Origin of the sequence: Mesorhizobium ciceri biovar biserrulae WSM1271, assembly GCF_000185905.1 — a bacterium.
Lineage (GTDB): Bacteria > Pseudomonadota > Alphaproteobacteria > Rhizobiales > Rhizobiaceae > Mesorhizobium > Mesorhizobium ciceri.
On the sequence record NC_014918.1, the window covers coordinates 112660 to 341194 of the forward strand.

General features: G+C 61.0%; 211 protein-coding genes and 10 pseudogenes (1 of these 221 cut by a window edge). 104 read left to right on the top strand and 117 right to left on the bottom strand.

All coding sequences use genetic code 11. The features are described 5' to 3' along the window. Positions 1-282: 282 nt before the first annotated feature. Positions 283-660: a low affinity iron permease family protein gene (locus MESCI_RS30695; protein WP_013525103.1), complete on the bottom strand. Its 378-nt coding sequence runs from the start codon at positions 658-660 to the stop codon at positions 283-285. A 475-nt stretch (positions 661-1135) separates the two neighbouring features. Between MESCI_RS30695 and MESCI_RS30700 the strand changes: the two genes are divergently transcribed. Then, a complete protein-coding gene (locus MESCI_RS30700) occupies positions 1136-1435 on the top strand; it encodes a DUF1236 domain-containing protein (protein ID WP_013525105.1) in 300 nt (99 codons plus the stop codon). Between the two features lie 113 nt (positions 1436-1548). On the opposite strand, the gene MESCI_RS30705 is transcribed toward MESCI_RS30700, so the two are convergent. Further along, positions 1549-1866 carry an ArsR/SmtB family transcription factor gene (locus MESCI_RS30705; RefSeq protein WP_050596224.1) on the bottom strand — a complete coding sequence of 106 codons (318 nt, stop codon included), beginning with the start codon at positions 1864-1866 and terminating at the stop codon, positions 1549-1551. Positions 1867-2265: 399 nt separating this feature from the next. Then, positions 2266-2535: pseudogene (locus MESCI_RS30710) on the bottom strand (amino acid synthesis family protein); the annotation flags it as partial. A gap of 61 nt (positions 2536-2596) precedes the next feature. Here MESCI_RS30710 and MESCI_RS32395 point away from each other — a divergent pair. Continuing rightward, positions 2597-2761, top strand: a complete 165-nt coding sequence (locus tag MESCI_RS32395; protein WP_164752019.1) for a hypothetical protein — start codon at positions 2597-2599, stop codon at positions 2759-2761. 512 nt (positions 2762-3273) lie between these two features. Here the strand turns inward: MESCI_RS32395 and MESCI_RS30715 are convergent. After that, positions 3274-3783: a ferritin-like domain-containing protein gene (locus MESCI_RS30715; RefSeq protein WP_013525107.1), complete on the bottom strand. Its 510-nt coding sequence runs from the start codon at positions 3781-3783 to the stop codon at positions 3274-3276. A gap of 714 nt (positions 3784-4497) precedes the next feature. Here MESCI_RS30715 and MESCI_RS30720 point away from each other — a divergent pair. From MESCI_RS30720 to MESCI_RS30745, 6 genes are all read left to right on the top strand, one after another. Then, positions 4498-4743, top strand: coding sequence for a hypothetical protein (locus MESCI_RS30720; protein ID WP_013525108.1), 246 nt, complete (start codon positions 4498-4500; stop codon positions 4741-4743). Between the two features lie 233 nt (positions 4744-4976). Next, the gene (locus tag MESCI_RS30725; RefSeq protein WP_013525109.1) at positions 4977-6374 is read left to right on the top strand and encodes a cytochrome b6; all 1398 of its coding nucleotides are present in this window, start codon (positions 4977-4979) and stop codon (positions 6372-6374) included. Positions 6375-6432: 58 nt separating this feature from the next. Further along, complete coding sequence (locus MESCI_RS30730) at positions 6433-7035, top strand: DUF4142 domain-containing protein (protein WP_013525110.1); 603 nt, start codon at positions 6433-6435, stop codon at positions 7033-7035. 142 nt (positions 7036-7177) lie between these two features. Further along, positions 7178-7471 carry a DUF768 domain-containing protein gene (locus MESCI_RS30735; RefSeq protein WP_013525111.1) on the top strand — a complete coding sequence of 98 codons (294 nt, stop codon included), beginning with the start codon at positions 7178-7180 and terminating at the stop codon, positions 7469-7471. A gap of 703 nt (positions 7472-8174) precedes the next feature. Beyond that, the gene (locus MESCI_RS30740) at positions 8175-8375 is read left to right on the top strand and encodes a hypothetical protein (RefSeq protein WP_013525113.1); all 201 of its coding nucleotides are present in this window, start codon (positions 8175-8177) and stop codon (positions 8373-8375) included. A gap of 9 nt (positions 8376-8384) precedes the next feature. Further along, positions 8385-8606 carry a hypothetical protein gene (locus tag MESCI_RS30745; protein ID WP_013525114.1) on the top strand — a complete coding sequence of 74 codons (222 nt, stop codon included), beginning with the start codon at positions 8385-8387 and terminating at the stop codon, positions 8604-8606. A gap of 144 nt (positions 8607-8750) precedes the next feature. Here the strand turns inward: MESCI_RS30745 and MESCI_RS30750 are convergent, their stop codons facing one another. The 3 genes from MESCI_RS30750 to MESCI_RS30760 all read right to left on the bottom strand — a co-directional run bounded on the left by MESCI_RS30750 (position 8751) and on the right by MESCI_RS30760 (position 13674). Then, positions 8751-10139 (bottom strand): phospholipase D-like domain-containing protein, encoded by a 1389-nt coding sequence (locus MESCI_RS30750; RefSeq protein ID WP_013525115.1) that lies wholly within the window; start codon positions 10137-10139, stop codon positions 8751-8753. Next, on the bottom strand, positions 10084-10410 hold the full coding sequence (locus MESCI_RS30755) for a low affinity iron permease family protein (RefSeq protein ID WP_013525116.1): 327 nt from the start codon (positions 10408-10410) through the stop codon (positions 10084-10086). Before MESCI_RS30755 ends, MESCI_RS30750 begins: the two co-directional genes overlap by 56 nt. A gap of 111 nt (positions 10411-10521) precedes the next feature. After that, on the bottom strand, positions 10522-13674 hold the full coding sequence (locus tag MESCI_RS30760) for a GAF domain-containing protein (RefSeq protein WP_013525117.1): 3153 nt from the start codon (positions 13672-13674) through the stop codon (positions 10522-10524). Positions 13675-13951: 277 nt separating this feature from the next. Between MESCI_RS30760 and MESCI_RS30765 the strand changes: the two genes are divergently transcribed. The 3 genes from MESCI_RS30765 to MESCI_RS30775 all read left to right on the top strand — a co-directional run bounded on the left by MESCI_RS30765 (position 13952) and on the right by MESCI_RS30775 (position 14981). After that, on the top strand, positions 13952-14200 hold the full coding sequence (locus MESCI_RS30765) for a hypothetical protein (protein WP_013525118.1): 249 nt from the start codon (positions 13952-13954) through the stop codon (positions 14198-14200). Positions 14201-14311: 111 nt separating this feature from the next. Beyond that, positions 14312-14596 carry a DUF6894 family protein gene (locus MESCI_RS30770; RefSeq protein WP_013525119.1) on the top strand — a complete coding sequence of 95 codons (285 nt, stop codon included), beginning with the start codon at positions 14312-14314 and terminating at the stop codon, positions 14594-14596. A gap of 196 nt (positions 14597-14792) precedes the next feature. Then, entirely contained in the window at positions 14793-14981 is a 189-nt protein-coding gene (locus MESCI_RS30775; protein WP_013525120.1) for a hypothetical protein, read from the top strand. A 3-nt stretch (positions 14982-14984) separates the two neighbouring features. Here the strand turns inward: MESCI_RS30775 and MESCI_RS30780 are convergent, their stop codons facing one another. The 3 genes from MESCI_RS30780 to MESCI_RS30790 all read right to left on the bottom strand — a co-directional run bounded on the left by MESCI_RS30780 (position 14985) and on the right by MESCI_RS30790 (position 16440). Then, entirely contained in the window at positions 14985-15224 is a 240-nt protein-coding gene (locus MESCI_RS30780) for a hypothetical protein (RefSeq protein ID WP_032899472.1), read from the bottom strand. A gap of 225 nt (positions 15225-15449) precedes the next feature. Further along, on the bottom strand, positions 15450-15686 hold the full coding sequence (locus tag MESCI_RS30785) for a DUF6894 family protein (RefSeq protein ID WP_013525122.1): 237 nt from the start codon (positions 15684-15686) through the stop codon (positions 15450-15452). 19 nt (positions 15687-15705) lie between these two features. Further along, a complete protein-coding gene (locus tag MESCI_RS30790) occupies positions 15706-16440 on the bottom strand; it encodes a Crp/Fnr family transcriptional regulator (protein WP_013525123.1) in 735 nt (244 codons plus the stop codon). 544 nt (positions 16441-16984) lie between these two features. Between MESCI_RS30790 and MESCI_RS32955 the strand changes: the two genes are divergently transcribed. From MESCI_RS32955 to MESCI_RS30800, 3 genes are all read left to right on the top strand, one after another. Beyond that, positions 16985-17482, top strand: a complete 498-nt coding sequence (locus MESCI_RS32955) for a hypothetical protein (protein WP_013525124.1) — start codon at positions 16985-16987, stop codon at positions 17480-17482. A 473-nt stretch (positions 17483-17955) separates the two neighbouring features. Then, complete coding sequence (locus MESCI_RS32400) at positions 17956-18129, top strand: hypothetical protein (protein WP_013525125.1); 174 nt, start codon at positions 17956-17958, stop codon at positions 18127-18129. Between the two features lie 114 nt (positions 18130-18243). Then, on the top strand, positions 18244-18390 hold the full coding sequence (locus tag MESCI_RS30800; protein ID WP_013525126.1) for a hypothetical protein: 147 nt from the start codon (positions 18244-18246) through the stop codon (positions 18388-18390). A 276-nt stretch (positions 18391-18666) separates the two neighbouring features. On the opposite strand, the gene MESCI_RS30805 is transcribed toward MESCI_RS30800, so the two are convergent. Beyond that, positions 18667-18942 carry a hypothetical protein gene (locus tag MESCI_RS30805; protein ID WP_013525127.1) on the bottom strand — a complete coding sequence of 92 codons (276 nt, stop codon included), beginning with the start codon at positions 18940-18942 and terminating at the stop codon, positions 18667-18669. A gap of 451 nt (positions 18943-19393) precedes the next feature. On the opposite strand from MESCI_RS30805, the gene MESCI_RS30810 reads away from it, so the two are divergent. Then, entirely contained in the window at positions 19394-20560 is a 1167-nt protein-coding gene (locus MESCI_RS30810) for a beta-glucosidase (RefSeq protein WP_013525128.1), read from the top strand. 64 nt (positions 20561-20624) lie between these two features. Here MESCI_RS30810 and glf read toward each other — a convergent pair whose 3' ends face one another. Both glf and MESCI_RS30820 read right to left on the bottom strand, forming a co-directional pair. Further along, entirely contained in the window at positions 20625-21767 is a 1143-nt protein-coding gene (gene glf / locus MESCI_RS30815) for a UDP-galactopyranose mutase (protein WP_013525129.1), read from the bottom strand. Positions 21768-21769: 2 nt separating this feature from the next. Continuing rightward, on the bottom strand, positions 21770-22942 hold the full coding sequence (locus MESCI_RS30820; RefSeq protein ID WP_013525130.1) for a glycosyltransferase: 1173 nt from the start codon (positions 22940-22942) through the stop codon (positions 21770-21772). A gap of 222 nt (positions 22943-23164) precedes the next feature. On the opposite strand from MESCI_RS30820, the gene MESCI_RS30825 reads away from it, so the two are divergent. The 5 genes from MESCI_RS30825 to MESCI_RS30845 all read left to right on the top strand — a co-directional run bounded on the left by MESCI_RS30825 (position 23165) and on the right by MESCI_RS30845 (position 27374). Further along, complete coding sequence (locus tag MESCI_RS30825; RefSeq protein ID WP_013525131.1) at positions 23165-24205, top strand: glycoside hydrolase family protein; 1041 nt, start codon at positions 23165-23167, stop codon at positions 24203-24205. A gap of 171 nt (positions 24206-24376) precedes the next feature. Continuing rightward, positions 24377-25222, top strand: a complete 846-nt coding sequence (locus tag MESCI_RS30830; protein ID WP_013525132.1) for a manganese catalase family protein — start codon at positions 24377-24379, stop codon at positions 25220-25222. Positions 25223-25540: 318 nt separating this feature from the next. Further along, positions 25541-26149: a hypothetical protein gene (locus MESCI_RS30835; protein WP_013525133.1), complete on the top strand. Its 609-nt coding sequence runs from the start codon at positions 25541-25543 to the stop codon at positions 26147-26149. Then, the gene (locus tag MESCI_RS30840) at positions 26146-26538 is read left to right on the top strand and encodes a phage holin family protein (RefSeq protein WP_013525134.1); all 393 of its coding nucleotides are present in this window, start codon (positions 26146-26148) and stop codon (positions 26536-26538) included. The genes MESCI_RS30835 and MESCI_RS30840 overlap by 4 nt, the downstream gene beginning before the upstream one ends. 56 nt (positions 26539-26594) lie before the next feature. Then, on the top strand, positions 26595-27374 hold the full coding sequence (locus MESCI_RS30845) for a hypothetical protein (protein WP_244506994.1): 780 nt from the start codon (positions 26595-26597) through the stop codon (positions 27372-27374). Positions 27375-27448: 74 nt separating this feature from the next. Here MESCI_RS30845 and MESCI_RS30850 read toward each other — a convergent pair whose 3' ends face one another. Genes MESCI_RS30850 through MESCI_RS30895 form a run of 10 tightly spaced genes read right to left on the bottom strand, consistent with a single transcriptional unit; the run spans position 27449 to position 36607 of the window. Continuing rightward, the gene (locus tag MESCI_RS30850; protein WP_013525136.1) at positions 27449-27865 is read right to left on the bottom strand and encodes a c-type cytochrome; all 417 of its coding nucleotides are present in this window, start codon (positions 27863-27865) and stop codon (positions 27449-27451) included. Beyond that, complete coding sequence (locus MESCI_RS30855) at positions 27846-28724, bottom strand: cytochrome c oxidase assembly protein (RefSeq protein WP_013525137.1); 879 nt, start codon at positions 28722-28724, stop codon at positions 27846-27848. Before MESCI_RS30855 ends, MESCI_RS30850 begins: the two co-directional genes overlap by 20 nt. Beyond that, the gene (locus MESCI_RS30860; protein ID WP_013525138.1) at positions 28721-29062 is read right to left on the bottom strand and encodes a hypothetical protein; all 342 of its coding nucleotides are present in this window, start codon (positions 29060-29062) and stop codon (positions 28721-28723) included. Before MESCI_RS30860 ends, MESCI_RS30855 begins: the two co-directional genes overlap by 4 nt. A gap of 1 nt (position 29063) precedes the next feature. Further along, complete coding sequence (locus tag MESCI_RS30865; protein WP_013525139.1) at positions 29064-29669, bottom strand: cytochrome c oxidase subunit 3; 606 nt, start codon at positions 29667-29669, stop codon at positions 29064-29066. Then, positions 29666-31642, bottom strand: a complete 1977-nt coding sequence (gene ctaD / locus MESCI_RS30870) for a cytochrome c oxidase subunit I (protein WP_013525140.1) — start codon at positions 31640-31642, stop codon at positions 29666-29668. Before ctaD ends, MESCI_RS30865 begins: the two co-directional genes overlap by 4 nt. Continuing rightward, entirely contained in the window at positions 31639-32631 is a 993-nt protein-coding gene (gene coxB, locus MESCI_RS30875; RefSeq protein WP_013525141.1) for a cytochrome c oxidase subunit II, read from the bottom strand. Before coxB ends, ctaD begins: the two co-directional genes overlap by 4 nt. Before the next feature lie 14 nt (positions 32632-32645). Continuing rightward, the gene (locus tag MESCI_RS30880) at positions 32646-33179 is read right to left on the bottom strand and encodes a c-type cytochrome (RefSeq protein ID WP_013525142.1); all 534 of its coding nucleotides are present in this window, start codon (positions 33177-33179) and stop codon (positions 32646-32648) included. Further along, positions 33176-34045 (bottom strand): substrate-binding domain-containing protein, encoded by an 870-nt coding sequence (locus tag MESCI_RS30885; RefSeq protein ID WP_013525143.1) that lies wholly within the window; start codon positions 34043-34045, stop codon positions 33176-33178. Before MESCI_RS30885 ends, MESCI_RS30880 begins: the two co-directional genes overlap by 4 nt. After that, positions 34026-35906: a methanol/ethanol family PQQ-dependent dehydrogenase gene (locus MESCI_RS30890; protein WP_013525144.1), complete on the bottom strand. Its 1881-nt coding sequence runs from the start codon at positions 35904-35906 to the stop codon at positions 34026-34028. Before MESCI_RS30890 ends, MESCI_RS30885 begins: the two co-directional genes overlap by 20 nt. Beyond that, positions 35903-36607 (bottom strand): heme-binding protein, encoded by a 705-nt coding sequence (locus MESCI_RS30895; RefSeq protein ID WP_013525145.1) that lies wholly within the window; start codon positions 36605-36607, stop codon positions 35903-35905. Before MESCI_RS30895 ends, MESCI_RS30890 begins: the two co-directional genes overlap by 4 nt. A 356-nt stretch (positions 36608-36963) precedes the next feature. On the opposite strand from MESCI_RS30895, the pseudogene MESCI_RS32960 reads away from it, so the two are divergent. Next, a pseudogene (locus tag MESCI_RS32960) lies at positions 36964-37159 on the top strand (enolase C-terminal domain-like protein); the annotation flags it as partial. 82 nt (positions 37160-37241) lie between these two features. Next, entirely contained in the window at positions 37242-37547 is a 306-nt protein-coding gene (locus MESCI_RS30905; protein WP_013525146.1) for a hypothetical protein, read from the top strand. 606 nt (positions 37548-38153) lie between these two features. Here the strand turns inward: MESCI_RS30905 and MESCI_RS30910 are convergent. The 9 genes from MESCI_RS30910 to MESCI_RS30950 form a co-directional block, all read right to left on the bottom strand. Continuing rightward, positions 38154-38666, bottom strand: coding sequence for a YciE/YciF ferroxidase family protein (locus tag MESCI_RS30910; RefSeq protein WP_013525147.1), 513 nt, complete (start codon positions 38664-38666; stop codon positions 38154-38156). Positions 38667-38994: 328 nt separating this feature from the next. Continuing rightward, the gene (locus MESCI_RS30915) at positions 38995-40467 is read right to left on the bottom strand and encodes a protein adenylyltransferase SelO (protein ID WP_013525148.1); all 1473 of its coding nucleotides are present in this window, start codon (positions 40465-40467) and stop codon (positions 38995-38997) included. A gap of 922 nt (positions 40468-41389) precedes the next feature. After that, on the bottom strand, positions 41390-42766 hold the full coding sequence (locus tag MESCI_RS30920; protein ID WP_013525150.1) for an MmgE/PrpD family protein: 1377 nt from the start codon (positions 42764-42766) through the stop codon (positions 41390-41392). Positions 42767-42792: 26 nt separating this feature from the next. Further along, positions 42793-43605 carry an HpcH/HpaI aldolase/citrate lyase family protein gene (locus MESCI_RS30925; protein WP_013525151.1) on the bottom strand — a complete coding sequence of 271 codons (813 nt, stop codon included), beginning with the start codon at positions 43603-43605 and terminating at the stop codon, positions 42793-42795. Next, on the bottom strand, positions 43599-44441 hold the full coding sequence (locus MESCI_RS30930; RefSeq protein ID WP_013525152.1) for an HTD2 family dehydratase: 843 nt from the start codon (positions 44439-44441) through the stop codon (positions 43599-43601). The genes MESCI_RS30925 and MESCI_RS30930 overlap by 7 nt, the downstream gene beginning before the upstream one ends. An 11-nt stretch (positions 44442-44452) precedes the next feature. After that, a complete protein-coding gene (locus MESCI_RS30935) occupies positions 44453-45583 on the bottom strand; it encodes a CaiB/BaiF CoA transferase family protein (protein ID WP_013525153.1) in 1131 nt (376 codons plus the stop codon). After that, on the bottom strand, positions 45576-46316 hold the full coding sequence (locus MESCI_RS30940) for an NAD(P)H-dependent oxidoreductase (protein WP_013525154.1): 741 nt from the start codon (positions 46314-46316) through the stop codon (positions 45576-45578). The genes MESCI_RS30935 and MESCI_RS30940 overlap by 8 nt, the downstream gene beginning before the upstream one ends. Positions 46317-46327: 11 nt before the next feature. After that, complete coding sequence (locus MESCI_RS30945) at positions 46328-47476, bottom strand: acyl-CoA dehydrogenase family protein (RefSeq protein WP_013525155.1); 1149 nt, start codon at positions 47474-47476, stop codon at positions 46328-46330. A 104-nt stretch (positions 47477-47580) separates the two neighbouring features. After that, a complete protein-coding gene (locus MESCI_RS30950) occupies positions 47581-48516 on the bottom strand; it encodes a LysR family transcriptional regulator (RefSeq protein ID WP_013525156.1) in 936 nt (311 codons plus the stop codon). A gap of 100 nt (positions 48517-48616) precedes the next feature. Here MESCI_RS30950 and MESCI_RS30955 point away from each other — a divergent pair, with 100 nt between their 5' ends. From MESCI_RS30955 to MESCI_RS30975, 5 genes are all read left to right on the top strand, one after another. Continuing rightward, positions 48617-49189 (top strand): thiamine pyrophosphate-binding protein, encoded by a 573-nt coding sequence (locus MESCI_RS30955; RefSeq protein WP_013525157.1) that lies wholly within the window; start codon positions 48617-48619, stop codon positions 49187-49189. Positions 49190-49194: 5 nt separating this feature from the next. After that, positions 49195-49782: a thiamine pyrophosphate-dependent enzyme gene (locus MESCI_RS30960; RefSeq protein WP_013525158.1), complete on the top strand. Its 588-nt coding sequence runs from the start codon at positions 49195-49197 to the stop codon at positions 49780-49782. Positions 49783-49790: 8 nt separating this feature from the next. After that, entirely contained in the window at positions 49791-51269 is a 1479-nt protein-coding gene (locus tag MESCI_RS30965) for an aldehyde dehydrogenase (RefSeq protein ID WP_013525159.1), read from the top strand. Between the two features lie 98 nt (positions 51270-51367). Beyond that, positions 51368-52147, top strand: a complete 780-nt coding sequence (locus MESCI_RS30970; RefSeq protein WP_013525160.1) for an SDR family NAD(P)-dependent oxidoreductase — start codon at positions 51368-51370, stop codon at positions 52145-52147. 6 nt (positions 52148-52153) lie between these two features. After that, positions 52154-52603, top strand: a complete 450-nt coding sequence (locus tag MESCI_RS30975; protein WP_013525161.1) for a VOC family protein — start codon at positions 52154-52156, stop codon at positions 52601-52603. Positions 52604-52657: 54 nt separating this feature from the next. Here the strand turns inward: MESCI_RS30975 and MESCI_RS30980 are convergent, their stop codons facing one another. Both MESCI_RS30980 and MESCI_RS30985 read right to left on the bottom strand, forming a co-directional pair. Continuing rightward, complete coding sequence (locus MESCI_RS30980) at positions 52658-53311, bottom strand: GntR family transcriptional regulator (RefSeq protein WP_013525162.1); 654 nt, start codon at positions 53309-53311, stop codon at positions 52658-52660. 106 nt (positions 53312-53417) lie between these two features. Further along, positions 53418-54596 (bottom strand): NAD(P)/FAD-dependent oxidoreductase, encoded by a 1179-nt coding sequence (locus MESCI_RS30985; protein ID WP_013525163.1) that lies wholly within the window; start codon positions 54594-54596, stop codon positions 53418-53420. Positions 54597-54778: 182 nt separating this feature from the next. Here MESCI_RS30985 and MESCI_RS30990 point away from each other — a divergent pair, with 182 nt between their 5' ends. The 5 genes from MESCI_RS30990 to MESCI_RS31010 are packed head-to-tail and all read left to right on the top strand — an operon-like array spanning position 54779 to position 59006. Next, on the top strand, positions 54779-55981 hold the full coding sequence (locus MESCI_RS30990) for a pyridoxal phosphate-dependent aminotransferase (RefSeq protein ID WP_013525164.1): 1203 nt from the start codon (positions 54779-54781) through the stop codon (positions 55979-55981). An 8-nt stretch (positions 55982-55989) separates the two neighbouring features. Continuing rightward, on the top strand, positions 55990-56430 hold the full coding sequence (locus MESCI_RS30995; protein WP_013525165.1) for an acetyl-CoA carboxylase biotin carboxyl carrier protein: 441 nt from the start codon (positions 55990-55992) through the stop codon (positions 56428-56430). Between the two features lie 5 nt (positions 56431-56435). Further along, complete coding sequence (accC, locus tag MESCI_RS31000; RefSeq protein WP_013525166.1) at positions 56436-57809, top strand: acetyl-CoA carboxylase biotin carboxylase subunit; 1374 nt, start codon at positions 56436-56438, stop codon at positions 57807-57809. After that, on the top strand, positions 57799-58194 hold the full coding sequence (locus MESCI_RS31005) for a biotin attachment protein (RefSeq protein WP_013525167.1): 396 nt from the start codon (positions 57799-57801) through the stop codon (positions 58192-58194). Before accC ends, MESCI_RS31005 begins: the two co-directional genes overlap by 11 nt. Before the next feature lie 11 nt (positions 58195-58205). Then, entirely contained in the window at positions 58206-59006 is an 801-nt protein-coding gene (locus MESCI_RS31010; RefSeq protein WP_164920096.1) for a LamB/YcsF family protein, read from the top strand. Positions 59007-59057: 51 nt separating this feature from the next. Here the strand turns inward: MESCI_RS31010 and MESCI_RS31015 are convergent, their stop codons facing one another. From MESCI_RS31015 to MESCI_RS31040, 6 genes are read right to left on the bottom strand one after another with little or no spacing between them, the layout of a single operon-like run. Continuing rightward, positions 59058-60083: a proline racemase family protein gene (locus MESCI_RS31015; protein WP_013525169.1), complete on the bottom strand. Its 1026-nt coding sequence runs from the start codon at positions 60081-60083 to the stop codon at positions 59058-59060. 35 nt (positions 60084-60118) lie between these two features. After that, a complete protein-coding gene (locus MESCI_RS31020; protein WP_013525170.1) occupies positions 60119-61150 on the bottom strand; it encodes an Ldh family oxidoreductase in 1032 nt (343 codons plus the stop codon). A gap of 38 nt (positions 61151-61188) precedes the next feature. Then, positions 61189-62352 carry an epoxide hydrolase family protein gene (locus tag MESCI_RS31025; RefSeq protein WP_013525171.1) on the bottom strand — a complete coding sequence of 388 codons (1164 nt, stop codon included), beginning with the start codon at positions 62350-62352 and terminating at the stop codon, positions 61189-61191. Beyond that, positions 62349-63329, bottom strand: a complete 981-nt coding sequence (locus MESCI_RS31030) for a 5-oxoprolinase subunit C family protein (protein WP_013525172.1) — start codon at positions 63327-63329, stop codon at positions 62349-62351. Before MESCI_RS31030 ends, MESCI_RS31025 begins: the two co-directional genes overlap by 4 nt. Beyond that, a complete protein-coding gene (pxpB, locus tag MESCI_RS31035) occupies positions 63326-63988 on the bottom strand; it encodes a 5-oxoprolinase subunit PxpB (RefSeq protein WP_013525173.1) in 663 nt (220 codons plus the stop codon). The genes MESCI_RS31030 and pxpB overlap by 4 nt, the downstream gene beginning before the upstream one ends. A gap of 6 nt (positions 63989-63994) precedes the next feature. After that, positions 63995-64771, bottom strand: a complete 777-nt coding sequence (locus tag MESCI_RS31040; protein WP_164920097.1) for an SDR family NAD(P)-dependent oxidoreductase — start codon at positions 64769-64771, stop codon at positions 63995-63997. A 240-nt stretch (positions 64772-65011) separates the two neighbouring features. On the opposite strand from MESCI_RS31040, the gene MESCI_RS31045 reads away from it, so the two are divergent. The 10 genes and pseudogenes from MESCI_RS31045 (at position 65012) to MESCI_RS31090 (ending at position 73086) form a co-directional block, all read left to right on the top strand. Beyond that, positions 65012-65647, top strand: coding sequence for an RraA family protein (locus tag MESCI_RS31045; protein ID WP_013525175.1), 636 nt, complete (start codon positions 65012-65014; stop codon positions 65645-65647). Between the two features lie 148 nt (positions 65648-65795). Beyond that, positions 65796-66917, top strand: coding sequence for a branched-chain amino acid ABC transporter substrate-binding protein (locus tag MESCI_RS31050; protein WP_245268670.1), 1122 nt, complete (start codon positions 65796-65798; stop codon positions 66915-66917). A gap of 119 nt (positions 66918-67036) precedes the next feature. Then, positions 67037-67948 (top strand): branched-chain amino acid ABC transporter permease, encoded by a 912-nt coding sequence (locus MESCI_RS31055; protein ID WP_013525177.1) that lies wholly within the window; start codon positions 67037-67039, stop codon positions 67946-67948. Further along, positions 67945-68907: a branched-chain amino acid ABC transporter permease gene (locus MESCI_RS31060; protein ID WP_013525178.1), complete on the top strand. Its 963-nt coding sequence runs from the start codon at positions 67945-67947 to the stop codon at positions 68905-68907. Before MESCI_RS31055 ends, MESCI_RS31060 begins: the two co-directional genes overlap by 4 nt. Positions 68908-68909: 2 nt before the next feature. Then, positions 68910-69674, top strand: coding sequence for an ABC transporter ATP-binding protein (locus MESCI_RS31065; protein WP_013525179.1), 765 nt, complete (start codon positions 68910-68912; stop codon positions 69672-69674). Further along, positions 69674-70402 (top strand): ABC transporter ATP-binding protein, encoded by a 729-nt coding sequence (locus MESCI_RS31070; RefSeq protein WP_013525180.1) that lies wholly within the window; start codon positions 69674-69676, stop codon positions 70400-70402. Before MESCI_RS31065 ends, MESCI_RS31070 begins: the two co-directional genes overlap by 1 nt. 698 nt (positions 70403-71100) lie before the next feature. Next, positions 71101-71364, top strand: coding sequence for a DUF982 domain-containing protein (locus MESCI_RS31075; protein WP_013525182.1), 264 nt, complete (start codon positions 71101-71103; stop codon positions 71362-71364). Positions 71365-71435: 71 nt separating this feature from the next. Next, positions 71436-71588 (top strand): annotated as a pseudogene (locus tag MESCI_RS31080) (SOS response-associated peptidase); the annotation flags it as partial. A gap of 32 nt (positions 71589-71620) precedes the next feature. Then, positions 71621-71758, top strand: coding sequence for a HAMP domain-containing histidine kinase (locus MESCI_RS31085; RefSeq protein WP_164920098.1), 138 nt, complete (start codon positions 71621-71623; stop codon positions 71756-71758). A 158-nt stretch (positions 71759-71916) separates the two neighbouring features. Beyond that, positions 71917-73086 (top strand): serine hydrolase domain-containing protein, encoded by a 1170-nt coding sequence (locus MESCI_RS31090; protein ID WP_013525183.1) that lies wholly within the window; start codon positions 71917-71919, stop codon positions 73084-73086. 181 nt (positions 73087-73267) lie between these two features. On the opposite strand, the pseudogene MESCI_RS31095 reads toward MESCI_RS31090, so the two are convergent. From MESCI_RS31095 to MESCI_RS31110, 4 genes and pseudogenes are all read right to left on the bottom strand, one after another. Next, positions 73268-73651 (bottom strand): annotated as a pseudogene (locus tag MESCI_RS31095) (alpha/beta fold hydrolase); the annotation flags it as partial. Between the two features lie 45 nt (positions 73652-73696). Then, positions 73697-74308 carry a TetR/AcrR family transcriptional regulator gene (locus MESCI_RS31100; RefSeq protein WP_013525185.1) on the bottom strand — a complete coding sequence of 204 codons (612 nt, stop codon included), beginning with the start codon at positions 74306-74308 and terminating at the stop codon, positions 73697-73699. Positions 74309-74427: 119 nt separating this feature from the next. Beyond that, a complete protein-coding gene (locus tag MESCI_RS31105) occupies positions 74428-75600 on the bottom strand; it encodes an FAD-dependent oxidoreductase (protein ID WP_013525186.1) in 1173 nt (390 codons plus the stop codon). A 322-nt stretch (positions 75601-75922) separates the two neighbouring features. Next, positions 75923-76507, bottom strand: a complete 585-nt coding sequence (locus MESCI_RS31110) for an amino acid synthesis family protein (protein ID WP_013525187.1) — start codon at positions 76505-76507, stop codon at positions 75923-75925. A gap of 198 nt (positions 76508-76705) precedes the next feature. Here MESCI_RS31110 and MESCI_RS31115 point away from each other — a divergent pair, with 198 nt between their 5' ends. The 9 genes from MESCI_RS31115 to MESCI_RS31155 all read left to right on the top strand — a co-directional run bounded on the left by MESCI_RS31115 (position 76706) and on the right by MESCI_RS31155 (position 86264). Beyond that, on the top strand, positions 76706-78511 hold the full coding sequence (locus MESCI_RS31115; RefSeq protein WP_013525188.1) for a helix-turn-helix domain-containing protein: 1806 nt from the start codon (positions 76706-76708) through the stop codon (positions 78509-78511). A 191-nt stretch (positions 78512-78702) separates the two neighbouring features. Beyond that, positions 78703-79695 carry a flavin reductase gene (locus MESCI_RS31120; protein WP_013525189.1) on the top strand — a complete coding sequence of 331 codons (993 nt, stop codon included), beginning with the start codon at positions 78703-78705 and terminating at the stop codon, positions 79693-79695. Beyond that, complete coding sequence (locus MESCI_RS31125; RefSeq protein ID WP_013525190.1) at positions 79692-81203, top strand: aldehyde dehydrogenase; 1512 nt, start codon at positions 79692-79694, stop codon at positions 81201-81203. The genes MESCI_RS31120 and MESCI_RS31125 overlap by 4 nt, the downstream gene beginning before the upstream one ends. A 39-nt stretch (positions 81204-81242) precedes the next feature. Further along, positions 81243-82316 carry an LLM class flavin-dependent oxidoreductase gene (locus MESCI_RS31130; RefSeq protein WP_013525191.1) on the top strand — a complete coding sequence of 358 codons (1074 nt, stop codon included), beginning with the start codon at positions 81243-81245 and terminating at the stop codon, positions 82314-82316. Beyond that, on the top strand, positions 82316-83146 hold the full coding sequence (locus MESCI_RS31135; protein WP_013525192.1) for an alpha/beta fold hydrolase: 831 nt from the start codon (positions 82316-82318) through the stop codon (positions 83144-83146). The genes MESCI_RS31130 and MESCI_RS31135 overlap by 1 nt, the downstream gene beginning before the upstream one ends. Further along, complete coding sequence (locus MESCI_RS31140; protein ID WP_013525193.1) at positions 83139-83525, top strand: carboxymuconolactone decarboxylase family protein; 387 nt, start codon at positions 83139-83141, stop codon at positions 83523-83525. Before MESCI_RS31135 ends, MESCI_RS31140 begins: the two co-directional genes overlap by 8 nt. 131 nt (positions 83526-83656) lie before the next feature. Beyond that, positions 83657-84490, top strand: a complete 834-nt coding sequence (locus tag MESCI_RS31145) for a transporter substrate-binding domain-containing protein (protein ID WP_013525194.1) — start codon at positions 83657-83659, stop codon at positions 84488-84490. Between the two features lie 59 nt (positions 84491-84549). Then, positions 84550-85524: an amino acid ABC transporter permease gene (locus tag MESCI_RS31150; protein WP_013525195.1), complete on the top strand. Its 975-nt coding sequence runs from the start codon at positions 84550-84552 to the stop codon at positions 85522-85524. Continuing rightward, positions 85521-86264, top strand: coding sequence for an amino acid ABC transporter ATP-binding protein (locus MESCI_RS31155; RefSeq protein ID WP_013525196.1), 744 nt, complete (start codon positions 85521-85523; stop codon positions 86262-86264). Before MESCI_RS31150 ends, MESCI_RS31155 begins: the two co-directional genes overlap by 4 nt. A 311-nt stretch (positions 86265-86575) precedes the next feature. On the opposite strand, the gene MESCI_RS31160 is transcribed toward MESCI_RS31155, so the two are convergent. The 11 genes and pseudogenes from MESCI_RS31160 to MESCI_RS31210 form a co-directional block, all read right to left on the bottom strand. After that, positions 86576-87064, bottom strand: a complete 489-nt coding sequence (locus MESCI_RS31160; protein ID WP_013525198.1) for an SRPBCC family protein — start codon at positions 87062-87064, stop codon at positions 86576-86578. Then, positions 87061-87378 (bottom strand): ArsR/SmtB family transcription factor, encoded by a 318-nt coding sequence (locus tag MESCI_RS31165; RefSeq protein ID WP_063170682.1) that lies wholly within the window; start codon positions 87376-87378, stop codon positions 87061-87063. Before MESCI_RS31165 ends, MESCI_RS31160 begins: the two co-directional genes overlap by 4 nt. Positions 87379-87578: 200 nt before the next feature. Continuing rightward, positions 87579-88787, bottom strand: a complete 1209-nt coding sequence (locus tag MESCI_RS31170; protein ID WP_013525200.1) for a glycosyltransferase family 9 protein — start codon at positions 88785-88787, stop codon at positions 87579-87581. A gap of 181 nt (positions 88788-88968) precedes the next feature. Continuing rightward, positions 88969-89583: a hypothetical protein gene (locus MESCI_RS31175; protein ID WP_245268673.1), complete on the bottom strand. Its 615-nt coding sequence runs from the start codon at positions 89581-89583 to the stop codon at positions 88969-88971. A gap of 80 nt (positions 89584-89663) precedes the next feature. Continuing rightward, positions 89664-90410, bottom strand: coding sequence for a hypothetical protein (locus tag MESCI_RS31180; protein ID WP_013525202.1), 747 nt, complete (start codon positions 90408-90410; stop codon positions 89664-89666). A 220-nt stretch (positions 90411-90630) separates the two neighbouring features. Continuing rightward, a pseudogene (locus MESCI_RS31185) lies at positions 90631-92013 on the bottom strand (ATP-binding protein); the annotation flags it as partial. Continuing rightward, positions 91974-93059 (bottom strand): ABC transporter ATP-binding protein, encoded by a 1086-nt coding sequence (locus MESCI_RS31190; protein ID WP_013525203.1) that lies wholly within the window; start codon positions 93057-93059, stop codon positions 91974-91976. The pseudogene MESCI_RS31185 and the gene MESCI_RS31190, both read right to left, overlap by 40 nt. An 11-nt stretch (positions 93060-93070) precedes the next feature. Beyond that, positions 93071-94003 carry a 3,5-dioxohexanoate:acetyl-CoA acetone transferase gene (gene kce, locus MESCI_RS31195; RefSeq protein ID WP_013525204.1) on the bottom strand — a complete coding sequence of 311 codons (933 nt, stop codon included), beginning with the start codon at positions 94001-94003 and terminating at the stop codon, positions 93071-93073. A gap of 44 nt (positions 94004-94047) precedes the next feature. Then, the gene (locus tag MESCI_RS31200; protein ID WP_013525205.1) at positions 94048-94896 is read right to left on the bottom strand and encodes a carbohydrate ABC transporter permease; all 849 of its coding nucleotides are present in this window, start codon (positions 94894-94896) and stop codon (positions 94048-94050) included. Continuing rightward, complete coding sequence (locus tag MESCI_RS31205; RefSeq protein WP_013525206.1) at positions 94893-95828, bottom strand: carbohydrate ABC transporter permease; 936 nt, start codon at positions 95826-95828, stop codon at positions 94893-94895. Before MESCI_RS31205 ends, MESCI_RS31200 begins: the two co-directional genes overlap by 4 nt. Position 95829: 1 nt before the next feature. Beyond that, positions 95830-97080 carry an extracellular solute-binding protein gene (locus MESCI_RS31210; protein WP_013525207.1) on the bottom strand — a complete coding sequence of 417 codons (1251 nt, stop codon included), beginning with the start codon at positions 97078-97080 and terminating at the stop codon, positions 95830-95832. A 137-nt stretch (positions 97081-97217) separates the two neighbouring features. Here MESCI_RS31210 and MESCI_RS31215 point away from each other — a divergent pair, with 137 nt between their 5' ends. The 3 genes from MESCI_RS31215 (at position 97218) to MESCI_RS31225 (ending at position 100496) form a co-directional block, all read left to right on the top strand. Beyond that, complete coding sequence (locus MESCI_RS31215; RefSeq protein WP_050596253.1) at positions 97218-98141, top strand: BadF/BadG/BcrA/BcrD ATPase family protein; 924 nt, start codon at positions 97218-97220, stop codon at positions 98139-98141. Beyond that, complete coding sequence (locus MESCI_RS31220) at positions 98142-99164, top strand: SIS domain-containing protein (RefSeq protein ID WP_013525209.1); 1023 nt, start codon at positions 98142-98144, stop codon at positions 99162-99164. It abuts the gene before it with no gap. A 141-nt stretch (positions 99165-99305) separates the two neighbouring features. Continuing rightward, positions 99306-100496, top strand: a complete 1191-nt coding sequence (locus MESCI_RS31225) for an ROK family transcriptional regulator (RefSeq protein WP_013525210.1) — start codon at positions 99306-99308, stop codon at positions 100494-100496. A gap of 503 nt (positions 100497-100999) precedes the next feature. Here the strand turns inward: MESCI_RS31225 and MESCI_RS31230 are convergent. Continuing rightward, complete coding sequence (locus MESCI_RS31230) at positions 101000-101671, bottom strand: GntR family transcriptional regulator (protein ID WP_013525211.1); 672 nt, start codon at positions 101669-101671, stop codon at positions 101000-101002. A 133-nt stretch (positions 101672-101804) separates the two neighbouring features. On the opposite strand from MESCI_RS31230, the gene MESCI_RS31235 reads away from it, so the two are divergent. The 12 genes from MESCI_RS31235 (at position 101805) to ampH (MESCI_RS31290) (ending at position 115235) form a co-directional block, all read left to right on the top strand. Continuing rightward, positions 101805-102392 (top strand): amino acid synthesis family protein, encoded by a 588-nt coding sequence (locus MESCI_RS31235; RefSeq protein WP_013525212.1) that lies wholly within the window; start codon positions 101805-101807, stop codon positions 102390-102392. Then, positions 102385-104184: an alpha/beta fold hydrolase gene (locus MESCI_RS33135; protein ID WP_013525213.1), complete on the top strand. Its 1800-nt coding sequence runs from the start codon at positions 102385-102387 to the stop codon at positions 104182-104184. The genes MESCI_RS31235 and MESCI_RS33135 overlap by 8 nt, the downstream gene beginning before the upstream one ends. Continuing rightward, positions 104181-105218 (top strand): LLM class flavin-dependent oxidoreductase, encoded by a 1038-nt coding sequence (locus MESCI_RS31245; protein WP_013525214.1) that lies wholly within the window; start codon positions 104181-104183, stop codon positions 105216-105218. Before MESCI_RS33135 ends, MESCI_RS31245 begins: the two co-directional genes overlap by 4 nt. Before the next feature lie 10 nt (positions 105219-105228). After that, on the top strand, positions 105229-106698 hold the full coding sequence (locus MESCI_RS31250; RefSeq protein WP_013525215.1) for an aldehyde dehydrogenase: 1470 nt from the start codon (positions 105229-105231) through the stop codon (positions 106696-106698). A gap of 59 nt (positions 106699-106757) precedes the next feature. Next, on the top strand, positions 106758-107762 hold the full coding sequence (locus MESCI_RS31255) for an ABC transporter substrate-binding protein (RefSeq protein WP_013525216.1): 1005 nt from the start codon (positions 106758-106760) through the stop codon (positions 107760-107762). 59 nt (positions 107763-107821) lie between these two features. Further along, positions 107822-108682, top strand: a complete 861-nt coding sequence (locus tag MESCI_RS31260) for an ABC transporter permease (protein ID WP_013525217.1) — start codon at positions 107822-107824, stop codon at positions 108680-108682. Position 108683: 1 nt separating this feature from the next. Then, complete coding sequence (locus MESCI_RS31265) at positions 108684-109484, top strand: ABC transporter permease (protein WP_013525218.1); 801 nt, start codon at positions 108684-108686, stop codon at positions 109482-109484. Continuing rightward, positions 109481-110557 (top strand): ABC transporter ATP-binding protein, encoded by a 1077-nt coding sequence (locus MESCI_RS31270; protein WP_013525219.1) that lies wholly within the window; start codon positions 109481-109483, stop codon positions 110555-110557. The genes MESCI_RS31265 and MESCI_RS31270 overlap by 4 nt, the downstream gene beginning before the upstream one ends. A gap of 240 nt (positions 110558-110797) precedes the next feature. Beyond that, on the top strand, positions 110798-111028 hold the full coding sequence (locus tag MESCI_RS31275) for a hypothetical protein (RefSeq protein ID WP_164920099.1): 231 nt from the start codon (positions 110798-110800) through the stop codon (positions 111026-111028). 621 nt (positions 111029-111649) lie between these two features. Then, positions 111650-112822 (top strand): M23 family metallopeptidase, encoded by a 1173-nt coding sequence (locus MESCI_RS31280; protein ID WP_013525221.1) that lies wholly within the window; start codon positions 111650-111652, stop codon positions 112820-112822. 61 nt (positions 112823-112883) lie between these two features. Beyond that, positions 112884-114032 carry a D-alanyl-D-alanine-carboxypeptidase/endopeptidase AmpH gene (ampH, locus tag MESCI_RS31285; protein ID WP_013525222.1) on the top strand — a complete coding sequence of 383 codons (1149 nt, stop codon included), beginning with the start codon at positions 112884-112886 and terminating at the stop codon, positions 114030-114032. A gap of 45 nt (positions 114033-114077) precedes the next feature. Continuing rightward, entirely contained in the window at positions 114078-115235 is a 1158-nt protein-coding gene (gene ampH / locus MESCI_RS31290; protein ID WP_013525223.1) for a D-alanyl-D-alanine-carboxypeptidase/endopeptidase AmpH, read from the top strand. Between the two features lie 27 nt (positions 115236-115262). Here ampH (MESCI_RS31290) and MESCI_RS31295 read toward each other — a convergent pair whose 3' ends face one another. Beyond that, the gene (locus tag MESCI_RS31295) at positions 115263-116978 is read right to left on the bottom strand and encodes a ShlB/FhaC/HecB family hemolysin secretion/activation protein (RefSeq protein WP_013525224.1); all 1716 of its coding nucleotides are present in this window, start codon (positions 116976-116978) and stop codon (positions 115263-115265) included. 109 nt (positions 116979-117087) lie between these two features. Continuing rightward, positions 117088-119250, bottom strand: a complete 2163-nt coding sequence (locus MESCI_RS32520) for a serine hydrolase (protein ID WP_013525225.1) — start codon at positions 119248-119250, stop codon at positions 117088-117090. A gap of 477 nt (positions 119251-119727) precedes the next feature. Between MESCI_RS32520 and MESCI_RS31305 the strand changes: the two genes are divergently transcribed. Together MESCI_RS31305 and MESCI_RS33445 are read left to right on the top strand one after the other, a co-directional pair. Continuing rightward, positions 119728-119958 carry an ATP-dependent DNA ligase gene (locus tag MESCI_RS31305; RefSeq protein WP_245268655.1) on the top strand — a complete coding sequence of 77 codons (231 nt, stop codon included), beginning with the start codon at positions 119728-119730 and terminating at the stop codon, positions 119956-119958. A 2171-nt stretch (positions 119959-122129) separates the two neighbouring features. Further along, on the top strand, positions 122130-122480 hold the full coding sequence (locus MESCI_RS33445; protein ID WP_086081397.1) for a sunset domain-containing protein: 351 nt from the start codon (positions 122130-122132) through the stop codon (positions 122478-122480). Positions 122481-123149: 669 nt separating this feature from the next. Here the strand turns inward: MESCI_RS33445 and MESCI_RS31325 are convergent. Then, positions 123150-124043 carry an ankyrin repeat domain-containing protein gene (locus MESCI_RS31325; RefSeq protein ID WP_013525230.1) on the bottom strand — a complete coding sequence of 298 codons (894 nt, stop codon included), beginning with the start codon at positions 124041-124043 and terminating at the stop codon, positions 123150-123152. Between the two features lie 162 nt (positions 124044-124205). On the opposite strand from MESCI_RS31325, the pseudogene MESCI_RS33405 reads away from it, so the two are divergent. The 3 genes and pseudogenes from MESCI_RS33405 to MESCI_RS31335 all read left to right on the top strand — a co-directional run. After that, positions 124206-124394: pseudogene (locus tag MESCI_RS33405) on the top strand (helix-turn-helix domain-containing protein); the annotation flags it as partial. Between the two features lie 172 nt (positions 124395-124566). Then, positions 124567-124908, top strand: a complete 342-nt coding sequence (locus tag MESCI_RS33410) for a hypothetical protein (protein ID WP_420845293.1) — start codon at positions 124567-124569, stop codon at positions 124906-124908. Positions 124909-125037: 129 nt separating this feature from the next. Beyond that, positions 125038-125310 carry an ankyrin repeat domain-containing protein gene (locus MESCI_RS31335; protein ID WP_276325712.1) on the top strand — a complete coding sequence of 91 codons (273 nt, stop codon included), beginning with the start codon at positions 125038-125040 and terminating at the stop codon, positions 125308-125310. Positions 125311-125334: 24 nt separating this feature from the next. On the opposite strand, the pseudogene MESCI_RS33235 reads toward MESCI_RS31335, so the two are convergent. The 3 genes and pseudogenes from MESCI_RS33235 to MESCI_RS31350 all read right to left on the bottom strand — a co-directional run. Continuing rightward, a pseudogene (locus tag MESCI_RS33235) lies at positions 125335-125655 on the bottom strand (conjugal transfer protein TraD); the annotation flags it as partial. 58 nt (positions 125656-125713) lie between these two features. After that, a pseudogene (locus tag MESCI_RS31345) lies at positions 125714-126057 on the bottom strand (DUF5939 domain-containing protein); the annotation flags it as partial. 150 nt (positions 126058-126207) lie between these two features. Further along, the gene (locus MESCI_RS31350) at positions 126208-126570 is read right to left on the bottom strand and encodes a DUF2182 domain-containing protein (protein WP_245268656.1); all 363 of its coding nucleotides are present in this window, start codon (positions 126568-126570) and stop codon (positions 126208-126210) included. 246 nt (positions 126571-126816) lie between these two features. Here MESCI_RS31350 and MESCI_RS31355 point away from each other — a divergent pair, with 246 nt between their 5' ends. Then, positions 126817-127923 carry an extracellular catalytic domain type 1 short-chain-length polyhydroxyalkanoate depolymerase gene (locus tag MESCI_RS31355; RefSeq protein ID WP_013525233.1) on the top strand — a complete coding sequence of 369 codons (1107 nt, stop codon included), beginning with the start codon at positions 126817-126819 and terminating at the stop codon, positions 127921-127923. Positions 127924-128062: 139 nt separating this feature from the next. Then, positions 128063-128251 (top strand): tyrosine-type recombinase/integrase, encoded by a 189-nt coding sequence (locus MESCI_RS31360; RefSeq protein ID WP_064995298.1) that lies wholly within the window; start codon positions 128063-128065, stop codon positions 128249-128251. 873 nt (positions 128252-129124) lie between these two features. Here MESCI_RS31360 and MESCI_RS31365 read toward each other — a convergent pair. The 3 genes from MESCI_RS31365 to MESCI_RS31375 all read right to left on the bottom strand — a co-directional run bounded on the left by MESCI_RS31365 (position 129125) and on the right by MESCI_RS31375 (position 131117). Then, positions 129125-129388 (bottom strand): hypothetical protein, encoded by a 264-nt coding sequence (locus tag MESCI_RS31365; RefSeq protein ID WP_013525235.1) that lies wholly within the window; start codon positions 129386-129388, stop codon positions 129125-129127. 123 nt (positions 129389-129511) lie between these two features. Next, complete coding sequence (locus MESCI_RS31370) at positions 129512-129703, bottom strand: hypothetical protein (protein ID WP_164920100.1); 192 nt, start codon at positions 129701-129703, stop codon at positions 129512-129514. Positions 129704-130220: 517 nt separating this feature from the next. Then, positions 130221-131117 carry an Abi family protein gene (locus MESCI_RS31375; protein WP_164920101.1) on the bottom strand — a complete coding sequence of 299 codons (897 nt, stop codon included), beginning with the start codon at positions 131115-131117 and terminating at the stop codon, positions 130221-130223. A gap of 298 nt (positions 131118-131415) precedes the next feature. Here MESCI_RS31375 and MESCI_RS32975 point away from each other — a divergent pair, with 298 nt between their 5' ends. Next, positions 131416-131757: a sunset domain-containing protein gene (locus MESCI_RS32975; RefSeq protein WP_013525238.1), complete on the top strand. Its 342-nt coding sequence runs from the start codon at positions 131416-131418 to the stop codon at positions 131755-131757. Positions 131758-131884: 127 nt separating this feature from the next. Next, entirely contained in the window at positions 131885-132226 is a 342-nt protein-coding gene (locus MESCI_RS31380) for a hypothetical protein (protein WP_013525239.1), read from the top strand. A 71-nt stretch (positions 132227-132297) separates the two neighbouring features. Here the strand turns inward: MESCI_RS31380 and MESCI_RS31385 are convergent, their stop codons facing one another. Both MESCI_RS31385 and MESCI_RS31390 read right to left on the bottom strand, forming a co-directional pair. Then, a complete protein-coding gene (locus MESCI_RS31385; protein WP_013525240.1) occupies positions 132298-132693 on the bottom strand; it encodes a response regulator in 396 nt (131 codons plus the stop codon). A gap of 109 nt (positions 132694-132802) precedes the next feature. Continuing rightward, on the bottom strand, positions 132803-133051 hold the full coding sequence (locus MESCI_RS31390) for a hypothetical protein (RefSeq protein ID WP_245265376.1): 249 nt from the start codon (positions 133049-133051) through the stop codon (positions 132803-132805). A 99-nt stretch (positions 133052-133150) separates the two neighbouring features. Between MESCI_RS31390 and MESCI_RS31395 the strand changes: the two genes are divergently transcribed. Beyond that, positions 133151-133873, top strand: coding sequence for an ATP-dependent DNA ligase (locus tag MESCI_RS31395; protein WP_164920102.1), 723 nt, complete (start codon positions 133151-133153; stop codon positions 133871-133873). Positions 133874-134426: 553 nt separating this feature from the next. Here MESCI_RS31395 and MESCI_RS33240 read toward each other — a convergent pair. Continuing rightward, the gene (locus tag MESCI_RS33240) at positions 134427-134672 is read right to left on the bottom strand and encodes a hypothetical protein (RefSeq protein ID WP_013525243.1); all 246 of its coding nucleotides are present in this window, start codon (positions 134670-134672) and stop codon (positions 134427-134429) included. A 10-nt stretch (positions 134673-134682) separates the two neighbouring features. Next, positions 134683-134916: a hypothetical protein gene (locus MESCI_RS31410; RefSeq protein WP_013525244.1), complete on the bottom strand. Its 234-nt coding sequence runs from the start codon at positions 134914-134916 to the stop codon at positions 134683-134685. A 75-nt stretch (positions 134917-134991) separates the two neighbouring features. Here MESCI_RS31410 and MESCI_RS31415 point away from each other — a divergent pair. From MESCI_RS31415 to MESCI_RS31425, 3 genes and pseudogenes are all read left to right on the top strand, one after another. After that, positions 134992-135707 (top strand): annotated as a pseudogene (locus MESCI_RS31415) (SOS response-associated peptidase). Positions 135708-135775: 68 nt separating this feature from the next. Next, complete coding sequence (locus MESCI_RS31420; protein WP_013525245.1) at positions 135776-136009, top strand: hypothetical protein; 234 nt, start codon at positions 135776-135778, stop codon at positions 136007-136009. A gap of 525 nt (positions 136010-136534) precedes the next feature. Then, positions 136535-136819, top strand: a complete 285-nt coding sequence (locus tag MESCI_RS31425) for a hypothetical protein (RefSeq protein ID WP_013525246.1) — start codon at positions 136535-136537, stop codon at positions 136817-136819. Positions 136820-136913: 94 nt separating this feature from the next. Here MESCI_RS31425 and MESCI_RS31430 read toward each other — a convergent pair whose 3' ends face one another. After that, a complete protein-coding gene (locus tag MESCI_RS31430) occupies positions 136914-137204 on the bottom strand; it encodes a hypothetical protein (protein ID WP_013525247.1) in 291 nt (96 codons plus the stop codon). Positions 137205-137944: 740 nt separating this feature from the next. On the opposite strand from MESCI_RS31430, the gene MESCI_RS31435 reads away from it, so the two are divergent. The 5 genes from MESCI_RS31435 to MESCI_RS31460 all read left to right on the top strand — a co-directional run bounded on the left by MESCI_RS31435 (position 137945) and on the right by MESCI_RS31460 (position 144654). Beyond that, positions 137945-138157: a hypothetical protein gene (locus MESCI_RS31435; protein ID WP_013525248.1), complete on the top strand. Its 213-nt coding sequence runs from the start codon at positions 137945-137947 to the stop codon at positions 138155-138157. A gap of 32 nt (positions 138158-138189) precedes the next feature. Next, positions 138190-138489, top strand: coding sequence for a DUF488 domain-containing protein (locus tag MESCI_RS32980; protein ID WP_245265410.1), 300 nt, complete (start codon positions 138190-138192; stop codon positions 138487-138489). A gap of 201 nt (positions 138490-138690) precedes the next feature. Further along, positions 138691-139728, top strand: a complete 1038-nt coding sequence (locus tag MESCI_RS31445; RefSeq protein WP_013525249.1) for an alpha/beta fold hydrolase — start codon at positions 138691-138693, stop codon at positions 139726-139728. 40 nt (positions 139729-139768) lie between these two features. Next, complete coding sequence (locus tag MESCI_RS31450) at positions 139769-140299, top strand: DUF1003 domain-containing protein (protein ID WP_013525250.1); 531 nt, start codon at positions 139769-139771, stop codon at positions 140297-140299. Between the two features lie 965 nt (positions 140300-141264). Next, complete coding sequence (locus tag MESCI_RS31460; RefSeq protein WP_013525251.1) at positions 141265-144654, top strand: DEAD/DEAH box helicase; 3390 nt, start codon at positions 141265-141267, stop codon at positions 144652-144654. A 76-nt stretch (positions 144655-144730) separates the two neighbouring features. On the opposite strand, the gene cyoD is transcribed toward MESCI_RS31460, so the two are convergent. The 11 genes from cyoD to MESCI_RS31515 form a co-directional block, all read right to left on the bottom strand. Further along, a complete protein-coding gene (gene cyoD, locus MESCI_RS31465; protein ID WP_013525252.1) occupies positions 144731-145141 on the bottom strand; it encodes a cytochrome o ubiquinol oxidase subunit IV in 411 nt (136 codons plus the stop codon). Beyond that, entirely contained in the window at positions 145138-145824 is a 687-nt protein-coding gene (locus MESCI_RS31470) for a cytochrome (ubi)quinol oxidase subunit III (RefSeq protein WP_013525253.1), read from the bottom strand. The genes cyoD and MESCI_RS31470 overlap by 4 nt, the downstream gene beginning before the upstream one ends. After that, positions 145821-147824: a cytochrome o ubiquinol oxidase subunit I gene (cyoB, locus tag MESCI_RS31475; RefSeq protein WP_164920119.1), complete on the bottom strand. Its 2004-nt coding sequence runs from the start codon at positions 147822-147824 to the stop codon at positions 145821-145823. Before cyoB ends, MESCI_RS31470 begins: the two co-directional genes overlap by 4 nt. 2 nt (positions 147825-147826) lie before the next feature. Then, positions 147827-148849: a ubiquinol oxidase subunit II gene (gene cyoA / locus MESCI_RS31480; protein WP_013525255.1), complete on the bottom strand. Its 1023-nt coding sequence runs from the start codon at positions 148847-148849 to the stop codon at positions 147827-147829. A 520-nt stretch (positions 148850-149369) separates the two neighbouring features. Then, positions 149370-150239 (bottom strand): MBL fold metallo-hydrolase, encoded by an 870-nt coding sequence (locus MESCI_RS31485; RefSeq protein ID WP_013525257.1) that lies wholly within the window; start codon positions 150237-150239, stop codon positions 149370-149372. 609 nt (positions 150240-150848) lie between these two features. Beyond that, on the bottom strand, positions 150849-151835 hold the full coding sequence (locus tag MESCI_RS31490; protein ID WP_013525258.1) for an ABC transporter permease: 987 nt from the start codon (positions 151833-151835) through the stop codon (positions 150849-150851). A 2-nt stretch (positions 151836-151837) separates the two neighbouring features. Continuing rightward, positions 151838-152842: an ABC transporter permease gene (locus MESCI_RS31495; protein ID WP_013525259.1), complete on the bottom strand. Its 1005-nt coding sequence runs from the start codon at positions 152840-152842 to the stop codon at positions 151838-151840. Further along, positions 152839-154386 carry a sugar ABC transporter ATP-binding protein gene (locus MESCI_RS31500; RefSeq protein WP_013525260.1) on the bottom strand — a complete coding sequence of 516 codons (1548 nt, stop codon included), beginning with the start codon at positions 154384-154386 and terminating at the stop codon, positions 152839-152841. The genes MESCI_RS31495 and MESCI_RS31500 overlap by 4 nt, the downstream gene beginning before the upstream one ends. 59 nt (positions 154387-154445) lie before the next feature. Further along, entirely contained in the window at positions 154446-155426 is a 981-nt protein-coding gene (locus MESCI_RS31505) for an ABC transporter substrate-binding protein (RefSeq protein ID WP_013525261.1), read from the bottom strand. Between the two features lie 100 nt (positions 155427-155526). Then, on the bottom strand, positions 155527-157146 hold the full coding sequence (locus MESCI_RS31510; RefSeq protein WP_013525262.1) for a GMC family oxidoreductase: 1620 nt from the start codon (positions 157144-157146) through the stop codon (positions 155527-155529). Continuing rightward, complete coding sequence (locus tag MESCI_RS31515) at positions 157143-158099, bottom strand: FCD domain-containing protein (protein ID WP_245265409.1); 957 nt, start codon at positions 158097-158099, stop codon at positions 157143-157145. The genes MESCI_RS31510 and MESCI_RS31515 overlap by 4 nt, the downstream gene beginning before the upstream one ends. Here MESCI_RS31515 and MESCI_RS31520 point away from each other — a divergent pair. Continuing rightward, on the top strand, positions 158098-159201 hold the full coding sequence (locus MESCI_RS31520) for a mandelate racemase/muconate lactonizing enzyme family protein (RefSeq protein ID WP_013525264.1): 1104 nt from the start codon (positions 158098-158100) through the stop codon (positions 159199-159201). The two genes, MESCI_RS31515 and MESCI_RS31520, sit on opposite strands and share 2 nt — an antisense overlap. Before the next feature lie 183 nt (positions 159202-159384). Here the strand turns inward: MESCI_RS31520 and MESCI_RS31525 are convergent, their stop codons facing one another. The 4 genes from MESCI_RS31525 to MESCI_RS31540 form a co-directional block, all read right to left on the bottom strand. Next, on the bottom strand, positions 159385-160731 hold the full coding sequence (locus MESCI_RS31525; protein WP_164756567.1) for an NAD(P)/FAD-dependent oxidoreductase: 1347 nt from the start codon (positions 160729-160731) through the stop codon (positions 159385-159387). A 53-nt stretch (positions 160732-160784) separates the two neighbouring features. Further along, entirely contained in the window at positions 160785-161438 is a 654-nt protein-coding gene (locus tag MESCI_RS31530) for a DUF2243 domain-containing protein (RefSeq protein ID WP_013525266.1), read from the bottom strand. Between the two features lies 1 nt (position 161439). Then, positions 161440-161610: a hypothetical protein gene (locus MESCI_RS31535; RefSeq protein ID WP_013525040.1), complete on the bottom strand. Its 171-nt coding sequence runs from the start codon at positions 161608-161610 to the stop codon at positions 161440-161442. 325 nt (positions 161611-161935) lie between these two features. Further along, positions 161936-162367 (bottom strand): urocanate hydratase, encoded by a 432-nt coding sequence (locus MESCI_RS31540; RefSeq protein ID WP_164920090.1) that lies wholly within the window; start codon positions 162365-162367, stop codon positions 161936-161938. Positions 162368-163046: 679 nt separating this feature from the next. Here MESCI_RS31540 and MESCI_RS31545 point away from each other — a divergent pair. Then, a complete protein-coding gene (locus tag MESCI_RS31545; protein ID WP_164920103.1) occupies positions 163047-163559 on the top strand; it encodes a hypothetical protein in 513 nt (170 codons plus the stop codon). Positions 163560-163800: 241 nt separating this feature from the next. Here the strand turns inward: MESCI_RS31545 and MESCI_RS32985 are convergent, their stop codons facing one another. Then, positions 163801-164010, bottom strand: coding sequence for a hypothetical protein (locus tag MESCI_RS32985; RefSeq protein ID WP_245265408.1), 210 nt, complete (start codon positions 164008-164010; stop codon positions 163801-163803). A 756-nt stretch (positions 164011-164766) separates the two neighbouring features. On the opposite strand from MESCI_RS32985, the gene MESCI_RS31560 reads away from it, so the two are divergent. The 4 genes from MESCI_RS31560 to MESCI_RS31575 all read left to right on the top strand — a co-directional run bounded on the left by MESCI_RS31560 (position 164767) and on the right by MESCI_RS31575 (position 168461). Further along, the gene (locus MESCI_RS31560) at positions 164767-165267 is read left to right on the top strand and encodes a periplasmic protein tonb (protein ID WP_013525268.1); all 501 of its coding nucleotides are present in this window, start codon (positions 164767-164769) and stop codon (positions 165265-165267) included. Between the two features lie 58 nt (positions 165268-165325). After that, the gene (locus MESCI_RS31565; protein WP_013525269.1) at positions 165326-165628 is read left to right on the top strand and encodes a hypothetical protein; all 303 of its coding nucleotides are present in this window, start codon (positions 165326-165328) and stop codon (positions 165626-165628) included. Between the two features lie 826 nt (positions 165629-166454). Continuing rightward, entirely contained in the window at positions 166455-166643 is a 189-nt protein-coding gene (locus MESCI_RS31570) for a DUF768 domain-containing protein (RefSeq protein WP_337123932.1), read from the top strand. 630 nt (positions 166644-167273) lie between these two features. After that, positions 167274-168461 carry a cation:proton antiporter gene (locus MESCI_RS31575; protein ID WP_013525270.1) on the top strand — a complete coding sequence of 396 codons (1188 nt, stop codon included), beginning with the start codon at positions 167274-167276 and terminating at the stop codon, positions 168459-168461. A 644-nt stretch (positions 168462-169105) separates the two neighbouring features. On the opposite strand, the gene MESCI_RS31580 is transcribed toward MESCI_RS31575, so the two are convergent. After that, on the bottom strand, positions 169106-170452 hold the full coding sequence (locus tag MESCI_RS31580; RefSeq protein WP_013525271.1) for a family 1 glycosylhydrolase: 1347 nt from the start codon (positions 170450-170452) through the stop codon (positions 169106-169108). A gap of 459 nt (positions 170453-170911) precedes the next feature. Here MESCI_RS31580 and MESCI_RS31585 point away from each other — a divergent pair, with 459 nt between their 5' ends. Together MESCI_RS31585 and MESCI_RS31590 are read left to right on the top strand one after the other, a co-directional pair. After that, entirely contained in the window at positions 170912-171217 is a 306-nt protein-coding gene (locus MESCI_RS31585; protein ID WP_081714437.1) for an invasion associated locus B family protein, read from the top strand. A 235-nt stretch (positions 171218-171452) separates the two neighbouring features. After that, positions 171453-172052 (top strand): sulfotransferase family protein, encoded by a 600-nt coding sequence (locus MESCI_RS31590; RefSeq protein WP_013525272.1) that lies wholly within the window; start codon positions 171453-171455, stop codon positions 172050-172052. A 432-nt stretch (positions 172053-172484) separates the two neighbouring features. On the opposite strand, the gene MESCI_RS31595 is transcribed toward MESCI_RS31590, so the two are convergent. Further along, positions 172485-172715 carry a DUF1127 domain-containing protein gene (locus tag MESCI_RS31595; RefSeq protein ID WP_164920104.1) on the bottom strand — a complete coding sequence of 77 codons (231 nt, stop codon included), beginning with the start codon at positions 172713-172715 and terminating at the stop codon, positions 172485-172487. Positions 172716-172834: 119 nt separating this feature from the next. On the opposite strand from MESCI_RS31595, the gene MESCI_RS31600 reads away from it, so the two are divergent. After that, complete coding sequence (locus MESCI_RS31600; protein ID WP_013525273.1) at positions 172835-173740, top strand: transcriptional regulator GcvA; 906 nt, start codon at positions 172835-172837, stop codon at positions 173738-173740. 258 nt (positions 173741-173998) lie between these two features. On the opposite strand, the pseudogene MESCI_RS31605 reads toward MESCI_RS31600, so the two are convergent. Continuing rightward, positions 173999-174199 (bottom strand): annotated as a pseudogene (locus tag MESCI_RS31605) (helix-turn-helix domain-containing protein); the annotation flags it as partial. Between the two features lie 102 nt (positions 174200-174301). Further along, positions 174302-175693: an FAD-binding oxidoreductase gene (locus MESCI_RS31610; protein WP_013525274.1), complete on the bottom strand. Its 1392-nt coding sequence runs from the start codon at positions 175691-175693 to the stop codon at positions 174302-174304. A gap of 1706 nt (positions 175694-177399) precedes the next feature. On the opposite strand from MESCI_RS31610, the gene MESCI_RS31620 reads away from it, so the two are divergent. Beyond that, complete coding sequence (locus tag MESCI_RS31620) at positions 177400-178083, top strand: ATP-dependent DNA ligase (RefSeq protein WP_245268658.1); 684 nt, start codon at positions 177400-177402, stop codon at positions 178081-178083. A gap of 44 nt (positions 178084-178127) precedes the next feature. On the opposite strand, the gene MESCI_RS31625 is transcribed toward MESCI_RS31620, so the two are convergent. Next, complete coding sequence (locus MESCI_RS31625; RefSeq protein ID WP_013525276.1) at positions 178128-179585, bottom strand: caspase family protein; 1458 nt, start codon at positions 179583-179585, stop codon at positions 178128-178130. A 187-nt stretch (positions 179586-179772) separates the two neighbouring features. Here MESCI_RS31625 and MESCI_RS31630 point away from each other — a divergent pair, with 187 nt between their 5' ends. The 4 genes from MESCI_RS31630 (at position 179773) to MESCI_RS31645 (ending at position 186421) form a co-directional block, all read left to right on the top strand. Continuing rightward, positions 179773-180498, top strand: coding sequence for a hypothetical protein (locus MESCI_RS31630; protein WP_013525277.1), 726 nt, complete (start codon positions 179773-179775; stop codon positions 180496-180498). Between the two features lie 239 nt (positions 180499-180737). Further along, positions 180738-183917 (top strand): autotransporter domain-containing protein, encoded by a 3180-nt coding sequence (locus MESCI_RS31635; protein WP_013525278.1) that lies wholly within the window; start codon positions 180738-180740, stop codon positions 183915-183917. A 132-nt stretch (positions 183918-184049) separates the two neighbouring features. Further along, positions 184050-185159: an OmpA family protein gene (locus tag MESCI_RS31640; RefSeq protein ID WP_013525279.1), complete on the top strand. Its 1110-nt coding sequence runs from the start codon at positions 184050-184052 to the stop codon at positions 185157-185159. A 20-nt stretch (positions 185160-185179) separates the two neighbouring features. Further along, the gene (locus MESCI_RS31645; protein WP_245268676.1) at positions 185180-186421 is read left to right on the top strand and encodes a caspase family protein; all 1242 of its coding nucleotides are present in this window, start codon (positions 185180-185182) and stop codon (positions 186419-186421) included. Between the two features lie 45 nt (positions 186422-186466). Here the strand turns inward: MESCI_RS31645 and MESCI_RS31650 are convergent, their stop codons facing one another. Continuing rightward, a complete protein-coding gene (locus MESCI_RS31650; protein ID WP_244507016.1) occupies positions 186467-187078 on the bottom strand; it encodes a DUF6931 family protein in 612 nt (203 codons plus the stop codon). 148 nt (positions 187079-187226) lie between these two features. Between MESCI_RS31650 and MESCI_RS31655 the strand changes: the two genes are divergently transcribed. Continuing rightward, positions 187227-187757, top strand: coding sequence for an OmpA family protein (locus MESCI_RS31655; RefSeq protein WP_013525282.1), 531 nt, complete (start codon positions 187227-187229; stop codon positions 187755-187757). Between the two features lie 100 nt (positions 187758-187857). Here MESCI_RS31655 and MESCI_RS31660 read toward each other — a convergent pair whose 3' ends face one another. From MESCI_RS31660 to tagH (MESCI_RS31690), 7 genes are all read right to left on the bottom strand, one after another. After that, the gene (locus tag MESCI_RS31660; protein ID WP_013525283.1) at positions 187858-190188 is read right to left on the bottom strand and encodes a M23 family metallopeptidase; all 2331 of its coding nucleotides are present in this window, start codon (positions 190186-190188) and stop codon (positions 187858-187860) included. Then, on the bottom strand, positions 190185-190595 hold the full coding sequence (locus MESCI_RS31665; protein ID WP_164920121.1) for a DUF1036 domain-containing protein: 411 nt from the start codon (positions 190593-190595) through the stop codon (positions 190185-190187). Before MESCI_RS31665 ends, MESCI_RS31660 begins: the two co-directional genes overlap by 4 nt. Before the next feature lie 84 nt (positions 190596-190679). Then, entirely contained in the window at positions 190680-193088 is a 2409-nt protein-coding gene (locus tag MESCI_RS31670; protein WP_013525285.1) for a serine/threonine-protein kinase, read from the bottom strand. A 5-nt stretch (positions 193089-193093) separates the two neighbouring features. Continuing rightward, positions 193094-193867, bottom strand: a complete 774-nt coding sequence (locus MESCI_RS31675; protein ID WP_013525286.1) for a PP2C family protein-serine/threonine phosphatase — start codon at positions 193865-193867, stop codon at positions 193094-193096. A 166-nt stretch (positions 193868-194033) separates the two neighbouring features. Continuing rightward, on the bottom strand, positions 194034-197597 hold the full coding sequence (gene tssM, locus MESCI_RS31680) for a type VI secretion system membrane subunit TssM (RefSeq protein ID WP_013525287.1): 3564 nt from the start codon (positions 197595-197597) through the stop codon (positions 194034-194036). A gap of 19 nt (positions 197598-197616) precedes the next feature. Next, positions 197617-199113: a type VI secretion system protein TssL, long form gene (gene tssL / locus MESCI_RS31685; protein WP_013525288.1), complete on the bottom strand. Its 1497-nt coding sequence runs from the start codon at positions 199111-199113 to the stop codon at positions 197617-197619. 295 nt (positions 199114-199408) lie between these two features. Continuing rightward, complete coding sequence (gene tagH, locus MESCI_RS31690) at positions 199409-200449, bottom strand: type VI secretion system-associated FHA domain protein TagH (RefSeq protein WP_013525289.1); 1041 nt, start codon at positions 200447-200449, stop codon at positions 199409-199411. Between the two features lie 365 nt (positions 200450-200814). On the opposite strand from tagH (MESCI_RS31690), the gene MESCI_RS31695 reads away from it, so the two are divergent. From MESCI_RS31695 to MESCI_RS31705, 3 genes are read left to right on the top strand one after another with little or no spacing between them, the layout of a single operon-like run. Beyond that, positions 200815-203142, top strand: a complete 2328-nt coding sequence (locus MESCI_RS31695; protein ID WP_013525290.1) for a type VI secretion system Vgr family protein — start codon at positions 200815-200817, stop codon at positions 203140-203142. 3 nt (positions 203143-203145) lie between these two features. Further along, on the top strand, positions 203146-203571 hold the full coding sequence (locus MESCI_RS31700) for a DUF6484 domain-containing protein (protein WP_013525291.1): 426 nt from the start codon (positions 203146-203148) through the stop codon (positions 203569-203571). Next, entirely contained in the window at positions 203571-204656 is a 1086-nt protein-coding gene (locus MESCI_RS31705) for a hypothetical protein (protein WP_013525292.1), read from the top strand. The genes MESCI_RS31700 and MESCI_RS31705 overlap by 1 nt, the downstream gene beginning before the upstream one ends. Positions 204657-204701: 45 nt before the next feature. Here the strand turns inward: MESCI_RS31705 and MESCI_RS31710 are convergent, their stop codons facing one another. Genes MESCI_RS31710 through tssA form a run of 18 tightly spaced genes read right to left on the bottom strand, consistent with a single transcriptional unit; the run spans position 204702 to position 225018 of the window. Further along, the gene (locus MESCI_RS31710; RefSeq protein WP_013525293.1) at positions 204702-205499 is read right to left on the bottom strand and encodes a hypothetical protein; all 798 of its coding nucleotides are present in this window, start codon (positions 205497-205499) and stop codon (positions 204702-204704) included. Beyond that, the gene (locus MESCI_RS31715; RefSeq protein WP_013525294.1) at positions 205487-206056 is read right to left on the bottom strand and encodes an SMI1/KNR4 family protein; all 570 of its coding nucleotides are present in this window, start codon (positions 206054-206056) and stop codon (positions 205487-205489) included. Before MESCI_RS31715 ends, MESCI_RS31710 begins: the two co-directional genes overlap by 13 nt. 15 nt (positions 206057-206071) lie before the next feature. Next, positions 206072-206833, bottom strand: a complete 762-nt coding sequence (locus MESCI_RS31720; protein ID WP_013525295.1) for a PAAR-like domain-containing protein — start codon at positions 206831-206833, stop codon at positions 206072-206074. Next, positions 206833-207888 (bottom strand): beta-ketoacyl synthase N-terminal-like domain-containing protein, encoded by a 1056-nt coding sequence (locus tag MESCI_RS31725; protein WP_013525296.1) that lies wholly within the window; start codon positions 207886-207888, stop codon positions 206833-206835. The genes MESCI_RS31720 and MESCI_RS31725 overlap by 1 nt, the downstream gene beginning before the upstream one ends. Next, on the bottom strand, positions 207881-208942 hold the full coding sequence (locus MESCI_RS31730; RefSeq protein WP_013525297.1) for a DUF2169 family type VI secretion system accessory protein: 1062 nt from the start codon (positions 208940-208942) through the stop codon (positions 207881-207883). The genes MESCI_RS31725 and MESCI_RS31730 overlap by 8 nt, the downstream gene beginning before the upstream one ends. A 3-nt stretch (positions 208943-208945) precedes the next feature. Further along, entirely contained in the window at positions 208946-209488 is a 543-nt protein-coding gene (gene tagF / locus MESCI_RS31735) for a type VI secretion system-associated protein TagF (protein ID WP_024504484.1), read from the bottom strand. After that, the gene (gene tssM / locus MESCI_RS31740; protein ID WP_013525299.1) at positions 209470-213009 is read right to left on the bottom strand and encodes a type VI secretion system membrane subunit TssM; all 3540 of its coding nucleotides are present in this window, start codon (positions 213007-213009) and stop codon (positions 209470-209472) included. The genes tagF and tssM (MESCI_RS31740) overlap by 19 nt, the downstream gene beginning before the upstream one ends. 1 nt (position 213010) lies before the next feature. Continuing rightward, positions 213011-214333 carry a type IVB secretion system protein IcmH/DotU gene (gene icmH / locus MESCI_RS31745; protein ID WP_013525300.1) on the bottom strand — a complete coding sequence of 441 codons (1323 nt, stop codon included), beginning with the start codon at positions 214331-214333 and terminating at the stop codon, positions 213011-213013. 4 nt (positions 214334-214337) lie between these two features. Next, positions 214338-215672, bottom strand: a complete 1335-nt coding sequence (gene tssK, locus MESCI_RS31750) for a type VI secretion system baseplate subunit TssK (protein WP_013525301.1) — start codon at positions 215670-215672, stop codon at positions 214338-214340. 40 nt (positions 215673-215712) lie between these two features. Then, a complete protein-coding gene (gene tssJ, locus MESCI_RS31755) occupies positions 215713-216165 on the bottom strand; it encodes a type VI secretion system lipoprotein TssJ (RefSeq protein ID WP_013525302.1) in 453 nt (150 codons plus the stop codon). Between the two features lie 3 nt (positions 216166-216168). After that, positions 216169-217641, bottom strand: a complete 1473-nt coding sequence (tagH, locus tag MESCI_RS31760; protein ID WP_013525303.1) for a type VI secretion system-associated FHA domain protein TagH — start codon at positions 217639-217641, stop codon at positions 216169-216171. Then, positions 217638-218705 carry a type VI secretion system baseplate subunit TssG gene (gene tssG, locus MESCI_RS31765; protein WP_013525304.1) on the bottom strand — a complete coding sequence of 356 codons (1068 nt, stop codon included), beginning with the start codon at positions 218703-218705 and terminating at the stop codon, positions 217638-217640. The genes tagH (MESCI_RS31760) and tssG overlap by 4 nt, the downstream gene beginning before the upstream one ends. After that, a complete protein-coding gene (gene tssF, locus MESCI_RS31770) occupies positions 218669-220543 on the bottom strand; it encodes a type VI secretion system baseplate subunit TssF (protein WP_013525305.1) in 1875 nt (624 codons plus the stop codon). Before tssF ends, tssG begins: the two co-directional genes overlap by 37 nt. A gap of 1 nt (position 220544) precedes the next feature. Next, positions 220545-221300 (bottom strand): type VI secretion system baseplate subunit TssE, encoded by a 756-nt coding sequence (gene tssE, locus MESCI_RS31775; protein WP_013525306.1) that lies wholly within the window; start codon positions 221298-221300, stop codon positions 220545-220547. Next, the gene (locus MESCI_RS31780; RefSeq protein WP_013525307.1) at positions 221287-221745 is read right to left on the bottom strand and encodes an Hcp family type VI secretion system effector; all 459 of its coding nucleotides are present in this window, start codon (positions 221743-221745) and stop codon (positions 221287-221289) included. The genes tssE and MESCI_RS31780 overlap by 14 nt, the downstream gene beginning before the upstream one ends. Positions 221746-221791: 46 nt before the next feature. Continuing rightward, positions 221792-223297 (bottom strand): type VI secretion system contractile sheath large subunit, encoded by a 1506-nt coding sequence (tssC, locus tag MESCI_RS31785; protein WP_024504477.1) that lies wholly within the window; start codon positions 223295-223297, stop codon positions 221792-221794. Between the two features lie 2 nt (positions 223298-223299). Further along, positions 223300-223839 (bottom strand): type VI secretion system contractile sheath small subunit, encoded by a 540-nt coding sequence (gene tssB / locus MESCI_RS31790; RefSeq protein ID WP_013525309.1) that lies wholly within the window; start codon positions 223837-223839, stop codon positions 223300-223302. A gap of 6 nt (positions 223840-223845) precedes the next feature. After that, complete coding sequence (gene tssA / locus MESCI_RS31795) at positions 223846-225018, bottom strand: type VI secretion system protein TssA (protein WP_013525310.1); 1173 nt, start codon at positions 225016-225018, stop codon at positions 223846-223848. 327 nt (positions 225019-225345) lie between these two features. Here tssA and tssH point away from each other — a divergent pair, with 327 nt between their 5' ends. Continuing rightward, on the top strand, positions 225346-228111 hold the full coding sequence (gene tssH, locus MESCI_RS31800; protein WP_013525311.1) for a type VI secretion system ATPase TssH: 2766 nt from the start codon (positions 225346-225348) through the stop codon (positions 228109-228111). 370 nt (positions 228112-228481) lie between these two features. Continuing rightward, positions 228482-228535 carry the start of a hypothetical protein gene (locus MESCI_RS31805; RefSeq protein WP_164753874.1) on the top strand. Its footprint extends 198 nt past the window's final position, so 54 of the gene's 252 nt are visible here — the first part of the coding sequence; the start codon lies at positions 228482-228484; its stop codon lies beyond the right edge, outside the window.

The following is a 228535-nucleotide window of genomic DNA, read 5'->3' on the forward strand; positions in this document are numbered from 1 at the left end:
ACAGCGATCAAACAGACATCCAAAATGCCAGCAGCAGGGCGCATAAGGACGAGACGAGGGCAGCGGTGGCAAAAAACACGCCCTGCCAATCTGGCGGTGGCTCGGATATCAACTTGTCGGGGGGCGGCTGATTGTCATTCATGAAAGCAATTTGCGACGCCAAGTGTAGTTCCCCCTGATCCTTCAGGTTGTCGGCGGAAATGCTCGTCGCCTACCGAAGACCAAAAAAACTCAAAATCGCCAAGACGACGACCACCGCACCAACGAGCCAAATGAGATTGTTCATGATCTCTCTCCTGTTGCTTTCGAAAGTTCGCGCCTGGCAGCCCCGACTGTTCGGGACGCTTCTTCTTCGAGTTTTACAAGCTTCTCCCTGATCTCGTCCGGCTCGGCATGCTCCAATCCGACAACGTCGTTCCTGGTTTCGTTCAGTGAAACGATGATCTCGTCGAGTTTTGCGTGAATGGCGGCGGTATCGCGATAGCCTTGTAAAAGGACAACACCGGTGATCACGATGGCGGCAACCGACAGGGCATAGGTGACCGCATTTGTCAGTCCAAAAGGCACCAGGGCGGTGCACAAAACCATTGCCATGAGCATGACATAGAAGCCTGGCGGCCGAGATAGGAAGTCGGAGGCCGCGAAAAGGAACCGATTCATATGCTGGCCAAGGTCATCAAGGCGACCAGTGCGGTAATCGCCACACAAACAGGCACCGCCGCCAGCAGGCCTGCCTCTAAGATCCGACTCTCCTTGTCGCGCAACATCAGGTCACCTACTGCAGGTTAAAGATACAGGGGTTCGGCGTCGGAAGGGACGTTGCTGCGCCATCCACCACATGCCAGCTTAGAACGAGTGCCATCACGAGAAAGGGAACAGCCGCGAATAACCAGCGTGCTTGGTCCACACTTTATCCATCTGCATTCTTCCAAATTCGAGAGACAACAGCCGCGGAAGCCAAGCGTTCCAGCCGCTGCCGCTGACAGGACCAATGCGGTTTCCAGAACCAGACTTAGGTCCCAAGGGGACTAGACCTAAGTACCTAGGGCGGAACGTTTAGGGCGGCTCCATGTTCAACTTGCCGGGCGGCGCGGGACGATGATCGTGTTGCGCCCGTCCCTACAGGAGTGCAGATATGAACATGCTTCTAAAGAACACCGCAGCAGCGATGTTGCTATTGGCTGGGATCGGCTCAGCCGCCGCGGACGACATCATCATCCAGCCGGAACAGGACACCGTCATCCGCGAATATGTGAAGAAGCAGCCCCTGGCGTCGGTCAAGCTCCCCGGCGTGGAACTGAATGTCGGGACAGCCCTGCCGGAAACGGTTGAGATCCATGAGGTCCCCAACGTCAAATATCGCTACGTTGTGGTCGACAACCGCACGGTGCTGGTGGACCCGGGCACCCGGAAAATCATCAAGGTTTATGACTGAACGAACCATCCAACCCCGCCGCCATCGCTGGCGGCGGGGTCGAAGCTTACAAATCTCCACAATCCGGTGACGAGCCTTGAGTCCCGACATCGCAACCTTCCAAAGGTCCGGCTTCATGGATGATGGTCGCGGCCAGGCAGAGTTTTCCGCTCAACAAGCCAGTCCAGGAGCTCAAGGACTTTCAGGGCAAGATCTGTGCACGAGTAATACGCTTTATGGCGCTCCTGCCTCCGGGTGACCAGACCAGATTCTCGCATCATGCCGAGATGCTGGGAGAGTGCTGAGTTGCTAAGCCCCAATCGCGGCGCCAGATCAGAAACGGACATTTCTCCGTCAGCAAGAATCATTAGAGCGAGAAGGCGCTTTTCATTAGCCATGGCAGCGAGCAGCTCGGCGGATGGCGCATAAATGCTGGGCTTTTCGGGATTCATGATGTTGCCCTCGCTCACGCGTCGAGCGCGCCTTGCGCCGGCCTCCCTTAACGGCAGCGGCGGGCGCCCCAATGAGGATGTGCCGGGAACGTCGCGTGCCCGGCGCGCTAGAACTATTAGCGTGGTGTATGTTCCATCAGAAGGGCGTCGCTGTCTCACGGCCAGCCTCGGCGGCTAAGCGCCTTAGCTCCTGGATCGGCCTTTCTTCGAAGCCTGGGGACCCTTGGCTTCGGCAGCAAGGCGTTGTTCTCGAAGTCGCGCAGTTTTCAAATAACGCGCCTCTCTCTCGGCCGCGTTAGCAACTTTTGCCTCGCGGTCTGCGCGCTCCAATCGGTCTTTGTCGACGCTTCGCTGGGACACTTTTGCCTCCTACCAGAAGACCGTTGAATTTACTGTTCGCTAAATTGTTCCCGTCAATCGGCGACTGCCTTCCTGACGCATGCCGACCCAGCCGCCGTCCGCAGCACCGATGGCCACGACGATCTCGTCGGCAGCCGGGCCGTCGGCGATCTGAAAATTGGCGGTGATGAAGTGTGAGCGGCGACCGTTCTCGCTCTTGTGCATCATCTGAAGCGACAGCAGCGCGCCAGGCGCGCTGCGTGTGTTGCAGAATTCGAGATAGGTCGTGCCGCCCACGAGGTGAAGGAAATTGCTTCTCGCCTCATTAACATGGGCTAATGCGAGAGACCCTCCGAGAGGGTAATGGAGAGCTTAGCGAAAGGGCTGAACGATGACGATAGTCGAACTGGCTTTCGATTTGCTTGCGAAGAAGCTCGCCGCCCGCACCGGCATTTCCAGCGAAGAAGCTAGTGACCTCGTCGCCACTATGGGAGCTGATTGGTCGTCACTCGTGCGAGCAGCAAGGGTAATGAAAAAATACTCCGGTGTTGCCTGACCCGCTCGGCCTGGAAGGACTTCCTCCTCGCATGAGGGCACAAACGACCAGCTTGATGGGACGAATCGTCAGGCCATAACGGAGGCCGCGTGGCATGCGCATTTCCCAGAACGCACTCGATCACCTGCCAAGAAAACATGGCGGTGCGGGTCGCCCCAAACTCCCGACACAACGCCCGACCGCTGCCGAATGTTTCGTGGCCCGGCCCGACGGAGGTTCTCACTTCAGTGGCCTAACGATGCTTCTTGCGACTGCGTCTTGACGCAAGATGCCGCTCTCTCAGTTCCTGTTTTCAATCGGAATGACGCTCCACGCCGCATGAGGAACTGCCGTCATCAGACCAGGTCGTTGGTTTGTCGTTGCCGCCCAAACAGGACGGTCACCCCCAAGACCGATACGAATATTACCTGGTCAAGGTAGTTGCTATGTGGGCCCGCGCCACGGCGGTCAGCGCGGGTCCGTACGCTGCGCTGACCGGCGCTCACTTATCGCCTGCGAGCCACGATCCTAGATCAGCGCTTGGCGTTGTCATTCTCCGAGTCGGCCCGCGCGAGGAACTGCTCGGCTGTCGCTGGAATATGGCTTTTCAACCAGTCCGCCATCGCAACTTCCTCACGCAGATTCTCTTCGCAGAGCTGGGCGACCTCTGCTTCGCCTAGCGATTTGGCGGCGGCGATCAGGATTGTGTAGGAGGCGATTTCCATGTGCTCGAACGTGTAGCTTGCAAGCGATCCCTTCATCACTTCGTCCCCGGCGAACACCCCACTGAGCGACTGCGCCATTGCCGTCAGCTTGCCGCCGGCATCCTTCAGTGTGGAAGATCCTTGTCCGATGCGGTCAAGACAGGTTTCCAGCCGAGCAGCCTGCTGTCTGGTCTCCTGGATGTGCTGGCGAATCCGCTCGCTGAGCTCAGGATAGTTCTCTATCCGGTTCAGTTGCCCATTCAACATGGTTTCGGCCTGCTCCTCCATGGCGTGAGCATCCCTGAGCCATTGGACAAGCCATTCGCGTGATTCTGACATTTCATACCTCCTTCATGGGTCGGCCAGAACTTTCAAAGGGAGATATTGTTCCTCATCGGTTGCTGCCGAGTCAGCCTGTATTGCAGGCTCCTCGAGGTAGGCGCTGCAAGCGGGCGCTTGGCACCAGGAGAGAGTGGCGGGCGACGGGCATGGTCGCGGTGTCGGCGTTGGCAAAACGCATTCCTGCAGAAATGACGAAGCTGCTGCCTGCCGCGGGTTCCGTGATGGATGATCTCAATGAAGCGTTTCGCGTCGGCTCGCATTCCAATACCCGCGCCGCGATGTGTCAGGCTGTGTCTTGCCCGAGCGCCTTGGCCGTTGCCATTCGTCTTGCAAAATCAGCCCATTGCCGGTGCGCCCCAGCGAGGCCTCCAGGTTCAACAACGGAGCTCATATCACGATGGAACGTCACGGCGTTTCGCAGGTTGGTATTGGGGTTTTCGCGCTAGGGAAAGAGCCATGACTTCTTCAGACAAGTCTTCAACTAACATATCACACCGCCCCGAGAAATCGAGCGGCAGGACCCCGTCAAAGCCGGCGACACCTTCACCGGCCCCAGAGAAAATATCCGGAGCAGGCCCTGCGGTCGCCGAGCATTCGAAAGACGCCAAGGCGCCCAGAGGCGGGCGTCAACCTGGGGCCTATGTCAAGGATTAGATAGCCGAGCTGGGTTGCGTTTGTCTGGCCAATGCAGGAAGCGACGAGGAGGTTTTTATGCAGATGATGGGAGTTGTCGTCAGCCGAGACCAGGCTCCGGTCGTGGAATTTCGGGGCGAGGGAGGCGAGTGTATTACAGTTACCCTGCAGGCCGGGCATACTCTTCCCGACGATGAACTCATTGCAAAGGCCAGGGCCATGATGGTTCAGGTCGCTCAGTTCGGGACGGACCAGATCAACAATGCGGCGATGTCTGACGGGTCGTCGGCCGATGGGGTGATACAATCCGGAATGTCGGGATAGATATCTTCGCTCGATGCAGGCCTGCTACAAGGCCACGAGTCGGTAGCGGACGTGCACTCATCAGCCAGAAGATGGCGAGAGCGGCACGCAGGCAAGGCACGCAGATCGCACCCTCCAAAGCAGCGACACCGGCGATCATCGAAAGCCGAGCGTGAGCGTTGGGGCTATCAAAGCTATGGAACAAAGCTGGCGCGCACTGGTTGGGGCCAAATTCAACGCTGTGGGGAGGGGATATGTCGCGCATCTTCAATCTTGGTTTGCCGGTCCTGCTTGGCGCTGCAACGTTCACGCTCAATGTTGCTTCGGACCCGCTGCCGCCGGATCTGACGTATCGACCATTGCCAAGCTTGCCTTTTTCTGCGGTCAAGGAAACTGACGAGGCGCAAAAGCCGGCTGTGACACAACGGCAACGCGGCCTGCTCGAGAGCCGTTACGATCTGGCCGACCGGCCGATGCCCGGCGTCATGATGTCGGGCGGGCGCAAGGCTGTACAAGAAGGCTCGCGAGTGAAACTGCCGGCAGGCGAAACCTGGAGCAGCCTGGCAGCGAAAACCCCTCAGGAAATTCGTGATCGTGGTCTGTTGCCGCAAGGCTTCCTACCGTTGCCGCACGTCAAGCAGGCCGCCGGAGGTCAGGTCTTTCCTGAAAGTGAGATTAGAGAGATCGGCGCTGATGAAGGACGCGATCTGCGCCGCTTCGACGTCGATTTCGATCTACCGGATCACCTTACCCCGGAGTTTCCACCTCCAATATTTCTGACCACGCACCCGGAGCTTGGAGATGTGTCGCGAGGGGATCTGCTGACGATACGCAACTTCTACGAATACATGAACGGCATCATCACGCCCGTGCAGATGGAAGGACTTCGTCTGCTGCTGACGCCATTTCCGCAGGAGGAATTCAACCAGACCGAGGACAGGAAGGTAGCGATGCAAAGCACGGGTGTCGCTTGCCTCGATTGCCATTCCAATTTCCACACCAACGGGGCGTTTCACCTCACCCCGGACGTGCGGCCGCAAGCCGAGCGCTTCCGGCTCGACACAACCAGCCTGCGCGGCTTGTTCAACCAGCAGATCCACGGATCCAAGCGCTCGCTGCGTTCCGTGGAAGACTTTACGGAGTTCGAACAGCGCACCGCCTATTTCAACGGCGATCACGTGAGCGCCACCCGCAAGGGCGTGAACCTGCCGGATCGGCCCAACCAGGTCGCGATGATGGCGCAGATGCAGAACATCATCGATTTTCCTCCGGCACCCAAGCTCGATCCCTTTGGACGACTTGACCCGGCTACCGCCAGTGCGCTGGAGATCAAGGGCGAGCAGGTGTTCATGGGAAAGGGCCGCTGCGGCGAATGTCATGTTCCAGCCCAGTCCTTCATGGACAACAATATGCACGACCTGAAGCTCGAGCGATTCTACAAAGTTGGTCAGACGTTCAACGACCAGGTTGCCATTCCAGATGGACCCATCAAGACCTTCACGTTGCGCGGGATCAAGGATTCTCCGCCCTATCTTCATGACGGCCGTCTGATGACGCTGGGCGATACCGTTGAGTTCTTCAACCTGGTGCTCGGAACGAAGCTCGACCAATCGGAAAAGGAAGCATTGGTGGCCTATTTGCTCACGCTCTAGACATCATCCGGGAAAAACCGTGGCCGACAATTAACTAGTATTGAATGGAGGACAGTTCATGCGTGCCGCCATAATGACAGTAGTCCTGGCAGTGTCGCCCTGCTGTGCGCTGGCGCAAATCGGCAATCCAGCCGGTCTTGCCCCCGATACCAGTATGGAGAAGCCTGGAGTTCCAGCACCGCACCAGACGAATTATCAGGATCGGCTTTTCGTACAGCTAATTACGGCAGGCGGTAGGGCCGAGATAGAGTTCGGGCGACTCGCGGCTGGAAAGACAAGCCACGAAGACCTCCGTGAATTTGCAAATCGGATGGTCGATGATCACAACAAGGCCAATGAGCAGCTGAAATCCGTGGCCGATAAAAGCAAGATTCCACTTCCCGAAGGGCTCGATCCAGATCACAAGAACATCCGTTCCGATCTCGAAAAGCTCGACGGCGCCGCGTTTGAGCTGGCGTACCTGAGGGCGCAGATCGTCGATCACCAAAGGACGGCGCAGCTCCTGGCTTGGGAGATAGGCTCGGGCGAGGATGCAGCGCTTCAGCGCTTCGCCTCCGAAAAGCTGCCGACGGTGCTTGAACATCTTGACCTGGCCCGCACGTTGCACGCGAAGCTGGCAGGCCAAGCCCTGTTCGCGCCGGATACGCAAAAGGCCAAATGAAGCGGCGGTCATGTGGCACCTGAAAGTTCAGCTGCCTTCCGTGAATGTCAGCGCACGCGCTTCTGTTCGTCTGATTGAGAAAGTGACGCCATGGCGGAACTTCGGATCGCCGCCGCGCTTAATCCGGTGGAGGAGTTATCCGATGAACGCGACCAAAGAGTTTTTTGAAAGCTGGCTGCAGGAGAATGTCGGCACTCTTGCCGGCCAAGAGGAAGTGAGCTTCGCCGTGCTGGCTCAGCAATTCGAGCAGGATGCCGAAGCGGCCGGTTATGGTCGCGAGGTGCGTGAGGACGAGCTCGGAAACATTGAAGATGCGATCGAGCAAGCGCTCAAGAAAGCGCGAACTGGCGTGCATGGTGACGCCGCTGGCGAACCCAGCGATGTGGCAGCCCTCATGGATGCGCTGGAGGTCGAAGATGCCAAAAGCGGGCCGTAGGCCATACCAGATCAGCTCTTTTCGTTTGTCGAAGTTGCCGGGGTAGCCCCATGGAGCAGTTTCGCAAGGACATGGCCGCCTTGGCAGAGCCGGCTTTCTGGGTGACGATAGGTTTGCTTCTGGTCCCTTATGCGCTTGGAACGGTGCTGCTCGTTTGGACCTGCGGCTGCCTGTAAGGTGCTACTGACACACCCCGGTGGTGGTTCAACGGCCCTAACGCCATACAATACCCAGCTAATGCGCTCGCGGGGGGATCCTGCGCTGCAGCAATGTCCGAACGATCTCGTCGCCAGGAAGTTCATCGTCGACACCAAGCTCCTTTGCTGCCGGTAATCGCACCGCCGCGGCTGACAGCTTTTGGGAGAGGGCCGCCGTGTGCAGGCGCCGACGCTATCTGCGCTCTCAAAGTTCCAGCTACGGCCCCCTGTCACGGTTCCCCGATCACGCGCCTGAAGCGCGTTTCCTTGCCTCGAAAATAGCCCAGCAGCTTGCGCGTTGCCTTGGAACACTTGTGTCATATCGAAGTTCGGCCCGCATAGGAGAACCGAGATGGCCATCCCACAAGCGGACAACGACAACCACCTGCGCATGAAGCCGGCTCATCGAGGCAAAATCTCGCCCAAGGGGGCGATACACCAGGTTAGAGCACGACCCAGGTACAAAATGGCTCTGCGGGCGACAAGAATTAAGGCGAGGCGCTGAGATGCCGCGGACCAATAATGACGCTCGCAACGAGAAGACCACATCAGCTGCAGCAATCATTGTCGACAAGGAACGTGCTGAGCGCGCCGCCAAGACGGCGCGGTTAAAGGAAGCGCGCCTCGCACAGGCCATCACGCCGTCTCCCATAGAACGCAAGCAGCGTGTCACCAAAAAGGTTCGCAGGATTTTTGTTGCTGGCTAGGAGGTGTCCGTGACGCGCAATCATGACAAGGAAAGATACGACCGCGCCAAACGCATCAGCCAAGAGACGCTGGACGCTGAACGCGCACAACGCGCCGAGAAGACGGCGCGGCTGAGACAAGCAAGGCTTGCACAGCGTCCGGTGGAGTCGTCGCCGGCGCAGCCGCAAACTCGCCGCAAACCCATCCAGGCTCTCAAAAAGAGAAGCCGTAAGGTGATCGAAGTCTTTTAGGCTCTCCACATCCGTGCGGAACACTGGGAGAGTCCAGCGGCGAGCGCGGCTGGGAGGGAGGGCTTCCGCGACCTGATCCAGCAAGGCTGCGAAATACCTGGCGAGCAATCGCGGGGACTTTGGATCTCCGCCTCCTCGCCATTATCAGAGCTGGGAGCGAAACCTGCTCGCAAAGTAGTCGGTGACCTTTTCGCTTAGCGGACGCGCTTGCCATTCTTCCAGACTGACCTGCCTTGATCGCTTCAGGTCCTCGTTGAAAACGTCTATTTGCGTCCGCGCGAATTCCAAGCCGTAGACGTTCAGACTGGCCTCATCGTTGAGGCGCAAGGATCGCTCATCCAGATTAGCCGAGCCAAAGCTCACCCAGGCATCGTCGACGATCAAAAGCTTGGGATGGTACATTGTGGGTTGAAACTCAAAGATGCGCACACCGGCCTTGAGCAATTCGCCCCAGAAAAAGCGCGAGCCCTTTCGCACCACAGGCACATCCGTGAGCCAATTGGGAACGATGACATCGACCGAGACGCCTCGCTTCCTTGCATCAAGAATCTGCTGCAGCGCGATGTCGTCCGGCACGAAGTAGGCCATGCCGATGCGCAGATGATCCTTGGCCGCGGCTATTGCCGCCAACATCATCAACTCCATGTTCTCCGAGCCGTTTGGCTGCGAAGAAAGTATCAACTGCGCATCGAGACCGCCAGCGGCCGCAACTGCAGGGTAGAACTTCCCGCCCTGCAATGTCTCGCCGGTCGTCTCAAGCCAGTTTTCGGCGAACGCCGCCTGGAATGCGGGCACGGCTGGTCCTTCGATCCGGTAATGCGTGTCGCGCCATTCATTTGAGTTGCGTGCGTTCCCGCGCCAATCATCGGCAATGCCGACCCCGCCAGTGAAAGCGATCCGGCCATCAACGATCAGCAGCTTGCGATGAGTTCGGTTGTTTACACGGTCCAACGTATACCAGCGTAGCGGCCGATAGCGTTCGAACCGCACACCTGCCGTCGTCATGATGCGGATCAGGTCCTCGTCGAAGGGAAGGCTGCCAACCCAGTCGACGTTCACGCGGACTTCCACGCCTTCGCGGGCCTTCGTCGCCAATGCGATCGCGAACTCGTAGCCGATGGCTCCTGACCAATAAATATACGTTTCCATGTTGACGCTGGATCGAGCCGCCCCGATTGCTTGCAGCATTGAGGGAAATATTTCGTCTCCGTTGACGAGAGTTTGGACCGCGTTGGAACCGAACATCTGCCCTTGCGAATAGCTGCTCATCGTCTTGGGAAATTGGGGATCCGTAGCGTCGAACCGGTGGGGGACGATAGATCGTAGAACGCGCGGCTGTGGAGTGAGGTTTATGATCAACACCGTGAGCAGGCTGCCGATGGCGGCAATGGCCAGATAGATGAGCACCTTTCGCCAAGGCGCAATGCGGGAGGTCTTCTTGCGGGCGCCTGACGCAACGGAACCGAAAGGCTGCACGTCAATCGCCCAGTTGCTGGCGATGGCGATGTTTTTCGATCTCCTCAGGCTCTTCATCGTCGATCCGGGTGATGTTTGAAGCCGCGTGATCTGACCGCAGGATCTCGTCCAGCTTGGCGTGGATCGCTTGAGTGTCGCGGTGCTCCGCGCGCTGGATGAACAGCGTCATCGCCCACGTGAACAATGTTGCGGCTCCATGCCAATCCAAGCTCTGTCGCTCGAAAATCATCCAAAGAATTGCGTAGGCCAACAAGACCAGGAACGCAGCGGGACGGGAAGTCAGTGTGCCGATTGTGGTAAGGGCGCTGGTGATCGGATGATTTGCCATTCCAGAGAACTCGCGGCAGTCCCCCCTGGTTCCAGCGAGACATCATACCGCCCCGCCGTGCCTGCAGTGGATTTGGGTCGGCCGCTTGAGTACATCGCCTCTGGCCGATCGTTACTTTCGATCGAGCACCTTTCGGACCTTCTCGGCCAGCTCGTCGATCGTGTAGGGTTTGGTCAAAAGCTCCGTTCCAAAATCGAGCGTGCCATTGTGAACAATCGCGTTTCGCGTGTAGCCGGTGGTGTAGAGCACCTTTAGTGACGGGTGCGATGTCCTGACCTTGTCCACCAGTTCGCGGCCTGACATTTCCGGCATGACCACATCGGTGAACAGAAGCGAAGGCACATGCCCGCTCTCCACGGCGGCAAGTGCATCTCGTGGCCCCGACATTTCCAGGACGGAATAGCCCAGTTCTCGCAGCGCTTCTGCGGCCATCAGGCGTACACGATCTTCATCCTCGACGATCATGATGACCTCGTCTGAATGTCCCGGATGCTCGCCCGCCAAGGCGGCGGCCGGGCTGTCGGGAATGCCGCCATGCGACCGCGGTAGATAGATCTTCAAGGTGGTTCCGACACCGAGTTCGGAATAGATCTTGACGCTGCCGCCGGACTGACGAACAAACCCATACACTTGGCTAAGTCCCAATCCGGTACCCTTGCCGACTCCCTTTGTGGTGAAGAACGGATCGAAGGCTCTTGCCAGCACGTCCGCAGTCATGCCCGTTCCGGAATCGGTGACCGCTATCATCACATACTGGCCCGAGGAGATCGCGTTTTCTCTCGCATACCGATCGTCAATATGGGCGTTAGACGTTTCAATCGTGAGCTTTCCGCCGCCGGGCATGGCATCGCGTGCGTTGACGCAAAGGTTGAGCAATGCGCTTTCCAATTGCCCTGCATCGGCCTCCACATGCCACAGCCCAGCGGCGAGCACCGTCTCGATTGCTATGGTCTCTCCAAGCGTTCGGCTCAGCAGTTCGCTCATGCCGGAGACGAGTCGATTAGGATTCAGGCGCGTCGGTGCCAAGGGCTGCTGGCGAGAGAAGGCAAGCAGCCGCTTGGTAAGTTCCGCAGCGCGTTGTGCCCCATCGATTGCACCGGTGACGAAGTGGTTCACGTTCGTGTCGCCGTTTCGGAGCTTGCGCTGCACGAGATTCAAACCGCCAATGATGACAGCCAGCATATTGTTGAAGTCGTGGGCGATGCCACCGGTAAGCTGTCCCACGGCCTCCATCTTCTGCGCCTGGCGCAGGTGCTCTTCTGCTCGGACGCGTTCGGCAACTTCCTCAGCCACACGCTGCTCAAGAGTGGCGTTGAGCGTCTGCAGCGCTTTGAACAGTCGGGAGTTGTCGATTGCCGTGGCGGCATGACCGGCCAGCCCCAGCAAGGCTGTCTCATGCTCTGCGGCAAAGACACCGCAACCGGAATGTCCGAAGAACAGCCCACCCAGCACTTCGCCCGATCGCGAAATGACCGGCACGGCAAGATAGGATCGCACGGGAAGATGGCCTTCCGGCATTCCCTTCCTCGGCGAATTTTTTCCATAGCGCACATCCATGAGGATATCATCGGAACGCACCACGCCCGTCCCGCGAAAAGTAGGCTCGAACACGGCCGTGTTGCGTGGCATGGGAAAATTTTCGAAAGCGGAGCGTGGCGCTCCCGACAGGGCGTAGAGCACATAGCTGTCCCCCGTGTCATCGAGGACATTGTAGAAAAAAGCTCCGAATTGCGCGCCTGACAGCGCGACGCCAGCGTCGGTGACAATCTGGACAATGCGCTCCACGTCCAGCTCGGCTGCCACGGCGGCGGCAGTCGCATTCATCATCTGAAGCTGGTTCTCCACCCGCTTTCGCGCGGTAATATCCATGACGGTGCCGATGAAACGCACCGCGCGTCCGGACCGGAAAAGAGATTCGCCCGTTGCAGCTATCCAACGCTCCTTTCCGTCGCGCAGCCCGATCGTCCGATATTCGATGTCGTAGCGGGAAGACTCGCCCGGCGCGAGCGCCCGGCGTACGGCCTCATCCGCCCGTTCACGGTCTTCTGGATGGAGACCGGCCAGGAACGCGCTCTCATATGTCACCTCCGCCTCAGGTGGCAGACCGAAGAGAGCTTTGCATCGGTCGTCCCAACGCAGCACCCTTGTGATGGGATCATAGTCCCACGTTCCGATAGCGGCTGCATCGGTCGCTAGCCTTAGCCGCTCCTCGCTCGCTCGGGCAGCCTGTTCCGAGCGGACGCGCTCGATGTGAGCCCATGACCGCTCTGTCACCTCCGCCAGCAAGGACAGTTCGCGCTGCGACCAGACGCGGCGCTGCGTGTCGTGAACGGCCATTAGCGCAGCCAGCCGGCCTTGCTTGACCAAGGGCATGCAGATCGTTGCCGTTATGCCGATATCCTGAAAGGTCTTTGCTTCCTCGGGCGCAATTTCCTCGAGATTGTTGTTGATGACGAGCGGCCGATTGGCGGTCAGATTGCCAACAGCGAGGCGACCGAAATCGGCAAGACTGTAGTATCCCCTGATGCTAGGCGAGCCAGGAGCGCTCCAGTCGCCGCGAATGGTGAAGTGGTCCTGGTCCGGCTCCATGTCAGCGTAGGCGCAAATCGAAACGCCTAGATGTTCGCCAAGTAGACGGGTGGTGACCTCCATGACAGCGTCGGCATCTGTCGCCGGGGATATCTCTCTGCCGAGGCGATCCAGAAAGGCCAGGCGCTCGGCATTTTCACGCAGGGCCTTCTCCGCACGAAGCCGTTCAATTGCGGTGCGCGTCCGGTCAGCCACTTCCGAAACCAGAGCAACCTCGGCCGGCGTCCAGTGTCTTGGCTCGGAGTGATTGAGGTACAATAACGCAACCAACCCGCCGCGCTCCGTAACCGGCATGTTGATGACGGATTGGGCGCTGATTGCTTTGAGAGCCTCGGCATGGTCGTGGGTTCGCGGGTCTGTCTCGGCATTCTCGAAGACGACCGTCTCGCCTCGTTTCAAATCATCGACATAGGAGCCGTAGTCCCTGAAGTTCAGAGTTCCGGCCAGACTTCGGATTCCCGGCGCGTTCCAGTCTCTGTCGATGACTATCGTTTCTTTCTCGAGATCGATCGTGCCATATCCGGCTCGACTGATGCCAAAATGCTTCCCAAGCAATTCCGCTGCCGCAAATGCCAGTTCGGCAGGATCATCGATCTCCCGAATCCTGTCACCCAACCCCGCCAGAAGCTGGAAGCGCTGCACTTCAGACGAACGTTCGCGTGACGTGACTCCCATTTCGCCCCCGGTTGGTCGGACTAGATAATGCCGTCAGTCGCGAAGAGTTCCAGGCGCCGGACAACAGGTCGGGGCTAGGCCGCCGACGCATTGCGAAGAAACTTGCGTCACGACAGCCAAGGACAACTCCATATGCGCCCTCAACGGGCGAACGACGCGCCGTGCATCATAGTTTAATGACACCTGCTGGGCTGTGCCGCATAAAGCCATTGTCAGCGGCTGTGTAACGGGCGCCGCTGCTGGGAGCAATCCCACTGTAGCCGAATAGGAGCGCCTGATGCTTAGCCGACCAACCCGCACGAATACGGAAGCTCTCTACCCCAGTGACCTGAACATCCTTCGCGACGCGTTCGACGCGCTGTGCCAGGAATTTGCTATCTTGCCCGACACGGCGGCGGCCAACGCCGTAGCGAGAGAGCTGATCAGGTTGTTTGAAACAGGAATGACGGAAGCGGCCACACTGATGATCGCCGTGCGCGCACGTTGGCAAGGCGACTGGGAGATGGGAGGCAGCAATGCTGCCTGAGGTTTGATGATCAAGCGCAATCAACCCGCTGCATCCTTTTCGACACCGCCGCGTTGAGCGTCAAACCTGCCAGAAATGTCCGATGCGCTGGCACAATGACTGGAGCGACCGATGCCGAAATTTCGCTTCGAGTTTATCGAAGGCATGGCCCAGCCTGCAATCTTTGCCGATATGGCTGATCGAGATGAGGCTGTCAGAGAGGCGAAGCGTGCAGCCAAGGAGGCCATGCTCGACGGAATTGTCGATGGCGTGGACCCGACCAGTTGGGTGACGAAGGTTTACGACGAAGCAGGCTATCTCGTCGCCACTATCGGATTCCAGGATCTGGTCGCCGCGCCCAGGGATACGGAAGAGTTCAAGGAAACAGAGGAGCCAGGCGTCTTGCGATCGGGTTGAAGCCGGTTTCTCCGCTGTCGCCCTCGAGCCAGATGTTGCGGCCGCCGGGCAGATCACGCCGTGAACCCGAAAAAGACCGTTTTCTGGCTGGTGCGGACAGCCTTTTTGTTTAATCTCCGAAAGACGCGCAGAGGCTGCAACACGGCTTCAGCCCACCTCGACGCTCTCGAGACGGGCGCGCGGGAGTTGAGATGCGATGCATAGAGACGCCTTCACCCCATCAGAACTTGCCCTGCTCAGTCGCGTCTTCGCACGCAGCAAAATCAAAAACGAAACCGCAACCGAGAAGGAGCGGCGCGCATCACGTATTCTGGCTTACTACCAGGCTGGGGTAACGGATGAGGATGAGCTAGAACTGCTTTCTCGCCAACCGCTCGGAAGGTGACGATTAGTCTTCCTTCTTCAGAGCTTCCGCCTCGTCTTTGAGCTTCGGCCAATCGGCGCCATGCCTGCGAAGCAGCGTTCGTGCCTGCTTGGGGTCAATTTCCGTGAGCTCGACCAGATGTTCGACCTCAAGGTCCTGGCCTTTCGCAACCCGGCTTGCCTCGTTCGCTTTTCGTTGCATCTCGACGACCCTCTGCTGAGACAACATGAACGAGCGCTGAGAGTGCGCGTTCCAGAACTTCATACAAAAATCGCGACATCGATTAAATCAGTCGGATTGCGCCACTGAGGCGGGCATGCCCTTCTGCTGCGGCTTTCCGATTTGTCCAATGTGGAGAACCCGAGCTGGTCGCAAATGGCGGCGGCATCTTCGTGCGTCAGTCCGGCCACGCGGCATTCGGTTTCGTCGCCGCTCCGTTTGGTGTGCCGGCGTTCGGCAGCATTCTGTCGCAGCAAGTCCTATCGCACGTTATCTCATCAGCTTGATCTGAAGCGAGATGCTCAGCCTCAGTATCCTGTCGCCGTTTTCGTTCCGCACTTCAACAAATACTTGCTGCCCGTCCACCTCGGTCAGTGCATCTCTCGTAAGGTCGATAAGGCCTTCGAAGCCCACGCGGCGCACCTCCTCCAGACCGGCACATTCGATGCCGATTTCGTCCTGGATGACCACATCGTGATCGCCACTATCAAAGAAAAATCGTGCCATCCGAAAGCTTCCGTCACCACTAAGCTGCGGGGTTCCTTTGGTGCAGGTACGTCGTTTCGAAATCACCTGCACGAGTGAGGCCGGGCCAATCAAGAGCCTGCACCCTTGGGCCTGTGGTGGCGATGAGGCCTCTACGTCGAAGTTCCTGAAGCATTCGGTTGACGTGGACTGTAGACAAGCCCAATGCATCGCCAAGTGCTGCCTGGGTAATGGGAAGATCCGCGACGTGATCCTGGATGCGTCCAACCGAGCGCAAGCGAAAGATCAGTTCGCACAAGATGTGAGCCATGCGCGTATAGGCCTCGCGTCGTCCCACATTCGTTACCCATTCCCTGTAAATCGCTGCATCGATCAGCGTCGAGCGCCAAAAAGCCGTGGCGATTCGGGGATGCTGTTCGCAAATGGCGCGAAGAGCGTCATGTCGCATGAAGCCCAGTCTGGCTGCTGTCAGGGTCGTGAAATTGCAATCCATGACCGACAGATGCAGTCCGTGCAGATCGGGAATGTCCCCAGCCACAAAGAAGGATGTAATCTGCCGTTTGCCATCGCCGGTAAGTTTGGTGGAACCGAGCAGGCCATCCAAAACCACGAACGAATTGACAGGGCGGTCACCCTCACGCACCAGGTCGTAATTGGCAAGAAAATCCTTCTCCTGAATTTGGATGTCTTTCAAAACATCAATATCGCCCTCTCGGAGATCCGAGATGCTCTGGAGCTTGCGGATAAGTACATCCGAGGATGAAGTGGGTGACAAAGTGGCTACCTAGCTGATGTTGGTTATCGAACTTGCATCCGCGTCAAAAGTTCCGGATAGCCGTAACGAGGCGCCGGACTGCTGGTCGGGAACTGGGAATTCAGGATGCCGAGGCAGGTCCTTGGCCGGGACTTCATTGCACGGGGCACAGGAGTGCTGCACACCCATAATCGAGCCCCTCGAGCAGCGCATTAACCTATGACATAGGCTGCGCTCGCAATTGTCGCTGCGACATCACATGAGGTGGTTGGTCCGCCAAGGCTTGACGCTGCAACCTTACCTATGAGGGCCAGATGGCTCCGGCCAGGCATCAGGCAAAAGGCGTCTCACCTGAAGCGAGAAATCCGGCCTTGCAAATGGGCATCTCAACGAGCCCGCTTGAGGTCCGGCCGCGCAATGTCGCTACACGGTTGACGAGCGGCTATCTATTGGGGTCACTCATGGTTCATCAGGCGTCTCCAAAATCCGGCCTGGTGGGGAATGGAACTTTCTGCCGATCAGCGGGCTTTCGGATATGTCCGTCGGAAACGATGTGGAGAAATTGATGCGGAACCTTATACTGGCCTTCGCAGCACTTGCCCTACCCGCGTGCCAATCGGCTCCTGAACCGCTGCAATCCGCCGCTATCGAACCTGCTGCCATTCCCTCCCAATCCGCCTTGGATCCTGCCGTTGTTCCCCCCGGCCCGGCAATAATGGATCAATCCGTGGCAATCATTCCTCCTTCAAAGGGCGTTCCAACAAAGTACGCTGCTTTTTCGGGCAATTGGGTCGGGCGATTGGAAGGCACATATGAAGGTAAACTGTCTGTTCAATCTGTTTCTTCAAACGGAAAGGTGACCGTAACCTACGCATGGGGAATTCTGAGCGATGACAATCCGGGTGAGGCCGCGGGCGAAGGAAAAATTGTAGGGAATACGTTGAAGCTGGGGCGCCTCCCGAATGGCGCGGACGTCAGTTTTAGGATGATGCCCGACGGCACGCTGTCCGCAACCCATACGCTCGCCGGCCAGACCTATACGGGCATGTTCATCAGGCAGTGATCAAAGAAGATACGGCCGCGTTCCCGCGGTTTTTGATCCGAGCATCCCGGGCCCTTGGACCATCTCCCATAGCGGCCCTTGAAATGCCAGTCCCTGGCGTCATAGCCGCTACGTTCGAGGACCGTGGCGGCCCCGGACCGAAGCATTTCCTCAACATGGAGGTCAGGAGACCCGCCTGACCGCCCACGTCCCAAAACACACCACCGATGCCAATCCCCATTAATTCTGAGGGGCTGCGGGGCGTTTCGGCGCGGCTTGCACGGGGTTCGCGCAGGTTCTGTTGGGACCCGGTTTGCGTACGTTATCGAAGGTGTGCGGTGTTGGTTCGCCCCAGGTGGACCTGCTTTGCACCGCCTGCGACAGTCCCGAGCGAATGGCGCTATCCTCGCTGCCGCGAATCGGACGCGGGCTTTTTTCTTGTTTCGTGAAACGAAAGGTCATTCCGCAAGTTGGCTTCCCAAAGGAGGAACCCAATGAAAAAGGATGGCGATGGCCGAGTCGAAAAGGGCAATCAGCAATTGCTTGCCCGACGTCTGTCTGAAGAAGTCGGTATTTCAGAGCCGGATGCGCGCGGTCTGATCAAGCTTATCGGCACGGATTGGAATTCGCTGCTTCGTGAAGCCCGATTTCTGAAAGAGAGGCACTAGAACGCTTCTGCCGGTCACATGATCTCGACTGAAAATTATTGCTCTCGCGGCGGTAGTTTCTGGGCTCCGCCGGCTGTGAGCGAAGAACATGCTTCCGCCCCAACGGAGGGTGTCATGACTGCTCCCGCTACCCGCGCTTTCAGGCTGTTGAGCCGCGCACCTTATGGCTGGATCATCTCATTGCCAGAACAGGACCGTCCAAGGGAACTGCTGCAGGTGGCGCCTGGTGGGATATTGTCACTGGCATCCGACGAAGGCTAGTGGGTCATACCTCGGCCGGGCCGCGCTATTGGTCCCTCCATGGCACGGCCTTCTTGGGAGAAGAGATTGACCCGTGGGTACGGGTTGGCTCACGCGCGACTGTGCCGCGTAGCGTCGCAGGCGGACCGAAGCGATGGCGCGATGAAGAGGCGCAGGCCAACCGCCGTTGATCTTCAGGCCGTAAGCCCGGCCCCACACCTCAAACGTTGAAGCCGTTCGCTCGGCATTCGACGCCGTGCGTGGTGCCCGTCAGAGGCGTGAGCCTTGACCGTGGGGTCATCTGCAGTGACTGGCAAAGGTAAGATCATCCGAGCCGGCGCCGTATCCCTCCATACAGCTTGCGGCTTGCTCAACTGCGACTGATTTATGCCGATCGTCGGCGCGTTGCGATGGCACCTCGCAGGAAGGGTCTGCGCGGATAACCGGCTCCAGATCGTGGGGGAAGTTCGGCGCATGGACAGGCAGTGCTTCGGCCGAATTGTCGCCCTTTTGAGCCATCGCTGGAAGGATTTCAGCGATCTCGACCAGGATTTCCTTGACCAGATGTCTCATCTGCGCGCCCGCCCTGCGGCCCCTTGCTATGGCGATCAAACTTGCTGACGTAGCCAATGTTCCCGCTTGAGCTGAATGGCGCGCGCTCTGCCGGCAAAGATCGACGGAGCGGCTTGACGCGACGGGCCGCGTCCCTCTCGCCTGCATGATCGATATTGGAAAGTCGAAATTTGAACGGACTGTTGCCTGCCTTCGTCGGAGCGTTGGATGATCCGATCACGGCATGTGCCTGACCCCCGACTTGCCGCGCGCAGCTTCTTCCCTGGCTGCTGTCTGCCTCTGACGGGGTCGACGGGAACAAAGGCTCGATCATCCGGTTTGGAACCATCCCGTTAAGCACAGGACGAAAGTGCAGCGTGGCGGATGAGATACGGCAGCCGGATTGCTCATGGCTGCTTCGATCTGCATTCGGCAGCCGAGACTGAGCCCAAATGCCTGCAGGAGACTTCGTATGAGCGAAGCACGACACAGCGAAGGCAATGAGGTGACTTCGATTGCGGGCACGTCGCCCTTCGCCAGTTTTTTCATGGCTGGTTTTGAGTGCTCGTCGCACCGGCGCAAGGACGGCGTCCGCCTCGATCTTATCCGTGCGACCTCGCACTATTTGCACGCCCTGGGCGACTACCGCGGTTGCGCCGAACTCGGTCTTCGTACCGTCCGCGACGGGTTGCGCTGGCACCTCATCGAAACCGCTCCTGGAAACTATGACTGGTCAAGCTGGACGCCGATGGTCGAAGCAGCGCAATCGGCAGGTGTCCAGGTCATCTGGGACATCTTCCACTACGGATGTCCAGACCACGTTGATCAAGGGTCGATGCATTTCATCGATGCCTATGCCTCGTTCGCTGCAGAAGCTGTGAGGGTTCATCGTTCAATCGCCGGTACAGCGCCTTTGTTGTGCCCGATCAACGAAATCTCGTTTTTCGCCTGGGCTGTTGAGGTTGGCTATTTCCCGCGCGTTGGCCCGAAGAAGCGGGGATGGTTCAAGAGGCACCTCGTGAGAGCTGCAATAGCTGGCGTTCGCGCGATGCGCGAGGTCGATCCCGCTTGCAGATTTGTCTGGGCCGAGCCGCTTATCCACATTGCCCCTCGCGACCGAACGCGGACCGAACGGCGTCGGGCCGAAAATGCCCGTCTCGGACAGTTCGAAGCTTACGACATGCTGCTGGGCCGGGCAGAGCCTGAGTTGGGGGGCAGCGACGATGTTGTCGATGTCGTTGGCCTGAATTTCTACCCGCACAATCAGTGGTACCTCAACGGGCCGACGATTCCCATGGGGCACCACGAGTACCGTGCCCTATCCGAGATGCTGATCGAGGTCGCGCATCGATATGGCAAGTCGATGTTCATCGCCGAGACCGGCTCCGAGGGATCAGGCGGGGCGGCGTGGCTCCATTATGTCTGCGACGAGGTGCGTGCCGCAATTGACCTCGAAGCGCCGATCGAAGGTATTTGCCTATACCCGATAACCGCCTATCCGGGCTGGGACAATTCGCGGCATGCGGAGGTGGGATTGTTTTCGGTCGTCCAGGCGGACGGCAGTCGGCACGTCCGCAAGCCCATCGCGGAGGAATTGGCCCGCCAGCGAGCTTTGTTCGCGGCGAACCTGACGCGTTAATACATGAGCGGCACGGCGCCGCCTTGCCACGCTCGATGCTCCCAGGTACGTCCGGGTGGGCGAGCTACAGCGCCCCTTCGGCCAACGACGCCTTCCCCGCGCTCGCCCATTCCGGGACGCTCTTCTGGATGCGGGCGAAGGTTGCCAGGGCCTGCCCGACCACCTGATCCATGTTGTAGTAGCGGTAGGTTGCCAGGCGACCGACAAACCACACGTCGGGACAGGTTGCGCCAAGCGCTTCGTAGCGCTTGAAGAGCTCTTCGTTTTCGGCCCGCGGCACCGGATAGTACGGGTCCCCGATATCGGTAGGATATTCGTAGGTCAGACTGGTCCGCGCGTTCTGCTGGCCGGTCAGATGTTTGTACTCGGTGATGCGGGTGTAATCTTCCGTCTGGGGATAGTTGACGACGGCAACCGGCTGAAACTGCTCTTGGTCGAGGGTGACGTGCTCGAAGCGGAGCGAACGATAAGGAAGACGCCCCAGCCGCCAGCCGAAGTACTCGTCGATCGGGCCGGTATAGATCAGGCGGTTGAACGGTATCTCGTCACGAATTTCGCGGAAGTCGGTCTGCAGCATGATCTTGATGTTCGTATGGTCGAGCATGCGCTCGAACATCCTCGTGTATCCGCCGGCAGGCATCTTCTGGAAGCTGTCGCTGAAATATCGGTCATCGCGGTTGGTCCTGGTCGGCACTCGTGCCGTCACCGATTTGCTCAGCTGGCTCGGATCGACGCCCCATTGCTTTCTGGTGTAGCCACGGAAGAATTTTTCGTAGAGTTCGCGTCCCACGGTGCTGACGACAACATCCTCGGCCGTTCGCACGTCCTCTACCGTTTCGCGTCGCGACGCGAAGAACTCCTCCAACTGTGCAGAATTCAGTTCGAGGCCATAAAGGCGGTTTATCGTGTCCAGATTGATCGGGATGGGGAGCAGTATCCCATCCACCGCCGCCAGAACCCTATGCTCGTATGTGCGCCATTGGGTGAACTGCGAGAGGTAGTCCACGATCGACTGGCTGTTGGTGTGAAAAATATGTGGCCCATAGCGGTGGATGAGGATGCCGGCTTCATTATAGCAATCATAGGCGTTGCCGCCGACATGGCTGCGGCGATCGACCAAGAGAACGCTTTCATGACGCTGCGAGGCTATTCTTTCGGCAAGCACGCTGCCGGCAAACCCCGCGCCGACGATCAGCCAATCGAACATGGCTATGCGCTCCTGCGCAACGGGACGACCTTCTTGCGTCGGTAGGCGCCCTCAATGTGAGCGGCCATGGCCGTCCATGTTCTTTCCCACGACATGTCAGCCAGATAGGCATCGACTTGCGGCAGCAGCATCTCACGCGGTCGCAAAAGCATGGAGCGCAGCTTGCTCTCCAAGTCGTCACTGTCGGCGATTTCCACCAGTCCAGCAGCGCCGTAGCTGCGCACGACGTCAACGATCGCCGTCGAGATTACGGGCAGGCCCGCAGCCAGGTACTCTGGCGTCTTGGTTGGGCTGATGAACCGGGTCGCCTCGTTGAGTGCAAACGGCATCCACCCGGCATCCCAATGGCGCAGATAATCGGGCAGGTCGCAGTAGGTCTTCGCGCCCAGCCAATGCAGGTTGTCGGCCTTCGGCAGGATTGCAGGATCGATTTTGACCACGGGACCAATCATGACGAAATGCACGTCCGGCATCGTCCGCGCCGCTAGCGCCACGAGTCCGGCGTCCAGCCGCTCGTCGATGACGCCGAAATACCCCACCCTCGGGTGAGGAATGCCGGCCTGATCGGCTAGGTCCTTTCCTGGCAGCCTTGCCTTGTGAAAGTGTTTCACGTCGATGCTGCTCGGAAAAGGGTAAATAGCCTGATGCAGGCGGCGCTTGGTCTCGAACAGGCTCAGGCCACCGGTGAAAACGAGATCGGCGCGGCGCAGAAGTGCCTTTTCCATCTGCGCCAGTTCGGGCGGCGCATTCTTGAAAGCGGAGAGTTCGTCCATGCAGTCGTAGACGCATATGTCTGGGTCAAGAAACTCCGTGAAGCGGAGAGCCATCGGCGTGTAATACCAGGCGATCAGCCGGCTGTGCGGCATAGAAGCTATGATCTGCTGAACAAACCTCCGCTGCACGGCATCTGATTTGGCGGCCGACGCGCCGAGCGGCAGCACTGGTGTCACGATCAGGATGTTTGGCGATGCCTCGCTCGTCCGCATCTGCGGCTGTGGCAGTTCTTCGAAAACAGGCTCCTCAAAGTAGACCACTCTCTGCTGCTCGGATGCGAGGGTGAGGATATGCTGCGGCCGTTGATGAACGAAATTCCATCGCAAGTGGGAGAAGCAAACCAGTAGATTTTCCCTGCCAGTGTGTTTACTGCCGGATACCCTGCCCAAGGCTGCTTCCATTGAGGTGTTCCTTCCCGTAATCTTTAGTTTATGTTACGACTAACATTTGTTAAGCGCGGATCGAGGAGAAATAGACTTCGATGCCAGCTCCTAACTTTCCAGCGCGTGAGTTGTTCCAAGGTGAAGTGAAGAGCTCTCGGTCACCGCTCGGAACCATATTTCCGCGAAGCTGAGAACGCCCGCCGCGCATCGCCGGGCTTTGAAAGCGTGAGCGACGGGGGAATGTCGGTGGAGAACGGACCTGCCGTATTTGCGTTGAAGTCGCTGGCTATAAAATGCGCAGGACATCAAGTTGATTCGCCCGCATCGCTGGCGAGTCCGTGCCAGGCGAATTCCGGGGCTGATATGAAGATCGACTTTGCGACCAACGTTTTTCCGCTGTTTCATCCGCAAAGCGTGGATGATCTCAAGGACCCTTGCCCCGTCTTTGATGGCAGCCTGTGGCACGTCTTCGGCTCGAGCGGCACGGTGACCACCGAGACGTGGACGATACTGCACGCCACGGCGCCGGACCTTTATGGGCCGTGGACCGAGCATCAGTCGATCGAGCTTCCAATCAATGGGAGTGGTGTTGCGGCTCCGGGGGTCATCCACGAAAGCGGCGTCTTTCACATGTTCATCCAGACCGAGTTCATGAAGTCTGGCGGCCGCTGCGAGCATGCGGTTTCCAATGACGGGTTCCAGTGGGTGGTTCTTAGCCCCGCAATCCTCGCCATCCCGGACACGGAGGAAGATGGCATTTACGATCCGCATCCCGCACTTATTGGCGGCAAGCGCTACCTCGTCTATTCCGCCATGCCAAAATTCACCAGGGTGCCGCAGCCCGACATCTATCTCGCACGCAGCCAATCCGACTCATGGTTCGGTCCCTGGAAGCGGATCGGCAAGATCCTCGACCACAATGATGTGCCTCACCACAACACGAGAGAGGATCCCGACTATGAATGGGGCATTGAGGGCGCACAACTGGTCGAATTGCCGGACGGTCGCGTGCTTCTCAATGCCACTTGCTTTCTGCCCAATGGCCTTCGCGGGAACCGGCAACGCGTGTTTTTTGCCATCGCGGATAACGTTGCTGGACCTTACGTCTCGATCGGCCCGGTGCTGGAACCAGGCCAGCCGGGAGAGAACGGCCACTCGACAGTGATGATCGAAGGCAGCCAGCTTTCACTGTTTTATCAGAGCCGGGTCGCCACGACTGATCATCGGTGGCGCTACGGCTTGGCCAGATGTGACGTCGCTCTGCTTTCCAGGGTCGCGTGATCCGGTCGGCGCCACTCGTAGCGACTGCATCAACGAACTGGACGGCTCGCATTGCGAATAAGCGTCCGTGGCTCGAGACATTCCCGCGGAAAACTGCCGGAATTAAGTGTTCCTCGCACGGAACAATGCATCAGAGCTGAGGTTCGGCTGACTTCCAACCAGGAGTCAGCCATGTATTACACCGACAAGAAATTGCAGTACCCGGTTCGTGTGGAAACGCCCAATCCAGTCTTTGCCCGTGCCTTGCAGCAGGCCATCGGCGGAGTAGAAGGCGAGATCCGCGTGGCCTTGCAGTATTTCTTCCAGGCATGGGGATGCCGCGGGCCGGCCAAATACCGCGACCTGTTGTTGAACACGGCGACCGAGGAGCTCGGCCATATCGAAATGCTGGCGACTGCGGTCGCCCTCAATCTTGAGGGTGCACCACTTTCGCTGCAGGAGGACATCTCGTCGGACACGGTCGGCGGCTCGGTCCTCAACGGGATGAACTTCCGCCATATCTTGTCGACCGGCCTGGCCGCACTGCCTGAAAACGCCAACGGCGTTCCCTTCAATGCTTCGCATGTCTATGCCAGCGGCAATCTTGCCGCGGATATGGTCGCAAACGTCACCGCGGAAGGAAGCGGCCGCGTGCTTGCGACCCGCCTGTACAACATGACCAGCGATCCCGGCATGAAGGACATGCTGTCCTTCCTTATTGCGCGCGACACCATGCACCAACAGCAGTGGCTCGCGGCAATCGAAGATATGGGCGGACTGAACGCGTCTCTGCCGGTCCCCAACTCCTTCCCGCAGGAAAAGGAGCATCAGGACGTATCCTATGCCTTCATCAATTGCTTCGTCGAAGGTGTCGAACCAGCGCAGGGTCGTTGGAGCGAAGGACCGTCGATGGACGGCAAGGGCGAGTTCTCCCTGGTCGCCGGTTCGCCAATGGGCGAGGAGCCCATGCTGTCGCCGCCTCGGCCAAGTTCCGGCGCCCAGAGCGAGCAGATGATCGACAGGCGGGCAGCCGAATAGGCAAAGATAGCAATGCCGGAGGCAGCCGGCACTCGGCTGTCTCCTGCTAGCGGCTCCTGCGGAGTCGGGCGCACCCGGTGGTACCGAGCAACTGGCGCTCCGCACGAGGGATAGCGCGACCCATTGGTGACTGGTGCGTGCCTGACGAAGCTCTCCATTTCCGCTTCGACATAAATGCTTCACCTAGGGAACATCGCCGGCTCCGCGAAGTTGGACAGCCACGGAGGACGTGCACATGAACAGTGTCATCTATCTTATCGGCGTTATCGTTGTCGTGCTGGCGGTCCTCTCCTTCCTCGGTCTTCACTAGGTGGCCCCATGCAGCATGAAAACGATCAGGGCGGACAGCCCACCGATTTCGACAAGGCGAAAAGCGACGTTTCCGAAAGGCTTCGCCAGGAAAATGAGCGTGCCAGCGAGTTGCTTCACGACGCGCGTGACGAGGTGACCCGCAAGGCTGGCGACTATGCATCTGAAGCCAGGGAGGTCATCTCCGACAAGGCGCAGGAAGCGCAGCGCGACATCGGATCGAGCCTGGCGGCGCTGGGCGGCGCACTGCGCGCGGCCAGTGACCACCTGGCCAACAACGATGAAAGGAACGCATCGAAGTTCGCATTGGATGCTGCCGGTGGCCTGGAGCGGCTTTCATCGTCATTGAAACAGAAGCCGTTCGGCCAGGTCCTGGAGGACGTGCAGTCCTTTGGCCGGCAAAATCCCGGTGTCCTGCTTGCCGGATCGGTACTGGCCGGATTGGCTCTCGGGCGCTTCATCAAGGCCTCGCCGCCGGCGGGTCGAGAATTTCAGGATGCGCCGGGAGACCTCAAATCCCACACCGATCAGGCACAAGGTTGGTCCGCTGATCGGTCGCAGGATTCGGGCGTCGTCGGCGATGATGGGGCTATGCAGAGCGCGGAGCAGGACAGATGAACACCCAGGACAACCCAAGCCTTGCCGGGCTGATCACCGACTTGGCCCAGAATGTCACCACTTTGGTGCAAACCGAGGCCAGGCTGTTTCGGGCCGAGCTTTCTGAAAAGCTTGCCAAGGCCGGAGCAGGTGCCGCGGAAGTGCTGGGCGGCGCGATCTGCCTGCTCGCCGCGCTAATGGTGTTGCTGCAGGCACTCGTTATTGCACTGACGCGGGCAGGACTTGGCGCGGGGTGGTCTTCCCTGCTGGTCGGCGTGGTCGTGGCGGCCCTCGGCATTATCCTGCTGCGGACCGGGACGGCCAGCATGGCGCCTTCGGAACTTACCCCCGACCGCACCCAGGAACAGCTCAAGCGCGACGCGAGCGTGATCAAGGAACAAGTGAGATGACTGAGAAATCCGCAGCCGAACTTGAACGCGAGGCCGAGGCAGCCCGTGCGCGGGTGATGGAGACCGCCGAATCCATTCGAGGCAGGATGTCGCCGGGACAATTGCTGGATGAGTTCACCGGGCTGTTCTCGGGAGGGGAGAGTTCGGCCATGCTCGCCAACCTCAGAACGCAGGTCCGAGACAATCCTTTGCCGGTCACCATGGTGGGAGCGGGTCTGGCTTGGCTGATGTTTGGCAGTGGTATCGCAGACACCGCCCGCGGTTCGGCTGGCTACTCAATGCCCTCGGCGCCGGGACGACATGATGAACGGGAACGTGGAGGCCTGGGCAGCACGCTTTCCGATGCCGCCGCATCTCTGTCATCAGCTGCCACCAGCGTCGGCGATACCGTTTCCAGCGCGGCAAGCAGCGCCGCCGAGGGTTTGACGGGCAGCACGGCCACTGCAAGATCGGTGACCGGCGACATGGCGGCGAAAGCCACCCGCTCCGCGCAAGATCTGTTGGAGAACCAGCCCTTGGCCATAGCGGCCGCGGGTCTCGCCATCGGCGCCGCCATAGGTGCAATGCTGCCCCATACCGCAACGGAGGATGAGCAGCTAGGCGCCTATGGCGACAAGCTTCGCGATACCGCCGAAACCATGCTTGACAGGGGTCTCGACGAGGCCAAGCAGGTCGCCGCCGAAGCCTATGAGACCATCAAGCAGGAAGCTGGCCGGCAACATATGGAAGCAGACACGATCGCCGATCAGCTCGGCGAGATCGTGAAGTCCACAGCAGACAAGACCGAGCATGCCGTGCGTGAACGGATATCCGATCCGTCTCAGCATCAAAGCTAGATGATCCTGGATCGGCGATAGTCGGTCTCTTCCACACAGGGTCGGCGTTGCCCGTCAAACGGTGAACCGCTCAATCATTTCAGAGCGTAGAGGTAGGCCGCGATATCGCGCGCCTGCTGCTCCGAAATTCGGGTCGATGGCATGGCCGTGCGCGGGTTGATTTCCCTGGCAGATCGTATCCAGCGGATCAGGTTCTCTGGATTGTTGGCCAGCCCGCCGCCGATAAAGGTGCGGTCAGCAAGACTGGCGTCGAGGCGTGGACCGACCTGCCCTTGCGCGCCCGGCACGCCCGAAATCGTATGGCAGCCGGAACAACCATTCGCAGTCATGATCGGCATGGCGCGCGCAATGTCACCTCCCGTGGCCGCCTCCGCCTCGTGGCGGATGCGCGCCGCCTGATCGGACCACCAAGTCATTCCGGCCACGCCCGCAACGAGCAGCACCAGCGCGGCGCTGGCGCCGGCAAGCAGCCTAGACAAGCTCGTAGGCATGCGCCGCCTCCCCCCTTCCGCTCGCCTTGATCCACAGCGCGGCCAGCAGCAGCGCTGCGCCGCCATAGATCAGTCCAGCGGGAACCCACATCACCAGCCCGGCAAGTTGCTGGTCTTCCAGGGGGCTCAAATTCCATAGTGCCGCACCCACCGCGTTCTGCGGGTACCAGAGCCGCGGCGAGAGCAGCAGGAGCACGCCAAGCAGGCCAGTGTGCAGCGAGGTGACGAAAAGATGCATCACTGCGGTCCCATAGGCATGCTGGCGGCCGGGACGCGGCAAGAGTACCCACCAGAACAGCAGCCCTGTTCCGAAGAAGCTCGCGTGCTGTGCATAGTGCATCACGCCGCGTTCGAGCGCGGCCTCGAACAACGCCGGAAGGTGCCAGATCCATATGGCCAGGCCGTGGGCAATGGTCGCGCTGAGCGGTCGAGTTACGAAAGACCAAACCGCATTCAGCCATCTGCCGTGCCCGGCCATTCCAAGAATGCGCCGGACCCCGGCGGGAAATCCCCACATCAAGGCCGCAGCCGGGCTGGCGGAGACCAGCAGCGGCGCCGCCACGGCCATCAGCAGTTCATGCTCGATCATATGCGCCGCAAAGATCTGCTCACCGAGTGCATGAATCGGGCTGACCAACGCGGCCGTCAACACGCCCCATCCGGCCGTGAACAGCAGAGCCTGGCGCAGCCGCAAAGTCCTGCCGCGGCTGCTGCGCCGCCAAAGCCGGCCAGCTCCAACGACATATATCAAGGCAAGCACGGCAAGTGGCAGGGTGATGGCCAGCGCGAGCGTCCACCCGGCCTCGGGTGCGCCGGCGCCGTAGCAGATGGAAGTAGAGAACAGCCCGTCCAGATTCATCGCAGGCACTCATCCAGGATCAGCGCCGCGCTGCCTTGCATGAGGATCACAAGCGCAAACAGCAACGCCGACAGCATGCCGAGATTGGCGACGAAGCGCTCTGTGGCGCGCGTACGCTCCGGCTTGAATGCGGCACCGCCTCGCCGCTTCGCCCGCCACGACAGCGCCCCGCCGAGCAGCGACAACAAGACGAGCAGCAGCGCCACGGGAAGCACGACCGGCACCTGGCGATTGCATTGCCAGGGCACCAGCGCATAATTCAGCTGTGTCGAGACCGCCCACGCCAGCGGCCCTGACAGAAGACCACCCCAAGACGTTCCCAGGCGTAATGCACGCATCTCAGCCTAGCCTCGGCACCCAGTAGATGAGCAGATAGATCGGAATCCAGGTCAGGACCACGAAGTCCCAGTAGAAGACATTGTCGCCGACATCGCCGAAGCGACGGCCGCTATAGCCGTGGCGCGTGAACATCAGCACAGTCAGCACGATAGTGTCGCCGACATCGGTGATGAGATGGGTGGTGTGCAGCCCGAGCAGCACCCAGAGCATCGATCCATAGGCATTGGTGTCCCAATAGATGTTGAGGGCCGGGAATTCGAACCAGCGCACGACGAGCGGAGCGATGCCGAGCAGCGACATGACCATCAGCCCGATCCGCACCGGCACCATCGAACATTGCTTGGCATAGCGGTGGAGGATGTGGTTAGGCACAAGGCTGACGATGAACAAAATGGTGACGATCGTTCCGGGCCAATGGTTCGGGCGCGGTGCGCTGAGCGGCCAGTCTGGCCATGACTGCGCAAGGTAGAGATAAGCGCCGGCCGCCAGCGCGAAGCCCGTGCCTTCCAGCGCCATGAAACCCAGCGTGCCCCACCAGGTCGGGCTGCGCGGACCGTGCCCGAAGGTGGGCAGGCCAGAAAGATCGGCGGCGGCGCGCTGCTTCATTCCTCGTCCTCCGGATCGCCCTTGGGCCAGAACCATCCGATCAACGTGATGGCGATTGGCGCGGCGCCCCAGACGATCGCCCAGGGCGTGAAGATTGAATAGAGAAACGTGCCGCCGACGGCCAGCGCCGCTAAAAGCGGCCAGATCGAAGGGGCGGCCGATTTCTCGCGAATGTCGGGATGAGCTTCGGCCACGGTCGAGATGAGGAGTTCGCGCGCGTCGACGCGGAGCCCGGTCGCTACAGGGAGCGCCTCGCGCTCGGCCCAGAGCGGCTCGATATGAGTCACGATGGGAATGCGTGCGAAATTATAGCTCGGCGGCGGCGAGGATGTTGCCCACTCCAAGGTTCCTGCGTCCCACGGATTGTTGCCGGCTGAGGTGCCTTTCAACGCGCCATGCACAAGGTTGAAGGTGAACAGGACAAAGCTCAGGAAGAAGAGTAACGCCCCAGCCGAGATGAAAAGGTTGATGTTGCCCCAGCCAAGCTCGGCCGGATAGGTGTAGACACGTCGTGGCATGCCCCACAGGCCGACCAGATGCATCGGGAAAAAGGCTGCATTGAACCCGATGAAGGCCAGCCAGAAATGCCACCGCCCGAGGCGTTCGCTCATCATGCGGCCGGTGACCTTCGGGAACCAGAAATAAGCCGCGCCAAGCAGCGGGAACACCGAGCCGCCGATCAGCACGTAATGGAAATGAGCGACGACGAAATAGGTGTCGTGGACCTGAAGATCCAACGGCACTGAGGCGAGCATCACGCCCGTCAGCCCGCCGATGACGAAGATGAAGAAAAAGCCGAAGACGAACAGCAACGGAGTTCGGATCACCGGTCTGCCGTCCCATAATGTTGCCAGCCAGCAGAAGATCTGTACGCCGTTCGGGATGGCGATCATCATGCTGGATGCGGTGAAGAAGCTGGCGCCAAGCTTTGGCAGGCCGGTGGCGAACATGTGATGGACCCAAAGCCCGAACGAAAGGAAGCCGACCGCGATCAGCGACAGGACCAGCCCGAGATGACCGAATGTCGGTCGCCTGGCGAAAACAGGAATGATCGAGGACACCATGCCCGTCGCCGGCAGGAAGATGATGTAAACTTCCGGATGGCCGAAGAACCAGAAGAGGTGTTGGAACAGCAGAGCATCCCCACCTTCGGCCGGGTTGAAGATGTGCGTGCCAACCAGCCGGTCAAGGATCAGGAAAGTCGAGGTGATCATCACCGCCGGCATCGCGAAGACGACGACGAAGGAAGTGACCAGCATCGCCCAGACATAGAGCGGGATCTTGTCCAGCGACATGCCGGGGGCTCGCTGCTTGAAGACCGTGACGATGGTCGCCACCGCGACGGCCAGTGACGACACTTCGGTATAGGTGATCATCTGCGCCCAGACGTCAGCCCGCTTGCCCGGTGCGAATTCGGGGCCGGACAGCGGCACGTAGGCGAACCAGCCCACATCAGGGGCCATGTTGAGGGCGAAGGACACCCAGGCGAAAGCGCCGCCCGAGACGTAGACCCAATAGCTGAACGCGTTCAGGCGCGGAAACGCGATGTTGCGGGTGCCGACCATCAGCGGCACCAGGTAGATCCCGGTCGCCTGCACGATGGGCACGGCGAACAGAAACATCATCGTAACGCCATGCATGGTGAACAGCTGATTGTAGAGGTCGGGCCCGATCAGCCCGCGTTGCGGTCCAGAAAGCTGGATGCGCATGACGACAGCGTTGAGGCCGCCAAGACCAAGGAACACGAAAGCGGTGATCAAATAGCGTCGTGCGATCACCTTGTGATCGACGCTCGACAAGGCTCCGACGATGCCGGATGGCGTCCGCCAGGTGCGCTCGAGCCAGCGATGCAGGCCGGCATCATCCATGCCGGTGTCGCGCGGTCCGTCATGCTCGGGCGCGATGTCGCCTTTTGCAGATACCTTGCGCTCCGGCGGCAGGTCGCGTTGGCTTGTGAGATCCGCGCTGCTCATTTCAGACCCTCGAGATAGGCGACCACGGCATTGAGCTCATCGCCGCTGAGCTCCACCACCGGCATGTGGGAGCCGGGCTTGATGCCTTGCGGGTCGGCTATCCAGGCGGCGAGATTGCCGCGGCTCATCGTCAAGGTCCCGGCAGCGAGCGTCTGCCGGCTGGCTATGTGGGTGAGATCGGGAGCCACCGTTCCGCCGGCCGGCGTCCCCCCGATCCTGTGACACATCACGCAGGGGCGTTTGAGGAACAGGTCCGCACCGACCTTGGCTTCGCCGCTCGCCGGCGCGCCGGCCGGCTGCAACTGGTCGTTCAGCCAGGCATCGAATTTCGGGCGCGGCTCGGCGATGATGAAGGTGCCCATGTTGGCGTGCTGCGCACCGCAGAATTCAGCGCATTGACCACGGTAGACGCCTGGCTTGTCCGCCTTGATATCCAGGACGTTCATGTGGCCCGGGATAAGATCGAGCTTGCCGGCCAAGCTTGGGATCCAGAAGGAATGGATCACATCGGTCGAGGTCAAAAGCAGCCGCACCGGCTCGCCGGCAGGGATATGAATCTCGTTTGCCGTCGTCAGGATGCGGCTCGGCGTAGCATCCTCGTAGCGCACCTCCCACCACCACTGGTGCCCGGTCACCCTGATTGTCAGCGCAGCCTCCGAGCCGATCGCAGCCAGCGTCCTGTTGGCGAAAAAGCTTAGCAGCGTCAGTCCGATCAGGATGATGGTGGTCACTCCGACGGCGGACACGACCACGCGCATCTTGCCGCGTTCGGCCGCTTCGTCGAGTAGGAGGGGTTCATCGCCGGAACGCGATCGCATGACCAGCGGTGCTGCGAGAGCGATCATCACCAGCGCCCAAACAACCGCGCAAAGCGCGGTAAAGAACCAGATGAGCCAGGCCAGCTCGCCGGCTGCGGGGCCCTTCGGGTCAAGCGCCGACTGCCAGCCTGCGCATCCCTGCAGAAACAGGACACAGAAGGCGAAGGCCATCGAGGCCGGGCGCTTCACGGTGATTTGCCCAGTGTCGCGGCATCCGGCAGGCGGTTTTCCGAGGGATGCACCATCATGTCGTCATTGCGTTGCGGCGCGGCGGAAGACGGCGCGTTGCCGCCCAGTGCGCGCACGAAGGCCGCCAGCTCCCATATCTGGTCGTCGGGTATCTTCTGGCCGAAGCTTGGCATCCCGTTGGGCCTGCCGTCGCGGATCGTGGCGTGGATGCTTTCCATCGAGCTGCCATAGATCCACTTCTCGTCCATGAGCGCCGGACCCATGCCGCCACCGCCATTGGCATGGCAGCCCGAGCAGTTGAACCAGCCGAACAGGCGTTTGCCCTCGCTCATGTGGAAGGCGTTAGCCTCGAAGCTCGCCGCCTTGTTGTCGGTGGGGGAGGGTCGCTGTCCGCCCGGCTCCAACGTGGTCACAGGCGTCGGCTGCTCACCTGAGCCGAGCGCCGATTGCGGTCGCGTGTCGCGCTCCTCGCGCTGGCAGGCGACCAGGGCCAGTGTCAAGGGCAGCAACATCGCCAGAGCGCGCCTCATCGGGCCGGTCTCCCGGCCATGTCCAGACGCGGTACGCCGTATCGCGCCAGAACCGCGTCGATCTCGGCCTTGTGTCGGGCAAGCGCGCTATTCACATCGCCACGCAGCGCATCGTCCTCGCGTCGAACACCCATTGAGATGTCGTACATCAGCGGCAGTTGCGGTCCATCGATGCGAGGCGTGACCGGCGTGATCCGGAGCGGCACCTTTTGCCTCTGGGCGAAATAGCCGGCGAGCGGACCCCAGACCACGGCAAGGTCGATCTCGCCGTTCGCGACAGCTTCGACGATGCGCGCCGGCGGGTTGGGAGCAGAGTAGTCGCCATAGACGGGGTAGCCGATGAGGTGCCCGACAATGCCGCGGCGGCCAAGCGCCTGGACAGGCGGCGAGTTGGCGCCATCGTCGCCGATGAGCTGAACACCGATGCGCAATTCTTGCAACCGCGGGTCGTTGAAGGACGTCACGTCCGGGCCGTCCTGGCGGGTCACGAAGACATAGGACGAACGGTAGTAGGGCGTGGTGGTGCGCAGCATTTCGAGATTGGCAGGCGTGCCGGGCACGAGATCGCAAAGGCCTGCCTTCAGCGTGTTGCGGATGAAGCCACGGCGCTGCGCCCACCAGGTATACGTCAGCTTGGCGCCAAGATCAGTGGCGACAATTTCCGCGATCCTGTTCTCGAACCCTTGACCGGCCGCGTTGGAAAACGGCATGTTGTTCGGGTCGGCGCACACTCTCAATTCACGTGCGTTGGCAACAGCCGGAAAGAGCAACAAGGCGAGCCCGGCCATGCCGATCGCCACCCGTTGGAACGCCTTTCGCGCCGGACGTACGGTCAAGTTCAATCCATCAAGGCAGCCGGAACACATAAAGCGTGCCTCCCGCCGTGGTAGCGTTCTTCAGATCCTTCATCGCGTTGACGAAGCCCAGTGCCGCGGTGGCATCGCGTGGGTCTAAGTCGCCCGAAACGATGGCGCCGGCCCAGCCACCGACGCCTGACAGAATTGCGACATACTGGTGCCCATCGGGGCCGCGATAGGTTATTGGCTGGCCGATGATGCCGGACGACGTCTTGAACTGCCAAAGCAGATCGCCGGTCCTGGCGCTGACCGCCTTGAACCAGCCTTCCATGGTCCCGTAAAAGACGACATCGCCGGCAGTGACGACGGTGCCGCTCCATACCGGAAAGTTCTCCTTCAGGACCCAGGCCGGCTTGGCGGCGGAAACATCCCAGGCGGTAAAAGCACCACGATTGCCGCCCGGCCCGGGGATCATGCGTACGTTCATGCCGACATAGGGCGTGCCTGCGATGTAGTTTACCTCGACGCCTTCTTCATCCATGCAGAGATTGTTGTGGGGGATATAGAGCAGGCCGGTCCTCGGCGAAAACGCCGATGGCTGCCAGTCCTTGAGGCCGGATGCCGTCGGACAAATGTCTCGGACCACCTTGCCGGTGCCGGTTCTCTTGTCAGGGTTTGCAATCAGGCGGCCGGTCTTCAGATCGACGCCTTTGCTGGAATTGACCGGGCCATAGGCTGTGGCCGATAGCACCTCTCCAGTGGTCCGATCGAGGATATAGAGGTAGCCGTTGCGTTCCGGTCGGACAAGGACCCTGCGCGGCTTGCCTTGCCAGGTCATGTCCAGAAGGATCTGCTCGTTGATGCCGTCATAGTCATGGAGGTCATGCGGGCTCCACTGATAGAACCACTTCGCCGCTCCGGTATCGGCGTCACGCGCGAAAATACCGGACGTCCATTTGTTGTCGCCTGGCCGCAAATCCGGATTCCACGGTCCTGGATTGCCCGTGCCGTGGAAGATCAGGTTCAACTCCGGATCGTAGGAGATCCAGCCCCACATATTGCCGCCGCCGATCTTCCAGGCTTCCGGTGGCCATGTCGTCACGCCAAGGTCTGTGCCCCTGTCCATGTCGTAGTGGGGCTTGAAGTCCGGGCCGATCAGCACATCCTTGTCGGGTCCAGTGCCATAAGCCGTCCAGACAACATGCCCGTCTCCGGCATCCAGCGCCTTGACCCAGCCGCGGACGCCCATTTCGCCGCCGGAATTGCCGACCAGAACTTTGCCCTTCACCACCAGCGGCGCCATGGTGATGGTCTCGCCGATGTTGATGTTGCCGATATGAGTGTTCCAGATCGGCTTGCCCGTATTGGCATCGAGCGCGATCGTGTGGCCGTCCAGCGTGTTGAAGAAGATGCGTCCGTTGGCGAAGGCCGCTCCGCGGTTGACGACATCGCAGCAGGCCACTCCTTGTGCCGCCGGCTCGGGGTTGGGCTCGTACTTCCACTTCATCGGCGCGCCCGGCCTGGAAAGGTCGAGCGCGTAGACGATGTTGGGAAAGGGCGTGACGATGTACATGTTGTTGCCGACGACCAGCGGCGCTGCTTCCTGGCCCTTGTTTACGCCGGTCGAGAAGGTGAAGGCGACCTGCAGGTTCTTGACGTTGCCTTCGTTGATCTCGCTGAGTTCGCTGAAGCGGGTCGACGCGTAGTTCTTGGCCGGCATTGTCCATTGCCCGTCATCGGGTGGCGCCGCGGCGGCGGGCGGCGCGATAGCCGCCGCCGATGCGGGCTCCGAGGCACCGCTCAGAAACAGGCCGCATGCCAGCAGCATCACCGAGAGTATGCCCGTGCGAAAGGAATTCTCGGTCGCCAATGCGCGGGCGCCGTGTCCTGCGTCAACGCGCGCTGGTGCCGGGTGCAGCATGCCTTTCATTTGTGGATCGAGCCTCCCACGCCGGCGCCGAGCTCCGCCGCGATGTCAGCCTCGGTGCCGGCACAAAGCGGATGGCCCCAGCCCGAGGCGCTTTTGCCGCCGGGATCGACATCGTAGACGATGGCGTCCTTGCGATTGGGATTGACCCCGGCGGGAACCTTGTCGAGGCCAAGCGCCGCGCGAACACGCCAGGCGACATTGTGATCGGCGCATGAGGAATCTCCTGAGACCCCGAGGCCTCCGACGATGCTCTTGCCGTCATAGAGGGCAAGCCCGCCGCCAAACACGACGACGCCTCCGATTGGCTTGCCGACGAGAGGATCGCTGGCACTTCCAAACGTTTTGGGATCGCCCGCATAGGCTGCGGCCTGGTTGACCGGGTTGGTCTCCTGCAAGCCGAAAAGCGGCCCGCCCGGCTGCGTCCCCGCGTAGAGATTGGCCGTCGATAGGGCCATTTGCGCCAGGCTGAGCCCATTGGCTGTATTGGCCTTCTCCGCCGCGACGAGGCGACTGCCTGGCCATTGCGAATCGGCGGTGGGACCGCTGAAAGCGATCGCGCACACCGCGCCGTCGCGAGCAACGACAGCGGCCCATTCGTTGGTCTCAAAGCCTCCGTTGGCAGGTCCGCCGCTTGCTTTCACATTGGCCTTGAGTGCGGCGAGCAGCTTATCGTGGTCGGCCGGGCAGGGCGCCTGTGCCATGGCTGGGCCCTGTGGGAACAGGCCACTCGTCAACAACACCAGAGCAAAGGCTGATAGCAAACGCCGACAGCGATACATTGTCCTGCCCATTCGTTCGAGCATCAAAGAACCCCGGAGCATTCTGGCAGCCTGGAAAATGCGAAAATGAGTCCGTTGTCCAATGCCGTCGCTATTTAACTTGGGCGATGCAGCTATGTTCCTGCTTTTGCAAAAAATTGCGCAGCCGCGTGCGCCGATGCAAGGTTGCCGTCTGTCCGTGTCGCTGGCGCAATATCCGCGGCCGAGATCGTGTTACCATTGTGCCGGCACCTATGAACGCTGCGCCAGCATCGCCAAGGCACCTGCAGGCCTGTAGGCCTCTGGCAATGGGAGAAAACCTGCATGTCTTGAGGACTCGGGCACGCCTTTGCTTGGTCGAGGCTCGCCTACATCCAACCAGACGCCTCCAACTGCGGCGGTGTCACGGGCTGGCTGCGGGTGGCAGCACTTTCACGCAAGGCCAGGATTCCCATCTGGAGTCACGGAATGCAGGAACTTCCTGTCAGCCTGGTTCACATTTGCGCCTTTGCCCGCAGCGTCAGCCGATGGAACATGATGCCGGTCGCCGCCGTTGGAAGAGCTTGGAGGCGGCCGCATGCACCTTGTCCAGATCCTGCTTCCTCGTTCCGACAACGCGGGTGAGCCCTTCGCCAAGGAAGACTTCGATCGTGTGAAGGACGAACTCGCCAATACGTTCAAAGGTGTCACCGCGTATTTTCGGACGCCCGCGGAAGGGGTATGGAGGGAGGGAAAAGAGTCCGACATGGACGAGATTGTCATCTTCGAGGTGATGACGGAAGAAGTCGATCTGCCCGATTGGCGAAGGCGCCGAGCGGAGTTGGAGCGCCGTTTCCGGCAGGACGAGATCATCATCCGCTACCTACCGATAGCATTGGTCTAAAGGTCCAGGCGCCTCCGGGATTGGGTTTTGCCACCCTCCTTCCCGAGCTGAACTGCATTCGAAATCTGCAATGGCCTATTAGAGGTTTAATTACGATCCTTTGGACCTGCGTAATTCATTCAGTGGGTCTTCTGTAGGGCATAATATTGCGCATCGGTCGAATTAGAGAGGAAGGAAATATAACATACGTTCCATCAACCATTTAGACCGTTTGTCGATGTTTGTACTGATGACACTGTTATTTTACTGGTTGCAAGCCTTGCGAGTCGACCTGACGGGGTCAGTCTGGACAGGACCGAACCGCCTGCTTCAAAGGGTTGACCGGAAATGGGCGCATTGTTGGCTGTCCAGTGACTACGCTCCTACGGCGTCGGTCATTTTTCTTTTGCTGCCGCCGATCGGTTCTGGCCGGTCGGCGCCGTTGTCTTCGCGTCTTTCGAATGCGCTGCTATTGCAGGACCCGCGCCAGTCGACTTGCGCATATCGCCGTTGCCAACGGGCCGGGCTTCTTGCCGAGTAGTCTTGAAACGAGCGTACCTAGATATCCCATTGATACCTCCCGTGAGATTCGCGTAGCGACGGGCCAGTCTTCGCCTGGTGGGGCTACTACACGTTTTCGGCAGCCATGTTGACAGCCGGTTCAGCGAGTTGTGTCAGCGCCTCGTCGGTCGCCTTTTCCTCTCCAAGGGTTAAATTGAGGAGCGAAACAGCTTCATCCAGCCCCAGTTCGGAGGCCCAGGTCTTCAGTGTGCCATAGCGTGAGATTTCGTAGTGCTCCACAGCCTGGGCCGCAGCCAGCAGGCCAGCGTCCAGGGCAGGTGTGCCCTTATATTCCTCCATGATCTCGGCACCTTCATCGGTGATGCCCACAATAGCCGCACACGTCTTTCCCTGCGGCTTCTTGCCGATCACTTCGAAAACCTGTTCGAGCCGGGCAACGTGTTCTTTCGTTTCCTCGCGGTGCTTTTCGAACGCCGCCTTCAAATTTGGGCTTTGAGCGGCCTTTGCCATTTTCGGCAGCGTCGCAACGATCTTCTTTTCGGCGAAATAGATGTCCTTCAACGTGTCGTGGAAAAGTTCGTTCAGGCCCTTCGGTGATGCCTTCTTAGTGGGTGCCATCCTGTGTTCTCCCGTTCGCGCTCAAAAGCGAGGCGGAATAGCAACTCGATGCGGGGCAACTGGTTCCGGAGGGTGTTCTCTGATTGCAGTGAAATTGAACGCGACCAATTTATTCAGGACAGCCATGACGCTCAAGACCTGTCTCCCAGCACCCGCCGCCCGACGCTCAGGTAGTCCTAGCTGCAACGGTGGAAGCATCGGCACGGGTGATCGACAAGCTTCCGTGAGTCCATAATCGTCATAGATCAGACGCTTCCGACTACTCACGACGGTAGCTTGCGAAGGGTCTTCCGCATTTGCACATGTTAACCGGCCATCATTCAATGTCTCATGTGCCGCAGAATGTCTTTAAGACGCGGTCATCCGGGCGTGGCGGGTCAGCATAGCGTTCCATTTCCGGCTGCTCATCGAAGGGCCGGCTGATGACCCTCAGAATCTCCTCGAAAGGTGTGAAGTCCCCGCCCAGCGCCGCCTGGATCATAGCCTCGATGCGATGGTTGCGAGGGATGAATTTGGGATTGACGGCATGCATGACCGCCCGGCGCGCGGCCGTGTCGGCAGCATCGCTTGCGATGCGCTCGCGCCAGCGCGCCGACCAAACATCGAATGCGCCTGGATCCTCAAACAACTGCCGCGCCCCGCCCTGATCGTCCGGGGCGGCGAGGTCGTCGCCCAGACGCCGGAAGGCGAGCGTAAAGTCGGCTTCGCCGCGAGCTAATACATCCAGAAAATCAGCCGCGAGCTGCAAGTCGCCTTCCGCCTCGGTCAGCAATCCGAGTTTTCTGCGGAAGCCGCGCTGCAACACAGTCTCATATGAGGACTGGAAAGACCTAAGCACCTCTTCGGCTTCAGAGACGGCTTCACTCTCGTCCGTGCTCATGAGCGGCAGCAGAGTCTCGGCAAAGCGTGCAAGATTCCATGTCGCCACATGAGGCTGGTTGGCATAGGCATAGCGGCCGACACGGTCGATCGAACTGAACACCGCGCTCGGGTCATAAGCGTCCATGAAGGCGCATGGGCCATAGTCGATCGTCTCGCCCGAGATCGTCATGTTGTCGGTGTTCATGACGCCATGGATGAAGCCGACCAGCATCCAGCGCGCCACCAGATCGGCCTGTGCAGCGACAACGGCCTCAAGCAAAGCGCGGTACGGACGCGCTTGCCCGACCAGCTGCGGGAAGTGGCGTTCAATGGCATAGTCGGCGAGGATCTTGAGGCCTCCGGTATCGTGGCGCGCAGCGAAATATTGGAAGGTGCCTATCCGGATATGGCTGGCCGCCACTCTTGTAAGGACAGCGCCGGGCAGCCGGACCTCGCGATAGACCGGGTCCCCGGTGAGCACAGCCGCCAAGGCTCGCGTCGTCGGAATGCCCAGCGCGGCCATTGCTTCGCTGACGACATACTCGCGCAGAACCGGGCCGACGGCTGCGCGGCCGTCGCCATTGCGCGAGAACCGCGTCGGTCCCGATCCCTTCAACTGGATGTCACGGCGAATGTTGTTAACGTCCACCACCTCGCCAAGCAGCAGCGCGCGCCCGTCGCCGAGCTGAGGCACGAAGTTTCCGAACTGGTGACCTGCATAGGCCAGGGCGATTGCCTGCAAGCCTTCCGGAAATCTATGGCCAGAGAGCATATCCAATCCATCCGGGCTGGTAAGCTGGTCGGCATCGAGCCCGAGTTCCTCCGCAAGTGGCCGGTTGAATCGGATCAGCCGGGGTTCGGACACCGGCTTCGGATCTGTGTGCGCGAAGAAGCGCTCGGGCAATTGCGCATAGCTGTTGTTGAGGGCGAGAAGCCGCATCTGAATGCCCTGGGTTTATTCGGCGGTCGCAGGTGCCGTCATGACAATCTGGCTCTGACGGGAAGGACCCAACAGCTCCCGTCTCGAGGAGACTGTCTTCACTTGTCATATAGGACACAATCTCGCTGGTACCATTCGGATCCATCAGGCCGGCACCGGATAAGCTTTGAACTACCCGCCTACGTCGCGTTCGGGACTACCGTGCGACGAAAGGCGACAGGCAAGCTGACCCGTTCTGCTGTCTCGACCACCGATAGGCCTTGTGGATCCATTCCGCCCTTTGTCCATGACGCCGATCTTGTCGGTCACCCTCATGGCCGTACTAGGCCGCAGGCGAAGGAAAAACTGTCGAGACTACGTTGCAGCTGGGGCGCCTCCCAAATGGCGCGGACGTCAGTTTTATGATGATGCCCCGACGGTACGCTGGCCGCAACCCATACGCTCGCCGGGCGGATCCGTACGGGCATGTCATCAGGCGAGATCAAAGAAGATACGGTCGCGTTCCCGCGTTTTTGATCCAAGCGATCGCGCGCCATTGGACACAATCACCCTAAGGGGGTCCTTTAAATGCCATCCTTGGCGTCATAGCCGCTACGTTCGAGGAGAGCATGGCGGGCCCGAACCGAAGCCTTCCCTGGTGGAAGGCCCTCATTGTCCGCAGCGCCGTGCAGTCTGCTTGGGTTTCCTAGAAGCTTTTCGAACTTTCTGTCTTGCGGCTCCCGTCGAGATGCGGGCGCTTCTAGAGGAGGTCGGGGTGTTTTGGATCCGCTGTGGTGCAACCTTGATCCAAGCATTTATGGGGTTCGAGTCGGTAGAGCGCTACCGCCTTTCCCCCCGCTCATTGGCCTGCCAGTTCAAGCTTCGTTGCTGCGGTTGAACAGTGGTCAACCTGCTAAGCATCGAAAGCCTTCGCTATAGCGGACTAGCGCTCAGCAAATATTTCCGCCGTGCTTCCTGGCTGATCGAGCTTCCAGACACGGGCTATGCAGCGGCGCATCTCATCAGCGGTGGCCCCGCCTCGAAATTCGGCGAGACGAATGGCCTTGGATTCCAATTCCTGCCTGGCAAGCGTGTTGCCTGGATCGCCTTTGGCTTCGTCGACCCGGGCAGTCAGCTTGCGGCCGTCAACGGTCGTGACGCTCACCTTGCCGACCCATCGCCTCGGATAAAGGCTGTCGATCTCGGCATCGAATTCCATACGCACCTTCGAGCGGAAGCGCGTTACGCCAGCGTCGGCAAGTGCCTGGCGTTCGAACGCGTCGAGGTCGGCGACGCCATTGATGGCGATGAGCCCCAACACCGTGCCCATGGAGAACTTCGCCTGGTGGACCGTCTGAGGGATGTCCACCGCACCCAGGACATCGATGGCGCCCTGGTGGACATGGGTGACCACCTCCGCGATGTCGTCCGGGCCGAGCCCCTCGCGGCGCATGAGCAGCTGAAGTGCGTCGGCTGCCGGATGGGTGTGGCGACAGGAGGCATGCCATTTGAAGGACGTCTCCTCCGTTGCCCAACGGCTGCCGAGCCCGTCCGTCAATCGGGACGGATCGGCATCGCTGGACATGCCGGCTGACATGCCCTTTTCCCCTTCGAGGATCCGCGCGGCGCCGTTGAAGCCATCGCGTGCAAGATAGGCGGCGAACAGACCATTGGCGGCTGCGCGCGCGGTATGAAGCTGCTTCGAATCGGCGGCATCACGCAGGAATTCCCACAGCCCCGCCGCCTGCGTGCCGGCGGAGCCGAGCGCATGGTTGAGGCCGGCTGCGTCAAGGCCGATCAGCTTGCCGACCGCCGCTGCCGCGGCGACAGTGCCGGCCGTGCCCGTTGTGTGGAAGATCTGGTAATGTGACCGCCCCAGGAATTCTCCAACCCGGATGCCAACCTCGTAGCCGGCGATGCAAGCAGTCAGGATTTCACGCCCGGTCTTCCCCTCTGCTTCCGCAACCGCCAAAACGGCTGGAAAGATCACCGCAGCTGGGTGAAAGACCGAGCCGTTGTGAACGTCGTCCTGTTCCACCACATGGGAGGCCGCGGCATTGACCATCGCCGCGAAGTAGGGGCTCGTGCGTCGTCTCGTCGGGATGACGATGCTTGGGCCGTCCGCCGGCCCCATTGCACGAGCAAAGCCGTCGATGATCTCGACCTGGCGCGCGCCCTTGCCGGCGAGGGTTGAGCCGAGCCAGTCGATCATCAGTCCTTTCGCGAAATGAACGACGCGCGGCGGGATCTGTTCGAAGTCGAGTTCGGCGATGAACGAGCAGAGCCTGGCGGTCGGCCAATCGGCGGTGTCCTTGCTCATCTATTGCTCCTCCTCTGGCATGCCCTTTAGACCAAAGCGGCCCGGCGCAGGACCTGCCTTGCACGTTCGATGACCGGCCGATCCACCATCTCGCCGTTCACCTGGACAGCTTCACCCGACGAAGCCGCGCCGACGATGTCGCGTGCCCATATGATTTCTTTGTCGCTCGGGCGAAAGGCAACGCGAATCGGCTCGATCTGCCTCGGATGGATGGCCAGCTTGCCCCCAAAACCCATCTTCATTGCATGGCGGGCGTCATCCTCGGTGATTTCGGGACTGCTCAGGTCGGTCGTCACACCGTCGATCGGCGCGGCACGGCCGGCCGCGCGCGAGCGCCAGACAATTTCGTTGCGGGCCGCAAGCAGGGTCAGCCGATCATGCGCGCAACCAAGATCGAGCGAGAAGTCGACCGAGCCGAACGCCACGGCAACGATGCCGGACGTGGCCAGTATGGCCGGCAGGTTGGCAAGGCCGACAGCGCTTTCGACCAGCGCGATGACGGAAACGCTGCGTGCCATGTGCTTTGCCATATCAGCAATGTCTTCTGGACGTTCGGCCTTGGGCAGCATGACTGAGACGCCCTCGAGGCGCCGTACGGCATCGATATCCGCTTCGTGCCAGGGTGTGCCGGCGGCGTTGATGCGGACCACGATCGCTGATTTCAGCATGGCCGCATAAGCAACGACCACTTCGCGAGCGCGGTCCTTGTCGCCAGGGGCGACGGCATCCTCGAGGTCGAGAATGACCGCATCCGCGCCGCTGTTGTCGGCCTTGGCAAACCGCTCCGGCCGCGAGCCCGGGACGAAAAGCGGCACGACAGGCGTAACGAAGCTCACCATTGCGCCGTGGCCTTCACCGTCACATGGCCGTCGGCCGACCGTACCTCGAGAGCCATGCCGTCATTGCCCGGAGACGTTGCGCTCAGAAGCAGGCGTTGCGGTCTGGTCGCCGGATGCACGCCCCGGAACGAGAAACGGCGCGGCGAGGAGCCGAAAACGACTGTGGCAAAGTTCAGGAGCAGCGTCGCCTGCAGCGGGCCATGGATGACGAGCCCGGTATAACCCTCGACCATTGTGGCGTAAGGCGCGTCGTAGTGGATACGATGCCCATTGAACGTCAGCGCGGAGTAACGAAAGAGTAGCACCGGATCCACGTCAACCCAGCGCTCGTGCGATGCGGCCGGGGGTGGAGTTCCCGGCGAGGCAGGGGTCGCCGCCGTAGCGCCGGCGGCGCGATAGACAATGGTCTGGTCCTCCTTGATCACGGGGCCAGCGTCGTTGGCAATGTCGTGTCGGACCGTGACGAAAGTGAGCGGGCCAGTGCGGCCCTGCTTCTCCTCGATGCCGGTCAATGTCGAGCGACGGCGGATGCGGTCGCCGGAGCGGATCGGCGCTAGGAAACGCACATCGCTGGCAGCCCACATGCGTCGCGGAAGCGGCACCGGTGGCAGGAAGCCGCCTTTGGCCGGGTGCCCGTCAGGTCCGAGTTCGCGCCTGTCGGCAATATCGGGCGTCAGGCACCAGTGCAGGCCGGGCGCGGCCGCACCCTCGGCAGTTTGCGCTGCGTAGTCCCCAAGCGTGGCGCCAAAGCTGGCCAGCAGGCGCGAGGTCACAACGTCCTCGACCTCGTGTATGCGTCCAACCCATTCCTGCAGCGTGCTCGTGTCCGGGCTCATCAGTTTCCTCGTCAGGCGGCGAACTCGGACCGGATCCGGTCCGTATCGGCGCCAAGAGCGGGAACTCTGGGGACGGTCGCGAATCCCTCCGACCGCCCTGCCGGCATCGGCACGGAGATGCGCCTGCCGTCCGGCAGCGCCACCTCTGTCCGGCGCAACGCCTTGTGGCGCGGCAGGTCGTGCATTGCGCTCACCCGGCCCCAGGCGATCTGCGCACCATTGAGACGGTCTATGGCCTCTTCGCAGTCTATTGCCGCGAAGATCGGTTCGATCTCGGTGTCGAGCGCCGTGCGGTTGGCCACCCGCCAGGCATTGGTGGCGAAGCGTTCGTCGGCGAACAAATCCTGCCTTTGCAGCACGACGGTGCAGAAGCGCTTCCATTCATTGTTCTGCTGGATGGACACGACCACGCTGCCATCCCGACAGGCATAAGGTCGATAGGGGTAGATCGAAGCGTGTGCCAGGCCATATCTCTGCGTCTCGCGGCCCGCATATTCGTAGTGCAGCAGCGGCACGGTCATCCAGTCGGCCATGGCGTCGAACATGGCAATTTCGACAATGCGACCGCGCCCGGTCTTCTCGCGCGCCAACAAGGCTTCGAGGATCGCTGCATGGGCATTCATTCCGGTGGCGATGTCTGCGGCGGAAACCCCTATTTTGCTCGGCGTGTCCGGCGTGCCAGTGACGGCGCAGATGCCGCTTTCGGCCTGCACCAGCATGTCGTAGGCGCGCATAGCTGCGTAAGGCGTGTTCTGTCCGTAGCCGACGATGTTGATGGCAATCAGCCGAGGGAATTTTTCCGCGATTGCTTCTGCGGAGAGGCCGAGCCTGTCGACGGCGCCCGGCGCGAGATTCTGCACGAGAACATCAGCTCGCGCCACCATCCGGTGCAGGATAGCGAGGTCGTGCTCGGCTTTCAGGTCGAGAACCGCGCTTTCCTTGCCGCGGTTGAGCCAGACGAAGTAAGCCGACATGCCTTCAACGGTGGAATCGTAATGACGCGCGGTTTCGCCCTCCGGGCGCTCGATCTTCACGACGCGCGCCCCGGCATCGGCGAGGCGGACCGTGCAAAGCGGAGCGGCGACCGCCTGCTCGATCGAAACGACGAACAGACCCTCCAGCGGGCGGGCGCCGTCAGACATTGCGCTGTACGCCCGAGCGCGCCAGCACGCCTGGCTTTAGCCGCTCGTTCTTGCCGTAGTCCTCGGCGGCGTGGAAGAAAAGCCGCGGCGTGCCGTCGATGTCCTCGAGTCGCTTGGTATAGGCTTCCAGATAGGCCTTGCGGCCATCGTCGCCGACACGGCCCGGCATATAGGCGACGAAGGGCGGCAACACGTCGAAGCCGGAGTAGCGTAGCAGGCCATTGTGGATCGGCCACAGCACCGTGAGGATGTCGCCATCGATGCCATCGGGCGCATAGGTGTCGGCCGAAGTGCCCGTGGTGGCGGCCACCATGGCGAGCTTTCCCCTGAACATGCCGGTGTCGTATTTGCGCCCCGGCAGATACGCAAAACCACGCGCGAACACACGGTCGGCCCAGCCCTTGAGCATTGCGGGCATTCCGAACCACCAAACCGGGAACTGAAACAGCACGAAGTCCGCCTGTTTCAGCTTTTCGATCTCGGCCATGATGTCGGCCGAGAGCGCGTCGGCCTCGTACGCCGCGGTCTGCTCGCGCGGCAGGCTGAAAAAGTCCGGATCGTTGCGCTCGCCTGATATGTCGCCCGGCCCTGCGACAGGATTGAAGCCCATCGCATAGAGGTCGCTGACGACCACATCGTGACCTGCGCGGGTCAATGTTTCCACGGCCATATCCTTCATGGCGCCGTTGAAGGATTTTGCTTCCGGGTGGGCGTAGACGATGAGGACGTTCACGGCGGCAACTCCTAGTAGGAACGCGGCAGTCCAAGCACGTGCTCGGAAAGGTATGACAGGATGAGGTTGGTCGAGATCGGCGCGACCTGATAGAGACGCGTCTCGCGGAATTTGCGCTCCACATCGTACTCTTCCGCGAAACCGAACCCGCCATGCGTCTGGATGCAGACATTGGCGGCTTCGTTAGAGGCGTCGGCCGCCAGCATCTTGGCCATGTTCGCTTCGGCACCGGGGTTCTTGCCGGCCTCGTAGAGGTTCAGCGCCTCGCGCACCATCAATTCGGCCGCGCGCATGTTGGCGTAAGCCCTTGCGATTGGAAACTGGATGCCCTGGTTTTGGCCGATCGCTCGGCCAAACACATGCCTTTCCTTCGCGTAGACGCTCGACTTTTCGATGAACCATTTCGCATCGCCGACGCATTCGGCTGCAATCAGGATGCGCTCGGCGTTCATGCCCGAGAGGATGTAGCGGAATCCCTTTCCCTCTTCGCCGATCAGGTTTTCGGCCGGCATGCGCAGGTCGTCGAAGAAGACTTCGGTGGTGGCATGGTTCATCATCGTGCGGATCGGCCGGATGGTGAGGCCCTTGCCAACGGCTTCGCGCATGTCGACGATGAGGACGGAGAGACCGTCGGTCTTCTTCATGCCATCCTTGAGCGGCGTGGTCCGCGCCAGAAGCAGCATCAAATCCGAATGCTCGGCGCGGCTGGTCCAGATCTTCTGGCCCTTGACTACGAAATGATCGCCGTCGAGATGAGCAGTGGTCTTGAGAGCGCCGGTGTCGGTGCCGCTGGTCGGTTCGGTGACGCCGAAGGCTTGCAGACGCAATTCTCCCGCGGCGACCTTCGGCAGGTATCGTTGCTTTTGGGCTTCCGAGCCGTGGCGAACAAGCGTGCCCATCGTGTACATCTGGGCATGGCAGGCGCCGCCATTGCAGCCGGCGCGCTGGATTTCCTCCAGCACGGCGGCGGCGGCCGAAAGCGGCAGGCCCGAGCCGCCATACGCCTCCGGGATCAGAATCGAGAGCCAACCAGCCTCCGTCAATGCTTCGACGAATTCGCGGGGATAGGCCATGTCCCTGTCGAGTGCGCGCCAGTATTCTCCGGGGAAGCGCGCGCACAACCTGGCGACGGCATCGCGAATGTCCTGATAGTGTTCCATAAGGTTTGTCCGGCCTTCGTCTAACTGCGGGCCTCACTATCGCGCCCCTATCTCCTATCAGCAATGCAAGGCAGGCGTGACCAGATATAACGAAATTCAAATCCTTACGATGAAGGGCCAAGAAGCTGGCCAACCCAGACGGCGCGCCCGACAAGGTCCTTGGCGATGTCCTCTATCGCTTGTCCGGCAAACCGCGCCAGCCGCGAGGCAGGACGGTCTGCCGGGTAGGCAAGGATGAGGCGACGGACGGGCACGGGATCGATAAGCGGCGCAGCCGTGAGCTGCCCCGCAACCACGTCGGCATGGATAGGGGCGAGGGGCAGGATCGTCCAGCCATGGCCGTTGCGCACTAGGTCCTTCAGCGCCGAGTACGAGTCCGCTTCGATGCCGACGTCCAGCGTGATGCCGGCATCAGTGGCGCAGCGTTCGACGATGATGCGCAGCCCATGCTTGATGCTGGGCAGCAGCAGGCGCTTGCCGGCGAGCGAGGTGAACGACACGGCGCGCACGGTTGAAAATCCCGCGTCTGGCGGTCCAATCAAGAAGAGGTTCTCCAGAAGCAGCGGGCGCGAGCGCAACGAGCGAGCCATGCGAGGATCGTAGAGCACCGCGACGTCCACCTCGCCACGGTGCACCCAGTCCAGCAAATAGCCGGTGTAGGCGCTCACAAGTCTGAGTTTCGCATTGGGGTGGGCCTTGCCGAATGCGGCAGCCAGCGGCAGCGAAATAATGTCCGCAACGGTGGGTGGCAGGCCGATGGCGACTTCGCCGGTCAGCGGCGCGTCGGCGGGAGTGGCTGTGGCCCGGATTTCGTCGATCTCGGCCATGACGCGCATGGCGTGTTTCAGCACCTCCTTGCCCTGCTCGGATAGCACCATGCCGCGGCCGTGGCGCAGGAAAAGGGCAAAGCCCAATTCCTCCTCCAGCATGCGCACCTGCCGGCTGAGCGCTGGCTGCGCAATGTGTAGCCGGTCGGCAGCCTTGCTGAGGCTGCCGAGTTCGGCGACGTGGATCAGAGTCCGTAGCTGCGATAACTCCATGAGCTATCGAATATCATTATATCTGATCACAATAAAGGTACGAAGATTAGATCGGATAGTTGAGGTAATCTAACGCCAACTCAATCCTCGGAGGTTCAAGGTGACGGCGAGCGTACAAGCGAAACACCCGGAAACAGCTGCGGTTCCATCTGCCCCGGCGGCATCTGAAAGGCAGTGGCCAGACCAGGTCTATGATGTGCTCAAGGCTGCCGGCATCAGTCATATGTCCTATGTGCCCGATGCTGGCCATACCACATTGATCCGCCTCTTCGGTGCGGATCCTGAGGTCGTCACCAATGTCTTGACGACTGAAGAGGAGGGCATCGCCATTGCTGCAGGCGCCTGGCTTGGTGGCAAGCGGAGCGTCGTGCTCATGCAATCTTCCGGCGTTGGCAACTGTATCAATATGCTTTCGCTTCCCGTGCATGCGCGCTTCCCCTTGCTCGTTCTGGTGACGATGCGAGGCGAGTGGGCTGAGTTCAACCCGTGGCAGGTGCCGATGGGGCAGGCGACGGAGGCCTCGCTGAAGGCAATCGGCCTCAGGGTGCTGCGCGCCGAGACTGGTGACGACCTGGTGGAGACGGTGGCGCAAGCGGCCGCTATGGCTTTCGACGCCGACCAGCAGATCGCAGTGCTGATCGGGCAACGGCTGCTCGGCAAGAAGAAGTGGTGAGCGACATGAATCTTCCGACGATGGACCGCAGAGTCGCGGTGAAGAAGCTGCTTGACGCCCGCGCCGGCACCCTGGTCGTGACCGGTCTCGGCTCGCCGAGCTACGACGTGCATGCCGCCGGCGACCGCAGCGACAACTACTATCTGTGGGGCGCCATGGGGGGTGCTGCGTTGATCGGCCTCGGGCTTGCCCAGGCCCAGCCTGAGAAGCGAGTCATGGTGATTACCGGTGACGGCGAACAGCTCATGGCGTTCGGCTCGCTGGCGACGATCTCGGTGGCGCGGCCGAAAAATCTCGACCTGATCATCCTCGACAACCAGCATTTCGGAGAGACAGGCATGCAATCGAGCCATACCGGTCGGGGCATTGGTTTCGACAAGGTCGCGGCCGCTTGCGGTTTCTCGGAAACCGCCGAGTTGCGTTCTCTGGAAGAGGTTGACACGCTGTGTGACGAGCTGCGTCGCCCGGCCGAAGGTCCACGCCTTTTCGTGCTGAAAATCACCGCCGAGAACCTGCCGCGCTCGCTGCCACCGCGCGACGCGGTCGAGGTCAAGAACCGCTTTCGCGCCCATCTGGGCTTTGCCACTTGTTGAGGACCGATATGGCGCTGGTCAGTTTCCAGAACACGGTCGGCGGTCGGCTGCAATCGACAGCCGATACATTCGAGAGCCATGATCCGTTCACCGGCAGGCCCTGGGCGCTGATCCCGCGCGGGGGAGCAGCCCAGGTGGACGCTGCCGTGGCGTCCGCCAAGGCGGCATTCCGGTCGAAGGAATGGGCCGGCATCACCGCCACTGCGCGTGGCAAGCTGCTCGTGCGGATGGCCGACCTGATCGCCGACAACGCGGAGCGTATTGCCGCCATCGAGACGCGCGACAATGGCAAGCTGCTCACCGAAATGACGGCGCAGCTGCGCTATATCCCGGAATGGTTCCGCTATTTCGGCGGTCTTGCCGACAAGATCGAAGGGGCGGTGCTGCCGATCGACAAGGCTGGCATGTTCGCCTTCACCCGCCACGAGCCGCTGGGCGTCATTGCAGCCATCGTGCCCTGGAATTCGCCGCTTTTGCTTCTGACCTGGAAGCTAGCGCCGCTGCTGGCGGCCGGCAACACCGTCGTCATCAAACCGTCGGAACACGCGTCGGCCTCGACGCTGGAGTTCGTGAAACTGTTTGCGCAGGCTGGGTTCCCGCCAGGCGTGGTCAACACCGTTACCGGCATGCCGCTCGATGTCGGCGTGCCTCTCGTTGCCCACCCCGATGTCGCCAAGATAGCCTTCACCGGGGGTGAGCCCGGCGGGATCGCAGTCTATCGAGCGGCTGCCGAACAGCTCAAGACCGTCACGCTGGAGCTTGGCGGCAAATCGGCCAACATCGTCTTTGACGACGCCGATATCGAGAGCGCGGTCAACGGCGCGATCTCAGGCATTTTCGCGGCCAGCGGCCAGACCTGCATCGCGGGTTCGCGCCTGCTGGTGCATCGCAAGATCCATGACCGGTTCGTGGAGGGCGTCATAACGCTGGCGGCCAGTGCTCGATTGGGCAATCCGGCGCTGGCCGAGACGCAGGTGGGGCCGATCACCACGCAAGCCCAGCGCGAGAAGGTGCTGTCCTATCTCGGCATAGCACGCCGCGAGGGCGCGCTATGCGTGCTCGGTGGCGGCAAGCCTGCGTCCAGTGAACTGGCCGAGGGCTGGTTCGTCGAGCCGACCATCTTCACCGGCGTGAACAACACCATGCGGATCGCGCGTGAGGAGGTGTTCGGGCCGATCCTGTCCGTCATCCCCTTTGACGACGAGGACGAGGCCTTCGCCATTGCCAATGACAGCCCCTATGGGCTGGCGGCCGGGATATGGACCAGCGACATGGGCCGGGCGCTGCGCGGCGCGGCCGTGATGGAAGCGGGGATGGTCTGGATCAATTCATACCGGGCCGTCTCCTACATGGCGCCCTTCGGCGGCTACAAGAGGAGCGGTATCGGGCGTGAAAGTGGGCAGGAGGCCATCAATTCCTATCTGCAGACCAAGACGGTGTGGATAGACACCGCCGGCAAGGCCGCCAATCCCTTCGTTATCCGCTAGGCTAGGCTTCGTTGGGAGAATTATGCCTATCCGTAGCCAGGCGCGGCCCCTCGCTCCCTGAGAGGGTGGCCGACTTACAAATGATCGAAGGATTGGACATGAGACAGGCAGAAAAGGTGGCGGTTGTCACAGGCGCGGCGCGCGGCATCGGACGCGCTTGCGCGGAACGCTTTCTTGCCGAAGGCGCGAAGCTCGTGCTCGGCGACATCGATGCGCCGGAACTGAGAAAATGTGCCGCGGAAATCGGCACCCCCGACAGCGTCCTGGCGGTCGTTACGGATGTCAGCAAGAAGGAGCAGGTCGATGGGCTGGTTGCGGCGGCGGTGGCGAAGTTCGGACGTGTGGACATCATGGTCAACAATGCCGGCATCGCTCCGGTCCAGGACTTTCTCGACGTTACAGAGGCGGACTACGACAGGGTTCTCGCCGTCAATCTGAAGGGCGCGTTCTTGGGCACCCAGGCCGCAGCCCGCCAGATGATCGCGCAGGGTGGAGCCGGTGTCATCATCAACATGTCGTCGATCAATTCAGGCCTCGCCAATCCACGCGTCGCCACCTACGCGATCTCCAAGGGCGGCATGAACCAGGTCACCAGTACCGCGGCTGTTGCCTTCGCTCCCCACGGCATCCGCGTGGTCGGTGTCGGCCCGGGCACCATCGCCACGGACATGGTCATGGACGGGACATTCATCGATTCGGAAGAAATGCGACGGGCGGTTCTTTCGCGCACACCGCTCGGGCGCCTCGGCACTGCAGCCGAGATCGCCTCGGTCGTGGCGTTCCTGGCCAGCGACGACGCTTCCTACATCACCGGCGAGACGATCTACCCCGACGGGGGGCGCCGCGTTCTGAACTATACGGTCCCGATCAAGGAGTGAGAGGATATGGGTAACTTCGACAAGCTGCATCATCTCTGCATCGTCGTGCACGATATCGACAAGGCGCAGGCCTATTACGACTCCATCGGCATTGGGCCATGGGAATCCTATCCGCCGCTGGCCGAGTACGAAGAACTTGAGGTCCCAAGTCCGAAGGGTTTCAGGGCCATGCAATACCGGATTTGTAACCTGCCGAACGTTCAACTGCAGCTGTGCCAGCCGAACGGTGATCCTTCACCGCAGCGGATTCATCTCGATACCAAGGGTGAAGGCGTATTCCATATCGGCTTTGAAGTCCGCGATGCGGATGCAGCCGAAGCCAAGGCGAAAACCGACGGGCTTTCCGTGCTGATGCGCGGGCGCCGGGAAAATCGCACTGGCTTCACCTACTACGACACAGCCGAAAAGGCAGGCGTGATCCTGCTGACGCGGGCGACCAATCTGCCCGGCAAATGATCCACCAACGCAAAGGATTGGGGAGGTCGATGAGGCCCAGGAACGACGGGTCCGTCAGCTTCCCCGCAATTCCTGAAGCCGGTCGACCAGGAATTTGCCGCTGGTGATGATATGCATTTCCAACAGGCCGACGGCGCGCAGCGTATCCTTGGCTTCGCACAGGTCGATGAGTTGCCAGTGGTCGCGGTCGGACTGGGCCTGGATCTCGGTTAGCGTCACCATCATGCGTGTGTAGCGTTCCAGCTGCTGGTAGATGCGCCCCACCAGTTCGATCGTCGCCTTGCGGCCGGACGGCTGGTAGAGCGCGGCGTGGAAATTCCAGTTGAGCTGGTTCGAGTACTCGCCGGTCTTGCCCTGCTCCTGATGCTGTTTTGCGCGCTCGCGGGCCAGCGCGAGGTCGGCCTCCGTCATCCTTGGAATGGCCAGGGCCAGTAGCCATGTTTCGATCCGGGCCCGCAATTCGTAGAGCTCGAGGATCTCGTCCAGGGAAATGGAGGTGACGACGGCGCCCTTGTGGGAAACCAGCGTGACGAAGCCTTCCGAATGAAGCTGATGCAGCGCCTCTCGCACCGGAATTCGGCTGACGCCGAACTCGGTGGCCAGATGTTCCTGCCGCAGCTGGAAGTTGGCCTCGTATTCGCCGATCAGGATCTTCTGCCTGATGGCATCGGCGACCTGGGTCGAGATGGTTTTCTTCTGTACGAGCATGAATCAGCCTGGGGCGGCCGCCTTGTTTGTCGACTGGCGCCGTTTTGATTGAAGAAGTGGACGCATAGCACCGTTGTCACTGCGATGCCATGTCGCCCGTTTCGCTTCAGTAGACATGTTCCTCGATAGGCTTATTGCTGGCGATCCGTTCGTAGCGGAAGGCCGAAAGGTCGATGGAGCGGTACTCGCCGTAGGCAATGAGGTCGCTGACGCCCGACCCGGTCGCCGCCGCATGCATCATGCCGTGGCCGCTGAAGCCGGTGGCCAGGATGAAGTTCGAGACCTCAGGATGCCGGCCGATGATGCCGCTGTGGTCGAAGGTGTTGTACTCGTAGAGTCCTGCCCAGGCGCGCAGCATGCGCAATTGCTCGAAGCCGGGCACACGATGGGCCAGCGCCGGCCAGATCAACTCGTCGAACAGGTCGTAGTCCACATCCAGGCCAAAATCATCCGGCTCGTTCTCGCGCACCGGCGGAACACCGCACAGGAAGAGCTGACCTTCCGGCCGCAGCCAGAGGCCGCTTGTGTCGAAGATGAAGGGGCAGTTTTCGATCCTTGCCGGCGTTTCGAAGACGAAGACGCAGCGCTTGCTCGGGACGACCGGCAGTTCGGCGCCGGCCATCCTGGCAATGCCCGCGCTCCATGGCCCGGCCGCGTTGATTACCGTGCCGGCGGCAAGCCGGTCGCCATTGTCCAGCAGCACTTCACCCACCTTGCCGGAAGATGCCATGGTCAGTCCGGTCACTGTCGCGGCAAGATAGTCCACGCCCTGTGTGCGCGCCTTGCGACGGAATGCCTGCATCAGGCCAGGACCGTCGAACCAGCCTTCGCTGCCAAGGCCAAGCGAGCCAAGCGCGAGATCGTCCGTGTTGAGCCACGGGAAGCGTTGCGCCAGACCGACCTGCTCAATCAGTTCGGCGTCGACGCCCATGCTGCGCTGAACGCGGTTCTTGGCACGCTGCGCGTCGGCCCGCTCGGGCGTCGCCAGCACCAGATAACCGGGCTCATGCAGGCCGATGTCGGCCAACTCGTCGCCAATTGCTAGCCGCGTCTTCACCTGGCGCAGGAAGTCGATGCTGAACTTCGACATCGCGATGTTGGGCGCCGTGCCGAACTGCTGGCGGATGGCGCTCGTCGACAAGGAAGACGAGGAGGCCGTGTAGTAGGGGTCCCGCTCGATCACCGCGATCCTGCCGTCGAAATCCGGGTTGGCTGACAGGAAGTAGGCGATCGAGCTGCCGACAACGCCTCCGCCAACGATCACCACATCATAGTTTGTGCCCATTCCAATCGTGTTCCCTATCTCGAATATCATCCGTGGCGACCAAGCATTGGATACTTTCCTCTATCGACCCACCTCCAGAATAAGACATATCCCGGTCTTCGACGCAGAAAAAGGGGTTTGACGCGAAAATCGGAATACATTATCCAATCTGTAGAAATATCTTACATGCCGAGGATTGTTCCGTGGGCCTCATCGCTCCCCGTCTCGACGTCATCAAGCCAAGTCCCAGCATGGCGGTCACCGCGCGGGCAATCGAAATGCGCTCGGCCGGCATCGACGTTATCAGCCTGAGCGCCGGCGAACCGGATTTTCCCACGCCTCCGCACATCGTCGAGGCGGCCTACGAAGCGATGCGCAGGGGCGAGACGCGCTATACGGCGGTCGACGGCACCACCGCGCTGAAGAAGGCGGTGGCCGAAAAATTCAGGCGCGAGAACGGCCTCGACTACAAGCCTTTGCAAATCAGCGTCGCGGGGGGCGCCAAGCAGATCATCTACAACGCCCTGCTGGCAACGCTGGCCCCGGGTGACGAGGTGGTTGTCCCAGCGCCCTATTGGGTTTCCTACACCGATATCGTCCTGCTCGGCGAAGGAAAGCCCGTGGTCGTTCCCTGCACGGAGGCGCAGGGCTTCAAATTGACGCCGCAAGCCCTGCGAGCTGCGATCACCGGGCGCACCAAGTGGCTTCTGCTCAACACGCCTTCCAACCCGACAGGCGCCGTCTACAGCCGCGACGAACTCGCTGGCCTGGCCGAAGTGCTGCTCGACCAGCGCCACGTCCACATGCTGACCGATGACATCTACGAGCATATCCTGTTCGATGGACGTACCTTCCATACCATCGCCGGGGTCGAGCCGCGGCTGAAGGACCGTACGCTCACAGTGAACGGGGTATCGAAGGCCTATGCCATGACCGGCTGGCGGATCGGCTATGCCGGCGGGCCGGAAGCGCTGATCCGCGCCATGGCGACCGTGCAGAGCCAAAGCACGTCGAACCCGTCATCCATCTCGCAGGCCGCGACCATTGCCGCTCTGGAAGGTCCCCAAGACTTTCTTCGCCCTCGGGCGCTCGAATTCCAGGCTCGGCGCGACCGCGCTCTGGAACTGCTGCGCAAGATTCCAGGCCTCACCTGCCAGACGCCCGAGGGCGCCTTCTATCTCTATCCCAACTGCTCGGGCCTGATCGGCCGTCGCCGCCCCGACGGCACTCCCATCGGCAGCGACGACGACTTCTCGCTCTACCTACTCGATCAGGCGCGAGTCGCGGTGGTGCAGGGCTCTGCCTACGGCCTGTCTCCGCATTTCCGCATTTCCATAGCCACGTCGATGGACCTGATCGAAAAAGCGATCGGGCGCATCGCCGAGGCCGTCGAAGCGCTGCGGTAGGGCCGGCGATGGATCTCGTGTTCGTCCAGAAGCTGATCGAATTTGTCTCGCGCTCGCCCATTGCCGAACTGGAGATCGAGCGCGACGGCGTTCGCGTCCGCATGTTCAGGCCTACGGCGTCGGCGCAATCCGCGTCGCAGGTGCAGCCTGGACCTGACGTAACGGTCCGTTCCCCAGATCAGACGTCGACATCTCTGCCCATCGCACGCCATTCGATCCGCGCGCCGCTGACGGGCGTGTTCTACTGCTCCGGCACCGAAGGCGAACCGCCGCTGGTTGCCGTTGGCGATGTGGTCGCGGAGGGGCAGAAAATCGGCGTCCTCGAAGCCATGAAGACGTTCAATGTCGTGGAATCCGATCGCGCTGGGCGGATCGTCCAGATCGCGTTCAACGACCATGCAGCGGTGCAGTCCGGCGACGTGCTGTTCGTGCTGGAAGATGAGGGCTGAGGGCGATGTTCGATACCGTCCTTATCGCCAACCGCGGTGAAATCGCGCTGCGCATCCTGCGCGCCTGCCGCGATCTCGGATTGAAAACGGTGGCGGCGCACTCGGAGGCCGATGCAAGCCTTCGCCATGTCGCACTGGCGGACAAGGCCATCTGCATCGGACCGGCTGCCGCGACGGAGAGCTATCTCAACATCGCCGAGATCATCGCGGCTGCGCAACTCACCGGCGCGGGCGCGATCCATCCGGGCTATGGTTTCCTTTCGGAGAACGCCGCCTTCGCCGAGGCTGTCGAAAACGCCGGCCTCATCTTCGTCGGGCCATCCGCGACGGCGATCCGCACCATGGGAGACAAGGTCTCCGCCAAGCGCACGATGATAGCCGCCGGCGTTCCCTGCGTTGCGGGCTCGGAGGGCGCGCTGCCGCAGGATGAGCAAGAGGTGCGCGCCATTGCTGAGGCCATCGGCTATCCGGTCATCGTCAAGGCAGCGGGTGGCGGGGGCGGGCGCGGCATGCGTATCGTTCGCGATGAGCAGGCTCTGATGGAAGCCGTTTCCATGGCGGTGAAAGAGGCGGACCGGGCCTTCGGCAACCCGCAAGTCTATCTGGAAAAATTCCTCGAGCAGCCGCGCCATATCGAGATCCAGATTCTGGCGGACAAGCACGGTAGGGCTGTCTGGCTCGGCGAGCGGGATTGCTCCATGCAGCGCCGCCACCAGAAGATCATCGAGGAGGCGCCGGCGCCCGGCATCGCCCGCGAGGCGATTGGCGAAATCGGCGACCTCTGTGCCCGCGCATGTCTGACCATCGGCTATACAGGTGCCGGCACGTTCGAATTCCTCTACGAGGACGGGCGCTTCTCTTTCATCGAGATGAACACCCGCGTGCAGGTGGAGCATCCCGTCACCGAGCTCGTCACCGGTATTGATATCGTGCGCGAACAGATCCGCATCGCCCGGGGCGAGCCGCTGTCGTTCAGCCAGGAAGACATCCGCATTCAGGGCCACGCCGTGGAATGCCGCATCAACGCTGAAGATCCATACAGCTTTCGGCCGCATCCGGGCCGGGTCGAGCGCTGGACGCCGCCCAGCGGTCCCGGTATCCGCGTCGAATCGCATCTCTACTCAGGCTACACCGTGCCGCCGCACTACGATTCGCTGGTGGCGAAGCTCCTGGCGCACGGCGCGACGCGGGCCGAGGCTATCGGGCGCATGCGCGGGGCGCTGGGCGAGATGGAGGCAGTCGGCATCGCCACCAATGCGCCGCTGCACGGTATCCTGATGGAGGAGCCCGGCTTCGCCGCCGGAGGCTTCGATATCCATCATCTCGAACATCTCATTGAAGGCGGTCTGCTCCAGGGACGAGGCGGCGATGACGATTGAGGAGATCGAAAGGCTGACCGCCTGGTGCGCAAGCGCCGGCATAGGCGAGATCGAAGTGTCGGAGGCCGGCTTTTCGCTGCGGCTGCATATGCAGGCCGTTGTTGCCGAAACACCTGCGGCTGCGGCCGAAGCGCCGGTGCCCGAAACGGTCTTCAAGGGCGTGCGTGCGCCCGGAGTCGGCGTGTTCCGTATTGATCATCCAACGACCGGCCACCCTGTTGCCGGAGCTGGCCAGACGGTCCGCAAGGGCGAGACGGTCGGCGTCCTGCAGGTCGGCCCATGCCTGAAGGCCGTGCTCGCGCCGGCAGACGGCGTGCTGGGCGCGGCACTGATCAAGGACGGAGCGGTCGTCGGTTACGGCACGCCGCTCTACGAACTGGTGTGAAGGCAAAGGCGATGGTTCGAACCACTGAGGAAAGCGCCGTGGCGGCCGAAGGATTGCAGGTCGATATCAATTCCGACATGGGCGAGGGCTTTGGAGCCTACAGGCTCGGCGACGATGCGGCTATCCTCGACATCGTCAGCTCCGCCAATGTGGCCTGCGGCTTTCATGCCGGTGACCCCGAGATCATGGCGGCCACGTTCTCGATGGCGCGCGACAAGGGCGTCGCCGTTGGCGCGCATCCGAGCTTCGCCGATCTGTGGGGGTTCGGACGCCGCGTCATCCCGCATTCCATGGATGAGATCGAAAGGCTGGTCGCCTACCAGATCGGCGCGGCACAGGCGCTCTCCGCCTATGCCGGCCACCCGATCCGCTACGTCAAGGCGCATGGCGCGCTGGGCAATCTTACCCAGACCGATCGTGGCGTCGCCGAAGCGGTGACGCGCGCGGTCAAGGCCGTCGATCCCGGCCTGATCTGCCTGGCCATTGCGCTCGGCTTCCAGGACAGGATCGCGCGTGACGCTGGCCTGGCGGTCAGGTCCGAAATCTTCGCCGACCGCGCCTATACGGAGGCAGGGTTTCTTGTATCGCGCAAGCTGGAGGGCGCTGTCATCCACGATGCCGAGAAGGCTGCTGAACGGGTCGTGCGGATGGTCAAGCAAGGCGCGATCGAGACGCTTTCCGGGCAGTTGCTGCAGACGCCGATCGATTCGATCTGCGTCCACAGCGACACGCCGGCGGCCGTCGCCATCGCCGCGCATGTCAGGAGACGGCTGGAAGCGAACGGTGTCAGGGTCAGAGCGTTCGCTGCCTGAGCGCGGCCGAACGGGTTACGTGGCTGCGCCGAGGGCACGGCCGCGTCCGTTTCAGAACCAGACGTCGCTGAGGCGATGGCCGCGTGGATAAGGGTCGGTCGGGTCGAGGCCATATTGGCCGATGCTGGTGATCCAGGCCTGTCCAGCGATGGTGACCACGACCGCGTCGCGGTCGCCGACGTGCGCATTGGCGATCACGCGGGAATCGAAATGGGTCCCGATGATCGACCTGTTGCGGAACAGCTCGCCTTTGGCGATCTGGCCCTTTGCCGACATCACTGCCAGCCGCCCGGTGGTGCCGGTGCCTGTCGGCGAGCGGTCGAGCCTGCCATGCAGGCACACCGTGCCGTTGATGCTTTCCACGCGCCCGTCGACGCGCTCGATCGGACCTTCGAAAATCACGTTGGACACGTCGCGGATCTTCGGGTTCTCCGGATGCACGACAACGAGCTGCTCGTTGACGGCTTTCTTGACGCGTTGGCCGATCAGCGACATCTGGTGTGCCTCGTCGGGTTTGACAGCGAACCCTAGTGCGCGCGCATTGACATGGGCGAAAGTCATGCCGCCATAGGAGGTGTCGACGGTGATCGTGCCAAGCCCCTCGACTTCGACTGGCGTGTCGAGGTGGACTGCGAAAGCCGGCACATTGGTGAACTCCACCTGCTTCACCTTGCCGTTCTCACAGCGGCAGCGCACCTCGATGATGCCTGCGGGTGCCTCCATGCGCAGCCGCGTCTCGGGTTCCTTCATAGGCACCATGCCCGTTTCCAGCGCCACGGTGGCGACGCAGATGGTGTTGGAGCCCGACATGGGCGGGTATTCAGTGCTTTCGAGGATCACATAGCCGAGGTCGGCCGAGCGATCGCAGGGCGGCAGGATGATGTTGGCGTTGACGTAGGGCGCGCCGCGCGGCTCGAAGAGAACGAGCCCGCGTATGTCATCCATATGCTCTTGCAGATACTCCTTCTTTTCGAACATGTTCTTGCCGGGCACGTCCATGACGCCGCCGGTGATCACATTGCCGACTTCGCCCTCGGCATGGCAGCCGACGACCGTGAACGTTCTTGACCAGCGCATTTTTCTCCATTCCCCTTTATGACCATAGCTTCACTTCATACGCCGCCGAGTCCTCTCACGAGAAAACGGTCGAGCTGTTCGATCTCCTGGACCGAGAGGCTGATGCCGCCACTCTCCGATGCTGCTCGGGCAATGAACCGCCGCTGTGAGGGCAGCCGTGCACCCTGGCCAAGGATCGCCTCGAACAGGGCTTCGGCACGGTCCAACGGATTGCCGGAGCGGCTCGAGGAAAAAGCATGTGGCGAGAAAGCGATGATCAGTTCTCCGTGGGACGGATAAAGCGTCGTGGTGCCGAGCAGATGGAGCGCCTCGGGGCTGGTCAGGTCGCCGATCATGATCCCGGCGAGCAACTCGATCATCGTCGCGATGGCGGAACCCTTGTGCCCGCCGAAGGGAAGCATAGCGCCCGACAGGGCAGCTTCGGGGTCGGTCGTTGGCCTGCCGTCCGAATCCATGGCCCAGCCTTCCGGCAGCGACTTGCCTGTCCGGCGGTGGAGCTCGATCTCACCTCGCGCGGCAACCGAGGTCGCGAAGTCGAAAACATAAGGCGGCTGTTCTTCGCGCGGCCAGCCAAAGGCAAAAGGATTGGTGCCCAGCAACGGTCCGTTGCCGCCGGTCGGGGCGACCGTGGCGTAGCTCGGACACATGGCCAGGCCGGCAAGGCCTGCCTGCGACAAGGCTTCGACTTCCACCCAAAGGGCGGAAAAATGGACGGCATCGTTGATCGCAAGCGCGGCAATGCCGCACGAACGTGCCCGCTCGACCAGCACCGGCAGACCCAGTTCGAAGGCCGGGTTGGCGAAGCCGCCCTTCGCATCCACTTTGATGATGGCGGGAGCATCTTGCGGCAACAATTCGGGCTCCGCGTTCGGGTTTACCTTACCCGCCTTGATAGTCCGCAGGGCGCCTTCGACGCGGTAGACACCATGTGACTTGCAGGCATCGCGTTCCGCCGCAACGATGACCCTTGTGATGGCGCTGGCCTGGATGGGGTTCAGTCCGGCCTTGCGGAAAATTGCATCGACGCGCTCATGCAGGGCATCGATGGTGATCGTGGTGTTGGTCATTTCTGGCCTTCGGGTTTGGGTGCGTGCAAACGCTTGCTTCAAAAAGCCAGACCACCGGCAAAGGCTCTTAGATCCTGTGCAAGCAAAGCGGGCTGCTCGAGGGCCGCGAAATGACCACCGCGCGGCATCGCTGTCCACTGGCGGATGTCCTTGAAGACGCGCCCGACCCAGCTCCTCGGCGGCATCGGCAGCTCTTTTGGAAACAACGCCACCGCAAGTGGAACGTGGATCGCCGTGCCCGACGCGAATGCAAGCGGGCGGGCGCGCGTTTCCCAATAGAGGCGCATCGACGAAGCGACGGTCCGGGTGAACCAGTAAAGCGAGATGTTGGCGAGCATGTCGTCGCGCGAAAAAGCAGCATTGCCCAGATCGCCACCGCAATCACTCCAGTCGCGGAACTTTTCGATCATCCAGGCTGCCAGTCCGACCGGTGAATCCGTCAGCCCATAGGCAAGCGTTTGCGGGCGCGTCGCTTGAATATGAGCATAGGCGCCATGAATATCCGCCCATCCGGCTTTCCGTTCCAGGAAGGCGCGCTCTTCCGACGTCAAGTCACCGTCTGGGCCTGCATCGTGAGGCGGTGAGAATGAGCCGGGGATGAAATTGAGATGCACCCCGGCGAGACTGTCTGGATGCGCATGCGCCAGACATGTCGACACGCTGGCGCCGAGATCGCCACCTTGTGCGAGATAGCGTTTGTAGCCGAGACGGCTCATCAACTCAGCCCAGAGGTCGGCGACGGTGAACAGGTTGAGACCAGGCCTGGTCGGCCGGCTCGAAAAGCCATAGCCGGGAATCGAAGGGACCACGACGTTGAAGGCGTCCTCCTGCCTTTCGCCATGCGAAAGCGGGTCTGTCAGAAGCGGGATCAACTCATGAAATTCGAAGACGCTGCCTGGCCAGCCATGGGTGAGTATGATCGTTCTGCCGGTCGCAACAGCGGCGCGCGCATGGATGAAATGGATGGTTTGGCCGCCGATATCCGTCTGGTAGTGCGGATGGGCGTTCCAGGCGGCTTCCTGCTTGCGCCAGTCGAAGCCGGTGCGCCAGTGCTGCATAAGCCGGCGCAGGTCCTCGTGCTCTGTTCCCTGCGCCCAGCCTATTGCCTGCAATTGGTCCGGCTCGCGCCAGTTCGAGATGCGCTTGTTCAAATCATCGATTTCAGACTGGGCGATCTCGATGGTGAAGGGGCGAATTTTCATGGGCTCCTCTGCTCGCCGGCCATGAGGTTGCGGGCGGCGATAAAGTCGCGGCGTCGCTGCCAGTTCGTGCGAAGCGCTTCCGTCGACGCTTCGATCGAGACCGCTGAGAAACGCAGACGCGCGCCGACAGGCGCTTGTGCGAGCCGCCACAGGTCGGCTTCGATCACCGTAGCGATCTTCGGATAGCCGCCGCAAGTGTTGGCATCGGCAAGCTGGATGATCGGCTGGCCGGACGGTGGCACCTGGACAGTGCCGGGTACGATGCCGTGCGACAGCAATTCCATCGGTGACACGAGCGAGAGCGTCTCTCCGGAAAGGCGATATCCCATCCGGTTGGCGTCGTTGGTGATGCTCCATTCGCTTCCGGTGAAGGCTGCCTGGGCCTCAGGGGTGAAGGCGTCGAACTCGGCGGCCGGCAGAACTCGCAACTCGATTGCCGAGGCAAAGCCGTCCACCGCGCCGCGTCGCTCTTCCAGCGCTGCGCCGATGCCGCCTGCGGGAAGCCGGCATTGCGCCGGGTTGAGCGCAAGCCGGTCGCCGCGCGACAGGCCGCGCCCGCCGAGCCCGCCGAAGCCACCCTTCGCATCCGTCGCGCGCGACCCCATGACGAGGGGTAGATCGAGCCCCCCGGCAACGGCGATATAGGAACGAGCACCGGTGCGCGGTGCTTCGAGGACAAGCGTCTCACCGGCGCGGATCGTCATGGCCCACCAGGGCGGGCAGGGCCGATTACCGACGCTGACGGCGCAATCCGCGCCGGTGACAGCGACCGCGGTGTCGACATGCGTGCGCAGCCGGAACGGATGAAGCGCGACCTCGATCCCGGCAGCCGAGGGATCATTGCCCAGCATGAGATTGGCGATTGCAAGCGCCTGCTTGTCCATGGCGCCACCATGGCTGACCCCCAGCGCCAGATGACCGGGCCGGCCGAGATCCTGGACCGTGTTCGGCAAGCCGGTGGTGAGGATCTCGATCATGCCTCGATCCCTGCGATTTCGAATCGGATCTTGTCTCCAGGCCTGAGCAGCACGGGCAATTCCGCTTCGGCCTTGAACAGCTTCACTTCGGTATGGCCGATCATGTGCCATCCGGACGGCGCAGTCATCGGCATGACGCCCGCCTGCGCACCGCCGATTATGACGGCGCCCTCAGCGACCTTCAGGCGAGGCGTGCTGCGCCTTGCCCAGGCAAGCAGTGGATCGAGACCGGACAGATAGGGAAAGCCCGGCATGGCGCCGATGGCGGCGACGGTGTAGGCGGCTGCCGCGTGGCGCCTGACGGTCTCGTCGACAGACAGGCCGCAATGCGCAGCCCAGCCGGCGAGGTCCTCGCCGCGCGAGCCGCCATAGCTGACGGGAATAGTATGATGCGTGCCGGTCACCGCATGGGCATCGGTGCTGGTCCAGAGCGACATCAGCTGATCGCCGACACTGTGGGCGTCCGTGGCGAGCGGGTCAAACACCACCAGCAGGTTGTTCATGCCGGGAACGGTCTCGCGCACCCCTTCGAGGCTCAGCGCGGCATTCGCTACCGCCCAGACCAGTTCCTGGGTGGCATCATCGAAAGCCCCCTGCGCCCCGTCGAGCAGCAGCGCGGCCGATCCCGCAAGACTGATGTGGGGCGTACCGACAACCATTGGCGGTCAGTCCTTCACCGGCACCGTATAATTCAGGATCAGGCGGCCGCCATCCGGATAGATGGTCTGGCCGACAATGTAGGAGGCGTCGGCGCTGGCCAGGAAGGATGCGACGCTGGCGATCTCGGAAGGTTCGCCACAGCGGCCGCTCGGCGTGCGCGACAGGATGGTCTGGCGCTGCGCTTCGCTGGCCATGACCGAGCTCTTGACCATGTCGGTCAGGATGGTGCCGGGGCCGATGGCGTTGACGCGAATGTTATGCGGAATCAATCCGACGGCCATCACCGCCGTCAACTGCTTGATGCCACCCTTGGACACGGCATAGGCCACGGAATTGGGAATGGCCAGGATGGCGTTGATCGACGACATGTTGATGATCGAGCCGCCGCGTCCCTGCGCGATCATGGCCCTTGCCGCGGCCTGCCCGAGAAGGAACGGCGCCTTGAGATTGACGCGCTGAACCAGGTCGAAGGCTTCCTCGGGGAAGTCAACGAAATCGTCCAGATGGATGATGCCGGCATTGTTGATGAGGACGTCGACACCGCCGAATCGCTCCGCGGCCTTGGCAACAACATCGGCTGCCATCTCCTGGGTGCATTCGGAGAGATCCGCCGATAGCCATGCGGCACGCTCGCCAAGACGTTCGGCATGCTCGCGTCCGCGATCGGCCTGCACGTCGACAAGCACCACCTTGGCGCCATCGGCATGAAAGCGCTCGGCGCAGGCAAGGCCCAGGCCTTGTGCCGCCCCGGTGACGATCACGACTTTTCCTGCGTGCTTCACAACCCAATCCCTTTTCACAATCATGACATTTATGGATATGTTATCCAATCTATCTTGAACTTTGACGCCATTGCAAGTCCGAATGGGAGGAGCGGTTGGGCCGTTATGGCCATCCTTGCGCCTATTCCCGGTCAATTTGGCTTTTTTCTGCCGACCATTGCAAGGTCGGTTGACTCCACCGAATTAAGTGTGATTGGATACTATATTCATAATAGGTGCCGACGAGGAGGAGTGCAGGCGATGGCGGATGGATCACAGGAAAGCGAACTGATCGACGCGTTCCGCGCTCTTGCGACGCCGTTGATCAGCGACAATCTCGCTCGTGTCCCCGGCGCTGTCGGGTTGCGGCCGTTTCATCGGGTGAGCGGCGTCATGGCGGGGAGAGCGCTGACGGTCAGGACTCGTCCCGGGGACAACCAGTTCATCCATCGTGCGCTCGATCTGTTGCAGCCAGGCGACGTCATTGTCGTCGACGGCGGTGGCTATGAGGGGCGCGCGCTGGTCGGCGAGATCATGACAAGTGTCGCGGCTTCGCGCGGCGCCGCAGGCATTGTCATCGACGGCGCCATTCGCGATGCCGGTGCCATCGGCCGCAATCCGTTCCCATGCTTCGCGCGGTCGGCCATCCATCTCGGACCTTACAAGGATGGTCCGGGAGCCATAAATGTTCCGGTCTGCATAGGCGGCATGGTCGTCGGTCCAGGCGACATCGTCGTCGGGGACGAAGATGGCGTCGTGGCATTTCCAATGGACGGTGCCGCGGCCTTGCTGGCCGCCGTCCGGGCGCAGGAAGCCCGCGAGGCCGAGATCATGCAGAGCATCCAGGAGAACCGCTATCAGGGAGCCTATGCCCGGGCTTCCAGCGGCAGTCACTGATCGGCGGATCAGGAGCCTGCCGGTGAGAAATCGCATGGCCGGCTGGCGATCTTGCTCAACAAAACCGCTCCGCAACTAACCGAGGGGCGAAACAATGCATTTCGGGCACGCCGCCTGGATGCGCCAACAGGGGAAATGGAGAGAATTAATGGTTGTTTCCTTCAAGAGGCTTGCCAAGAGGCTGGCTTGTGCGACCGCCCTTGCCGGGCTGGCTATGACCACGATGGCCGCGGCTGCCGATATAAAGATCGGCATCGTGGCTCCCATGACTGGCCAACTGGCCAGTGAAGGGCAGGATATGGAGAACGCCGTGAAGATGGCGATCGACGCCGTCAACGCCAAAGGTGGCGTCAACGGCGACAAGATCATCACCACGACCGCTGACGACGCCTGCGATCCGCAGCAGGCGGTGACCGCAGGCAGCAAGCTTGTCTCGGAAGGCGTGACCGCCATCGTTGGCGGCTACTGTTCGGGTGCCGTCTTGCCGACATTGAAGATCTACGGCGACGCCGGCATTCCGTTCGTCATCATCGGAGCGAACTCGACCAAGCTGGTCGCCGCCAATCAGGGTAATGCCTTCCTCGCCAATTCGACCGGCGACATGCAGGCGACTACAGCGGTGGAGCTCTTCAAGAAGAACGGCTACAAGAAGATCGCGGTCGTGGACGAAGGCGATGCCTATTCATCCGACCTGGCCAAGCTGACCGCCGAAGCCTTCAAGGGCGAAGGCGGCGAAATTGCCGCCAAGGAGACCACCACGGCCGGCGAGCAGGACTATTCGGCGGTCGTCACCAAGATCAAAGCAAGCGGCGCCGACGCTGTCTTCTGGACCGCCTACCATGCCGGCGGCGCACTGCTCACCAAGCAGCTTCGGCAGGCCGGTTTCCAGGGCGGCATCGTGCTGGGCGACGGCAACAATTCGCCGGAGTATCTGGAAATCGCCGGGTCGGCCGGTGAGGGCGTGTATCTGTTGTCTCCGCCGACCGTCGACCTCTTGTCCGGTGCCGCCGACTTCAAAGCCAAGTACAAGGAAACCTATGGTCGTGACGCCGGTGCTTATGCAGCTCTCTCGTATGATGTGGGCGACCTAATCGCCGATGCCATCACGCGGGCCAAGTCGGCGGATCAAAAGGCGATCATCGAGGCCCTCAAGGCGAGCGACCTCAAAGGCCTTGCCGGCGAAATCAAGTTCACCGACAAGAACACCCTCCAGACCTCGAACTTCCGCCCGGTGATCGCCAAAGGCGGCAAGTGGGTGGCTGTCGAATAAAGGCTAACCGGATTGATGCCGGGGCGGCCCTTGTGGCGGCCTCGGCGTCATCGCCGATTGTCTGGCGCGCCGACGCTGCGCCCAGACGAGACTTTTTCAATTCTGCCCCAGGAGCATCAATGACGCTCGACCTGCTTATTCAGCAACTGGTGAACGGTCTTATCGTCGGCTCGTTCTATGCCCTGATCGCGCTCGGCTACAGCATGGTCTTCGGCGTCATCAAGCTCCTGAATTTCGCCCATGGCGACATCTACATGAATGGCGCCTTCGTCGGCCTCATCGTGTTTTCCTTCGTCGGTATCTGGGTCGGTAATGGCTGGCTGGGCGTGGTCTGCGCCCTGCTGGTGTCGATGCTGGTCGTCGGCTTGCTCGGCGTCGTCATCGAACGTTTCGCCTATCGGCCGATGCGCAATGCGCCGCGCCTATCCATCCTCATCACAGCGCTCGGTGCGTCGATGGTGTTGAACGGCACGGCACTCGCCCTGACCGGCGGGCGGCACTACGCATTCAACACGGATCTCGGTTTTGCCGGCATCGACATTTCCACCGTTCACATCACCTACACGCAGATGGTGCTGGTGGCCGCCTCCATTGCTCTTATGGCCGGGATGCAGGCCTTCGTCTCACGCACCATGTATGGCAAGGCGATGCGCGCCGTGTCCATCGACATGGGGGCGAGCCGCCTGATGGGCATCGATGTCGACCGGGTAATCGCATTGACCTTCTTCATGGGTTCCGCGCTTGCCGCCGGCGGCGGGGTCATGGCCGGCGCCTACTATGGCAGTGTCCATTTCTTCATGGGCTTCATCATGGGGCTGAAGGCCTTTACCGCCGCGGTCATCGGCGGGATCGGCAGCGTGCCGGGCGCCATGCTTGGCGGCTTGCTGCTCGGCCTGCTCGAGGCTTTCGGCTCGTCCTTGCCCTTCGTCGGATCGGAGTGGCGTGACGTCTTCGTTTTCGGGACCCTGATCCTGTTCCTTGTGTTCAAGCCGACGGGCCTTCTTGGCCGCTCTGTCGTGGAGCGGGTATGATGATCGACGAAGTGAGAACCATGCCGGCCGCCGGGCAACCGCAATTGATGCGCTGGTCCGTCGTGCTGCCCGGCCTGGCGGCACTCGCCCTCGCGCTGGTGTTGCCGCAGTTTGCCAACGCCTACGTGACGGAGGTGGCGACCACGGCGCTGCTCTATGTCGTGCTGTGTCTCGGCCTCAACATTGTCGTCGGCTATGCCGGCCTGCTCGACCTCGGCTACGCCGCCTTCTTTGCGGTTGGCGCCTACACGTCAGGCATCCTGACCGCGGAATTCGGGTTCAATTTCTGGCTCACCATCCCGGTCGCCATGGCGGCGGCCTGCGTGGCCGGCATCATTATTGGTGCGCCGACCTTGAGGCTACGCAGCGACTATCTGGCGATTGTGACGCTGGGCTTCGGCGAGATCGTCCGCATCATCGCCCGCAACCTCGACATCACCGGTGGCGCGAGTGGTCTCATCGGCATCGAGCGGCCGGAGATCTTCGGCTTCAGGCTGATGCAGGTGCAGCACTTCTATTATGCGTTCCTGGTGCTGGCGCTGCTCACCGCCTTCGTCTGCCTAAGCGTCGAGCGGTCACGAATGGGACGAGCCTGGTTCTACGTTCGCTATGATGAGGACGCCGCCGCCGGCATCGGCATCAACCGTGTCACGGCCAAGCTGCAGGCCTATATGATGGGCGCGGTGATCGCTTCCGTCGCCGGCTGCCTCTATGCCGCCAAGATGACGGCCATCTCGCCGGAGAGTTTCACCTTCAATCAATCGCTTCTCATCCTGCTTGGCGTCGTTCTGGGTGGCATGGGCCGCATTCCCGGCGTCGTCCTGGGCGCCATTCTCGTGGCTCTGCTTCCGGAGGTACTGCGCGGGGCGGGCACCTATCGTCCACTGGTGACCGCGGTTGCGCTGCTGGCAATCATGCTCTTCAGACCTAACGGGCTGTGGCCGGACAAGCGGGTTTGACCATGGCCTTGCTGGAAGTCCGCGATCTGCGCCTCAGTTTTGGGGGACTGAAAGTCCTTCATGATATTTCGTTCTCGGTTGAGAAAGGTGCCATCAACAGTCTCATCGGGCCGAACGGCGCCGGCAAGACGTCGCTCTTCAATTGCCTGACCGGCTTCTACAAGCCGAAGGGCGGCTCGATCAGCCTGAGCGGCCGGCCAATTACCGGTTTGCCGCCGCATCGCATCACCGCGCTCGGGCTCGCCCGTACCTTTCAGAACATCCGGCTGTTCAAGGAGATGAGCGTTCTTGAAAACGCCATGTCCGGCCAGCACTGCCGCAGCCGCCACGGGATTGTGTCGGCGATCCTGCATTTGCCGGCACAGCGGCGCGAGGAGGAGGCGATCCGCGCGATCGGCATGCGCTGGCTCGGTTTCGTCGGCATCGAGCAGCATGCGCATCGCCGTGCGGGTGGTCTTTCCTATGGCGACCAACGGCGGCTAGAACTCGCAAGAGCCTTGGCCTCGGCGCCCGAGCTCATCCTGCTGGACGAGCCTGCCGCCGGCCTGAACGAGCGCGAGAAGCTGGACCTCATACATCTGATCCGCCGTATTCGCGATGAAACCGGCGTCACCGTCCTGCTGATCGAACACGATATGGGGCTGGTCATGCAAGTGTCGGAAAAGATTGTCGTGTTCGACTACGGTCAGAAGATCGCCGATGGTGCGCCGGAGGCCGTCCGCGCGGACCCCAGGGTCATCGAAGCCTATCTCGGCACGGAGGATTGATGGACTTCGAGATCGTTCTCAGCGCGGACCGTATCGTTGCCCGCTATGGCGCCATCGAAGCGCTTCATGGCGTCAGCCTTTCGGTCAAACGCGGTCAGATCGTCGCCCTGCTTGGCGCGAACGGCGCCGGCAAAAGCACGGTGCTGCGCACGCTGTCCGGCCTCATTGCGGCGTCCTCTGGAAATGTCCGCTTCCTGGGCGAGGACATAACCAAGGCCCCGGCCCATCGGCTGCCGCATCGCGGGCTCGTCCACGTCCCGGAGGGCAGGCGTATTTTCGGCGACATGACGATCAAGGAGAACCTTGACCTCGGCTCGTTTACGCTTGCCGACGACACCGAGCGCCGGCGGCGGCTGGATCACGTTTTTGAACTCTTTCCCATCCTGGCGCGCAGAAAGAATGGCGATGCAAGGAACCTCTCTGGAGGAGAGCAGCAGATGCTGGCGATCGGCAGAGCCCTCATGGCCGCTCCCAAGGTGCTCCTGCTCGATGAGCCGTCAATGGGCCTGGCGCCGCAATTGATCAAGGAAGTCATGAACATCGTCCAGCGCCTCAATCGCCAAGGCGTCACCATCCTGCTTGTGGAGCAGAACAGCAAAGTCGCCTTGAAATTCGCCGACTACGGCTATGTTCTCAAGGCCGGGCGTATTGTGCTTGAGGGACCAGGCAGTGAACTTGCGAGCAACGAAGCGGTCATCAGCGCCTATCTAGGCGGCGTCGCTACGTAGCTGACAAAGCCGCCAACACCCGGATTCTACAAATGATACCACCGGTCTTTCTTCGACAAATAGCCGTGGGGAAGGACTTGGCACTCTAAGCCGGTCCCAGATCTTGGCTTAGCCGTTGGCGCTGATACCTACGATGGCATCTTCTTTAAGGCAGGCTGCGGCTCGCAAAGGCCGCAGCAGTTTCGAATATGGTAGCGGTGGGGCTTTGAACCCCCGAAGGGAAACTCATCAAGCAGTTGACAGAAATCAAGCCTGCCAGGTGTCTCCTTCCTGGCTTTTTTTGCCCAAAAATCTATAATAAAATCATTCAGTTAGATGAATGCGATGGTAGCGGGAGAGCGCTACCGCCAATAGATCCGCTTCGTCCGTGATCCCGTTCTGGAAAACGCTGACGACTCCGCGGCGAGGTCTTCCCTCTGTTCCTTGTCTTTTTGGGCTAGACGGCGCTCGATGCACAGTTGGTCGAACACCCGCTGGAGCAAGTCCAGATCAATGGGCTCGAATATTTCGCCGTACCGTTGCAGTGGCATTTGCCGTCCCTCAAACACGGCCGATGCGGGATTTTTTCATATAACGGGGTTAGATGCGAACGGATTTCCAAACTGATGCACAGCCCACATGTTCTTCGGACAGCACTAAAGACCGGGAACCTAAGATCTCATCATGAATTGAGTTGCGTTCGCGTTTGGGAGGTTTGCGTGCAAGACCAGCGCTTTGAAAAGCCTGTACGCGTGGCCCTCGGCAGGTCGAGGAACACGATCTATACGGTTGAGCGAGTAGCCCAGGCAGCGGACATCCTGCTGAACCGATGGCCGGCGATGACCGGCAAGAAACATGTCGCTGCTCGCAAAGCCTGCCTTGGCGTGCTCGAGGGCCTGAAAGAAACCCGCGACGCTCGCAGGGCCTTCGTCGAGGCCGCAAAGGAGGCAGACATCCTCGTTGAGCAGGATCCGTTCCGTTGAGCGCCCATCCGCTTTTCATCGGGGCCTCGACTGCCTTACTGTAGACAGGTCGCCCAGGTCCGGAGCCTTCCATGTGCAACGATTACGAACAGCATGTCCTCTGGGCTGAATATTGCCGGATGATGGCGTCGCTGGCGCTCAAAATCCCCACCCACCAGACCGAACTCGACCTGCCACAGGCAGACGACGTGCGCATCAGTGAACCGGCGCCAATAATGCGTGCCGAGCGGGAGGCGGCACCGGATTAGGCCTTTCCGTGGTACGCGGTATCGCGCGAGCCCACGGGGGCGATGTCCTGGCCCGTTCCGGACCGGAAGACGGCACAGCCATTGAAATCTGGCTGCCATTGAGGGCCATCAACCGCAAGGATGGAGCGAAGCTGCGGCCAGACTAGCGCCCTTGGCAAACGCCTACGCCAAGGGCTTAGCCTCGGTGCACCTGCACTTCCAATGTCGTCTGCTACTGCTACGCAAGGCACCACCTTTTCGCGCTTCTGGGCCAATCTCAAGTTCGTTCGGCGGCCCACCCATCGCACAGAGGAGAACAACCTTCATGTCGACTCGCCGCTCATTGCTCAAGCTCGGATTGGCCGGGCTGTTCATTCCTCAGGGAGCTTTGACTCTTCAAGCCGGAGAAGATCAGTCGTTTGAAACCTGGCGCCGCGCGTTCGAAGCGAGCGTTCCGACGCGCATGAAAGCCGCGAATGTATCGGGATCTGCTGTTGCGATCATCGGAAAGGACTCGTCGAAGCGCTATTCGGCGGGCTTTGGCTTTGCTGACATCAAACAAAATCGTGAGCTTGCAGCCGACACCCCTATGCATCTGGCCTCGGTCAGCAAGCTGTTTACTGCTTCGGCGTTAGTTCAGCTGTTCAGTCGCCGCGGCCTCGATCTGGACCGCGACATCAACAGCTACATCGATTTTCCCGTGCGAAATCCCCACCATCGGAGGGCAGCGATCAACCCTCGTCATCTCCTCACGCATACATCCAGCATTTCGGATGCGGGTTATGGCGATTACTCCCAGGTGGGAGATCCCACCGAAAGCCTCTCCAACTTCCTGCGAGATTATCTTTTGAAGGGCGGGGAGACCTATTCGCCGGACAGGTCCTTTTCAAAGTTCAAGCCGGGAAGGAAATGGGACTATTCAAATGTTGCAGTCGCGCTGGCAGGCTATGTCGTTGAATGTGTCAGCAAACAGAGCTTCTCCTCTTACGTGGAGACAAACATATTTGCCCCGCTCGGCATTAGAGACGCGCAGTGGTACCTGAAGGAATTCGCGCCGGACGTGCTCGCCAAGCCGTACAGATTTGAGAAAGGCACGTATGTCGAATTGCCACAGGAAGGCTATCCGGACGTACCGGCAGGCATGCTGCGCTGTTCGGCAAACAATCTTGCAACAATGCTGCGTGCCATGCTCGGCGGAGAAACCGGCGCGAGAGAGATCTTGTCCCCGCGATCGGTTGCCGAAATGCTGCGCCGTCAGGTCGATCGCAAGATTTACTCTTATCAAGGGCTTGGCTGGACAGAGGAGGAAATCAGGAACCAGAAGGTCATTGGTCATACCGGGAGCGATAATGGCGCTTCCAACATGGTGGCCTTGAGCAGGGACAAAAGCCACGCAGTGGCTGTCCTGATGAACATCGACGGAACGCCGGAGACGGGCAAGTTTCGGGCTTCGATTATCGAAGATCTGCTAGCCGGCGCAAAGCTCGCAAGGTGAGTGAACAACCTCTTCCCATCTGGCGAAGTTTCTGGTGGACGGCTCGAATGCTGGGAGCGGATCGTTTGCGTCACGGATCGCGGACCCTGCTGGCCAGTGACTCGCACAAGTTTCACCTGCTCACGCGAGATCAGACGGCCGAGCGGCCTGTGAGCGGCACACATCCTCGGCTCGTCAAACCGTAGGCATACGCGATCCAGGTCCCCACGTCGTGCCCCGCTACGTCGATCGGCCCATCCGAAAGCAGACCGAGCGCTTCTGCGATCGCGTGAACATCTGCGGCGGCTGTCATGAGATCATACCCGTGCGCCGGCCGATCCGACTGACCCGTGCCGCGCGGATCGATGGCAATCACGCGCCGCCCTGCGGCAACGAGAAAGGGCATCACATGCCGCCAGGCGTACCAGCTCTGCGGCCAGCCTGGAATAAGGAGGACAGGTCTCCCTTGACCTCCTTCGACATAGTGAAAATGCAGGCCGTTGGCGATCACCGTGCCGTGGGCAAGACTGTGCCAGGACGCGCTCTGGCGGTGTGGCGCCTCGCGAGATTTGAATGCATGAGTCATGAAAGCTTCCTCAAATAGAGAATGATCATTTCCAAATTTGGCAAATCAATCGAGAAGCCGCATCGCCTGATCGACCACACCGGCTATGGAGTTCTGTCCGGTCTTTCCGAGAACCCGGATGCCCTGAGCCACGCACAGCAGCGCGCGTGCAACCGACTCACTGTCGACCTGCTTGGCGATCGACCCGTCCGTCCGGCCCTCGTCGATGAAGCAGCGGAGTTGCTGCTCGCGTGCGTTGAGCAGGCGCCCGATGTGACCCGCGAGTTCCGGGTCAGAGGCCCCGAACTCGATTCCGCTCGCGACAACCAGACAGCCAGTACGTCCCGTCTCGCCTTGGCTGAGCCTGGCATATTCAGACAACATGCAGCGTACCCGCGCGCGGCCATCGGGAGCATCCCGGAGGGCCGCCAACATCCGTGCATTGCTCCGCTCGACATAGCGGCCAAGCGCTGCGTGGAAAAGCCCTCGTTTATCCTTGAACGCCTTGTAGATGCTGCCGGCGGTCAGTTTGAGGGCCTCGGAAAGATCGGCGACCGAGCTGGCGCTGTATCCTTGCCGACTGAATAGGACGATCGCGTCGTCAAGCACCTGATCGATCTCGAATTCCCTCGGTCGTCCGGGTCGGGCATTGAGCCGCTCTTTTTCAAAGTCTGTCATCGCGCATGATTAGGATATGATCATTTCCTAAGTCAAGCCCATTGCGTCAAGCCCGTTTCAGCACGCCCACGGAGCGCAGACCTTGCGGGCCGCCGCCCTGGGTCGGGGAATTCAGCGCGTCATGCCTGGCTCGATTGCCATGACCGCAGCGGCGTATTCGCCGATGTCTGGATGGCGCTGAACAGATCGACCACGCTCTGCGGGGCAGTGTTGTCAAAGAACCGCTCGAGATTCTGCGCCGCTTCCTGGGCCACCTTGCCGCTTCGTGGGAAGAGTCTCTTTTCGTAGACACTGAGCGCCGATTCGACGTCATCAGGATAGGCAAGGAGCGCCCGGGCAAGCTCCGCACCATCAAGCATGGCAAGGTTGGCGCCTTCACCGGAGAATGGGGACATCAGATGCGCGGCATCGCCGAGTAAAGTTGCGCCTGGCACCCGGCTCCAGCGATGTCCCACCGGGAGCGCATGGATCGGTCGAAGCACTGGATCGGCTTCGCAGTCCGTGATCAGGGCAGTCAGCTGCGAGGCCCATCCTTCGAATTGCCCGGCGATACGAGCCAGCCCAGCTTCAGCGTCACTGAAATCGATCGAAGCGATCCAGTCTTCCGGTTTGTTCAAGGCGACGTAGACATGAAGACTTCCGTCGGCATTGCGATGCGCCAGGATACCTTTGCCGGGCGCAACGGCCATCAGCGTGCCGCTGCCGATCGCCTCTGCGCTTGCCTTGTGGCGCGTGTCGCCATCGAAAAGGAATGTCTCGACGAAACACGTTCCTGTGTAGGCCGGCTTTGAATCAGAAAGCAGTGGACGGACCTTCGACCACGCGCCATCGGCCCCAATGATAAGGTCGCAGGTCACCTTTGAGCCGTCCATGAAGGTGATCTCATGGCCATTATCCTCGGTAGCTGCCACGGACGTGACCTTATGGTTCCAATGGATCATATCGGCGGGGATCGAATCGATCAGCATCTTGCGAAGTTCGCCCCGGTCCACTTCAGGACGCTCGCCGCTGTGGCTGCCCGGCCTGTCGAACAGGATATGGAAGTCCTTGTCGACAATCCGTTTTGCATCTTCGCCAGGACGGACGAGCTGAAGAAACGAGTCAAACAGACCTGCGGATTTGAGGGCGAGCTGACCGTTGTATGCGTGAATGCCGAGAAGTCCCCCCTGCGCTCTCGAGGCAGAGGAGGCGTCGGCTTCATAGACCGTGGCTGAAACGCCATGGACATGAAGAACGCGGGCAAGCGTGAGGCCACCAAGGCCCGCGCCAATGATTGCAATACGATTTCGCATTTTTAGCGCTCCAATGCATCCGTCGGAATGACGGTTGCCATCAGTCTGACGCATCGTCAGACGGTTGCTCTCGGAGACGCTGGCCGAACCGTGCTGTGCACAGTTGACGTGTACTCGACTGCCTGACGAAGGTGACAGTGGTCAGGCAGTTGTTTTTCGCGACGGAGCCTAGAATAGGTCGGCTCCTTGCACGAAACAAGGTCCCGCTTCCCAGAAGCCACCCCGGTTTGTAGAAGGCCTTTCGCAGCCAATATCCCGCAGTGGCGCGCTTGAAAGACAGGACAAAGGCTGGTCGGTCTACGACCTGACACGACTCCGATTATCAGGAGGAGCCGTTTTCCGCGTCCATTTCCGCTATATCCTGGAACCTGTCGGCAATCCTGGCGTGAACGCGTCCGCCGTTGGCTGCACCAATGGCAACCAGCACTTCATCGGCACCCGGTGCATCGGCGATCTGGAAGTTCGCGGTGATGAAATGCGAGCGCCTCCCGTTCTCGCTCTTGTGCATCATTGGCAGTGACAACAACGCCCCCGCGGCATTTCTAGTGTTGCAGAATTCGAGATAGGTGGTGCCGCCGACGGCATCGCGGAACAGATTGCCAAAGCGCAGCGTGTGGATCAGTGCCGAGGCATGTTCGATCTCGCCATTGAGGCCGACAGCCGCAGCCTTGCCGTAGGATTCGATCTCCGCCGTCGGCATCAGTGCAATCAGCCGTCGGGTCAGTTCGGCGCCGAGCCTGGGGGCGATGTCGATGATCTCGGGGCGAAGGTTTTCGACGAAGCCCCGTCCCATCCACGGGTTCTTCAACACGGCGGCGACGACGATCGATGTGACCGGTTTGCCAGCGACCTTGCCGCCCTCGATCAGAACCTCGTCGATGAAGGTGCAGACTTTCCTGATTTCCATTCGCGCCAACGGTCCTTCCTGCCCAAACTCGAAAGGGCCAGGCTAGGAAGGCGCGCACCACGCGTCTTCCTCTGCTTCAGAGGAAAAACCGGATGTCTCGCTCTCGGAAGACGTGTAGCTTCACTCGGCCGCGAATTGCTTATATCGGCGCTCGCAGTGCCAACAGGAACAGATCGGTCAGCCGGAACAGTCGCACCAGTGAACCATCAGTCGCAAATCCTGTCGTTACGCGACGCCGCCAGCCTGATCAACTCAGGCGGCGATCTCAGCACGGTGTTGCGTGATCTGGTGCTGGCCGCCTGCCGGCATGCCGGATGGACGATGGGGTCGATCATGAGCATCGACGCACCGCATGGCCATGCTTACGTGATCGTTCGCCATGACCCGACCTTGATCCAGCGGTCGCTCCCCGACCGCTGGGAACTCGCCACCAGTCCGTCGATCGTCGCCCTGCAACGCAACGAGGCCGTCTATATCAGGGATGCCCGGGTCTCGGAGGAGTTTCCTGGCTATCGCATAGAGGCTTTCGAACGCGACTACCGCAGCGTTCTGGTAATGCCGATGAGTTGCGTCGACGAGGCCGGAAGGCCGATGGTGCTCAGCGTCATCTCGCGAGAGATCATGGACGTCAGCGCCGACGATCTCGCCTTCATCGGGATGATCGTCCATCTCGGTGAAATCGCTGTCGAGAAACAGCACAAGCTGCGCGAGGAGAAGCGTGCATCGGAACGGCTCCAGCAGGCGCTCCAGGCACACACGTCGCTGCTGCAGCAGGCCTTGGCCGAAAGCTCGATGCCTTCGCTTGCAGGCAGGATCGCAGCACTTGTGCCCAACCCCGTCGTCGTGGTCGATTTCACCGCCAACCTGATCGTCGCCAGCCGCTCACCGAGCGAGAAGCATTTCGACGACGCGGCCTGGCAGCTTGCCGCCAGCACCAGCCTGCACCGGCAGATCATGAAGGTCGCGCGGTCGGCGGTGGATCAGCCGCACAGCGAGGCTCATACATTCTTCCTCGACGACGGCATGCGCCGTCTGCGTCTCACCGCGAAGATCGAACCGTTGAGCGTTGATGCCGAGGCTGTCGGGGCAATGGTCATCTTCACCATGCAGGAGCCCTTCAGCCAGCTCGACCTGCTCCTGCTCGACAGTGCCAAATTCGCGCTCAGCGTCCAGATGATGCGCAGCTTCATCCGCTTCCGATTCGAGACACGCACGCTGACGGAGTTGTTCATGGAGGTGGTCGAGCATCGCTGGCACGACCCCGCCGATGTAATGCAGCGGGCGCAGCGGCTTGGCGTAGGGCTGGCATCACCAAAGCAGATGATCCTCATCGATCTGCCTGAAGCCGCCCAAAGCAGCGCCGGACGTCTGGTCGATCCGCATCATGCGGTGATCCGGTTGCTGCAGCAGAACTCGGTCGCGGCTGACATCATCGTCGTCGACAATGGCCTCGTCTGCCTGATCCCGGCTGAGCTGGGCGAAGACAGGAACCGTATCGCCAAGCTGCTGCGCAAGGTTGCCGAGGAACTGGGGCGCCAATTCGGCCAGGAACCGTTCGTCGTTCTTTCCGGTCTCTGCACCAAACTTGCGGACTATCCCCCGGCATGGGATCGCTGCCGGCGCATGATCCGTATCGGACGCTCGTTCGGCCGGACCGGCGTCTTTGCCAGCCAGGATTTCGGCCCGCTGCCGATGCTGATCGCGGCCGCCGAGGTGGAGGATGTGCGGAGCTTCGTGCAGGACAGTGTCGGCGCCATCGCCGATCACGATCGCCAGCACGGCACCCCCTATATGGAGACGTTGTTCTCTTATCTGCGCGAAGGCTGCCGCAGCCAGGCCTGCGCTGATGCGATGGGGCTGCACGTGACCACCTTGCGGTACCGGCTGGCGCGCATCCAGGAACTGTTCGGTGTCGATCTCGATACCCCTGAGCGGCGCTTTGCTTTCGAGCTCGCCATCCGCTTGCGCGAGGTCATCGACAACCGCGATTCGGTCGAAAAATAGCATCGTTCCAGCCTCCGCCGTGCGGACTGTTTCCAGCTTGGGTATCTTCCCTGCCGTTTGCGTTGTTGTCCGCGATCCTTGCTCGCAAACACAGCAGCCTCTCTGCCTACTGTTCCTATCAACAGGAGGAAGAACGGCTGCAGGTCAGCGGCTAACGTCTCGCGCAATACGAAGAGGGAACACGAGGCCAGATGCTGACGACTCCACAGCCAACGATCGATCCGATTGCACTGAGAAGGGCATTCGGAACCTTCGTGACCGGCGTCACAGTCATCACCACCCGCGACGCCGATGGCACGCCGCGCGGCATGACGGCCAACTCCTTTACGTCGGTCTCGCTTGATCCGCCGCTGCTTCTGGTTTGCGTCGGCAAGGCCGCTGCCAGCTATGCCGCGTTCAACGCGTCCGACTCCTTCGCGGTCAATCTTTTGCATGAGGGGCAGACTGACGTCTCGGCGGTCTTCGCCTCGAAGGCGCACGACAAGTTCGGCTCGATCAGCCATGACCGTGTCCACACCGGGGCGCCAATCCTCAACGAATGCCTGACCTGGTTCGACTGCACCGTGCACAACCGCGTCGATGCCGGCGACCATGTCGTTCTCATCGGCGCCGTGCAGGCGTTTGGCACCAGTCCGTCGGCACCGCTCGGCTTTTGCCGCGGACGCTATGCCTCGGTGAAGGATCCACTGCCACCGGGCTGGCTTGCTTCCCACTCGATGATCGTCGGCTATTTGATCGAAGCCGAAGGCAACATCCTGTTGCGCGCCGACGGCAAGGGCGGCTGGGTGCTGCCCAGCGCCAAGAGCCGCAAGGCGGAAAACGAACTCAAGCTCGAAGGCGGCGACGCACTGACGCTGCTTCCGGATGAGACGTTTCTTTATTCCGTCTTCGATGTCGCCGACAGCGATCCCGGCTACCTCATCTATCGCGCCCGGCTCTCCGGCGCTTCCGCCGCCCTCACATTGCCCGCGGGATTCAAGTTCTTTCCGCTGGCGGACCTTCCCTACGAAGACATTCCGGCGCGCGAAATCCGCGCGCTGCTGCGCCGCTACAGCCGCGAGCGGCACGACGAGCGCTTCAGCATCTACATGGATTCGGGCGATGGCGGGCGTCTCGCCAGCATTGATGGCGGTTCGAAGCCATGGATGCAAAGCCCCAAGGACGCCGAACAGGAACAGCCATGAAGACGTCAGTCAAATCGATCGAGAATTCCCACCAGCAGCTGTTCATCGGCGGCGGTTTCGTCGCACCGAAAGGCGGGCAATATATTCCAAGCTACGATCCAACGACCGCCAGGTCCTGGTATGAACTGGCCGAGGCCGACGCATCCGATGTCGATGCCGCTGTGGCCTCTGCGCGAGCAGCCTTTGCCGATCCGGCTTGGCGCCGCATGACCCAGACCGACCGCGGCAAGCTCGTCTATCGCCTGGCGGAACTGGTGTTCGAACATGCCGACGAGCTGGCGCTGATCGAGACACGCGACAATGGCAAGCTGCTCAAGGAGATGCGGGCGCAGATGCGCGCCATGCCAGATTCCTACAGCTATTTCGCCGGGATGGCCGACAAGCTGCTGGGCGACACCATCCCCGTCAACAAGCTTGACATGCTGAACTTCAACATGCGCGAGCCGCTTGGCGTCGTCGGCATGATCACGCCGTGGAACTCGCCGCTGATGCTGCTCACCGGCACCTTGGCCCCGTGCCTTGCCATCGGTAACACCGTTGTCATCAAGCCGTCCGAACACGCCACCGCCTCGACGTTGGCGCTGGCCGAACTGATCATGGAAGCCGGCTTCCCCGCCGGCGTCGTCAATGTCGTGACCGGCACCGGCACCAGCGCCGGCGACGCGCTGACGCGTCATCCCGACATCGCCAAGATCGTCTTCACTGGCAGCACGGCCACCGGCCGGCGCATTGCCGCAAATGCTGCGGCGAACCTGGTTTCGTGCCAGATGGAGCTTGGCGGGAAATCGCCTCAGGTCGTCTTTGCCGATGTCGACATGGACCATGCCGTCGACGGCGTCGTCTCCGGCATCTTCGCCGCCGCCGGCCAGAGCTGCGTTGCCGGATCGCGCTGCTTCGTCGAGGCCAGTATCTATGACCGTTTCGTCGACGCGCTGGTCGAGCGCGCCAGGCGGGTCAGGGTGGGCCACCCCCTGAATGACGATACCGACATGGGTCCGCTGGCGCTGTCGGCACAACTTGCCAAAGTTGAAAGCTACGTCGCCTCGGGCGTCCATCAGGGGGCGAGGATCGCGGCCGGTGGCCGCAGACCGCAATCGGCCGAGCTCGCGGAAGGCTGGTATTTCGAGCCGACCGTCATGGTCGACGCCCGCAACGACATGGACTTCATGCAGGAGGAGATCTTTGGTCCGGTTGTCGGCGTGGTTCCTTTCTCGTCGGAAGAGGAGATGACCGCGCTCGCCAATGACACGCGCTACGGACTGTCCTCCGGCATCTGGACCAAGGACATCGACCGCGCGCTGCGCTTTGCCCGCAATGTCGATGCCGGAACCGTCTGGATCAACACCTATCGCGCCTCGTCGTTCATGTCGGCCAATGGCGGCTTCAAGGAAAGCGGCTATGGCCGCAGGGGAGGCTTCGACGTGATGGAGGAGTTCTCGCGGCTGAAGAACATCATGATCGATTATTCCGGGCTCATGCAGGACCCATTTGTCATCCGCCTGCGCTGAGCATCACCCACACCGACCACAAAGGACGGGACAACAGAAATGAAATTTGCAGTGTCGCTGACCATGGAGCGCTTCTCGCCCGACATGCCGATGTCGAAGGTGAAGAGCAATCTGCTCGAGCTGGCGCAGATGGCCGACGCGGGCGGCTTCGAGACGCTGTGGACGGCAGAGCATCATACGATCGAGTGCACCATCTCGCCCAATCCGTTGATGACCCTGACCTGGCTGGCGCAGCACACGCAGCAGATCCGGCTTGGCACCTCGACGCTGGTGGCGCCGTACTGGAGCCCGATCCGACTGGCTGGCGAAGCCGCCCTTTGCGATCACCTGACCGGCGGCAGGCTGGAGTTCGGCATAGCCCGTGGCTCCTATCAATACGAGTTCGACCGCATGGCCGGCGGCATGCCACAGCAGGAGGGCGTCGCCTACCTCAAGGAACTGGTGCCGGCGGTGAAGAAACTGTGGGCCCATGACTATGCCCATGACGGCCACTATTGGAAGTTTCCGCTGGCCGCGGGCGTGCCCAAGCCATTGCAGAAGCCGCATCCGCCGATCTGGGTGGCGGCACGTGACCCTGGCACATTCGACTGGGCGGTAGGCATCGGTGCCAACATCCTGTCGACGCCGCTTTCAGCGCCCGCGGCCGAGATTGCCGTGCTCGGCGAAAAATTTCGCAAGGCGGTCGCCGACCATCCGGAAGTGCCGCGCCCACGCCTGATGATGCAACGCCGCACCTGCATCTACGATCGCCCGGAGGACTGGGAAGTCGCGGTCCGCCACGCCATCGACTACGGGCGCTCCTTCGAGAACCTCTTCCAGAACATCGGCACGGTAAAGAACGGTTTCCCCGAGGCTGTGCCTTATGAAAGCGTCAAGGGCAAGGACAACTACAATCCAGAGAGCATCCGCAAGAACCTGATGTTTGGCACCCCAGGCGAGATCATCGAGAAGCTCGAGGATTATGAGGCCGCGGGCGTCGACCAGTACTGCCTGGGACTCACCTTCAACCTGCCGTTCGAGCTGCAGAAGAAGACGATCAGGCTGTTCGTCGATGAGGTCATGCCGCACTTCGCCACGCGGGATCGCACCAGGGCTGTCGCGGTGGGGCACTGATGGCGATGGCGACCGGTTCCTTCGTTCACGGCGATGTGGCGCTCAACTATCGTGTCGACGGGAACGGGCCACAGAAGCTGGTCTGCATCCATGGCGTCGGCTCCTATCTGGAAGCGTGGAGCGGCGTCGTCGCTCGCCTGCCGGATCAGTTCACCGTGCTCACATTTGATCTACGTGGCCATGGCGGGTCGGCGCGCATCAAGGGACGCTACGAAATTGATGACTTCGTCGGCGATACGCTGGCGCTGGCCGATCATGCTGGCTTTGCGCGCTTTCATCTTGCCGGCTTCTCGCTGGGCGGCCTTATAGCCCAGCGCCTGGCACTGACCCATCCCGATCGGCTTCAAAAGCTGGTGCTGCTGGCGACCGTCGCCGGGCGCTTGCCGGAAGAACGGCAGGCGGTTCTGCGTCGTCTCGCCGCTTTGACCGCCAGCCAGCCGAGTGCGCACCATGCCGCGTCGCTCTCGCGGTGGCTGACCGAGGAGTTTCAGGAGCGCAACCCGGATGTGATCGCCGAGCTGCATCGGCGCGACGCCGAGAACGATCCTGCGTGCTACGCCGCCGCTTACCGGGTTCTGGCCGAGACAGATTTCGGCGGCATCCTCGACCAGATCAGGTCGTCGACACTGATCGTGACGGGGGAGGACGACCAGGGATCCAACCCGCGCATGGCGCGTCATATGCACGAGCAGATCCGCGGCTCGCGGCTCGAGATCCTGCCGGGGTTGCGGCATTCGATCCTGATCGAAGCGCCCGGGCCGGTCGCTGGCCTGATTGCGGATTTCCTGAATGACCACTCACGACGGGCAGGGGCGACCAGCCATGGATAGAAAATTGCAGAAAGCCGGCGAGGCAGTCCGCCGCAAAGTACTGGGCGACGACTATGTCGACCGCGCAATCGGCAATGCCGACGACTTCTCCAGGCCCCTCCAGGACATGCTCAACGAGTATTGCTGGGGCACATGCTGGACTGACGCCGCGCTCGATCTCAAGCAGCGCAGCCTGCTCAATCTCGGCATGCTTGCGGCACTGGGGCGCATGCATGAATTCGGCGTGCATTTTCGAGGTGCGATGCGCAACGGGCTTGGCGACGACGAGCTGCGGGCGGCCCTGATCCAGATCGCGGTCTATTGCGGCGTTCCGGCAGGTGTCGAGGCCTTCCGTGTCGCGCGTGCGGTGCGCGACGAAGCAAAGGCCGACACGCCATGACAAGCGTTTCGCGACCGTCGGCTTACCTTCGTTCCGAGCAATCGGCGCGGCAAACCTCCTCTGCCTCGCCGGAAGACGGCGACGGCAGTCTCATTTCTAAAATAGCAACAACAACAAGGGGAACGGTGCACATGAAAACATCTCTGAAATTGGCGACATTGGCGGCTTCGCTTGCCCTGACATTGACGACGCTTCCGGCTCAGGCCGGCGCGGTGCTGGACCGTGTCGTGGCGGCCGGAACTCTCAAGGTCGCAACTGACGCCAACTGGGCGCCGCAGTCCTTCCTCAATGCCAGCAACGAGCTGGACGGCTTCGACATCGATGTCGCCAAGGAGATCGGCAAGCGCATCGGCGTCAAGGTCGAGTTCGTGACGCCGGGCTGGGACATCATCACCGCCGGCAACTGGGTCGGCCGCTGGGACATGCATGTCGGTTCGATGACGCCGACGAAGAAGCGCGCCGAGATCTTCGATTTTCCCGCTGTCTACTACTACACGCCAGCAGCGGTTGCGGTTCACAAGGACAGCAAGGCCAAATCGTTGAGCGATCTAAATGGCAAGGTTGTCGGCGCGACGACGACATCGACCTTCGAAGCCTATGCCAAGAAGGATCTGACGCTCGACGCGGCCGGTGCGCCGCCATTCGAATACAAGCTCAACCCGAAGGAAGTGCACTCCTACGAGAACTCCACCACCGCTTTCGACGATCTGCGGGTCGGTGACGGCGTTCGGCTCGATGCCGTCGTCTCGTCGCAGCCCAGCATCGTCGATGCCGTGAAAGCCGGTTATCCGATCAGGCAGATCGGCGATCCGGTGTTTTATGAGCCCCTGGCTGTCGCAATCGAACACGGTGACCCGGAATTCTCGGCCAGAATCGCCGATGCCGTGAAGGCCATGAAAGGCGACGGCACGCTGAGCACGCTCTCCAGGAAATGGTACGGGGTCGACTACTCGGTCGTAAAGTAGTTCCGACGTTCGCTGGCGGCTCGCCTGTGCGGGCCGCCGACCATTCGAAGGGACAGGCTATGCTCTACCCCGATACCGTCGAAGCTGAAGTCCTCGTGCACAAGCCGTGGTTTGTGGCGACGATGTTCGGCGTCGTCTTTGCGATCTTCCTCGCCTTCAACCTGACGTCGACGAGCTTCGGCGAATTGATGCGCCCGGTCATCGGCGAACCGTCGCAGAGCGGCCTCTATGGTCGGTTTGCCATCGCCTTCGTGATCGCGCTTCTGTTCGTCCTCAATGTCGTCCTGATCGGCTTCGCCTCGCTGCGTGTCCAGATCGCCATCGTCTGGTTCGAACTGCTGCTGCTCTTCCTGGCCTTCTTCGCGACCTTTCATCTCAGCCTGCCCTTCATCCGGGAAAAGCTGCCATTCCTGATTTCCCAGGGCGTGGTGACCACGCTCTACGTCTCGGCCATCTCCATCATCATCGCCTCCCTGATCGCCATACTGGGTGCCGTAGCCAAGCTCTCCACCAACGGCTTCGCCTACGCCATCGCAAGCTTCTACACTTCGTTCTTTCGCGGCCTGCCGCTCCTGATGCAGGTCTATCTGATCTATCTCGGCCTGCCGCAACTGGGCTTCGTGGTCGGTGCGGTTCCCGCCGGCATCCTGGCGCTCTCGCTGTGCTACGGCGCCTACATGACCGAAATTTTCCGATCGGGAATCCAGAGCATCGACCGTGGTCAATGGGAAGCATCGCGCTCGATGGGTTTTGGCTTTTCGCTGACCATGCGCCGGATCATACTCCCGCAGGCGCTTCCGGTCATCATTCCGCCGACCGGCAACCAGTTCATTTCCATGCTCAAGGACAGTTCGCTGGTCTCGGTCATCGGCGTCTGGGAACTGATGTTCCTTGCCCGCACGCTGGGCCAGAAGACCTTCCAGCACATGGAAATGCTGATTTCGGCATCTCTCATCTACTGGATGCTGTCGATCTGCCTCGAGCTGATCCAGTCCCGCATCGAACGGCACTATGCCCGGAGCAAGGTGCGATGAGCGCTGAAACCATCATTGAAGCCAGAGCCGTCTCCAAATGGTACGGCCAGTTCCATGCCCTGAAGGACATCAATCTGACGGTCCACAAAGGCGAACGCATCGTCATCTGTGGTCCGTCCGGCTCCGGAAAGTCGACACTGATCCGCTGCTTCAATCGCCTTGAATCGCACCAGGAGGGCGACATCGCCGTCAACGGCATCCATCTTCACCCAAAGATGAAGAACGTCGCCGACGTGCGCAGCAATGTCGGCATGGTGTTCCAGCACTTCAACCTGTTTCCGCATCTGACCGTGCTGATGAACTGCATGGCCGGGCCGATGTGGGTCAAGGGCGTTTCCGCCGCCGAGGCACGCAAGACCGCGCTGCAGTTCCTGGAGCGCGTGCGCATTCCCGAACAGGCGAACAAATTCCCGGTCCAGCTGTCGGGCGGCCAGCAGCAGCGCGTCGCCATTGCGCGAAGCCTGTGCATGGAGCCGGCGGTAATGCTGTTCGATGAGCCGACATCGGCACTCGATCCGGAAATGGTGTCGGAAGTGCTCGATACGATGACCGGGCTAGCGCGCGACGGCATGACTATGGTTTGCGTCACTCATGAAATGGGCTTTGCACGGGCGGTGGCCGACCGCGTCATCTTGATGGATGCCGGCCAGATAGTCGAGGAAGGCAAGCCGGACAGCTTCTTCGGCAATCCTCAGCACGATCGCACCAAGCTGTTTCTCAGCCAGATACTGAAGCACTGATACAGACATTTTGCCGTAGCCAATGGCGGTAAGGGTAGTGGGTCAGTTATTCAGCGATAACGCGGACGGTCTCCGCTATGGTGGAACGCAAGTCTTCCACCCGTGCCGTCGCTCGCATCTGGAAGCGTCGGGCGCTTTCAACAGCAAGATGGTTAGGCTCCCACTTGCTGATCGGGATAAGGCTCGTTGCGGATTAGCTCGAACGTCGCTTTTACCACAAACAGCGGCGCGCTTGTACCGTCATGAACCTGCAATGCGACTTGGCGGAACGTGCCGTTCGGCATCTGGTCCTTGGCTATCGCGGCACGGCGTCAGGGCGCCCGACCGGTGAAAAGATCGTGGAACCGCTGCAGGTACAGCGGCCAGCCTTGATCGCTATCGACCCCACCGCGCACGCTCTCCCAGCCTTCGCCGTGGCGCTCGAAATTCCTGTGCTCGATCTCAACCCTGGTCCGGTTCTCCGTCTCCGCCGTGAACCGGACTTCCCATTCGCTGGTCTTGTTCAGGTCGGTCTCAATCTGCCACCGCGGGTTGATATCCCAACTCAGAACCAGCCGGCTCGGCGGATCGTAAGTCAATACACGAGCCCAGCGACACTCGCTGCCGTCGACGCCGCGATCGTAAACGTGCCCCCCAACCCAGGCTTCAAAGATCGTCTCAGCAATGGGCACTTTGAGAAGATTGTGCTCGCGAGGTTTGAACCTGCCGAAATCCTCGGTGAAGACCTTGAAGGCACGCGCCATAGATGCCTCGACGACGACGGAGTGCCTTACAGGCTCGGTAGCAGGATGCTTGCTCATACCTGGTCCTTCTTTGGAGGCTCGACGGCTAGTTTGTAGCCCGCCAGGGTCTTGCTCCAGAACTGATCGACTTCCGCGCGCAGACTTGCCAGGCCGCCGGGATCGATACGATATATGCTTTCCTTGCCCGAGCGCGTGTCGGCAACAAGCCCGGCCTCCTTGAGTACCTTCAGGTGCTGAGAAACCGCTGGTCTGGTTACAGGCAGCGCACGAGCAAGTCCGCTGACCGAACAAGGCTGTTCGAGCAACAGTTCGAAGATCGTTCGTCTCGTCGAATCTCCGAGCGCAGTCCAGTAGTTCGCGTTAGTGGCCACTAACGCGAACTTAAATCGACGGGCCTTCCATGTCAACCTTGGAGTAGTCGACGGGCGGCCCGTTGACTCTGATTAAGCCGCCTTGGCGGCCCCGTCTCGTCGCGCCTCCCGGGCGAGCCGCGGCGCATGCAAAAGCGCGAGCCGATGAGAGCGTTGCAGGACGATCTTGCCAAGGACCCGGACAGCCGATGCCGAGGTCATTACTGCAACCGGCTCCGATCCTGAGCCGATGGGAGGATCAGCGCGTCGCCGCCGGGAGAAGGTGAATTGACGGATGCATTCCCCTGTTGTCTCACCGCCTCTATCAACTCATGTGTTGCTTGAGCGACCTTGGCAACGGGCAATCGGTGCACGCAGTAGACGCCGCCCGGGTTGTTGGGTTTGCACAAATGGGGAGCAACACACTGGCAAGGCAATGGCGGCTCAACCGTGCGGTAAGGCACGCCAACTGGCCCCCAGACATCTGGGGGAGTGAGCCCGTAGAGGCCCACAACTGGAGTTCCGACCGATGCGGCCAAGTGCATTGGGCCGCTCTCGTTTCCCAGGAAGATAAACGCGTCCGCAAGCAATGCTGTTAGTGTCTCAAGCGAGGCTTTGCCAACAACGCTTGCCAACGGGGAGACCGCCACATTCAGGATACGTTGCGCGATTGCGCTCTCGTCAGGTCCGCCAATCAGCAGTGACCGCAGGCCCGTCGTTTCATAAACCTCATCGATCACTGCGGCGAACCGTTCAGGTTGCCAGCACCGCCCTTCGAACCTTGCTCCGGCGTGCACCGCGACGAAAGCTTTTGCATTCAGATTGCTCTGAGCCAGAATCTGGGTCGAAGCGCCTCGTCCGATGGATGTGGGCTCAAGCCTCGGTGTCACTTCACTCGACGTTATCCCGAGCGCTCTCAGCGGCGAAAGATATCGGTACAGGTAATGCGCGCCTCCCTGGCCGAAGGTTTCAGCAAATATATTGGCAGGCTGACTTTCCCAAGATTTTAGAGGCACTTCGGGGGGATCGTATCCGACGCGCATTGGGGCGCCGATCAGCTTGTGTATTATCCTCGATGTCTTCGAGTCGGTCAGATCGATGGTGAGTTCGAATTTTCGGCGGCGGAGCTCAGCGACCAAGCTTGAATATTCCTTCAAGCGCCTGGTTAGGCTTCTACCACCACCTCGAGGGTCGAATCCGATGGCTATGTCTGCGATACCCTGGCTGACCACCAAGTCTCGCAGGCCAGGAGCGCAAAGCATGGCCATGATGGCGTGTGGGTAGGCGACGCGCAGATTTCGCATAAGCGCCGAGGTCAGAATGACGTCCCCGATGTACTTCGCCTGGATAACCAGAATGGATTTGACAGCCAGCCGATCAGCCATCGAGATATTCAGCACGTCAAAACGATGGGGCAGGATGTTGGTCATTTGGCGCGCACAAACGTCCAAGAGAGCTCATGTGCCGCTTGTGGTGATCGATGGATCGGCAGCCTTGGAACCTCCGACCCATGCACCTCTCGTTTGTTCCACAAACAAAAAGGCAATCCCACGCAGCGCTCGCTGCCTGGGAGGAGCGGAACCGGGGCCTGTCGGTCTGCGGATGCCGTGGTCATGGCGTCTGTCCCTGCCAAAGCGGCAATCCGCTTTCTCTGGCGAAGTCTCTATCTTCCGCGTAGATGGGCTCGCCTCTTCTCGCCACCCGCCGAAGCAAATCCGCATCTTCGTCGGCATGATATCGGAAGGCGTTTCGGCTATCGTATCCATGCCCGGCCTGAGACAGGGAAAACCCGCTGACCACAACCGGAGCGAAGCCGGCGAAACGCGCAAGCATGACAGCGAAAGCCCCCGTGGAGATGTTCCGGTGCCAGCCGCGGGATACGTGAAATTTGCCGCTAAGCCGCCAGACGATGTTGGCAAGCTGCCACCTGGTAAGCGCCTGCAAGGTGTCGTAACGATAATCGAAGGTGCGACAGCCGGCTTTCAGCTTGTCCTCCACGTCAGGCCAGATCGGGACGATCAGATGCTTTGCCTGCCGTCCTTTTAGCAAGTCACGCTTGTAGAAGTCCTGCTCACCTTGGCCAACCAGAATGCCGCGACGCATCAGCGCCATATCAGGAGCGGCGAGGCCAAAGGTTTCCGCCAAAATCTGGGAAGCGTTGACGGTTACAAGCGCCCAACCGGCATCATGTCCGTACGGGAGGCGAAAATTCGGCGCCGATCCCATGACCAAGACGGGACCCGTGAGCCTGGGCAAGCGGAGGATGGGCTTTGAGAGCACGGGCAAGAGATCCGAAAGCGGAGGTTTCATGCGGGGATCTGAACCGCATTTTCCTCAAACGCACGCAGAATGCTTTCTTCTCGGCTCCACAATTCGTCCCATTGTGTGGCGCCCGACCAACCGGCAAACCAGGGACCGCCGAGCGTGTAGTGCGCCAGCGACACCTCGGCGGGGTCGAGTTCGGAAGCCGACGCCCCTACGAGGTAGTTCCATGCCAGAGGCAACTCCCCGATCTCATGATCCTCGAGCCATTTGAAGGCGTGGAGGTCACGTCCGGGCCACGTATTAAGCATTTCGTTCGTCAGTCGTTTGTTGGCGGGATGGTCTAGATTCCACAAAACGACCGACGACCAGTTCTTGCGCCGATAGAACGTCTGCGTTTGTCCGTCCATCTTGACGGCTTCAGACTCGCGTTGCCGGTGCTTAACCGCCATGATCGCGTAGGAAGGATCGACCAGGTCGAGCAGCTTGACGGGATCCTGCAGAAAAAGAACGTCACAATCGCAGAACATGGCCCAGCCGCCTTGCCGCATAAACGGAACGGCAAAGCGCGATATGGCAAACTCGGTCGCCATCGGTGCCTCGGAGATCGGGCACCAGAGCCTACCGTCACGTACCTCCATCGGTCGCTTCATGATTCCTTGGGCTTCAAGGTCTTTGAGCACCAGTGGGTGGATCTGCAACGGCGTGCTTGTCCGGCGGAAGGCGCTCCATCGCGCCACCTCGAGGACTCGGGCTTCGCGTGGGTCGTACCCGATGTAGATTGGCATCATAGTGCAACTCTGCAGTTGGAAGTGAGTTTGCCCGCATTATGCAAGGTTGCGCGGCTGGCGGTAGACCCCAGGTAAATGGATCAACCCGCCGCGATGGCGATCGTGCAAGGCCAGAGCGCCACAGTCGGGATATTGTTGCAGTCAGGCCGGAGTCAAGCAACCGTGAGCGACGGTATTTCGTTTGGCTCGACGGAACATTGGCCGGGCCGGCGGCCCAAATAAAGCGAACAGATGTTATCGCGCTCGCTAGCTCCTTTTCCGTGAATGGCTTGCTGAGAATTTTGATGTCGCGAGTCCCCGGGAGTTCGGCGTAGCCCGTTGCTATAATGACGGGTACGTTCGGCCACTGGACTTTGATCGTATTCGATAGCTGCAGGCCCGTCATCTTCGGCATAGCATGATCCGTTATGACGAGGTCGAACGGCTGCTCCTCCAGCAACCTGAGGGCTGCCGCCGCAGAATGCGCCTCCGCGACAGTATGGCCGAGATCCTCGAGCATTGCCGCGGTATTCAAAAGGACCAGCGCATCGTCATCCACTGCCAGTGGCTTCCTCGGCAAGAACATCCGGCCCGCGCGCGACTTCCGAGCTCGCGGTGGCCACCGGCAGCCACAGTTCCGCCGTCGTTCCTGCTCCCTTGCGGCTCCTAAGCGTCAGGCGCCCGCCCATTTGTTCTGTCATCCCATGGACCATAGACAGACCGAGACCCGTGCCTTTGCCTACGCCTTTTGTGGTGAAGAACGGTTCTGTCGCCCGAGCTAGTGTTTCTTCGTCCATTCCTTCGCCACTGTCGGCTACCGAGAGGCAGACATAATGGCCGGGAGCCAAGCCAGCACCATTGCTTTCGCCGACCTGTTCCATCCGAGTGGAGATGACGATCGTTCCGCCGCCAGGCATGGCGTCACTGGCGTTGACACACAGGTTGAGCAAGGCAAGTTCGATCTGACTTTCATCGATCATTACATGATCGAGCGAGAGCGGAAATTTCGTCTCTATGATCGCCCTTGAGCCAAGCGACCGCTCCAGCAATTCTCTCATTCCCTGGATTAGGCCAATTAGGTCGACAGGCTTTGGATCGAGTTGCTGCCACCAGGCAAAAGCCAGCATGCGCTGCGTCAAGGACGCTCCCCGTCGCGCCCCGAGCACCGCGTTGTCGAGAAGACGCAGCAATTGTGGATCGTCGGGAAGTCGTTTGCGGAGCAGCTCGAGACTTCCCAGAATCGCCATCAGCAAATTGTTGAAATCGTGGGCGACGCCGCCCGTCAGCTTGCCGACCGCATCCATTTTTTGTGAATGGAAAAGGGCCTCACGGGCCTGATCCAAGGACTCCTGCGCCTTCTTCCGCTCCGTAATGTCGCGTGTGATCTTCGCGAACCCCAGGAGTTCGCCATCCTCGTGCCGAATGGCGTCGATGACCACGTGGGACCAGAACGCAGTGCCGTCTTTGCGTATACGCCAGCCTTCGCGCTTAACTCGCCCTTCACGGGCGGCGATCTCCAGGGCACTTTGCGGACTGCCTCGCTCACGTCCTCGAGAGTATAGAATTGCGAAAAGTGCCTGCCGATTATTTCATCTGCCGAATAACCCTTGATGCGTTCCGCACCCGCATAATGCGCTGACCCTTGGCGTTGAACAGATGCAACTGGGTGAGGTCCGGCGCCAGGAAAACCTTCTGGCCCGGCATCACGGAAATCCGCTCGCGCAGCAACGCGCTCAGCGTGTTGTTGCCGGCTTTGGCCATGACAAGGGTTTCCGCGCCGGTCGGCTCGACCACTTCGACCACCGCCGGCACGCCGCTGTCTGAGAGCTTGAGATGTTCGGGCCGGATGCCCCAGGCAAGCCCACTTTCGCCCTGTCCCAACGCAGGCAGCGGAAATACCGTGCCGTCGCTGGCGACAAAACCGTCCGTAGTGGTGCGGCCGTCCAGGATGTTCATCGACGGCGAGCCGATGAACTGGGCAACGAACAGATTGGCCGGCCGGTCGTAGAGATCGAGCGGGGCGCCGACCTGTTCGACGATGCCGCCATTCATGACGACGATCTTGTCGGCCATAGTCATGGCTTCGACCTGGTCGTGGGTGACGTAGACGATGGTGGTTCCCAGGCGCTGGTGCAGCGCCTTGATTTCGGCGCGCATCTGCACGCGCAGCTTGGCGTCGAGGTTGGAGAGTGGCTCGTCGAACAGAAAGACCTTCGGGTCGCGCACGATAGCGCGGCCCATGGCGACACGCTGGCGCTGCCCGCCGGAAAGCTGGCGCGGATAACGATCCAGCAAGTCCTGCAGTCCGAGGATCGTCGCGGCACGCGCAATCTTGGCGTCGATCTCGCTTTTATCGATCTTCTTCAGCGTCAGTGCGAAGGCCATGTTCTCACGCACCGTCATGTGCGGGTAGAGCGCATAGTTCTGGAAGACCATGGCGATATCGCGCGATTTCGGCGCGACATCGTTGATAACCTTGCCTTCGAGCGCGATCTCGCCGGCGCTGATGTCTTCCAGGCCGGCGATCATCCTGAGCAAGGTCGACTTGCCGCAACCGGACGGGCCAACCAGGATGACGAATTCGCCCGACGCGATGTCGACGGACACGCCGTGGATGACCTTGGCCTTGCCATAGGCCTTCTCGACACCTGATATGGTGAGCGCACTCATTGGTGTTTTCCTTAGAAAGAGACCTTGTCGCCGCCCTTGAGCTGCAAGATCTGCCGCGCCTCGTCAGGGGTGGCGACCGAGGCGCCAAGCCCCTCGATGATCTGGCGCACCTTGAGCACCTGCTCGGCGTTGGATTTCGCCAGCTGGCCCTTGCCGATCCAGAGCGAGTCCTCCAGCCCGACGCGCACATTGCCGCCGAGCGCGATGGCCTGGGTGGCGATCGGCAGCTGGCTGCGGCCGGCGCCCAGCACCGACCAGTGGTAGTCCTGTCCAAACAGCCGGTCGGCGGTGCGCCTCATATGCGCGACATCCTCCGGATGGGTGTCGATGCCGCCCAGTATGCCGAACACGCTCTGGACAAAGAACGGCGCCTTGACCAGGCCGCGCTCGACGAAGTGCGCGAGCGTGTAGAGGTGGCCGATGTCGTAGCACTCGATCTCGAAACGCGTGCCGTTTTGCGCGCAGGTGCGCAGGATGTGCTCGATGTCGCCAAAGGTGTTGCGGAAGATGCGGTCGCGCGAGCCTTCGAGATAGGGGCGTTCCCACTCATGCTCGAAGGTCTTGAAGCGCTCCAGCATTGGGTAGAGGCCGAAATTCATCGAGCCCATGTTGAGCGATGCAACTTCCGGCGCAAAGGTCGCCGCCGGCTTGACCCGTTCCTCGACGCTCATTGTGGCGGCACCGCCTGTGGTGATGTTGATGACGCAGTCCGAGCGTTGCTTGATCACCTTCAGGAAGGGCGCAAACGCCTCGGTCGACTGGTCGGGCCGGCCGTCGGCGGGGTTGCGCGCATGCAGATGGACGATGGCCGCACCGGCCTCGGCCGCGCCGATCGCGGCGTCGGCGATCTCTTGCGCGCTCACCGGCAGATGCGGCGACATGGACGGCGTGTGGATCGAGCCGGTAATCGCGCAGGTGATGATGATCTTGTTCTGGTTCGCCACTTGAAAGAAACCTCGTCAGTTTGAGCGGGCTATTTGACCGCGCCTTATTTCACTGCGCCTTGGGTGATGCCGGAGATGAACTGCTTCGACAGCACGATGTAGAGCAGGGTGATCGGCAGCGCTGCCAGTGTCAGTCCGGTGAACAGCACGCCCCAGTCGGTGGTGAACTCGCCGACGAAGACGGTGAGGCCCTGCGGCAGCGTCTTGAGATTGTCCGACGTGATCAGCACCAGCGGGAAGAAGAAGTCGTTCCAGATCGGAACGGCGTTCTGGATGGCGACGATGACCAGCGCCGGCCGCGCCAGCGGCAGCATGATCGAGCGCATGATGCGAAATTCGCTGGCGCCGTCCATGCGTGCGGACTCTTCCAGTTCGCGCGGCAAGGTCCGGAGGAAGCCGGTCATGATGAACACCGCTGAGGGAATGCCCATGGCGACATAGACCAGCACCAGGCCGGCATAGCTGTCGACCAGCCCAAGCGAATCCAGCTGGATGAACAGCGGAATGATCGCCAGTTTGAGCGGCACCGTCATGCCGCTGAGGAAAAACATCAGCACCAGCGCGCTCAGCCTGAACTGGTAGCGGGCAATCGCATAGGCGGCCATGGTGCTGAACAGAAGGATGAGCGCCACCGCGGCCATGGTGACGCCGACGGAGTTGGCGAGGTAGCGCACGAAGTTGGTTTCGCTCCACACCCGCTCGGCATTGGCCAGCGAGAAGTGCGCCGGCAAGGCGAAGGGAGAGCTGAAGATCTCGGCATTGGTCTTGAAGGACGACATCACCATGACGAACAGCGGATAGATCATGATGACGGCGTTGATCGCCAGCATCAGCTGGATGGCGCCGTTCTTCAACAGCTCGCCTGTTTCCCTGGTGCCAACAGCTGCGCTCACAGCTCGATCTCGCGACGGCGCAGGTAGCGAAGCGCGATTGCCGTGACGCCGGCGACGATGATGAACATCATCACGGCCAGTGCGCTGCCCTGGCCGAAATCCTGGATGCCGGTCGTCGTCGAACCGAAGGCGGTGCGGTAGAAATAGAGGCCGAGCACGTCGGTGGCGCCGCCGGGCGAACCGGTGAGGCCAGCCATGACGTAGGGGATTTCGAACCAGTTGAAGCTGCCTATGAAAGTCAGGATGGTGACGATGGTGACGCTCGGCGCAATCAGCGGCCAGATAATCCTGGTCATCAGCACATAGTCGCCGGCGCCGTCGAGACGGGCGGCCTCGATGACTTCCTTGCTGACGCGCTGCATGCCGGCCAAAAGCACCAGGGTCGGGAAACCCAGCCAGTGCCAGACATTGGCGAACAGGACGCTGCCGAGTGCTGTGTGTTCATTGCCGAGCCACGGAATGGCACCGATGCCGACCAGCGCCAGCGTCTGGTTCACCAGACCGAACAGCGGGTGCAGGAACAGTTTCCACAGGAAGCCGACGATGACCGCCGACAGCACGACGGGAAGAAAGACGATGACCTGGTGGATGCGGTGGCCGGGCAGTGCCTTCAGCAAGGCATAGGCGAGCAGGAAGGCGGTGCCGTTCTCGAACACCATCAGCGCCACGAAGGCGATGATGTTGTGCTTCAGCGCGTTGAAGGTCCAGTCGCTATAGGGCTGTTCAAACAGCACCTTGCGGAAATTTTCGAAGCCGATGAATCCGATCGGCTGCAAGCCGTTGAACTCATAGAAGGCAAGGCGGAAGGCTGAGAGCAGCGGCCAGAGCACGAACAGCACCATGACCACCAGGGCCGGTGTCAGCAGGGACGCGATCCAAAGTGACCGGCGCCACGGAAAGGCTTTTGTGGTGTGGCGCCGGCCGATGTTCATGTCACTTGCCCTGGAAAGGCTTGTACCATTTGGCGAGGCCGCTGGTCAGGTCGGCGGCCAGCTGGTCCGGGGTGATCGAACCCGACATCATCTTGGTGATGTCGCCCTGCAGCAGCTCCGATCCCGTCGGCTTCTCGAAACGGAAGTAGACGACATTGATATGCGGCATGGCGGTTTCGTTCAACTTGGCGACATGGGCGAGAAGCTCGTCCTTGATGACGACGCCCTTGATCGGCGAGATGTTGCCGAGCAGCGCGGAGAACTTGTCGCCGAACTCCTTGGTACCCATCCAGTTGACCAGCTTGAGCGCGGCTTCCTTGTTGGCCGACTTGGCGTTGACGGCATAGCCCCCGTCGAAGAACTTGGTCGCCTGCGGGGTGTCGCCGGCCTTGGCCATGGGCGGGGCGACGAAGTCCATGTTGATGGCAGGGTTCTGGGTGCGGTAGCTGGCGATGTCGAAGCTGCCGCCGGCCAGCATCGCCGCCTTGCCGCTGATGAACAGCTGGCCCGCGGTGTCGTAGTCGATGCCTTCGAAACCGGGAGGCATGTAGTCGCGCAATTCGAGCAGCTTGCCGAGTGCTGCGACATAGCGCGGGTCCTTGAAGGTGGTCTTGCCCGACGTCAGGTCGCTGACAAAATCCTGGCCGAGGAACGGGTTGGTGAAGATGGCGACGAACATCTCGTTGAACCAGCTTGTGCCCATGCCGTTGGCGAGGGGATAAATACCCTTGTCCTTCAGCGCCTTGCTGACCGTTATGAACTCATCCCATGTGGTCGGCGGGGTCAACCCGGTCTTGGCGAAGACGTCCTTGTTGATGAACAGGCCGAGCGTCTGCGAGGCGAAGGGCAGGGAATAGACCTTCTTGTCGGCGCGGTAGGTGCCGGCCACCAGCGCATCGGCGGGCTGGTTAGCGAGTGAAGGCACCGTGGTCAGATCCTGCGGCTCGAAATAGCCGGCCTTCACGAACTGCTCGAGCCAGCCATAGGCGTGGGTGTGGATGACGTCGCCACCCTTGCCGGCGGCCAGGGCCGTCGAGACGATCGTCGGATAGTTCTCGTCCGGGAAGGACTCGAACTTCACATGGATGTCCGGGTTGGCCTTGGTGAAATCGGCGAAAAGTTCGTTGTAGGCGGCCTTGTCTTCCTGGCGCCAGGTCCAGAACGAGATGTCGGTGGCATGCGCCACGCTGGCTGCCAATCCCCATGCGAAAGACGCGGCCGCGAGGGCCAGCCCAATCCTTCTCCTGCTCATGTTGCAATCTCCCAATCGCGCTTGATGCGCTTTTTACGACGATTATCAAATCATAGTTCTTGCCGTCTGGAAAGATAGTTTGTAAAGTTTCCTAACTAATGTGGATTGGACGCGGCAGCCCGGCTTGCGCGGTGGATATGGTGACCCAGAAAATCATTGCAGGCGTGGATATAGGCGGCACCAAGACGCGCATCATGGCGTGCCAGGGCGAGCGCATCGCCGACGAGGTGCTGGTGACGGAGAGCTGGCGCATTCGCCAGATGGAGACTGATGCCGAGACACTGGCTGGGATCGTCGCGGGATTGTGCGGCGGGGTCGCGCCCGCTGTGCTGGCCGTTGGCGCGCATGGCTGCGACACGGGTGAACAATGCCTTCGCTTCCAGGCGCTGCTGGCAAGCAGGACCGGTGGTGCGGTGCAGGTGGTCAACGATGCCGAGCTGATGGTTCCTGCCGCTGGCTATATCGACGGCATCGGCGTCGTCTCCGGCACAGGCTCGATCGCGGTGGCACGCACGGCCGATGGCAAGATGCTGGCAGCCGGTGGCTGGGGCTGGATCCTTGGCGACGAGGGCAGCGCGCCGGCATTGGTGCGCGAGGCGGCGAAAGCAATCCGGCACAGCCTCGACCGGGGCCAGGATGGTGACCCGCTGATTGCCGGGCTGATGCGCGAACTGGGTACAGACGACCAGACCAAGCTTGGCATCCTGCTCAACGAAACGCGTGGTGCCGCGGTCTGGGGCCGCTATGCCAATGCCGTATTCGATGCGGCGATCGCCGGCTCGGCTCTGGCTATCCGTGTTATCAGCGAAGGCGGGGCAGGGTTGGCCGCATTGGTCGAACTCTTGATCGAACGCGGCGCCAATCCCGCCCTTGTCGTGGCTGGCGGCGGGGTCATCTCGGAGCAGCCGATGTTGATGACGGCATTCGTCGAGGCCATGGCAAAGGTCTCGCCGTCGAGCCAGGTGCTGCTGCTGCGCGAGCCGCCGGTGCTGGGTGCGGTCGCCTTGGCGAGACGACTGCTGGTCGGTCAGGGCCAATCTTCGGGAATTGGAGCGGTTTGAATGATGAAGCGTATCGGCTATCGCCCGGCGGTGGCGCGCCAGACGGAAAGTCTCGAAATCGGCCGGCGTTCGGTGGCCTCGTCGCTTGACGACCTCGATCTCGGCGCTTTTGCCGGCAAGACGATCGGGCTTGCCGGCATCGGCGCCAGCTATCAGGCGGCGCTGGCCGGTGCGCTTTATCTGCGCGCCTCCGGTATCAAGGCTTTTGCCTATACGCCGACCGATCTCTATGGCCGGACGGATGCAGCCGCCGATGCGTTCATCGCGCTGTCGGCCTCCGGGCAGAGCCGCGAAATCTACGACGTCATGCGCGAGGGGTCGGGCGCGCCGCGCCTGGCGGTCTGCCGTGGCAGCGGCAATCCGCTGGCTGATCTGACTGGTGCTGTGCTTGCCACGGATTCTGGCGCCGACAATGGCGCAAGCTCCACCGGCTATACCGGGACCTTGCTGGCGCTCGGCATGCTGATCGACAGGCTCGCCGGCAACAGATTCGACTGGACGACTTTGTCACCTGCAGCCGCCACCGTCCTTTCCGGTGCGCAAAGCGCTGCCGGGCAGGCGGCCCGGCTGCTGCAGGGCAGAACATCCATCGACATCGTCGCCGCCGGTGTCGGCTTCGCCAATGCCGGCGAGGCGGCGATGCTGATACGCGAGGCGGTGCGGGTGCCGGCATCGGGATGGGACACGCTGAACTATCTGCACGGGCCGATGGAATCGCAGGATGCGGCGACCGGACTGATCGCCATCGGCGACGGTCGCGAGGTGAAGATCGCGCAGGATCTTGCGGCGCTGGGCTGCCCCTCGGTGCTGGTGACGCGGCGCAGCGATGTCGCTCCAGCCGACAGGCTGGTGGTGATCTCGATTCCCGCGCTCGGCAACGCCATCGCTGATGCCATACTGGAGATCATCGCCATCCAGCTCATTGTCGGCGACATGCAGGACGCGGCCGGCCTCACCGACATCGTGTTCCGCTACCGCCAGACCGATACCAAGCTGAAGCCGTGGTCGCCGACCGAAGTCTGACGTCCTTGTCCGGACATCGCGGAAATTGCCAAACCGGTCAGCAATGAGGCATTGAGGACAGGATATGGCTTTCGAGTCGGGGCAGCGAATGCGCTTTCGCCGACCGGAGACAGGATTTCAGGCAAAGGTCGAACGGCTGAGATGGCGGCTGCGGAAATCCCCAATCTGACCGACAGCGCCCGGGCGGTGCTGCGCCTGCTTGCCTCGCACGGGCCGGTGACGCGGCCAAAGCTCGGCGCCATGCTCGACCTGTCGAAGCCTACCATGTCGGCGGCGGTGTCGGAGCTGAGCGCGCTCGGCCTCGTCGCCTCGCGTGGGATTGAGCGCGGCGCCATTGGCCGCACGGCGACGATCTACGGCATCGGTCCAGGTGCCGGCTACGCGATCGGCATCGATGTCGGCGCCGCCCAGGTGCGCGCCGTCGCCTATTCGATGGATGCGCAGAAGCTGGCGTCGGCGGAAGAACCGATCCCGGAAACGATAGCCGGCGATGCCGACGCGGTCGGCGCCGTCGTGCTGTCGGTCGCGCGTGCCACAATGGCCAAGGTGGCCAAGAGTTTTCGCGCGTTGCGCGCCATTGCGGTGGCGGTGCCGCGCATCGTCTCCAATGATCGTTTCGACCGGCCCGGGGGGCCGTCCGCCGTGCTTGGCCTGCTGCGGCGCAGCATCGAGGTGCCGATCGTCCTGGAAAACAACGTCAACTGCGCGGCCATTGGCGAGATGCATTTTGGTGCCGCGCAAGGCCACCAGACCTTCGCCTTTCTGCAGGTCGGCGTGCGGGTTGGCCTCGGCCTCATCACCGAGGGGCGTTTGTTTCGCGGCGCCGGTGGTGCGGCCGGCGAAATCGGCCGCATGCCGTTTCCATGGTCGGCCAGCGAGACCCCCTATCGTGAAGGGCTCGAACATTATCTCGGCTCTCGGGCGCTAATAGAGCGCTGCCGTGTCGACTGGCCCGCTGGGGAAGGCGCGCCGCCCGACTCGGCCAAGGATCTGTTCGCGCGTGCTCTGGAGGGCTCAGCACCGGCGGTGGCGGCTGTCGCGCGCCATGCCGCCGATATCGGCAGGCTGGCCGCTGGCTGTATCGGCATACTCGACCCCGGCCTGATCGTGCTTGGCGGCGGTGTCGGCAGAAACCCGCTGATGACGGAAAACGTCGAGCGCGTCGCGGCAGAGCTTGCGTGGCCGACACGGATCGCCGTCAGTTCCCTGGGGGACGACGGGACCGCGCTGGGTGCCGTGAAGCTGGCGGTTGATTACACTCTCGGGCTGATGCTGCGCGAAGGGCGCCACCCGGCTGTGGTGCTGCCCCCAACGTCAAACGTGGAGCCTTAGAGGTGGTGTATCGTGGAGCACAATACCTCGTCGCCACTGAGCATTGCTAGCGCTCATCGCGCCAAAGAAGCGCCTGACGGACGAGAGAGACTGGGCCATATGGATTTCGTTTCTTGCGGTGTTCGGGAACGTGCTTTCGCTCGGCCCTGCGCTCGTTTGGCGCGCCCACGTACTGCGACGAGACTTTTTTCCTTCGCCTGAAGATCCTGCATCGCTCGTTCTAGGTGGTCGTATAAAGGAAGCCATTCCTCGCCTTGGTCACTAGGCGCGACGATGATCTCCGCAACGCGATCGAGCGCTCGCTCGATGCGCTCCTCCTCATGAGAAATTTCAATGGAATATATGCTATTTAAACGATCGAGTGGGCATCCAGTTCCAGGCTCGAAGGCGGACGCCAGCTTTGCGCCCCATCTCAGTCGTAAAGTTGCATTTTTCAATTGCCCGGAAGCAGACACTTTCTTCAAGGCCCTTCGACGGGTTGGATAGGCTGAACTCACGGGGATCTAGACCAGGCGAAGTTTATCTCGAGCGATCTGCCAAGCCGATTCGACATGTCGCCGTGCCGCCGCTTCCGCCTCATCGGGCTTGCGCGACCTTATCGCGTCCATGATCTCGTTCATCTCGCTGATCGCAGGCTCGCGGCGGTTCTCCGAAAGAATGGTCATCGAACGAAGCTGATTGATTCGGACATTCAGCCCGCTGACGATTTCCCAGGCGACACGCTTGTCGGCGGCCTCGAACAGCGCCTCATAGAATTTCGTCGTCGCCCGCATCACTGCCGGCGGCGTCGCCGACGCCCATGCCCCGAACAAGTCCGCCAGCGCGCGTTCGAGCGTTGCCAGTTGCTCGCCGGTGGCCGACAGGGCGCAGGCGCGTGCCGCAATGCCTTCAAGCAGTGCTCTCAACTCATAGATCTCGTCGGTGCGACCGAGATCCGGCCTGGCTACGGCCGGCCCGTGCCCAGGGATCATCTGCACGAGCCCCTCGGCCTCCAGTTGCCGCAGCACCTCGCGCACGACGGAACGGCTGACGCCAAGCTGGTCGCAAAGCGGCCGCTCGACCAACCTTTCGCCAGGCTGGAAGTGGAAATCCATGATGGCTTCGCGCATGCGCTCCAGCGCCAGCGTTCTCAAGGTCTTGGCGCTGCGGTCGATGCGAAGGGTGTCGTCTGGCATGTCTTGGCTCCTGCACCGCCACGAAAACAGATTCCATGCCCGGTTGACAAGGTACTTGGTGCTCCATAGCATGGTATACCATAAGATGATACAGAGATCGGACGGTCCCTGGCATCGCCGACCCGAGGATTCCATGCAGCCTGCCATCCGCAAGATCGTGACTTATACCGAGAACACGCTGATCGAAGGCGGCAAGGCTGCACCGCGGCCGCTGCGCCTGATCGCCGTCGCCGCGGTGCTGACGAACCCTTGGGCGGGACGCGGCTTCACCGACGATCTATCGCCCGAGATCCGCGACTGTGCGCCTGTGCTCGGAGAGACCCTATCCCGCGAGATCATTGCCATCGCCGGTTCCGGCGACGCGATCGAGGGTTATGGCAAGGCAGCCATTTGCGGCACGTCTGGCGAGATCGAGCATGCCTCGGCGCTGATCCACACGCTGCATTTTGGCAATCATTATCGCCGCGCCGTCGGCGCCAGGACCTATCTTGCCTTCACCAACCTGCGCGGCGGGCCGAACACGCCGATCATGATCCCACTGATGGACAAGAATGACGAAGGACGGCGCTCGCATTACCTGACCGTGCATTTCCAGATCGGCGATGCGCCGGCGCCGGACGAACTGGTGGTGGCGCTTGGTGCGTCGATCGGCGGTCGCCCGCATCATCGTATCGGCGATCGCTATCAGGACCTCAAGGAGCTTGGGGACGTGCATGGCTGACGCTTCCACCTGGGCGCGACAGGGCACAACGTTCGATGGCACCTGCTTCATCCGTGCCGGCGCTGGCACGCCGGTGCTGTTCATCCACGGCGTCGGCATGAACGCCGCGATCTGGCAGCCGCAGTTCGAACGCATGGCCGACAGCTTCGACGTCATCGCGATCGACATGCTCGGCCACGGCCAGTCGCCACTGCCGCCGCAGCACCCGGAACTGGCCGACTACGCCGACCAGGCCATTCGCCTGCTCGACCATCTTGGCCTCGACCGGGTGTCCGTCGTCGGCCATTCGATGGGTGCGCTCGTTGCCCAGGAGTTGGCCCTGCGCGCACCGGAGCGCGTCCGCCGCATCGTTTCCCTGAATGCCGTGTTCCGGCGGCCACCTGAACTGGCCGAAGCCGTTCGCCAGCGCGCGGTGGCGCTCAACGGGCGCAGCGATACGGCCGGCACGGCACAGACCATTGCGCGCTGGTTCGGTGATCCGGTGCCGACCGAGCTGGAGGCGGCAGCGCGGAACACGGCATACGCACTGATCGCGGTCGACCCGGAAGGCTATGCCCGCACCTACCGCCTGTTCGCTCGTGCCGACGGCGATCATGCCGACCGCCTGCCGACGCTGGCCGTACCGGCCCTGTTCATGACCGGCTCCGAGGACAGGAACTCTTCGCCGGCAATGTCGGCCGCGATGGCACGGCTGGCGCCGCATGGCCGCTGCACGGTGCTGCCGGGCGAGAAGCACATGATGGCGGTCGCGGCGCCGGACCTCACCACGCGCCATATCGTTGACTTCCTCGCGGAGGACGAAGCGATCGAGCGAAGCGGCACTGCTGAGGCGAATACCGGGTTCGACAGCGGCGAGTTCCGCCGTGCGCTGGGATCCTTCCTCACCGGCGTCACCATCGTCACCACCATCGGGCCAGAAGGCGAGCCGCGCGGCTTCACCGCCAACTCGTTCACCTCAGTGTCGCTCGATCCGCCCCTGGTGCTGGTCTGCATCGCCCACAAGGCCTTAGGCCATCCTGTCTTCGCGACATCGAAAAGCTTCGCCATCAACATCCTCAACGAGGGCCAGAAGGCAGCGTCCGGCATCTTCGCCTCGAAAGCCGCCGACAAGTTCGCCGCCGTAGCATGGCGGCCGGGAAGGACCGGCAGTCCCGTTTTGGACGGCTCCGTCGCGTCCTTTGACTGCGACATGGAGCGGCTGGTCGAGGCCGGTGATCATTCGATCCTCATCGGCCGCGTCCGCGATTTCGAGCACAATTCCGCGCAGCCGCTCGGCTATTGCCGCGGCGCCTATGTTGCACCCGGCCTCAGCCAGGACGCGCTGGCCGCCACCCAGCCCGGCACCGATGTCGGCGCCATCCTCGAAAATGGTGGCCGGATCCTGTTCGTGGAATCGACGGACGGTTTTGAACTGCCGCGCGGCCGAGGGTTGGGTTCGGCAGGCGATGGCAATAGTCTGCGTGGACTGCTTGCGGCAAAGGCCATCGAGGCCCAGCTCGGTTTCCTGTTCGCCGTCTGGGACCACGCCGGACCTGTTTCGCGCACGCATGTCTACTATCGCGGCACGTTCGACGTGCCCGCTTCCAGCGATCGCGGCATTCGGCTCATCGAGATCGACGCGATCGAAGGATTGAAGATCGCCGATCCGGCGATCCGCTCGATGCTCACGCGCTATATCAGGGAATGCTCGGTAGATGCATTCGGCGTCTATGTCGGCAACGATGTCGAAGGCGAGGTCCGGCCGCTCGCCAGACCCAGCGCTTCCACCGTCAATACAGGTGCCCACGGATGAAATTCTCGCTCTTCGTGCATATGGAACGGTCGGATCTGGCCAAGCCGCATTCCGAGCTTGTGACCGAGCTCGAAGAACTGGTCCTGATGGCCGAACAGGCATGCTTCGAGACCGCCTGGATCGGCGAGCATCACGGCATGGAATTCACCATCTCGCCCAATCCCTTCATCAACATCGCCTATCTCGCCGCCAAGACCAGCCGTATCCGCCTCGGCACCGGAACCGTGATTGCGCCCTTCTGGCACCCGATCAAGCTTGCCGGCGAAGCGGCGATGGCTGACGTCATCAGCGGTGGCCGGCTGGACATCGGCATCGCGCGCGGCGCCTACAGCTATGAATATCAGCGCATCTTCCCAGGTCTTGACGCCTGGGGCGCCGGCCAGCGCATGCGCGAGATCATACCGGCGATCCGCGGCCTATGGGACGGCGACTTCGAACTCTCCGGCGAGTTCTGGCAATTCCCCGCCACCACCTCCTCGCCCAAGCCGCTGCAGAAACCCTACCCGCCGATCTGGGTGGCGGCCCGCGACCCGAACTCGCACGATTTCGCCGTCGCCAACGGATGCAAGGTCCAGGTAACGCCGCTGGCTTCCGGCGATGACGAGGTGACGAGCCTGATGCAGCGCTTCAACGCCGCCTGCGCCGCGCATCCCGAGATCGAACGACCGGAAATCATGCTTTTGATGCACACCTTCGTTGCCGACGACGCGGCTGACGCCGATCGCCTGACGCAGGACCTGTCGACTTTCTATTGCCAGTTCGGCGCCTGGTTCCAGAACAAGAAACCAGTGCATCAAGGCATATTGGAGCCGCTGACGCCGGACGAGATCGCGGCCATGCCGCAATACGCGCCCGACAAGATCAGGCAGAACCTGGTGATCGGCGAGGCCGATGAGGTCATCGCCCGGCTGAAGACCTATGAGGCACTCGGCTACGACCAGTATTCGATCTGGATCGACAGCGGGCTTTCGCACGAGCACAAGAAAAAGTCGCTGCAACTGTTCATCGACCGGGTGATGCCGGCCTTCCTTTGATCGCGAGCCCATGACCGACGCCCCCTTCAGGAACTTCATCGACGGCCGCTTCGACGAACCGTCCGCTACTTTCGACAGCGTCGACCCGTCGACCGGGGCGGCCTGGGCCAGGATGCCGGCGGCGAGCGAAGCCGATGTCGACCGCGCCGTCGAGGCGGCGCACCGCGCCCTGCGTTCCGGCCCATGGCGTAGGATGACCGCGACGGCGCGTGGAAAGCTGCTGGTCAAGCTGGGCGACCTCGTCGCCGCCAATGCTGGGCGACTTGCCGAGCTCGAGACCCGCGATACAGGCAAGATCATCCGCGAGACCCGCGCCCAGATCGCCTATGTCGGCGACTACTACCGCTATTATGGCGGGCTTGCCGACAAGCACGAAGGCGCGCATGTGCCGATCGACAAGCCGGATCTCGACGTCACCATCCGCCGCGAACCGATCGGTGTCGTTGCCGCGGTGGTTCCGTGGAATTCGCAGCTCTTCCTCTCGGCCGTCAAGCTCGGTCCGGCGCTCGCCGCCGGCTGCACCATCGTGCTCAAGGCCTCCGAGGATGGCCCGGGGCCGCTGCTCGCTTTTGCCGAACTGGTTCATGAGGCTGGCTTTCCCCCAGGCGTCGTCAACATCCTCACCGGTTTGGGCCATGATTGCGGCCGGCGCCTGACCAGCCATCCGCTGGTTTCGCGAGTCGCCTTCACCGGCGGTCCCTCGACGGCGCGCGCCATCGTCAGGAGCACGGCGGAGAACCTTGCGTACACCACTCTGGAACTCGGCGGCAAAAGCCCGGTCGTCGTCTTTGCCGACGCCGATCTCGACAGCGCCGCCAATGCGGTGGTCGCCGGCATTTTTGCCGCGACCGGCCAGAGCTGCGTCGCCGGCTCGCGGCTGCTGGTCGAGCGTTCGGTCAAGGATGAATTCCTAGCCCGCCTGAAGCGCAAGGCCGAGGCGATCCGCATCGGCGATCCGCAGGATCCGGCGACCGAAATGGGTCCGCTCGCCACGCTGCGTCAGCGCGACTGGATCGAGAAAGTTGTCGCGGAAAGCGTCGCCGGGGGCGGCACGCTGGTCACCGGCGGCACAAGGCCAGCCGGCAGCGGCTTCTACTATGCGCCGACCATCATCGATGCCGGCGCCAGCGACCTGCCTTGCGTGCGCGAGGAACTGTTCGGGCCAGTGCTCAGCGTGCTTGCCTTCGACACCGAAGCGCAGGCGCTGGCGCTCGCCAACGACACGCCCTTCGGCCTCGCTTCAGGCGTGTTCACCAGCAATCTCGCTAGGGCGCACCGCATGGCGCGCGACATCCGTGCCGGCGTCGTCTGGGTCAACACCTATCGCGTCGTATCGCCGCTCGTTCCCTTCGGCGGCTACGGCCTGTCGGGGCTCGGCCGGGAGGGTGGGCTCGACACCATCAGAGATTACACACGATCGAAATCCGTCTGGATCAACACCTCGGACGAGCCGATCCCCGATCCCTTCGTCATGCGCTGAGAACCGCGGGACGCAGGTGCACTGAGAAAAACAAGAACAGACCAACAGAGGAGAATGACATGAAACTGATTTTGACCGGCCTGCTGGCCGGGCTACTCACGGCAACCGCCGCCAAGGCCGATGAGATGGCGTTCACCAGCTGGGGCGGCACCACGCAGGAAGCGCAGACCAAATCCTGGGCAGCCCCCTTCGAAGCCAGCTCCGGCATCAAGGTGCTGCAGGACGGACCGACCGACTATGGCAAGCTCAAGGCCATGGTCGACGCCGGCAATGTCACCTGGGATGTCGTCGACGTGGAAATGGATTTCGCCATAAAGGCCGCCAAGGACGGGCTGCTGGAGCCGATCGACTATGCGGTCGTGCCCAAGGCCGATCTTGACCCGCGTTTCAGCAATGAGCATGCCGTCGGCAGCTTCTACTACTCCTTCGTGCTCGCCTGGAACAAGGGCGCCGTCTCGGGCGAACCGATCGGCTGGGCCGACATGTTCGACACCAAGAAGTTTCCCGGAAAGCGGACCTTCTACAAATGGTCGGCGCCGGGCGTCATCGAGATCGCTTTGCTGGCCGACGGCGTGCCGGCGGACAAGCTTTATCCGCTTGATCTCGACCGTGCCTTCAAGAAACTCGACACCATCAAATCCGATATCGTCTGGTGGGGCGGCGGCGCTGAATCACAGCAGCTGATTGCCTCCGGCGAGGCTGCCTTCGGTCAGTTGTGGAACGGGCGTGTCTTCGCCCTCCAGCAGGATGGCACCGACGTCGGCGTCGCCTGGAAGCAGAACCTCACCGCCGCCGACGTGCTCGTCGTGCCGAAGGGCGCCAAGAACAAGGACAGCGCGATGAAGTTCCTCGCCGCCGCCACCAGCCCGACCGGCCAGGCGAAATTCGCCGAGGCAAGCGGCTATGCGCCCATCAACACCAAGGCCAAGGCGGAGATGCCCGCCGATGCCGTCAAGGCCCTGCCTGATGCCCATGTCGACGGCCAGATCAACCTCGACATGAACTACTGGGCCGAGCATCGCGACGAGATCGCCACGCGCTGGTATGCCTGGCAGACCAAGTAACACCGTTGCAGACCGACGGGGCGCGGCTTGCGCGCCCCGTTTTGAGACAGGACCGCTCGATGCAGGGAAGTTCTTTCAGACGCAGCTCGGTTGCCGGCCTGCCAGCCGGCAGCGGCAGCGCCTTGCCGGCCCTGCTTCTGGTTGGCCTGTTCTTCATCGTGCCGGTGGTTGCCCTGCTGCTGCGCAGCGTCACCGATCCCGAACCCGGCTTGCAGAACTACGCGGCGCTGTTCGGCAGCGACACCTATGTGCGGGTGTTCCTCAACACCTTCCTGGTCGCAACGGTCGTCACAGCCGTCACCATCCTGGTGGCTTTCCCTGTTGCCTGGATGCTGGCGATCATGCCGCCGGCCCCGGGCTCGATCGTCTTCGGCATCATCATTCTGTCGATGTGGACGAACCTTCTCACCCGCACCTATGCGTGGATGGTGCTGCTGCAACGCACCGGCGTCATCAACAGGGCGCTGATGGGTTTGGGCATCATCCATGAGCCGCTGCCGCTCATCAACAACCTCGCCGGGGTCACCATCGGCATGGTGTACATCATGCTGCCCTTCATGATCCTGCCGCTGGTCGGCACTTTACGCGCCATCGACCCTATGACGCTGCGCGCGGCCGCCCTTTGCGGCGCAAGCCCGTTCGAGGCCTTCCGCCGCATCCTTTTGCCGCTGTCGCTTCCCGGCATCGCCGCCGGAGGGCTGATGGTCTTCGTCATGTCGCTTGGCTACTTCGTCACGCCTGCCCTGCTTGGCGGCACATCGAACATGATGCTGGCCGAGATGATCGCCCAGACGGTGCAGTCGCTGCTCAACTGGGGGCTTGGAAGTGCGGCCGCCTTCGTCCTGCTTGTCGTCACCATGGCGCTCTACGCGATCCAGCTTCACCTGGTCGGCGCCAGGCGCGCCGGCGGAGGGCTCTGACATGCTGCTCGACTATGACCGGCTCGGATGGCTGCGCGTGGCACTTGTCGGCTTCACGGCGGCAGTCGCGGCTTTCCTGTTGCTGCCGGTGGTCTTCATCGTGCTCCTGTCGTTCGGCTCGTCGCGCTGGCTCGCCTTCCCGCCGCCCGGCTGGACGCTGAAATGGTACCAGCAGTTGCTGGCTGATCCGACCTGGATCGATGCCGCGCTGACCAGTGCCCGGATTGCCGCCATGGCCGCCATCCTCGCCGTCGTCATCGGCCTGTTCGCCTCCTTCAGCCTGGTCAGGGGTGAGTTTCGCGGACGCCAGGTCCTGCGCGGCTTGCTGTTGATGCCGATGGTGCTGCCGGTCGTCGTGTTCGCCATCGCCATCTACGCCTTCTTCCTGCGCATCGGCCTTGCCGGCACCACGGTCGGCTTCGTCATCGCCCACACCATCCTGGCGCTGCCTTTCGCCATTATCCCGATCACTGCGGCGCTAGAGGGTTTCGACAAATCCATCGAGGACGCGGCCATAGTCTGCGGCGCCAGCCCGCTGCAGGCACGGTTGAGGATCACCTTGCCGTCGATCAGGATCGGCATCTTCTCCGCGGCGATCTTCTCTTTCCTGGCCTCATGGGACGAGGTCGTGGTGGCGATCTTCATGGCAAGCCCGACCTTGCAGACCTTGCCGGTCAAGATCTGGGGCAGCCTGCGCGCCGACCTCAGCCCGGTCGTCGCCGCCGCCTCCAGCCTGCTTGTCGGCCTGACCTTGTGCCTGATGATCGTGACCGCACTCCTTCGCAGGAAAATGTCAAGATGACCCGGCCATTCCTGTCCATACGCGCGGTGAGAAAGACGTTCGGCGCCTTCGTCGCCGTCCATGACGTCACCATCGATGTGCCCAAGGGGGAGTTCCTGACGTTCCTTGGCCCGTCGGGTTCCGGTAAGTCGACGACACTCTACGCCATCGCCGGTTTCCAGGATCCGAGCTCGGGCGATGTGCTCCTGGAGGACAGGTCGCTGCTTTCGGTGCCGTCGCACAAGCGCAACATCGGCATGGTCTTCCAGCGCTACACGCTATTTCCGCATCTGAGTGTCGCCGAGAATGTCGCCTTTCCGCTGCGCGTGCGCCGCCGACCGGATGGCGAGATCAAGCGCAAGGTCGCCGACATGCTGGCGCTGGTGCGCCTCGAAAACTTCGCCGACCGCCATCCGGGCGCGCTGTCGGGCGGCCAGCAGCAGCGCGTGGCGCTTGCCCGCGCGCTCGCCTACGACCCGCCGATCCTGCTGATGGACGAGCCGCTGTCGGCGCTCGACAAGAAGCTGCGCCAGGAGATCCAGGCCGAGATCCGCCGCATCCACCGCGAGACCGGCGTCACCATCCTCTATGTCACGCACGACCAGGAGGAGGCGCTGCATCTTTCGGATCGCATCGCTCTGTTCAGGGAAGGCCGCATCGAACAGATCGGTACTGGCGAGGATCTTTACCTCCGGCCGGCGAGCGAGTTCGTCGCCGGCTTCATCGGCAACTCGAATTTCCTGCCGGCTGAGCATTTGCAAACCGCAGATGGCGCATCGACGATCCGCCTGGCCGGCGGCTCGATCGTGACCGGCGTCAAGGCGACAACGTCGTTCGGCCAAGGCCAGAACGTCCGGCTGATGGTGCGCCCGGAAGCCTTCCGCTTGACGCCTACGCCGACAAGCGTGGCACTCGCCGTCGAGATCGTCGATACCGCCTTCTTCGGCGACCGACGGCGGGTCGTGGCACGCACGGCCGGCGGAGATGAGATCGACGTCAGGCCAACCTCTGACGCAGAGGTGGGCGATGGCACCGCCACATCAGGTCAGCGCATCTTTTTCGATCCCGCTTCGGCGTTCCTGTTCCCGGCCTGATGGCCGGGATTGCGCATGTCAAAGCGATTCCGTTGCGGAAAGAAAGTCCGCTTGTGAAAATGCGTGCTTAGAAGCTGTCAGTCCGCTTCAGGCCCCTTATCTGCCAAACAAAGTTGCTTACGGCTTAGCGAGAGGGTCAGACGCCTCTGGCTGGAAAGCTGTTCGGTTGCCATCGCACGCCTGCTGGTCTGCAGTCCGTTAACACCCCGCCGACCAGTGTCCCTGGCCTGCGCGTTATGCATGCGGCACCTCTACCCCGAGCGCGTGCGGTGGCCGCTCTTGCTGCGATCGGCCGAGGCGTTTATGCAGGTGGAGGATCGCCGCGAACAGCTGGACGTCGTGAGACGCCGCGACCGCATCGTCGCTCACCTCGCGCATTTGCTCAAGGACCAGGGCGCACGCGCGACCTCGGAGCTGAGCAGCGTCAACCTACATCTGGTCGAGGATGACATTGGCGTCTTGCATACCTGAATATAATCAGGTTACGGAACATTGTGTGCAAAAAACGCACAAGAAAGTTCTGCTTCTCTTCTTTTTTCGTTCCTACGAGGGAGCCGCCGGTAGCCCTTTCGGACGCTCTTCTGCCGACGATATTGACCGCCCCAATGCGAATGTTCGCCGGTGTATTCGTAAACCTCATTGTCCGCAGCGCCGTTCAGTCTGCTTGGGTTTCCTAGAAGCTTTTCGAACTTTCTGTCTTGCGGCTCCCGTCGAGATGCGGGCCCTCTGGAGGAGGTCGGGGTGTTTTGGATCCGCTGTGGTGCAACCTTGGTCCAAGCATTTATGGGGGTTCGAGTCGGTAGAGGGCTACCGCCAATTCACCGCTGCTACCGAGTTCGTCTGTTGAATGTACTCGCAAGCAGGGACGACAGAATCACATCCTGTCCCCTGGCTGTGGTGGCCGGCTGATTTGAACTGTCATCAGAGGCCCGCAAAGTTCCCGTAAACCAGACATGCAAACGATAACACTTGAGGCCGCGGTTGCGCCAGGTTCGGCGAATCTTCCATGTGCCGCACGCCACCTTGGCTCCCGGCCTTCATTGTCGTACCCTCGCGTCGCAAAGTCAGCGTGTGCAGAGGAGGCGCGTTCGAATGCGGGTTCCAATTTGGCTCCTTTCGACCTTTGTGCTGTTGTTGGCAACATTTCCATCCGGGGTGCACGCTGCCAGCGACAATCCGAAGCTCACGCCACTCGTTGCGGAGATCATCGCTCCCCCCCATGTGATTCCAGGCTCGGACGGCAGGCGTCACATCGTCTACGAACTGGCAGTGACGAATATCACTGGCGGCGATGTCCGTTTCGAGAAGCTCAAGGTCGTCGATGCCGACAGCGGAGCACCGCTTGCAGAACTCGGCCCGGATGAATTGCGCACGCGCGTCACGCCGGGCGCAAGCCGCGGCAACGAAAACCGCGAGTTGGCCGCCTATCAGTTCGCCGTCATCTTTCTGCATGTCGTGCTTGCGGACGGCGCGGCGGTTCCGGCTCGCATTACCCACGAGATCACGGCGTTTTTCGCGGTCATCGGCGCCGACATGACGGTGACGATTGGCGAGGGTGCCGTCGTTGCGAAGGCACCGGTGGCTCTTGGGCCGCCTTTGCGCGGCAAGGGTTATGTCGCGGCTGACGGCTGCTGCGATTCCATCCGCCATGTCCGCGCCCTGCTGTCGCTCGACGGCAAGTTCTACCTTGCCCAACGTTTCGCTATCGACTGGGAGCAAATCGACGACAACAACACGCTGGTCGTGGGCGACCTTAAGGTTCCTGCGAACTACCACATCTATGGCAAGCCTATCCTTGCCGTTGCCGACGGCACCGTGGTCGGGACGCGCGACGACTTGCAGGACCAAGTGCCCGGTGCGCTGCCCGCCAACTTGCCGATTGACGAGGCCGACGGAAACTTCGTCGTGCTCGACATCGGCTCGGGCTTGTTCGTCAACTACGCCCACATGCGGCCGGGGAGCATTAAGGTGAAGCTCGGAGACAAGGTGCAGCGCGGCGATCAGATTGGCGAAGTCGGCAATACCGGGAACAGTCAAGCGCCGCATTTGCACCTGCATGTCATGGACAGCGCTTCTCCGTTGGCCTCGGACGGCCTCCCCTACGTGTTCGACAGCTTTACCATCACCGCCGTCGGCGAGGCCACCGAGGATTTTGACATGGCGGAAGCGACCGGATCGCCGATGACGCTTACGCCGCGCGTCCCGCCCCAGAAACTGGAAGACGTGCTGCCGCTTGACCTCTCTGTTGTTGACTGGCCACAGTGATCGCCTTGTAAAAGGCAGTGGGCAGTCCGCCCTGATTTCCGAAATGGTGAGCTCGAAGCCGATGACCGCCACCCGCACAATACCCTTACGTCTTTTCCTTGCCGCTGCCGTCCTTACCTGCGCAAGTCCTGCAAACGCCGATCGGCTGCTGGACGAAGCGGTCGAATTCACCGGTACATTCGCTTTTGTGAGTTCAGGCGCGCCGGGCCTGGTGATCGCCGGCGTTCGCAACGGCGAGACGGCGTTTGCCGGTTTCGGCGAAACGGTCCGCGGATCCGGCATAGAGCCGAATGCCGACACAATGATGCGAGTGGCATCCATTTCGAAGGCATTTTGCGGAGACGCTCTCGCCAGTTTGTTGGTAAAAGGAGAGATCGGCCTGACTGACCCTGTTCAGACGCACCTGCCTGACGGTTTCGTGGTGCCGGAGAAGGATGGGCGGACCCTAAGGATCATCGACCTCGCGACACAGACATCCGGCCTGCCGCGCGAGATGGCCCAGGCAGGTGGAACACCCAACGATCCCTACGCCGGCCACACAAAGGAAGCGATGATCGCAGCCATGCACGGGGAGCCGTTTCTGTTTCCTCCCGGAACTGGCGCGCTCTATTCGAACCTGGGCTTCGACCTCCTGGGACTGGCGATCAGCGGAGCGGCTGGCAAGCCGTACGCTACCGTCTTGGAGGAGCGCGTGTTGCGGCCACGCGGCATGGTGGACACGGTCTTCAATCCGCGACCTGGTGACGAGGGCCGGCTGATGCAGGGCCACAATTTCGACGGCACGCCGCTTCCCTTCGTGCCGACACCGATGACGATGGAATGCGCCTCGGGGCTTTATACGACGCCCAACGATATGCTGAAGTGGATCGCCTGGCACTTGGCTCAAGGCGGCTCCGAGGACGATGCACGCCGCATTATCGACCACGCCAGCCTAGTCAGGAGGGATGGGCTCTCTCCGGCGCTGGGCCTCGACGACGGTGGCGCGCCGATGGATGCGATGGCACTCGGTTGGGTTGTGGTAGAGGCTGACGGCAACCGTCCGCTGGTGCTTCACAAATCCGGAGGGCGACAAGGCATGTTTACATATGTTGCCATCGCGCCGACGCGCGGCGTCGGCGTCTTCGCGGCGATCAACCAGTTCAACGCCGGGGGCTTTGAAGCAATGGTGCACGCAGTAAACGAACTGATGTATCAGCTCGCGCCCCGCTGACTGCGCTCTCGTCTCACAATCAGATTTCTCGTCGAGGACATTCCAATGACCGGTTCAGGCCACAGGCGCTTGCTCATCCTCTGCTTCACGGCAGCCTGCGTCCTTGCGGCTCCTCACGTCGCCGCCGCCAAAGATCGTCTGCTTGAGGAAGCCGTGGGATTTGCCGGCGGCATCGCCTTCCTGGGCTCGGGCGCTCCTGGCCTCGTGATCGCCGCGGTTCGCAACGGCGAGACGGCCTTCGCTGGCTTCGGCGAAATCCGCAAGGGCTCGGGGCAGGTGCCCGACGAACATACGCTGATGCGGATAGCCTCGATCTCCAAGACCTTCTGCGGCGATCTGATGGGCTCGATGATTGTGGATGGCGTCATCGGCGCGACCGATCCCCTTGCCAAACACCTCGGGAAGGACTGGACCGTGCCTGGGCTCGAAGGACGAACGCCGAGGCTCATGGATCTGGTGACGCAGGCATCCGGCCTGCCGCGCGAGGTACCGAACCAGACAGGCGGCACGCCGGACGACCCGTTCGCCGGCAATACCTTCGACCTCAGCCGCGCTGAGCTTGCGAAGCCAGAACCCTATCTTTTCCCTCCCGGCACGGGTGCCTTTTACTCGAACTGGGGTTACGATCTGCTCGGCCTCGCGCTGGCCAATGCCGGTGGCAAGTCCTATGGCGATCTGCTGGCCGAGCGGGTGCTCACGCCCCGCCAACTGACCGACACCAAGCTCAACCTGGCGGAAGGCGATGCGGCGCGGACCATGCAGGGCCATTTCTTCGACGGCACACCGTTGCCCCTCGTTCCTTCGCCGGAAACGATCGGATGCGCGGGCGGGCTCTACACCTCCGCCGCCGACATGATGAAGTTCATGGCCTGGCACCTTCGCAAGGATGCGGCCGGCGATGCGGAGCGTACCGTCGACCATGCGGGCTGGCTCTGGCGCGACGGTCTCTCGCCGGTAATCGGCATCGACGATGCGGGGCCGATGGGAATGATGACGCTTGGCTGGGTCGGAGTTCTGGCCGACAAGGACAAGCCCATGATGCTCAACAAGACCGGCGGATTGCAGGGGCAGTTCAGTTATGTGGTGTTGGCGCCAACGCGCGGTGTCGGTGTCTTCGCCTCGATCAATCAGTTCAGTGTCGGCGGGTTCAAGGCGATGGTCGCAGCAACGAATGATCTCGTCGCGCAACTTGCGCCAAGATAAGGGCAGTTCAGGCGGGAGCTACGCCACCTAATACGAGCTGATTAGCTGGAACAAGAAACGCGTGCCGGTATCAGTCAGACCTCGGTTATCTCTGAACGGTACCGCAACAAGCGCCCTTGCATTGAGGTGTTGCCCAAATGCAGCCTTTGCACCTATTCCGGCCGAGCCGAGTTCCGCCTCGATGTAATCCACGCCCGTATCGTGGTTCCAGACCGCACCGTAATCGACATAAGCAAACACGTTCAGATTTGGGATCGGCAAAGCCTCCGGGAGTTCGATGTTGCGTCCCAATTCCAGCGAGGCCGCTATCCCGCTATCGCCTGAAGCGGCCGAGCCATCGAAAGCCAGGCCATAGGGATCGCCGCCGAGCACCAACTGGACCGACGATGGCACCGCCGTCGGCGCATATTGCGCAGCCACTCTGAGGTGGGCGACGGCCAGCGAAGCGATCTCCTTGGTAAGGTCGAGGTCGCCCCGAAAATACCTGTAGTCATCAGGAACGCCTGGACGCGGTGCAAGCGGATCGGTGCTGCTGCTCGCGCCAAAGCCGTCGAGGCCTTGGCCGAAAGTACCTGTCAGCGTGATGGCGCCGTTTTCCAACTCACCGGTATACTTAAGGGAGGCCGCCAGCCATCGGAGGTCCTCATCCGTCTGCGTTTCGCCGCCCAACGCCAGCGAGTTGTCCTTGAAGTTCAATTCAAGGCGGCTAAACAGGCTGTGGTCAATTGTCCGCAGCAGTGGGTAGTTGACATACGCGCTGCCGAACCTAGAGGCTATGTCGAGATCGAGAGGCTTGAGGTCGGCGCCCGGCTGGGAAGAGACATAACCGATGCTGTATCCTACATGCAGTCCGTCATACCCGATCGGGACATCGTGCGAAGCCAGCACGAACTTCAACTCCTCGGGACTGTCCGGAATGGTCACCAGGGCGATGTTCGCCACATCGAACAGCCTAAGCGCATCGTTGAAGGTGCCGGTGCCGGTCAGCTGAAATGGGCCGACGGCTTTGCTGCCGAGATTGTCGACTATTGTGTTTGCGCCGGCCCGCTTGAAGCCAATGTCGAGTTTCAGATCACCGCCGGCGGAGGGCGTTTCGGGCCGAATGAAAGTGCCTTCGATGGTCAGGCCGCCAAGATCGCTCATCAGCAACAGCACGCGCTCGGCCTCCTTGATCCGGATTGGCCGCATGGCGACGATGCGATCGATGTAAGGTTTCAAACGCCGGTCAATATCAGGGATGGCGCTGTTGATGGTGACCCGGCGCACATAGGATTCGTAGAGAACGATGACGACGTTGCCGGATGAAAAGTCCTGCTCGGGAACGACGGCCCACGAGAAATATCCGGCCTTCTGGTAGATCTCGTCGATCCGCTCGGCGATGGCGTAAAGGTCGGCGGCGCTTATCTTTTTGTTCCGCTGCGCGGCCCACGCTTGCTCCAGCGTAGCGCTGGGCACCGTCACCGCGCCTCGAACGGTTATCGACCTCAAGGTAAACATTGTTTTTTCGGCTTGTTCCGAGCTCGTTGCCTTGCGTGCATCCGGAACTGACAGGTCAATCGTGCCGGGCTTCCTCGGAGCGGAATAGCGTCGGATGATCTCGTTCTGATCCGAAACCACCGAATCGATCCGCTCGGGGATCGTCTGGCTAAGGCTCGGTCCGACCATGAAGGCACTGGTTGCAAGACTGATGGACACGCGACGTACTGCGTCGAACCAGTGGGACAGCGCCTTGCGAAGAGGCATCAATCAAACTCGCTGACATGTCGTGGCAGGGATAATCAACGGTTATTCGAAACTTGGTTTAGCAAATTAGCAAATATGTTGGGGTCCGTCATCCCGCGATGCACACCCGTCAGTGCCCCAACAAAGCGCAGACCGCCTGAGCCTGAACCTCCCGCAAGCGGTCGAGCAACGCGCCAGCCGGCTCAGCGATGTTCAGCGTGGTGGTGACCGAGCGCGTCCCGTCGGCGGTTGACGCCGCCCACTGCGTGTAGCCCGGGAAACTGCCGGTGTGGCCATAAACGACACCGCACGGCGTGGTGTAGCGGAACAGTCCGAGACCGGCCTCGTTCGTCCCGGGTCCGGGCGGACTGGAATTGCCGGCCACGAACTTCATCTGTTCAATCTGCTCGGCAGCGCCGAAGAACTTCAGTCCGAGATCTGCCCGTATGAACATCGACAAATCATCAGGCGTCGACACGATCGCGCCCGACGCCCACGCACCGCTCGGGCTGACGAAGGTCGTGACATCTTTCGGCTCGGATCCGGGCGCGACGACATAGCCGTGGATGGCGGGCCCAGGCAGCGCGATGTCGCGCGTGGGGAAACTCGTCCGGGCGAGGGCGGCAGGACCAAACGCGATGTTCTTCAGCAGCGTCCCGTAGGGCATTCCTGTGACCGCCTCGGCGATCAGCCCGACGACGACGTTGTCCGTGTTGGAGTAGGTATACTGGGTGCCGGGCGTAAACTCGAGCGGGTCGTTGCGGACCCAGCCGATGATCTCAATGGGCTGCACGTAACCTTGAGGATTTGTCGCGACCTGCTCGGCCAAGCCCTTGGACTGCAAGTAGTCGGGCAGGCCGCTGGTGTGATTCAGCATCTGGCGGACCGTGACGGCCGACCATGCCGCCGGCAGATCAGGCAGGTGCTGGCCGATGGTGTCGTCGAGGCCGAGCCGGCCCTTCTGGACGAGGTGCAGGGCAATGGCGCCGTTGAATGCTTTTGAGATGCTGGCGATGCGCATGTATTGGTCGACCCCCAGCGCCTCACCCGATATGACATCGGCGCGCCCCGCTGTGAGTACGGTCATGCGACCGTCGCGGTAGAGCGTGGCGATCGCCCCGGGAGGTCCATCCTCTGCATCGAGGAGCTCCTGTAGGCCGGCCTGGACCTTTGCATCGGCTGTTCTCAACTGAGCCGCGGTTAAGCCGGTCGAGCGTGCCGGGCCTTCGCTATCAGGACGTTTTACATAGAGATCCGGATTCATCTCTTCAGAAGACACGATGACTTCGTCATTGACGCCCGAGTCAATATAATCATCGGTAATTGAAAAGCCTGCCAGAAGCTGTTTGTCCGTGAGAGGATACCAGGAGCCGAGTTCGTGCGAGTAGGCGGCAATGGCCAGCATCGCGAGTTCGCGATTGCTATACAGGTCGACTTCATAATCTTCGACCAATTTGCCATCCGAATATTTCTTATATCCATCAATGTAAGGATCGCGGGAATTGTCGCCTCTATACTTATCCACAATGTCGCCGACGGTGACCTTAGACTTGTTTCCGTGGAAATAGATCTTGCGGAGGAGAAAACCCCAAGCAGCTACCCCATACTCTGGGGTTTCATAAATGGCAGTTTGGTTGCCGTACCGGTCTGGCAGAGTGCAACCCACATATCCTCTCATGCTGTCTCGCTGCCATTTCGAGATGTTTATGGCGCCGGGATTGTTTGTTCGAAGGGCCCTCCGAGTAAGCGCATTTGAGGAACTATAGTCAGCGTCCGGCAGGCTGCTAAAGAAATTGCCGATCCCGACCAGACTTCTGAAGTTGAATTCAGTAGCTTCAGGATATTTCGCATCGTCGCGAAATGGCGGGGCTAGACTGCGCGCCTTGTTCGCTTGCCAAAACGGCAGCCCGAGTGCACTACCGGTCTGCATCCCCACTGTGCCGTCAACGGGCATTCCATATGTGCTCTGGAAGGACTTCACAGCGCTTGCTGTCTGCGAACCAAACACTCCATCAATCGCTGAGGCGTAAACAGATTTGTCCGTGAGTACGCTCTGTAGAAGCGCAACCCTACGATCAAGAACGTTGCTTCGTGTTTGCTGAAAGACCGGACCGACGGGTTGACGCTTGTCGCTGATGCTGAAGTTGCTGACCCATTCGCTCGACCCGGAATAATCGTCAGGTGCTCCGCATTTCAGGGGATTCGCTGCGCTAACTTCATCCGGGCTTTCAAAAGCGAAGGCCGGACCGGAAGGCAAGAGGGCCAGGAGCGCAATGCCAAGCCAACCGCCCATCCCCGGCCTGAAACAACCGCCTATCATTTGGCGACTTCACCGCATGCGTTGACTGCATCGGTCTTCGACATGCATCCTCCGATCTTCGGCGAATGTCAGTTCGCCTCCTTAACCGACCTTCTCGTCTCCCGAGCACTTTTTCCATATCATCCAAAGAGTGGATGACGGAAGGTGAACTCGATTCTGATATGGCGAATCTTTGTCAGAAACGCCGCTATCGCCGCGGCAGCCTGCAACTTCAGCGCCGAGAGCTTCCGCTTGTCCGACGTGAACTCGGAGGGAGCCATGTTTACGAGCTCGTATCGGCGAGAAACAGTCCTTTCCGGCGAATGGTTGAGCCGTGCGGTCTCCGATTGGAGCAGACCCTGACATGCGGAATTTCGATCCCCTATCAAGGGGTGCGCTTACGCACCTTCGGCGACCAGCGCGCATTTGCAGCCAAGTGGAGTCACTTGGCGTCGCGAAAGTGCGGCTGTGTTGAACGATGCCGGCCTGTCTGACTTCGTCGAGCTGCGCAAGGCGATCACACGACGGCAGCACGACCTCTACTTTGTCGCCTTCGACCTGCCGCACCTCAACGGTCATGACCTGCGCGACATGGCACTGGAGGAACGGCGTGAGATCCTTGAAAGCGTGATCCCCGCCAAAATCCGCATCCAATTCAGCCAGGCGCTGCCCGGCGAGGCCAATCCATCACCTGATCGATGAAGCCGGTCTGGAGGGGATGGCATCAAAGCCACGCCAGATCGGCGCCAAAAGGCATGAAGCGTGAAGCATGTGCGTGGCGAGGCAGACTCTTGCCATGCATCGCTGCAGGACTTTCGGGAAGAATGAGCAAGCGGGGAAGCGGTTTTCTCTCCCATTGGATATCGGATCATTTGGAGGACGATCCGATCAACGACCCTGTGTTGATGGTGATCGACATGGCTGTGGACGCAAAACGGGCAGCGCGAGCCAGGGCATTCCGGGCCAGGAGATCGATGAAGAGATCGGCCCGATCTTCGAAGACATCATGCAGGGTTGCGGGGCGCCACGCTTCGCCGCTGCGAGGAGGACTAATGCTCGGCAGCCGAGGGTTCGACAAGGTGTTGCTAATATGCAGCACCGGCGGCATCTCTGACGGCCACCGCCTGGAACCGCTTCTCACGGCTGGCTGTAGACGTCAAAATGAGAACGAAAAACGGGAGGTGACGAAGATGGATAAGCGAGAAAACAGGATCATTGAGACGTGTTGCCTTATAGCCGTTCCGGTATCGATGGCTCTCACTATGGTACTAGCTCAACTGATCCTTGGCTGAACCCAAGGCACCGACCAGGCAAGACATGAGCCGTATTAGGCGACCGCTAAACCGGCAGGCGATCTGGCTACGCTAGCTATCGTTGCTCGGGTAATGTCCCCTGTAACTTGCCGCGCTGGCAACGCATTGACGGCTTGCTGCACTGGTCCCCATATTCGGCTGGATGAACGGTGCCTTCTTGCCGGTGATCTTCTCGATCGATTTCAAGAGGGGGTCATGGACCTCACCAGCGCGCGTAGTGCTCGCAATACGGGGATATGAAGGGCTTGATGATGCTCAAGTGCGGCGCTTCCGCTGCCGCCACAAAGCGCTCAATTTCAGCCTGCGATGGCTTCTGCGAACCTTTTGACCTAGCCATTTGGCGAACTCCGTTTTGAGGGGATCGCTGCAACGGGTGACAAGCGGGCTCGCCGGCGTCCTCTCAGCATGACTTGCGTAATTACTAATTTAGTGAAACGTTAAATGCTTCTAGGGAGTAGACGCGAGAGACCCGGTCGGTCCAGTTATGGGGCGGCATTGAGCATAAATGTTTTTTCCGCGATTCCTGATTGGGATGTTCGCCACTTCGACCGTGGCGGCGATCTGGATTTATCTAGCAACAGGCTCGTTCTGGAAGTCGCTTGCATGGACATTGCTGATCTTGATCGTTTTCCAGGTGGGATATCTCATATTGTCATTCGCGCTTTTTTACCAGTTTGGGACGAAGAGAACCGAAGAAAAACCAAACACTGCCGAGCCTACCCGTCGGGAGGGTGGTGTCTCATCTGAAGGCGGCCGATGATGGTCCCGGCTAATCCAGTACGGGCACATAAATTAGTGTTTGGTTGAAAGCGCCGCCACACAGTCTTCCAGGATGGCCAGGCGAAACCGGAGCCACTTTAATTCTTGGCCGACTTGCGCCAGCTTTAACATACCGGCCGAGCTCGCCACTCTTCGCCTCTGCTCCTCTTCCAAGGACGCGATTTTCACGCTTAACTCGAAGGCTTCTGTAGCCTTCGAGTTCCTAACTAACATCCGGGCACGCATATCCAACCCCACGCAGAAGAAACGTCGCCCTGAAATCGCACGGGCTGCGTTAAACTCTGGCGTTCAAATCATCGAGGATTTTAGTGATCACTAAAATAATGATATGCACCGGGGTATGTAGATTTCCATTGCATTGTGCGCCATCCATGAACTCCGTGGAAAAAACTCACAGTTGGGAAGACGACGAATGAGCGCAGGGGATCGTGCGCAAGCTTCGCCCCCGCAAGGCCCAGCGATGGTTGCGGGCGACCCTTCAACATTGACAAACCGTATTGGTGAACTCGCCGGGCGAGGCCCCCCAACTACTGCCTCAAGCCCGAGGAGCTGCCGGGGATCAGCCGGCAACCGCCTTCGGTGCAAGACGGGTGCCAGCACTTCCGATATTGCGAGCACTACCAGCAGACGCGCGTCCTCATGAGGCGCTGTCTAAAGCCGTGCGGGAAGTGACCGGGAAGGAAGTCCCGTTCGTCCGGCGGAACACCACAGGACCGGTGAGCCCGCCCCATCCGGACTCCAAGCCTTAGGAGTCGCATTCTCCCACCGGGGAGAAGGGGCGTGGGCATACAGGGGCAGAAGGCTTCCAAGCCTATAAGGCGACGTCGGCGTCCGCTGTTAGAGCAGCGGGCGCTAATCCCTGTCTTGCTTTGCGGCGTTGCCGGGGCAAGCTACCTTTTACCGCAGTCCGTACAGCATCCTCTCCCCACAGTGCATCGTCAGGGCGGCGGCATTAGCGCGCTGAGCGGCTGCGCCATCAAGGGCAACATCAGCGTGGCAGGCGAGCGCATCTACCACATGCCCGGGCAGCGACATTACAACGAAACGGTCGTCAACTCGGCCAAAGGCGAGCGCTGGTTCTGCTCTCAATGGCAAGCATGGTGGGCAGGATGGCGGAAGTCGAAGGTATGATGCGGCCTTATACGGCGGAATCGGCAAAAACGTCTGGTTGGGTGACGGCGCGCAGAGAATTTTAGCAATCGGGAACGTACGGCTCCTGCCGGAGTTTCTCGGGTGAAAGGACCTCAGGGAGGGCTTGCAGTTGCGCGCACACATACGCGTCCACCGAATGTGACAATAGTGCAACCTCATTGAGCTAACGAACACGCGAACAGAACAGTCGCTTGACGATCAAGGCAGACTGCGACAGCGTTTGCCGTCCGGGGGTAAGCGGCGCACGGCTCGTCGAGAGCTAGTAAAAAGGGGCAGGGGCCTTTCTCGACGAGCCTGCCTCGGACATACCCGCTCGCTAAGGGAGATCGGCGACAAGGTGCGGGTCGAGGAGATCACGCCGAAGGTGAAGAAGCGCTGACGTCGTCCTAACTTCAAATTAGCCCGGAGAGGTGGAATAGCCTGGCAACTCGCACGCCAAGGCCAATAATGGTTTGGCCATCATTGGCGGCGAAATCCCAACCGCAAAATGCTGCCCAGCCAAAAAGCAGGATTGAGAAGCGCATTAGCACATTCTAAAATAGATAAATTGAATAAGCGTTAAAGGCTTCTTTTGCGCGCTGGCATTGGCAGGGCTTCCCCAGTGCGCTTTTACAAAGGGGCGATACTGGGGAGGGACCAGGGTAGGGTTCAGGGCAGCGGAATCGGCTTGTCGCTGAGTGTGCGCAAGTACGCGATCACGTTGACCCGTTCGGTCTCGTCCGGGACACCGGGCGTCTCCATCTTGACGCCCGGCGTTGTGAGCATGGGCCCGAAGAGATATGTGTTCAGGTCCTCATACGTCCATACACCCTCCCAGCCCAGCAATGTGTCGGAGTAACGCATACTTGCCATGGATGCCTTGTCGCGGCCGACGACGCCCCACAAGTTGGGCCCCGTCTTGGTCTCTCCCTGTGGCTCGGCATTGTGGCAACCGTGACACACATGGGTGAAGTAGGTTCGGCCTTTCTCGACATCCGCATTTGACAATTTCATCGAGATAGGGGCTGGCGTTGGCAAGACGACGCCGTGCGACAAGAGATAGGCGGCAACTTCATGTTGCCCCTTGAATTTTGCCATGTGGAGCGGTGTCTTGCCGTCCTTTGTCTTCGCATTCACATCGGCGCCGGCCTCGACCAGTGCCTTCACGCAATCGGGACAGCCGGATCTGACGGCGATGTGAAGGGCGGATTCACCGCCGCGCTGCGCATTTGGATTTGCGCCCCCCTGCAGCAACAGATTGATCAAGTCGACCCTGCGTTTTGCCAAAGCCGGCATGAGGGGAGGTCCCAAAAGCGGCGTCGGGGCAATGTTGGCGTCGGCACCTCGTTCCATGAGCAGTTTTGCCGCCGCAAGATGCCCGCCCCTAACCGCAAGATAGAGCGGCGTTGCTTTTCCATCGCTCTCGTCGACGCCGGCACCGGCGTCGAGCGCTGCCGTAATTGCCGCGACATCTCCCTTCACGGCGGCGTCGTGAATGGCGGCATGCGATACAATCGGGATGTGTGCAATCAGCAGTGAAATGAAAAGCAAGGACATGCGCATTCGGCACCCCTGTGTCAAACCGGAGGACGCGGCACGCTGCGAGAACGGATGACTTTAGTCCGAATGCTTAATCGCGGCAATGTATTTCAGCAACTGCTGTCGTAAGCACATAAGTTGTCCGGATTTGGTAGCACGCGAGTTGTCCGGTTTTATCGCCAGCGAATGGAGGCTGGGGATGAAGCGGGCAGCGTGGCTAGAGGACCGGAGAATGCAGAAGTTTCGGGATGTATTGCGAGCCGCTGGAATGGCGGCGATCTTTCGATGATGGAGGCAGGCGAGTTGCTGGGCATGTCGGAGCGGAAATTCCGGCGTGACCGCGACCGTTACGAAGAGGCTGGGGAGGCTGGGTTGCTCGACCGGCGTTTGGGCAAGCTTTCGACGCGCTGGGTGCCCCGGAGGCCATCGAGGAGATGCTGGAACTTTATCGCACCGCTACCTTGGCTGGAACGTGAAGCAATCCACGAACACCTGCTGCGCGATCATGGCTTCAGCTGGGGCTACACCTTCATCAAGACGCAGCTTCATGCGGCTGGGCTGGTGGAACGGGCCAAGCTGCGCGGTGCTCACCGGCGCAAGGAAGCCGAGCGAGGGGATGATGCTGCATCAGGATGGCAGCCGTCATCAATGGCTGGCGGGTGGGCCGATGCTGGATCTGATCGTGACGATGGACGATGCGACGAGCACGATCTATTCGGCCTTCCTGATCGAGGAGGAAGGCACGTCGTCGAGCTTTCAGGGACTTCTGGAGACATTCGTCGCCAAGGGACTGCCGGGCCGGCGGTGCTGTCGACAAGATTCGCTTGACCCAGGTTGGCCGGGCGCTCGATCGGCTCGGCATCGAACATATTCCAGCCCTTTCGCCTGAAGCCAGGGGCCGCTCCGAGCGAATGTTCTCAACCTTGCAGGACCGACTGCCTAAGACAATCTGGTGCTTGTCCAGAGCCTCGTGACGAACGGCGCAGATGTGAACGAATAAGGTGACGAGGGAACGCCGCTGCACGCGGCCGTTCTCCAGGGCGATATTTCAATGGCAGCCTTCCTGCTGGACAAAGGTGCCGATATCGAAGCTGTAAAGCCCCCGGCCGGCTACAAGCCTTTGCATATTGCAGCGAGCTACGACAAACCGGAAATGGTCGCCTTCCTTTTACAACGGGGAGCGCAGGCAAATGGCAGAGATTTCGAGGAGCGGACGCCCCTCCATCTTGTGGCGCGACTGGGCTTCATGCCGTTCCGCATCGAACGCCTGCCTACCCTCCGCAGTCCATAGTGCTTGCTCGCATTCATCGCTCTGGAGCTTCGCGGCGATCCAGTGCATCGCGCCGTAGATGATTGCGCGATCGTCGTTGGTCAGTTCCACGATGCCTGACTTGACGAGGAGACCGCCGAGCTCAATCAGATGTCGGGTGCGCTTCCGGCGCTCGACCTGCCACGTGCGCATGTCATTGCGAGCCTGTGCCGCCTGCCGGCGATTGTGAGCCGCCCGGCTGTGTTGGAGCGCTGCGAGGGTTGCGCTGAGATGCCGGAGCAGCTCGCCGGGACCGCCGCGTTGACCAGAGCGAAATGCTCGCGGACCAAAGCATAGGCGTTGAGAGTCACCCAGGCGCTCATACATGGCGGTCGAACCCTTGAGGTCCGTGCTGCCGGATGCCCCTCCTTCTCGTCGACGCGCTCGGACCGGAAGAGAAGGTGACCTCGATGAAGTCGTCGAGGTCGGTGTCGCCCGATACGTCGCACAGGCCGCAGACGTAGTGGGTCTTCAGCGTGCGCAGGGCACCGAAGCTATCGAGCACCATCCCGGACTGGGGACACAGCACATCCCAGCTCATGTCGAACAAGCCACAGCGGGCGGCGTGAAGGAAGAGGTCGATTGCTTCAGGCTCGGCGATTGCGCGGTCGCGAGCAAAGCTCAGCGGATTGAGCGATAGAGTGAGTGGTCGTCGGCGCTCCTGATCAGCGTCTCGAATTTCGAGATGATGCGTGGGCTCCAAGCTCGATCTTGCTCCACCTTGGTCATCTTGCTTTCGAGAAGACGATCGTCGACTATCGTTACGCCGGATCCTCAACCTTTCCTCGCGACAGCCTACTAAAAAACCAGCACGATGCGAATGGATTGCCGTCGAAAGCGTCTGCCGTCCCAGCAGCGATGCTTTATGCTCCTGCTCGTCTAGCCACCCATCCAAGCCTTATCGATCGCCCCGAGCGATACAACGATCCCGAGGGCCACTAAAGCAACGCCCAAACCACCTTCGAAGCGGCGGCTACGGGGCAGCAGCTTCTCGACGAAGACGAGCAGCGTCAAAAGCAGCATCCAAGCGACGCTCATGATGCCGGTCGCGACCAGCACGGCAAACAGCGCCCAGCAGCAGCCAAAGCAATAGAGACCGTGGCGCAGCCCCATCTTGAGCGCCCCAACACGCCCGTCGCGCCAGTGCTGAGCAACGAAAGCGAGCGGCGAACGGCAATGGCTGAGGCAAATGTGCTTGAGGGTCGTGAATTGGTAGAGCCCGGCGACGTAGCCGGCTTCCATGCAGCAGTTGGCGGCGAAAGTGAGAGAAATCCTTAGCGCATAAGCTAGGCTTAGACTAGCGCTGGGCCTCTGAGTTCGCGTCACCGAGCGCGCAATTCAATCTATAGGTTCACGGACGGGACGGCTTGTTCTTGTGCATCGCAGCAACGATATTGCTGCATGCGCGTTGTGCACGACCGTGCCATTCCGGCGCACAAGGACACCGACTTGCGAAATATATCCGATACGATCGCTCGCCTGAGCGCGATGCACGCGCGGCCAGCAGCTGGATCCGGGGAACGGAACGACGCTCACTTGTCCGAAATTACAGGGTTCGGGTCCAATCCCGGAGCCTTGCGCGCGAGGCTTTATCTTCCGAAGAACCTGGCCCGGCAGGCGGCGCTGGTCGTCGTGCTGCATGGCTGCACCCAGAACGCGGCCAGCTATGATCATGGCTCCGGCTGGAGCGAGCTCGCCGCCGAGCATGGTTTTGCGGTGCTGTTCCCAGAGCAGCAGCGCGCCAACAACCCCAATCTTTGCTTCAACTGGTTTGTACCAAGCGATATCAGGCGCGACAGCGGCGAGGCACTGTCCATCCGCCAGATGATCGAGGCGGCAGTGGTTACGCATAGCCTCGATCGCAAGAGGATCTTTCTCACAGGTCTATCCGCCGGCGGCGCTATGGCGGCGGTGATGCTGGCGGACTATCCCGAACTGTTTGCCGGCGGCGCGATCATTGCCGGGCTCGCCTATGGAAGTGCCTCGACGATCTCCGAAGCCTTCGACCGCATGCGCGGCCATGGCGGTCCGTCCCAAGCCGACCTCCAGCGGCTGTTGCGGGCGGCCTCGCCGCACAGGGGTCCGTGGCCGCGTATTTCGGTATGGCAGGGCTCGGCCGACACGACTGTTGTGCCTGCCAATGCGGATGCAGTCCTGGCGCAGTGGCAAAGCGTGCACGATCTCGGCGAAAAGCCAACACGCATAGAGAAGGTCGACGGCCAGACGCGGAAGGTCTGGAGCGACAGCAACGGGCGCGAGGTAGTCGAGACGTTCACCATTGCCGGCATGGGCCATGGAACGCCACTGCAAACTGGCGGCGGCGATGGTCTCGGCGACGCAGGGCCTTTCATGCTGGATGTTGGGATTTCCTCGACACGCCACATCGCCCGCTTCTGGGAATTGACGAAGCCGGACGTGCGACGCAAAGCCAAAGCCGAGGTCGCTTCAGGCGCATTGCAGTCCTTTGCACCAACGGAAAACCCGCGGGCAGTCCGTATCGATCCCACGCCGGAGCGAGCCAGTGCGCGCGGTCCGGCAAGTGGGATTTCCAAGGTCATGGAAAATGCTCTGCGCGCGGCGGGGTTGATGCGCTGAATTGTTGTGGCGGAGGAGCTCTTTGTCTGGACCCTGCTGAACCAAGAGCCCACCATCGATAAGGCAGTGAGCCCCTGCTTACCCAAGACAGCGGCGTCGTTTGGGCCAGGGCTGTTTACCATCGGCCTGGAAAGCGCTCTTGAAACAGGCCGGCCTGGCGGATGTGACGCTGCATGAGCTGCGGCATACCTATGCCAGCACGATGGTTCGAAATGGCGCTCCGTTGATCATCGTGGCGCAGGCCCTTGGTCACAGCGACACCCGAATGGTGGAGAAGCACTGTGCTCATCTAGCCCCGTCCTATGTAGCGGACATCATTCGCCGATGACGCCGCTCGGCGCGTGGCCGAGGCATTGGGGCCAACCGTGCGAGAAGCTGTGGCACGGCGATGGCAAAGCCACGGCGCTCCGAAACCTATTAAGCCCAACTCGAGCTACGCCATTGCCGTGAGGCGCTTGCCCGCGCGCTCGTGCACGAAGGTGGCCATGTGAATAATAGGACCGACGGCCCCCCCTTCCGTGTCGTTACAGCTTTTCAGAGCGATCGACAGTTCCACGCATTTGCGACGCCGCTTGGGCTTCGAAAAAGCTGACCGGCTTATCCGACGTCGCCCAGACGCAAATTCCGTAGGCAATCCCGAAGGAGATCAACAGGGCGGGCAAGATGGGTAAGCGGTGCATGGATCGGCTGGGCCTCTTTGTTGCAGACCCGCCCACAACCTCCTGCAACCCGATCGGTTCGACATAAAATATTTACCGTGTTGGCATGGTTTACGGATGGTTTCGCAGGCCATCGCGGATGCTTGCCACTGTGTCTGCTGGCGAAGACAAAAAAAAGCCCGCTGCCGGGAGGAGGTGGCAGCGGGCTCGATTTTCGAATGTGGCGCGGGAGGAGGTGCGCCTCATTCAGCGCCGGCATCGCATCTGGGAGGAGTAGATGGCCGACAATCAAAATCTACCCGCTGCCCAGCGATTTCTGCAATCGTGGATCGTGCATAGCTGCTGTGCAGATTCGCTTGTGCCGACACACGTGTAGCATCAGGCCTCCGAATTGGGCAATTTTGTAAGCTCATCAATCGAGGGAAGGCCGGTCCCGATCCTTGGAGGCGACACCAAGGCCATTCGTGACGCAGAGGAAGAGGACGTGTTCGACAAGATCGCCGCCCGGCCCCGGAAAAAGTTTGCCAGCGGGTCGGAACCTACTACTGCTGCTCCGGCATTTCAGTATTTTCCTGAGGGTCTTTTTTCACGCCCGGGCTGGGTGACGTATCCACTGGCGCATTACCGCCCTGGTTTTGCACAGGAGCACGCTTGAACGGTGCCGTCTGCCAAGAGCCGTTCGATAAAGGCGTGAGTACAAAGAATGCCATTAGGCCTAGGAAAATGACGGCAATAACCGCCACGCCCCACGCCATGAGTCTTCGCGTGCCGCGTTGTTCTTCCCTGCGAGATAGATTGTCCACCATTGCTCCGGCCTCTCGTGAAGTGGCGCCTGTTGCGAAAGCATCTCCTTCCTCGAACTTCGCTATTGCATCAAAGTTCCGGCCCCGGTGCAGCATCCGCGAAAGAGCATTTTTAAGCTTAGCGCTCTAACGGCGTCGCCGGCGCATTGGGGGAAAAGGCTTCGGGTTTAGCCTTAGCCACTGACCGGCGGCGAAGTTCCTCGCGAATTCCTCGGTCTCGAAAAGATGCTGGGTGGTTTCACCATTCTCGACGAGTTGTACCGCCCACTGGCCGTCGATGTGTTCGATACGAACACCAGCCCTTTGGTCATCGTCCACGGCCCGCACTCCCACACACGACGAAGGCACCAACAAATCATAGCACCCAAAGCGCTTCAACGTTCGAAATGTACAAAGCGAAGGAGAAGTTCCTGGACCGGCGTGGTGCGCACACTTCTGGAACGCTGGCAACCGAAGGGGCGATCACAAAGACGGTCATAGGCGAAAATGCGACTGACGCGGCATCCCTGGATTGCTCGGTCGCGCTCGGTACGCTCGGCCTGGAGGTCACTGTTACCGGCGTTGCAGCAAATCCTACGGCTGGAATGCCGTCGTGCGGATGATAATAGGGCGCACTCGTTGGATACCAGGGTCACCGGCTTCATCAATATAGGCTACGTATTCGTAGTCTGGCGCGTCAGGAAAAACAGATAAATGACCAAAGACTCAAAAGAGACTCAACACGAAAAGTTTCAGAGAGTAGCACGGGAACTTGAAACCGATGAGGCAGAGGAAGCCTTTGACCGCGTGTCGAAAAAGGTGGTGAAGTCGCGGCCGCCGAAGGGCGAAAAGGTCGCTAGTTCCAAAGTGGCAAAGCGGCCCAATTCGCCGGAAACCCCGCGTGACCGATCTTGATGTTTGGTGCTGTAGGAAATTGCGCCATATGAGTCTTCAACCGATCGGCCCAATTGGTTCGCGGATTAATTTGTTTCAGTAGCAGCCTCATTATGGCCAAAGCCGCGTAGAGCCTGCGGTTAGCCCCAGCCATCTGCGATAGGTGGTCGAGATCAGGGATTTCCCCATGGTTCGGCAAAGCCGGTTGATCCACGAGCGGCTTATTCCAATGCCGAGAATGATGCGCGCAAACGTTCCGTATACCGCTGAGTGACCGCGTCCATGACTTGATAAGGAGTGGGCGCAGGCCACCATAGCTCGCAGAAATTGCTTGTACGTCTGAGTACCGCATCCCCGACAAGAAGGGGGATAGTGGGCCGAAATCCAACAACTCGACTGCGATCCAAACGGGCATCGTTTCGCCCGGATTCTTGGTTCTGAAATGGACGGCAAATTCCTCTTTGGAAGTCGCCGCTCGTTCATCTAGCTTTCTAAGCCATCCCGTATGCATCGAGTCCACAAAGGCGGGGTTTTTTGCAGTCGTGAATCTCTTATCAAGCAGAGCTGGTTCGCATTGGGCACGAGGATCGTGCCGGCCAATTGAAAGCGCCACCTCTGTTCGAACGGAGATTTCGATGCGTTCGATTGCATCGAGTACCAAAAGCCGAAGTCCCTTGTCGAAGGCGTACAAGTCCGTCGAGTGCTTGAACTGGGTACCCGCTTTAAACGCATTGCCGAGTGCGAAAGAGTTGTCTTGCTGCTGAACCAGTTTGCGAATCGGATACCAATATGCGCTGAGCCGGTAGTACCCTATTTGCTGTAAATATTCCTCAGCTTTCGGCACATCAGGTACGGCCATATCCCTCGATTCCAGCAGCGTACGCCGCTGAGGGATCGTCAAATATGGCTTGATATGGCATGAAAAATAAAAAGGCCGACGCTTGCATTGCAGGGGCGCCGGCCGTGTCGACCTTGTAGGTGGGTGATTTGACCGGTAATGTCAAGTCACGCGATTTCCCCTCCTACCGCGTGTTCACGAAATAATACTTAGCTGGTTACTGACCAATTGCCAATGGCCCTGCCATTCCCCCACAGCTGGGTAGCGCCATCTGGACTCCAACAAGCAAGAGTCGCATTCTTCCCATGGGGAGAGGGTTATGGGCGTCCACAAACAGAAGCCTATAATGCGGCGTAGGCGTTCGCTGTTAGAGCAGCGGGCGCTGATCCCAGTTTTGCTTTGCGGTGTTGCCGGGGCAAGCTATCTCATGCCGCCGCAAGCCAAACAGCATCCCCTTCCCACAGTGCACCGTCTGGGTAGCCCTAGCTCGCCAAGTGGATGCAACATTAAGGGCAATATCAGCGTAACAGGCGACCGTATCTATCACATGCCAGGTCAGCGCTATTATGACGAAACGGTCGTTAACCCGGCCAAGGGGGAGCGCTGGTTTTGCTCTCAATGGGATGCTTGGTGGGCTGGCTGGCGAAAGTCGAAGGTATGACGGCAACTGAGGCTGCGGAATCGGCAAAAACGTCTGGCTAGGTGACGGCGCGCAGAGAATATTAGCAATCGGGAACATTCGGTTCCTGCGGAAGTTTCTCGGGTGAAGGAACCTCAGGGAGGTTGCTATGAGAAAACTGTTCCTTGCTTCCGTGATTGCCATCGCCTGCGCCGCAGCCGCGGTCGCGCCTGCGGATGCACACTTCGGTTCTGGCATCGGCTTTTTTGGTCCGTTCGGCGGCTTCAGCCCGTTCGGCGGCGGCCCGTTTTACGGCGGTGGCCCCTTCTACGGCAGAGGTCCGTTTTACGACTATGGCGGCCGCTACTACGGCCCCCGCTATCCTGGCTACGTGGCCCGCTACCCGCATCGCTACTATTTCCGGCATCGTCACCATTGCCGCGTGAAGTGGGTTAGGCACTGGCACCATCACCACCGGGTGCTGGAACGCGTTCAGGTTTGCCGGTACTGACAAGCCGGATTGGCCTACCGCCCGTCTTTGGCCTTGGCATAAGCATTCGCCTGCCCCATGCCCGAATGCTTCTAAGCCACCTCGTCCCCCGGTCGGGTCGGATGCTGTCGATTTAGCAGGATAGACAAGGCCGTGATGATCTGAGGTATCGCAAACGGCTTGCTGATCATTATGCTTTCCGGAACGCCTTCAGCACTCCAATAGGGCGCGCCATCGCCGCTGATGTAAATCACGGGGATGGCGGGGTTCACTCCCCGAAGATCTCTGGCCAACTGCCACCCGTTTTTACCAGGACCAAGTCGAATATCCGTAATCAAGCTGCTAACCGGCGCTTCGTCAAACGCCTTTATAGCCGCTTCGGCTGTTGTCACCCCGACAACCCGGAAACCAGCCTCTTCCAAAGCCGTCTCAAGGTCCAGCAGGATTAGTGGCTCGTCTTCAACGACCAGAACCGGGATTTCGTCCATTCCCCACTTAGCACAGCCCCTGTTGCAGGCGCAACTTCACTTTAGCCACAGCTAATAAACGAGCAGAAGCATACGCCTGTGCTTAGGGCACTGGAAGCAGGTGGCTTGGTCAGCGCCCGTCCTTAGCCATGGCGTAAGGATTCGAAACGCCCATGCCGGAATGCTTCGTCGGGTCGAGCGTGTAGCTGAAACCGACGCTTCGCTGTTCGCAATTCGAGCAGCGCATCTTAGGCGCGAGATCAGCGGCCATCGCTGGCGCATCAGCGCCGCACCGCTCGCGCAGCGCCTCCAGGTCGAGCGTGCGGGAATGATTGCAGCGGGCGCAATGCGCCGTCACCCGCATGCCGCTTTCGATCAATGAACCAAACGTCCATCCCATGGCGTGAACATAGCAAGAGCGGGAGCGGCGATCAACGATATCTCAGTGGCCGGCGCCCTTTGGCGGGGTGCTTCGGAGATGGACGCCGGCCTGGCGGGCGGGGTTGGCACGCCACAGGATGGTGGTCGACACGGTCAGATACCAAGCGACGGTGACAGAACCGTGCCGACCAATCTGGGCACGAGGGTGGGCCTAGTGCCCAAAGTGCGGTCCGCGATGCGATGGGCGCCGGATCGGATTATCTTCGTCGCCTTCGATCTACTGCACCTGGACGGGGTCAACCTGCGCCCAGCACCTCTGCTGGAACGTCGGGAAAAGCTGCTCGAACTCGTCGGGCCTGCCAAAGGCGTGATCCAGTACAGTCACCATGTGCATGGCGGCGGGGCCGACTTCTACGCTGCGGTTGATCGCATGGGCCTGGAGGGCATGGTGTCGAAGCGGCCTGATAGCGTTTATCGGTCAGGCGACACCGAAGCGTGGCTGAAAACCAAATGCTACGAGGAAGTCGACTTTGAAGTGGCAGGCGTGCAGCTAAAACCGGGATCGGCACCACTCGCTTTGATGGCAACCCGCGATGCGGAACGCCGCTACGTCGGATCGGCTCACATCGCGCTGACCAAAGCCATGCGAGAACGCCTGTGGGCCAAGGTGCAGGAGGGGAAAGGCACGCCCCCGAAAGGCGCGGACAAGCCCGACGCTGAATGGATCAAACCTGGCCTTGTCGGACGAGTGAAGACCCTTAAGCGCGAGGACAAGCTACGCCATGCGACTTTGCGGGCGATCCGCGAGGCTAAGGCATGACGCCCCGGCCGCTCCACCATGTGAACGTCGAACCCAACTCCCCTGTGGCAGTCGATCAGCGTGCAGCCTTGAAGCTCGTCCGAATGGCCATCGAGCAGGTATGCCGTGCCGGCGTGCTGCCTAGCGAGGAATGGGTGACGGGCTACTATGGCCCAGAGCCCGATCTATGAAGGCGAGGCATTGGCCAAGGCGATCATTGAGACCGTGGAGCGCCTGACGAAGTAAGCCCGCCGCTGAGGACACAATTACAGCGGCGGGCCTTGCACTTGCACCAGAGCTTGGATTTGAGGAGGGGAATCTCAACCAAGCACATTTCCAACTTCGATCTCAGAAACAGGTTCCAGCCCTACGAAAAAGATTCATCGCGGGTGGCCCGCCACCGGGTCTCGAAGCCAGCGGCGGGCCTTGCTTGGCTGTTTCAAGGAGATTTCCTTACCAAGCGCATTCCGAACTTCGACTGCGGACGCATGTTCCTCCCAGGTCGGTGCAAGAGTTTATGCACCCGGTGGCAATCGACGCATTGGCCAAGGGACGCCCAACAGGTCAACAGACCTTAAATCGGCTTTCCAGCGCGCAACATGGCCCGCGCAATTGCGAGTTGCGTTTCCAGCCTGGCGTTCTCTTTCTGAGCCATATTGTCGGCCGCTATGAGCCGTTTCAGCGCCCGCAATGTCTCGCCTCGCGTCCATCCCGCCTCCAGCATGCAATCGACAATCACCTGAAAGCCTGGCTCCATGGCCTCCTGGCAGTCGATGGCTCGGTCCTGATAATCGTCCTGTCGCTTGGGCGGATTGACCATATCTGCGTTCTCAGTTGGCGGGGCCTTTGGGCTTTGTCTCGGACGTAGATCCGTCGAGGAGATCGAGAAATGAGTGCAACGCCTTCACCATCATCCGAGCGCCGTTTTCGCTCAGGGTGAAGGATCGCTTCCCCTCGGCAGTCAATAGCCCGACAAGGCAGACCTCGGGATTATCGCGGTCATCGATTTCGATTGTGACGCCCGAGACCGCTGGCAGCATTACGTCCTTTGGCTTCTTCGGCATCACCACAACCTTGATACGTTCTCACTCCGTTCCCATCTTGGGCGGGCCTCGATCCTTGTCAATGAGACGACCTGAATGTGTGGACGCGTTTTTGTAAAATCGACCATCCCGGACATGGTGCGGCGCTTCGAGTTCGCGCACCCTGGCGACGTTGAGCGGGCAACGGGTTCCCGGTCTGGAATGGCGCGCCCAGCCTGACCTATCCAATCATTGTACGTGAAGAGCTTTCCACGAGCATGGCCGGTTTCCTTTCTGCGAAGTGGGGGCTGGTTCCCGGCTGGGCGCGCGATGGCGGCGGGCGGCCACCGCCTGTCAATGCGCGGTGCGAGACGATTGCCAGCAACGGCATGTTCCGAAAAGCATACGCCGCGCGCCGTTGCCTGGTGCCCGTCGACGGCTATTTCGAATGGCAAAAGCTCGATGGTTCGGGCACGAAAAAGCAGCCTTACGCTATCGCGATGACGGAGGACGAGCCTTTTGCCATGGCTGGAGTATGGGAAGAATATGCCGACAAGGCGACCGGCGAGTTGATCCGGACCTTCGCTGTCGTCACCTGCGAGCCCAATACGTTGATGGCGACGATCCATGATCGGATGCCGGTTATTCTGGCGCCTGCCGATTACATGCGCTGGCTCGGACCGGAACTGGATCCACGCGACCTCATGAAGCCATATCCTTCGGAGCTGATGAAGATGTGGCCGATCGACAGGAAGGTCGGAAGCCCGCGAAACAACACGCCGGACATCATTGACGAAATTGGCGTGGGACCAAACGACCTTTTCGACGTTTGAGCCTTTACACTGAACGGTCGCGGTAGGAATATTGTCCTCAGGTGGGGCGACTCTCAAAAGGTGTCGCAATGGCTAGGTCAAAACCCTCAAAGCAGTTATCACAGGCTGAAATCGAGCGCTTCCTGGTGGCAGCGGAAGCGCTGCACCTAAGCATCATCAAGCCGTTCATATCACCACATTGCGACCACTACAGGCAGACGCGCGTCCTGCACGAGGTGCTATTGAAGGCCGTGCGGGACGTCACCGGGAAAGAGGTCGAGTTCATCCGGTGGAACACCACTGGACCGGTGCTGCCCCCCTAAGGCTGGGTAAGCGCCTGGCTGCCGGGGATCGATCAGGCCGAACCCGCAGAACTGACAATGCCAGCGATGCGGATAGCGACGGCATCAAGTCCGCCGTCGTAAATTCTCGTGAGGACGTGTTCCGCAGCTTCAGCCCGTTGGGCAGTGCAACCGCGAACGTCGCCACCGCCCAACCTTGCCGGCCTGTTGGCGACGCAATCCCAAACTCCCCACAATCCGTCGCGCTCAATATGACAATAGAATCTGTGCTTGTGATTTTCCATGCAAGGTAAACTCCCCGCATCCCCATTGGGGTCCGATCTATCCAGGAAGGTGGTTAATGGGCCCGCGTTCGCCGATCGCACTTTAGGCTGGCCGCAGTGGTCCGTCGCCGCACGATGGACTGCTCACTGCACCGGCCACGACATCAGCGCGGTCAGACGGCTGCCGATGCGGAATCGGCGAGATGCGGGAACAGAGTTCAGACGCCGACGTTTTTTCCCCAGGTCACGCGATTTTGCGCGTGTAGAACTAACGGAGGTAAAAATGAGCATCAAAATGCTTACGATGGGCGCGATGGCGCTCGCAGTGATGACGGGCTCAGCGCTGGCTGGCAGCAGCACCACTTCCGCGCTCGATGATCCTGCAAAGATGTCACCTTTCTTCACGGATGCCGGCATGAAAACCTTGAGGTCGGAAGCGGATTTCAAGACCGCATGGATGTCCATGAAACCGGATGAACAAAAGGCGGTGCTGAAAGACTGCGGCGACACCACGCTCAACAAGTCGCACGCTGATTTCTGTGCCATGGCCAAGAAGATGGGCGGCTGAGAATAACCGCTCTAGGCATTGTTCCCGAAACGTATTTGGCCCGTCCTTAGGGACGGGCCTTTTTCTGCGGGCCATTCCCTTGCGAGCCATGTTGCTAAGCGCTCCCGTCGGTCTCGCTTTCCTCGTCAATCATCCGGACTGGTAGATAAGCATTCGTTTCCAGCCACTCACGCAAGACGATCTGAATGAGCTCCGACCGGCCGATTTTCATTTCAGCGGCAATGGAGTTCAGTGCGTCCTGTGTTGCTGGCTCTAGCGGGAGGCCGGCGACGTTCCGGAGCATCAACGCAGCGCGCCGAAGCATGATCTGAAGATCCCCTCGCGACATGTCGGCGATGCTATCGGCGGCGTTCTCCAGTTCTTTGGCGAAGGATGATAGGGGCATGGCTCTCATCCTAAAGACAACAGCGGAATAATACACAGCAATTCAATTGAACAACGGGTGTATCGGGGAACGCGGCAAAATTATCCTGGTTGGATTGGCAGCAGGGATCACGGTTCACCTGGGCGGGCATCAATGGATGAAAGGACATGAGATGCACCTTGCTGAGCTTACCAAGTATGCGGTCCAGGGACAGCGTCATTCACAGCGTATGCAGAGAACCGGCATCGGCAACGGCGGCTGGCCACTGTGGACCGAGGCGGAGACAGAAATATGCCGCTCGCTCTATCCAGACTACAAGGCCATGCGCAAGGCGTTGCCACATCGCACCCAAGCCGCCCTGGCGACACGATGCCAGACACTAGACATAGCTAAGAGGCGCCGTATCTGGACGGCAAGAAGTGATGCATTGTTTCGGAGACTCGATCGGACAGCAAGTGCGTCAGAGCTTTGCGCCGCGTTTCCTGACCACAGCCTCAAGAAATTATGCTGCCGAGGCAGCGCCCTGGGTCTTTCCCGCCCTAAAGTTCGCTACAAGCCTACTGGTTTGCTTTACTCGACGAACTTCGATCGAAATGTTCGCGACGAAACGTAACCATGGCCGAACTTGACGAATTTGCGAGGTCAAAGCGCTACTTCCGTCACAAAAACTGGAGGGGCGCCCGAGGCTTTGTCGACTACAATGCCATTGTGCGCGGAATACGAGAACTCGGCGGTACAGTCCACATCGAATGGAGCGAGCAATGAGCGCCTTCTTCCGGTGCCGGGTCGAGGCGACGATCGAGCACATGATAGCCCTTCTGGATGAGATGGATGGTGATCCGAACATGCAGGCGGAACCTGTCGAAGAACAGCATGACCGCGAAGCCGTCGACCTCAACTCTGTCATTGAACGCGTAACTGCGAGGGTTATCCACAGGTCGCCAAGATTGGTAAAACGCTCCGAGCTTCGTTAAGGTCTCGTTAACACTCTGAGAGCATCGTTTGCGTGGGTTCTGAACCCCTAATCGCCTACGAAGCCCGCTGCCTAACCCCAAGCCCCCCGCCCAGGCAGCGGGCTTACTTTTCCAAAGAGAGCCACGTTAGCAGACAGCACTCACCGGCGGAGCCGTTCGCCAAAGGCTTGGCGGAACTGCGAGAGCTTAGCAGCCGGCATCGCTGCCCAATCATGTGCGCGGAAGCCGTCTGCTGGCGGTGCCACCGCCGCATTATTTCCGACTACCTGCTGGAGAAGGCGAACGCGTCATGCATACTCTTGGGGCCGGTCATGCTGAGGAGGCCAGCCTGACGCCAGGCGCTGTGTGCGCGATGATGGAACGATCGTTTATCCCGGAGAGCATCTCCTCGGGACGCAAGCATGGATCATTGCAAGATCGCGGCCATGGCGATCGCCAGACGTTGAAAAGCCTTCCGCGCCAGGCACAGGGTCTGGCGGAACAAGCTGTGACCTCGAAGGTTGGGTCACGCAGACAGCTTCTGAGGCACGCGCATGGCGTTGGACAGAGACGGGGCGAAACTAGCGGCCGGATTGTCCGTCGCTGCATTAGCGGCACTAGCGGGATACAACGCCATCCGCGCCAAACGTGCGATCGCCAGCCTGACATGCGGACGTATGATGGCAATTGATGGTCTGCGCCTGCATTTTATCGAAGCCGGAACCGGCATGCCGCTGCTTCTCCTGCATGGATCCATGGCGGAGGATTTCAAGTCGAGCGGCGTCTTCGATGAGGCGGCAAAGACCTACCGGGTGCTCGCATTTGACCGTCCCGGCTTTGGGCGAAGCTCACGTTCGCGCACCCGGCGCTGGTCCGCTTGCGACCAAGCCGACCTCATACATGCCGCCGCCGGCAGATTGGGTATTAAGAAATATCTCGTGCTTGGACATTCCTGGGGAGCCTGGATCGCCCTCGAGTTGGCGCGCAGGCATCCTTCATCGGTCGCTGGCATTGTGCTTGTCTCAGGCTATTACTATCCGCCACCGCGGCTGGATCTTGCACTGGCCGCACTCCCGGCATTGCCGGTGATCGGAACGGGGTTTCGCCACACCTTGTTGCCGCTGCTTGTGAGGCTTGCCTGGCCTTGGGCAATGGAAAAGATATTTCGACCCGCTATGATCGCCAGCGACTTCGCCGCATCCGCCAAGGATGCCGCCAGCCGCCCTTCCCAACTGGGGGCGGTTTGTTCGGAGTCAGCATCTATGCTGGCCGCGGCCCTGTCGGAGAAGGCCAGCTATAAGGACATTTCCGTACCGACCGGCATCCTGGCGGGATCTGGAGACCGGTTGTTCGATGCGGAACGGAATGCACGGCGCCTGCATGGCGAAGTTGGTGGGTCTCTCCTCGAGGTGATTCCGGGCGCTGGCCATATGGTTCATCAGAGCGCCCCGCAGGCAGTAGTCGGTATGGTGCACACGATTTCAGCACGGCACGCCCTTTCCCAATCGAACCGTCGGCAGCGACGTAAGCTGCGTGCCGACGAGTTCAAGCCAGGTCCGGCTCCGCAAATGTTCCAGGCGGGCGACAAGTGACGCCGCTTGCACCAGATCGTCGTTCAAACGAGCTTTCCAAATGAGCGACCAACGTCCAGCCAACATGCATTCGGTGCTCCACCAGAACATAGAGGCACTGGTCGAGCACAGGCGACAACAGGAGGAGCACCAAAGCGTTCAGGTGCGGATTGCCGGCGCTATTTCGCGCTTCGCGGGGAGCATGACTTTCGTCTATCTGCATCTCGCAATCCTCGTGGCCTGGATCCTTGCAAACCTAGGCGCGATGCCAGCCATCCCAGCTTGGGACCCAACTTTCGTGATCCTGGCCATGGTCGCTTCCGTCGAGGCAATCTTCCTGTCTACCTTCGTGCTGATCAATCAGAACAGAATGGCCGAACACAGCGAGCGCCGAGCGGAACTGGATTTGCAGATCAGCCTCCTTAACGAACATGAAACCACGCGGCTGATCGAGATGGTGGCTGCCTTGGCGGTGCGTCTGAATGTCTCCACCCCGGCCGACAAAGAGCTGCGGCAACTGGCAGAGAATGTCGATCCCCGAAAGGTGATGACCCAAATCCAGCAGGCTTCTGAAGATCAGCAGGAAGCTTGATCAAAGCGACCGCGCCGGCAAGCCGCCGCAGCGTACCAACCCAACACGAGCTTACAGCGAGAAACCATTCGCGCGGCTGCTGTAGGCCTGCAATCGTCCTCATCGTCTGGCACTTGGCTGTCGAAGCACCAAGCCCGTCTTGGCGTTGTCCAAGGCGACCTCAGGACGTCAATCGATCGCGGCAGCGTATCAGCGGCGATAGCGAGGTACACTGGGGAGCCGAAGGTGTTCCCAACAGCATAATATGATCACCAAGCCCTTCTTTCTGCCGCAGATCATAACGGCCGTACCTCAACTCTTAAATGCTCAGCAAGGTCCAGAAACTCACATCCAGGATTCGGATCTTGGCCCGAGCTGCTGACTGGATCGCACGCCGGCAAGTCTTACATGCCGTATCCTGCGCCGTGCTTCTGGCTCTTGGCCAATTATTTTCGCCTCACCAAAACTCCCGGAACATTCTGTCCATCCTGCGTTGGGCCGCGCCGGACAATCCCTCTTGCACAATCGCCTGTTGCCCGGCATCGGAAGCTGGATCCCCACAGCTTCAGCCCGCCTCGGCTCCCCACCCGAGGCGGGCGGCGCGGAGTTGATGCAAGCATAGAGACGCCTTCACCCCATCAGAGCTGGCCGTACTGAGCCGCGTTTTGGCGCGCAGCAACCCCAAAAAACGAGACCGAAACCAAGAGAGAACGGAGTGCATCGCGCATCCTGGCTTACTACCAAGCTGGGATAACGGACGAGGACGAACTCGAACAGCTTTCTCGACAATCCCTCGCGTGGTTATCGACATTTCGGCAATTCAGCATGTGCACATACTAACTCCGGCGGACGGGCCACCGCGCGGCATGGCCCGACGCACAGAGCGTTCTGCCGGCGTCGAGCGTGATTCACAGCCGCCAGTTCTTAGGGCAGCTAGGAAGCAATGCATCAACGCCGCACCGGCTGCCCCGTCCTGGAACACTTTAATGCGCGCCGCCAGGAACGGGGTCGCTGTGCTGACGTTCTTCTGGGGACAAGGTGAGATTTCAGTGAACAGGCATATTTCGCGGACGGATGTCGAACAAATCGATCACACGGATGACAGCGGGTTTACGATAGAGCACGGCGTCCCGCCATCTTCAGCTATCGCGGCAGCGCTGGCCGGTGGGCTGGAGGCCAGCCGGCACAAGCACATTATCCATATAACTGCCTCGGAACGCAGCGCCGACGAGATCGTCGGGGCTTTGCGTCAGTTCCTGCCGCACGCGGAGATCATCTTGCTGCCGTCCTGGGATTGCCTGCCTTACGACAGGGTGTGGCCCACACGCGCCAATATGGGGCGGAGGCTTCGTGCGTTGTGTCACATGGCAACGAAGCCCGATCGTGCGCGCATCGCTGTAATGTCGATCGAAGCCAGTCTGCAGCGGGTGCCGCCCGCCCAGGTCATTGCTGGCGGTTTCGCAATTCTGGAGGTGGGACAAAAGTTCGACCGGGATGATTTCAGAACAAGGTCCGAAGCTTTTGGCTATGTCGTCGACGAGAGGGTCGACGAACCGGGTGAAATAGCTTTTCGGGGCGATCTCATGGACATCTTCCCCGCTGGCGCGGAGGACCCCGTTCGCGTCGTCCTTGGCCCAGACAGCTGCATTCGAGAGCTCAAAACCTACGATCCGATCAGTCAGCTCAGCGACCAGGTTCGAGACTCGATTGCTGTCGGACCGGCATCCGAGCTGATGTTTAAAGCTGGTGATCATCCTGAGCTGACAGCGATGCGCGCGACGTCGATGGAAGAGCGCCTGGTCGCATTATTTGGCGCGATGCCATCTGTCTTCGACAGTGCGTCGAGCGCCTCGATCTCCTTCCTTGAAGGGATCGACGGGCAGCCGCTCGACAAAATTCTGGACCTGATCGAGGATGCACGCCGTGCCAGGCAGGAGGCTGCCGGGCGCGAGAAACCTTTGCCGGAACAATTTTACCTGTCGCGTGAAGAGTGGGATGCTTCCATGTGCAACCGCTCCACGAGACTTGCCGTTTCTGCCGAGCGAGTTCCCAAATTCTTTCGCCAGGCCCGGCCCGGGTACGAAATCGCTGAATTCGTGACAAGGCAGACAAGCGCCGGGGCCAGGGTGGTGTTGACCGGCGATGCCTCTGAACTGCAGCGAGCAGATCGCCTGCTCAATAGAAAGCTAGGCCGGCGGGCTGAGGAAGCGGTCGACTTACCGCAAATACTTTCCGCCGCGAGAGGCTCTCTTCTCAAGGCTGGCTTCGTCCTCGATGAAGGGTTTGTCGACGCGCAATCCGGTATCGCGATGGTCGCCGCAGCCGACCTGTTTGGCCCTGCGTTGAAGGCGGATGCCGGCATGGCCGCAAGCATACTCGAACCCGAGTTGCGCATCGGCGACGTCGTCGTCCATGAAGACCATGGCCTGGGCGTGCTCGCGGCGGTCGAACAGGTCGACTTGGCTGGTCAGCACCAGGATGTTGTCAGGCTGGAATATCATGGCGGGGCTTCCTTGCTGGTTCCGGTCGACGACTTTGGGAAAATATGGCGCTACGGCTCGGAACCGGAGGCAGTGTCGCTCGATCGCCTCAACGGCGAGGGCTGGCCCAAGCGACGCGAGGCTGCGTTGCGCGAGATCGACAGGCTGGCCAAGCGCCTGGTGGGCCTTGCCGAGATGAGGTCCAGCCAGCCCGCCGAGATCATCAAGCCCTCCCGCGCGGACTTGGCCCGTTTTGCGGCGAAATTTCCCTATACCGAGACTCCTGACCAGGCCGCCGCCATCCGCGCTGTGCTCGACGACCTTTCCTCGGGGAGAACAATGAACCGGCTCGTCTGCGGTGATGTTGGCTTCGGCAAGACAGAGGTGGCTTTGCGTGCTTGCGCCGCCGCCGCCCTCTGCGGGAAACAGGTTGCGGTCATAGCGCCGACAACCGTGTTGGCACGACAGCACTATGAGACGTTCAGCCGCCGTTTCGCAGGAACGGGCCTGCAGGTCGCCCACCTGTCAAGGATGGTCGGGGCAGCAAAGGCAAAAGCGGCAAAGGAGGGCCTGCGGAGCGGCCAGGTTACGATCGTCGTGGGTACTCAGGCCTTGGCGTCCAGGAGCGTCACTTTCGCCAATCTTGGACTGCTGGTGATTGACGAGGAGCACCGGTTCGGCGTCAAGTTGAAGCTGGCCCTGCGGAACATGGCGCCCTGCCTTCACACGCTGAGCATGAGCGCCACCCCGATACCGCGGACGCTGCAATCGGCGCTGTCGGGCATCCAGGATGTCAGCGTTCTAAACTCTCCGCCCGCCAAAAGACGTCCCGTCCGCACGATCCTGGCAGCGTTCGATCCAGCATCGGTGCGCGCGGCCCTCTTGCGTGAATTTCACAGGGGTGGACAGAGTTTCTTCGTGGTTCCTCGCATCGAGGACATTGGCCCGGTCTCTGACCAGCTGAACAGGCTGGTGCCGGAACTCGGCGTCATGACGGCGCACGGTGAAATGAAAGGGAGGCAGCTGGACGAAGTCATGGTCGGATTCGCTGACGGTGATGGCGACATTTTGTTGAGCACCGACATCATCGAGAGTGGGCTCGATGTACCTCGAGCCAACACCATCATTGTCTGGCGCCCGGACCGGTTCGGTCTGGCGCAGTTGCACCAGCTACGGGGTCGGGTCGGTAGAGGAGCGATGCAAGCGGCTGCGTTTCTTCTGACGGAACCTGGCGTTGAGCTGGCCGACGGCACCAGGGCCCGGCTTTCGACAATGCTTGCGCTCGATCGGCTTGGCTCCGGCCTGGCAATCAGTCAAAGGGACCTCGACCTGCGCGGCGCCGGCGATCTCTTCGGCGAAGATCAGGCTGGGCATATGAAACTGATCGGAGTGGGCCTCTACGAGCACTTGCTGGAGCGGGCGGTCTCGGCGGCTGGAGAAGGGGCCGACCCCAACAGGCAACTTGCCAACATCAACGTGCCTGCAAAAGGGGCTTTTCCCGAAAGCTATGTAAACGAGCCTACTGTCCGTGTTGGCCTCTATGCGCGGCTCTCTCGTATTCGTTCTGACTTGGACCTTGATGCATTCAGCGAGGAGCTCGAGGACCGCTTTGGTGACATGCCTGGCGAAGTGACCGTTCTGCTGGAACTTACCAGGTTGCGGATAGCAGCGTCGGAACTGGGTGTCGGCAAAGTTGATGTTGGGCCCGAAGCCGTCGCGATCACCTTGCGCAACAAGCCTCTGGCGTCACGCTGGCGGGACAGGAAGGTGTTGGGCCTGGAGTACCGAAACGGCCGCGTGATTTTCAGGCGGATCGAGCCCCGCGTCTCAGGCATCGATGCCGTTCGCTTGGCGCTAGATGCCATACGTGCAGTTCAGCCAAAGCACGAGGTCTGACGAGCCTTTTATCTCCACCCCGGCGGTACAATGTACCAGCTTCATATCACCTCAGCCAAGACTAGCAGGGCGAGGTTTAAGGCATCGTTCCGGCTTGATGGGCCGTCATGGCGGCCATGTTCTCGTTCAGGTGGGCCATGATCCAAACCGAGCCCAGGACCACCAGCGCAACGATCAGCACGCCGAAGGCCAAGGCCAGGATGTTGTTGGTGTTGTCCGGCCCGGTGGTCAGGTGCAGAAAAAAGACTAGATGCACACCCATCTGCGCAACAGCGAGCACCACCAGGGCCGAAATCACCGCCGGCTGGTAAATCAGATCGGTTTGAGCCGCCAGGAATGACGCGATCGTGAGCAGGATGGCCAGGCCGTAGCCGATCACATAGCCCAACAGCCCTCCAGCCACTTCGTGCTCGGTTATACGTTCCTCGCCCGGTGCGGAATCGCGGCGGTCCTGCATCTCGCCGGGCCTGCTCTCGGTGTCGGTCATGGCGATGCTCCCAACAGATAGACCAGGGTGAAGATGGCGACCCAGATGATGTCGAGTGCGTGCCAGAAAAGCCCGAAGCAGTGGAGCCGCCGCAAAATATCCGACCGAAAACCCTTGACCCATAGCTGCGCCATCATTGTGCCCAGCCAGAGCAGCCCCAGCCCGACATGGGTGCCGTGGCAGCCAACGAGCGCAAAGAAGGCTGATAGAAATGCGCTGCGCGAAGGCCCCGCCTGCTCGCCGATCATCGCCGCGAATTCCTGTACCTCCAGAAACAGGAAGGCTGCCCCGAGCAATCCGGTGACGAGCAGCCAGGCCTGCGTGGCAGCCATCGATCTGCGATGGGTCGCGAGTGTCGCCAGGCCACCGGTGAAGCTCGACGTGAGCAGAAGGCCCGTCTGCACCGCAACGCGGGTGGGCTCGAACAAATCCTTGCCGGTCGGTCCGCCGGCGGTCGCCTTGGCAAGCACGGCATACGCCGCGAAGAAGGCCGAGAATATGATGATGTCGGACAGCAGAAAGATCCAGAAGCCATATGCCACGGTGACGAATTTCGAGGCCGGGCCGCCTTCACCGTGGCCGGTCGCGGAGCGCACGCCGTGTCGGCCGCCCTGACCAAGCCGATAGGGGTCTCGGGCCTGGGTGCCCGCGCTGAAGTCGCCGGGTAGCGCGTGATCGCTCATGCCGGCCGCTCCCAGCGCCGCAGCCGGGCTGACTGTGCGGCCTTGTGGTCATCGTCGATGCGCGCGACCTCTTCGGCGGGAATCTCATAATCCCCATGATCGCGCCAGGCGAAGACGACGAAGGTCGCGTAGGCGCCGATGAAGCCGACGATCGCCAGCCACCATATGTGCCAGATCAGCGCGAACCCGATCAGCGTGCTGAAGAAGGCGGTGACGAAGCCTGTCGGGCTGTTGCGCGGCATCTCGATAGGCTCGTATCCTTCCTCCGCACCGGGCCTCTTCTCCTCCCTTGCCCGTTGCTTGATGCGCCAGTAGGGCTCTTCATCCTCGACGTAAGGCAGCCGCGCGTAGTTGAAAACGGGGGGAGGGGAAGACGTCGACCATTCCAGTGAACGCCCGTCCCATGGGTCGCCTGTCTCATCGCGAAGCTTGTCGCGATGTCGGATCGAAACGGCGAGTTGCATGATCTGCAGTGCGGCGCCGGCGATCATCACCAGCACGCCGAACACGGCCACCACCAGCCATGGCGCCCAAAGATCCATGTCGATATGCTGCAGGCGCCGCGTCATGCCGAGCAGACCGACGATATAGAGCGGCACGAAGACCAGCATGTAGCCGGCCAAGGTGACCCAGAATGCGGCCTTGCCCCAGCCTTCGTGCAAGCGGAATCCGAACGCCTTGGGAAACCAGTAGGTGAAGCCGGCGAACGCGCCGAACAGCACGCCCGAAATGATGACGTTGTGGAAATGCGCGACGAGGAAAAGGGAGTTGTGCAGCACGAAGTCGGCCGGTGGAACGGCAAGCAGAACGCCGGTCATGCCGCCGACGGTGAAGGTGGTCACGAAGCCCAGCGCCCAAAGCATCGGCGTGTCGAAGCGGATGCGCCCGCCATACATGGTGAAGAGCCAGTTGTAGATCTTCACCCCGGTGCCGACGGCGATGACCGACGTGGCGATGCCGAAGGCGGCGTTGACGTCTGCTCCGGCGCCCATGGTGAAGAAATGATGCAGCCAGACCATGAACGAGACGATGCAGATGAACATCGTGGCCGCGACCATCGAACGGTATCCGAACAGCGGCTTTGACGAGAATGTCGAGAAGACCTCGGAGAAGATGCCGAAGGCGGGAAGCACCAGAATGTAGACCTCGGGATGGCCCCAGGCCCAGATCAGGTTGACGAACATCATCTGATTTCCGCCGGCTTCGTTGGTGAAGAAATGGAAGCCGAGATAGCGGTCCAGCGTCAGCATCGCCAGCGTGGCGGTGAGGATCGGGAAGGCTGCGACGATGAGCAGGTTGGACGCGAGCGAGGTCCAGCAGAACATCGGCATTCGCAGGTAGCCCATACCAGGCGCACGCATCTTTAGGATGGTCGTCACCAGGTTGACGCCGGTAAGCAGCGTGCCGACGCCGGAGATCTGGATCGACCACAGATAGTAATCGACACCGACGCCCGGCGAGTAGGTGGTCTCCGACAAGGGGGCATAGGGCAGCCAGCCGGTGCGCGCGAACTCACCGATGACAAGCGAGATGTTGACCAGCAGGGCTCCGGAAGCCGTCAGCCAGAAGCTGACGGAATTGAGTGTCGGAAAGGCTACATCGCGTATGCCAAGCTGCAGCGGTACGGCGAAATTCATCAGGCCGATCATGAAAGGCATCGCCGCGAAGAAGATCATAATCGTGCCGTGCGCGGAAAAGATCTGGTCGTAATGCTCCGGCGGCAGGTAGCCCGGCCCGTGGATCGCCAGCACCTGTTGCGTGCGCATCATGATGGCATCGATGAAGCCACGCAGAAGCATGAGCATCGCCAGCACAATGTACATCACGCCGATGCGCTTGTGGTCGACCGAGCTTATCCACTCGTTCCACAGATAGGGCCAGTAGCCCTTCACCGTTATCCATCCAAGCACGGCGACCCCTGCCAGAAAGACGCCGAGAGCCGCGACGAGCGGGATGGGTTGATCGAAGGGAATGGCCGACGAGTCGAGCTTGCCCAGCATCGTCATTCCGCCCCTTCTGCCTGTGGATGATGCCCCGTCGGCGGCGCCGCCGCGGGCAATGCCTTTGGGCTCACCTGTGGCTCGCCGCCGGCGGCACTTTCGGCCGGCCCCGGACCCGGGGGCAATATCTGCTGAGCGACGGCATCGAACAGCCCGGGCTGAACATGACCGAACGTGGACGGCGGCACGTTGGTGCTTTGCCGGGCGAGCTCGCGGTAGGCATTCGCGTTGAGCACGCCGCCCCCGCCACGCAGCGACGACGTCCAGCGGGTGAAGGCATCGGCTGAAACCGCGCTCACGCTGAAGTTCATGTCCGAGAAGCCGTCGCCGCTGAAGTGCGCCGACTGGCCGAAAAAGCTGCCCTCGCGGTCGGCCTGCAGATGCAACTCGGTCTGCATGCCGTTCATGACGTAGACCATGCTGCCAAGCTGGGGCACGAAGAACGTGTTCATCACGCTGGCCGAGGTCAGCTTGAAATGAACTGGAACGCCGGCGGGGATAACCAATTGATTGACAGCGCCCACGCCCTGCTCGGGATAGAGGAACAGCCATTTCCAGTCGAGCGCCACCACCTGGATGTCGAGCGGCGGCTGCGCGGAAGGGATCGGTTTGCGCGGATCGAGCTGGTGCGATCCGTAATAGATCAGCCCGCCCAGGAAAAGGATGGTGAGCGTGGGGATCGACCAGACGATCAACTCGATGCGCCCCGAATAGGTGAACTCCGGGTCATAGCGCGCGTCGCTGTTCGAGGCGCGGAATTTCCATGCGAAGGCCAAGAGCGCAACAAGCGTCGGAACAACGATCACCAGCATCACCGCCAGTGAGTTCAAGAGGATCGTGCGGTTGCCCGAGCCAATGGGTCCTTGCGGGTCGAGCACACCCCCCGCGCAACCGGGCAAGAATGCGATTGCCGGGATCCAGAGCAGTTGCCGCCCCGGCTTGGAGCTGGATCGCAACAACACTTGCTCGGCCACCAATCCTGGAGAGGACGCGTTCTTGGGGCACGCGCTCTTGGCACTTCTCATCTGAAGCCTTTCTCTGAACCAACTTCAAGGCGCGTGGCCGGGGTGCCGCCCTCCGCCGGACGAAGGACCTAACTGGCGCTTCCCAGGTTTGTTCCTCCTCGCTGGCTCGTGCACAAACTCCAATTCGGCGGCACGGCGATGGAGCACAGCTAAGTCGATCACCCCATCAAGCTGGTGGAGCCGGGACCGCTCCACGGTTTTGGCCCATGAGCGAATCGACGCCAGTCATGGCTCGTGACGACCGGTGGGGGCCCGAACTTCTTGCCGATCGCCGCGCCGGCGGAGAGGACACGTCCTTCGGGGTGCTCGTTTTCCATCTGACGTCTGCTCCTGACGCGGGATTTTTTCGGGGCTGGCCGCAAGTCGCCCAAGCGTGCGACGCCTAACTGGCGCCTCCCGGGATTGTTCCGCTTGTCAGTGTTTGGGCGACATGGGCGCGACCCGAGGGGGGAACTCTACCTGCTCGAGAGATGGAGTTGTCCAACGTGACCATATTCACAACGACGGCGGCTCGGTTACCTCAGCTATTTGCAGCCGTCGCTGGCTCGCGTACGAATTTTGATTTCGGCGGGACGGCGAACACCGTGAAGCGCTCAGCCAGACTGTCAAGAGCTTTACGCATGCCCACTCCAGCGGCAGCCGCACCGTGTCCAGTGATGACCATCTGAGGGTTCAGGGCAGCCAGACGCTTCACAGATCTTTCCGCCGCATCCCAGTCCGGCGTGAAGTAGCGCGGCGGACCGTGCATCTCGAGATCCTGGACGGCGACCTCATAGACGGACTCCTGACCGGTGGTGATGAAAGCGTCCCCTACGATCAGCGAGCGGTCTTCCTCGCGCCAGAGCGAAATGTGACCAGGGGCGTGCCCGGGTGTGTGCAGCCATTGCCATCCGGGCATTCCGGGGACCGATCCGTCGGCGGGCAAGAGTTCCAATCGGTTGCCAAGATCGATCGGCCCGCGCGGAAAGAGCGGCGAAAGCAGCGCCATCAGTCCGCCCCCGACCCAGGGATCCGGTGGCGGATAAGATTCAGTTCCGTCCAAATAGGGCCACTCGAGTCGATGCGCGAAGACGGGCACCTCCCACCTATTCGCGAGGTCCAGAACCGTTCCCACATGGTCAAAATGGCCGTGTGTCAGGATAACCGCGGCAGGCCGTGCGTTGGTGCCAAACCGCTTTTCCGCGACCGCAAGAATACTGCTTCTCGACGTCGGCAACCCCGTATCTATTAGCACCCAGTTCCGATCTCCGCTGCGCGGTGCGCCGAAGAACACGACATTGACGATTGCCAGCCGCAAATAACCCAGGTCCGGTGCGATGCTCCAGGCACCGTCGCCATGATCTTCGCGCCTGGCGTGGTCGATCTCGGAAAGTCGAATCTGAACGGTCATGATCCCGTGCCTCGGTTGTTGCTGCGCAGCCGCTCGAGTTCATCGGCGGCGGTGGAACATCGCCCCGAACTTGGGCACGGCCCCCTTGTTCCTTCCTTGATCCTCGTTCGCCACCCGGATCGCAGACAGTCCACCACCGGAACAAAGGCTCGGCCAATCGGTTTGACAGAAGCCGCTCACGCAAGGGCGCTGGACTGAGCAACGAAGATCGGGCGCGCCCGATCGGATGCGGTATTTCGCCAACACGGTTTCGGGTCCGAACAAGGCGGCCGAGTTCGAAGCCGACTGTCCAAAAACGGCTTCCAATGAGCGAAGTGGGACGCAAGGACCAGCAACAGATGCTTCGGTCCGGAAGCTTCGCGCTTCGTCAGCTTTTCAATGGCAGGTTTTGAGTGAGTTGTTCGCATGGTCCGGTCCCTGAAGGCACAAGGCTGCTAAGTGGGTGGCGCGTATCGCGGACTGCAATGGCTATAAATGCGCATTTTCGGACCCTCGCATGTGGGCTCCTCACCATGCCTCTGGGACTTGCATTTTGGGGATTATCCGCGAGGTTTCTTCGGCAAACGGACAGATGCAACGACGGCAATTAGCGTTGCACTTTAGCGGCGCTCATGGGCCACTTGTCGTCGCGGGCCAGCTTCCGCGCCGTCCGGTCAGCCGCGCCTGGAGCAGCACCACGACCAGCAGGAAGAGCCCCCGGATGACGGACTGCCAGTAGGCCGAGAGGGAGATCCAACCCAACCCGTTTTCAAAGTTCAGGATGTTGAAAAGGATGCCGAGCAGGAGCACACCGGCCAGCGTGGTCATGACTGAGCCCGAGCCGCCGGTAAGCAGCGTCCCGCCCACGACCACGGCAGCGATGGCAGACAACTCCCAGCCGACGCCCTCGATTGGCTGGCCTGCGCCGAACTGCGAAGCGAGAACGACGCCCGCGAGCCCGGCCAGGCAACCGCTTGCGACATAGACGAGAAATTTGATGCGGTCCGTGCGCAGCCCCATCAGCCGCGATGCATCTTCGCCGCCCCCGATGGCCAGCACCGTCCGTCCCGTGCTGGTGTAATTCAGGACGACCGATCCGACCACATACGCAACCAGGGCGATGACCGCCGGGATCGGGAAGATCCAGAAGTTTCCTTGGCCGATGGCGGTGAAACCTGAATCATAGGACACCGAAACGGACTGGTTGCCAGCCAGAAGCAACGCCGAGCCGCTTGCGGCCAGCATGGTGGCAAGCGTGGCGATGAATGGCATCAGGTTTGCGCGCGTAACCAAGAGCGCGTTGATCAGCCCGGCTGCCAAGCCGGCGCCCACGCCAGCTGCAACACCAGCTGCTATGCCGTGGGGGCTCGCCAGCGCGGAAGCGACGCTGCCCAAGGCGGCGACGGAGCCGACCGACAGGTCGATGCCCCCGGTCATGATCACGAAGCACATGCCGAGCGCGACGAGCGCGAACATCGAGTTGTAGCGCAGAACGCTCATCACATTGAAGAAGCCCAGGAAACGTTCGTAGCGCAAGAATCCGAACAGCACCAAGGCTGCAAGCGCGACAACGACACCGTAGGTGCCGACTATGCCAATCAGTCGGGCGCTGTTCATAACTACACTCTGTGTTGCTGCTGCAGCCAGACGGCGAATGCGATGATAGCGGCCTTGACCACGAGCGCAGCGGCATCGGGCACACCATTGGCGAGCAGCGTGTAACGGACCAACTGAATGGTCAGCGCGCCGAGCAGGGTGCCGATAATCGTCGCCTTGCCGCCGCTGAGCAGCGTACCGCCCACTGCGACAGCCGCGATGGCGTCCAATTCCATGCCCAGCCCGACAAGATTTGCGTCACTGGAGGAGTTGATCGCGATGACGACGAGACCGGCCAGCCCCGCGCAAAGGCCGCTGATCGCATAGACCGCGAGCTTGATCCTCGCTACGGCGATGCCAGCGAGTTCCGAGGCCTTTTCGTTGCCCCCGACGGCCAGGATGCTTCGCCCGAATACCGTGCGGTGAAGAGCCCACGCCGCCGCTGCAACCAGCACGGCCATGATGATGACCTGTGCCGGAATGCCGAGTGGGCGGGCCAGGCCGATCCATTGGAATTGCGGCACGCGGAAGGTCTGCAGATTGCCGTTGGTCATGACCTGCGCGATCCCGCGCCCCGCGATGAACAGCACAAGCGTTGCGACGATCGGCTGGATGCGGAAGCGGGAGACGAGCCACCCGTTGAACAGTCCCAACAGGCCGGCAACGAAGATCGAGACGACCATCGCCACGACGACCGCCAGGTAGGTGTTCCCGACCGGGAAGATCTTGCCCATGAAGATCATTGGCGCCAGTGCGCCGGAGATAGCCATCAGCGAACCAACCGACAGGTCGATGCCGCCGGTGGCGATCACCAGCGTCATTCCCACCGCGACGATCACAATGGTGCAGACCTGGGTCAGATTGACGTTGAGCGTCTGCAGCGTCGCAAAATTGCGAGTATAGCCGAGATTGAAGGCGATCAGCAGCATCAGCGCGATCACCGTTCCGTAGCGCGCCAGAAAGCCGAACAGATTGAAACCGCGGGCGCCGGCGTCGTTGGCAGGGGATGGTGTGGCCAGATCGCTCAAGCTGCCGCCTCCACCGGCGAACCGCCATGCGCCATCGCCGCGAGTACGTCCTCCACGTTGGCCGCCTGGCCTTCCAGTTCGGCCACGCTCACCCCTTCGCGCAGCACGAATATGCGATCCGCCCCTTCCATTACCTCCTCGATTTCCGAGGAGATCATCAGGACGCCGAGCCCATCGTCGGCAAGCTTCAGAATGAGGCGCTGGATCTCGCCTTTAGCCCCGACATCGATGCCGCGTGTCGGCTCGTCGAGGATGAGCAGCTTCGGGTTCATCGCCAGCCACCGGGCCAGCAGCACCTTTTGCTGGTTGCCGCCTGAGAGTTCGCGGACCTTCTGGTTGGGACCGGAGCATTTGATGCCGAGGTCGCGAATGAAGCGCGCGACGATCTCGCGCTGCCGGTCTTCGTTCAGGATGCCGTTGCGACTGATCTTCGGCAGCAGTGCCAGCGTTATGTTTTCCGCCACCGTCATCTCCGGCACGATGCCTTCGGCTTTGCGGTCTTCTGTGCAGAACCCCATTCCGGCGGCGATTGCGTCGGCGGCTCGCTCAGGATGGTAGGATGCCCTTTCCATCGTCATCTCGCCGGCCTTCAGGCGGTCGGCGCCGAATACAAGGCGAGCTGTTTCGGTGCGGCCGGCGCCGAGCAAGCCGGCAAAGCTGGCAATCTCCCCGCGGCGCACATCGAAGGTCACATTGCGAACCGACTGGCCGGCCGACAGCCCTTGCGCGGTAAACAGCACATCGCCTATCCTCGAACGATCGCGCGCGCCGAACGCAGTCGCGTGGCCGTCGACCACCGCGACATCGCGGCCAAGCATGGCCGCGACCAGTTCCAGTTTGCCGATGTCGCTCATCGCAGCGCTGCGCACCGTGTGGCCATCGCGCATGATCGTGACCCGGTCGCATACCTCGTAGAGCTCGTCGAGCTTGTGGCTGACGAATAGAACCGAGACGCCTTCGGCCTTGAGCTGCCGGACGACGCTGAACAAAACTGAGACTTCACGCTCGTCCAGCGAGGAGGTCGGCTCATCCATGATCACGAGGCGGGCGGAAAAGCCGATGGCGCGGGCAATCGCCACCATCTGCTGCGTGGCGGTATTGAAGTCGCCGAGCGGGCGGCGCACATCAATGCGGATCGAGAACCGGCTGAGCAGGCGCTCGGCTTCAGCATGCATCGCGCTCCAGTCGAGCAGTCCCCGACGGCGTTTCTCGCGTCCGAGGCAGATGTTCTCGGTTACAGAGCGGAGCGGGACGAGATTGATTTCCTGGTAGATGGTACTGATGCCGCTGACCTGCGCCTCATGCGGAGACCCGACCTCGAACGGCCTCTGCTCGAACAGCACCTGACCCCCATCCCGACGGTGGTAACCGGTGAGCACCTTGATAAGGGTCGACTTGCCCCCACCATTCTGGCCGATGAGTGCGTGGACCTCGCCCGGAAGGACCTGGAGTGAGGCACCGGCCAAGGCAGGGATACCGGCAAAACGCTTCTGGATGTCACGCATGTCCAGGAGCAGCGCTGCTTGATCCGGCTGAGTGATCATCGGCAAACTCCAAACCCTACCCGCCGGAGCGGGTAGGGCAGCTGGAAACAGGGTGGATATCAGAATGCAATATCGAAGTCCTTCTTCGCATTCGTCGGGTCGAAGAAGGCATCCTCGTTCTTAATAAAGGGCGGGATCTTTTTGCCGGCGGCATAATCGGCCATCGTGGCGAAGGCCTTCGGCCCGAACAGCGGGCTGCAGGCGCAGATGGCGCCGATCTTGCCGTCGATGATCGCCTGTACGCCTTCCTTCTCGCCGTCGATCGACAAGATCAGCACATCCTTGCCTGGGGTCTTGCCGGCGGCTTCCAAAGCGGCGATTGCACCCAGCGCCATCTCGTCATTGTGCGCGTAGATGATATCCGCATCGGGGTGCGCCTGAAGCAGCGTCTCGGCAACCTGCCGGCCCTTGTCGCGGGCGAAGTCGCCGGACTGAGACGCCAGGATAGTGAACTCCGAATGCTTGGCGATGAAATCGTCGAAGCCCTTCTTGCGATCGGTGGCCGCCGAGGCGCCGGTCGTGCCTTCCAGTTCGATGATCTTCGACTTGCCATTGGCGTTCTTGACCAGCCATTCGCCGATACGGGTCGCCTCCTCGATGAAATCCGACCCGATGAAGCAGACGTAATCCTCGCCCGGTTTGGCCATCGTGTGGTCAACGTCGCGGTCGACCAGGAACACCGGTATGCCGGCATCGCGCGCCGCCAGGATAACCGGCACCAGGGGCTTGTCCTCGCGCGGCGGCAGGAAGATGGCGTCGACGCCCTGCGCGATCATCGAGTTCACATCGGAAGCCTGCTTGGCCGACGATCCGGCGGCATCCGTGTAAACCAGTTGATGGCCGAGCTTGGCGGCTTCGTCCCGCATGCTCTTGGTCTCGGCAAGGCGCCACGGATTGTTGCTTTCCGTCTGGGCGAAACCGACCTTGTACTTGTCCTTCTTGGCGAGTGGCGGCAGCGCCGCAAAGGCGCGTGAGCCGAGCATCAGCGCGACCGCGCCGGCGGCGGAGCCTACCAGTAGTTTTCGACGGGTAATGATCATGCTCTTTCCTCCTTGATTGTCGCTTTCTGCGACCATGGACTTCCTCATCATTCGGCCCTGAAGGCTGCGGCGACGCCGCTGTTTGCAATTGGATGGGGCGCTATGCCGCCTCCAGGATGAAATCGGCGCATCGATCGCCCAGCATCATCGCCGGCGCGGCCGTGTTGCCGGCATTGATGTTCGGACAGGCCGACATGTCGGCAACCCGCAGATTGTCCACCCCGCGCACGCGCATCGCCGCGTCCAGCACCGCCATCCGGTCGCTGTCCGAGCCCATTCGGCACGTGCCGGCCGGATGGTAGTTGGTCTTGACGAAGCGTTTGCAATGTTTTGCCAGCGCCTCATCGCTGAGATCATCCTGACTTGGCACGGCAATGGCCTTGACCCGATCGCCGAGCGGCTTGGTCTGGAACGCCTGCAGGAAATAACGCTGACCCGAGATCATCTCCCGCATGTCGTCTGGATGCTTGAGCAGATTGGGCGAAACGACCGGCATGTCCTTCGGGTCCGCCGACCGCAGCCTCACAAAACCACGCGACTTAGGCTTCACCACAACCGTCGTGACGGTAAGCCCATAGGTGTTCTCGACGAGGGTGAGGATATCGCGATCCAGATAGACGTGCGGAACGCAGAAGGCCTGGATCGTTGGTTCACCGTGCGGATCGGCCGGGTTGACGAAGGCGCCGGCCTCGACTCCGGCCGAGAGGATCGTGCCGGTGCCGAAGAGCTTGAAATGGAGGCCATTCCTGATCATCCGCCAGCCTTGGCCTTGCCTGAAATAACCGTAAGGGCCGTTTGCCGTGGCGATGATCGGGACCTCCGGATGGTCGACCAGATTTTCGCCGACCCCTGGCAGGTCGGCGGCGCAAGCAATGCCATACCTGGCAAGCGCGTCGGCAGGGCCGATGCCCGACAGCATGAGCAGTTTCGGCGAGATGAGGGCGCCGGACGAGACAATCACGTCGGCATCCGCATAACTGGTACGCTCGGCGCCCGATGCGTCGGAGTAAACGACGCCCGTGACCCGCCCGTTTTCGATCAGCAGCCGACTGACAGTGCAATTGAGTTTCAGCGTCAGCTTAGGATCATTCGTCAGAGGCTCGATGAAAGCGTAGGCGGCGCTGCTTCGCTTTCCGCGCCGGTTCATGAACTGGTAGAAGCCGACGCCGCGCTGCGACGGGCCGTTGAAATCATGGTTGTACGGGAGTCCCAGTCCTTGGACCGCCTGGACGAACCATCGCGAAACATCATCGATGTGGCCGGGATCCGAGACCAGCAGCGGACCTTCGCTGCCATGCAGTTCGCCGCCGAGCCGATTGTTTCCCTCCATCCCGGTGAAGTGCGGCAGCACCGCCTGCCAGTTCCAGCGTACGCCGGCATTGTTGCCGCGCAGCATCTCGTCCCACTCGTCGTAATCAGCCGAGCGGCCTCTCATATAGACCTGGGCGTTGACCGAGGTGCCGCCACCCAGCACGTTGCCTTGCGAGATTTCATGGACGCGGCCGTCTAGGTGGGCTTGCGGCTCTGTGCGGTGATAGCGCATGAATTTCGAGCCGTTGATCATCTTGAAGATGCCGGGAGGCATGTCGAGCAGGGGGTGATGGTGGGAATGGCCGGCCTCCAGCAACAGGGTTCGCCTCCCTGCTTTGACCAGCCTTGCCGCCGCGACGCATCCGGCTGCCCCGCCGCCCACCACGATATGGTCAAAGGACTGCGTCATGCCTCAGGCGCCTCACGGCTTTCGAATGTACCGCGCACATACTCCCAGGCCGCCGAAAGGTGGTTGAGCAGCGCCCGCTCGGCGCCATCGGGATCGCGCTCGATGATGGCCATGCAGATTTCCCGGTGGCTGAGGAAATTCACGCGGTTCCGTTCGGGCGATCGGGGCATGCGCATCCACTGCGGCGAAAGCCACGCGGTGAATGCCTTGTGCACCACAGGCAGCACCGGGTTTCGGGCGATATCGTAAAGCGCGGCATGAAAAGCCACGTCGGTTGCGTAGAAATTCTGCGAGTCCGGAATAGCCGCCTCGTTCATGGCCAGGGCGGCCCCGAGTGCTGCGATGTCTTCCTTGCGGGCATGGATGGCCGCGTTGCGTGCCAGGGACGCCTCGAGGAAGACGCGCACGTCATAGAGGTTCTTCACGCCTGCCTGGTCGCTCAGCAGATGGCCGACAATGCCCTCAAGCGCGCCGAGCGCGGCATCCAGGCCCGGCCTGCGCGCAACTGGCCTGAAGCGTGGACGGGCTTCCACCAAGCCGCGGCTGGCCAGGCGCGCAATCGCCTCACGCACAACGCCCCGGCCCACGCCATACGCGATCATAAGTTCGCGCTCGGCCGGCAGGTAGCTGCCGTCGCCAATCCGTCCGGACGTGATGTCGGCCTCGATTCCAGCCACCATCGCGTCGGCCGCCCGGGCGGCGAGAATTGCCGCGGGCATCTCAGGACGGTCTCCCAATTCCAGCAAGCTTTCATCCTCCCAGCGGTGACCCATTAAAAAGTAAATCGGACCAAAGCACAAGCGCGTTGACTGTTTTGTCGGACCAAATCGGAGGCCATGGTCCACCAGTTCTCTGGAAAGCCGCAGCTTATGTGGATGAAATGAGCAGAGTGGTTGCCAGTTGGCAAGCTTGGTGCAATTATGGTCCGACGAAAAGCTCGATGGAAGCAGCATGAACGGCACCGAGATCAAGGAGGTCGAGACCCGGCTATTCCGGGTCCCGCTGCGTGAGGTGATGACCGATGCCAAGCACGGCGCGCACACACATTTCGAGCTGGTGACCGTCACGTTGAGGCTTGCCGATGGCAGCGAGGGCACCGGATACACCTACACCGGCGGCAAGGGCGGCTATGCTATCAAGGCAATGATCGAGCACGACCTGGCGCCCTTCCTGCGGGGACGCGACGCGACCGGGATCGAGACGCTCTATGACGGCATGCTCTGGCACATCCACTATGTCGGACGAGGTGGCGTCGCATCCTTCGCGATATCGGCGGTCGACATTGCGTTGTGGGATATCAAGGGTCGGCGCAGTGGCCTGCCGCTGTGGCAGATGGCTGGTGCGGCAGGGAAGACCGCCAAGGCCTATCGGGGCGGCATCGACCTAAACTTAACCCTCGATCAGCTCCTGGCCAGCATCGATTCTTATATAAAGGCCGGCTTCACGGCGGTGAAGATCAAAGTCGGCAAGGACGACCTTGCGGAGGATGTGGCCCGGGTGAAGGCAGTCCGCGAGCGCATTGGGCCCGATACCATCTTTATGGTTGACGCCAACTATGCGCTGACCGTCCCGCGAGCGATCGAGGCAGCGAGAGCATTCGCGCCCTACGATCTGCTGTGGTTCGAGGAGCCCATCATACCCGACGATTATGAAGGTTACGCCAGCATTGCCAAGGCAACTGGGATGCCCCTGGCCATGGGAGAAAACCTGCATGTCATCGAGGAGTTCGAGCATGCCTTTGCATGGTCGAAGCTCGGCTACATCCAACCTGACGCCTCCAACTGCGGCGGTGTCACAGGCTGGCTGCGCGTGGCAGCGCTCTCACGCAGGGCTGGCATTCCGGTCTGCAGTCACGGAATGCAGGAACTTCATGTCAGCCTCGTTGCAGGCCAGACAAATGCCGGCTGGGTAGAGGCGCATAGTTTCGATATTGACCAATACACCGCTGAGCCGCTTAGACTTCAGAATGGTTTGGCGCTTGCACCCGACGGACCTGGCGTGGGCGTTGTCTTCGATTGGCAGAAACTGGCGGCGTTCACGACTAGCGCCCCCTGAATGAGCGCCAGTTCTGAACTTGATGAACGAGATGATGGTCCTGCGGGAGTGGAATCGGAATTGCGAACGGAGCAGTGCTGGGTCTCCAGGCGGTAATCACCGACCTGTTACACCGGCGTCGCTGATGGCTGATTTCCAGCCCCTGAGCGCAGTCTGGTGAGCCCTGAATGGACTCGCTCAATCTCAGCGCGCCCGGGCAATGCCGGGGAGGGCGTCTGCGTCCGGTGGCAAGGCCTCTCTCGGGGCTGGCTGTTCTGCTGCAGGCGACGGTGGTGGACCCGGTTCGGCCCGTTCCTCGGCGATCAGCCGGGCGCCGCGTTCATAGGTGAGATAGCGCCACAGCCATTGGATCGAGACCTGGACTCGGTGTTGAAAACCGACGAGCAGGTAAACATGGATGATCGCCCAAGCGGACCAGGCGAACCAGCCTTTCAATTTCAGCCTGCCGGACTCGAACACGGCAGCATGGCGGCCGACGATCGCCGTGTTGCCTCGATTTCTGAAGACAAAAGCCGGGAGATCCTCGCCAGTATCTGTCCGGCGTGCCAGGGCCTTGCCGAGGTGCTCGCCCTGCTGCTTGGCCACCTGGGCAAGACCCGGCAGTGGCTGGCCGTTCTCGTCGAGGAACAGCGCGACATCGCCAAGCGCGAAGATGTCGGAACGGCCCATTACCTGCAGGTCGGATCCGACCTTCACCCGGCCGCCGCGGTCTAGCCCGACACCAAGCTGGGCCGCCAGCGGCGAAGCCGCCACTCCGGCGGCCCAGAGCGTCAAGGCTACCGGGATGACCTTGCCGCCGACGGTGATCTTCTGTGCTTCGATCGCCTCGACGCGACTGTCGAGCGCGACGTCGACGCCCAGGCTTTCGAGGCGCAGACGTGCATATTCGGAAAGCTCCGGAGCGAAGCCGGCGAGCAGACGGTTGCCGGCTTCGACAAGTATGATCTTTGTCTTCTCTGGCCGGATGTTGCGGAAGTCGCGTGCCAGCGTGTGCCGGCTGAGTTCTGCGATGGAGCCCGCCAGTTCCACGCCGGTCGGGCCGCCGCCGATGATGGCGATCGTCATCAGCCGTGATTGCTCGACTGGATCGGTTGTCCGTTCCGCATGCTCAAACGACAGCAGCAGCCGTGACCGTATCGTGCGGGCGTCCTCGATGCTCTTCAAGCCCGGACAAACCCGAGCCCAGCTCTCCTGGCTGAAGTAGAATGGCTGCGAGCCCGTTGCCAAGACCAGCAGGTCATAGGGAACCGTGGTCCCATCGGCCAGAACCAGTATCCTGGCCTCGGTGTCGATCTTGGCGACATTGCCGAAGAGGACCTGAACAGAGGGATAGCGGCCCAGTATCTTGCGGATTGGCTCGGCGATGTCAGGCGCCGACAAGGCGGCTGTTGCAACCTGATATAGCAGGGGCTGGAACAGGTGGTGATTGTGGCGGTCGATGATCGTGACCCCGATCTCCGCCCCGCCGAGCGCCTTGGCTACCTCCAGACCGGCAAACCCTCCGCCGACCACCACGATGCGGGGTATCATACTTCTGCTGTGGCTACCCTCGATGTTCCGTTGGATGGCGCGTTGCATGATTGCTACTCCCCAGTCCGGTTCCGCAGGTCATAAGCTTGAAGGAATGCCTCGTTGCTGGATGGGACGACTGACATCCCAGCTCGAAAGACGATGACGGAAGTGGCGGCACCGTTGAAGAGCGGGCCAGCACCCGCAGCCAGTCCTGCAAGCAGGACGATGCTGGTCAGAGCCGCCGAGGCACCTGCCGGTCCACCGCGGTTGGGCAGCACCAGCACCAACAGCAGCGGCACGATTCCGAAGATGACCAGCCACCCAATATCCCAGGCGAGCGGCATGTCGCTGTTCATCTTGATCCGATGCAGGCCGAGCAGCCAATGGAACACAATGGCGTCCACCAGATGCCAGACGCCGAACCCGATGAAGGCCAGCCGAAGGATCTCGGTCGTCGTTACGGCCCGCCTGCCTGCTGCCCTCGCCGCCACCAGCAGCACCGTGCCGGCAACGGCGAACACGTACATGAACAAGTGGAAGAGGCCGTCGGCCATGATCTGGAAGCGCAGGTCGGAACCCGCCGGGTCGGCGAGGCCCGAGAGAAGATGATGCCATTGCAGAATCTGGTGCAGGACGATGCCGTCGAAGAAAGCGCCCAGCGCGAAGCCGAGCAGAAGCCAGCCGACTCTCGTTCTCGGATCGAGTTTCGCGGTGATGGTGTCCATATCAGGACGACTCCGCCGAAACCGGAGAGCCAAGTCTGGTTAGCAGCTCCAGGTGCATCGCCCTGTCCGGCGTCGGGTCGTGGAGATCATGACGGGCCTCGATCCAGAAGGCGGTAATCAGCCCGCCGACCACTGTCGTCAGAACCAAAGTCCCAGCAATGATTGCCAGCATGGATGTCGACCCTTCAACCGCGGGCACGCCGCGCCCGACCCGAACCTTGGCTTCTGCCGTATGTTCCCTCGCGTCGGGCGTTCTGGGGAGGAACAATCAACTTACATCATGGTTCGGATGCCCTGTTGGGGGATGGCTGAAGCGGAGAACATTCATGAGTGAATATTCGGCGGCGGCTCCGAGCAGCCGCGACGACCACAAGCCGCGGGGCATCACCCGCTGGCTGTTTTCGACAACATGATCTGAGGGTTCACGTGCTGAGCTCCGGCGATGCCTTCGATCTTGCGATGCGACGTCCGGCAGGGGGTCCGGGAGCCTCGCCGCGTCAAAGCTGATGCGGTGGCGCGACGACAGCAAGGAAGACACGGCCTCCGCCGCCCCCCTCGCGAAGTCGTCGAGGTGACAGACTCGTCGCGTGGGCAAACAGCCTCGTCCCAACGGGCACCAGCGCTCGATCATGCTCGGCCAACGAAGAAAAGGGGTGCCGCTTCAAGACGCAGAATGCGCGTGTCGTTGAAATGCAATCGGAGGTGAAGAAGATCATGGGCCGCGGCTGCGACGAGCAATCGAGGATCGCTTCAGTTCGGCGGCCGGAGCTCTCTTGGGATTCATCATCGATCCTGATTGGGTCTTCCCTTAGCATTTTGACTGCCTCGTCCTTGCTGAGGCCGCAGTTGTGCGCAAAGTAGGTCGCTTCAATCGCCTTTTCACGATCCGCCGTGGATTCTGTGTGCTGTTTGGGTTTTTTGCCCATCATTCTCTACCTTGCATGCCACCGAACCGTCACAGTGCTGTGTTGTTCCCATGACATCGGTTCTGCTGACCTGCCGAGGCGCGGTTGCCTGATGTGCTCGACAAACGATATCCGCAACGCGCGAATGTCGTGACTTCAATGGTTTGACAGTAAAAGAGCCCGCGCCGTGGGAGGGGCCGGCGCGGGCGATCGGGTGACCGATCTTGCAGCGCGGGTCGACCGCTGCACGCCCCGAACTGTGCTTGCGGGAATTTGTTCCAGGTGCATTGCTCCGCGTCGGCGTCGCGGGTTTATGCAGGGGATGCGCTTGGCATTTCGCTTCGGACCCCGTCCAGACCTTGGATCTGTCTCTGCAAATGTGAGTGAACGTTCACTGTAAGTAGGTGGTCACGCGTGAGTGAATGGCGAACGCGAGCGGGTGATCTGATGCTATCGCATCGTTTCCACCTGCAGTCGTATGCAGAGCCTTAGCAGTTTTTAGCCGCATTCCTGACCTCGATGAACAGGGTCGAGAAGGTGCAGTCCATCACCGAAGATGTAGTCCGTGCAGATTCGGAATGTTCGCCGGTCACGAAGAATGATGTGATCTGCCGCTTACCCTCGCCGGTGTGCTTGGTGGAGCCGACCAGGCCGTCGATAAGGACAAACGAATGCGAGGGCCGGTCGCCTCACGGACAAGGTCATGATTGGCCTGGAATTCCTTCTCCTGGATCGGGATGCCTTTCAGGACCGCCAGATCGGTCTCCCGGAGCTCAGAGATTTTCTGCAGCTTGCGAAGACACGTATCCAGGTCTGCCCTTTTGTCCCCAACCTCACCCCCGGACTCGGGAGGGCGTCGCAACCGGAGCGTGGCAGCAAAGGAATCCGGCGGATACCTGCCTCGGAACAGATCATCGACGATCCTGTTGGGGCAGGAAACCGAAATCATTCCAAATGTGAAGGCAGGACAACAGACGAAGGGAAACCGAAGATGTCGAAGTCTTCCGACCGCACCGCACCCGGCGAAGGCAAGATCGAAACCGGCCCGAAAACATCTCCGCAACAGGATCCGGTGGAGGGATCTCGCGAGACAATCGATCGCGAACTCGAGCGGACAGATGACGAATATAGTTCCGACGAGGCGGAACGCTCGCGCCGAGACGTGCAAAAAAAGGTGGCGGAAGAGACCGAGCTGCCGGAACGCGGCTCGGCATAAGGATTGCCGGCACGTGCCAGGCAGAGACATGGAAGGTTCCATCCGAGGCCGTATCGCTGCTTTTTCGTGCTGCCTTCAACGCACCACACAAACCCGTGCGCGGTGCGCGGCGGTGATCCCAAGACGGCCAGGCTATCTTCGATGCCAAAGCTTGATTGTCGAGACCAACCACCCATGGCGTGGTCGCCTGGCGACGCGGCCTATCGCCGATCACACCTCGCCAGCGATCTCGGCAACACTGTCAGGCTGCGCCGGCCCCTAGCTGCGAGCGGGCGAAGTCGCGGGCTGCGGAAGTGCCTCTGGGAAAGCCGCTGCGATCGCCATAGTCGCGCGGCCTGTTCCCGCTGCGAGCGTGGCGCGCGGACACGCCCTTCGCACCGATGATGCCGAGCAATGTGATGCCGGCGACCATGGCACGCGCGAGGCCCACATTGTCGCTTGGGACTGTCATGCCGATAGGCTGTCAACAATGTCGCGATGTCCAGCCCTCGCCAGCGACCCGGCTCCACAGCCCGGCCTGCTTGTCCACTGAAAGTGAGAGTATGCCGCTGCTTATTTCCCGCGCCCCAAAAGCACGGAGCAGATCTTCCTTGCCGCTCATGCCGAGGCACCGGCAATCCGCTCGGCGCCGACCAGATCGACGACACCCAGCGCGATGCTGAACCAGGCTCGTCATCCGGCTGTTCATGCCACATCACCTGGGGAAGTCGCTCTTGTCGGTCTGTTGGGCGCAGGTCGGGCAGGCGTGAAAACGCCTATGGCGCAGCTTAGGTGGGCCAAGGTCAACGAGCCTCGTCATTGCCTTCTCGCGAGGGCCACCAACGGCGGTGCTCGGCGCGTCTGCGAGGGTCGCGCACCTCAACTCGACGACATTAACCCGGACGCGCATGCTGATCCGACTGGAGCAGGGCGAGGGACGTTGCGACCGCGACGCCATGCTCTCGACGCATCGTTTGGAACTGCTGCGGCTGAAATCCTGAGCCCGCCACCGGCCGACTGTAGCGCGAAACGGCTGCCAAACGAGCGATGTCCGGGCCTTCAAGGCCTCTTCTATTCCGGCCAAGCCGGCCCGGAGCCCGCATTCAGTCACATCCCTTGGACTTGGGTGCAGAGTTGCTGCATCGAGGCCATTTGAGCAGCCGAGTTTGCGCCCGAACCCGTGTTGGTGCTGGCAGTCTTATCACCAGCTGTGTCCGAGGATCCCGACGTGCCGGTGGTCGTACCCGAGCCGATACTGTTGCTAGCCGTGGTGTTGCTGCCGGTCGAACCCGAGGATCCCGACGTGCCGGTGGTTGTACCCGAACCAGTGCTGTTGCTAGCCGTGCTGTTACTGCCGGTCGAACCCGAGCTGCCTGATGTGCCGGTCGTTGTGCCAGAGCCAGTGCCGTTACTGGCCGTCATTCTCGAGCAGTCGGAGCGAACCTGTGCCTGCTGTTCAGAGCTCAGCGAAGACCAGTTCCGGCGGATCTCATCCTGCGACAGAAGTCTTCCCGAATTGGCGTCGCTGAAGAATGAGCCGGAGAGCTTGCTGTCCCAACCGCTCGGGATACCGCTTTGGCCGGAGCCGGACGTAGAACTCATACCCGAACCGGCCGATGAGCCGGACGTTCCGTTTGTGCCGCTGGATGTTCCCGACGACTGTGCGAAGGCTGCGGTGGCGAGACAGAGAGAGATTGCTGTTGCTGTCAAAATCTTACGTTTCATGTGAGTCTCCATTAGTGGGCGGCGCCCTTGTGGCGTCGCCCCCTAATCCAGAGGAAAGGCACTTGTTCCTGTATAGAGCGGAATTCAATGTCATGATCCTTGTGCACCAGTCCTGGGTCTCAAATGCGATGCCGGGGCGCTTCAACCACCAGCGAACCGCAGGCAAGGGCAAGACGCCCGCGATCGTGATCGCTGGGAATGGTATCGCTTTTGCCAAGGAGAAGAAGGTGGTGGTGAGTGACGCTGCGGACCTGTGCTCTACCAAGCACTCCGCCAAGAAGCCGGTGCCAGAGCTGGACTGCAGTTCGACTGGAACGGCCAAATTGCCGGCCGGTGCAACGCCGGAAAAACCACACCTCGGATAAACACCAATCCGTGGATGGAAAAAGACTTTCAGTGAAACGCGCGCTGGCGACGCTGCCTCTCGGGGAACATTGTCGCCTGGAAACACTTCGCACTGTCACATCAGTTCAACGTTCCCCTTTGGAACTGGCCCGCTGCCGAAAGGTGGCGGGCAGTTTAGCATCAGCTTGACGGCTTGATCGCCCACCACCTTTAGCGCCGGCCCAGCCCGGCCGGTTTTTTGTACATTAGCGGAACCTGAAAACTTGGCGGCTGGTTCTCAATCGACGTCGAGCCCCCTTCGCTTCTGGTCGAGGGCCGTAACCCTCGGCCGGGCGCGCATCGCTCCGCCAGTGGTGCGGGCCCACCTCGCTCTTCAAAGTTACAGTGGCTTTTGCGTTGGGTCGGCAGCCGTAGGCTTTGTCAACAAGGCAATTTTTCGCCGCAGCGCCGTCATATGCCTTTCGACCAGGCGCACGTGCTCGGCGTCGACGGTCACCATGGCCGGAGACTGGTGGTCGCCTTGTGGCTGAGGGTCACCTTGTCGCCGTCGATGCGCGTGATCGGGCCGATCAATTCCATATGCTGCCAATCCAGCCTTCGAAGCCGAATCGACACAACCGAATGCGGGAAGTAGTCGTAAGAGGGGATCGTCACGCTTGATGGGATCGGGCGTCACCCGGCCGCGCACAGTCGCCGTGACGGCGACCTCGTCGCCAACTTTGAAATTACCTCGAGCCATGTCCAAGAGACAGGAGCAGCCGGCGATGGGGTCAAAATGAGCGGAACCTAATATGCGCGGGCGCCTTATCTGCTCATGAGCACGCGCGGCGCAGACTTTCTGCACAAGTGGATTTCGAACATGTCCCTAACACGGTCGGGACTGATACAACCTCTGTTGCCGAGCTGACCCAAGAGCTCTTCGCCGATGCTAAAGCGCTCGGCATCAAAACCACTGAGATCGAGGAAGACGTGGGCAGCGCCTACGAAGCGATCCTAAACGCGGTGTTCCGCCGTAACGGTCATTTGGCAAACTGATCATGTCCGACCTAGGCCGGACGCCTTCGCAAGCGCAGATCGCAGTTGGCGCCACCATGGGGTGATTGCTGGGCACCACGGCAAGAAGCATTGTTGTTAGTCGCTTCCTCAAACGGCTCTACTGACATCCCAGATGTGAGGTTTGTTCCCGCTCATGTCTCGGTCTTTGCAAGGGTACACGTAGGGTCGGAGAGCGAAAGCGCTCTGCGTCCTGCAACCAAGAGGTACACCGCGCTCTTTGCAGCACGTGTCGAGCGTCGTCGGCGCATATGTTCATGTGTGCTCACGGAAAGCGCGCCCAGACAGACCGACCGGGCAAGGGTGGGTGCGAGGAACGCGGAAGGGAGGCGGAGCCTTGCACTCAAGAAAGACCTGCGGCACATCTCAGCAGCCAGCGATATCAAGCTCGAGCAGCATCCAATGATTGCCAGTCGGGTGCCATTAAGTACCAAATCGCGGTCGCAGTATAGCTCCAGGCCTGTGAGCTCACCGCCGCAGCAATTGTCACCAGCAGGATTAGCACCATCGTCTCGCACGTGGTTTCGGTGGCGTCGTACATTACATTGGCGGGAGTGTGAACAGACCTCAGGAAGCTCACCCTTTCGTAACTTCGCTTGACTAGGAGGAACTGTGGAAGCGTTGTCTATCCCCACCCTAGGAATGATCCTGCTCACGGCCTCGCTGGTGGCCATGATTTCGAGGCGTCTGCGGCTGCCTTACAGTGTCGGCTTGGTTGTCGCCGGCATTGCACTGAGCTTCCTCCCGGGCGTTGCCGAGCTGCCTCTCAGCCGTGATCTGATTTTCACCGTGTTCCTGCCGCCGCTGATCTTCCAGGCTGCCCTGGAGATCGAGTGGCGTCACTTCAGAGTAGATCTGCCGGTGACAGCGCTGCTTGCCTTTCCAGGGGTCGCGATCGCAGCTGCGGCAGTGGCGGTCGGCATGCATCTGCTGCTTGGGTGGAGCTGGATTGGAGCGAGCCTGTTCGGTGTGCTGATCGCCGCCACGGACCCGGTATCAGTGCTGGCGGCCTTCAAGGAAATGAAAGTGCAAGCTCGCCTCCGTCTCCTTGTCGAATCCGAAAGCCTACTCAACGACGGTGCAGCCGCGGTGGGTTTTGCAATTCTCATCTCTGTGGCTGCTGGCGCCAGCGCAACGCCGTTAGCTATAGCGTCGTCATTTGGCTGGACAGTGACGGGTGGGGTGGCCGCAGGCGCGGCTGTGGCAGCGTTAATTCTTCTTATCGCGGGGCGGACTGAAGATTACCTGGTTGAGATCACATTGACAACGATTGCCGCCTACGGCTCTTTTCTTGCCGCTGAAAAGTTCGGCATGTCGGGTGTGCTGGCGACGCTGACTGCCGGCCTGCTGGTCGGAAATGTCGGCTGGAAGGGTGCTATCTCGGCCAATGCACGAAGCCACGTGCTCGCCTTTTGGACCTATTCGGCGTTCCTGGCCAACTCCATTGTGTTCATTCTGATTGGTGGACATGAAGCCCACCAGCCGTTGGGGATCTTTTCCGCAAGCTCCTTTATTGCTGTCGTGCTCGTGCTCCTCGGCCGCGTGCTGGCCATCTATCCACTCTGTGCCCTGCTGAGGGGGACCTCACTCCAGGTCAACGTCAAGTACCAGCACATTCTGGTCTGGGGAGGACTGCGAGGATCGCTTGCACTGGCGTTGGCCCTTGCACTGCCGCAAGGGATACCCGAAAGGGGGGAAATCATCGTCACGGCGTTTGCTGTCGTGGCGTTTTCAATTTTCGTCCAGGGCCTCACTATGCCTTGGCTTATCCGAAGGATGGGGCTGACGATTAGAGACTGAGACTTGGTCGCCCCGCTCCGCCGCCGACCTAGACGCCCGACCAGTCACCGGCTAAGCAGAAGAGGGGATCGTCATGCTGATGCGATCCGGCGTCGCACGGCCACGCACCACCGCCGTGACAGCGCGCCTTCATCGCCACTTTGAAACCCCCACCCTTCTCCAAGAGTCTGGAGCGGGTGGGTCCGCGTCAAGCAAGAGCTAGTAAACATCCCGCTTACAGGCGCTCAGAGCGTTCGTTCGGGATGGCATTGGTCGTCATGGCAAGACGATCTAAAACCTTGCGGGATCTTTCGTTGTTCGAAGCGTCGCTTCGATGGTCAAGTGGAGGTCATCCAACTGTGCATCTGCCCGTCGCTGAAATTCCCGCGCGAATTTGATCAGCGAGGCGTCTGGATGCTAAGGGCTCGGCGCGTTCATTTCCGAGCGACCCAGTTGACCAACTTGGGGTCTGGATTCTGCTTTCCGGTAAGTGTGGCGACCAACGACGCGGCGTGATACCGCCATTGGTCTTTCGGGATGTTGTCTTCGACCACCAGTCTCTTGAATGACCGATGTCCACTCAATGAACGCCACCTTCTCGCCTGTCATGGTCTCGATCGACTTCACAGGGGTTCTCAATCCACGCCCGCGCACCTGCGGCGTGCTTATCCAGGCGCATCAGGTTCGGCCTCTATCCGGGGCAGAGCAAATGGTTCGGAGCCGCCTTCAGCGACCCGGTCCACGCTCAGCAGGCTGCGCGCATACTCCTGCTGCGCACGAACAATGGCATCATTCTGCTGCGAGGGAAGAAAGACCGGCAAAGCAAGGCACACACTTTGTGTGGCCAACAGCTTATTCCAGTTCGCGACCAGCGCCTTGAAAGCCCGTCCAACCGCCCTTGGATTGCGGTCGAGGTCATAGAGGCCCAGCGGATTGACCCGTCCGTTGTTCTCCCGAAGCGCACTGTCCCAGTCCACCTGATCCGTCAGTGAGTACCAGGTGAAGCCTACGATGGGGATGCCGTCGTTGCGGATGCGCAGCACGTTGGCCCACTCTTTCCACAACCAATAGACGGCCTCGTCTCCATTAGGGCCTTCGCTGATGTTGGTCTCTGTATGCATGACAGGTAGCCGGTAGCGGTTGAAGTACTGCCGCGTGATCTCGTCGTAGCCAAACACCTCGCCGGACCCGGACGTCGTGCCGTCTTCCCAAACCCGATGTTCGTTGGTCTGGTAATAATCGGTGCCCATCACGCAATGCCGACGCAGATGGTTCTCCAGGAAGAAACTGTATTCTTCGGCCGTCATCCCGTTTTCGAGAAGGTAACGATAGGTGCGCGCGTCGACGTCGTGACCGTAGTTGAGATCAAGCGACAGGAAACGCTCTCTGTTGAACCGCTCCGCCCCTAAGATCGCCTCGGGAGAGTCGGCGTGGAAGTATTCCGAGGATTCGCTCTGAATAAAAATCGCGTCCGGTCGCACCTCGAGGATCGCCCGCATGGCAAGCACGTTTGCCTTCACGATGTGCTTGAGGGCGGTGACGAAGGCGGTGTCGCTGCTCAGTTGCTCGTTCCACCAACCCCAGCGGGCTGAAAAGGTGGCGCAGATGAACATCTCATTTATTGGCGTGAAGAGCTGGATCCACGGATAGCGGATCGCAAAATCCCGGGCATAGTGTTCGAATAGTCTCGGAAAGTCGGGGTTCTGGAAATTACCAACCCAGTCCGGCACGCCAAAATGGCAAAGGTCGACGATCGGGAGAACGTCCTTCGCCTTTAGGTCGGAGAAGGTCTCGTCGGCGAAAGCCCAGTCGTAACGTCTATCAGCTAGCCACGTTTTGTGAATGGGAGGTCCGTAGCGGAGGAAATGGAGCCCGAGGTCCTGGACGAGTTCGAAGTCGGTGCGCCATCGATGGTAGAAGCGACATTTTTCCAGTTCGTCGACCCGCTCCCGCCCTCCTCGAATAGTCGGTGTGCTGTTCTCGATGCCGGTGGCAAACATGAACGTGAACATTGATGGTCCTCAGCCAATGCAGACATGCCTGACTTGCTCAACGTTCAGTGCTCCACGCCGTTCCTGCAAGGTGGTTGAGGGTCGGTGATCCTGGCCTGGCCGAGGCGGTTGTCCACCGTAACCACCCACAGCGTCTTCGGCGAAGCCTTCGCCAAGTCGAGCCTGAAGGAGTTCAGCGACAGCCGGTCGATCGGTGCCAAGCTCGGCTTCAGTGTCAAGTGGTAGTCGGCAGGTTGCAGGCTGATAGGGGCAATGAGCTTGGCGCCGAAGCGAGCCGGGCTGATACGAATAGATCAAGATATGATCCGTAGGAACTGGGGCTGAAGCCTCCTGCTGATGCAACTGCTGCGCTCTGATGGGCTTTGCCATTTCGGTGTTTGCGCAAAAGATGATATGGGTCCCGGGCGGTGCGACGTCACTCCAGGAGAGCTACCAGGACTGGAGCCTCACATGTCATAGATCGCCTGCGCTGTCTCACAGCAACAAACGCAGCAGAACGGCCAGCGGACAAGGCTGTCGAGCTCAGGCGGATCAGCGATGGGACCTTGGCCGGCAACCTCGTGCTTCCGTGGGCTTCTGCTCGACGCCGGCGCAAGCCTGCAGATCGACGACGGCCCGTCGCTCGACGTGCTTCGCTTCTCGACCTGCGTGCCCGCCGGCTGCATCGTCCAGCTCACCCTCGATGAAGGAACAGTGGCCGCATTGCGGGGAGGAGCGGCGCTGAAGAGCGAGGTCAGGAGCACCGATCAGAAGGAGGCGCTGTGATGGCCGGGATTGCGAGATTTCTAGCGGCTATGATACTGGAACGAAGTCTGCCGCCTGGTTTCTGCGGCTCGGATCGCAATCGACGCCGTAACCGGCAGGCCGGGTATTTAGTCTTCGGACAGAGCGAGTTCGGCGCATCTCTCGATATTCCAATTGGTCTCTCAGGATGCGCCAGGACCATCCTCCCTTCCCAACCGGTGCAATCTATGATCCGCTCCCGCCACAGGAGGATCGCATGGCATTCTCTGTTATCGGGGCTGGGTTCGGCCGCACCGGCACGCACACTCTGAACTTGGCGCTTGAAATGCTCGGGTTTGGGCCGTGCCATCACATGGAGGACGTCAACTCTAACCCCGAGCACCGCGACCTGATCCGCGCGGCCGGGCGCCGCGAGCCGGCGAACTGGGACGTCGTCTATGCCGGTTACAAGTCGGCAGTCGACTGGCCGACGGCCTATTTCTGGCGCGAACTCGCCGAGTATTTCCCCGACGCCAAGCTCATCCTCACCGTTCGCAACCCCGAGGACTGGTACAGGAGCGCACGCGTCACGATCTTCAACACCATGGGCGAGACCGCCGACCCGCAAAGTTTTGGCCGGGCCGTCATAGAGACGAAAATTTTCGGCGGTCGTCTCGACGACGAAACCCATGCTATCGAAGTGCTCGAAGCCCACAACGCCGAAGTGATCTCAGCTTTCCCGCCGTCGCGCCTGCTGGTCTGTAAGGTGGCCGACGGCTGGCCGAACCTGTGCGCCTTTCTCGGCGTGCCGATCCCGGCTGAACCCTTCCCCCACAGCAACACCACTACCGAATTCCGAAACCGCTTCGCCAAATAAGCCCCACACCGAGTTCGACGCCGAAGCCAGGCCAATGCGCGTAGCAGCCTGTCCACGCCGGCTCCGTTGCGTGTAACCAACGGGGGAGCGGGTGCATCAGAAAGGGACGGTGGGCGCTGTTGGGCGCGAAGGTGCCATGCGGCTAGCCGCTCTCGGATGTCCGCTACTGGGCGGCGGCCATGATAAGTGCAATGGCCAACTTGAGGCGCAAAGTCGCCCGACTGCAACAGCGTGCGCGTGTTCGACCATGATGTCAGTGGCACCATAGCGGCGGCGCGAAGAACCTCGCCCCACGTACGGCCAGGCTGGTCGAGGGACGGCTGCAGGATTGCGAGGAGCCGGGTTGCCGATGCGTCGGCAAGCCGGTCCTCAAGGGGTCATTTTTAGGTAGGCACCGGCTTGGTCCGACCAGAATACAACGGCGGCCAAGAGTTAGGCCTGCCAAGGCCACTTCGCGCATTCGTTCCGAACCTGCGTACGACTAAGACCCAGGTCTGCAAGCTGATGGTCTTCGAGCTCGGCCAGCTGTTCACGTTGGCAGTAGAGTTGTATCCAACGCGATACTGTCACAATAGCTCCTGTCGCATTGTTGATGATGTGACGAACATGCGTCGGCAACGACGACGGAGGCCTCCGGCCTTCAGTAAGCGGGTGATTGAACATTTCTCATCCTCTCGCTGCATCCATGTTGACGTGTCGCGCTGAAATGCTCCAATCTGCCCACGGGCGCAAAGCATGGTTTCTCGTGCTTGGCCGAATTTTTCTCATGACATGGTAGAAAATTGGCTCGCCGACTGCCATCACTCAACGCCCTCAAGGCCTTCGAGGCCGCGGCTCGCCACGGGAGTTTCACCAGGGCGGCGGACGAACTATCCGTGACGCAGGGCGCGGTGAGCCATCAGGTGAAGGCGCTCGAGCTCGAATTGGGCGTCAGGCTGTTCGATCGCGAACGTCAAAAGCTGAGCATCACGCGAGCCGGCCTCTCCTATCTAGAGGTGGTACGTGATGCCTTCGACCGTATAGCTCTCGGCACGCAACGCATTCAGCATCTATCCAGGGCCGGCGCGTTGACGGTCAGCACGTCGCCCGACTTTGCCTCCAAGTGGTTGGTAAATCGCCTTGGCAGGTTTGCAGAGACGCATCCGGACATCGACCTCAGGGTTTCCGCAACCATGCATCACGTCGACTTCGCAAGAGAGGACGTCGATCTTGCCGTGCGGCATGGCGATGGCAACTGGGCTGGGCATGATGTGGTCCGCCTGTGTTCCGAGCAGCTGTTCGCGGTTTGCAGTCCCAAACTTCATCAGCGGATGCGCGAGCCGTCCGATGTGTTGAAATTTCCGCTGCTGCATCTTGATGACCGGAAGGACTGGTCGGAATGGCTCGAGGCTGCTGGCGTGCGAGATGCCAGACTCTCCCACGGACCGGTCCTGAACCGTGCCAGCATGGTCATAGACGCCGCTGTCGACGGCCAGGGCGTCGCACTCGCCCGCACCACGCTTGCGGCTTGGGATCTCATCAACGGGCGCCTCGTCAGACCGTTCGCTACGGCTCTGCGATTGTCCAAGACCTACTGGATCGTCTGCCCCCAGGCGACGTCGATGGTCCCTAAAATCGTAACATTTCGCGAATGGCTGTTGGCCGAGGCCGCTGATGACGTGTCTCGCCTGCAGACGCTCGATCCATAGTGGCACTTCCAATCGCGAACGCACGGCAGTCGCAAGCGCCCGACTGCGACGGCGAAGGTCCGATTATCGGTCTCAAGCAGTGATTCAGACGAAGGCAGATAAAGTTCGGCTGACGCGCACCCGCGGTCGCCGGAATGTCAGCGCTTCGGCATTCGCAAAGTAGAACTCTAGGACCGATTTGAGGGGCAGCGCTGACATTGATCGGGAACAGATAATCCGTAATGCCGCCCGCAGGTGCCGCCTTCGACTAGGTGCTTCCAATCCACGTGACAAGCGCACACCAGGACCACCGCCACTCTCTGAAATGAACTCTATTCCGGCTGCTTCGAACGTTGCTTTAAGCTGAACTATTGTGGACTGTTTCAACGTCTCGCCTCGTTCGAATCGCACAACGGTTTGAGTTGAGACTCCGGCCTCCTTAGCAAGCTCTAAAACCCCCCAGCCCAATGCAGCTCGTGCCCGTTTTGCCGCGGGGAGGAAATAGGACGCGCCTTTAGTGCCGCGATCATGCTGACCCCAAGGGAACTTTCGATCAGTTCGCCCCAGTTTGTCGAAGGGCGCTTAATGTGTCGCGGTCGAGATGTTTTGGTTGACGCTAAAAAAGTTGGTCGGGTCGTATTTGCTTTTCACTTCCGCAAGCCGTCTGTAGTTTTCGCCGAATGAGGCGCGGATAACTTGGTCCGCGGGCTCGCTCTGAAAGTTCAGAAGGTGCATCCCGCTCGAATGCGGCTCGAACGCATCATACATGGCGCGTACCCAGGCAATATGCCTTTCGCTTTCGGCCGGATCCACCCACTGCGCGGTCATTCCTATGTTGTATTCCGCGCCGCGCTGGGCGAAGGCGGATTCAGCGCGACTGATCCTGCCTGGCGCGCCGCCATAGAACTCTACGATGCAGGCCGAAAGAGGCGACTTCATGCGATTTCCATGCTCGACAAGCAGGTCTATGATCGTGTCGGTAAGTTGCGGAACGAAGCTCGCCTTCCAGAAATTGTGGGTGCCGTCCGGGAAAGCGCCGTCAAGCAGCTTCTGCATCGTCGGGAAGGGCATTAGCTGGATGGCATCGAGCATTGGGGGACCGAAAGCTCGCAGCGGCGCCAGCACACGTGCGCCTTCTACCACGTCACCGCACCAGCATGCGATTACGCCGATCGCCGGCATGCCGTCCGGTGTCGTCAGCATGGCCGCGTAGGCAGTCAGTTCCTCCGGTGCCGTGGCCATGAAGTCACGATAGAAGCGCAACACCTCACCGGACTTGTCGCGTGCGTGAACGATCAGGCCGCCGAGCACTGAAGATATTTGCTGCGCCCGGAAGGTGAAGCAGGTGACGATGCCGAAATTGCCGCCGCCGCCGCGCAAAGCCCAGAACAGGTCGGGGTGTTCTTCCATGCTGGCCGTCAGCAGGTTGCCCTCCGCTGTAACCAGCTCAAACGAAATCACATTGTCGCAGCTCAGTCCGTACTTGCGCACCAGCCAGCCTACGCCGCCGCCGAGCGTCAGACCGGCAACGCCGGTCTTAGAGACGACGCCGACCGGCACCGCCAACCCATGCAAATGCGTCTCTCGGTCGAGATCGCCAAGCGTCGCGCCGCCCTGAACTCGCACGGTCTGGGTCTTGGGCTCAACCATCACGCCACGCATGGCGGAGAGGTCGATCACGATGCCGTTGTCGCAGAGCGCGCGCCCGGCGACATTGTGACCGCCCCCACGCACCGCGACAAGAAGGTCGTTTTTAGAAGCGAATTTCACTGCGTGGATTACATCAGCGACACCGAGGCAGCGTGCGATCAGTCCAGGGTGTCGATCAATTGCCGCGTTCCAAATACGGCGTGCCTCGTCGTAATCGGCATCAGCGAGCCGGATAAGGCGGCCAGCCAACCCCGAAGCGAACTCATCGATGAGGTCGGCGCCAATCGGCATGCCATTGCGACTTTGAAGCTGCGTCTCTAACATATCCTCCTCCTCAAGCGCGTAAGCTCAAGCCTCGCGGTGAGAAGTAGCATAACACCAGTTGGCGGGCCTGTGACGCCGAAAACACCTTCGATCCGATAAGTGGCGCTCGGTGCGGAATGGCCGCTTTTGCCAACTGGATTCTAGGAAGCTGCCAGTCGGCTCGCGGCCCCATGACAGTCACATCAAGCAACGGAGAGGCGCACGCCACCAGCCGAGCAGCTCGCACACCACGGTATACCTCGACTAACGTAACACCGCCGCCGGTTGCGGCGTAACATCTGGGTGGATCGACTATTTGTGACAGGGTAGCGTCAGGCCTAAACCTTGAGGTGACAGGGCCGCAGAGATAGCGAGCCATCGGGCAAAAATCGAAAGGTCGGAAGGGTTGCCGTACGGGTTTACCAAGGCAACGACGCTAGGTCTGTTCGCGGACGGTGGAACAAAAACCGCGCTGTCGAGATTCGGTCGTTGCACTGTTCCCATTGGGTGCTTTCCCCATGAGAACTGCCCACTGGCCTGACGGCTGGCGGGCTTTTTTGTATCAGCGGAACCTTATTACTCATGTTCAGTTCTTGGCGGCAGCGCCCCGCACGCTGCTGGCCAAGGAAAGGCAACCCTTGGCCGGGCCCGCATCGGTCCTCACCCAAGCGGTGCGGGCCCACTGTCGATGCTGCCGAGCCCGTCTTCACACCCTTGGGCGTATCTTTCGAACAGTTCCACCTTTTCTGGATAAGGAAGGCGGTGTAAACGCTGGCAACCTTCGCACCGATAGTGGGCGGCAACGATGAACCAACGCCCTGGCTTGGTGAACTCGTTTCCACATCCGGGGCATTTGAGTGTCATCTCAACCGAAGATAGTTTCTGGGAGAGCGGCATCAGGTCGCGTAACTCAAACTGCCGACGCCAGAATCAGCGTTATCCCCACCACCGTCGACGCATAGATCGTGGCTAAAGCACGATCGGTCGAGGAATACTCGGCGGGTGTGCGAGGCCGGCGAAGTCGGGGCCTCGGAATGTTTCGGTGCCCACGGGACGTTGGCGGAAGCGTTGTCATTGCAAGCGCGCAAAGATAGACGCTGGGCTATATCGGCGGCGATCAGAGAATAGTCCGCCACCAATTTCGACCTGTCCGAGACAATGGAGATTTCACGTTGCAACATCGCGCGCCTCCCATGAGTTCTCCCAACTGACGGGTCTAAATTATGTTCCGCCAATTTTGAGAGGGGTGCTGCTGCCGATGTGCTGGCGCGGCTAATCTACCAGCAACAGGAGCGGCTTGCTTTGGCTGCTCGTGCCAAATCACCTGCCGCAAGTCGCGCATGTCGACCTGCTGTCCGCACGTCGGGCAGGTATAGAAGTTGTCGTCCTCATCGGCTGGTTCGCCGCCGTGCTCCTTGCCGGGAATGGATGGTCCACGTCGGACGGCCTCGCCATGGCTGTCAAACAGTCAATTCGTCTAAAATGTTCCGGAACCATTTTAGCGCATGCTAAATTGAAACGCAGTCTTGCGGGTCAGTTCATGCGTCTGAAGTTCATCAGGCCAATGTTTCCCAGGCTTGTCGAGGTCCCCCCGACAGGAGACAACTGGATTCACGAAATCAAGTACGATGGCTATCGGACGCAAATCATAATCGAGACGGCACGGCCCGAGCGATCACCCGGAGGGGGCCTACGACTGGTCATCGACGTACAAGACGATAGTCGAGGTGGCGGCAACCCTTTCCCCCAAGTCGGCAATCATCGACGGCGAGGCAATCGTCCTCAACGGGAAGGGCGTGTCGGATTTCCATTCGCTGCGGTCCGCGATGCGATGGGCGCCGGATCGGATTATCTTCGTCGCCTTCGATCTACTGCACCTGGACGGGGTCAACCTGCGCCCAGCACCTCTGCTGGAACGTCGGGAAAAGCTGCTCGAACTCGTCGGGCCTGCCAAAGGCGTGATCCAGTACAGTCACCATGTGCATGGCGGCGGGGCCGACTTCTACGCTGCGGTTGATCGCATGGGCCTGGAGGGCATGGTGTCGAAGCGGCCTGATAGCGTTTATCGGTCAGGCGACACCGAAGCGTGGCTGAAAACCAAATGCTACGAGGAAGTCGACTTTGAAGTGGCAGGCGTGCAGCTAAAACCGGGATCGGCACCACTCGCTTTGATGGCAACCCGCGATGCGGAACGCCGCTACGTCGGATCGGCTCACATCGCGCTGACCAAAGCCATGCGAGAACGCCTGTGGGCCAAGGTGCAGGAGGGGAAAGGCACGCCACCGAAGGGAGCCGACAAGCCAGACGCCGAATGGATCAAACCTGGCCTTGTCGGACGAGTGAAGACCCTTAAGCGCGAGGACAAGCTACGCCATGCGACTTTGCAGGCGATCCGTGAGGCGAAATCGTGATGTTACGAACGCCAATGAAGTAGGCCCGCCTGACAGCCCACGTCCTAAAACACACCACCGATGCCTATCCCCCCACTAATGTCTGGTGGGGGGGCTATGGGGCGTTGCGGGACGGCCTGCGCGCGTTTCGCCGCCTTGCGGCTGGGGCCGGTTTGCGAAGGGCCGTTGTCCGACGCGACTTTAGCCGGCTTGGCCTTGACGATGACCGGCTGCTTGCAGATTCTGCCGGAACGCAAAAAGAGATCGCCGAGCAATCCGACGGTCGGCTCGGTCGTGGGTGCGATCTGTTTGGTTTTTTTGTAGTAGTCGGTGAGGGCACGGATGGAGCCTGTGCCCCAATCGCCATCAACTTGCATCCGGTAGCACCCCAGGCGACGAAGTTCGGTCTGAATGCTGCGCGCAAGATCGCCTGCCTTGTCCTTTTCCGCTTCGCCCGCCGAGGCGCCGACAATGAGAGTTTCGAGGCCGGAGACGACGCTCTGGCGAGCGACTGCAACGCTTTCGGTTGAAGACAGATTGGCGACCCGAGTGCCGACCGGCTCCGCTGAACCGCCTGACGGTGCCGGAATCTCGACGGACCGCAGCGTCTGTCCGACGATGAGCACGGCGGTCTGCAGGTCGTTGGAGGCGAGCTCTATCTGCAGCTTCTTCTTGGCGTCTGGATCGGACAGGATGCGCGACAGGCTCGCGCTCAACTGCGCCGGATCGAGCATCTGCTGTTCGGTGAAATAGAATTGTTCACGCAGGTTCGACTGATCCCACGGCACCTGGCGGCCGACGGTGAGCGCCTCGGTCTCGTTGCGGACGCGGATCATCATGTCCGAAATGCTCAAGCCAGGAATTTCGACGTTTTTTAGAAGCGCAGTGGTGAACGGGCTGTTTTCGTCTGTCCCGTCGACGGTGACGTTCCCGGGCTGGGTGGCGAAGGCGACAAACGTGTTTTCGCCGACCTCGACCTGCGCCAGACCGTTGGAGATGTTGGCGCCGCTGCCCAGCGGATTGTTGCGGCAGGCATCAAGGAAGATGAAGGTCTGACGGCCGCGACTGGCGAATTTGGCGATCACATCATTCAGCTTGACGGCGTGCGCCGTCAGCTTGTCCAGGTTTTCCGGATCGGGCGTATCGATCGGTAGCAGGTAGTTTTCGCCCTGCACCTGCATGCCGTGGCCGGCGTAGAAGATCAGCACGGCGCTGCTTTCGGGCAGCTTCGCCTCGGCGTCATGGAAAAGCTTGACGAAGCCATCGGCGGTAAGATCGGTTCCAGTCAGAACCTCAAAGTTCAGCCGCTTCAGGCTGTCGGACAGTTTCGTCGCATCGTTGACCGCGTTGGCGAGGTGCTCGAGACGCTTGCTCTGGTAGTTCGTGTTGCCGATGACGATCGCCAGCCGGTTGCGCGGCTGTAATGAGGCGTTCTGTTCGACCGCGGCGCGAACGTCGATCGTGCTCAAAATCGCGAAAAGCATGAGCAGCGGGATGCGCAAGTATCCGTGGCGGTGGGTCATATCGGCATGCTCGTTCCAGCCTGCGTCAATCTTGATCCGGCGGCCTTCGAACGCACCAGTCGCAAACGCAATCTGCCCGAGCGTTTGGACCCCGTGCCGCCAAAGGCCCGCAAATTTTTATACCAAGTATCCTGTCAAAGATAGGAAAAAGGGATTTGTATGCAGTCACTGGACCGTGGAGGGCTCGATGCCGACCAAGATCAACCTCGCGCTGCCGGTTTACGGAGCAGCCTACAAAAGCGTATTCGTTCGCAGCCTTTTTGCGGCCCTGACTCACGAAAGCCTTTCCAGCTACGCGTTCACGCTGTCGGAAATCGAGTACACGGATATACCGTTTTCTCGGAACTATCTGCTCACGAATTTCTACTACAAGAAGCTGGACTGCAGTCACATCCTGATGATCGACAGCGACATGGGCTTTTCGCCCGATCTCATTGCCGCGATGCTGGCGCTCGACAAGCCTGTAGTCGGCACTTTGTATCCGCGGCGTCTGGTCGACCTTCGCAAACTTCACTCGCTGTCGAAACTGCCGTTCGACAAGGCCTTTGCGCAAAGCCTGGAGTTCCTCGGAACCATCATCGAACCGCGGCAGGAGATGGGCGGCTTTGTCCGGGTATCGCTATGTGGCACGGGTATCTTCTTGGTTTCGCGCGACTGCGTCGCCAGGATAATTGAGAAACTGCCCGAAACGGTGAACCGGTCGCGCTACAGAAAAAACAAATACGCCGCACAGTTCGAGAGCTTTCTGACGCCATTTTCGAAGATCGTGACGCCGGACGTGGACTTGCCTACCGATTTTTCTTTTTGTCATCGCTGGGCCCAGCAGTGCGGCGGGGAAATATGGGCAAGTTACGACCGCAAGGTTGCCCACGCGGGAAGCCTGACCGTTTCGGCAGCCTATTCTGACCTCTAGATGTTCGCGTCCTTGTACCGCGTTGTACTGCATCTGAGCGGTTCAATCTGAGTTCGATAGTGACCTTGTCGCCACACATGACCTTATAGTGGCCTGAGAGCGAACGCCTAACCATTGCCGACGAGCAGCGCGCTGCGTACACTGCCTGTCAATCAAGTCAACGAGCCCCATTGAAGGGCCGGTGATTTATTGTAATTGCCTTAACTGTGACGGTATCGATTCTCGTAAGGTGGGATCGAATGAGAGTGCCGCGCGAGGCCTATCAATTGGCGGGTGTTTCGTTGCTTGCGTTAGCGGCGGCATCCACGTTGCAGATATCTGGCGCGGAAGCGTGCTCGGCTATCGCAAGCGGTGCTGGTACAACAGTCGGCTCAGGCATCTCGGCCGAAACGACGTTCGAAACGACATCGGTCACGGTCGAGTGCAGCACAACTGGAAACGTCCAGGATGTCGGCGGCGTATTCACGACGGGGTTCGCGGGATACAAGGGGCAAGCCAACGACTCGTCAACAGTCATCGTCAACGATTATGACGGAAACGGCGATGACATTGTTAGCATCTTTGGCGGTATCCTGGACAACAGCACGCCTACCCCCGTCATAAGTGGCCTGCCGCCGGTAACGTCATCGGCAACGACATCCTTGCAGTCGGCAGAGGGGACCCTCGAACTCTTTGGCGGCAACGACCGGTTCGAGATGTCCTATGGGGATTTGTCGGGCGATCCGTTCGCCCCAAATGTCGACGCCAATCTCGACGCCGGGGCGGGCGATGACACCGTTATCATCCAGGCCGGCAGCATCCACGACATCGATCTTGGAGATGGTGTCGACAGTGTCGTGATATCCGGCAGCGGCACACAGGTCGGCAATGTGACCGGTGGCATCGGTGACGACCTGATATCGGTCGGTATCCTCGAGGTCGAGGAAGGCGTTTTTTTCAGCGAGCCAATCGTCGGTATCATCTCTGGGGGTGAGGGCGGTGATACCATTACCATAGGGGGAGGCAACGTCGAGGCCGTGGATGCCGGGGCCGGCGACGACCAGGTCAGCATCGGCGGCAATACCGCAATCGAATTGGATATCGATGGAGAGGCCGGCAGCGACACAATAACGGTCAGTGGCAACGCCACCATAGGCGGCAGCATTTTCGGCAACGATGGCGACGACACCGTCAACATCGACGGTGGAACCGTCGGCACAACCATATCGCCGGGCATCGTTGATCTTGCGGGCGGCGCCGACATTTTCAACATGACCGCGGGCCATGTGACCGGCTCGGTGTTCGGCGAAGGCGGCGGCAACACCTATACCGTCAGCGGCGGCACGGTCGACGGCTCGATCTATGCCGGCAGCCAGGACGACAGCGTATCGATCTCGGGCAACGCCAGTGTCGGCATCGACCCAGGTGAGGGTGGGGAGGGCACGGATTCTGTCGGGCTGGAGGATGGTGACGACACCTTCGACATGACCGGCGGCACTCTTGCGGGTGCGGTAAGCGGTGGTGCCGGCAATGATGTCATTACGCTGCGCGGCGGCACCATAAACAGTTTTCTGGAAGGCAACGACGGCAACGATCAGATATTGGTCTCCGGCGGCGTGCTTGCGGGAGAGGTCACCGGCGATGTCGGTGACGATCTGATTGTCATCAGCGGCGGCGCCATCGGATCCAGCGTTTCCGGCGGCGCCGGCTTCGACAATGTCTCGGTCACCGGCGGCACCATCACGGGCGGCATAGACGCCGAGCATGTCCATCTGTCGGGCGGCACGATCGGCGGTAACATTACCGGTCTTGGTCCCGACACGCTCGTGATCGACGGCATTGGTGCGGTTGACCCACTCAATTTGAGCGATGGCGTTCTGTTCAGCGGCACGGGCGCCAACGGCACCATCACCGGCACCGATCTCGCTGCCGGCGGCAAGAGCCAGAACTTTACCGGCTTCGACAATTTTTCCTCCGACAATTCCACGCTGCGCTTCAACGGCGGCATACAAGGCATCAACCACCTCAACCTGGGCAGTGGCTCGACGCTGTTCATCAACGGCAACGTCACCATGCCGGGTTCGATCATCGCGACGAATTCGCTGATCGACATGACGAACGGTGTCGCTGGCGATGTGTTGACGCTAGGCGGCCTCACCCTCAACGGTGCCAGCATCGGCCTCGACATCAACCAGCAGACATCTCAGTCGGATCAGCTCATTGCCGATGCGTTTTCGGCAACCGGCGCCAATACCATCATCGTCAACCTGCTCGGCACGCCGCAATTTGCCGAGCCGACCGACATACCGCTCATTGTTTCGACCAACGGCCCGGTCACCGGGACCTTCAGCGTCGCAGGCGTGCCCGGCACACCGGGTTCGCTTTTCACCTATGCGATCGTCACAGGCCCGAATGGCAGCGTGTTCCTGCGTGCCACGCCAGTCAATTTTGGCATTGCGGCGGCGCCGACCAGTGCCACCAACGCCGGCGCGGTCGCGGTGGCAATCGAGGCTCTCTACGGCATAAACCGCGACGCGCTCGATGCTGACCTGCATCTCTCGCCCGCATCCGGTTCTGGAATGGTGCCGGTTTCGGAAAGTTTCGGGGTCTTTGCTTCAGGCCAGTTCGCCCATACCGAGCATGACGGCTACAACATCAGCGGCGGCGGCTTGAACGGCTCCGGCCCGAGCTTCGATGCCAATGATTTTTCGGCTGCCATCAGCCTGGATTTCAATGCCGCCAAACACTTCCAGTTCGACAATGAGTACGGCCTGAACATCGGCGTTTTCGCCGGCTACGCCTCGACCGACGTCAACCTCGGCGCGTTTCGGGGATTTGATGCCATCGGCGAAGGTACCAACAAGGCCGGCCTGTTCGGCGGCTACGCGCTGTTTCGCAAGGACTACAATTACGCGCTCGTCTCGGCCTCCGGCTTCATCGGTGGAAGCGACGTGACGAACGGCGTGCTCGGCACCACCGGCAGCTATGATACCAAGGGCTATGCAGTGACGGCATCGGTCGGCCATATCTTCAAGCTGGGCGAGCGCACCCGCTTCGATCTGCGTGGCGGCCTGCTTGGCGTTTCCTTCCGTGGCGATCCCTATAAAGACAGCGGCGGCAACGAGTTCGGCAAGAGCAAGCTTTCTTTCGGCGCGATCAAGCTCGAGCCCGGCATCTATGGCGACTACACGCTAAGCAACGGAATGGTGATCAGCCCCTATGCGCGAGGCGAATTGCAGCAGCGTTTCGGCTACAAGAACACCACCGAAATCGACACCAGGGAGATCGACTTCAACGATGCCGATTTTTCCGCCGCGCTGTCGACCGGCTTCAACCTGAAGATGTCGGCCGCGACCACCGTCAACGGCGAAGTTCGCGGCAAGGTGTCATCGGACAGTTCCACCATCGGCGCCAAGCTCGGACTGAAGATCGCCTTCTAACCAAGACGATGAACCCGAGATTTGCATCGCTCGGGAGTGGTGCACCGCACCACGCGAGATGCTCGCCAAGCGACAGCAAGTGTTCTATGCTCCTCGCTGAGAAATCGTGAACTGCTCTAGGCAGGGGGTTCCATGTTCGAAGTCGTGGGAGTCTGGTGGAAAACACGGGCAAGAGGCTGGCTCGTTATAAACGCGCTTGGCTTGGTCGTTGCGTTGTTGGTGTTGATTTGGCCCGGACTGGGAACTGCGAAGGCAGAGACGAACTGGACGCTGGACTCGACCGCTTCGGTCCTGACCTACCAGTCGGTCAAGAAGAACACGATCGTCGAAACCAACAAGATCAGGAATATTTCCGGTAGCCTCACCTCGGCGGGTGATGCGAAAGTCACCTTCGACCTCAATTCGGTCGATACAGGGGTTGACCTTCGCAACGTCCGCATGCGGTTCCTTTTCTTCGAGACATTCAAGTTTCCCTCCGCCGAACTGACCGCGAAGGTAGATCCCGCCGCATTTGCCGACCTGGCGACCAAGCGACGTGTGAAGGCGGTTCTTCCGTTCCGTCTCAGCCTGCACGGGGTCGACAAGGATCTTCAAGCCAACATCGTGGTCACCATGATCAGCGACACCATGGTGTCGGTCGCTTCGGAGGCTCCTGTCGCCGTGCATGTGGAAGACTTCGGATTGCTGCCGAACGTGGATAAACTCCAGCAGGCGGCCAACGTGACCAATATTGTTCCCACGGCATCGGTTTCATTCGATTTCGTTTTCATCGCTGACGGCAGCAAGCCGGCTGTTGTCCAACCGGTTGCGGCGAGCACTGCCGATGTCGGGCCTGTCACCACCGATGCGGCGAAGACCAGCTTCAGCGACGAGGAGTGCCTCAACAGGTTCGCGGTGCTGTCGCGCACCGGAGCCATCTACTTTAGAACGGCGAGCGCGCGGCTCGATAGCCAAAGCCGGCCGCTGCTTGCTGAGGTCGTCGGCGTCGTGGGCAAGTGCCCGGGCCTGAAGGTCGAGGTTTCTGGACACACCGATTCCGACGGGTCGCCCATCGAGAACAAGCGCCTGTCGGAGCGAAGGGCCCAGGCGGTTGCCGACGCCATAGTTGCCGCTGGCATTCCGCGCACCCAGATCGCGGCGACTGGCTATGGCGAGGAGCGCCCGGTTGCCGACAACGACACGCCGAAGAACAAGGCGCTCAATCGGCGGATCGAGTTTTCCGCCACTAAGCTCGTCAACTGAGGGACGCCCTGTTGTCCCGGGTGGGTCTTGATCGTATCGGCCATTGCGGTGGACTTGTGGGCGCCATTGCGCTTGTAGCGCTGGCACTGCTTTTGACTTTGTCGGCCGCCAGTGCTGAACGCCGTGTTGCGTTGGTCCTTGGCAACTCCCAATATGAGCATGCGCCGGCGCTGACCAATCCGGTACGCGACGCCCACGCCATGGCCGAACGCCTCGAGAATCTGGACTTCGAAGTCGTTTCCGGCTTCGATCTGACCAAATTGCAGACCCAGACGACGATTGCGCAATTCGCAAAGCAGGTGCGCGGCGCCGATATCGCCCTTTTTTTCTACGCCGGCCACGGGTTGCAGGTTTCAGGCAGCAACTACCTTCTTCCGGTCGACGCAGCACTCGAGGACGAGACTTCGCTCGATTTCGAGGCGGTGCCCGTGGACTTCGTCCTGCGGCAAATGTCGCGCGAGACCAGCATAAGGCTGATTTTTCTCGACGCTTGCCGTGACAATCCGCTTGCCGAAGTGCTGGCAAAGACCGCCGGCGTGAAGGGAGCTAGAAGCGGCCTTGCCGAAATTCCCATCGAGAATGGTGGCGCCGGCACGCTTGTCGCGTTCGCCACCAGTCCCAATCAGGTCGCCTTTGACGGGTCGGGCCAACATTCGCCGTTCGCTTCGGCGCTGCTGGCGCATATGGGCGAAACAAACGTTTCCATCACCGAAGCCATGAACCGCGTTACCGCCGATGTCTTCAAGGTAACCGCCGGCAAACAGCGCCCCTGGAGCAATGTCTCGCTGACCACTGAGGTCGTCCTGCACAAGATCGACCTCAACGCACCGCTGATCGTCGGCGAGGCGACCACTCAGAAATCGGAAGCCGGTTCGGATGGGCGAAACGTTGCGGCAAACCCGTCGGGCGCCGACGACGCCCAACTTTCGCTCGATATGCTTCGTCAGAAAATCCCAAGGCTTGCCTCCGACGAGCCTATCTTTTTTGACCATCCTGTCGATTTCGGCGATCCGGAAATCGACGGCAAGAGCATTGCGGAGCTGATCAAGGGCAAGCCACGCTTCAGTCCTGTGGAGGGGCTCGACAAGTCGGTATGGGAAGGAAAGCACTGCGACGGTTGCCATGAATGGAACGAGGCCCGGCTGTGTGAACAGTCGAAAAATTTCGCCGCCAACGACGTGTCTGTCTTACGGCTTCAACATCCGCTTGGAACGCGCTTCAAGGTGGCGCTCGCAAAATGGGCGCAAGGTGGCTGTAAGTAAGCCAGGATGATGACGGCATCCATCGGTTTCTGCCGGGCGAATGCTCTAATCCGCATCCGCTGCTTGGCTCAGGGCCTCGATCTCAGCCATCTGGATGCCCATTTCGACAAATGCCGAAAGAACGGCGAACCGGTCAGCCAGTGCGACACGCGCCAGTCCGGCCAGAATCCCGGCATTGATTGCGTGGGCGGCTGGAAACGGCAGCAACGCCGGTGCCATCGTCGCGGCCCTGGCCGAACCATTGTCACGCCATCCCGCGGCCAGAGCAATCCAGCCGACCGGCGTTGTTGGCGGCGTCGCGCCGGCTGTGCTGAGCGCCGCCTGGTGGCGGAGACTGTCCGGTTCGCCCACCCAGTTGTGGACCAGCGGGAGCAACTGATGATCGGTCTCATCCAACAGGTCGGCCAGGTGGCTCAGGCATTCATGGGCCCACCAGACCGCGGCTCGCTCGGGAAGCAGGTAGGCACAAAATGTAACCGCTTCCTCGGGAACGCGCCCTGCGAGAAGGTCGCGGCAAAACTCGATCGAGCGCTGGTCGGTCGGAAGGCTCCTCATGTCCCGCGCAATAGCAGGACACGCCGCGAAAAGATCCCTTGCCGTTTTGAATCGGAGCCCATTGGCCATGACCGCCACGCTTTCATCGAGAAGCTTGGCCACTCAAGCCTTAGGCGCGGCGCGGGTCAAGTCTCAACCGGTGACGCGGCAACAACTGTCACGCCCCCGGCGATTGCAGACAGACAATTGCCTGCGAATTTGCTATGATCCCAACATCGAAAATCGGAATACTCAACCAGGAGGAGCCGCTATGCAGTGGAGCAGTTCAGCTTTTGTGTTGGCGGTCGTGCTTTTCTCGACCCACGCTTCCGCCGACCCCGTTCAGAAATCGGAAGACATCGTGAAGTTTTTTGCTGGTGCGGCCGATCTCGGCAAGTCCCGCGGGATTTGTGTTGGCTCCGCGGAGGAGTGCAAAAGCAAGTCCAATGACGCGTCGGCAGTGAAAACCGGCCTCGACATGCTGATCAATTTCGGCTTGGATTCGGCCGAACTTGACGCCACCGCGCGCGCTGAACTCGACGAGTTCGCCAAAGCCCTGAAGGACAACCGGCTGAGCACGTTCAGCTTCGTCGTCGAAGGCTATACCGATGCCACCGGCACGGTGCACCACAACGAAGGCCTGTCGCAACGACGAGCGAAATCGGTAGCCGCCTTCCTCACGGCCAGCGGCATCGAGCCTGATCGCATCAACGCGGTCGGCATGGGTGAAAAGAACCCGCGCAGTTCCAACCCATACGATCCGCTCAATCGCCGCGTGGAAATGCGGATAAAGACACAATAGCCACGCAAAGCTGCGCCGCAGCCTGGGATGGGGCGAAGATTGTTCTACCCGATGGAATTTGGACAGGGGTGAGCATCTGATAGAGCAGCGCGAGCGTGGTTCAAGGCGTATTCTGAATTGAGCTTATGACGGCGGTGACGGCCTGCTTGTATTTTTCAAACTCCGGTGACGTCTGGCGGACCTCCGTGGTCGTTGTCTGCTGGGCGGCGCCAGTGGCCATGCGGCCCAGCTTCTGGCCCATTTTCCTTTCGGCCCAGTCCACGACGTAGCTGGCGGTCTTGCCGGTGAGAAACGGGTTGGCCTGGATGACGGCCGACCCCAGCACGGCGCTCAGTTGCGCCGAACCTGTGGCCGACAGCACCTGGTGCGCGCCTTCCATTCCCAGGAAATGACAGAGATAGAGTCTGCCCGCCGTAATCTGGTGACCACGCTCCCGAAGATAGGCCTCGCCTTCGCGAGCCAGGTTGCGAACCATCTCACGCGAGATCGTGGCGTCGTAGCGCAGTGCGAGCAGGTCGGCTGTCGACAGCGTGCGCGCAAGTTCCGGGCGGTAGGTGTTCATCATCCTGATCCAGGTCTTGCTTATGAATTGCCCTGCACCGGTTGCTGAGGAATTTGGGTTCTTGGCGCGAGCGCTGCCGCCGCTTTCGACATGAACGATACGGTCGGTGAGCGTCTCGACCGCGGAATCGTCGGAAGCGACCGCGGTGACCGTGCCGAGTGGGTCGATCGCTGCGCCATTCTGGTAGAGTTCGAAATGCAGGTGGGGCCCGGTCGAAAGGCCGGTGGTGCCGATATAGCCGATCACATCGCCGGCTTTCACCCTGGTTCCGACACCGGTCCCGATTGCAAATTTCAGCATATGCGCATAGCGCGTCTCGCGCCCGTTTGGGTGCGAGATCTTCACCAGATTACCATAGCTGCCGCCATCGCCCTGGAAGGTGATCTCACCATCGAAGGCGGCTGCGATCGGCGTGCCAACGGGAGCCGCCCAGTCGACGCCCTTGTGGATGCGAACGGTGCCGAGAATTGGATGCTTGCGTGGCCCGAAGGTGGATGTCATCACCCCGTTGACGGGCGTGACCATGCCGTTGGTGACCGTCAGCGAGCGGACCTGATCGTCACCGGTAACGCACGCAAACTGGCCCTCGCTCAGCTGGAAGACGAAACAGTCGAGGCTCTTTTCGGTGCCCTGCACGCCGACATACAGCACACGCCCGTCAGTCTCGCCCTTGCCGCGCGGCGTTTGCGAGTAGATCAGCACAAGGCGCTGGTCCTCGCTGGCGAAGGCGTCCAGATCCTGCCCTCGCGATAGGTACATGATCGCTTCGCCGATCACGCCGGTTGGAACACTGTTGCGAGCCGCCGTCGAGTAGATCGCGTCGAGCAGGCGATACTGCCGCTTGTGCGTGCCTTCCCCCTGTGCGCCCGAATAGTTGAACAGATCTTCACGGACCCAGGGATCGACACCCGATACGAATGCGCCCGCCGCATTGCGTGTCAGCGTGCCGACAAAGACGTTCTTGGCGTAGATGGACACCTGCATCAGCGACATGGTCGTCGTCTCGCGCCTCGGCCTGAAACCACGCATGGCGATGACATAGCCCGGTTCCAGGCCGTCGCGGTTGAAAAGCGCCTTCAGCGCTTGCCCTGCCAGCTTGGCGTCCTCTGCGGAGAAATGCGCATCGAGCGCGACGCTGTCCAAAGAGCGGTCGTTGAGGATTTTCACGAACGTGTCTTCGGTCGCCTCGAACCGCTGATACTCATTCGAGACGGTTGCGACACTCGTGTTGTTTTCGATCTGCGTCTTCTGGAATGCGGGAAGGGCTGCATCGCCCGCATCGATGGTCTCGCCCCAGCCGGCTTCGGGATCATCGGCGTCCGCCCTTTGGTCGGGCGCTGCGGCTGGTTCCCCCTCTATCGGCGATGGCTCAAGATCATTCTGCAGATCACCGGATGGTGGGGCAGCAGTCTTTCGTTGCGCCTGGAAGAATGCAAAATCCTCTTGCGTCGACGGTATCGTTGTCATGAATTTTTCGCTCGCGCTAAGCATGACGTCAGACAGGATTTCGATCTGTGGAGAAACGCCGGCCTGGTTGAGTTCCGCCGGGCGCGGCATTGTCCGGCCTTTGGTTGCGGCGCTGGCATCGGGCGCCAGCGTGATCCACATCGGGTCCCCCGCCAGATCGATAATGGCTGGCACATACACGGATGCGTCCGCCGGCATATCGTCCGCCCCTTCGACCGCATGCAACTCCTCGTCTTCGTCTCCGAACGACCAATACTCGGCGGTGAGGTAGAAACCGGCGGCGATAGAGAGCAGCACAGCCACCGCGAGACCGGCAACAAGCCTGTGCCGAAGCGTGCGCCTGCGAAGGGCCGCGCGCGCCTGCTTTTTCTGCCTGAAGCTCGTGTCGATACCGTGCGTCACGGATTGCTTCCCGTAAGGAAGAAAGTCCACCGCGCCTGTTCGAGGGTATCGACTTCAAGAAATTGTGCCGCGATATGGCCGCGCTGCCAGCACTCGTCGATGCCGCGTATCGAAAAACGTCGCCGCTCAAGGCACATTTCGGTCGATCCTGTGAGGATCGCATGACCAAACACGTCCGTTGCGTAGATGTAGATGTAGCGGTTCGTCAGTTCCTCACGAATGACGTTTACGCATTGATTGGCGCCGATGGTCCACCAGCCATCGGTCTGGTCCGCATTGTCGACCTTCTGGCCGACGGCGAGATTGACGACATCCAGAGTCTGATTGCAGACCGTGAACTCGGCGCGCGCTTCGCTGGATGACAGCACGGCCAACAGGGCCGCCCCCCCCATGACCGCAAGCCTCATGCTGCCACGCAGGGCAGGGGCCCGAACCGGATCAAACTGCCTTATCGGCGGGTCAGAGCGGCTGAGTTGCATCGGGCGCCCATGCTATCCGCCGAGCCGGAAATACTGGGCGGTGGCCGAGAATTGAGACCCGTCGGTCTCGATTTCTTCGAGAATCTTGGGGAGCAGCACCGAGGCTGGCATGGGCGTGGAGAACGCGGCTGCCTGGATGTCCTGAGGGCCCGTGATCACCATTATGATCTGCGGCACCGCCTTTCCGGCGGCTTTGTCGGCGGCCCCGAGACCAATCGGGATGCTGAAAGTAGCCTTGCCGGGTTCTACGACGATGCGGTCGTCGAGATTGAACACCATGCCTTTATGGTCGATCAACAGCACGCTGGACCTGAGCCCGCCACGCGTCACCAGCGTTCCGCTGATCGGCGTACCGTTTGGCACCGATGTCCGATCGAGAACAAGCTGCGGCTTGTCTGATGCGGTCTGCCCGATAAAGCGCAGAAAATTGGTGACTTCGCATTGGCTTGGTTCAATGAGCCGGACGCTGATGTCCGGCTCGACATGGAATTTGGCCTGGAACTCGGCCAGCATGCCTTCGAATGGCTGGACCGATGTTCCAAAGCCTTCGATCGCGGCAGCCTTGTCGGTTGCTGAGGTCATCGTCGCATAGAAACAGTCGCCGCCGCCGAAGTCGCGAACCCATGACACCCGTTGGGCGATGTCGTCGACGGCCGGGGGAATCTCCGGTTTGGGCACGTTCAACGCGACAGCAGGTTGGTCCGGCTGGTTGCTTGTCGGCAAGGCAGGGCTCTCGGCGTTCGCGACAGCCGGCGGGGCCGCAGTGGGATTGGGCTCCCGCGTTGCGGGTGCCGCCGGCTTGCTGGCCTGCGGTTCGGACTTTTGGCTCTCGTCAACCTTGGGCTCAGCGGGCGGCAGCGTCGAGGCTTTCTCTACCGGCGGCGTCGGGGCGGTTGTCTCACTGGAAGCGGCCAACGTTTGACTGTCGCTGGTCATCGTATCCGGCTGGATTGGCGGCGATGCCTTTTCGGGTGGCGGCCTGGCGTCCGTTGCGGGTGGCTTCGCGACGACGTCGTTCTGTGAGGGGACTTCGGCGGGCTTGGTAGGCTCCGGCTTTTGAACCCCCAACGTATCTGCCGGATTTTCAGCCGCCTGTCCGCTGGAATGCACGGGCGAAACTGCCTTTGCCGGCTCAGGGGCGGCAGAGTCCGCCAGGGGCGGCTTTGACAGGCCGGGCGGGAGCTTGGACGGCTCCGGTGGCAAAAGCGATGTCTTGCCGGCAGTCGGTGTGGCAGGCGTCATGAAGCCGCCCAGGTAAAGGCCCGCGCCGGAGGCCACAGCCAGCATCGCCAAGGCAGCGATCGCCAGGGTTCGGGTCTTTGTGGACCTTCCAGGCAAACGCGCCGTGGCCTCGCGCGGCATCGGCGCCGGAGGCGGCCGTTCGAACAAATGCGCGGGCCGCACGTGCTCTACGAAGGGCTGTCCGCCTGGGCCCGCTGCGGCTGCGTCGTCGTGCCTTTCAACATTGTGTGATCGTGCCTGGGTTTTGCTGCCGGATGCAAAGGTTCGCGGCAAAGCCGACCGATCGCGGGGTGTGATGGACGCCGGCGGGGTTGTCTCCTCGTTTTCGTCACGCGTCATCCTGGCGATTTCCGCCATGCTAACCGGCCGGTCCTGCGGATCCGGTTGCAGCATGGGTTCAACGATGTCACGAAAATCATCGTCGATGTCGGTGAGATCAGGCACGGTCCGGCGCTTTTCGATGACCTCGAATTGCGATCCGCTCATATCGATTGGCTTGCCGCGCAAGGCGGCAACCAGCACCAGCCCCAGGCTGTAGATATCGGATTGCTCACTGACATCGCCGCTGTAGAGCCCGAGCTGTTCGGGTGAAACATAGTTGTATTTTCCCGCAAACTTTCCGCCGATCAGGGTCTCACCGCCGACACTCGCCGACCGGGCGATACCGAAATCTATGATCTTCGCGCGGTCGACCCGGCCTCCCGGCAAGATGATGTTATCGGGCGAGAGGTCGCGGTGTATTGCTCCCGCCTGGTGCACGGCGCTCAGGCCGGAGGCGAGGCGGTGGCAGAGCTTGCGCACATCAGCCGCCGGCATCGCGCCACGCCGCATGATGTCGAACAGCGACTCACCGTCGACGAATTCCATGGCAAGGTAGGGACGGCCGATCCCGGGATCGATCGTGAAGACGTGGTAGCGCACGACCGCGTCATGCGACAGGTGATTGAGGATCAATGCCTCCTTGCGAAACAGCGACAAGATCGTCTGGTCACGGGCGAACTCGGGCAAGACGATCTTGATCGCGACATGGTCACCGGTCTGGATATTATGACCACGGTAAACCTCGCCCATGCCACCGAATGCGATGCGTTCGTCGAGCTCGTAGATGCCGCTGAGTTGCGTGCCTACGACGGTGTTGGCCATGCCCCCCGATATGCGCGTCTTGTCGTCGGAGCCCATCAACCTCAGGCCTTCGCTCTATGCAGATATGGAGGAGGCAATTGGCCATCGCGCTCGTGTCCTATCTTTACGAGGACGATCGTGACGTTATCCGTTGCGCCGCGCGCCAGCACCATGTCGAGCAGGTTCTCGCAGGCTGCCTGAGGTGTCGCCGACACCGTCGCCGCCTCGATCTCGGCGTCGGTGACATGCGCCGTCAGACCATCCGTGCTCAACACAAAAATATCCCCCGGCATGATTTCTCCCTGCTGGAAATCGATGACAATCTCGTCGCTGACGCCGATCGCTTGCGTGATGACATTGCGGCGCGGCCACGTGCGTGCTTCGGCTGCGCTGATGATACCGCGGTCGATGAGCTCCTGAACTTCGGTGTGGTCTCTCGAGATCTGCGAGATCGAGGCGTTGCGGACAAGATAGACGCGGCTGTCACCCGCCCACAGGCAGGCAAACCGCCCGTCCATCGCCAGCAGGGCGGCAACGGTGGAACCGATGGTTATGCCGCGGGATTCAGATATGCCTCGGATCTCGGCATTGGCCCGGCCCAGCCTGTCCTCGAAGCGGGCGCGAAGATCGGGAGCTGAGCTCGCAATGCCGATTGTTGACAGATGATCGACGATACTGGCGGAAGCGACCTCTCCGGCGTCATGTCCACCCATTCCGTCGGCTACCACCCAGACGCCAGTTTGTGGCTCGACCAGATAGCTGTCTTCATTGAGCTCACGGACACAGCCTTTGTGGCTCACGCCGAAGCTCTCAACGGAAAGGGCGACAGTATTCAATTTGCCACCAAGCGCTTTTCAAGCGTCCTTCTGCGGCGCACCTTTGGACGCTCGCTGGCGCCACTTTGCCACAGGCTCGAACATTAAAGTATCGAAAACTAAGGAAAACCAGGCTTTGAACGCCGTGGTCAGCGGACCGACGCCATGTTCAGCAGATGAACCCTGTTCAAAACGCCTTGGGACAGCTGAATCCGGACAGGGCCGGGAGGAAGAAGGGGTTGGAGCCTGAGCCTGTCTGGAGAGCATAAGTAACGTCGCGTCCGCCGATCACGAAGCGCGCTTGCATGTTGCTGTCGTCGCCGGTGACGGCAGCCTTGTCCAGAAGTCGTTTCAGCGCCCAGGGCCCTTCGAACTTGATGGCGGATTCGCGGCCTGGCATCTCCGGCGTCAAGCTTAGGCTGGCGGACGCGGAAGCTGCCTCGCCCGGCCAGGTGACCGCGCTCGGCGCGTTGCCCGTCTGATTGCTCCAGACGATCTGGCCTTCGGCATCGAGTATCGCCGTATCGACATCGCCATTCAGTGAGAACGGTGTGAAAGTGATGCTGACCGAAGGCAACGAACCGCCCGATGGGAAGAAGGCGCTGCGGATTTCCGCCGCAAGCTGGAAGTCTTTCAGGGTCGATTTCGACAGGTCGCGTCCAAATCGCGCATCCTGTTTCCAAGTCCAGTCCTGGCTGGTCATGTCGATCAGCGATGCTAGATTTTGTGCGAAGAACCGGTCCAGCAAGCCGCCAGGGGCGAACAATTTGGCGAAATCTGCCATCGCAACATCCTCGGTGGCGTCGCGGGCGAAGGGATAACGGCCGCTGATTGCGGCTTCACAAGGGGCTGTGACCGTCTGGTCAAGTATCTGATTCAAGTTGGTCACCGAGGTTTCGGCAACGTTGCCTTCGAACTCATCCGCCGTCGCGTTGACCATCCGGCCGAGTTGCTTGGGCAGGCGCGAGACATTGGCGCGAAGCGTGGCTATCTGCAGCTGCAGGTTCGAATTGACGCGTTCCGTCTGCGAAGGAACTTCGGCCGCCAGTTGCAGGCTCTGATAGATATCGCTGAAGTTTTGGGTCAGAGCATCGATCGGGCGATGTCCGGCAGGGCCGTTCACCAGGGCCTGGAATGGTCTGAATTGCGCTTCGATGTTTGCTCCTGGACTGAAGTTCCGTGCGTCGGCGGCCCCGGTGCCGGCGCGGCTTTGCGATTTGCCGCTGGCGATTGTTATGCCGATGCGGGCCAGGCCCTTGGCCAGATCCGCGGGGTTGCGCGGCGGGTTCTGGGCCGTGCCTTCGATCTCGGTGCCGGGATCGGGGCCGTCACCTGAGTCCCGCGTCAGAGCTGTTTCATCGGCGATTGCCGCAAAGAGCTGATTCATCGGTGAGCTTGGGGAGGCAGCGGCCGAAAGCGCGATGTAGTGCGGCTTGTCCGTCAGCATCGCCTTGAATTTCAACTGGCCGAGAACGCCGTTCCACGCGGCCGCGAACTCCTTGCCGTAGCGATCAAGAAGTTCGGGGCCGAGCTTGAGCAATTGCTGGTTGATATCGCCTTGTTCGCCGCCGCCCCCGAGAACCCACTGCTCGTCGACAAGCATCTGCGCAATGCGCGACAGTTGCCGGAGATAGAAGGTGTTGAAGCCGGAATGAGTATAGATGCCGGGAATACGAAGCCCTGACAGATCGCCGCCATCGATGCGCTCGAACAGCAGCTGCGCTTCCGGCCCGCCTTTCTGAGACAGTGAAAAATCGTCCAGCACCGCTGCGTATATAGCCGACTTGATCAAGGCCGAAGCGCGATCGGCAAGGCTCATACGCCCGAGTGAACGTTGAGCGGCTTCGACAAGCGGCTGGTTGAGTTCGAAGACCGGATCATAGGCGTCGTCCAATGCAAGCATGGCGCGCAGGTGCTTTTGGAGCTGCTCGCGTCCTTCGCGATTGTTTTCGCCCGGATATCGGTTCTGCTCCCAGTCCCGCTTCATCCACGAAACGATCAAAGCGTCATCGACCTTCGGTGCCTTGCCGCCAAGCATCAGATAGATTTTCAACGGTTCGTAGAGGGCGACGGGATCGGCCATCTTGGCCTGGATCGTCCGCTCGGCCTGGATCAACAGGCGCGATCGGAGCAGTCGCTCCAGCGCCTGCCGATAGGCTGTTTTGGATGCCGAAAGAAGTCTCTCCCTCTGGCTGAGGCCGAACGTCTCCTCTAACGGTGTCGGCAAGTCACCGGTTTCATACCCCGCCGGCAGATCGCGCAACTGGTCAAGCGGGCCGATGACGTTTTCAAGGTCGACATCGGTGACCGTGCTGGCCTTGAGCAACGGGGCCGCCGTCTCGCGATACTGGCCCATGGCCAGCGTTGTGGAGGCGATCAGCGACCGGTTGGAAGCAAAGCTCAGGGCGAGCGTACCCAGTGCGGCGGCGGCGATCAGCGTTATGGCACCCAGGCCACCAAATCTGACGATCGCCGCACGCCTTGCAGCCGATTTGTCATACGAAACCCAGCCCGATTCGGCAAAAATGACGTCCGTCAGCAGATCATGCAAAAAGAAGCTTTTGCCGGTTCCAGAAAGGTGAGGGCGGGAATTGCCGCCGAAATTGCGGCCGATCGCGCCCAGCACCTGATCGATAGGCGTGCCCTCTTGCGTGCCGGACGAAAAATACAATCCACGCAGGCTGACATTCACCTGGCTGCGTCCGGGATCGAACAGAGCGGCGACAAAGCTGGTAACTCGGCCCTTTAGTGCGCCGAACTGTGCCGGAAAACCGAAGATGGAGATGCGCGTGACGGGATCAGCCTCTTCCTGGAGGCGGTCGGCCATCTCGTCGGCCAGTCGTTTTGCCAGCGCATCGAATTCGGCAGGGGCTCCAGCGGCCATGTTCCTGTCGCGCTCCGCGGTCTGGAATGTCGCGCCCCACACCTTGCGCCTTCGTGACTCGTCGAAACCGCCGAAGTAGTCCATGAAACCGGAGACAAGATCGGCCTTGGTGAAAATCAGATAGACTGGAAACTGAACTTTCAGCGTCTCGTGGATTTCCCTCAGCCGGTTGCGTATCTCGGCGACGTGGGTATCTAGCTGCCGGTCGTCGAAGCTCATCAGATCGGCAAGGCTGATGGCCAGGATGACGCCGTTTATCGGTTGCCGGGCGCGGTGCTTCTTGAGCAGTGACAGGAAGGAGAGCCAGCTCTTCTTGTCGCTCTCAGCATTGGAATCCTGCGTCGTGTAGCGACCTGCGGTGTCGATCAACACGGCCTGGTCGGTAAACCACCAGTCGCAGGCACGTGTTCCGCCAATGCCGGCCACCGGTTGGGCGTCTCCTGAACCGGCAAGCGGAAAATTCAGCCCCGAATTGACCAGTGCCGTTGTCTTGCCGGCACCCGGCGGGCCTATGACGACGTACCAGGGGACGTCGTAGAGGAAGTTGCGCTTGCCGCTCGACCCTTTGAGCGCCGCCAAGGCCTCATTCATGCGGGCTTCGAGCAGCCGCCCATCGTCATCATCGCGGTCATCATTGTGCGCAACGACGGTTTCGAGCGCTTTTTGCGCCTTCCTCCCCTGCCAGAAACGCAGCCCGTGAAAAAGCGCCAGCGTCGCCACGATTACACCGATGATCGTTGCACGCAGCCAGGCAGGCCCGAGCGGCCGGCTATCGGCAAAGCGGATCAAGGGGCCGGCAAACCATATGGCCGTCGCGAAGCCGATCAGCGCGGTCATGCTGAATATCCGCAGCAGCCAACGCGTCATGGATGCTTCCAGCAGGTCGTCACAATGTCTCCTCCCTGGGGATCATCACATCGACACGGCGGTTCCTGGCGCGGCCTTCCGGCGTCGCGTTTTCGGCGATCGGTTCGTCCTCGCCCTTGCCGTCCACCGTCAGTCGCGAGGGATCGCTGAATTTCGCGGCCATCAGGGCTTCGACGGCTTTGGCCCGGGCCAGCGAAAGGTCGAAGTTGGATTTGAAGGCGCTCGACCGACGCGGTTTGACATTATCCGTGTGGCCGACGATCCGGATCGGTCCAGGCTCGTGCTCAAGAGCCGCGGCGATGTCGGCGGCGATGGGCTGAAATTCCGGCTTCGTCTCGGCCCTGCCGGACTGGAACAGCAGCAGATTGTTGATTTCCACGACGATGAAGTCGCCCTTGGTGCCAATGGCCAGTCCGCCGCCTTCGACGTCCTTGGCCAGCGCCGCACGAATACGATCGATCTGAGCGTTGGCCGCCGGTGGGGCGACTTTGGCTGGCTCGACCAGCGGCGCCACGCTGGCGCGCTCGATAGCGACGGGTATTGATGGGTTGAGTGCCAGCAATTCACCTGCGGCGGCGTCGCCTTCATTGGAGATGAAGACCCGCAATGCGAAGAACGCTGCCGCCAGCAGCGCCGACGCTGACGCGGCAACCACCCAAAGCGGCAGGCGGGCCGAGGACTGCGCCATCGTCTCGGCCAAGCCCTGCCAGCGCGGCGAGATGTCTTCACCCGCACGCGTCCTGAAGTAGCGAAGCGTCTCGTAGACGTCGCGTCGAACGCGCTCGAGATTGTTGTCTTCGCGCCTCACGCCGCGATACTGGCCCTCGAACCCCAGCGACAGACAGACATGCATCAGTTCGAGCAGATCGTAATGTGTCTCGGGATGGGCCAGGATCTTGTTCAGTGCTTCGTAGAAGCCTGTGCCGGAGGACTGGGTATGAAAGAACTGCCACGACATGCTGCGTTGCGACCAGTCGTCTTTCCCAGGCCAAGGCAGGTTGCCGATAAGATCGTCGGCTGTTTCGCACAGAACATAACGCGCAATCCGCGCATCCTCTTCGGCAACGTCCGATTTCTCCACCGTCCGGTCGAATTTTTCGATGGCCTCAGCGACATGTTGCGCCAGTGGCTCCGCCTGTCTTTCGACAGGCATCAGCCTGAGTTGCCCAAACAGCATCAGCAAAGGAGCGGCCGCAGCGAGAATAGTGTTTGCCGCGCAGTATCTGACCACCTCGGCGGCGCCGAGCAGCATGCGCTGCTCGATGGGCGGCTTTGATGCGGCGGCCGAAGAGCTGGTACCTGCTGGGGCACCCAGGGCCGGGCCTTGATAGATGACGGTTCCTGATACCCAGCCCGGTGGCCGCACGACGCCAGGATCGAACACGGTTGAATCCTCGATCCTGGAGGTGTCCGCGATGGATTGCTCCGGAACCGGCGGCGGTTTTTGCGTGCGCCGTGGATTTGCGCGAATGACGGTCTTGCCCGCCGGACCGAAGGGGTCGTCCTTCGAGCTCATCGCCGATCACCCGTGCAGGCGGGATACCCGCGATTGGGCGAGACAGGCGCAAGACGGTTTCTGGTCGGGTAAAGGGACCGCAACCCCGGTCGGCCGCGGCAGTGTCCGCAGAAGGATTGGCCAGAAAATCCTGTCCCGCCGTAGCATGACATTGCCGCAGACCCCCAGGTCAATGAGTCTTACCCGCTTGGCGAACTGTCGTACGCGATTGTAATCTCAGAAATTGTTTATTGGAACCGGATGCCGGGCGTCGGAGGACTTTTCTGACTGGCCTGCCAGGCGTTTCCTGGATCGCCTATTTTTGCTTGTCGGCTTTGGCGTAGGCCTCGCTGAAATACGCCAGGTAGATGTCCAGCATGCCGTTTTCATGTGCCTCCTCCATGGTCCGCCATGTCGCGACATAGGCGTCCCAGGCCTGCCCCTTCTTCGATGTGAACGACGTAGGCGGGAGTTTCCTGCCGATCGCCTCGGGCGACAGGTCGTCAAGCAGTCGGGAGAGCGCAGCTTGCATGGCGGCATAGGTGGCGAATTCGTGCGTCTTCAGATCGCGGAATGCGTCCTCGATACTGCGCCTGGCATCAAGATAGCCGGCCCTGCGACGGGCGAACATGATTTCGAGGATGTCGTCGGTTCCTGGAACGAACTTCAGCGGATTGTTGTCGGCGGCGCTGATCATCGTTCGTTGTGTGCTCTTGGCCAGCATTTTCGCGGCCGCACGTGCTTTCAGCAGCAACGTCAGTTCCTCGACCACCACCCGCAGGACCGCGCCGATTTCGGCGGCAACTTCATGCGGGTCGCGTAATTGAAGCAATTCCGGCGAAATGCCGGCTCCGATCGCGATCTCCCGCAAGACCTCGTCTCTGGTCGAAGGCAGGGGTGGGGAGTGCGGCGGAATGCGCTGCCCGGGCCGTTGCTGCGCGGGATCGAAGAAAGGTGCATCTTTGAATTCCAGCGGTCGGCCTGTCGCGGGCGGCATGTCTCGCTGCTCGGATTTGTAGCTGGGGTAGCCCGCCGTGGCGCGCTCTTCGTCGATCGATACCAAGATGACATAACGGCCGATCAGTATCCGGTCGCCATGGCCAAGCCGGTGTGGCCCGGTCATGCGCTGGCTCGATCCGTTGATGAAAGTCCCATTGCGCGAGATGTCGTGCAGCCAGAACGCGCCCGCCTCGTAGCGAACCTCGCAGTGGCGGCCCGAGATGAACTTGTCGGGATCCGGCAAGGTCCAGTCGCAAGCATCGCGTCCGATTTCGAAGCCGCGATCACGCGCCGCGTAGCTGGTCGAGGTACCAGCGGGCAAGGCGTCGACATTGTTGATTTCCAGACTGATGTGCATCCGAGATCGCCGTCGATCGTTGATCGGTACTCCGCCATTCTAGCAGCTTGCGGGTAAAACAGGACAGAAGCGTTTCAAGCCGATGAACCGGCTGGTTAATGCATGTCGCCCAAAAGTGCCCTTCGTTTGAGAAAACGACATTGCTTGAAACAAGACCTGAAGGTGCAGCGCGTGAATCCGACCAACCGCGATACGGTTTGGGTTTCTGTCGCCCCATGTCCTCTTTGGCCAGCAGGAAAACATGTGGTAGGCTCAACATGGCCTGGCGTGGCGGATTTAAGAAGTTCCTGAACGGAATGCTGTTAATATAGCGGGAACTTCAAATCCATCACATTGGCGGCCGCGTCCAGGAGGGGGCTCGACCCATGCCCAATGAACGTGCCACCGTTGTCCGGACACCGGTTGGCTCCGAGCTGTTGACCTTCACGCATCTTGTCGGACGCGATGAGATCAGCCGTTGTTTTGCCTATACGGTCGGATTCGTGAGCACCGACTCCGATATCGATCCGTTGAAGATGCTGGGCGGGCCGCTCTCGATCGAAGCTGAATCTGATCCGAAACGCTGGTTCAGCGGCATCGTCTCCGAGTTCCGGCTCACCCGGCTGGAAGATCGGCTGGCCTACTATGAGGCGGTCATCAGGCCGTGGCTCTGGTTTCTCGGCAACACCACCGATTGCCGTATTTTCCAGAACAAGAGCGTCCTCGACATCGTCAAGGACATCTTCAAGAAATACGGTATCGCGGAATTCGATCTGCGCCTGCAAGGGTCCTATCCCCCGCGCGAATATTGCGTGCAGTACGACGAACCCGATCTGGATTTCGTGCAGCGGCTGCTGGAGCATGAAGGCATCCTGTATTTCTTCGAGCATGATGACGGCAAGCACACGCTTGTCCTGGCCGATGCGATGAGCAAGCTGAAGCCTGCGCCGGGCTACGAGAAAGTGCTCTATAACTTTGAAGGTCAGGGTTCGCGGCGCGATGTCGAATACATCACTGAATGGATACCGGGCAGTTCGGTGCGCCCAGGCGCCTATGCCCACACTGACTATGATTTCACGAAGCCGGGCGCCGATCTCATGGCCAAGTCGGCCCAGCCGTTCAGCCACAAGGAGGCAGCGGGTGAGAACTACCGCCAGCCCGGCGCGCATCTCGAAACGGGCCGGGGAGACAGCCTGGCCGCGATCCGGCGTGAGGAAATCCAGGCCGTCCACCAGCGCATCGCCGCTGTCGGCACCGTGCGCGGCCTCTATTCGGGCTGCACGTTCAAGCTGGATAGCTTTCCGCGTGAGGACCAGAACCAGGAGTATCTGGTGGTCAGCGCCGAATACAGACTGTTTGATCCAGGTTACAGAGCCCATGCTGACGTCAACAGCGAGAATTTCAAGGTGATCCTCGGCCTGGCGCCGACAGCCTTGCCCTATCGTCCGCCGCGGATCACGCCACGGCCGATCATGCGTGGCCCCCAGACGGCGACGGTGGTCGGCCCGTCCGGCGAGGAAATATTTACCGACAAATATGCGCGGGTGAAGGTGCAGTTTCATTGGGACCGTCTGGGCAAGAAGGACCAGAACAGCTCCTGTTTCGTGCGGGTGTCGCAGACCTGGGCCGGCAGCGGCTGGGGCTTCATCCAGATCCCGCGCATCGGCCAGGAGGTGATCGTCGACTTCATCGAAGGCGACCCGGACCTGCCGATCATTACCGGCAGGGTCTACAACGCCTCCCAGATGCCGCCCTACGGGCTGCCGGGCAGCGCCACGCAATCGGGCTGGAAGTCCGACTCCTCCAAAGGCGGTGGCGGCTACAACGAGCTGATGTTCGAGGACAAGGCCGGCTCCGAACTGGTCAATTTCCAGGCGCAGAAGGACCACATCCTTCTGGTCAAGCACGACCGCACCAAGCTGGTGCAGCACGACCAGTCCGACCGCATCGACCACGACGCCAAGCATTCCGTCGGCCACAACCTCGATGAGGACGTCGGTAACAACAAGACGGTCAAGATCGGCGTCGACCAGACCACCAACATCGGCTCGAACGACACCGAGACAGTGGGCGCCAACCGCTCGCTGACGGTCATGGCCAACGAGACCATCCATGTCGTGTCGAACTCGACGGAGAACATCGACGCCAATCACACGCAGACGGTGGGGATTGTGCAGACGGTGAGCGTTGGCGCTGCGCGTGTCGATACGGTCGGAGCATCGGAGACCAGAAGCGTCGGCGGGCCGCAGACCAACACGATCGGCGCGACACGGTCCGTGACGGTTGGGGCAGCGCAGGACCACAGCATAGGTGCGAGCGACAGCTGGACGATTGCTTCCGATCAGAGCGTGTCCATAGGCGGCGGCCACACCGAGAGCATCGCGAAGGATCAAGGTTCGACGGTCGGCGGAGGACGCACCGCTTCGGTAGGCAAGGACGATTCGACATCGGTGGCCGGCGCGCATTCCCTCTCGGTCGGCAAAGACAGTGCCATTTCTGTCACCGGCAATGGCACGATCAAAATCGGCAAGAAGCTGGTCATCGACGCCGGTGACGAAATTCTCATCACAACCGGCTCGGCCAAGATCATGATGAAGAAAGACGGCACGATCGCGATCGAGGGCAAGGACATTTCGGTCAAAGGGTCAGGAAAGATCAGCATCAAGGCTTCTAGCGACATCACGATGAAGGGTTCGAAAATAGGGGAGAACTAGAGCATGGAAAAGGTTCGTGATCGCGTCGATGGCGTCGTAATTGGCCAGTTTCTCGGTTTCGGCGAAGACGGTCCTCTGGTAGTATTTCCGGGCAATTCGAAAGAAACCGCACTAGCGGCGCGCAGCCTTGCCGAACTGTCATCCGATATGATCGGCCAGGAGATCGCCTTGTTGTTCGAGGACGGAGATGCGCGGCGGCCGCTCATCGTCGGGCGCATCGTGGAACTGGTGCGCAAGCATGCGGCACCTGCAGTTATTCGCGATGGAGACCGCGTGCGGATTCACGCCGAAGAACGGATCGAATTACGCTGCGGCAAGGCAACGATCCTGATGGAGAAAGACGGTCGCATCACCATCAGAGGTACTTTCGTTACCAGCCACGCCAGTGCCGCCAACCGTATTCGCGGCGGTTCGATCGACTTAAATTGATGATGGTCGCGGGGAGCTACGGCCAACAATCGGACGGTACCGTTGAACATCGCATCGTCAAGGACATTGTGCGTCAGCACGCCGAGCTGGCGGCTTTCTTGTGGGCGCAGCGCGACACGTTGGCCGCCGAGGACCCACCTGAGGGAAACGTGGTCGACGGCGTCGGCAGGCGGCTTGAGGCAAACCTTGACGGCTTGCGTATTGCCGGGGTAGCCGCATGGCCGTTCATCGAGGCTGCCTATGAGGACTTCCCCGAAAAGGGGGAGTTGTTCCTTTTCACATGGTTGGCAATTGAGCAGGGTAGCGATAACAAGATCCGACAAGCCGTTGAACTTGGCCGTGCTTCGGATGACGATGCGCGGGGCCTGGTCGGAGCACTGGCATGGCATAAGGCCGAAACGATTAGTCCCTTGGTACGGCGTTGGATCAGCGCGCAAGACGCGTTCCTACGCTATCTCGCTGTCGCGGCCTGCCGCGAACATGGGGTCGACCCAAAAGCTCTGTTGACGAATCTGATGCGCGATCCTGACGTCCGCGTGCGGGCAAACAGCCTGCATTTGGCGGGGGTACTGCAACGCCTCGATCTGGTGCACGAAGTTGCTGGCGCGCTAGATGCCGACGACGGAAGCGTGCGGCTATGGGCAGCCTGGACACTGAACGAACTTGACCGCGGGGATTTGGCGAGGGCGGAGTTGCGAAAGGTTGCGGCCACCAATGGGCCAAATGCACCGACGGCTTTGCGAGCCTTGATCAAGGCAGGGCCACAGGACGACGTCCGCGCCTTCATGGGTGGCTTGCTCAAGTCGCCCGACACGGCGTCGCTAGCCGTGCGTGGCGCCGGCATGCTGGGCGATCGTTCGATCCTGCCTTGGCTGGTGCAGCAGATGCGCATTCCAGCGCTCGCTGCGGCCGCTGGCGGCGCGCTGCTCGAGACCTTCCCGGAAGCACGCGGCATCGACGGGTTGTTTACGCTCGATCCGACCACGCTTGGGCCTGACTTTGAGGATCACTTCGGCGATTTTGCGATGAAGGTGCCTGTGGCAGAGAACGTTAGGATGTGGAGCAACAGTGTGCTCCAAAAATAATCAAGAAACGCGCCGAGACCGCGACTCGAGCCACGAGCCGATCGATCAGGATCCCCGTGGGGTATCGAGAATTTCGGCGCAGCGCACCGCGGTCATGATCGGTGCCAATGACGCGTCTGTTAGAAGCACAACCGGCGCAATCTGGGTTTCCTCCACCGGCCACCAATCGCTGATTCCGCCCCTTATGACCGCCCATGCATCGTCTGAGCGCCCGGCTTTGGCCAGCGCGGCGGCGAGGAACACCACGTTGTCGAAAATACCGGGCAGGGTGTTGTCTTTTTCAAACATCTGCACCGCACCCTCATGATACTCATAGACACGCGCCAGTCCGATCATATGATCGGCCCGTGTCTGCGGATCCGAAAACTTTTTCTTGCTGCCTTCAACCTTCGCCACCGCCTCAGCAAAGCGAACTGCGCCACCAAGCTGCACACCCTGCGGTAAGCGAAAATCCTCCGAACCGTGTGATGCGGCGAACGCAGCCAGCCTTGCGAGTATCTTCAGAAGATCGGGATCGCCCTTCTTTCCCAAACTGCGGCGGCCGATCTCCGCTGTCTTTGCGGCTCGATCCCAGCTTTCGGTTTGGCGTGCCGCTAGCGAGCAAAGCGTGATCTGATCAATCTGGACGTCGAACGTCTCGAATTGGTCTAGTGCGGCGACGGACGTCTCGACATGTCCGAGCACTTCGTGCCATTGACCGCGGTACGCCGAGATCTCCGCGAGAGCCGCTGCGGCCCGGGCCGTACCCTTCTTCACCAGGTCGGCGAACGCCTGTTCCGCTTCTTCGATGTCCCCACCCAGAGCCTTCTTTTGTGCCGCCTCAAGCTGCGTTAGTTTTGCCATTCGGGAATCTCCGGGTTAAACCTGTGAGCGATGTCGCGATGAAGTTCGTCATCGATTTCAAGAGTGTTGTCTTCGTCGACAAAAAAAGCGCCTTCAGCGTAACACGCGTCAATCGTTTTGATCATTGCCGTAAGGCTCTCATACTCCACAGGCTGCTGGGGCTCCCCATGAATGAAGCCGATTATCTCTGCGGTTTCCTTCTTCTCATGGCCGCATGAGGCGAGGTAGAAATCCCCGCCTCCGTCAGCAAACACCGGAAACCACCCTTTGCGCCACTGCGGTGCGTCCCTTCGTTCCATGAATATTTCGACAGCTTCTTCGAGCGACAGCAGGTAGAAGCCGGGGAAAAAGTAAACGGTGTCCAACTGCTCGCCTTCGTTCACCCTGGTTCCGTCGCGCCAGCGATATAGTTGCTCCAACTCCAACGGAAGCGGGAAAGGCAACCGTGCCTCCCAGGCACGGATGTCCATGGTGGACAGCCCGGGCTGGAGCAGAGTTGGCGTTACGCGTCCGAGACGCGTCAGAAATTGAACGATCCGGTCCAGTTCTTCGATCATTGCAGGAGCCTGACTCTAGATGACTTCCACCCAATATGAATCGCCGTTGCCAATATTGTTGTTCTGATAAAACGACGAAAGTTTGCCGCCTTGGGCGTTCTGCTCCGACACCGGAATCGCCGCGACGGCGGCTTTCGGCTTACCCGGAGGTTTTCCACCCTGGGTCGAAGAGGCGAAGGGAAACTCGTCGAGCGACGTCTTTTTCTTGCCCTTTTTCTCGCCTTTGAGCGCGGCTCGCCGGTTCTTGCGGATGGCGCTTCGGCTTGTCTGGCGCGTCAGCTTCTTCTTGCCGGAAGCGGGCATCCGCTTCTTCATGTTGGCTACCTTGTTAGGAAAGGTTGCCGAATCGAAAACGACCGTAGGCAGCGGGGCTGGATTTGCATTCCCCTGCAGGTCGACCGTATTTTTGTTGTTGTGATATTTCTTGTCGGTGTGGCGGCAGGCGTTCTTGCCATCCATCTTGACGTCGAACGAGTAGAGTATCCAATCTGTTGCCTGTTTGAACGTATTGGATTTGACGCCGCCAACCGTTCCGGGTTCGTCACCCGTACTCATCCCGTATTGCGAGCCTTTGTTAGCAATCATGGCGCCGCCCTTAGCGAAGACGGTTGTCGTGCCATTCTGCAATGTGCTGCTCATTGCGAAGTTGGGATAAGGCAAGGGAATGGGGCCGCCCGGGCTCGGAGTCTTGCAAACGTCGGGGATTGTCGCCTTGGAGAATCCGGTGGACGATTTGTGGGTTAAGCCGAGGCCATTGACGGTGATATGCGTCGGCATCAGGCAGCCTTTCGCCTGCCGCCGAGTAGTGCGGCTGCGCGAACGCCGTTCTCGGAACTGGTCCAGATCAGGGACAGGGGTCCGGTCTGATAATTGCGGGCTTCGGCTTCCGCCACAAGGCTGACAAACAAAGGTCCGCTCGCCGCACCCACATCGCCCCAGCAATCGGCAGGGGTCTCGAAATCGGCCGCATCCCTGAACCGACCGGGATTGCGGATGGTTGCGAAGCCGTACTCGTTGGCTCGATAGCGTTCGCCGTTCATGTCGCAGATTATCCGATCGACTGGATCTGTTACGGCCTTTTCGAACAAGTTACGGAACGCAGCACCAAGTCCTTCGCCAAGAACGACGGTCTCGGTTCGGATGCGTTTTTCCTCGTGCGCGCCTTCGATGCCGATCAGTTGGAGCCGTGGCGGGATAGCATATTTCCGGGCGGTTCGCAGAGTTGTCATCAGGCAAAATCCCGCCGCCTCTCCAGGGCAGAACCCATAGATGTTGCCCTCTGAATGCAGTTGTTCATTTTCGTCCAACCACACGAGTGTCTCGGTCTGCAGATAGGTATCGACGCCGCCAGCCAGGCAGAACGTTACGCTGCCCTCGCGCAGGCTTTTTGACGCTTGCAGCATGGCGATCATACCGCCGGCATGGCCTCCAGCAATGGATCCGCCGCCCTGGAACACGGCGTATTGTGACAGACCACTGCGAAGTTGAGCATGCACTTGGACTGCGAATTCGCCATCCTGGCCAGGCCTGGGTTCGCCTGTCGCCACGATTAACGACACCGGTGCGTTTCCGAGGGCGCCAAGCATCGGCCGCAATGCCTGCACGGCCGGATCGAAAGCGATTGCGACAGCGCGATCGGGACCCCGCATATGAAGGTCAATACCCATGTCGCGGGTGACCTTCATTTGCTCGCCGAAGCGGTCGACCATCGTGGGATGTTGCTGGATTGCGGAAATGCCAGCGCGAACCGCGGCCGCACTGGAAGCAGCGTCGAATCCCAACGGCGTTCGCGCGCCGATGCCGACGATGACGATGGCGTCGTCTCTAGCCATCGACGAATTCCTCCGTCCAGATACCCATGCGCGTGGCGGCCGCCGAAACAGTCTGACGACGTAGGCTTATGGTGGTGCTCTTCAGCCGCTCCTCGTCATAAGGAACATACAGCGTGGTCATCCATGTAATGGAGAACTGACGCTTGTCTGGTTTGATCCGTAGCGTATGGATCGTCGGCTCCTCATGCTGCCGGGAGGGTCGGTTGTTGAACTCCGTATGTATGTCGAAGCCGATACGAGGCAGTACGAACTGGAAAAACCCGTCGCCAGTGAAATTGCCCAGCCGCACGGTTTCATAGCCGACAAGTGGCGTCCTGGTTTGCTGATCTTCCGGCGCGCACTGGTAGTATGTTCGGCTGAAATCCAAGGGCAGCAGCGGATCACGCCTCTTTTGCCATTCATCGCCATAGGTGCCCGCATATTTGGCGCGCGGCATCCAGTGCCGCGCCACTGGACCGAAACCTGCTGGCCGGCCGCTTTGGTGATCGCGATAGGGTGCGTCAGGATACTCGAAGTTGGGGCCGGTCCTGCCGATCAAATGTCGTGCATCGACGGCGAAGCCGGTTCCTACGGGGTTTCGTCGGTCCCAATCGGGCGTGGAGGCCTGAGTGTCCGTGCCGCCAAAAGTTCTCCGCCAAGAAATCGGAATCCGAATGAAAGGCTCGGGTCGGCTCATACGCACCAGTACCGGCCCCGGCATAAAAATACGGTCGCCAATCGCACGCACGCTCTTGTCCAACACGTTGCCTATCTTGATACGCGCCATCGACTCGATATTCGGTCGCTGATCAGGCGCATATACGTGGCCTTCTACAAGGACATCGGTGTGCTTCTTTTCAATGACGAGATCGTCGTCATCAAGTAATTCCAGGGCGTCAGCGCTGTGGATAGGGGCCATATTAACAGGAACCTGATCCTTCAGAAGCTGCTGCTTACCGTCGAGGTCAAGTTCGAACGATGCTTTGATCGCGATCAGCCACCATTCGTGGCCGTGTTCGTCGCGGGTCCAAGCTTCCTGGGCCGCAAATGGCGTCTCGTTCCAGAGATTCCACATCGGTCAACAGATCTCCCCACTGACGGCAAGGAGAGATTCGAGGATTTTGGTGGGTTCCTCCGGATCGACGTCGTAAAGGTCGGAGGTTGCGGTCCACACGACCATGCCGTCGATCGCTTCCCCGCGTTCGTCGCGATCAGGGAAGGGAAAAACCAGCAGCGCCTGGTCGAGCGCGTCCGGCGTCAGCCCGGTCTCCTGGGTTTCAAAACAAAGCGCTTCCATGTCGCGGAACCAGTCGGCCCTACGCGTCATCGTCTCGTCCGCAGAGGACATCATCGCGACGATGCTAAGAGGAAAGCGCCGTCCAACCCGGTCGGCCGAGGGCAAGATTACCCCCGCCGCGTTTCCGAATGCCGCAGGCCCTGAGATGAAACGTAGTGGGATTCGTTCGTCCCAGGCTTTCGAGCCCATCAGCGGGACGAGATGCTGCGCCAGCCAGCGGTCCCAAGCGCGCACAAAGTCGCCCGGCAGCCGCCTCGTCACGAAATCGCCGGTGGCGGGCATTTTTCCGTAAAAACCGGGCACATTCATATCTGCGGCGGACATGTGAACTTCTTGAACATTTCGAGGTTGTACGGATTTTCGACGCTGGCGGCCTTGAGCTCGAAATCGGCGTACATGCCTTTCGTGCCCAGACGCAGGCTGTAGACGTCGGTCAGCGAAGTGCTGGCGAAGCGGCCACTGCGGAGCATCCTCAGCCACGCCCAGCTGCCGGTTTCGTTGAGCATTATTTCAGGCGATCCGTCGATCGGCTGGAAGGCGAGCGAGATGACGCCCGTGCCGTCCTTGCCGGGCCATGTCATGGGTTGCGGCCGCGTTGCGTTGTTGTAGTAGACGAGGCTCTGGCCATCGAGATTGAGCGTGACGCGCGTGACGTTGGGAGACAGGTCCTTCGGTTCAAGCGTGAAGCTCATCACGGGTCCGCTGCCGCCCGCAAATAGATCGTCGCGGATGTGCCTGGCCTGCTCGAACGCCGCCAAGGCCGAACCGTCAAGGCCGAAATCGGCGCGCCATTTCCATGGCTGGCTGGTCATGTCGACATAGTTGATCAGATGGTCGTTGATGAAACCGTCGATCAGCCCGGCCGGCCCAAAGAGGCGGGCGAAATCCCGTACGTTCACGTCCACCGCGCTCTCGGCGCTGAACGGATAGCGGTCGTTCAGCGCCGCCTGGCAGAAAGGCAGGATATCGGCCCGCCAGATGGCATTGAGCTCCGAAGTGACCGCCTTCTGAGTCAAATTGCTGGTGTCGCCGGCAATCCCGCCCAGCCAAATGCTGATAGGGTCGGGCAGGATCTGTGCCTGCCGGGCGACCGCTCCCGTCAGTTCGGCAAGGCCGCCCTGCTTCTTGATAGCATCCTGCGGATTGGGGTTCGCGGTGACCGTCTGCAGCACGTTGGATAGCGCGGTCAGCGCGACGACCGCGGCATCCAGTGCCGGCGGCTGGCCATCGACCTCGGCAATGGTGCTCTTGAGTGGTTTGAAATGTTCGGCCACAAGATTGCCGGTCAGGTCCACCTCGCTGGCCGAACCCGCCCGTGGCAACAGTTTTGCCCCTGTTTTCACTATCTTGCCAAGCTTGCCCAGTTTGCCGAGCAGTTTCGAGCCGCCTTTGGCTGCCGCCTTGTCATCTCCGGCGGGCGCGTCATCCGAACGGGTGAGCTCCGTCTCTTGCACCACTGCCGTCAGCAGGCGCTTCAGCGCGGAATCGGCGCTCGAAAGATCCTTGAGGTTCTCACTGGCGACGATGAGATCGGTCAATGGCGCGAGCCTCATGTCGCGCAGGAAGCTGTCCCATTGCGCGATATAGTCGTCATAGTAGAGCTTCAGAATATCCTCGGACAGCGCCGAGACCGAGGTTTCGGAGTTCTCTGAGCAGCCGCCAGCGAAAACGGCACGATCGAGCGCCGCCTGTGCGGCGACATCGTCGATGCGATCGAGAATGACGTCGTGAAAGCCGGCATAGGTGAATGCTCCGGAAATGCCGACGCGAAGCGTCTTGGCGGAACGCCGCGCGAACACCTTGCTGCCGTTGGGGCCGGCGAAATTCGCCGGGATCCACTCCTTGAGCCCGGCCACTGCCGGATCGGCCAGCAACTGTTTGTAGGCGCGCGCCGGCAACGAAATGGTACACACCGTTTTCAGCGCTTCGGCAACCAGGGCCTGGTCGGGCGCGACATAGCTCTCGTCGACCGTCATCCGGCGGATGGCGGCAAGCTGATGCTCTTCGGCATCGGCGGTCGGAAATGGTGCCGCGGCCGCGAATTCGGGCAAGCTGTTCGCCCACCAGTCTTGGGCGTAATCGGGATCCATCTGAGACAGGCCCGTCATCATGCGATAGGTTTTCAGCGCTCCGAGCATGAAATCCGGGTCGCGGATCTGCCGCCACATCGTCGCCTCGAGCAAGGCGATCATGCGTGGCTCAAGAATATTGCGCAGGGCATGATCGTACGTGTCGGTCTGCGCCCGCACCATTTCCGCGGAGGCCGATGGTCCCAGTAGATCCTGGGCGGCGCCAGGCGGTGCTGTCCGGGCGGTTGCGACCGCGTCCATCGCACCGAGCGCGCCGTCCATGGCGGGCTGCTCCACCGATGCCGGCGTTGCAGCGATGGAGGTCAGCGGCGTCTGCAGCGCTTCGAACTGGCCTGCCTGGGCCGTTATCGCGTTGCGGTTGTCAAAATAGGACCAGGTGAACAACCCGCCGGCCAACAATGCCGCCGCCGCGCAAGCGGCTGCCGCACCCCGCCAGATCCAGGCGCGGCGCCGTTGCGCCAGCGGATCGAACGTGCCGAGGCCCGCTTCCTTGAAGATGACTTCGGTCAGCAGGTTCTTCAGGAAGAAGCTGCGTTTTTCGACCCTTGGTGCGGGCAGCGCCCGTCGCGGCGGCAGGCCGAAGGACGAAGACAGCGCCGCGGTCAGCCGGTCGATGGGCGCTCCTTCCTGCGTCGCCGATGTCAGATAGAGCCCGCGCAACCACGCGACCTCTTCATACCGGCTTTCGCCGAACATTGCCTCGACCAGCACCTGTATCGGTTCGGACAGGCTTGCCAGTTGGGCGGGAAAGCGGAAAATCTCGGCACGGGCGGCGAGTTTGTCCTCATCTTCCAGCCGCGGCACCAGCCTCCGCTCAAGTTCCGTCGCCAGCGCGGAAATTTCCCGTTCAATGGTCTTCGCATCGACACGCGCTTCCAGCGCGAAGGTGGTCCCCCATACCTGCTCGCGCGAAGCCGTGGACAAGCCGCCGAAGAAAGCCTCGAAACCCTTGATCAGATCGGCCTTGTTCAGCATCAGATAGACCGGAAGGCGGATTTCGAGCCGGTCGTTGAGTTCGGCCAACCGGCGGCGGATCTTGCGGCCGTGCGCCTTGATGGCTTCATCGCCCTCCCAAAGCACGTCGATCGAAAGCGCGACGATTACGCCATTCAGCGCGCGGCGTCCGCGGTGCTTTTTCAACAGGTCGAGGAAGCCCAGCCATTCAACCGCGTCCACATCGGGCTGGCTCTCCTGCTGGACATAACGGCCGGCGGTGTCGATCAGAACCGCATGTTCGGAAAAGAACCAGTCGCAGTTGCGCGTGCCGCCGACCCCCTGCAGGTCCTCGGTGAGGTCGATCGGAAAATTCAGCCCGGACTGCCGCAAGGCCGTGGTCTTGCCGGTGGCCGGCGGCCCGACGATCACATACCATGGCATTTCGCGCAGAAACTTTCGTCCGCCCAGCTTGCGGCGCTTCAGTTCGGCCATCACCTCGGCGAACTTGGCACCGACGGCCGCGACATTCTCTTCGCCGGGTCTGAGCGGCTTTTCCACCACCGGCGCGGCAATCTCGGCGACGAACATGCGGTTGGCGCGGATCGCCCGGCGCTGGGCGACGATCAGCCAGGTCAGCCAGAAGATGACCAGCAGCGCAATGATGACGATGCGCACGTTATCAGAGGCGAACGGTTCATAGGGACCGACCCTGACGATCGGACCGAACACCCAGATGACCAGGGAAAGCAGCGTGAGGCCGATCAGCGTCCATAGCCAGCGTGATGTCAGGACAGCCCAAAGGAAGCGCAGGATGAACATCTCACAGCCTCTTTTCGACAAGCACCTCGACGCGGCGGTTCAAGGCCCGCCCCTCGCGCGTGCTGTCGGTGGCGACTGGATCGGTGGCCGCGCGGCCCTCGGAATGGACGCGATCCCGCGGCACTCCGTTCTGGACCAGCATGTCGGCAATCGTCTGGGCGCGAGCCTCCGACAGTCGCTGGTTGGTCGACAGCGGATTGGTCTTTTGCAGGGGAACGCTGTCGGTATGACCGACGACGGTGATGTTTCCGATCAGCTCCTGGTTGGCGAGGATCACCTTGGCGAGCGACCCGATCAGGGGCTCGAAGCCTTCGGTCAGTTGTGGCCGTGACGACTGGAACAGTTCGGGATTGGAGGCCTGGATCGTCAGCTTGGCCAGCGAAACGCTTTCGGTGCCGCTGAGGGCGGATCTGAGGTCGGCGGGCGCCCCGGCCTGAAATTCCGGCAACAGCGCAAAATCCACCTTCTCCGGCGGCGGGGCATCGACTTTGGGCGACGTGCGGGTGATGTCGCCGCGCGCGGGCGGCGGCAGCGCGCGAACAAGTGCGGAGAGCTCGACCGCCTGGCTGCTCAGTGCCATCGAGAGCCCGACATGGATTGTCATGGCTGCAACCGCCGCACCGAGCGCCATGACCCAGATCGGAACGATGAAGCGCTGCGGCTCGTCAGATGCGATCACGCCTTTCCAGTTTGGCGACAGTGGCGCGCCTTCGGCGTCGGCATCGCGTAGGAAGCGTGCCGCCGCCACGCGAACGGCATTGAGCGAGCGGTCGCCGGATCGGGCCGACACGCGATATTTGCCACGAAAGCCAAGCGCCATGCATTGATACTGCAGTTCCAGCAATTCGCGATCACGGTTGGGATGGCGCTCGAGTTCGTCGAGACGGGTGAAGAACTGCGTGCCGGCATCGACATCGCCGCGCAGCATGACCACAAGCGGCTGCCGCGGCCAGGCGCTGGCACCGCCCCATGGCGTGTTCAGGGCCAGATCGTCGAGCAACGCCGCCACCACCCAGGCCGCCTGGTCGGCGCGCTCCATTGAGGATCCGACCGACATAGCCGTGTCGCGTGCCCGGACCAGTTCTTCGAGCAATCGGGTACGCAATGCTTCCGGATTGTCCGGCGGCAGCGCACTTTCAAGCTCGGGACCGAATTCGAGCAAGGGCGCAAATGCGTTGACGAGTGCGTTCGGATGGGTGCGGGAGCGCTTTACCGACGCGCTCGGCAAAGGTGGCGCCATCGGCCGCGGCATCGGCGCGCCGGTCAATCGAATGCGGGTGCGTTCGCGATCCTCCGACAGTCCGAACGGATCATCGCGGCTCATGATCTCACCTGTTCACCGAATAGCAGTCCACCTGCGGCTCGCTTGGCAACACGCCCGAAACGCCGATGACGAAGCCGGGAGCGTCGAGCAGCGACGCCCAGTGCTCACTTTTCTGGTCCAGTTCCAGGCATAACCGATCGCCATCGTAAGGAATCTCGCGCGGCTGGGAATGAAGCGGTTTCAGCGGAATGCCGGGCAAGCGCGATTTCCACAGGCCCTCGAACTGGTCGGCCGAGCCGACGGTTGCCTGATTGACGAATATCTTGCGCAGCGCGTCTTCCGACAACTCCGAACCGACCCGGATGACGATCCGGCTGGCCACCAGCAGCTTCGGATTGTCGATGCGGATCTTCCAGACATTGGTCGAATGCCGCATGACAGGCAGCGCACGCGATTTGGGCTCGATGTAACGCAGGCTGAGGATGAGCGAGCGCAGCGCATCCGCCAGCGCCGAATAGGCGGGGCCAGGCGCCATGTGATCGTAGGCGGGCAACTCGCCCAGCCGCCGCGCGCTCGATCCGTAGGTCGCCATCGAACCGGCGAGACCGGCAAGTTCCAGGTAAAGCTCGGCTGGATGGAACACATCCTGAGCCAGCATGTGGGCCAGCCGCGGACGTGCCGCATTGGCGAGATTGAGCATCAGCAAATCTTCGACGCTGCGCCCAGGTCCGCCCATGACCATCTTGCCATGCGCCTCGGCGATCTGGTCGAGGCCGGTGACAACTTCCAGCAGCAATTGCCGGTACCAGGCCACGGCGCCCGTAACCAAGGTCGGTGGCAGGAAGGTCTCGTCCAGGGAGACGCCGCCATCGGCTCGAATCCCCTTGAGGTCGGCGATCGGCAAGGCCGTGTAGCCACCGACCGACTTGCCGGGTGCGAGCAGCAGCGCCTGCGGCCGGGCAATTTCGATTTCTTCAGGGTCTGAACCGCCCTGGACGGCGTCACGCACCGAAACGATCCGCCCATGATATCGCGCACCCGAGGCGGCAGCGTGTGCCGGATCGAAGCCGACACCGCCCGGAGGCTCCAGCGGCAAGGCGATCAGCACCGGTCCGGCGCCCGTGTCAGGGGTGACCGGCAGCGGTCGCGGCGCGTCCATCATGTCCGGGATGGAAAAAGGTGTCCCATCCGGAAAGATGCCCCGCGCGGACAGGATCGAGATCTGGCCGGCTTCCAGCAACGCCTGGTCCAGCGTCAGCTGTTGGAAACCGAACGTATGCAATTGCCCGGCCTGCAACGCGCCGCGCACCGTCGCCTCGAAAAAGCGATCCTGCTGCTGGAAATGCTGGGTCCGCAGGAAAAGCCCTTCGGACCATAGCACCCTGTTTGCATTGCTCATGCCGCTACTCTCTGCATCGAGCTCCCCTTGCCCTTTGCCGCTAGGCGGAAATGCCGCCGCTGCCAAGCGTGACGTTGATCGTGAATTTCGATCCCGACGACACCGACTTGGTTGTCCGCCAGTTCCGGCCGCCGGGCTCGCGGATCAGAGCAACAAAGCCCAGCGCCGTCGCGTCCGGCTCGACCGTGATGGTTTTGGATGCGGATTTTCCCGGCCCGACGGAAATCTGGTCGGATCCGATGAGATCGCCCGCCAGCGCCGTGCCGGTATCCCCCTGCAGCGCGAAATAGTCGGCGGAATTGAATTTGCCGGTGCTTTTCAGCCGCATCACCAGGATCGTTACCGGCCGGTCGCCGCCGCCTGGTCCCGGGTTCATGCCAGCACCGCCGGTTACGTTGACGGTGATCACCGATGGTTTCGGCGGACCACTCTGGCAAGCCGCAAGCAACCCTGTCGCGCCCAAGGCAACAACAAATTCACGTCGATCAATCATCTCTCACTCCTCCTCATATGCATCTCGAAAATCAGCGCCGATTTCGCCAAGGAAGCTCTTTTCAGCACTCTCGGCGATTTCACGATGGCGCTTCTGGTAAAGTTCCCACAGCTTGGCGCCCCGCCCCCCAGAGAGAAGGGTTCCGATCGCGGAATTCGATTTCAGCTCTTCCTCGATCACTACCGGGTCAAAACGGTCGATCATCCGCCGCATGGCGGTCTGTATGCCTCGCCAGGCGCGTACGTGATGTTGCGCGAGATCGCGCACCGCATCGGTGATTGCCGCTTCACCGCCGAGAAATCCTGGGCTGCGCTCAGCGATAAGCGTTATGATGGCGTCGTCGACGGTCGGCAGGAACTTGAGCGGATTGACTTCGGAGGCCCCGACCATGGTCTGCGCGACGCGCGCGTTTCCCTTTTCCTCGGCCCGCTTGCGCAGAAGCTGCATCAGGCCTTCCATCATCATCCGGTATTCGCGACCGAACTTCTCCATTTCCGCGATGCAGTCGCGTCCGGGGAAATCGGCTTCCTCGACACCCATGCCATGCAGGAATGCGGCGCGAAGCGCCATCTCCTCCGGCCGCGCCGCAGCCAGCGCCGGGGCGCCTTTGGGAGCAGCACCCACACGTGGTGATGCAGGGGTAGCTGCGGGCTGCACCGGCAAATCCCAGGGATTGGCTGATTGGGATCGCTGGGCGATGCGCTCGCGCTGTTCGATCGAACTGGCGCCGTTCGCCGAACTGAGCGTGGCGGCTGGTCCGAAAGCAAAGTCATCATGGGTTCCGGACGGCTTGTCACGGGCAGCTTGGGCTGCGCGGTCGGGGGACGGTACCGCGTCGAGGCTGAACGGGTCCGCTTGGCTCGCCGCGCCGCCCGGTTCGCGATAAGGGGCGGGATTTTTCGACACCGGCGTCGAAACCGGATCGAGGCTGAACGGGTCATCGAAAGCGGCCGAGTGGCGCTGGTCGGAGTTGGCACGTTCGAATGCACCCGCAACCGGCTGCTCGAAAGGGTTCGGCAGATCGGCCGGACGTGGCCGTCGCGGCTCTTCTTCGACCTTGGCGGAAAAGAAGTCATCGCGACCGATGCTCACCGGGGCCCGGGATGCTGGCGGCGCGCGTTCCGAAACCGGCTGGCCGGCCGCTGGTGCTTGAGTGGCTGGCGTTTGCAGGTCGACATGGACGACGTAGTCGCCCAATCTCAGCCGCATGCCACTTTGAAGGCGCGTCGACTTGCCGGCACCGAGCGGGCTGTCGGAGTCGTTTATGAACAATCCGCTGCTCGACGTGTCGGTGACGAAATATCCATCTCGCCCGCCAGAGATCTTGCAATGTGCCCTTGAAACGAACATGTCGGGATCGTTGATCTGCCAACCCGCGTCCGCGCTGCGGCCGATCACCAGCTCACCCTCGTCAAGCCGGGCCTGCCGCACCGCCTGGGTGCGTGGCCCTTGCTCCAGTGTCAGCAGCAGGCTCATGCCGCGACCCCCGTCATTTCCGGCCGCCATCCGACGATTGTCCGCAGCCGCATGTCGTCAGCATCGCCCCTTTCGATGGGTCGCGCAAGCCAGGCGGTCCGCCCGAGCCGAACCGCTCCGATTTGGGGCGGCGGTACGGCTTCACGCGCAAGCACGATGCGCAGATCGACGTCGAGCGACTCCCCGACCATGTCGCGAACGGCCTGCTTGAACAGCTTGAGCCGCTCGCCGCCAGGCAGGAACGCCTTGAACTCCTCATACCCCAGCGGGCCGACACGCAGTTCGATCCTGCTTTGGCGGCTGAAAACGCGTGGGCCGATCGTCGCGCCCTTGCCGAGCCCTGCAAAGGCCTTTGCAAGACGGGTCTGGAGACCGGTTGGTACTGTTATCCAGGCGGAGATGAACTCCTTGATCTGTACCGGCGCCTTGAACGCTTCCGCCAGGAACAGCGTCAGCCGTTCCGGGCCGTCGACCTGATTGGCCAGCGAAGCCGCCTGGCGAAGCTTCACCGTATCGAGATTGGGGTCCTGCGTGCCGGGAAGTCCGATCCCGGCCATGGCTTCAAGCATGGCGCGAACGCGCCCGCCGACCGCGCGTTCGGCCTGCACGGCCGGGTGCGCATCCGCCCAGGCCCGATAGTAGAGGGCGATCATACGGTGCTGCAGAATGTTGACGAAGTCGACGAACGTCGTGTCGCTGGTCAGTTGTGCCTCGGCGCCGGCGAACCAGCGTTGCGAGAGCCGGTCGAGCACCCAGCGCGTCAGATGCAGCGGCATTGGACCCTCGGGTCCCAGCAGACCAAAATTTGCCACCGTGACCCGGGCCGGTGCCGCATCGCGGGCTTCGCGGAACACAACCAGGTCCCGTGCGGAAAAGGCGAGGCGCACATGCTGGCCGAGCCGTGCCGGCTCACGGTCGGGACGGCCGGAATGGCCGAACAGACCGTTCCGTTGTTCGAGGCGGCGCAGCAGTTCGAAAAAGTCGAACGTCTCGGACAGACCTTCGGCCCTGTTCGGGCCGGGCTTGTCTAGATCAGGTAGCGATTGCCGGGCGTCATCGGCCATGGCACATCCTCCTGCTTCTGCAGCAGCCGCGTGCGAGTTCGCACGAAGCCGTTTATCCCGGCGTGACGAGCAAACAACCGCGCCAGCAAGGCCGAAAGCAGCAAGGTACTTTGGCCGGCCAGGACCGATTGATCAACATGCAACGTGACTTCGGTACCGCGTCCAAAGCACATCGGTCCATCGATTTGCAGACGTTCGATGACCGGCTGCGAGTCGATACGCACGATCGAATGCACATTTCGGGCAAGGCTTGGATCGCCGCGATCGGCATAAAGGTCGAGTAGCGCATGCAGGGGATCGATGCCGCGGCCTTCTTTGGCAAGACTGAGAAAGTTGAGCGCGAGCTGCGCCACCAGCCGCCAGGCGAGATCATCGGCCCGCGATTCCCCGTCGGCCCCAGCAGGCAGTGCCGCAGGAATGGCTGGCTGCGGCGCACGCAAGGCGCCAAGAAGCCTCACGGTTTCGACCGGGTCGCCGGCCTCTAACGTCAACGTCGGATTGTCATCGAGGATCGGCAGATCACGATTGGTGCAAAGCGCCATCACGTCGAGCCGCTTCAGCGGCCGGGTCGCCGGCCTTACGAGCGGCCGGGACACGGCCAGGAAAACGTCATCCCCGGTATAGGACGTTCGCGTCAGGCCTTCGCGGCGCTCCTCCTCCATCGCGCGGCGAGGGCGCCTTTCGGTCGAATAGACCCAACCACTACCGCGGTTCTGACCCAGGCTGAAGAGCTCGGGGATTTCGGCGTCGTTGCCTTCCGTGTCGGCGTCCTCGACGCGGATGACCCGGTAGATTTCGAAGTCACGCGCCCGCGTCCGGTCCGCATGCAACACCTGGCGCGTCTTGCGTTCATCGACTTCGACGACGTTGCACTCGCGTTCGAACAGATTGATGATCGGTGTCGCGAAAAGTTCGAAGTCCGCCGGCGTCAGATCGGCCAGCTCGGGAACCGTGCGTTTGAACAGGAAAATGATCTCGAGTCCGGCCGCGCATTGGCGCACGACAGGCTGCAATCCCAAAACCCGTGCATAGTGAAAACGCTCGGGCATCATGAAGTATTCGCGCAGCAACCGGTATCCTTCGAATGTCGGGCGGGTGCGCGGCATCAAGGCCTCGTCGTCGCTGATGCCGATCATCTCGGGTGCCGGCAACGGCGACAGCGGGTTGGTCTTGCCTTCCGGTCGCGCTGCTGTGGCCGCGCAGGCGCCGAAAATCGCATCGAACAGTAGCGGCGCCTTGGTGCGTCCGGCAAAATAGAGGTCAAGCCGGTCGAGAGCCAGTTCGTCGAGCTTGCCTTTTCCGGTCCTGGCCAGCGTGAGGCGGAGCGCCGACTCGCCGCTGACACCGCCGATCGGTCCTATGCCAGCCATCGCCATCGCACTGCGGTCCTGAAAAAAGCTGACCGAAGTGACCGCGATCGGCCATAGAGTCATTTCCTGGGCGGTTGAGAAAATGCAGCGCGTTGACAGGCCTGGCTGCAGGCTGGAAACCAGCCGTGTGTTGCGCTTGACGACGTGGCCGGCCAGCATGGTCTGGACCTGCTGGCCGGGTTTCAGCACCGCCATCGCCGTTGCCGGCGCCGGCGTGACCAGATCGGGATAGAGAACGTCGAGCACACTGCGGGAAAATCGCGAGCGCTCGGCATCGACCTTTAGCCGGGTGCGCGCGGCCAGGAAGGCTACGCCATCGAGCAGGCGCTCGACATATGGGTCCGGACACGGCACCGTATCGAGGGAAAGGTTGCGCGCCACCGCCGGATGCATGTCTGCGAATTCCGATGCAAGAGCGCGGATATGGCTCAGTTCCTCCTCGTAATATTCGACGAAGACCCGATCCATCTCAGGCCTCCCCAATTTCGGTCCGCGCCAAACCGTTGTCGAGATTGATCGTGGTGCGCAGGCGCATGCGTTCGGGAGTCGGGGTCATGATCAGAACGGCGTCTATCTCGATCTTCAGGCCGACGGTGTTGTCGCCAAGCGTGACCGTTACCTTTGTTGCGCTTTCCTTCAGGCGGGGCTCGAAGGTCGCGAGCACCATGCGGATCTCACGTGCCAACACCTCGCGATCGAAGTCGCGCGACGAGCGGCCCGAGAAGGAGGGCACGCCGTAATTGACCACGCTGCGGCGGACCTCCGGGAAATCGGCAAGCGAAGGGGGATTGTCCGCAACCTGTTCATTTTCCAGGTCGGAAAGAAGCGGCGTCGCCTCGAAGCGCTCTGTGTTGAAGAGCGCCTCGATGTCACGCCGTACCGCTTCCCTGAGCACGCGCGCCGATACCACCACGCCACGGCTTTCGATTTCGACGCGGTGCTGGGTCTGAACGGCCAACCGATGCAGACGGCGTTTCTGATCCGGTGTCAGTACCACATCGGCGTCGATGGCACGCGTGCTGCCGGCAACGAGTGTGTCGAGACGGTCCGCGCCAAGCTCGTCGAGCAGGACATGGCGCAGCCCGTCTATTTCCGAGGTCAGGCCCGGCAGATCATTGACGAGACGATCCCAAAGCGACGGCTGGACGGCTTCGCTTTTCGCCCGCAAGCTGCCAGTGGTCTGCTGCATGCCCGCGCCGGGTCGCCGAACCTCACTTGCCGACATAGACATCCATTTCGGCTTCATCATTGCCGTCATAGACGAATTTGATCTTCTTGTAGGCGAAGCTGACCTCTTCCTGGATCAGGTCTTCCTCATCCTCGGCCTGCGACATGTCGTATTCCATGATCGAGGCGTCGGTGAGGGTAACGACCAGGTAATCCTTGGTCTCGCCATCGATGGTCCGGCGGGCCGAGAACACCACCTCATCAAGGGCCTTGTTTTCGAACAAAGCCTTTTTCAGATAGGGCGATGATTTGTCGTAGTGCTTGGTGAATTTGATCATCCCCATGGAGACGCGGCCACGGCGTGACAGCGAATTGGGATCATAAGGTGCGACCATCTTGTAGTCGACGCCATGGATTTCAATCTCGTCATCGTGGCCGTCGCGGGTGCTGGGGCCTTTGATATCGGGAACCTTCAGGAAGCCATCAATCTTCGTAGTCGGCATTGTGTTTCTCCACCGCTTTCAAAAAACCAGGTTGTCGTTGCTGCGATCAAGTCTTAACGGACGGTAGTTCCGAGACCAGTCGGAGCGACGCATTGATGCCCTCCAGCTGGTAATGCGGGCGCAGATAGAAGCGGGCATTATAATAGCCCGGCCGCCCCTCCACGCTGTCCACCTGGACCTCGGCGGCGGCAAGCGGGCGCTTGGCGCGCGCCTTGTCGTCGGCAAAGGCCGGGTTGGCCAGCACGTATCGATTGATCCACTCGGTCAACCAGATCTGCATGTCGGCGCGCTCCTTGAACGAGCCGACCTTGTCGCGCGCGATCGCCTTGAGGTAGTGCGCAAAGCGCGAGACCGGGAACAGGTAGGGCAGGTTGGCGCTCAGCCGCTCGTTCGACTGTGCATCGGGGTCGACCAGCCGCCCCGCCCGCGTTTCGTCGTCCTGCAGCGAGTGTGCTCCGATGAAGGCCGCGAGATCGGTATTCTTCCGGTGCAGGATGGGCATCAAGCCAAGCTTGGCCAGTTCCGCCTCGCGCCGGTCGTCGATGGCGACTTCCGTGGGACATTTCATCGCGATCGAGCCATCATCGGTCGGGAAGCTATGCACCGGCAGGTTGAGCACCGTGCCACCATTCTCGACGCCGCGGATCTGCGTGCCCCAGCCGAAAAGCTTGTGACTGCGGTTGATGTTGACGCCCATCGGGAAGGCGGCGTTCATCCAGACATATTTGTTGTGATCGCCCTCCACCTCTTCCTCGAAGGTGAAACCCTTCACCGGAACGGTATCGGTGCCGTAGGGCAGCCGCGCCAGGACGCGGGGCATGGTCAGGCCGATGTAGCGAGCGTCCTCACTCTCGCGCAACGACTGCCACGAGGCATAGGCGGGGTTGGAGACGATCTGCTGCAGGTCTTGCGGGTTCGGCAGTTCCTGCCAGCTGTCCATGCGAAATAGGCGCGGCGAAGCGGCCGCGATAAACGGCGTATGCGCGGAAGCGCAGATGCCGGAGATGTTGCGCAGCAGGCCGACGTCACGTGGGTGATTGGAGAACTCGTAGGCGCCGATCACGCAGCCGATTGGTTCGCCGCCAAGCATCGAATACTCGTCTGTGTAGACTTTCTTGAAGATCGGGCTCTGGTCCCACATCTGACCTTCATAGTCTTCAAGCGTATCGGCCAGCTGCTCTTTGGAGATGTTCATCACCCGGATCTTCAGCTTCTGATCCGTCTCGGTGTTGTTGACGAGATACCACAGCCCTCGCCATGTGCCTTCCATCTCACGCACTTCCGGCGCGTGCAGGATTTCGTTGACCTGTGTCGTCAGCATCTTGTCAATGCCGGCGATCAGCGACTTGATCGATTTGATGGCATTGGAAGAGATGGTCGTGGTGTCGGAACGGGACTGCGCCGCGAGCGCGAGATTGCGCACGAGCTGTTGCAGCTTCTCGCTGTCGTCCTTCTTGACCTTGAAATCTTTTTCGAGGAGTCCGCTGAATTCATCGAGGTTTATGGCTTCGGCCTCCGCGGCGACTGAGGCGGTCTTTTGCTGTTCGGCCATGATCATTCCCCAACCTTGTCGTCGTCGGCCAGCGCCTGGCTGGCAATCTTGCCAAGAAGCGGTTCGTTGTTCAGAAGCTGCGCGATGCGCTTTTCAGCATCGACACGGCCATCCATGAAGCCGAGCAATTCCTCGAGTTGTCGACGCATCTTGAGGATCTCGGCCAGTTGCGGAACTTGCTCGGCAATCTTGTCGGGGGCGAAATCACCCATCTTGGAAAATGTAAGATCGAGCGCCAGTTCCTCGTCACGCTCCTGGCCCTCGGCCTGCGGCAGCGTGTTCTTCACCCGCGCTTTGACGCGGGGGCCGAGCGCCTCCATGAATTTTGGGAAGCGGTTCGCGTCGGTCTCGACAAAGGAGCGGTCCAGCACCGACTTTGACGCTTCCTTGGTTTGCGAAGCACCGGCAAGGTCGGCCATCACGCCCATGACAAACGGCAGTTCGATCGTCGTCGGGCTGCCGTAGGTTTCCACATCGTAGGCGATCTGCACCCGCGGCGCGCGATTTCGTTCGATGACCTTGGCTTTGCTTTCGGCTGGCATGTGTTGTTACCTTTCATCCTTCTGAGCCGTCTTCTTGGCATCGGGAACGCCGGCCAGCAGCCTGAACTCCTTCAGCCCCGAAGGGGCGAGATCTTCCATCAGTTCAACGAAATCCATGTGCACCATCCGACGGACCCGCCGAGCCAGGTGCGGAATTGGGCTCGACGGTTCGGTACGGTCATAGAAGGCGACGACCAGGTCGAGGCATTTCACCACGTCGTCGCGCGAGGAGATCCGGTCGGGGAGTCCCGTGCTCGAGTCCGCATAGCTTGCCATACTTGCCATAGCATCGGCTCCATGACCGTTTCGAGCAGGCGTTGCCAGTTCCGTCGGCACCGCCTGCGTGGCTGCGCCATTCGTCACCGCGCCGGCCGCTGAATTCCGTTCAAGTGTCGTCAGCAAACGCTGCAGGAACCGTTTTAAGTCCGGAACGGGAGTGCCGCTGCCCTCGAGACGAGCGTTGAGCGCAGTCTCGAGCGCATCCAGTGCCGTGATCGTCGCCCGGGCGTCGGCGATGAGCTGGACCATCTCCGCATTGGCCTGATCGATCTGTGCCGCACATGCGGCACGCACCCGATTCAAGAGTTGTCCGTGCGCACTGACCAGCTGCGCTTTTTCCGCCGCATTCAGCCCCGAGGCGGCTTCCTGGAGCATGACGCGATCGTCGAGCGCACCCTTCTCCAGGTCCTTGCCCTGAACCGGGCCGATTGCGCGCGGCGCGAAGAACGTCATTTGCCGCAGATTCGCCAACAACCCGTCCTGACCATTCTGCAGGTCGATCAGCGCGTTGATACGGCGCAAGGCGGCATCGCGCGGCGAAGCGTTGGGCCGCATAGCCGGATGCATGGTGTCCCAATGCTGATCGAAGGTCTGCGCGATCAGCGTCAGACCTTGCGCCAATCCGGCCAGCCCGTCTTCATTGGCCAGCGCGCGCGTGACGATGACAAGCAGGCGCAAGTCCCTGCCATGCGCGCGCAATTCCTCCGCCTTTGCGAGCACAGCGGGCCAGTCGACTGGAATCGTGCTTTGCGAGCCGGCCTTATTGTTGCCGTCGTGGACGACCTTGAGTTGGGCTTCGGTCAGGCGCTCCAACTCATGGAAAGCCGGGTCGTTGCGCAAATCTTCCCCGGACGGATTCTCACCGTCTAGCGAAGAAAGCCAGAGTGCGAGATCAATCACACCAACCCCCAGCGAAGGCCCTCAAACCTTATGTGACCTTACGTTATCACACCGGTGCACTTTACCACAATTCAACGAGTGCTCCAAAATTAACAGAAGCTGAACACCGCCATGAGTACCGAACTCCGTGGCGCAATTGTCAATCCGTATGAGAAATGCATCGCGCAGGGCGCGCAATTCCGCTGTTGTTTGCAGCCGGTGGTGCAAGACTTCCACAATACGAGGAAGCTGGCTGAACCAGGCATTGAGGCCTCGTCCACAACGCACTTTGTCAAGTGGCGGCATCTGTGGCAGTTTATCGGCTGGCAGATTGCAGGAGCACGTTCGATGGAACAGCGCCGGTCGTCGCAGAGCTTCAAGCGTAAGGAACTGGTCGGCAAGCTTGATCCTGTCGGGGTGCGCGCCTTCAAGGCCGCGGCCGATAGCGCCAAGCTGCGCGGCAATCCTTACGTCGAACTCGTTCACTTCATCGAGCAGCTGGTGCTTTCCGACCGCTCCGATGTGCAAATGATAATCGCCGATGCGGGACTGGATGCCAGCCGGCTCACGGCAGATATGACCCGTGCCGTCGACAAGTTGCCCTATGGCGCAACCTCGATCGAGGAATTCTCCGATCATATCTTCCATGCAATCCAGGAAGCCTGGAACCTCGCGACGCTGGAGTTCGGCGTCGAGGAAGTCCGCAGCGCCCATATTCTGCTTTCCTGCCTGAAAACCCCGGTTCTGGAAGGCCTGCTGTCGAAGATCAGCGGCGAGTTCGACAAGATCGACGCCGATGCGGTTGTCGCGCGGTTCGCCGATGTCGTGGAAGGTTCGCTCGAAGGCGGCGCAGCCATCGCGGTTCCCGCGGCTGAAACGCCGAAGCGGACCATGGGCGGAGATTCGGCCTTGGCGAAATTCGCCACCGATCTGACCCAACGCGCCCGCGAGGGCAAGATCGATCCGGTCGTCGGCCGCGATCCGGAGATCCGGCAGATAGTCGACATCCTGATGCGGCGTCGGCAAAACAACCCGATCCTGACCGGCGAGGCCGGGGTCGGCAAGACGGCGGTCGTTGAGGGCTTTGCCTTGCGTATCGCTCAGGGCGATGTGCCGCCCACGCTGCAAGGCGTCAGCGTGCGCATGCTCGATGTCGGATTGATGCAGGCGGGCGCCAGCGTGAAGGGCGAATTCGAAAAACGGCTGAAGGCTGTGATCGACGAGGTTCAATCGTCCGAAACGCCGGTCATCCTGTTCATCGACGAGGCCCACACCTTGATTGGCGCCGGCGGTGCTGCCGGAACCGGTGATGCCGCCAATCTCTTGAAGCCGGCGCTGGCACGGGGCGAACTTCGCACCATCGCCGCAACGACCTGGGCCGAATATAAGCAGCACATCGAGAAAGACCCGGCGCTGACCCGCCGTTTCCAGGTGGTCAAGATCGACGAGCCGTCGGAGGCGGTGGCCGTTCTGATGTTGCGCGGGGTGGCAGGGGTTCTGGAGCAACACCACAAGGTGCAGATACTCGACGAGGCGATCGAGGCAGCAGTCGGCCTGTCGCATCGCTACATCCCGGCACGGCAACTGCCTGACAAGGCGGTGAGCCTCCTCGACACCGCCTGCGCCCGTGTCGCCATATCGCAGCATGCTACGCCAGCCGAGGTCGAGGACATCATGCGCCGCCGCCAGGCTCTGGAGGTCGAGCGCGGCATCATCGGGCGCGAGGCCGCGATCGGCATCGAGGTGGCTGAACGGCAGGCGCGCGTCGACACCGGGCTTGCCGAAAGCGAGATCACCCTGGCTGCGGCGCAGCAGCGTTGGGATCGTGAAAAGGTGCTCGTCGCCGAGATACTCGAACTGCGCGCCAGGCTGCGCGGCGAGGGTGTGGCGCTCGATGCGGCCACCGTTGGGGCCGATGCCGAACCGGCAGCGGCGAACGCAGAAAAGACCAAGGTAGCGGAGTCGTCAGAGACTGAGCCGCCCAAGGCCGCCCAGACGGACGCGGAGACACAGGCCGCTGCCGATCCTGCCGCCGATCTCGCCCGATTGCGCGCACTGATGGCCGAATTGGCAGCGGCACAAGGCGAGACACCGCTGATTCTGCCCTCGGTTGACCGCAATGCAGTGGCCGCCGTGGTCCAGGACTGGACCGGGATCCCGACCGGACGGATGCTGTCCAGCCAGACCGAAAAAGCGCTCAAGCTCGCCGCCACGCTTTCGGAACGGGTTGTGGGGCAGGATCACGCCATGGAGATGATCGCCAAACGCGTGCAGACCAGCCGCGCCGGGCTTGGCGCGCCTGAAAAGCCGGTCGGGGTCTTCCTGCTTTGCGGCCCCTCGGGCGTCGGCAAGACCGAAACGGCATTGGCGCTGGCCGAAACGCTTTACGGTGGCGAGCAGAACCTGATCTCCATCAACATGTCCGAGTTCCAGGAGGCGCACACCGTCTCGACACTGAAGGGCGCACCGCCCGGCTATGTCGGCTACGGCAAGGGCGGCATCCTGACCGAAGCGGTGCGCAGAAAACCCTATTCGGTGATCCTGCTCGACGAGGTCGAGAAGGCGCATCCCGACGTCCACGAAATCTTCTTCCAGGTCTTCGACAAGGGAATGATGGACGACAGCGAGGGCCGCCGGATCGATTTCAAGAACACCCTGATCCTGCTCACCTCGAATGTCGGCTCCGAAGTTATCATGGACCGCACAAGGAATGGCACGCTGCGGACCGGGCTCGACGATCTGGATACCGCCTTGCGCAGCCCATTGCTGAAGGTCTTCCCGGCTGCCTTCCTTGGCCGGGTGGTGACCATTCCTTACTATCCGCTCTCTGATTCGATGATCGAGGCGATCACTGGCCACCAGTTCGCCAAGATCGCTCGCCGGTTGCGGGCAACCAACGATGCGGAACTGGTGATCGGCGACGGTGTCATGGATCTGGTCAAGGCCCGCTGCACCGAGATCGAATCCGGCGGGCGGATGATCGATGCCATCCTGACCAACACGCTGCTGCCGGAACTGAGCCGCGGCGTGCTTAACCGGTCGCTCGAGGGCGAAAAGATGACCAAAGTCACCGTCGGCGCCTCCAAGGAAGGTTTCACTTATTCCTTCGAGTAGGTTCTGATCGTGTAGAACCTCGTCGCCCTCGGCTGCCGGCCCGCTATTCGCGATCCCCCGTGGCGCCGCAATTCGAGAGGTGGCGGTCTTGCCCGTGCGCGAGAACGACGTGCGCAGCCGGTAGCGGATCGTCCCCGACAGCACCGGCCCGCCGGTAGCATCGCGCCTGGGCTTGAAAGAAGCTCACTGGCTTATCCGATGTCGCCCAGACGCAAATTCCGCAGGCAATCCCGAAGGAGATCAACAGGGCGGGCGAGATGGGTAAGCGGTGCAGGGATTGGCTGGGCCTCTTTGTTGCAGACCCGCCCAAAACCTCCTGCAACCGGATCGGTTCGACATAAAATATTTACCGTGTTGGCATGGTTTACGAATGGTTTCGCGGGCCATCCACCTCATGGCCGCTTTGGCTTTGGCCGGACCGGTT

Excerpts from the sequence above, each read along its gene's own strand:
- MESCI_RS30950 (WP_013525156.1), bottom strand. The coding sequence starts at position 48,516 with ATGGAGTTATCGCAGCTACGGACTCTGATCCACGTCGCCGAACTCGGC.
- MESCI_RS31025 (WP_013525171.1), bottom strand. The coding sequence starts at position 62,352 with ATGAAAATTCGCCCCTTCACCATCGAGATCGCCCAGTCTGAAATCGAT.
- MESCI_RS30945 (WP_013525155.1), bottom strand. The coding sequence starts at position 47,476 with ATGGAACACTATCAGGACATTCGCGATGCCGTCGCCAGGTTGTGCGCG.
- MESCI_RS30705 (WP_050596224.1), bottom strand. The coding sequence starts at position 1,866 with ATGAATCCCGAAAAGCCCAGCATTTATGCGCCATCCGCCGAGCTGCTC.
- MESCI_RS31050 (WP_245268670.1), top strand. The coding sequence starts at position 65,796 with ATGGTTGTTTCCTTCAAGAGGCTTGCCAAGAGGCTGGCTTGTGCGACC.
- MESCI_RS31630 (WP_013525277.1), top strand. The coding sequence starts at position 179,773 with ATGCCGACCAAGATCAACCTCGCGCTGCCGGTTTACGGAGCAGCCTAC.
- MESCI_RS30865 (WP_013525139.1), bottom strand. The coding sequence starts at position 29,669 with ATGAAGCAGCGCGCCGCCGCCGATCTTTCTGGCCTGCCCACCTTCGGG.
- MESCI_RS31395 (WP_164920102.1), top strand. The coding sequence starts at position 133,151 with ATGGACGCCGGCCTGGCGGGCGGGGTTGGCACGCCACAGGATGGTGGT.
- MESCI_RS31730 (WP_013525297.1), bottom strand. The coding sequence starts at position 208,942 with ATGTGGAATCTCTGGAACGAGACGCCATTTGCGGCCCAGGAAGCTTGG.
- MESCI_RS31595 (WP_164920104.1), bottom strand. The coding sequence starts at position 172,715 with ATGTTCAATCACCCGCTTACTGAAGGCCGGAGGCCTCCGTCGTCGTTG.
- MESCI_RS31580 (WP_013525271.1), bottom strand. The coding sequence starts at position 170,452 with ATGTTCACGTTCATGTTTGCCACCGGCATCGAGAACAGCACACCGACT.
- tssL (WP_013525288.1), bottom strand. The coding sequence starts at position 199,113 with ATGAGCTCGAAGGACGACCCCTTCGGTCCGGCGGGCAAGACCGTCATT.
- MESCI_RS31665 (WP_164920121.1), bottom strand. The coding sequence starts at position 190,595 with ATGAGGCTTGCGGTCATGGGGGGGGCGGCCCTGTTGGCCGTGCTGTCA.
- tssF (WP_013525305.1), bottom strand. The coding sequence starts at position 220,543 with ATGGATCGGGTCTTCGTCGAATATTACGAGGAGGAACTGAGCCATATC.
- MESCI_RS30995 (WP_013525165.1), top strand. The coding sequence starts at position 55,990 with ATGGATCTCGTGTTCGTCCAGAAGCTGATCGAATTTGTCTCGCGCTCG.
- MESCI_RS31010 (WP_164920096.1), top strand. The coding sequence starts at position 58,206 with ATGGTTCGAACCACTGAGGAAAGCGCCGTGGCGGCCGAAGGATTGCAG.
- tssM (WP_013525287.1), bottom strand. The coding sequence starts at position 197,597 with ATGACGCGTTGGCTGCTGCGGATATTCAGCATGACCGCGCTGATCGGC.
- MESCI_RS31265 (WP_013525218.1), top strand. The coding sequence starts at position 108,684 with ATGCTGCTCGACTATGACCGGCTCGGATGGCTGCGCGTGGCACTTGTC.
- glf (WP_013525129.1), bottom strand. The coding sequence starts at position 21,767 with ATGTTCGATTGGCTGATCGTCGGCGCGGGGTTTGCCGGCAGCGTGCTT.
- MESCI_RS32400 (WP_013525125.1), top strand. The coding sequence starts at position 17,956 with ATGAAAAAGGATGGCGATGGCCGAGTCGAAAAGGGCAATCAGCAATTG.
- MESCI_RS31015 (WP_013525169.1), bottom strand. The coding sequence starts at position 60,083 with ATGCGCTGGTCAAGAACGTTCACGGTCGTCGGCTGCCATGCCGAGGGC.
- MESCI_RS31030 (WP_013525172.1), bottom strand. The coding sequence starts at position 63,329 with ATGATCGAGATCCTCACCACCGGCTTGCCGAACACGGTCCAGGATCTC.
- MESCI_RS30980 (WP_013525162.1), bottom strand. The coding sequence starts at position 53,311 with ATGCTCGTACAGAAGAAAACCATCTCGACCCAGGTCGCCGATGCCATC.
- MESCI_RS31100 (WP_013525185.1), bottom strand. The coding sequence starts at position 74,308 with ATGACAGACTTTGAAAAAGAGCGGCTCAATGCCCGACCCGGACGACCG.
- MESCI_RS33240 (WP_013525243.1), bottom strand. The coding sequence starts at position 134,672 with ATGGTCAATCCGCCCAAGCGACAGGACGATTATCAGGACCGAGCCATC.
- MESCI_RS31145 (WP_013525194.1), top strand. The coding sequence starts at position 83,657 with ATGAAAACATCTCTGAAATTGGCGACATTGGCGGCTTCGCTTGCCCTG.
- MESCI_RS31470 (WP_013525253.1), bottom strand. The coding sequence starts at position 145,824 with ATGAGCGATCACGCGCTACCCGGCGACTTCAGCGCGGGCACCCAGGCC.
- MESCI_RS30750 (WP_013525115.1), bottom strand. The coding sequence starts at position 10,139 with ATGAAGAGCCTGAGGAGATCGAAAAACATCGCCATCGCCAGCAACTGG.
- MESCI_RS31380 (WP_013525239.1), top strand. The coding sequence starts at position 131,885 with ATGAGAAAACTGTTCCTTGCTTCCGTGATTGCCATCGCCTGCGCCGCA.
- tssC (WP_024504477.1), bottom strand. The coding sequence starts at position 223,297 with ATGGCCGAACAGCAAAAGACCGCCTCAGTCGCCGCGGAGGCCGAAGCC.
- MESCI_RS31700 (WP_013525291.1), top strand. The coding sequence starts at position 203,146 with ATGGAAAAGGTTCGTGATCGCGTCGATGGCGTCGTAATTGGCCAGTTT.
- MESCI_RS30880 (WP_013525142.1), bottom strand. The coding sequence starts at position 33,179 with ATGAGGCGCGCTCTGGCGATGTTGCTGCCCTTGACACTGGCCCTGGTC.
- icmH (WP_013525300.1), bottom strand. The coding sequence starts at position 214,333 with ATGAGCCGCGATGATCCGTTCGGACTGTCGGAGGATCGCGAACGCACC.
- MESCI_RS31275 (WP_164920099.1), top strand. The coding sequence starts at position 110,798 with ATGCGGCACCTCTACCCCGAGCGCGTGCGGTGGCCGCTCTTGCTGCGA.
- MESCI_RS30910 (WP_013525147.1), bottom strand. The coding sequence starts at position 38,666 with ATGGCACCCACTAAGAAGGCATCACCGAAGGGCCTGAACGAACTTTTC.
- MESCI_RS30885 (WP_013525143.1), bottom strand. The coding sequence starts at position 34,045 with ATGTGTTCCGGCTGCCTTGATGGATTGAACTTGACCGTACGTCCGGCG.
- MESCI_RS31005 (WP_013525167.1), top strand. The coding sequence starts at position 57,799 with ATGACGATTGAGGAGATCGAAAGGCTGACCGCCTGGTGCGCAAGCGCC.
- MESCI_RS30800 (WP_013525126.1), top strand. The coding sequence starts at position 18,244 with ATGACTGCTCCCGCTACCCGCGCTTTCAGGCTGTTGAGCCGCGCACCT.
- MESCI_RS31505 (WP_013525261.1), bottom strand. The coding sequence starts at position 155,426 with ATGATCATTACCCGTCGAAAACTACTGGTAGGCTCCGCCGCCGGCGCG.
- MESCI_RS31515 (WP_245265409.1), bottom strand. The coding sequence starts at position 158,099 with ATGCTGCTTCCATCGAGCTTTTCGTCGGACCATAATTGCACCAAGCTT.
- MESCI_RS30850 (WP_013525136.1), bottom strand. The coding sequence starts at position 27,865 with ATGCCTACGAGCTTGTCTAGGCTGCTTGCCGGCGCCAGCGCCGCGCTG.
- MESCI_RS31670 (WP_013525285.1), bottom strand. The coding sequence starts at position 193,088 with ATGGGCTCCGACGACAAGACGCGCATATCGGGGGGCATGGCCAACACC.
- MESCI_RS32975 (WP_013525238.1), top strand. The coding sequence starts at position 131,416 with ATGGGCGTCCACAAACAGAAGCCTATAATGCGGCGTAGGCGTTCGCTG.
- MESCI_RS30780 (WP_032899472.1), bottom strand. The coding sequence starts at position 15,224 with ATGAAGTTCTGGAACGCGCACTCTCAGCGCTCGTTCATGTTGTCTCAG.
- MESCI_RS30970 (WP_013525160.1), top strand. The coding sequence starts at position 51,368 with ATGAGACAGGCAGAAAAGGTGGCGGTTGTCACAGGCGCGGCGCGCGGC.
- MESCI_RS31640 (WP_013525279.1), top strand. The coding sequence starts at position 184,050 with ATGTTCGAAGTCGTGGGAGTCTGGTGGAAAACACGGGCAAGAGGCTGG.
- tagH (WP_013525303.1), bottom strand. The coding sequence starts at position 217,641 with ATGAGCCTGCTGCTGACACTGGAGCAAGGGCCACGCACCCAGGCGGTG.
- cyoD (WP_013525252.1), bottom strand. The coding sequence starts at position 145,141 with ATGACCGACACCGAGAGCAGGCCCGGCGAGATGCAGGACCGCCGCGAT.
- MESCI_RS30960 (WP_013525158.1), top strand. The coding sequence starts at position 49,195 with ATGAATCTTCCGACGATGGACCGCAGAGTCGCGGTGAAGAAGCTGCTT.
- MESCI_RS30930 (WP_013525152.1), bottom strand. The coding sequence starts at position 44,441 with ATGAGCCCGGACACGAGCACGCTGCAGGAATGGGTTGGACGCATACAC.
- MESCI_RS31180 (WP_013525202.1), bottom strand. The coding sequence starts at position 90,410 with ATGATGCCAATCTACATCGGGTACGACCCACGCGAAGCCCGAGTCCTC.
- MESCI_RS31410 (WP_013525244.1), bottom strand. The coding sequence starts at position 134,916 with ATGCCGAAGAAGCCAAAGGACGTAATGCTGCCAGCGGTCTCGGGCGTC.
- MESCI_RS31055 (WP_013525177.1), top strand. The coding sequence starts at position 67,037 with ATGACGCTCGACCTGCTTATTCAGCAACTGGTGAACGGTCTTATCGTC.
- MESCI_RS31215 (WP_050596253.1), top strand. The coding sequence starts at position 97,218 with ATGGTGACCCAGAAAATCATTGCAGGCGTGGATATAGGCGGCACCAAG.
- MESCI_RS31725 (WP_013525296.1), bottom strand. The coding sequence starts at position 207,888 with ATGGCTAGAGACGACGCCATCGTCATCGTCGGCATCGGCGCGCGAACG.
- MESCI_RS31205 (WP_013525206.1), bottom strand. The coding sequence starts at position 95,828 with ATGAACATCGGCCGGCGCCACACCACAAAAGCCTTTCCGTGGCGCCGG.
- tssM (WP_013525299.1), bottom strand. The coding sequence starts at position 213,009 with ATGTTCATCCTGCGCTTCCTTTGGGCTGTCCTGACATCACGCTGGCTA.
- tagH (WP_013525289.1), bottom strand. The coding sequence starts at position 200,449 with ATGCACATCAGTCTGGAAATCAACAATGTCGACGCCTTGCCCGCTGGT.
- MESCI_RS30975 (WP_013525161.1), top strand. The coding sequence starts at position 52,154 with ATGGGTAACTTCGACAAGCTGCATCATCTCTGCATCGTCGTGCACGAT.
- MESCI_RS30920 (WP_013525150.1), bottom strand. The coding sequence starts at position 42,766 with ATGAGCAAGGACACCGCCGATTGGCCGACCGCCAGGCTCTGCTCGTTC.
- MESCI_RS32395 (WP_164752019.1), top strand. The coding sequence starts at position 2,597 with ATGACGATAGTCGAACTGGCTTTCGATTTGCTTGCGAAGAAGCTCGCC.
- MESCI_RS30715 (WP_013525107.1), bottom strand. The coding sequence starts at position 3,783 with ATGTCAGAATCACGCGAATGGCTTGTCCAATGGCTCAGGGATGCTCAC.
- MESCI_RS31020 (WP_013525170.1), bottom strand. The coding sequence starts at position 61,150 with ATGACCAACACCACGATCACCATCGATGCCCTGCATGAGCGCGTCGAT.
- MESCI_RS31485 (WP_013525257.1), bottom strand. The coding sequence starts at position 150,239 with ATGACCGTTCAGATTCGACTTTCCGAGATCGACCACGCCAGGCGCGAA.
- MESCI_RS31225 (WP_013525210.1), top strand. The coding sequence starts at position 99,306 with ATGGCGGCTGCGGAAATCCCCAATCTGACCGACAGCGCCCGGGCGGTG.
- MESCI_RS31110 (WP_013525187.1), bottom strand. The coding sequence starts at position 76,507 with ATGGAAATCAGGAAAGTCTGCACCTTCATCGACGAGGTTCTGATCGAG.
- MESCI_RS31130 (WP_013525191.1), top strand. The coding sequence starts at position 81,243 with ATGAAATTTGCAGTGTCGCTGACCATGGAGCGCTTCTCGCCCGACATG.
- MESCI_RS31350 (WP_245268656.1), bottom strand. The coding sequence starts at position 126,570 with ATGGAAGCCGGCTACGTCGCCGGGCTCTACCAATTCACGACCCTCAAG.
- ampH (WP_013525222.1), top strand. The coding sequence starts at position 112,884 with ATGACCGCCACCCGCACAATACCCTTACGTCTTTTCCTTGCCGCTGCC.
- MESCI_RS31460 (WP_013525251.1), top strand. The coding sequence starts at position 141,265 with ATGCGCGCCGCCAGGAACGGGGTCGCTGTGCTGACGTTCTTCTGGGGA.
- MESCI_RS31065 (WP_013525179.1), top strand. The coding sequence starts at position 68,910 with ATGGCCTTGCTGGAAGTCCGCGATCTGCGCCTCAGTTTTGGGGGACTG.
- MESCI_RS31270 (WP_013525219.1), top strand. The coding sequence starts at position 109,481 with ATGACCCGGCCATTCCTGTCCATACGCGCGGTGAGAAAGACGTTCGGC.
- tssK (WP_013525301.1), bottom strand. The coding sequence starts at position 215,672 with ATGAGCAATGCAAACAGGGTGCTATGGTCCGAAGGGCTTTTCCTGCGG.
- MESCI_RS30825 (WP_013525131.1), top strand. The coding sequence starts at position 23,165 with ATGTCGGTGGAGAACGGACCTGCCGTATTTGCGTTGAAGTCGCTGGCT.
- MESCI_RS30965 (WP_013525159.1), top strand. The coding sequence starts at position 49,791 with ATGGCGCTGGTCAGTTTCCAGAACACGGTCGGCGGTCGGCTGCAATCG.
- MESCI_RS31420 (WP_013525245.1), top strand. The coding sequence starts at position 135,776 with ATGGCTAGGTCAAAACCCTCAAAGCAGTTATCACAGGCTGAAATCGAG.
- MESCI_RS30805 (WP_013525127.1), bottom strand. The coding sequence starts at position 18,942 with ATGAGACATCTGGTCAAGGAAATCCTGGTCGAGATCGCTGAAATCCTT.
- MESCI_RS30700 (WP_013525105.1), top strand. The coding sequence starts at position 1,136 with ATGAACATGCTTCTAAAGAACACCGCAGCAGCGATGTTGCTATTGGCT.
- cyoB (WP_164920119.1), bottom strand. The coding sequence starts at position 147,824 with ATGCTGGGCAAGCTCGACTCGTCGGCCATTCCCTTCGATCAACCCATC.
- MESCI_RS31260 (WP_013525217.1), top strand. The coding sequence starts at position 107,822 with ATGCAGGGAAGTTCTTTCAGACGCAGCTCGGTTGCCGGCCTGCCAGCC.
- MESCI_RS31120 (WP_013525189.1), top strand. The coding sequence starts at position 78,703 with ATGCTGACGACTCCACAGCCAACGATCGATCCGATTGCACTGAGAAGG.
- MESCI_RS33135 (WP_013525213.1), top strand. The coding sequence starts at position 102,385 with ATGGCTGACGCTTCCACCTGGGCGCGACAGGGCACAACGTTCGATGGC.
- MESCI_RS31155 (WP_013525196.1), top strand. The coding sequence starts at position 85,521 with ATGAGCGCTGAAACCATCATTGAAGCCAGAGCCGTCTCCAAATGGTAC.
- MESCI_RS30765 (WP_013525118.1), top strand. The coding sequence starts at position 13,952 with ATGCTTAGCCGACCAACCCGCACGAATACGGAAGCTCTCTACCCCAGT.
- MESCI_RS31150 (WP_013525195.1), top strand. The coding sequence starts at position 84,550 with ATGCTCTACCCCGATACCGTCGAAGCTGAAGTCCTCGTGCACAAGCCG.
- tssE (WP_013525306.1), bottom strand. The coding sequence starts at position 221,300 with ATGTCGGCAAGTGAGGTTCGGCGACCCGGCGCGGGCATGCAGCAGACC.
- MESCI_RS31695 (WP_013525290.1), top strand. The coding sequence starts at position 200,815 with ATGCCCAATGAACGTGCCACCGTTGTCCGGACACCGGTTGGCTCCGAG.
- tssH (WP_013525311.1), top strand. The coding sequence starts at position 225,346 with ATGGAACAGCGCCGGTCGTCGCAGAGCTTCAAGCGTAAGGAACTGGTC.
- MESCI_RS30830 (WP_013525132.1), top strand. The coding sequence starts at position 24,377 with ATGTATTACACCGACAAGAAATTGCAGTACCCGGTTCGTGTGGAAACG.
- MESCI_RS31060 (WP_013525178.1), top strand. The coding sequence starts at position 67,945 with ATGATGATCGACGAAGTGAGAACCATGCCGGCCGCCGGGCAACCGCAA.
- MESCI_RS30925 (WP_013525151.1), bottom strand. The coding sequence starts at position 43,605 with ATGGTGAGCTTCGTTACGCCTGTCGTGCCGCTTTTCGTCCCGGGCTCG.
- MESCI_RS31365 (WP_013525235.1), bottom strand. The coding sequence starts at position 129,388 with ATGGTGGACAATCTATCTCGCAGGGAAGAACAACGCGGCACGCGAAGA.
- cyoA (WP_013525255.1), bottom strand. The coding sequence starts at position 148,849 with ATGAGAAGTGCCAAGAGCGCGTGCCCCAAGAACGCGTCCTCTCCAGGA.
- MESCI_RS31720 (WP_013525295.1), bottom strand. The coding sequence starts at position 206,833 with ATGCCGACGCATATCACCGTCAATGGCCTCGGCTTAACCCACAAATCG.
- MESCI_RS31160 (WP_013525198.1), bottom strand. The coding sequence starts at position 87,064 with ATGAGCAAGCATCCTGCTACCGAGCCTGTAAGGCACTCCGTCGTCGTC.
- MESCI_RS31280 (WP_013525221.1), top strand. The coding sequence starts at position 111,650 with ATGCGGGTTCCAATTTGGCTCCTTTCGACCTTTGTGCTGTTGTTGGCA.
- MESCI_RS31235 (WP_013525212.1), top strand. The coding sequence starts at position 101,805 with ATGCAGCCTGCCATCCGCAAGATCGTGACTTATACCGAGAACACGCTG.
- ctaD (WP_013525140.1), bottom strand. The coding sequence starts at position 31,642 with ATGAGCAGCGCGGATCTCACAAGCCAACGCGACCTGCCGCCGGAGCGC.
- MESCI_RS31535 (WP_013525040.1), bottom strand. The coding sequence starts at position 161,610 with ATGCTGGCAATCATTGCTGGGACTTTGGTTCTGACGACAGTGGTCGGC.
- MESCI_RS31655 (WP_013525282.1), top strand. The coding sequence starts at position 187,227 with ATGCAGTGGAGCAGTTCAGCTTTTGTGTTGGCGGTCGTGCTTTTCTCG.
- MESCI_RS31610 (WP_013525274.1), bottom strand. The coding sequence starts at position 175,693 with ATGTTAGAGACGCAGCTTCAAAGTCGCAATGGCATGCCGATTGGCGCC.
- coxB (WP_013525141.1), bottom strand. The coding sequence starts at position 32,631 with ATGGCCTTCGCCTTCTGTGTCCTGTTTCTGCAGGGATGCGCAGGCTGG.
- MESCI_RS31710 (WP_013525293.1), bottom strand. The coding sequence starts at position 205,499 with ATGGCAAAACTAACGCAGCTTGAGGCGGCACAAAAGAAGGCTCTGGGT.
- MESCI_RS31090 (WP_013525183.1), top strand. The coding sequence starts at position 71,917 with ATGTCGACTCGCCGCTCATTGCTCAAGCTCGGATTGGCCGGGCTGTTC.
- MESCI_RS31105 (WP_013525186.1), bottom strand. The coding sequence starts at position 75,600 with ATGCGAAATCGTATTGCAATCATTGGCGCGGGCCTTGGTGGCCTCACG.
- MESCI_RS32520 (WP_013525225.1), bottom strand. The coding sequence starts at position 119,250 with ATGGGCGGTTGGCTTGGCATTGCGCTCCTGGCCCTCTTGCCTTCCGGT.
- MESCI_RS30905 (WP_013525146.1), top strand. The coding sequence starts at position 37,242 with ATGCACCTTGTCCAGATCCTGCTTCCTCGTTCCGACAACGCGGGTGAG.
- MESCI_RS30695 (WP_013525103.1), bottom strand. The coding sequence starts at position 660 with ATGAATCGGTTCCTTTTCGCGGCCTCCGACTTCCTATCTCGGCCGCCA.
- MESCI_RS31140 (WP_013525193.1), top strand. The coding sequence starts at position 83,139 with ATGGATAGAAAATTGCAGAAAGCCGGCGAGGCAGTCCGCCGCAAAGTA.
- MESCI_RS31045 (WP_013525175.1), top strand. The coding sequence starts at position 65,012 with ATGGCGGATGGATCACAGGAAAGCGAACTGATCGACGCGTTCCGCGCT.
- MESCI_RS30860 (WP_013525138.1), bottom strand. The coding sequence starts at position 29,062 with ATGCGTGCATTACGCCTGGGAACGTCTTGGGGTGGTCTTCTGTCAGGG.
- MESCI_RS31435 (WP_013525248.1), top strand. The coding sequence starts at position 137,945 with ATGAGCGCCTTCTTCCGGTGCCGGGTCGAGGCGACGATCGAGCACATG.
- MESCI_RS30755 (WP_013525116.1), bottom strand. The coding sequence starts at position 10,410 with ATGGCAAATCATCCGATCACCAGCGCCCTTACCACAATCGGCACACTG.
- MESCI_RS30735 (WP_013525111.1), top strand. The coding sequence starts at position 7,178 with ATGAACGCGACCAAAGAGTTTTTTGAAAGCTGGCTGCAGGAGAATGTC.
- MESCI_RS31510 (WP_013525262.1), bottom strand. The coding sequence starts at position 157,146 with ATGACGCAGTCCTTTGACCATATCGTGGTGGGCGGCGGGGCAGCCGGA.
- tssG (WP_013525304.1), bottom strand. The coding sequence starts at position 218,705 with ATGGCCGATGACGCCCGGCAATCGCTACCTGATCTAGACAAGCCCGGC.
- MESCI_RS30760 (WP_013525117.1), bottom strand. The coding sequence starts at position 13,674 with ATGGGAGTCACGTCACGCGAACGTTCGTCTGAAGTGCAGCGCTTCCAG.
- MESCI_RS31220 (WP_013525209.1), top strand. The coding sequence starts at position 98,142 with ATGATGAAGCGTATCGGCTATCGCCCGGCGGTGGCGCGCCAGACGGAA.
- MESCI_RS31430 (WP_013525247.1), bottom strand. The coding sequence starts at position 137,204 with ATGCCCCTATCATCCTTCGCCAAAGAACTGGAGAACGCCGCCGATAGC.
- MESCI_RS30725 (WP_013525109.1), top strand. The coding sequence starts at position 4,977 with ATGTCGCGCATCTTCAATCTTGGTTTGCCGGTCCTGCTTGGCGCTGCA.
- MESCI_RS32985 (WP_245265408.1), bottom strand. The coding sequence starts at position 164,010 with ATGACAGTCCCAAGCGACAATGTGGGCCTCGCGCGTGCCATGGTCGCC.
- MESCI_RS31715 (WP_013525294.1), bottom strand. The coding sequence starts at position 206,056 with ATGATCGAAGAACTGGACCGGATCGTTCAATTTCTGACGCGTCTCGGA.
- MESCI_RS30895 (WP_013525145.1), bottom strand. The coding sequence starts at position 36,607 with ATGGCACAGGCGCCCTGCCCGGCCGACCACGATAAGCTGCTCGCCGCA.
- MESCI_RS31780 (WP_013525307.1), bottom strand. The coding sequence starts at position 221,745 with ATGCCGACTACGAAGATTGATGGCTTCCTGAAGGTTCCCGATATCAAA.
- tssJ (WP_013525302.1), bottom strand. The coding sequence starts at position 216,165 with ATGATTGATCGACGTGAATTTGTTGTTGCCTTGGGCGCGACAGGGTTG.
- MESCI_RS31250 (WP_013525215.1), top strand. The coding sequence starts at position 105,229 with ATGACCGACGCCCCCTTCAGGAACTTCATCGACGGCCGCTTCGACGAA.
- MESCI_RS31530 (WP_013525266.1), bottom strand. The coding sequence starts at position 161,438 with ATGGACACCATCACCGCGAAACTCGATCCGAGAACGAGAGTCGGCTGG.
- MESCI_RS31375 (WP_164920101.1), bottom strand. The coding sequence starts at position 131,117 with ATGGCCGTACCTGATGTGCCGAAAGCTGAGGAATATTTACAGCAAATA.
- MESCI_RS31170 (WP_013525200.1), bottom strand. The coding sequence starts at position 88,787 with ATGACCAACATCCTGCCCCATCGTTTTGACGTGCTGAATATCTCGATG.
- MESCI_RS30845 (WP_244506994.1), top strand. The coding sequence starts at position 26,595 with ATGGAGACCGCCGAATCCATTCGAGGCAGGATGTCGCCGGGACAATTG.
- MESCI_RS31255 (WP_013525216.1), top strand. The coding sequence starts at position 106,758 with ATGAAACTGATTTTGACCGGCCTGCTGGCCGGGCTACTCACGGCAACC.
- MESCI_RS31450 (WP_013525250.1), top strand. The coding sequence starts at position 139,769 with ATGAGCGACCAACGTCCAGCCAACATGCATTCGGTGCTCCACCAGAAC.
- MESCI_RS31500 (WP_013525260.1), bottom strand. The coding sequence starts at position 154,386 with ATGATCACTCAGCCGGATCAAGCAGCGCTGCTCCTGGACATGCGTGAC.
- pxpB (WP_013525173.1), bottom strand. The coding sequence starts at position 63,988 with ATGGTTGTCGGTACGCCCCACATCAGTCTTGCGGGATCGGCCGCGCTG.
- MESCI_RS30740 (WP_013525113.1), top strand. The coding sequence starts at position 8,175 with ATGCCGCGGACCAATAATGACGCTCGCAACGAGAAGACCACATCAGCT.
- MESCI_RS31125 (WP_013525190.1), top strand. The coding sequence starts at position 79,692 with ATGAAGACGTCAGTCAAATCGATCGAGAATTCCCACCAGCAGCTGTTC.
- MESCI_RS31625 (WP_013525276.1), bottom strand. The coding sequence starts at position 179,585 with ATGACCCACCGCCACGGATACTTGCGCATCCCGCTGCTCATGCTTTTC.
- MESCI_RS31705 (WP_013525292.1), top strand. The coding sequence starts at position 203,571 with ATGATGGTCGCGGGGAGCTACGGCCAACAATCGGACGGTACCGTTGAA.
- MESCI_RS30820 (WP_013525130.1), bottom strand. The coding sequence starts at position 22,942 with ATGGAAGCAGCCTTGGGCAGGGTATCCGGCAGTAAACACACTGGCAGG.
- MESCI_RS30935 (WP_013525153.1), bottom strand. The coding sequence starts at position 45,583 with ATGTCTGACGGCGCCCGCCCGCTGGAGGGTCTGTTCGTCGTTTCGATC.
- MESCI_RS30785 (WP_013525122.1), bottom strand. The coding sequence starts at position 15,686 with ATGGCACGATTTTTCTTTGATAGTGGCGATCACGATGTGGTCATCCAG.
- MESCI_RS31445 (WP_013525249.1), top strand. The coding sequence starts at position 138,691 with ATGGCGTTGGACAGAGACGGGGCGAAACTAGCGGCCGGATTGTCCGTC.
- MESCI_RS30855 (WP_013525137.1), bottom strand. The coding sequence starts at position 28,724 with ATGAATCTGGACGGGCTGTTCTCTACTTCCATCTGCTACGGCGCCGGC.
- MESCI_RS31540 (WP_164920090.1), bottom strand. The coding sequence starts at position 162,367 with ATGATGGGCAAAAAACCCAAACAGCACACAGAATCCACGGCGGATCGT.
- MESCI_RS31425 (WP_013525246.1), top strand. The coding sequence starts at position 136,535 with ATGAGCATCAAAATGCTTACGATGGGCGCGATGGCGCTCGCAGTGATG.
- tssB (WP_013525309.1), bottom strand. The coding sequence starts at position 223,839 with ATGCCAGCCGAAAGCAAAGCCAAGGTCATCGAACGAAATCGCGCGCCG.
- MESCI_RS30835 (WP_013525133.1), top strand. The coding sequence starts at position 25,541 with ATGCAGCATGAAAACGATCAGGGCGGACAGCCCACCGATTTCGACAAG.
- MESCI_RS30770 (WP_013525119.1), top strand. The coding sequence starts at position 14,312 with ATGCCGAAATTTCGCTTCGAGTTTATCGAAGGCATGGCCCAGCCTGCA.
- MESCI_RS31295 (WP_013525224.1), bottom strand. The coding sequence starts at position 116,978 with ATGCCTCTTCGCAAGGCGCTGTCCCACTGGTTCGACGCAGTACGTCGC.
- MESCI_RS31635 (WP_013525278.1), top strand. The coding sequence starts at position 180,738 with ATGAGAGTGCCGCGCGAGGCCTATCAATTGGCGGGTGTTTCGTTGCTT.
- MESCI_RS30985 (WP_013525163.1), bottom strand. The coding sequence starts at position 54,596 with ATGGGCACAAACTATGATGTGGTGATCGTTGGCGGAGGCGTTGTCGGC.
- accC (WP_013525166.1), top strand. The coding sequence starts at position 56,436 with ATGTTCGATACCGTCCTTATCGCCAACCGCGGTGAAATCGCGCTGCGC.
- MESCI_RS30730 (WP_013525110.1), top strand. The coding sequence starts at position 6,433 with ATGCGTGCCGCCATAATGACAGTAGTCCTGGCAGTGTCGCCCTGCTGT.
- MESCI_RS31520 (WP_013525264.1), top strand. The coding sequence starts at position 158,098 with ATGAACGGCACCGAGATCAAGGAGGTCGAGACCCGGCTATTCCGGGTC.
- MESCI_RS30915 (WP_013525148.1), bottom strand. The coding sequence starts at position 40,467 with ATGCGGCTTCTCGCCCTCAACAACAGCTATGCGCAATTGCCCGAGCGC.
- MESCI_RS30890 (WP_013525144.1), bottom strand. The coding sequence starts at position 35,906 with ATGAAAGGCATGCTGCACCCGGCACCAGCGCGCGTTGACGCAGGACAC.
- MESCI_RS31245 (WP_013525214.1), top strand. The coding sequence starts at position 104,181 with ATGAAATTCTCGCTCTTCGTGCATATGGAACGGTCGGATCTGGCCAAG.
- MESCI_RS31590 (WP_013525272.1), top strand. The coding sequence starts at position 171,453 with ATGGCATTCTCTGTTATCGGGGCTGGGTTCGGCCGCACCGGCACGCAC.
- ampH (WP_013525223.1), top strand. The coding sequence starts at position 114,078 with ATGACCGGTTCAGGCCACAGGCGCTTGCTCATCCTCTGCTTCACGGCA.
- MESCI_RS32955 (WP_013525124.1), top strand. The coding sequence starts at position 16,985 with ATGCGGAACCTTATACTGGCCTTCGCAGCACTTGCCCTACCCGCGTGC.
- MESCI_RS31385 (WP_013525240.1), bottom strand. The coding sequence starts at position 132,693 with ATGGACGAAATCCCGGTTCTGGTCGTTGAAGACGAGCCACTAATCCTG.
- MESCI_RS31175 (WP_245268673.1), bottom strand. The coding sequence starts at position 89,583 with ATGGGATCGGCGCCGAATTTTCGCCTCCCGTACGGACATGATGCCGGT.
- MESCI_RS31490 (WP_013525258.1), bottom strand. The coding sequence starts at position 151,835 with ATGAACAGCGCCCGACTGATTGGCATAGTCGGCACCTACGGTGTCGTT.
- MESCI_RS30840 (WP_013525134.1), top strand. The coding sequence starts at position 26,146 with ATGAACACCCAGGACAACCCAAGCCTTGCCGGGCTGATCACCGACTTG.
- MESCI_RS31525 (WP_164756567.1), bottom strand. The coding sequence starts at position 160,731 with ATGATACCCCGCATCGTGGTGGTCGGCGGAGGGTTTGCCGGTCTGGAG.
- MESCI_RS30810 (WP_013525128.1), top strand. The coding sequence starts at position 19,394 with ATGAGCGAAGCACGACACAGCGAAGGCAATGAGGTGACTTCGATTGCG.
- MESCI_RS31325 (WP_013525230.1), bottom strand. The coding sequence starts at position 124,043 with ATGCGCATGTCCTTGCTTTTCATTTCACTGCTGATTGCACACATCCCG.
- MESCI_RS33410 (WP_420845293.1), top strand. The coding sequence starts at position 124,567 with ATGCGGCTGGGCTGGTGGAACGGGCCAAGCTGCGCGGTGCTCACCGGC.
- MESCI_RS30720 (WP_013525108.1), top strand. The coding sequence starts at position 4,498 with ATGCAGATGATGGGAGTTGTCGTCAGCCGAGACCAGGCTCCGGTCGTG.
- MESCI_RS31230 (WP_013525211.1), bottom strand. The coding sequence starts at position 101,671 with ATGCCAGACGACACCCTTCGCATCGACCGCAGCGCCAAGACCTTGAGA.
- MESCI_RS31070 (WP_013525180.1), top strand. The coding sequence starts at position 69,674 with ATGGACTTCGAGATCGTTCTCAGCGCGGACCGTATCGTTGCCCGCTAT.
- MESCI_RS31210 (WP_013525207.1), bottom strand. The coding sequence starts at position 97,080 with ATGAGCAGGAGAAGGATTGGGCTGGCCCTCGCGGCCGCGTCTTTCGCA.
- MESCI_RS31355 (WP_013525233.1), top strand. The coding sequence starts at position 126,817 with ATGCACGCGCGGCCAGCAGCTGGATCCGGGGAACGGAACGACGCTCAC.
- tagF (WP_024504484.1), bottom strand. The coding sequence starts at position 209,488 with ATGTCCGCCGCAGATATGAATGTGCCCGGTTTTTACGGAAAAATGCCC.
- MESCI_RS31190 (WP_013525203.1), bottom strand. The coding sequence starts at position 93,059 with ATGAGTGCGCTCACCATATCAGGTGTCGAGAAGGCCTATGGCAAGGCC.
- MESCI_RS30775 (WP_013525120.1), top strand. The coding sequence starts at position 14,793 with ATGCATAGAGACGCCTTCACCCCATCAGAACTTGCCCTGCTCAGTCGC.
- MESCI_RS31545 (WP_164920103.1), top strand. The coding sequence starts at position 163,047 with ATGATTGGCCTGGAATTCCTTCTCCTGGATCGGGATGCCTTTCAGGAC.
- MESCI_RS31135 (WP_013525192.1), top strand. The coding sequence starts at position 82,316 with ATGGCGATGGCGACCGGTTCCTTCGTTCACGGCGATGTGGCGCTCAAC.